Consider the following 222,890-nt stretch of genomic DNA (forward strand, 5'->3'; position numbering starts at 1 on the left):
GAAAGCTAAATATTTGTTGTCAAGGTGTAATGGAAACGGTAAAAGCGGCTAACATTTAAAGGGATGGGTGACATCCTGGCGTTGTCGGAGGAGTAATTTCATGATGATACGTGAGCATATAGAAGATAAATTAAGGGCGGCGTTCAACCCTGTGTTCCTCGAAGTCGTCGACGAAAGCTATCGTCATAACGTGCCGGCAGGTTCTGAAAGCCACTTCAAAGTGGTTCTGGTTAGCGATCGCTTCACGGGAGAACGTTTCCTGAATCGGCATCGCTTGATCTACAGCACCTTGACGGAAGAACTCTCCACGACCGTACATGCGCTGGCACTGCATACCTACACCATTAAGGAATGGGAAGGCTTGCAGGATACGGTTTTTGCATCACCGCCCTGTCGCGGAGCAGGCACAATCGCCTGATAAATCGGATTTGCAACGGCTGGAGCTTTTCCAGTATGTTGCTTACAGATTTCCTCAAAACGGCCTCCGGGCCGTTTTGTTTTGTCTGAGTTTTGAGCGGATGGTGCGATTTTAAGGCTAAAAATAGCCTTAAAGTGTGAAAAAAGCCGCAGCAACATGCCCCAACCGTTCTCGACTCACCTAAGTGATGCCGCTATAATGCCGCGTCTTATTGAATGTCTTCGGGATGATTCTGGCGACAGGGAATGTGAATCTGCACTAAGAGAGCATCCCGGTATAACAGACAGATTCAGAGTTGACCGAGCACTGTGATTTTTTTGAGGTAACAAGATGCAAGTTTCAGTTGAAACCACTCAAGGCCTTGGCCGCCGTGTAACGATTACTATCGCTGCTGACAGCATCGAAACTGCTGTGAAAAGCGAGCTGGTCAACGTAGCAAAAAAAGTACGTATTGACGGCTTCCGCAAGGGCAAAGTACCAATGAATGTTGTTGCTCAGCGTTATGGCGCTTCCGTGCGTCAGGATGTGCTGGGTGAACTGATGAGCCGTAACTTTATTGATGCGATCATCAAAGAAAAAATCAATCCGGCCGGCGCGCCGAACTACGTTCCAGGCGAATACAAACTGGGCGAAGACTTCACCTACTCCGTAGAGTTCGAAGTGTACCCGGAAGTTGAGCTGAAAGGTCTGGAATCTATCGAAGTTGAAAAACCAGTTGTTTCCGTGACTGACGAAGACGTTGACGGCATGCTGGATACCCTGCGCAAGCAGCAGGCGAACTGGAAAGAGAAAGAAGGCGCTGTTGATGCTGAAGACCGTGTCACCATCGACTTCACCGGTTCTGTAGACGGCGAAGAGTTCGAAGGCGGTAAAGCGTCTGACTTCGTACTGGCAATGGGCCAGGGTCGTATGATCCCAGGCTTCGAAGACGGTATCAAAGGCCACAAGGCTGGCGAAGAGTTCACCATCGACGTGACCTTCCCGGAAGAATACCACGCTGAAAACCTGAAAGGGAAAGCAGCGAAGTTCGCTATCAACCTGAAGAAAGTTGAAGAGCGCGAACTGCCAGAACTGACTGAAGAATTCATCAAGCGTTTCGGCGTGGAAGATGGTTCCGTAGCGGGTCTGCGTACCGAAGTGCGTAAGAACATGGAACGCGAACTGAACGGCGCGGTGCGTAACCGTGTGAAATCTCAGGCGATCGAAGGTCTGGTGAAAGCCAACGACATCGACGTTCCAGCTGCCCTGATCGACAGCGAAATCGACGTTCTGCGCCGTCAGGCTGCACAGCGTTTCGGTGGCAACCAGCAGCAAGCGATGGAACTGCCACGCGAGCTGTTCGAAGAGCAAGCGAAACGCCGCGTAGTTGTTGGCCTGCTGCTGGGTGAAGTGATTCGTACCCACGAGCTGAAAGCTGACGAAGAGCGTGTGAAAGGCCTGATCGAAGAGATGGCTTCTGCATACGAAGATCCATCAGAAGTGATCGAGTTCTACGGTAAGAACAAAGAGCTGATGGACAACATGCGCAACGTCGCCCTGGAAGAGCAGGCTGTTGAAGCGGTACTGGCGAAAGCGAAAGTGTCCGAAAAAGCGACCTCTTTCAACGAACTGATGAACCAGCAGGCGTAATTTCGCCCCAACGGTTTAAAGTTTGAACAAAAACCCGTTGCCTTTTGGTGACGGGTTTTTTTTATCACACCAATAGCCCAGGAAGAGTGCTAAAACGCCCTTTCAGTGTTAGCGTAACAACAAAAGGTTGTTATGCTTGAAATAGGGCACTGTGAACCCCATAAGTACGTAATCACGATGAATGAGACTGGCTGATAATCCGTCCATAAGGTTACAATCAGTACAGCAGGTGTTTTCAATTTAGATCCAGGAGACGGAAATGTCATACAGTGGCGAACGAGATAACTTTGCACCCCATATGGCTCTGGTGCCAATGGTTATTGAACAGACCTCACGTGGTGAGCGATCTTTTGATATCTATTCCCGTCTGCTCAAGGAACGCGTTATCTTTCTGACCGGCCAGGTGGAAGACCACATGGCTAACCTGATCGTGGCGCAGATGCTGTTTCTGGAAGCGGAAAACCCGGAAAAAGACATTTACCTGTACATCAACTCCCCGGGGGGCGTGATTACAGCGGGGATGTCCATTTATGACACCATGCAATTCATCAAGCCAGATGTCAGCACTATCTGTATGGGTCAGGCTGCATCTATGGGCGCGTTCCTGTTAACAGCAGGGGCGAAAGGTAAGCGTTTCTGCTTGCCAAATTCCCGCGTGATGATTCACCAGCCGCTGGGCGGTTACCAGGGGCAGGCGACGGATATCGAAATCCACGCCCGCGAAATTCTGAAAGTAAAAGCGCGCATGAATGAACTTATGGCGCAGCATACGGGTCAACCACTCGAGCAGATCGAGCGCGATACCGAGCGCGATCGCTTCCTCTCTGCACCAGAGGCAGTTGAGTACGGCTTAGTCGACTCCGTGTTGACCCATCGTAATTGATGCCCGCGACGCGAGTGTGCCGCTATACTAAGGTAGGGCGGCACGCTGCTTATTGCAGCTTGCGTCTTAGATTGGCATTTGCGTCGTCATGTGCGGCACAAAGAACTTAAAAAGAGGTTTGGACTCATGACAGATAAACGCAAAGATGGTTCGGGCAAACTGCTGTACTGCTCTTTTTGCGGCAAAAGCCAGCATGAAGTGCGTAAACTGATTGCCGGGCCGTCCGTGTATATCTGCGACGAATGTGTCGATTTATGTAACGACATCATTCGCGAAGAGATTAAAGAAGTCGCACCGCACCGTGAGCGCAGCGCGCTGCCAACGCCGCATGAAATTCGTCATCACCTTGACGACTACGTCATCGGACAGGAGCAGGCCAAGAAAGTGCTGGCGGTAGCGGTCTATAACCACTACAAACGTCTGCGTAACGGCGACACCAGCAATGGCGTAGAACTGGGTAAAAGTAACATTCTGCTGATCGGCCCAACCGGTTCCGGTAAAACGCTGCTGGCTGAAACCCTGGCGCGTCTGCTTGATGTTCCGTTCACCATGGCGGATGCCACCACCCTGACCGAGGCCGGTTATGTGGGTGAGGATGTTGAAAACATCATCCAGAAACTGCTGCAGAAATGCGATTACGACGTACAGAAAGCCCAGCGCGGGATTGTTTACATCGATGAGATCGACAAGATCTCCCGTAAATCCGACAACCCGTCCATTACCCGTGACGTATCGGGTGAAGGCGTACAGCAGGCACTGCTGAAGCTGATCGAAGGTACGGTTGCCGCTGTTCCGCCACAGGGTGGTCGTAAACATCCTCAGCAGGAGTTCCTGCAGGTTGATACCTCCAAGATCCTGTTCATCTGTGGCGGTGCGTTTGCTGGTCTGGATAAAGTCATCTCCCACCGTGTTGAAACCGGCTCCGGCATTGGTTTTGGCGCAACGGTGAAATCGACGTCCGAAAAACCAAACGAAGGTGAACTGCTGTCTCAGGTTGAACCAGAAGATCTGATCAAATTCGGTCTGATCCCTGAATTCATCGGCCGTCTGCCGGTTGTGGCAACGCTGAATGAGCTGAGTGAAGACGCGCTGATCCAGATCCTGAAAGAGCCAAAAAATGCGCTGACCAAGCAGTATCAGGCGCTGTTCAATCTGGAAGGCGTTGACCTGGAATTCCGCGACGAAGCGCTGGATGCCATTGCCAAGAAAGCGATGATCCGTAAAACCGGTGCCCGTGGCCTGCGTTCTATCGTTGAAGCGGCACTGCTCGACACCATGTACGATCTGCCATCGATGGAAGACGTGGAGAAAGTGGTGATTGACGAGTCCGTCATCAGCGGTCAAACCAAGCCGCTGCTGATTTACGGCAAACCGGAAGCACAGCAGGCATCTGGCGAATAATTCACCAAATCATACAAGCAGTTAATCAAAAAGGGGGGATTTTATCTCCCCTTTACTTTTTCCGTATTCATAGCGTTGAATGTGTGGCAAACATCCCCATATACTGGATACATGTTAATGGTTATGTGAAGCACAGTGACATGACCAGCTTACCTGGCGGACACTAACTAAGAGAGAGCTCTATGAATCCTGAGCGTTCTGAACGCATTGAAATCCCCGTATTGCCGTTGCGCGATGTGGTGGTTTATCCGCACATGGTCATACCCTTATTTGTAGGGCGGGAAAAATCTATCCGTTGCCTCGAAGCCGCTATGGATCATGATAAAAAAATCATGCTGGTGGCGCAGAAAGAAGCATCAACGGATGAGCCGGGTGTAAACGATCTTTTCACCGTCGGGACCGTGGCCTCCATTTTGCAGATGCTGAAGCTGCCTGACGGCACCGTGAAGGTGCTGGTAGAAGGGCTGCAGCGTGCGCGTATTACCACTCTGTCAGACGACGGCGAGCACTTCTCTGCGAAGGCAGAGTACCTTGATTCGCCTGAGCTTGATGAGCGCGAGCAGGAAGTGCTGGTGCGCACCGCGATTAGCCAGTTTGAAGGCTATATCAAGCTGAACAAGAAAATCCCACCAGAAGTGCTGACGTCGCTGAACAGCATCGACGATCCTGCACGTCTGGCGGACACCATCGCTGCCCATATGCCGCTGAAGCTGGCTGACAAACAGTCCGTGCTGGAAATGTCCGACGTTAACGAACGTCTGGAATACCTGATGGCGATGATGGAGTCCGAAATCGATCTGCTGCAGGTTGAGAAGCGCATTCGCAACCGCGTGAAAAAGCAGATGGAGAAATCCCAGCGTGAGTACTATCTGAATGAGCAAATGAAGGCCATTCAGAAAGAGCTGGGCGAGATGGACGACGCGCCGGACGAAAACGAAGCGCTGAAGCGTAAGATCGACGCGGCGAAGATGCCGAAAGAGGCGAAAGAGAAAGCCGAAGCAGAACTGCAGAAGCTGAAAATGATGTCTCCAATGTCGGCTGAAGCGACCGTTGTACGCGGCTATATTGAGTGGATGGTGCAGGTTCCGTGGAACGCCCGCAGCAAGGTCAAAAAAGACCTGCGTCAGGCGCAGGAAATCCTGGATACTGACCACTACGGCCTGGAACGCGTGAAAGACCGCATTCTTGAGTACCTCGCGGTACAGAGCCGTGTAAACAAAATCAAAGGCCCAATTCTGTGCCTGGTCGGGCCGCCGGGGGTGGGCAAAACCTCTCTGGGTCAGTCCATCGCCAAAGCGACCGGACGTAAGTATATCCGTATGGCGCTGGGTGGCGTACGCGATGAGGCGGAAATCCGCGGTCACCGCCGTACCTACATCGGTTCTATGCCGGGTAAACTGATCCAGAAGATGGCGAAAGTGGGGGTTAAAAACCCGCTGTTCCTGCTCGATGAGATCGATAAGATGTCGTCGGACATGCGTGGCGACCCTGCGTCTGCACTGCTGGAAGTGCTTGATCCAGAACAGAACGTGGCGTTCAGCGATCACTACCTGGAAGTGGACTACGACCTGAGCGATGTGATGTTCGTGGCGACCTCCAACTCCATGAACATTCCGGCCCCGCTGCTGGACCGTATGGAAGTGATCCGTCTCTCCGGTTATACCGAAGATGAGAAGCTGAACATTGCTAAGCAGCACCTGCTGCCGAAACAGATCGAGCGTAACGCGCTGAAAGCCAACGAGCTGACCGTCGAGGACAGCGCGATTATCGGCATCATTCGCTACTACACCCGTGAAGCGGGCGTGCGTAGCCTTGAGCGTGAAATCTCTAAACTGTGCCGTAAGGCGGTGAAACAGCTGCTGCTGGATAAGAGCCTGAAACACATTGTGATTAACGGCGATAATCTGCATGCGTACCTGGGCGTCCAGCGCTTCGACTACGGTCGCGCGGACAACGAAAACCGCGTTGGTCAGGTGACTGGCCTGGCATGGACGGAAGTGGGTGGCGATCTGCTGACCATCGAAACCGCCTGTGTGCCAGGTAAAGGCAAACTGACCTACACCGGCTCGCTGGGTGAAGTGATGCAGGAGTCCATCCAGGCGGCGCTGACCGTGGTGCGCGCACGTGCGGAGAAACTGGGTATCAACCCTGATTTCTACGAAAAACGCGACATCCACGTGCACGTACCTGAAGGGGCGACGCCGAAAGATGGTCCAAGCGCGGGTATTGCCATGTGTACCGCTCTGGTTTCCTGTCTGACAGGGAACCCGGTGCGTGCTGATGTGGCAATGACCGGTGAAATCACGCTGCGTGGTCAGGTTCTGCCGATTGGTGGTTTAAAAGAAAAACTGCTGGCGGCGCACCGCGGTGGGATCAAAACCGTATTGATCCCTTACGAAAATAAACGCGATCTGGAAGAGATTCCGGACAACGTGATTGCCGATCTGCAGATTCATCCTGTTAAGCGAATTGAGGAAGTTCTCAGTCTCGCACTGCAGAATGAACCCTCCGGAATGCAGGTTGTAACCGCAAAATAGTGACCTCGCGCAAAGAGCGTCAATAAAAACAAGGCTGGTAAGTCATTTCGCACTTGCCAGCCTTTTTTTGTATAGCTAATTTAGATTGCTGATTAGGTCAGCCATCAACAACGGGTGTTGTAAGGTCATGGCAGGCCTGATATAACTGCTGCGCGGTCGCGTTGTGAAGGATTCAGGCGCGATATAAATTATAAAGAGAGGAAGAGAACAGTGAATAAATCTCAACTGATTGACAAAATTGCTGCTGGTGCTGATATTTCTAAAGCTGCAGCTGGACGTGCCTTAGATGCATTAATTGCTTCTGTTACTGAATCTCTGCAGGCTGGGGACGACGTTGCACTGGTAGGCTTCGGTACTTTTGCTGTTAAAGAGCGTGCTGCCCGTACTGGCCGCAACCCTCAGACCGGTAAAGAGATCACCATTGCTGCTGCTAAAGTGCCGGGTTTCCGTGCAGGTAAAGCGCTGAAAGACGCAGTAAACTGATTGCTTTCCCGTTTCAGGGAAGCCGGAAAGTACAAGGGCGCATCATTTGATGTGCCTTTTTTGTTTGTCCAGACCTGATTTGTGCGAGTTTATGCGAGTTGTGGGCTGACAATCGCCCCGTTTTCTTGTCACAATACACCTTCACGCGCGACGGGCAGGATTTTCCGTCAGCGTCAGGTAACCAGTCACCTACAGCGGAGTGTTGTTACACCATGATGGACAGCTTACGCACGGCTGCTAACAGTCTCGTGCTCAAGATTATTTTCGGTATCATTATCGTGTCGTTCATATTGACCGGCGTGAGCAGTTACCTTATTGGCGGTGGCGCAAACTATGCCGCAAAAGTGAATGGCCAGGAGATCAGCCGTGGTCAGTTCGAGAATGCTTTTGCCGGTGAACGTAACCGTATGCAGCAACAGCTGGGCGACCAATTCTCTGAACTGGCGGCGAACGAAGGGTACATGAAGACCCTGCGCCAGCAGACACTGAACCGTCTTATCGACGAAGCGCTTCTGGATCAGTATGCCAAAAAACTGGGCCTTGGCATCAGCGATGAGCAGGTGAAAAAAGCCATCTTCTCCACCCAGGCTTTCCAGTCTAACGGTAAATTCGACAACGCGCGTTATAACAGCATCGTCAACCAGATGGGCATGACGGCCGATCAGTACGCGCAGGCTCTGCGTAATCAGCTGACCACCCAGCAGCTCATCAATGCCGTTGTGGGCACCGATTTCATGCTCAAAGGTGAAACGGACGAACTGGCCGCGCTGGTGGCGCAGCAGCGCGTTGTACGCGAAGCGACTATTGATGTGAACGCCCTGGCGGCGAAACAGCAGGTGAGCGACGCTGACGTTAACGCTTACTACGAGCAGAACAAGAATTCCTTTGTTTCTCCAGAGCAGTTCCGTGTGAGCTACATCAAGCTGGATGCTGCCGCGCTGCAGGAAACCGCGTCTGATGCGGAAATCCAGTCTTACTACGACCAGCATCAGGATCAGTTCACTCAGCCGCAGCGTAACCGCTACAGCGTGATTCAGACGAAGACCGAGGCTGATGCCAAAGCGGTACTGGAAGAGCTGAATAAAGGCGCTGATTTCGCGACCGTTGCGAAAGCGAAATCCACCGACATTATCTCTGCGAAAAACGGCGGTGATATGGGATGGCTGGAAGACGCGACCACACCGGATGAGCTGAAAAATGCCGGTCTGAAAGAGAAAGGTCAACTTTCTGGCGTCATCAAGTCTTCCGTTGGTTTCCTGGTCGCGCGTCTGGACGACATCACCGTGGCGAAAACCAAGCCTCTGGCTGAGGTTCGCGACGATATCGCGGCGAAAGTGAAACAGGAAAAAGCGCTGGATGCCTACTACGCGCTGCAGCAGAAGGTGAGCGATGCTGCCAGCAACGACAACGAATCTCTGGCGGGTGCTGAGCAGGCGGCGGGTGTGAAGGCGGTTGAGACGGGCTGGTTTGGTCGTGACAACCTGCCGGAAGAGCTGAACTTTAAACCGGTTTCCGATGCCATCTTCAATGGTGGTCTGGTGGGTGAGAACGGCACGCCGGGCAGTAACTCTGACATCATTACCGTCGACGGCGATCGTGCGTTTGTGTTGCGCGTCAGCGAGCACAAGCCAGAAGCGGTCAAACCGCTGGCGGACGTGAAGGATCAGGTCGTTGCCCAGGTTAAGCACAACAAAGCGGAACAGCAGGCGAAACTGGATGCTGAAAAGATTCTGTCTGATTTGAAAGCGGGTAAAGAAGACGCGCTGAAAGCGGCTGGCCTGAGCTTCGGTGAAGCGAAAACGCTGAGCCGTACCGGCCAGGACCCAATCAGCCAGGCCGCGTTTGGTCTGACTCTGCCTGCGAAGGACAAGCCAAGCTTCGGTACCACCACCGATGCGCAGGGTAACGTCGTTCTGCTGGCGCTGGATGAAGTAAAAGCCGGCACCCTGCCAGACGCGCAGAAGAAAGCGATGGTTCAGGGGATTACCCAGAACAATGCTCAGATTGCCTTCGAAGCCATGATGAGCAACCTGCGTAAAGAAGCCAAAATCAAGCTGGGTGATGTGATGACTCAGCAGCAGTAATTACGTGTCTGCTCGCAGATTTTCGTAACGCTCTGCAATAACTAAAGGCCGCTTTCGCGGCCTTTTCCATTTCTGCAATCTGCTGTTTGTGCCGGGTTTATCTGGCGGCTATCGTGACGTGGCTGTCAACAAACAAGGAGATAACAGCATGAAATGTGGAATCAAAGCACTGTTAATTACGCTGGCTATTGCCACCACCGGGATGAGCGCGGGCGCGCTGGCGGCGACGCCCGCCGCCAAACCACAGGCTACGCAGAGCAAGTCCGACGCAGCCGCGCCGGTGCAAGGGCAAACCAAAGCGACTGACGCCGGTAAAAATGCGGATGATGACGGTACGCGGGTGAGTATCAATTCGGCCTCGGCGGAAGATCTGGCCCGCGTGATGAATGGCGTCGGCCTGAAAAAAGCGCAGGCCATCGTCAGCTACCGCGAAGAGTATGGTCCTTTCAAAACGGTCGACGATCTCAAACAGGTTCCGGGCATGGGGGGCGCACTGGTTGAGCGCAACCTCTCACACCTGACGCTGTAATTACGCAATTTCTTGCACTGCGGCAAAATTTTGCCAGGATAAAGAGGTCATACCAGTTATGACCTCTCATCCTACAATAACAGTAAAGGCAATTGCGCTATGCAGACAAAAATCAAAGTACGCGGTTTTCATCTCGACGTTTATCAGCATGTGAACAACGCTCGCTATCTTGAGTTTCTTGAAGAAGCGCGCTGGGACGGGCTGGAAAATAGCGAAAGTTTTCAGTGGCTGACCGCGCACAACATCGCGTTTGTGGTCGTCAATATCAATATCAACTACCGGCGTCCGGCCGTGCTGGGCGATGTGCTCACGGTGACCAGCCAGGTGCAGCAGATCAACGGCAAAAGCGGGGTGCTAAGCCAGGTGGTGACGCTCGATCCTGAAGGGCAGGTGGTGGCTGATGCGCTGATTACTTTTGTCTGTATCGATCTGAAAACGCAGAAAGCGCTGCCGCTGGAAGGGGAGCTGCGGGAAAAGCTGGAGTTGATGATCGCGTAGGAATTTGTCTTTTATAAAAGACAAAAGGGTTTTTCAGGGATAGAATAATGGACAGGGACTACGTTGTTGAACGTTACCGGACCCGTGACGGAAAAGTGCCGTTTGAAGAGTGGGTAGCCAGAATGAATCGAAAGGATCCGGATATGGTTTTCCGGATCCTTATGCGGATTAACCGTGCGATAAAACGTAATTTTGGCGATTACAGGTATCTCAGGGAAGGTGTTTGGGAGATGCGAGTCGACAGTGGCCCCGGCTACAGAATCTATTTTTCAGTAGAGAATCGGCAGGTTTTATTGTTACTGATCGGTGGTGACAAAAAGAGCCAAAAAGCAGATATCCAACTGGCAGTAGATTACTGGAAAGATCATCAAACAAAAGGACATTCCAATGAGTGCCGCTGAACGAAAATATTCGAGCTCCGTTAACCACCATGATGCTGTTGTGAAAATGCTGCGAGAGAATCCTTCCTACGCTCAGCGTTATCTGCAAACGGCCCTGGAAGAGATCTATGAAGACCAGGGGATCCCTGCTTATCTCATTGCACTCCGTCAGGTCATCGAAGCGCGAGGCGGTATCGGAGAAATTTCTACCAAAGCAGGTCTGTCCCGCCAGCAGCTATACCGAACCTTATCAGACAACGGCAACCCAACGCTGACAACGCTGATGAAAGTCACCCGTGCTGCCGGTGTGAAACTGTTCGACAGCACGGTCAAATAGCCCTATTTAAGCCCGGTCTTTTTCTGCATCGCGGCCATCACGCCGACTTTATCGGCAAGATAGTGGTTCAGCCCGTTAGCGCGAAGATTACAGGCCGCGCAGTGGCCGCAACCGTCGCCTTTGATACCGTTATAGCAGGTGAGCGTTTCGCTGCGAACGAGGTCCAGCTTGCCCCAGTAGTCCGCCAGCGCCCAGGTTTCTGCTTTATCCAGCCACATGAGCGGGGTTTCAAAGCGCGTCTCTTTCGCCATCCCCAGATTGACGGCGTGGTTTAACGCTTTCACGAACTCATCACGACAGTCCGGGTAGCCGGAGAAGTCGGTCTCGCACACGCCCGTGATCACCGCTTCGGCTTTTACCTGGTAAGCGTAGATCGCCGTCAGGGTCAGGAAGAGGATATTACGACCCGGCACGAAGGTATTCGGAATGCCGCTGGCATCGGGTTCGTAGTCCGGGACGGGAATACTGTCCCGGGTGAGGCTGCTTACGGCCAGTTCATTTAACAGCGTAACGTCCAGCACCTTGTGCGCGCGTGCGCCCAGTTTCAGGGCAAGTTCACGGGCAACGTCGATTTCAGCGCGATGACGCTGACCATAATCGAAAGTCACACAGTGAACTTCATCGTACTGATGAAGAGCCTGAACCAGGCAGGTAGTAGAGTCTTGTCCTCCGCTGAACACGACGACGGCACGTTTCATAAATCATCTCGACTGTTACGGTAAAAACGTTATGTTACCGTCAGACCACGACGGCGACCAGCTTCTTCACGATTTAGGGGCGGGCAGCCAGGCTTCGGTAAAGTCAAACCAGCCGCGGGTGTTGAGGCGTATGCCGTTGACACCCGGCGGGGCGCTGATCTGGTATTGATAATTGAACAGTGGGGTGATCACCGCCTTTTCCATGAGTCCGGAGAAAATGGCCCTGAGCCCGGCATGTCTGGCCTGCTCATCGGACTGAGTCTGTACCGCATCCAGCGTGGCCTGCAGATGGGCATATTGCGGCGCGCTCAGCAGGTGTGGCCAGAGGGCATCACAGCGTAGCCACTGCTCAAGCGTATATTCCGGCGCTTCGCCAATCAGCCTGTCACCCATCATGAGATCCGCGTCCGCCAGTTGCTGGCATCCGTCCCAGGTTTTTGCGTCGTGAAAGATAACCGTTAGCTCGCAGCCCTGCTGTGCAAGGTACTGTTTTAGCTGACGCGCCATCGTGTGCAACTCAACCGGCAAATGGTAAATCAGGGTTAAGGTCTCCGGCAGGGGGACATGTGCCAGATCCGACCACTGAGGGATCGCCCATCCGGGCAGTAATTCCTCTGTTGGGGTAATCAGCCCCTCGTTAAGCGGTAGCGTGTGCAGAAGCGATGAGAGATGAATGATGTTAATGAGCCGTCGTGCCTGCATTTCACTCAGCCGCGGGCTTTGCTTCAGGGTGAGATAGCAAAAGCCAAGACTGGTACTGTTCGTCACCAGGCGCAGGCTTTCAAGTTCATCCGGCTCGCCAATGGCGATCTGCACCGGATGGCGACAGCTGGTACCCAGCCCATAGTCAAACAGCGACGGTGTGATCCAGTATTCGATAGCCTTAAGCAGCGGGTGGCTGAGATGGTACTGTTCGTGGCTTTCCAGACGAACCAGATCCGGCGCATACACGCTGAGTCTGAAGGGGCCGCAGCCCGTCTGCGGCTGTTCGGGATGTGCAAGCCGGCTACAGTAGGTGGCGAGGCGGTGTGCCAGCCAGTAATCCGGCTGGTGCAGTGTGAACGTCAGACACTGGGGATGGGTGACGTCAATGCGCAGGACGCTTTGGAACAGTTTACGCAGGGCGGGTAAGGCAAAAAGCGCATTCAGGCTTTGCTGAAGCTGTCCGGTTTCGACCTTATCGCCGTTATGCCAGTGCAGAGTGGAACGAATATAGAAATGCCAGCGCAAACCGTCCGTCGACACCTCCCAGTGATGAGCGAGATCGCCCGTGGGTTCACTGCTGTTGCCGTGAAATCGCGTCAGTCCGGAGAATACCTGTCCAGCAAGATGCTGCTCCGCCCGACCAGGTAAAAAACCCGGCTGAAGCGGATCCAGTGAGCGGTAATAGGGGATGCGCAGCGTCGGCGTGTCGTTTTGCCACTGCCCGCCTAAAAACGGATGTAGCAACGATCGTAATTCTGCAGGGGCAAGCTGTGCCAGTTCCAGCGCGTTATGCTGCTGCCCGCTCTTCAGCGCCTCCTCCATCATCGCATTGCGCAGTGACTCCGGCGTGACATGGAACGTAAGCTCACCCCGCTTACCGCGGCCAGACTGCGCTCGCCAGCTCAGCCAGCCCGCCTCCTGGGCCTGACGCAGCAGCGTTCGGACATGCCGCTCGCTACAAAAACAGCGGGCGGCCAGCTCGCTGATGGTGACCTGTTGCGTTGCACCCAGGGAAGGCTGCCACAGGCGGTGATACTGGTTGAGTCGATTGAGCTGGCGCATAAGAAACCCGGAACAATAATTATCATCTATTCACTATTACTTCCGTATATCTCACACGATACTGATGCACAAGTTAACCGCATCACATTTCGGGAGTAATCATGGCTCGGCTCGCTGCATTTGATATGGACGGTACGTTGTTAATGCCGGATCACTGTTTAGGGGAAAAAACCCTGAACACGCTGAAGCGCCTGCACGAGCGTAATGTCACCCTGACGTTTGCCACCGGGCGTCATGTGCTGGAAATGCGCCACCTGCTGGGGGCGTTTTCCCTCGACGCCTTTCTGATCACCGGCAACGGGACGCGAATTCACTCCGTAGAAGGCGACGTGCTGCATCGACAGGATCTCAACCCGGAAGTGGCGGACATCGTGCTGCACAGCACCTGGGACACGCAGGCCAGCATCCACGTCTTTAACGATCGGGGATGGTTTACCGGAAGCGACATCCCGGAATTATTGCACGCGCATGTTTACAGCGGCTTTAAATACCAGCTTATCGATCTGCGTCGGATCCCCGCCCATGCGGTAACTAAGATCTGCTTCTGCGGCGATCACGACGATCTGTGCCGCTTACGGATTCAACTGAATGAGGCGCTGGGCGACCGGGCGCACCTGACCTTCTCGGCGGTGGATTGCCTGGAAGTGCTGCCGGTGGGCTGTAACAAAGGTTCCGCTCTGGCGGTTCTGAGCGACCACCTGGGCTTAACGCTGCAGGAGTGTATGGCGTTTGGTGACGCCATGAACGACCGCGAAATGCTTGGCAGCGTAGGTCGCGGTCTGATCATGGGGAATGCGATGGCGCAGCTGAAAGCAGAACTTCCTCATCTGCCGGTTATTGGTCACTGCCGTAATGAGGCGGTGTCCCATTTTTTGACGCATTGGCTGGACAACAGCAACCTCCCATATTCCCCCGAATAGTGAGACCCTTCCAGCAAGCCAGACTTCGGTCTGGCTTTTTTTTATTTCACAAGCTGCGCAATCTGCGCTTTCCACGGCGTGATGTCGCCAATGTTGGCCTGCACCCACTCCGCGTTGTAGTAGGTCTCAAGATAACGCTCGCCGCTGTCACACAGCAGCGTGACGATGGAACCGGTGCGACCCTCTTCGCGCATACGTGCGGCAAGCTGCAGCGCGCCCCACATATTTGTGCCCGTGGAGGCACCCACCTTGCGGCCAAGCTGCGTTTCCAGCCAGTGCGCCGTTGCCACGCTGGCGGCATCCGGTACGCGCATCATCTCGTCCACCACGTCGGGGATGAAAGAGGGCTCCACGCGCGGGCGGCCAATCCCTTCAATTTTACTGCCCACCGGGCTGCGCAGACCGGCATCGCGGTTTTGCCAGTAGTCGAGGAACACGGAGTTCTGCGGGTCAACCACCATCAGCTGGGTATCGTAGCCCTGACAGCGGATGTAGCGTCCGATCGTGGCTGAGGTGCCGCCGGTACCGGCGCTCATGACAATATACGACGGAACCGGATGCGGTTCGTGGGTCATCTGGCGGAAGATACTGTCGGCAATGTTGTTATTGCCGCGCCAGTCCGTTGCGCGCTCGGCGAAGGTGAACTGGTCCATATAGTGACCGTTCAGCTCACGGGCCAGCATTTCGGAGGCGGCGTAGATTTCGCAGGCGCTTTCCACAAAGTGGCAGCGACCGCCGTAAAATTCGATCTGCTCGATTTTGCGTTTTGCGGTGCATGACGGCATCACCGCGATAAACGGCAGGCCCAGCAGGCGGGCAAAATAGGCTTCGGACACCGCCGTTGAACCGGATGAGGATTCAATGATGGTGGTGCCTTCTTTGATCCAGCCGTTACATAAACCGTATAAAAACAGCGAGCGCGCCAGGCGATGCTTCAGGCTACCGGTAGGATGGGTGCTTTCGTCTTTCAGATAGAGCTGAATGCCGTCAAATCCCGGCAGGGAAAGGCGAATCAGGTGCGTATCCGCCGAGCGCTGATAGTCGGCATTGATTTCGCTGATCGCATGTTTAACCCAGGTGCTATTCATCGTCGTTATCCGTTTGTCATTTTGTGCCTAGCATAGCGAAAAGCACAGAAAAAATTGTTGCTATCTGGCCTTTAAAATAGAATGAAGGGAGAAAAATTTTCTCTGTGAGGTGGGTATGCTAGATAAAATTGACCGCAAGCTCCTTTCATTGCTGCAAAATGACTGTACCCTCTCTTTGCAGGCGCTGGCAGATGCCGTTAATCTGACCACCACCCCGTGCTGGAAGCGTCTTAAGAAGCTGGAAGATGACGGCATTCTTCTGGGGCGCGTCGCGTTATTAGATCCTGAAAAACTGGGGCTTGGGTTGACGGCATTTGTGTTGATTAAAACCCAGCATCACAGCAGCGAGTGGTATTGCCGCTTCGTCACTCAGGTGTCTGAGATGCCCGAGGTGCTCGGTTTCTGGCGCATGGCCGGCGAGTACGATTACCTGATGCGCGTCCAGGTGGCCGACATGAAGCGCTATGATGATTTCTACAAGCGGCTGGTGAACAGCGTACCCGGTTTGTCGGACGTCACCTCAAGTTTCGCCATGGAACAGATTAAATACACCACAGCATTACCTATTGAATAACTTCGTAAAATACCTTCAGGAACAAACTGCGTGCGATTATTTGCCCAATTAAGCTGGTACTTTCGTCGGGAGTGGCAACGCTACCTCGGTGCAGTAGCCCTGCTTATTATCATTGCCATCCTGCAGCTGATCCCGCCGAAAGTGGTGGGGTACGTCGTGGATGGCGTCACCGAACAGCATTACACCACCGCACGGGTGTTGATGTGGGTCGGCACGCTGGTGCTGACGGCGGTCATTGTTTATCTGTTGCGCTACGTCTGGCGCGTGCTGCTGTTTGGTGCGTCCTATCAGCTGGCCGTGGAGCTGCGTGAAGATTTTTACCGCCAGCTGAGCCGACAGCATCCTGAATTTTATCTGCGCCACCGTACCGGGGATCTCATCGCCCGCGCCACTAACGACGTCGATCGTGTGGTCTTTGCTGCCGGGGAAGGGGTATTGACGCTGGTGGACTCGCTGGTGATGGGCTGTGCGGTGCTGATCGTGATGTCCACGCAGATCAGCTGGCAGTTGACCCTGCTCGCTCTTCTGCCGATGCCGATCATGGCGCTGGCGATCAATCGCTATGGTGAACAGCTGCACGAGCGCTTTAAGCTGGCGCAGGCGGCGTTTTCGTCTCTGAACGATCGCACCCAGGAGAGCATGACCAGCATTCGCATGATCAAAGCGTTTGGCCTGGAAGACCGGCAATCTGCGCTGTTTGCGGCCGATGCGGCGGACACGGGAGCGAAAAACATGCGCGTTGCGCGTATTGACGCCCGCTTCGACCCGACGATCTATATCGCGATTGGCATGGCGAACCTTTTGGCGATTGGCGGCGGCAGCTGGATGGTGGTGCAGGGCACGTTGACCCTGGGGCAATTAACCAGCTTTGCGATGTATCTGGGGCTCATGATCTGGCCGATGCTGGCGCTGGCCTGGATGTTTAACATCGTGGAGCGCGGCAGTGCCGCCTATAGCCGCATTCGCGCCATGCTGGCCGAAGCGCCTGTGGTCGTTGACGGCAGCGACGCGGTACCGGAAGGGCGCGGCGTCATGACCGTCGACGTCCGGCAGTTTATCTATCCGCATACGGAGAATCCGGTACTGGAGAACGTCAGCTTTACCCTACAGCCGGGCCAGATGCTGGGCATCTGCGGCCCGACGGGATCCGGCAAAAGTACCGTGCTGTCGCTGCTCCAGCGCCACTTTGACGTCACCGAGGGTGATATCCGCTTCCACGATATTCCCCTGACCAGGCTATTGCTTGATGAATGGCGTGGCCGTCTGGCGGTTGTCAGCCAGACGCCGTTTTTATTTTCGGACACCGTGGCGAACAACATAGCCCTTGGACGTCCGTCGGCGACGCAGGAAGAGATTGAACATGTGGCGCGTTTGGCCAGTGTACATGAGGATATTTTGCGTCTGCCGCAGGGCTACGAAACGGAAGTTGGGGAACGCGGCGTCATGCTGTCCGGGGGACAAAAACAGCGTATCTCCATTGCCCGCGCGCTGCTGCTGAATGCGGAAATCCTGATCCTGGATGATGCGCTTTCTGCCGTGGATGGCCGTACCGAGCACGAAATCCTGCATAACCTGCGCCAGTGGGGCGACGGACGCACGGTGATTATCAGCGCCCACCGTTTGTCAGCGCTCACCGAAGCCAGCGAAATTCTGGTCTTACAACACGGGCACATTGCCCAGCGCGGGCAGCATGAAACGCTGGCCGAGCAGCCGGGCTGGTATCGCGATATGTACCGCTATCAACAGCTTGAAGCGGCGCTGGACGATGCGCCGGAGCAGGATGAGGAGGCCGCCAATGCGTAAGCTCGGAACGATGTGGCCGACGCTTAAACGTCTGCTGGCCTACGGCTCACCGTGGCGTAAACCGCTCTCGGTGGCCGTGCTTTTGCTCTGGATTGCAGCAATTGCCGAGGTGAGCGGTCCGCTGCTCATCAGCTATTTTATCGACAACATGGTCGCCAAAAGCTATCTACCGCTGGGTCTGGTGGCGGGTTTAGGCGTGGCCTACGTCGGCTTACAGCTGACGGCGGCAGGGTTGCACTATGCTCAGTCGCTGCTGTTTAACCGTGCAGCCGTTGGCGTTGTACAGCAGCTGCGTACGGACGTGATGGACGCGGCGCTTCGCCAGCCGCTCAGCGAGTTTGATATCCAGCCAGTCGGGCAGGTGATATCGCGCGTGACCAACGATACCGAGGTGATCCGCGATCTGTACGTCACCGTGGTTGCGACGGTATTACGCAGCGCGGCGCTGATTGGCGCGATGCTGGTGGCGATGTTCAGCCTCGACTGGCGCATGGCGCTGGTGGCGATCACCATCTTCCCGGCGGTGCTGATTGTTATGGTGATTTACCAGCGCTACAGCACGCCGATTGTGCGTCGGGTGCGCGCTTACCTGGCCGACATCAATGATGGCTTCAACGAAGTGATCAACGGCATGAGCGTCATCCAGCAGTTCCGCCAGCAGGCGCGCTTTGGCGAACGCATGGGCGAAGCCAGCCGTTCGCACTATATGGCGCGTATGCAGACGCTGCGCCTGGACGGTTTCCTGCTGCGACCGCTGCTGAGCCTTTTCTCGGCGCTGGTGCTGTGTGGGCTGCTGATGCTCTTTGGCCTGAGCTCAAACGGTACGATTGAAGTGGGCGTGCTGTATGCTTTTATTAGCTATCTGGGACGCCTCAACGAGCCGCTGATCGAGCTCACTACGCAGCAATCGATGCTGCAACAGGCGGTCGTCGCCGGTGAGCGCGTCTTTGAGCTGATGGACAGGCCGCGTCAGGCCTACGGCAATGATGAGCGACCTCTGCAAAGCGGGGCTATCACCTTTGATAACGTCTCGTTTGCCTATCGCGAAGACCGCCTGGTGTTGCAGGACATCACGCTTGACGTTCCGTCGCGCGGTTTTGTGGCGCTGGTGGGGCATACCGGCAGTGGTAAGAGCACGCTTGCCAGCCTGTTGATGGGCTATTACCCGGTCACGCAAGGTGAAATCCGCCTCGACGGACGCCCGCTTGCGTCTCTCAGCCACACCGTGTTACGCAAAGGCGTTGCGATGGTGCAGCAGGATCCGGTCGTTCTGGCCGATACCTTCTACGCCAACGTGACCCTGGGGCGAGACTACACCCAGGAGCAGGTCTGGGACGTGCTGGAAAAAGTGCAGCTGGCAGAGCTGGCGCGCGGGTTCAGCGACGGGATCAACACGAAGCTGGGCGAGCAGGGGAACAATCTCTCTGTCGGGCAAAAGCAGCTTCTGGCACTGGCGCGGGTGCTGATTGAAACGCCGCAGATACTGATTCTGGATGAAGCGACGGCCAGTATTGACTCCGGCACCGAGCAGGCTATCCAGCAGGCGCTGGCCGCGGTACGCGATCATACGACGCTGGTGGTGATTGCCCACCGCCTTTCCACCGTCGTCGATGCGGATACCATTCTGGTGCTGCATCGCGGACAGGCCGTTGAGCGCGGTACGCACCGCGAGCTGCTGGAAGCAAAAGGGCGCTACTGGCAGATGTACCAGCTGCAGCTGGCGGGCGAAGAGCTGGCCGCCAGCGTGCGTGATGAAGAGTCGCTTAGCGCCTGATGCACTAAAATGAGGCGGCGCGCTAACAGTCATTCCTGTTGGTGCAAAACTGAAACGCACCCTGCACCGGCATGGTGCGTTTTTTTCACCCGGGCGTTTAACAGAACCGTGTAACGCTCATCACACCGTTGTTCCCCTTCGTTTTCATTTCTGGCACACCCCTTGCAATACCTTCTGCGTAAGCTGCGGCCATTACCGAATTCTGACTGGAGGGGATCTATGAAGCTGGTTACGGTTGTAATCAAACCATTCAAACTCGAAGACGTGCGCGAAGCATTGTCTTCAATGGGTATTCAGGGACTGACTGTCACCGAAGTGAAAGGCTTTGGTCGTCAGAAGGGTCATGCCGAGCTTTATCGCGGGGCGGAATACAGCGTTAACTTTCTGCCAAAAGTAAAAATTGATGTTGCGATTGCTGACGATCAGCTTGACGAAGTCATTGATGTCATTAGCAAAGCGGCCTATACCGGCAAAATTGGCGACGGCAAAATTTTCGTTGCCGAACTGCAGCGCGTCATTCGCATTCGTACCGGCGAATCTGACGAAGCGGCTCTGTAATTAACGCCTGGCACACAGTGATAGGGATCGAGAAAATGAAGATAGCAACACTTAAAACGGGTCTGGGTTCGCTGGCACTGCTGCCGGGCCTGGCGCTGGCTGCTACCCCTGCGGTGGTCGACAAAGCCGATAACGCCTTTATGATGATCAGCACCGCGCTGGTGCTGTTCATGTCCATTCCGGGCATTGCGCTGTTCTACGGCGGCCTGATCCGTGGCAAAAACGTTCTCTCCATGCTGACGCAGGTTGCCGTGACGTTCGCACTGGTCTGCGTGCTGTGGGTGGTTTACGGTTACTCGCTGGCGTTCGGCACGGGCAACGCGTTCTTTGGTAACTTCGACTGGGTGATGCTGAAAAATATTGAGCTGACCGCGCTGATGGGCAGCTTCTATCAGTATATCCACGTTGCGTTCCAGGGCTCATTCGCCTGTATTACCGTCGGGCTGATTGTGGGCGCGCTCGCCGAGCGTATTCGTTTCTCTGCGGTCCTGATCTTCGTGGTGGTCTGGCTGACGCTCTCCTATGTGCCGATTGCGCACATGGTCTGGGGTGGCGGTCTGCTGGCAACGCACGGTGCGCTGGACTTTGCGGGCGGTACCGTTGTTCACATCAACGCCGCGGTAGCGGGTCTGGTGGGTGCCTACCTGATTGGCAAACGCGTGGGCTTCGGTAAAGAAGCGTTTAAACCGCACAACCTGCCGATGGTCTTTACCGGTACGGCTATCCTCTACTTTGGCTGGTTTGGCTTCAACGCCGGCTCAGCGAGTGCAGCAAACGAAATCGCCGCGCTGGCCTTCGTGAACACCGTTGTGGCCACGGCGGGTGCAATCCTCTCCTGGGTATTTGGCGAGTGGGCGGTACGCGGTAAACCTTCTCTGCTGGGTGCCTGTTCGGGTGCCATTGCCGGTCTGGTTGGCATCACGCCTGCGTGTGGTTATGTCGGTGTGGGCGGTGCGCTGCTGGTCGGCCTGGTGTCCGGTCTGGCGGGGCTGTGGGGCGTGACCGCACTGAAACGTCTGCTGCGCGTGGATGACCCTTGCGACGTATTTGGCGTCCACGGCGTGTGCGGTATCGTCGGCTGTATCATGACCGGTATCTTCGCGGCGAAATCGCTGGGTGGTGTGGGCTACGCTGAAGGCGTCACCATGGTTCACCAGCTTCTGGTGCAGCTGGAAAGTATTGCTATCACCGTGGTGTGGTCTGCCGTTGTCGCTTTCATTGGCTACAAACTGGCGGATATGACCGTCGGTCTGCGTGTCCCTGAAGAGCAGGAACGCGAAGGTCTGGACGTCAACAGCCACGGCGAGAATGCGTATAACGCGTAATAAACAGCAAAACGGCAACCTGAGGTTGCCGTTTTTAGTGTTTGTTCCCTCTCCCCGTGGGAGAGGGTCAGGGTGAGGGCATCAGGCCGCACATAATCACCCGCGATTACGCATTACCCCTTCCTGCACCGTTGAAGCGACCAGCACGCCGTCCTGGGTATAAAACTCCCCACGCACAAACCCGCGAGCGCTCGACGCCGACGTACTCTCCACGCTGTAGAGCAGCCACTCATTCATGTTGAAGGGACGGTGGAACCACATCGAGTGATCGATCGTCGCGACCTGCATCCCTTTTTCGAGGAAGCCGACGCCGTGCGGCTGCAGCGCCACCGGCAGGAAGTTGAAGTCAGACGCGTAGCCCAGCAGATACTGATGCACGCGGAAATCTTCCGGCACGGTGCCGTTAGCCCGGATCCACACCTGGCGCTTTGGCTCGGCGGTGTGGCCCTTCATCGGGTTGTGGAACTCAACCGGGCGGATCTCCAGCGGTTTATCGCAGAGAAACTTCTCTTTGACCTGCGGCGGAAGCAGATGCGCCAGCGCACGGGCGATATCCGTTTCCGATTTGAGATCGTCTGGCGCGGGTGCCGGCGGCATCACTTTCTGGTGTTCATACCCGGGTTCCGGCGCCTGGAAAGAGGCGGTCATGTAAAAGATCGGCTTGCCGTTCTGAATGGCCGCGACGCGGCGCGCGCTGAAGCTGTTGCCGTCTCTCAGGACCTCAACGTCATACACGATCGGTTTCGCGCTATCGCCAGGGCGTAAGAAGTAGCTGTGGAAAGAATGCACCAGACGGTCTGCCGGGACAGTCTCCTTTGCAGCGTACAGCGCTTGTCCAACGACTTGCCCCCCGAAGACCTGGCGTAAGCCGAGATCTTCGCTCTGTCCGCGAAAGAGTCCTTCCTCAATTTTTTCCAGATTCAGTAATGTCAGCAGATTGTTCAGTGCCTGACTCATAGTTGTCCTCAATAAACGCCGTAGCGAAAGATAGGCTGAGTATAACGCAGAAATGAAAGTGGTCCGATGGGTAGAATAATCTGAATATCAGGATGATTTCAGGCATTAATCAGTGAGTTGTGCCACACTTAACTACGTTATGTGATTGAAACGACATCGGATGGGATCGATCCCGCTGGTGCATTGATAAGGAGACTTCAATGAAACTCGTGCCCATGCTAAGTGGTGTAGCTATTGCGGTGGCGTTGTCCGCCTGTGCCGGTAAGAGCGCCCAGGTGCCAGTGCCAGCAGCAGACCCGAACGGGATTAATACCCTTTCGCAGCAATCCATTCAGCAGCCTAACGTTTCCGGTACCATCTGGATTAAACAGAGAGTTGCGCTGCCGCCGGATGCGGTATTAACCGTGACGCTGTCTGATGCTTCCCTGGCCGACGCACCGTCGAAAGTCGTGGCTCAGCGTGCCGTTCGTACTGAAGGCAAGCAGGCGCCGTTTAGCTTCGTGTTGCCGTATAACCCGTCGGACGTGCAGCCTAATGCCCGTATCCTGCTGAGCGCAGCGGTAACCATTAACGGTAAGCTGGTCTTCATTACCGATACGGTCCAGGAAGCGATTAACAACGGTGGGACCAAAATCGACCTGAACCTGGTGCCTGTGCAGCAGACCGAAGTGCCGGTCGCGCCGCAGACCAATCAGCCGTCCCTGCCAACCCCACCGACTCAGATGTAATGTGTATCCCCCTCTCCTTCGGGAGAGGGGTCAATATTCCCAGCGAAATTTCTGCAAATCGATCTGACCCGACCCTGACACCTGCACCCCCTCTGAAAGTAACGCCTGGCGCTGACGCTGGAGATCCGGCCCGGTGAGCGAAATGGTGCCATGACGATTCACTACCCGATGCCAGGGCAACGTACTGCCTTCCGGCAGCCGTTTCAGGACGCCTCCAACCTGTCGCGCCGCGCGCGGTGAACCGGCCAGGCGTGCGACATCACCATAGGTGGTGACATAGCCTTCCGGAATTGAGGCAACGATTTGCCATACGCGCTGTGGAAAGGAGTCGTGTTCGTCCATACCTTCACCTGTGGGGAGTTTCTGGAAAGCTATGGTAAACCAGGATCTTCATGATTGCTGCGTCTGTTTGCGCAAGAAACCAGCATCCGGTTCCTGGCGGCTTGCAATTGGGCCCTCGCACAGGGATAATGCGCCAGCGCGTTGGTTATCAACGCTCTCAATGGGGGCTCTGTTGGTTCTCCCGCAACGCTACTCTGTTCACCAGGTCAGGTCCGGAAGGAAGCAGCCAGGGCAGACGACGTGTGTGCCGGGATGTAGCTGGCAGGGCCCCCACCCATTTCTGCCCTCATAAGATCTTCCTGCTTCACCTCTCCCTTTAAACCGCTATCCCGCAATAATATTATGCCTATATCGTGTAATATATATTTCATCCCACTGAAATATTATTGTCATAAACCTGTAATAATAGACTGTCATTTTATAATTGGACGGTTATTTTGTTCCATAACTCAAAAAAATATATATCTGGATAACATTGTTAACTTCGTGTATTAAATAAAGTACTTATTCCGAAGGGAAGTGACAAACATGGCTACAGCGGTATTAAACGTTAAGATTGATGATGCGCTGAAAGAAAGACTTCGCCACTATGCGGAAGTGAATAACGAGAATTTAAGCGTGACGACAGAGAAACTGCTGCTGCTGGCGTTCGAAGCAGTAGAAGAGGCGGGAGTATCGGAAGAGGATATTGATAATCAGCACACGGAAGAAGAGAGTGTTTCTCCTTTTACTCCTAAAGAAATCAAAGCTCTACGCAAACTTCTGAAGAAGAGAAAATGAAACAACAACTGTCAACTGCCAGTGACTACAAAGAGGCCTGCGATCTGTTGCGTTCAGGCTACGTGAAGCATGTACGTCTTGGCTGGAATGTCGGAAGTGATGAGTTCTTTCGTATTGCGTCTGACTGGTGTGATACCGGCGCAAAAATAAAGAAAGACGGTGAAAACTTCGTTATTTCACTGAAAGGTTTTCCTATTCCTGCTCAGCATTAACTCTTGGCTGGTGAAAACTGCTGACTGTATCCGTGACAGTCAGCAGTTTTTATTTTTTATGATCTGCTTCAAAAATTTTAATATTAGATCACGCTGCGTTTTAACGATGGCACGTTTTTATTCAGGGCGAGCCATAGCGGTTTGATCCTCAGCAACGCCTGTTCAAGCTCTGTCGATTCGAGCGAGAAGGGCATCCGTAAATAGCGGTCAAATGCGCCAGATAAACCAAACCGCGTACCGGTTCCCAGATTGATCCCCAGAATTTCAGCCCGCGCGGCAAGCTGTGTCGCCAGCATGCCCGGCAGCTCAATCCAGTAAGAGAGCCCGCCTTCCGCTTCATGGAATTTCCAGTCCGGGAAATGTTCGCGCAACAGTTCACCGCATCGATCGCGTCGTTCCGCCAGCATCTTCCGGCGCGCGGGCAGAAACGTCTCGCTGTTGTTAATGAGCCACAGCATCGCCAGCTGTTCCAGCAGCGGCGAGCCTAAATCCAGAGTATCCCGCGTCTGGGCAAGCGTGGCGATCGTGCGCGAGGAGGCGCGGATCCAGCCAAGGCGCAGCCCTCCCCAGAAGCTTTTTCCGGCAGAACCTAAGGTGATGACGGTGGCCTGCGGGTTAAAAGCGGCCAGCGGTGGCGGGGGAGGCGCGTCAAACCAGAGATCCACCATTGTTTCATCCACCACCAGCGCCGTGCGGGTTTGGGCAGCAATATCCGTGATGGCCCGACGGGTCGCGATATCCATACAGCGCCCGGTGGGGTTATGAAAATCAGGCATCAGATACGCCAGGCGAGGTGCCGTCTGGGCAAGCGTTGCCGCAAAGCCATCCGTATCCCAGCCGGTTTCCGGCAGCGACACCCCCACGGGCCGACACTGCGCTCCCTGAATGGCGGCAATCGCCAGCGGATAGGTGGGGTGATCGACCACGACGCGATCCCCCGGCCCGGTCATCATCCGCAGCACCAGCGCAAAGCCGCTGACGGCGCCATTGACCACCATCACTTCGTCTGCCCGGGTAGGAAGACCCCGCGCGGTATAGCGCGCAGCGATGGCCTCCCGCAGCGTGGGCAGCCCAAGCTGATCGTAGCCCGTCAGCGAGAGGTGCTGCGTAATGGCCGTGAGCGCATGGGCATAAGCCTGATGGATCTCCGGCCCGGCATTGAGGGCAGCAGTGGAAAGATCCAGTGCGGCACTTGCCGCTGAAAGGGTGGGAACGGCGCGCGTATCCGGGAGGAGCACGCGTGACCCGCTGCCGTGGCGGCTTTCAAGATAACCCTCCTCGCGCAGATGGGCGAGGGCGCTGCTGATGGTGGTTCGGCTCACGTCCAACGCGGAGGCCAGCTCACGCTCGCCCGGTAGCCGTGTATTCAGCGCCAGACGTCCATCAAGGATTAACAGACGCAGCGCGTCGGCCAGCTGTCGCCAGAGCGGGGTACGGGATGAGGCTTGCTGCCAGTGGCCTAAAAGGCGTACCAGAGACTGGCTTCCGAACCGACGTGATGACATATGCAGTCCACTATTTGAAAACTGGACATTAATCATAGTGCCATTTTAGGTCAGGATGAAAGCCTGGTTCACTGGAGAAGATAAAAATGGTACGTCGTCTGCTACAACTCTATGTCGGTTTAGGACTGTATGGCCTTTCCACCGCAATGTTTATTCGTTCCGATTTGGGTGTCGATCCCTGGGATGTTTTTCACCTTGGGGTGGGGATGCAGCTGGGGATGACGATCGGGACGGTGATCATTGTGACCGGCGCTGCGGTGCTGCTGCTGTGGATCCCCCTGCGCCAGATGCCGGGCCTGGGCACCATCAGCAACGTGATTTGTATCGGTCTGGCGGCGGACGCCAGCATGGCGCTTATTCCGGAACTGGATTCGTTACCTGTTCGCATCGCTTTCCTGGTGTCGGGTATCGTGATGAACGCGATTGCGACCAGCATGTACATTGGCGCAGGTTTTGGTCCTGGCCCACGCGACGGCCTGATGACCGGCATTCATGCCCGTCTGGGGTGGTCCATTCGCAGCGTGCGCACCTCCATTGAGGTGTCCGTCCTGCTGATTGGGTGCGTGCTTGGCGGCACGTTTGGGGTGGGAACCGTACTGTATGCCCTGACCATTGGCCCGCTTATCCAGCTCTGTCTGCCCTGGTTCCGCCAGAAGCCGCGCGTTGCTGAAATCGTGCAGCCGGAGCGGGTTGTCTAATTTTGCGAAGCGCTCACATGTTTTAACGGCGTCGCTGTGCCACAATAATGGGCCTCGACTCACGTGATGCCACAATGCATGAAAGCGATCACTCTCTATGATGTCGCCCTCCTTGCGGGGGTTTCTTATCAGACCGTCTCTCGCGTCATTAACGACGCGGAGCATGTCTCTGCCCGCACGCGGGAAAAGGTGCAGCAGGCGATGGCAGAACTGCACTACGTGCCTAACCTGCGGGCACAGCAGCTGGCGGGTAAACGCACCCGCACGCTGGGACTCATCACCACCGATCTTGCCCTGCATGCGCCCTCGCAAATTGTGTCGGCGGTAAAATCACGTGCGGCCGAAAAAGGGGCGAGCGTCCTCATTTCCATGGTGGAGCAACCGCAGCAGTGTCAGGCCGCACTTCAGGCGCTACTGGCGCAGCGGGTGGACGCGCTGCTGGTGAATGTGCCGCTCGACGATTCTGACGCCGAGGCGCTCAGGGCACTGGCGTCGCCTGTTCCAGTGCTGTTCCTCGATGTATCCTCCTCAGCGCAGGTAAACAGCCTCGTGTTTGACGCAGAGCAGGGGGCGCTTCTGGGCGTTGAGCATCTGCTTTCTCTGGGACATCAGCGCATTGCACTGCTGAGCGGGCCGGAGAGCTCGGTCTCTGCTCGGGCGCGTCTGGCAGGATGGAAAGCGGCTCTGGCCCGGGCGGGGCTTGAAGCCGCTGCGGTGGCCTGCGGTGACTGGAGCGCGGCCAGCGGTTATGAGAAAGGGCATGTGCTGCTGTCAGGTAGCGCATTGCCGGATGCCATTCTGGTGGCGAACGATCAAATGGCGCTCGGGGTGATGCGCGCCTGCGCGGAAAAAGGGGTAGCGGTTCCGGGCCAGATATCGGTGGTTGGGTTCGACGATACGGCTGACAGCGCCTGGTTTTCTCCGCCGCTGACGACCATTCGGCAGGCGTTTCGCGAGGCGGGCGAGCGCAGCGTGGAGTGGCTGCTGGCCCCCACCGAAGGCGAGACGTGCTGGCAGGTTCAGCTGCCGGTGACGCTGGTTACCCGTCATTCCACCGCGCGCCGCGCGCCGCAGCAGGCCGAACGCGAGGATCTGGCGCAGCAGCTCAGAAGCATGGCCTTGCTTGCCGAGCAGCTTGCCCGCAAATAAAACTTTGTGATCGGACTCGCTACCCTGCGATTGGGCGCTTTACCGTCGCAGAGTGCCAGGGCATGTTAACCAAAATTGTGAGCGCTTCGCAAAGAGGTTGATATGTCTCATACATCTTCGCTGACCCTCAGCGACATCCTGGCCCGTCGGGACTGGGAAAACCCCGGCGTTACCCAGTGGAACCGTCTGGCCGCACACGCGCCGTTGCACAGCTGGCGTAATGAATCTTCTGCCAGAGATGACGCTGGTTCCCTCAGCAGGCGCTCCCTCAACGGGATCTGGCGGTTTAGCTACTTTTCAGCGCCGGAGCAGGTTCCTCAGGCATGGGTAACAGAAGATTGCGCGGATGCCATTGCGATGCCCGTGCCGTCTAACTGGCAGATGCAGGGGTTCGACACGCCCATCTATACCAATGTCACCTACCCGATCCCCGTCAACCCGCCTTTTGTGCCGCAGGAAAACCCGACCGGTTGTTACTCGCTCACATTCGACGTGGATGACGCCTGGTTTCAGAGCGGGCAAACCCGAATTATTTTTGATGGCGTGAACTCGGCGTTCCATCTGTGGTGCAACGGGCAGTGGATAGGCTATTCCCAGGACAGTCGATTGCCCGCCGAGTTTGACCTCTCGGCGGCATTACGCCCCGGGCAGAACCGCCTGGCGGTCATGGTCTTGCGCTGGTGCGACGGCAGCTATCTGGAAGATCAGGACATGTGGCGCATGAGCGGCATTTTCCGTGATGTCTCCCTGCTGCATAAGCCGGAGACGCACATTGCGGATTATCATGTGGTCACCGATCTGAATGCGGAGCTGGACCGCGCGGTGCTGAAAGTCGAGGTCGCGTTGACAGGCGCTGACTACGCGGAGTGCGACGTGGCGATAACGCTGTGGCGCAACGGTGAACGCTGTGGCAGCACCACCCAACGGCCAGGCTCTGCTATTGTGGACGAGCGCGGCAACTGGGCCGAGCGGTTAACGGCGGCGATCCCGGTTACAGCCCCGGCGTTATGGAGTGCGGAAACCCCGGAACTCTATCGCCTGACGATCGCGCTTTTGGATGCGCAGGGCACCGTGCTGGAGACGGAAGCCTGCGATGTCGGCTTCCGCCGGGTTGACATCAGCAACGGCCTGCTGAAGCTCAACGGTAAACCGCTGTTGATCCGCGGGGTTAACCGGCACGAGCATCATCCGGAAAACGGCCAGGTGATGGACGAAGCGACGATGCGTCGCGATATCGAGATCATGAAGCAGCACAACTTCAACGCCGTGCGCTGCTCGCACTACCCGAACCATCCGCTGTGGTACCGGCTTTGCGACCGCTACGGGCTGTACGTTGTTGACGAAGCCAATATCGAAACCCACGGCATGGTGCCGATGAGCCGCCTTGCTGACGATCCGCGCTGGCTGCCCGCCATGAGCGAGCGCGTGACCCGTATGGTGCAGCGCGATCGTAATCATCCCTCAATTATCATCTGGTCGCTGGGCAATGAGTCCGGGCACGGTGCAAACCACGACGCGCTGTATCGCTGGGTGAAATCCACGGATCCGACGCGTCCGGTACAGTATGAAGGCGGCGGTGCGAACACGGCGGCGACGGATATTGTCTGTCCGATGTATGCCCGGGTCGATCAGGATCAGCCCTTCCCGGCAGTGCCTAAATGGTCAATCAAAAAATGGATCGGCATGCCGGATGAAACGCGTCCGCTGATCCTCTGCGAATACGCCCACGCGATGGGGAACAGCTTCGGCGGGTTCGCGAAATACTGGCAGGCGTTTCGCAGCCACCCTCGGTTGCAGGGGGGATTTGTCTGGGACTGGGTCGATCAGGCTCTGACGAAGAAAGATGAAGAGGGCAATACGTTCTGGGCATACGGCGGGGATTTTGGCGATAAGCCGAACGATCGACAGTTCTGTCTTAACGGGCTGGTGTTCCCCGATCGCACGCCGCACCCGGCGCTGTACGAGGCGCAGCGCGCCCAGCAGTTCTTTACCTTTACGCGGGTTAGCACCTCTCCGCTGGTGATTGAGGTGCAAAGCGGCTACCTGTTCCGCCACACCGATAACGAAGTGCTGATCTGGACGGTTGCCCGGGACGGGGAGGTGCTGGCTTCGGGCGAGGTGACGCTGGCGATAGCCCCTGGAGGCGCTCAGCGTCTGGAGATCGCTCTGCCAGAATTGAAAGCCGAGCCGGGGGAAGTCTGGCTGAATGTTGAAGTACGCCAGCCGCGGGCAACGCCGTGGTCACCAGCAGACCACCGCTGCGCGTGGGATCAGTGGCCGCTTCCCGCTCCACTCTTTATTGCTCCGTCATTCCCGGCGGGCGAGCCGCCGGTGTTAACGCAAAGCGATCGCATCCTGGAGATCGTGCATGGTCAACAGCGCTGGCAGTTCGATCGCGCATCCGGAAACCTGACCCAATGGTGGCGAAATGGCGTGGAAACGCTGATGTCACCTTTGACGGATAACGTCAGCCGTGCGCCGCTGGACAATGATATTGGCGTGAGTGAAGCGACGAGGATCGATCCGAATGCCTGGGTTGAACGCTGGAAAGCGGCGGGCATGTACAATTTCACCTCGCGCGTTCTGTACTGTGAGGCAGAGCAGCATGCGGGCGAAGTCGTGGTCAACACCCTTCACGTCGGGGAGTATCATGGCAAAACGCTGTTCCTGAGCCGTAAAGTCTGGCGGGTGGACGATCGGGGCGTTCTGCACGGCGATATTCAGGTCGATATGGCGTCTGATATTCCGGAACCTGCACGGATTGGCCTGAGCGTTCATCTCGCCGAAACGCCGGAAAATGTTTCCTGGCTGGGGCTGGGGCCGCATGAAAACTACCCGGACAGAAAGCTGGCGGCGCATCAGGGGCGCTGGACATTACCCCTGGCGGAGATGCACACGCCGTATATCTTCCCGACGGAAAATGGTTTGCGCTGCGATACCCGCGAACTTGTGCAGGGAACGCATCAGCTGAATGGCAGGTTCCATTTCTCGGTGAGCCGCTACAGCCAGCAGCAGCTGCGGGAGACAACCCATCACCATTTGCTGTGGGAAGAGCCGGGGTGCTGGCTCAACCTCGATGCGTTCCATATGGGCGTGGGCGGCGACGATTCCTGGAGCCCCAGCGTTTCACCGGAATTCATTCTGCAGAAACGCCAGCTTCGCTACACCTTTAGCTGGCAGCAAAATCCTTAACTGACCAGGAGAGGCGGCCACACGGCGTGGCCGCACGCTTACCTCAGAATGCCGCTCAGACCGTGCAGGCTCATATAAATCCCTACCGCGGTAATCAGCGCTGCGGAGATCCACGGCGCTTTACGGGAAAATTCGCTAAATCCGGGCCAGCGTTTTGTCGCATGTTTGAGGCTCAAGGCGGCAATCGCGCCGGAAGCCACCAGGGTTAATGCCAGACCAATACTGAAGCTGAATACCAGCGTTGCGCCGAGGGCAAAATGCTTCAGCTGCAGGCAGATCAGCAGAACGGTGATGGAGGCCGGGCAGGGGATAAGCCCGCCGGTCAGGCCAAACATGACGATCTGTCCGGTGGTGACGTTTTGACCGCTAAAACGGCGGTTAATATCCTGCGCGTGCGCGCGCTGGTGGGCGTCCTGCCACTCTTCTTCAATTAGCGAATGTTCATGGTGATGATGATCATGATGGTGGTCATGGTGATCATGGTCGTGATGATGATCGTGTGGCTGGCTCTCTTTCCAGGTTCGCCACGCCATCCACAGGGCGATCGCAACGATCAACACCCCGGAGATCAGCTGGAACCAGGGTTCGGACGTATGCGCATCCCAGCCCCGACCAAACCATAATCCCGCCATAGCAACGAGCCAGACCACCGCCGTATGGGAGAGCGTGGCCGCCAGGCCTAGCAGTACCGCCTGTTTCAGCGTGCCGCGGATGGCCACGATAAAAGCGGCCATCATGGTCTTTGAGTGGCCCGGTTCCAGGCCATGCAGCGCGCCAAGCAGGATAGCGCTGGGAACAAACAGCCAGGCATTACCCTGCTGCAGGAGTGAAGCAAAATCGGTCATGGGGGATTCCGGCGTGGAAAATGTCTGCAAATACTACTCCCCCCCAGTAGTCTAATACTACCCCCCAGTAGAAAAATACTCAGGGGGAGTAGAGCGTGTTATGCTTTAAAAGCCAAAAATAAGGGATAGAGAGATGTCGCATACCGTTCGCGATAAGAAAATGTTACTGACTCGCCTGAAGAAAATTCAGGGGCAGAGTCATGCCCTGGAGAAAATGCTCAACAGCGATCACGAATGCGCCGAGGTGTTACAGCAGCTGGCGGCGATCCGCGGGGCGGTCAACGGCATGATGATGCAGGTGATCGAAGGGCATTTAACCGATCATGTGGTGAAAGAACCTGAAGAAGCGCAGCGTGAAGCCGATCTTGGCGTGGTGCTGCAGGTGATCAAATCCTATCTTAAGTAGAATGCGTGCCGAGGTTATTCTCTGCCCAAAGGATAAATTCCATTTTCGGCAGCGCTTTGCTGTAGTACCAGCCCTGTCCGTACTGCACGCCGTGCTGGTGCAGCCAGGCGAGCTGCCCGGCGGTCTCGACGCCTTCCGCAACCATCGCCAGCTGCAGCGACTTCGCCATTTCAATAATGTGCGGCGTCACGTTTTTGTACTCCAGCGCATCCACGAACGATTTATCAATTTTTAGCGTGTCGACATCCAGATCCTGCAGATAGCTCAGGCTGGAATAGCCCGTACCAAAATCATCTATATAGACAGGGTGCCCCGAACGGCGGAAGGCGGCGATAGCCGGCGCGCTGATTTTGGGATCGGCAAAGCCGCGCTCGGTGACCTCAAGGGCGATTTGGCTCGGGTGGACCTTCCATTTGTTCAGCAAGTGACTCAGCAGCGGCGGCAGCGTGCCGGAGGTTAAATCGGCGGGCGCGAGGTTGATGGAGATATGCTGATCGGGGTGAAGGTGCAGCCAGTTGCCCATATCCTCGAACACTTTTTCGATAACGAGCTGCGTCAGCTGGGAGATAAGCCCGGTTTGCTCAGCAAGAGGAATAAAAATATCAGGCGAGAGGCTGCTTCCGTCCGGCTGCGGCCAGCGCGTCAGCGCTTCTGCGCCGACAATTTTTCCGCTACACAGCGCCACGATGGGCTGATAGTGAACCACAAAATCGCGGCTGTTAATGGCGTCAAGCAGGCGGTTGCGCGGCGACTGAATGCGACGCAGTATCCGCAGGACAAAGAGCGCGGCAAGCAGGCTTATCAGGACGCCGAAGGGGAGCCATAAAAGCAGCTGCCGGTGCCAGGTTTCCGCCAGCGGTTTGAGCGTAGCCCATGCGACAACGGTAAATCCCAGTTCAGGTACAGGCTTCATAACGTACATTGAACCGTCGTACTGTATGCTGGTCATCTCCTGACCTTTGATCATGTCACGGATATGCGGATCGAGTGTATTGCTGCTGGCGAAGATACGGTGTGTTGTGCTTCCAACAAGGGCTGCATCAATCGCTATCTCGCCGAAAGGGATGACATCCACCAGTGAGGCCGGATCGACCAGGACAAGGTAATGACCTTGCCCCAGCACCGCCATGTAGCGATGAAACCCAAGATCGTTTTGCGTGGTCAGCCATGCGCTGTAACCGTCTTCGGTAATGCGCATCGGCGGGGGGAAAGGGGCCGCATGGCTGGTTTGCTCAAGAGAGGAGCAGAGCGGCCTGAGGTTGTCGATATAAATCACTTCCTGAACGTATCGCCACGAAAAAGCGACCCGTCGCATCTCCCTTAACTGCAACGGGCTGCACGGCACGCCCTCAAAGGCCTGCAGATGATTAAGCGCTTCTTTCGCCTGATCCACGACCTTGTCGGTGCGTATCAGCACGCGTGAGGCATAGTTTTCCAGCGCATCGACAAATTTATCTTCCGCCTGGCGATGGGCCAGCCAGATGCTCAGGCAAATGGGGACCAGCACGGAAAAGATAAGTACGCCAGTCACCAGACTGACCAGATGTCGGGTTTTCATGCTGTCGTGTCCTTCCTCGTATACCCGTTCCTGAGCACTGAGTTCCCTGCCTGAAGAGAAAGATTTTACCGCGAAATGATATAGTTATAGCACGTGGCTGGCCTGGTTTTCATTTTATCTCAGGTAAACCAGAAAATATCGTCAGAAGGAAGGGGTTGTTTTTAGAACTTGTCCTGGATATTATTTTGTTATGTTATAACAAAACATAAAGGATTAACGATGAAACCCAATATCCATCCAGCCTATCGCACCGTGGTCTTCCACGACACCAGCGCGAATGAATACTTCAAGGTTGGCTCAACCATTAAGACCGACCGCGAAATTGAACTCGACGGTGAAACATATCCGTATATCACCATCGAGGTTTCTTCAAAATCGCACCCGTTTTATACCGGTAAGCAGAAAACGTTCTCCACGGACGGTAGCGCAGCGCGCTTCCGCAAGCGTTTTGGCGGCTTTCTCAATGCGAAGCGGGGCTAACCATGCAGGTACTTAACTCATTACGCAGTGCAAAGCAGCGTCACCCGGATTGCCAGATAGTCAAACGCAAGGGACGCTTATACGTGATTTGCAAATCCAATCCGCGCTTTAAGGCGGTTCAGGGACGTAAAAAAAGACGCTAGACGCGCGTTTCTCGCCAGCTTTCCAGGGATCTTTTCTGTTTGCCATCGGCAGTAAAATTGTCGGTGGCAAGCCAGCGTTCAAAGGCGTTCGCCAGCGTCGGCCACTCTTTATCGAGAATCGAAAACCAGTCGGTATCCCGGTTGTGGCCTTTTATCACCAGCGCCTGGCGAAAGCGCCCCTCAAACTGAAAACCCAGGCGCAGGGCGGCTTTGCGAGAAGGTTCGTTCAGGCTATTGCACTTCCACTCATAACGCCGGTAGCCCAGGGTATCGAACACATACTGCATCAGCAGATATTGCGCCTCTGTCGACATGGGCGTGCGGCTTAACAGGGGAGAGAAGTGAACGTGCCCCACTTCCACGACCCCGTTTTTAGGATCGATCCGCATCAGGGACAGCGTTCCAACGGGGGACTGAGTCCGGTTATCCATCACGGTAAAGTGGATGGGATCGGATAACTCACTTACGCTCGCCACCCATTCGGCAAACTCCTCTGCGGTGGCATCGGGTTCACGCAGTAGCCACGTCCAGCTGCGGGTATCTTCGGCCAGGGAATACGCAGAGAACAGCGCCTGGGCATGCTCCACGCGCAGCGGCTCAAGCCGACAATAGTGACCCTGAAGGACCACCCGGGACGGGTGCTGGCGGGGTTGCCAGTCGGTAAGCGCTTCGCCCACCGGCTGTCCGAACTGATTGAATGTCTTCATCTTAATTTCCGTGACGTTGAAAAGAGCTTCAGACTAGTGAATTGCTGGTTCCTTAAAAAGAACCACTGCGCTATGTTTTTATGGTTCCACGAGGAGGCGAGATGAATATACCGGGTGATGAATTTTATACCTTGCTCCACGCAGCCCTGAAAACACGCGGAGAAGAGACGCTCCAGCGCGCGCTCTACCTTGCTCTGCGGGAGGCCATACTGTGCGGAAGGCTACGATCCGGCAGCCAGCTTTCCGGTTCGCGAACGCTTGCCCAGCAGCTCTCCCTTTCCCGGAATACCGTCAATGCGGCGCTGGACCAGCTCACTCTCGAAGGGTATTTGCAGCGTAATCGCCAGGGAACGCGGGTGGCACAGTTAGCTCACCGTTCCGTCACCCGGACAATGCCGGACCCTGCCATCACGCTCGCAAAACGGGTCGGGCTGCTACCTGCGCCAGTGCCCCGGGACACGCCTGTTCTGGCGTTTACCCCAGGCACGCCGGCCATCAACTATTTTCCGCTGCCGCTGTGGCGGCGACTGTACGATCGCGTGATGCGGGAGGAGGGAAATGCTCTGCTAGGGTATGGCGACCCGGTCGGCGAGCCGTCGCTGCGGGCCGCGATTGCCCGACATCTTGCCCTGTCCCGCGGCATTGACTGCGACGCCAGCCAGATTGTGATAACCGAAGGTGCGCTTGAAGGCGTCAACCTGTGCACGATGCTGTTGAGCGAGCCGGGGGATATCGCCTGGGTAGAAAACCCCGGCTATAGCGGGGCAAAAAGCGCGTTTGTTAAAACAGGCCTGGCAATGACGGGAATACCGGTTGATGACGAGGGAATGTGCTGGGAAGGGCTGGATGCGCCTGCACCCTCACTGATTTTTACCTCACCTTCGCACCAGTTCCCTTACGGGAGCGTGCTCAGCGCGCGGCGGCGGCTGGCGCTGCTGGAACTGGCCGGGCAGCACAACGCGTGGATCATTGAAGATGATTACGACAGCGAGTTCCGTTATGCCGGTGAGCCCGTACCGGCGATGCTGGGAATGGTCAACAATGCGCCCGTTGTGTATCTGGGGACGTTCAGTAAAACGCTGTTTCCGTCGCTCCGGATGGGATTTATGGTGTTACCGCCAGCGCTGGCGAAAGCGGCTCGCCCGGCCATCGGCTCGCTGTTGCGCGGTGGGCACCGTGCCGAACAGCGCACGCTGGCGCTGTTCATTGAGGACGGTCATTACGCTCGCCATCTTGCCGCCATGCGTCGGCTCTACCGTAAACGCTATCGCCAACTGCGGGAGGTGCTGGGCGCAGAGCTTCATGCGCCGCACCGTATTCTGGCCGGTGAAGGCGGGATGCATCTGACGCTGGCGATAGACAATATTGATGACCAGAAACTGGTGGAGCAGGCGAGGGCGTTTCAACTGGCACCCGCTGCACTGAGCGGGTACTACCTGGAGGCGAAGCAGGGGCAAACCGGTCTGGTTTTAGGTTACGGCAATACCTCTGCTTCTCAGTTTGCCTCGGGGATCCGACGTCTGCAGGCGCTCATCACGCAGCAGCGGGGCGGGAAAGGCTAAAGACATCATAGAAAGAGAGCTGTCCTTTGGTGGAGACCATTTTCTGCAGTTTCTCTTTTTGCCCGGCTTCAACCGCCGGAGAATGCAGGATGTTTTCGATCAGTTCCGCTGGCACGAAACGCGTGTTGTACCATTCGCCGTTGTAGCAGACCCGGAAATCGAGCACGTCGATATCTTCGTAACGGTAGCGCGGATTCACGTCGAAAAAGAAAAAGGCGTTAAAGACGACAAACAGTACAACCAGCAGCCAGACGGAGTCCACCAGCGTTTCGGATGTCAGCATTACAATAAGCGTCGCCAGCCAGGCGGCATACATGGCGACAAACAGTCCAGGATGTTTGCGAATAAAGCTAATGCTAAAGCGTGGGCGATTGTCGCGCTTTTCGCGGAGGTTAAGATCGTCGATGGTGGCGGTAAGCAGGCGCTGTATCTCGGTCATTTTTTGCCTTCATGAGAGTTGACAATACAGGGTGTCTGCCAATTTTAGGGGAGCCATCAGGCTGAAAAAAGTAACAGTCTGGCGCTAAAAGACCATAACAGTTGGCTCCCCGTAACCTCACAGCGTTTTAATGATTTTGGCCGGGTTGCCGCCAACGACGACGTTAGCCGGGACGTCTTTCGTCACGACGGCGCCGGAGGCCACCACGACATTATCACCAATGGTGACGCCAGGGTTAATGACCGCCCGGCCACCAATCCAGACGTTATCGCCAATGCTGACAGGTTTTCCAAACTCCACGCCGCTATTGCGTTCCTCCGCATCCAGCGGGTGGGTTGCCGTATAAATATGAACACCCGGCGCGAGCATGCAGTTATCGCCAATATGAACAGGGCAGACATCCAGCATTACACAGTCGAAGTTAGCGTAAAAGTTTTTGCCCAGATAAATGTTATATCCATAGTCGCAGCGGAAGCTCGGTTCTATATAAGCGCCTTCGCTTTGTCCCAGAAGTTCCGCCAGAATGTTCTGGCGTTCTGTTTTTTCATCAGGTGCGGTGTGGTTATAGCGATAGACCAGATGGCGGGCTCGCAGTCGGTCGGCCCGTAACGTCTCATCGCCGGGACGATAATGTTCACCGGCAATCATCTTCTGTTTTTCTAAGCTCATTGGAAACCTCGCTGGATGTGATTACCGCAGGGTAATCTGAACAGGCCAGGAGGGGAACGTTCCCGAAAAGCCGATGTGACTGGCGTCACAACATTGCTGCTGAAAAACACGTTTTACACGGAGACCTGGCCTGGGCACAGGGAGTATAACGGGATAGGTAAAAACTGAGAACGAGGCGTAGAACTCTACAGACACCCTTCAAAGATTAACGGACAAATTTCCACACAGAAGTAGGGATTTTGTCATACAGCTTATTCATTGTCAGCTCGGCAAGACGATGGTCAGCGGCTGAATAAAATACCGCCAGCTCATTATCCGAAAGCTCGTATTTATTCTTTTCAATGACGCGCTCAAGCGTGTCAATTGACTGACAACGTCGTAAGCGCATCAAATAATCGACTTTTGTGAGTGGTTTATCAGACATAAATTCACCTTAGTAATTGTAATAATTTTAACAGGAAAGACTAACCGGGTTAGCTCTGCTCACGTTGACGAAACAGCGGAATAGCCGGTTCCCCGATTTACGCCATTTTTGCAAATCCTGGGCGTTAATGCCGTAACTGCTGAACAACATAAAGGTGTCGTCCAGGTATTCATCAATTTGCTCAATGAGCTTATTATCTTCATTGTACTTAATTTTATAATTAAGTGCGAAGGTTGCGATATGCTCTATCAGCTCATTCAACTGTAAATTGATAGCAGACGTTGGGTCGTTTACCCAGCCATGGTTGCTTTCATCAAGGTTGGCAAGGCAGTCATGGTACAAGGATTCGCAGAGAAATTTCAACTGCGCGATATCATGCCTTTTTGGCGAGTACTCGTCCATAGCGCATCCCCTTCTGAGTGATTTCTTACTCACCGAACATCATTGTCGGGATGGATACAACTGACTTAGCTACATGAGTGCTGTGTTCCTGATAACCTAACTATAAGCCACTCCTTCCTGGATTTCATCGCGCGATTACGAAAAATTACAAATAAAACCGCAGACATGCGAGCAAGTACGCAAATGGTCATCCCGGACTCAACTTTTTATCCAAATTAACAAGGGTGCTTTATCGCTTCCTTACGTTTCATCGGCTTAGCAAAATGATGAGAAAAGTTCAGATTCAGACTTATCTTTGTAAGAACTTCTTATTAGGAATATTCCTAATAACTTAAGCGGGGAAATGAAATTAAAAAAATCCTGAATTCACCGATTAAGTTATCAGTTAATTATGATATGTCTATTTAAGATGGCAGAAAATAAATAGAACCACAATAAGCGTAATTTATGATTTTTTCATGAAAATGAAAAAGGCCGCTAATGCGGCCTTTTTATCATGTGAAACCGGTATCAGTGAGGTTCTACCGAATGCGTGTGCTCAATATCCTCATTCTTCCGGCTGAAGCGGCGGCGAACCACCACGAAGAACACCGGTACGAAGAAGATAGCGAGTACGGTTGCGGTAACCATACCACCCATAACGCCTGTACCAACTGCGTTCTGTGCACCGGAGCCTGCGCCGGAGCTGATAACCAGCGGCAGTACGCCGAGGATAAACGCCAGTGATGTCATCAGGATTGGGCGCAGACGCATACGAACAGCCTCAAGCGTCGCCTCAATAAGGCCTTTACCTTCTTTCTCCATCAGATCTTTGGCGAATTCAACGATAAGTATCGCGTTCTTCGCCGACAAGCCAATGGTTGTCAGCAGGCCTACCTGGAAGTACACGTCGTTGGTCAGTCCGCGGAACGTTGCCGCAAGCAGCGCACCGATAACCCCAAGCGGTACCACCAGCATAACGGAGAACGGAATTGACCAGCTCTCGTACAGCGCTGCCAGACACAGGAAGACGACGATCAGTGAAATCGCGTACAGGGCAGGGGCCTGGTTTCCGGACAGACGTTCCTGATAGGACATACCGGTCCAGTCATAGCCGATACCCGAAGGCAGTTTACTCGCCAGCTCTTCCATCAGATTCATGGCTTCACCGGTGCTTCGGCCCGGCGCGGCCTGACCCAGGATTTCCATCGATGGCAGACCGTTATAGCGTTCCAGACGCGGCGAACCGTATTCCCAGCGTGACGTTGAGAACGCCGAGAACGGTACCATCTGACCATTGCTGCCGCGCACGAACCAGCTGTTGATATCGTTTGGCAACATACGGTATTGCGCCTCTGACATCACGTACACTTTCTTCACGCGACCACGGTCGATGAAGTCGTTAACGTAGCTACCGCCCCAGGCGGCGCCCAGCGTGGTATTAATGTCACTGATGGATACGCCCAGCGCCTGGGCTTTCTCCTGGTCGATGTCGATTTTATACTGCGGCGTATCTTCCAGGCCGTTTGGACGCACGCCGACCAGCAGGTCAGGGTGCTTAGCCACTTCGCCAAACAGCTGGTTACGTGCCTGCGTCAGTTTTTCGTGACCCAGACCGCCCTGGTCAATCAGCTGGAAGTCGAAGCCGGTCGCGGTACCCAGTTCAACAATCGCTGGCAGGTTAAAGGCGAAGACCATCGCATCTTTAATCTGCGAGAAGGTGCCCATTGCACGGCCGGTGATGGCTTCAACCTTGTTCTTTTCGCCCGGACGTTCAGACCAGTCTTTCAGAGAAACGAAGGCAATACCTGTGTTCTGACCACGACCCGCAAAGCCAAAGCCGTTAACCGCAAACACGGATTCAACGTTGTCTTTCTCTTTGGTGAGGTAGTAGTCCGTCACTTCATCCAGCACTTTCTGGGTACGCTCTTGCGACGCACCCGCAGGAAGCTGTGCCATTGTCAGGAACACGCCCTGGTCTTCATCCGGCAGGAACGAGCTTGGCAGACGAACGAACAGGAACGCCATCCCCACCACGATGATGATATAGAGCAGCAGGTAACGACCGGTGCTGCGCAGGATGTTGCCCACGCTGTCGGTGTAGTGGTGCGTGCTCTTGTCAAACATGCGGTTAAACCAGCCGAAGAACCCTTTATGCTCGCCGTGACCGCCTTTCTGAATCGGCTTCAGCATGGTGGCACACAGCGCAGGCGTCAGGATCAACGCGACCAGCACCGACAGCGCCATCGCGGAAACGATGGTAATCGAGAACTGACGGTAAATCGCACCGGTAGAGCCCCCGAAGAAGGCCATCGGGATAAATACCGCAGACAGCACCATCGCGATACCGACCAGCGCGCCCTGGATCTGACCCATTGATTTACGGGTCGCTTCCTTCGGCGGTAGACCTTCTTCCGCCATCACGCGCTCGACGTTCTCTACCACCACGATGGCGTCATCCACCAGCAGGCCGATGGCGAGCACCATCCCGAACATTGTCAGGGTGTTTATCGAGTAGCCAAAAATCGACAGGATCGCAAAGGTCCCGAGCAGAACAACCGGCACGGCAATCGTTGGGATAAGCGTCGCGCGGAAGTTTTGCAGGAACAGGTACATCACCAGGAAGACCAGGATGATCGCTTCTACCAGCGTTTTAACCACTTCGTGAATCGAAATTTTGACGAACGGCGTGGTGTCGTACGGGTAAACGATTTTCAGACCTGACGGGAAGAACGGTTCCATTTTCTTCAGCTCTGCGCGGATCGCCGTGGCGGTGTCCAGGGCGTTAGCACCTGTCGCCAGTTTGATACCCAGACCGGAAGCCGGTTTACCGTTAAACTTCGCGATGATGTCGTAGTTCTCACCGCCCAGCTCTACTTTTGCCACGTCGCGCAGGCGAACCTGGGAACCGTCCTGATTCACTTTCAGCAGAATTTTGCTGAACTCATCGGCAGAGGTCAGACGGGTCTGCGCGATGATCGAGGCGTTAAGCTGCTGGCCTTTCACCGGCGGCGTACCACCTAGCTGACCGGCTGCCACCTGGGCGTTCTGCGCTTTAATCGCATTGATCACGTCAACGGGGGTCAGCTGGAAGTTGTTCAGCTTGTTAGGATCCATCCAGATACGCATTGCGTACTGAGAACCGAACAGCTGAACGTCACCCACACCGGAAGTACGGCTGATGGCGTCCTTCATATTGGCGCCCACGTAGTCGGAAATATCCTCCTGCGTCATGGTGCCGTTGGTGTTGATAACGCCGACAACCATCAGGAAGCTGCTGGACGATTTCTCGACGCTCACACCCTGCTGTTGTACTTCCTGCGGCAGCAAAGGCATCGCCAGCTGCAGTTTGTTCTGTACCTGAACCTGCGCAATGTCAGCATCCGTACCTGACTGGAAGGTCAGGGTGATCTGAACTGTACCGGTAGAGTCACTGTTTGAGGACATGTACATCAGGTTATCGATACCGTTCATGTTCTGTTCGATAACCTGAGTGACGGTGTCCTGCACCGTTTTCGCATCAGCCCCAGGGTAGGTTGCGGAGATGGTCACCGCCGGTGGCGCAATCGTTGGATATTGCGCGACAGGCAGCTTCAGGATCGCAAGTCCCCCGGCCAGCATGATGATAATGGCGATCACCCACGCAAATATGGGGCGATCGATAAAGAAATTAGGCATGTCTTAACGGCTCCTGTTTAAGTTAAGACTTGGTTTGTTCTGACTGGCCAGCGGCCGAAGCTTGTTGTTTATCGTCAGATTTCACTTCCTGTGCTTTAACCTGCGCGCCAGGACGAACTTTTTGCAAACCAGTAACAATCACGCGATCGCCATCTTTCAGACCTTCCGTCACCAGCCATTTATCGCCGATCGCCTGGGTGGCGGTGATATTGCGCGTTTCGACTTTGTCATCTGCTCCAACAACCAGTGCGCTCGCATCGCCGCGTGGCGTACGGGTCACACCCTGCTGTGGAACCAGAAGGGCGGTTGGATTCGTTCCTTCTTCCAGACGCGCGCGAACGAACATACCTGGCAGCAGGTTTTTGTCAGGGTTCGGGAAAATCGCACGTAAGGTGATGGAGCCGGTGGTCTGGTCGACCGTCACGTCAGAGAATTCCAGCGTACCTTCCTGCGGGAACTTGATACCGTCGTTGGTAATCAGCTCCACTTTGGCTTTGCCGTTTTCCTGTTTCAGGGTGCCGTTAGCCAGCTCCTGTTTCAGGCGCAGGAAATCATTGCTGGACTGCGTCACGTCAACGTAGATCGGATCAAGCTGCTGCACGGTCGCCAGCGCGGTGGTCTGACCGTTCTGCACCAGTGCCCCTTCCGTGACGGAAGACTTACCAATACGACCGCTGATAGGGGAGGTCACTTTGGTATAGGCCAGGTTAATGCGCGCGGTTTCGACCGCCGCTTTGGCTGCCACTACGGCTGCGTTAGCCTGCTGCGCATCTGCCAGGGCGGTATCGTAATCCTGTTGGCTGATGTACTTGGTACCGAGCAGTTTTTGATAACGATTCACCGTCAGCTGGGCAATTTTGGCTGCGGCCTGTGCTTTCGCCAGGTCACCTTTCGCGCTTTCATAATTTGCCTGATAGGTTGCGGGATCAATCTGATACAGAGACTCACCGGCCTTCACATCACCGCCTTCGGTGAAGTTACGTTTCAGGATAATGCCACTAACCTGAGGACGCACTTCCGCAATGCGGTAAGCATTTGTACGGCCTGGTAACTCGGTGGTGATTTGTAGAGGTTCAGATTTGAGCGTCACGACGCCTACTTCTGGCGCCTGCTGAGCTCCTTGTTGAGCTGGTTTGTCGTCACATCCTGTTAGCGCTAAGCTGCCTGAGAGCATCAGAACGACCGCCAGAGGCGTTAACCCTCTGTTTTTGTTCATATGTAAACCTCGAGTGTCCGATTTCAAATTGATCAAGGGTCCTGAGTCTAAAACCCGTTGCTGCGTTTATATTATCGTCATGCTATGGTACATACATTCACAAATGTATGTAAATCTGACTCCTGTAAATTCACCCACCTATGGCACGAAAAACTAAACAACAAGCGCTGGAAACCCGACAACACATTCTGGATGTGGCAATACGTTTGTTCTCTCAGCAGGGTGTTTCGTCAACCTCGCTGGCACAAATTGCTCAGGCTGCCGGTGTGACGCGGGGAGCGATTTACTGGCATTTTAAAGATAAGTCAGATCTGTTCGGTGAAATCTGGGAGCTTTCAGAGTCCAGCATTAGCGATCTCGAGAGTGAGTATCGGGCAAAATTCCCTGATGATCCACTCTCAGTAATGAGAGAAATATTAGTATATATCCTTGAAGCGACGGTAGTTGAAGAACGTCGCAGATTAATGATGGAAATAATTTATCATAAATGCGAGTTCGTGGGCGAAATGGCGGTGGTGCAACAGGCGCAACGCAGCCTCAGCCTCGAAAGCTATGACCGTATCGAACTGAACCTCAACCTGTGTATGCAGGCAAAGCTGTTACCGGCCAATCTCTTGACCCGCCGGGCGGCTATCCTGATGCGCGGCTACATTTCAGGTCTGATGGAAAACTGGCTGTTTGCCCCGCAATCCTTTGACCTCAAAGAGGAAGCCCGCAGCTACGTGGCGATTTTACTGGAAATGCTACAGCTCTGCCCGTCGCTGCGCAGCGACGCGCCGTCGCTAACTGCCTGAGTCATTTCCAGGATTTATCTCAGAGGCTCACGTTCGCGCTATTCTGCTTCCGGCGAGCGTGATATTCTTCACGCCGGACTATTTTCGGTCATCTTCTGACATCATTCACAACTATGCTGCCCATCAATCGCTCGCAACATCCTGTTTTTGCATTGCTCTTTGCGATGCTGTTTTTCTTTGCCACGGCGCCGCTGACCTGGGCCCGCGCCGATAACAGCAATGATATTCCCTCGCGTGGCGATGTTCAGTCGCAGCTCGACGCGCTGAACAAACAAAAAGAGCTCTCTCCTCAGGATAAGCTTATCCAGCAGGATCTGACGGAAACGCTGGAAACGCTGGATAAAATTGAACGCGTCAAAGCCGATACCGCCCAGCTTCGTCAGAAGGTGGCGCAGGCTCCTGAAAACATGCGCAAAGCGACGGAATCACTGAACGCCCTGAGCGACGTCGATAACGATACCGAAACGCGCAAGACGCTCTCGACGCTCTCTTTACGTCAGCTGGAGTCGCGCGTCGCGCAACTGCTCGACGACCTGCAAACAGCGCAGTCCGACCTCGCGACCTATAACAGCCAGCTTGTCTCCCTGCAAACCCAGCCGGAACGCGTGCAAAACTTGATGTACTCCGCGTCTCAGCAGCTGCAGCAGATCCGCAACCGTCTGAACGGCACGACGGTGGGAGAGGGAACGCTGCGCCCGACCCAGCAAACCCTGCTGCTGGTTCAGCAGACGTTGCTCAATGCACAAATCGAACAGCAGCGTAAAAGCCTGGAAGGGAATACGGTGCTGCAGGACACCCTGCAAAAACAGCGCGATTACGTCACCGCCAACATTAATCGTCTGGAACACCAGCTTCAGCTGTTGCAGGAGGCGGTAAACAGCAAGCGCCTGACCCTGACGGAAAAAACCGCCCAGGAGGCCGTATCACCTGATGAGACCGCCCGCATTCAGGCGAATCCGCTGGTGAAACAGGAGCTCGACGCCAACCACCAGCTTAGCCAGCGCCTGATACAGGCGACGGAAAAGGGTAACTCGCTGGTTCAGCAAAATATCAAAGTGAAGAACTGGCTGGATCGCGCCCTGCAGGCTGAGCGCAACATCAAAGAGCAGATCGCGGTCCTGAAGGGCAGCCTCCTGCTGTCGCGTATTCTCTACCAGCAGCAGCAGACGCTTCCGTCCGCTGATGAGCTGGAAGACATGACCAACCGCATCGCGGATTTGCGTCTGGAACAGTTTGACGTCAACCAGCAGCGCGATGCCCTTTTCCAGAGCGATACCTTTGTCGCCAAAATTGAAGAGGGGCATTCCAGCGACGTGAACCCGGAAGTGCACGACGCGCTGCTCCAGGTCGTCGATATGCGTCGCGAGCTGCTGGATCAGCTCAACAAACAGCTGGGTAACCAGCTGATGATGGCCATTAACCTGCAAATCAACCAGCAGCAGCTGGTGAGCGTCTCGAAAAGTCTGCAGGAGATCCTGACCCAGCAGATTTTCTGGGTAAACAGCAACAAACCGATGGACTGGGACTGGATTAAATCCTTCCCTGAGACGCTTAAAACGCAGATCAAGAGCATGAAGATCACCGTAAACTGGGAGAAAGCCTGGCCTGCGGTGACGATTGCCTTGCTGGCGGGATTACCGCTGCTGCTGATTGCTGGCCTGATCCGCTGGCGTCTGGCCTGGCTGAAAAAATACCAGGCGAAGCTGGCCTCCGAAGTGGGGCAACTGCGTAACGATAGCCAGCTTCATACGCCAAAAGCGATTCTGATCGATCTCATTCGCGCCCTGCCGGTGTGCCTGATTATTCTGGCTGTGGGCCTGATTCTGCTCACCATGCAGCTCAACGTCAGCGATCTGCTGTGGGCGTTCAGTAAAAAACTGGCGCTGTTCTGGCTGGTGTTTGGCGTGTGCTGGAAGGTGCTGGAAAAAGACGGCGTGGCGGTGCGTCATTTCAACATGCCTGCGCAGCTGACCAGCCACTGGCGTCGCCAGATTGTGCGCATCAGCCTGGCGCTCCTGCCGCTGCACTTCTGGTCGGTTGTTTCTGAGCTTTCCCCGCTGCATCTGATGGATGATGTGCTGGGGCAACTGGTCATCCTGCTGAACCTGCTGCTGATTGCGATCCTGATGTGGCCGATGTGCCGCGACAGCTGGCGTGATAAAGAGTCCCACAATATCCGTCTGGCCACCGTGACCGTGCTGGCGATCATTCCGCTGGCGCTGATGGTGCTGACGGCAACGGGCTACTTCTATACCACGCTGCGCCTGTCCGGGCGCTGGATTGAAACGGTCTATCTGGTGATCGTCTGGAACCTGCTCTATCAGACCGTACTGCGCGGCCTGAGCGTGGCGGCCCGCCGCATCGCCTATCGCCGTGCCATTGCGCGTCGTCAGCATCAGGTGAAAGAGGGGGCCGAAGGCGCGGAGCCGCAGGAAGAGCCAACCATCGCGCTGGAGCAGGTTAACCAGCAGACGCTGCGTATCACCATGCTGGTGATGATCGCCCTGTTTGCGGTGATGTTCTGGGCTATCTGGTCCGATCTTATTACCGTTTTCGCCTATCTCGACAGTATTACCCTCTGGCAATACAACGGTACCGAAGCGGGCGCGGCGGTCATGAAAAGCGTGACCATGGGCAGCCTGCTGTTTGCGCTGGTGTCGTCGGTGGTGGCCTGGGCGCTGATCCGCAACCTGCCAGGCCTGCTCGAAGTGCTGCTCCTGTCACGTCTGAATCTTCGCCAGGGGGCGTCCTACGCCATTACGACGATCCTCAACTACGTGATCATTATTGTTGGGGCGATGACGGTCTTTGGTTCGCTTGGCGTCTCGTGGGATAAACTGCAGTGGCTGGCGGCCGCCCTCTCGGTCGGTCTTGGTTTTGGCCTGCAGGAGATCTTCGGTAACTTTGTCTCCGGCCTGATCATCCTGTTCGAACGTCCGGTACGTATCGGCGATACCGTTACCATCGGTACCTTCTCCGGTACGGTCAGCAAGATCCGTATTCGTGCCACCACCATCACCGACTTCGATCGCAAAGAGGTGATCATCCCGAACAAAGCGTTCGTGACCGAGCGTCTGATCAACTGGTCGCTCTCGGATACGGTGACGCGCGTGGTGATCCGCCTGGGCGTGGCGTATGGATCGGATCTGGATAAGGTGAAAGAGGTGCTGCTGAAGGCGGCGTCTGAGCATCCGAAAGTGATGCACGATCCGGCTCCGGCGGTCTTCTTCACCACCTTTGGGCCGAGTACGCTGGATCACGAGCTGCGTTTATACGTGCGTGAACTGCGTGACCGCAGCTACACGGTGGATGAACTTAACCGTTCTATCGATCGTCTGTGTCGCGAAAACGATATTAATATCGCCTTCAACCAGCTTGAGGTTCACCTGCGTAACGAGAAAGGTGATGAGCATACGGAAGTGAAGCGCGACATTAAGGGCGACGACCCGACTCCGGCTTAATCTATTTTCCCTCTCCCTGTGGGAGAGGGTTAGAGTGGGGGGGAAGTTTCCCCTCAAAATCCCGCCGTACAATCTCCAGTGCCTTAAGCACCGTTTCGGCGGGGATCTCATGATTCTCCAGCAGCATAATCAAATCGACGGCCAGCTTGACCTCATCGGGTGCATTTTCCAGTGACATGGGTGTGGCTCCTGTTAACGGGTCAAACGTTCAATGACGCGCTCAATGTCATCCAGTGCCTGACGGCAGCGGACGATGCGTCCTTCCAGCGCGCTAATCTCGCGCATCAATAGCTGCTGCTCTTCCAGCGTTTCGCTGTTGTTCAGACGCACCTCGCGTTCGCGCTTCATCTCAAACAGTCGGCGTTCAAACTCCTGGTTCTCCAGCCGCTTGCGCTGCCATTTACCGAGCCCCGGGGAGGCGCTGTCCCAGGCGCGCAGCGGCCAGGCGGCGATTTCGCGATGCAGCGCGGTGATCTGCTCGGTGAGATGCGCCGCAAGCCACGCCACCTGTTCCTGCTGTTCACTCTCAACCGCATGGCGAAGCTCGTCGAGATTCGTCTGCGCTTCCGCCAGGTAATCCTGAATAACGGTGCTGCGGGTACGAAAAAGCTGTCGGTCAAAGCGCGGCTTCAGCGTGGCGTGCCCCATTAGCGGTGTAGCCTGCTCCCGCAGAGCAATCAGCTGATTTTGCAGCCTCTCAAGAAGCAGTGCTGTTTTCAAGGCGCTCTCCAGTGGTAAAGTAGCCGTTCAGTTTGATAACGATTCGCATTATGAAGCGTACTATTTTAATCATCATTGGCTGGCTCGCGGTAGTGCTTGGCACGCTGGGTGTGTTTTTACCCTTACTGCCGACCACGCCATTTATCCTGCTGGCGGCCTGGTGCTTCGCCCGCTCGTCGCCGCGTTTTCACCACTGGCTGCTCTACCGCTCATGGTTTGGCGGCTATCTGCGGCACTGGCAAAAACACCGGGCCATGCCGCCCGGCGCGAAGCCGCGCGCGATCGCAGTGATCCTCATCACCTTCGCTATTTCATTATGGCTGGTGAAAATGATGTGGGTACGTATTCTGCTGCTGGCGATCCTGACCAGCCTGCTTTTCTTTATGTGGCGGATCCCCGTGGTTGATGAAAAGCAACAAAAGCACTGAAGCCTCATCATGGCTGTTGCAATTATCACGCGCAGCCAGTAAATTCGACCGTTTTCGAGCACAGGTGCGCCTGGTCAAAGGTTAAACAATTGTTGCCTTGGCCGACTCGTTGCGCGCTGTGAGTAACACTGTTTTATTTAGGCACAAACCGATGACCGCAACTGCACAGCAGCTTGAATATCTGAAAAACAGCATCAAAAGCATCCAGGACTACCCAAAGCCTGGCATTCTTTTCCGTGATGTCACCAGCTTGCTGGAAGACCCGAAAGCGTACGCGCTCAGCATTGAACTGCTGGTCGAGCGTTATAAAAACGCCGGGATCACCAAAGTAGTAGGTACCGAAGCCCGTGGTTTCCTGTTTGGCGCACCGGTTGCGCTGGCAATGGGCGTGGGTTTTGTGCCGGTGCGTAAGCCGCGCAAGCTGCCGCGTGAAACCATCGCAGAAAGCTACGAGCTGGAGTACGGCACCGATCAGCTGGAGATCCACGTTGATGCGATCAAGCCTGGCGACAAAGTGCTGGTGGTCGACGATCTGCTGGCAACCGGCGGCACCATTGAAGCGACCGTGAAGCTGATCCGTCGTCTGGGTGGGGAAGTGACCGACGCGGCCTTCATCATCAACCTGTTCGATCTCGGCGGTGAACAGCGCCTGGAAAAACAGGGTATTACCAGCTACTGTCTGGTGCCTTTCCCGGGTCATTAATCCCGGTTTTCACAACCTCGCTCAATGGGTGAGGTTGTGATAGCATTCCCCTCCATAAATTCACCTTCCAGCGTTGCAGAGCCTGCCCATGAGTTATCAGGTGTTAGCCCGTAAATGGCGACCACAAACCTTTGCTGACGTTGTTGGTCAGGAACATGTGCTGACGGCCCTGGCGAACGGCTTGTCGCTAGGTCGCATCCATCACGCCTATCTTTTTTCCGGCACCCGCGGCGTCGGTAAGACCTCTATTGCCCGTTTGCTGGCAAAAGGTCTCAACTGCGAAACCGGGATCACCGCCACGCCGTGCGGCGTGTGTGATAACTGTCGGGAGATCGAGCAGGGGCGTTTTGTCGATCTGATCGAGATCGACGCCGCCTCGCGCACCAAAGTGGAAGATACCCGCGATCTGCTCGATAACGTGCAGTACGCCCCGGCACGCGGCCGCTTCAAGGTCTACCTGATCGATGAAGTGCACATGCTGTCGCGCCACAGCTTTAACGCACTGCTGAAAACGCTGGAAGAGCCGCCCGCGCACGTGAAGTTCCTGCTGGCGACCACCGATCCGCAAAAGCTGCCGGTCACGATCCTGTCGCGCTGCCTGCAGTTCCATCTGAAGGCGCTGGACGTTGAGCAGATCCGCGCGCAGCTTGAGCATATTCTTGATGAAGAGAAAATTGTCCACGAACCGCGCGCCCTGCAGCTGCTGGCCCGCGCGGCGGACGGCAGCCTGCGTGATGCGCTCAGCCTGACCGACCAGGCGATTGCCAGCGGTGACGGCAAGCTCTCCACCGAGGCGGTCAGCACCATGCTCGGCACGCTGGATGACGATCAGGCGCTGTCGCTTATCGAAGCGATGATTGCTGCCAACGGCGAACGCGTGATGTCGCAGGTGAATGCCGCCGCTGCCCGGGGTATTGAGTGGGAAGGGCTGCTGGTTGAGATGCTCAGCCTGCTGCACCGCGTGGCGATGCTGCAGCTTTCTCCCTCCGCCATTGGTGCGGATATGGCGACCATTGAACAGCGGATGCGTGAACTTGCCCGCACCGTGCCGCCTGCCGACGTGCAGCTGTACTACCAGACGCTGCTGATTGGCCGCAAAGAGTTACCGTTCGCGCCGGATCCGCGTATGGGCGTTGAAATGACGCTGCTGCGCGCGCTGGCGTTCCACCCGCGCATGCCATTGTCGGAGCCGGAAGTGCCGCGGCAGTCTTTCGCGCCGGTCGCCCCTACGGCTGTGATGTCGCCGCAGCAGGTACCACAGCAGCCGACGCCGCCACCGCAGCAAAACGTGCCGCTGTCGGATGCCACCAGTTCGGTGCTTGCCGCACGCAGCCAGCTGCAGCGTGCCCAGGGAGTAACCAAACCAAAAAAGAGTGAACCGGCAGCGCCAGGAAGAGCGCGGCCGGTTAACAACGCCGCGCTTGAACGACTGGCCTCGGTAACGGAGCGCGTACAGTCGCGTCCGGCACCGTCCGCGCTCGAGCAGAAAGCCCCGGTGAAAGAAGAGGCTTACCGCTGGAAGGCAACCACCATCACCGAAGAGGTGAAGGAAGAGGTCGCCACGCCGAAAGCGCTGAAAAAGGCGCTGGAGCATGAGAAAACGCCGGAGCTTTCCGCGAAGCTTGCCGAAGAGTCCATTGCGCGCGACGCCTGGGCCGCTGAGGTCAGCAAACTCCAGTTGCCGAAGCTGGTGGAGCAGGTCGCGCTGAACGCCTGGAAAGAGCAGGACGGCAATCAGGTGCGTCTGCACCTGCGTCCGGGCCAGCGACACCTCAATTCTCCTGGCGCGCAAAAGGCGCTGGCCGAGGCGCTCGCCACATTACAGGGCGCGCCGGTTGAATTGACTATCATTGAAGATGATAATCCGGCAGTGAAAACGCCGCTCGAGTGGCGCCAGGCCATTTATGAAGAAAAGCTCGCGCAGGCGCGCGAGGCGATTATTGCGGATAACAACATTCAGACCCTGCGCCGGTTCTTCGACGCCGATCTGGATGAAGAGAGTATTCGCCCCATTTGATCGTGAGTCTGACTTACGGTTGTAATCCTTAAACGTGAAAAAGAGAGAAGCCTATGTTTGGTGGAAAAGGCGGTCTGGGTGGCCTGATGAAGCAGGCTCAGCAGATGCAGGAAAAAATGCAGAAGATGCAGGAAGAGATCGCTCAGCTGGAAGTCACGGGTGAGTCCGGTGCCGGTCTGGTCAAAGTGACCATCAACGGTGCGCACAACTGCCGTCGCGTGGAAATCGACCCAAGCCTGCTCGAAGACGACAAAGAGATGCTGGAAGATCTGGTTGCAGCCGCGTTTAACGATGCCGCTCGCCGTATCGACGAAACTCAGAAAGAGAAAATGGCTTCTGTTTCCAGCGGTATGCAGCTGCCGCCTGGCTTCAAGATGCCATTCTGATGCAAACCAGTCCGCTGCTCACGCAGTTAATGGAAGCACTGCGCTGCCTGCCGGGCGTTGGCCCGAAGTCGGCGCAGCGCATGGCGTTTACGCTATTGCAGCGCGACCGCAGCGGCGGGATGCGCCTGGCGCAGGCTCTGACCCGCGCCATGTCAGAAATTGGTCACTGTGCGGACTGCCGTACCTTTACCGAGCAGGACGTGTGTAACATCTGTACGAACCCGCGTCGTCAGGAAAACGGTCAGATTTGCGTGGTGGAGAGTCCGGCGGACATCTACGCCATCGAACAAACCGGGCAGTTTTCCGGCCGCTACTTCGTGCTGATGGGGCATCTCTCCCCGCTGGACGGTATTGGTCCGGATGATATCGGTCTTGACCGCCTTGAACAGCGTCTTGAGTCCGAAACCATCAAAGAGGTGATCCTCGCCACCAACCCGACGGTGGAAGGGGAGGCAACCGCCAACTACATCGCCGAGCTGTGCTCGCAGTACGGCGTTGACGCCAGCCGCATCGCCCATGGCGTGCCGGTGGGCGGCGAGCTGGAGATGGTGGACGGTACCACGCTGTCGCACTCTCTGGCCGGGCGTCACAAGATTATTTTCTGACCAAACGGAGGCTGCGCGCGCGGCCTCCGCTTGAAAATTTCCCCCCTTATCCCCATCTCTCACTCAACGTTTTAAAACCCCATTAAATGGCATTGTTGAGGTCGACATAGATGAAAGGACAAGAAACCCGTGGTTTCCAGTCAGAAGTAAAACAGCTTCTGCACCTGATGATCCATTCCCTGTATTCCAACAAAGAAATTTTCCTGCGTGAGCTGATTTCCAACGCATCCGATGCGGCGGACAAGCTGCGCTTCCGCGCGCTGTCTAACCCGGATCTGTACGAAGGCGACGGCGAGCTGCGCGTGCGCGTCTCGTTCAATAAGGAGAACCGCACCCTGACCATCGCCGATAACGGCATCGGGATGAACCGCGACGAAGTGATCGACCACCTCGGCACCATCGCCAAATCCGGCACCAAAGCGTTCCTCGAGTCCATGGGCTCGGACCAGGCGAAAGACAGCCAGCTCATCGGCCAGTTCGGCGTCGGTTTCTACTCGGCGTTCATCGTGGCGGACAAAGTCACCGTCCGTACCCGTGCGGCGGGCGACAGCGCTGAAAACGGCGTGCTGTGGGAGTCCAAAGGGGAAGGCGAATATACCGTTGATGACATCACCAAAGCGGATCGCGGTACCGAAATCACCCTGCACCTGCGCGAAGGCGAAGACGATTTCCTGAACGACTGGCGCGTGCGCTCCATCATCAGCAAATATTCCGACCACATTGCCCTGCCGGTCGAGATTGAAAAACAGGAAGAGAAAGACGGTGAAACCGTGGTTTCCTGGGAGAAGATCAACAAGGCGCAGGCGCTGTGGACGCGCAACAAGTCTGAAATTAAAGACGACGAGTACAACGAATTCTACAAGCACATCGCCCACGATTTTACCGACCCGCTGACCTGGAGCCACAACCGTGTGGAAGGTAAGCAGGAGTACACCAGCCTGCTGTACATCCCGGCACAGGCGCCGTGGGACATGTGGAACCGCGATCACAAGCACGGTCTGAAGCTGTACGTGCAGCGCGTCTTTATCATGGACGACGCCGAGCAGTTCATGCCGAACTACCTGCGCTTTGTGCGCGGCCTGATCGATTCTAACGATCTGCCGCTGAACGTCTCCCGTGAAATTCTGCAGGACAGCACCGTCACCCGTAACTTGCGCAACGCCCTGACCAAACGTGCGCTGCAGATGCTGGAAAAACTGGCGAAAGACGATGCGGAAAAATATCAGACCTTCTGGAAACAGTTTGGCCTGGTGCTGAAAGAAGGCCCGGCAGAAGACACCGCGAACGTTGAAACCATCGCCAAACTGCTGCGCTTCGCCTCAACGCATACCGACTCCTCCGCGCAGACCGTGTCGCTGGAAGAGTACGTCTCCCGCATGAAAGAAGGGCAGGAGAAGATCTACTACATCACCGCCGACAGCTACGCAGCGGCGAAGAGCAGCCCGCACCTGGAGCTGTTGCGCAAGAAAGGCATCGAAGTGCTGCTGCTTTCTGATCGCATCGACGAGTGGATGATGAACTACCTGACCGAGTTCGACGGTAAATCCTTCCAGTCTGTAGCCAAAGCCGACGAGTCCATCGACAAGCTGGCGGATGAAGTGGACGAAAGCGCGAAAGAAGCCGAGAAGGCGCTGGAGCCGTTCGTTGAGCGCGTGAAAACCCTGCTGGGCGACCGCGTGAAAGAGGTGCGCTTCACGCACCGTCTGACCGACACCCCAGCCATCGTCACCACCGATGCCGACGAAATGGGCACTCAGATGGCGAAACTGTTTGCGGCGGCGGGCCAGGCGATGCCGGAAGTGAAATATATCTTTGAGCTTAATCCGGATCATCCGCTGGTGAAACGCGCGGCGGATACCCAGGACGACGCCCGCTTTGCCGAGTGGGTTGAACTGCTGCTGGATCAGTCCCTGCTGGCCGAGCGCGGCACGCTGGAAGATCCTAACCTGTTCATTAAACGTGTGAATGCGCTGTTGCTGGCGTAATTGACCACGCCTCCCCTGGTCTTCTCCCTCTCCCCGTGGGAGAGGGCCGGGGTGAGGGCACCAGACCGCACCCTCCCAAATAATCTCCCCCCGTTAACCGTTTCAGCCTTCCTGCCTTCCTTGAGCGATGCCCGTTCTGGTGGTATTGTTTAGCGCTTTTGAAAAATTGAAACGACTTTTGAGGGGATTTTCGCAATGCGTATTATTCTGCTTGGCGCTCCGGGCGCGGGTAAAGGAACTCAGGCTCAGTTCATCATGGAGAAATACGGTATTCCGCAAATCTCCACCGGTGATATGCTGCGCGCCGCTGTTAAATCTGGCTCCGAGCTGGGTAAACAGGCGAAAGACATCATGGACGCAGGCAAGCTGGTGACCGACGAGCTGGTGATTGCTCTGGTCAAAGAGCGCATTGCTCAGGAAGACTGCCGTAACGGTTTCCTGCTGGACGGCTTCCCACGCACCATTCCTCAGGCTGACGCCATGAAAGAAGCGGGCATCAACGTGGACTACGTTCTGGAGTTCGACGTACCGGACGAGCTGATCGTTGACCGTATCGTTGGTCGTCGCGTACACGCTGCTTCTGGCCGCGTTTACCACATCAAATTCAACCCGCCTAAGGTTGAAGGCAAAGACGACGTGACCGGCGAAGAGCTGACCACCCGTAAAGACGATCAGGAAGAGACCGTGCGCAAGCGCCTGGTGGAATACCATCAGATGACCGCGCCGCTGATCGGCTACTACACCAAAGAAGCGCAGGCGGGTAACACCAAATACGCTAAAGTTGACGGCACCAAAGCCGTGGCTGACGTACGTGCAGAGCTGGAAAAAATCCTCGGCTAATCGCATTTCTCTCACCCGGGCCCTCCGGGTGAGAAATATTCTCATCTTACCTATTACAGCAATGGGTTTCGTTTAAACGCATTTCCGCTACAATTGACAACCTATCAAATGGTTAAGAGGCGTGAATGAGTCAGGCGAAAACCGGCATCCTGCTTGCCAATCTGGGCACCCCAGAAGCACCTACATCAGACGCGGTAAAACGCTACCTGCGACAGTTTTTAAGCGACACGCGCGTCGTGGATTTCCCGAGACTGCTGTGGTGGCCGCTGCTGCGTGGCGTCATTCTGCCGATTCGTTCTCCGCGCGTCGCCAAACTCTATCAGTCCGTGTGGATGAAAGAGGGCTCGCCGCTAATGGTTTACAGCCGTCGTCAGGAAAAAGCGCTGGCCGCCCGCCTGCCGGATATGCCCGTCGCGCTCGGCATGAGCTACGGCAAACCCTCCCTGGAAAGCGCGGTAGAATCCCTGCTGGCGCAGGGCGTGGACCATATCGTCGTGCTGGCGCTCTACCCGCAGTACTCCTGCTCGACGGTGGCCGCCGTCTGGGACGAGCTGGCCCGCATTCTGGCGACCCGCCGCCGCATTCCGGGCGTGACCTTTATTCGCGACTACGCGGATAACGATCTCTACATCAAGGCGCTTGCCAACAGCGCGCGCGCGTCGTTTGAAAAGCACGGCGAGCCGGATCTGCTGCTGCTTTCCTATCACGGGATCCCTCAGCGTTTCGCTAACGAAGGGGATGATTACCCCCAGCGCTGCCGCGATACCACGCGCGAGCTGGTCTCCGCCCTTGGCCTGCCGCCGGAGAAGGTGATGATGACCTTCCAGTCGCGCTTCGGCCGCGAGCCGTGGTTGACGCCGTACACCGATGAAACCCTCAAAATGCTCGGCGAGAAGGGCGTGAAGCATATTCAGGTGATGTCGCCGGGCTTCTCGGCAGACTGTCTGGAAACGCTGGAGGAGATCGCGGTGCAAAATCGGGAATTTTTCCTGGAGGCTGGCGGCGAAAAGTACGAGTACATTCCGGCGCTTAACGACTCGCCTGAGCATATCGACATGATGGTCTCGCTGGTGACGAACAGCCGCTGATCGCACTCCGGGCCGGGTTTGTGCTACCATTCCCGGCCCATATTCTTCGTACAGTTCAGACCATGAAATTTCCCGGTAAACGCAAATCCAAACACTACTTCCCCGTCGATGCCCGCGATCCGCTCCTGCAGCAAATCCAGCCAGAAAATGAAACCAGCGCGGCGTGGGTCGTCGGTATCGATCAGACGCTGGTGGACATTGAAGCCAAAGTGGATGATGCGTTTGTCGCCCGTTACGGTCTGAGCGCCGGACATTCGCTGGTGATTGAAGACGACGTTGCCGAAGCGCTGTACCAGGAGCTGGTGCGCGAAAACCTGATTACCCATCAGTTCGCCGGTGGCACCATCGGCAATACCATGCACAACTACTCCGTGCTGGCAGACGACCGCTCGGTGCTGCTCGGCGTGATGTGCAGCAATATCGAAATTGGTGGCTATGCCTACCGCTATCTCTGCAACACCTCCAGCCGTACCGATCTGAACTACCTGCAGGGCGTTGACGGGCCGATTGGCCGCTGCTTCACGCTGATCGGTGAGTCCGGCGAGCGTACCTTTGCCATCAGCCCCGGCCACATGAACAAGCTGCGCGCCGAGAGTATTCCGGAAGAGGTGATCGCGGGCGCCTCGGCGCTGGTGCTGACCTCCTACCTGGTGCGCTGCAAGCCGGGCGAGCCCATGCCCGACGCGACCATGAAGGCGATTGAGTACGCGAAGAAATACAACGTGCCCGTCGTTCTGACGCTGGGCACGAAATTCGTTATCGCCGATAACCCGGAGTGGTGGCAGGCCTTCCTGAAAGAGCACGTCTCGATTCTGGCGATGAACGAAGAGGAGGCCGAAGCGCTGACCGGTGAAAGCGATCCGCTGCTGGCATCTGATAAAGCGCTGGACTGGGTGGACCTGGTGCTCTGCACCGCGGGCCCGGTTGGGCTGTATATGGCCGGCTTCACGGAGGAAGAGAGCAAACGCAAGACCCAACACCCGCTGCTGCCCGGCGCGATTGCCGAGTTTAACCAGTACGAGTTCAGCCGCGGTATGCGCCATCAGGATTGCATCAACCCGCTGCGGATCTACTCTCACATCGCGCCATATATGGGTGGTCCGGAGAAGATCATGAACACCAACGGCGCGGGCGACGGCGCGCTGGCCGCGCTGCTGCATGACATCACCGCTAACGCCTACCACAAAACCAACGTGCCGAACTCCAGCAAGCACAAGTTCAACTGGCTGACCTATTCGTCGCTGGCGCAGGTGTGTAAGTACGCCAACCGCGTGAGCTATCAGGTACTGAACCAGCACTCACCCCGCTTAACGCGTGGCCTGCCGGAACGGGAAGACAGCCTCGAAGAGGCGTATTGGGATCGGTAAATGTAAAAAGGCAACGTAAGTTGCCTTTTTTAATGTTTGTTCCCTCTCCCCGTGGGAGAGGGCCAGGGTGAGGGAATCAGACCGCACCAAACTTACCCCGTCACCGCCTCTTCAACTGGCGGTTTTTCCAGCAGCGTCAGCATGGTGTTAGCAATCTCGCGCTCGCCCATCACCACCTTATCTGCACCGCGCTCGGTAATGTACTCCACCTCGTCGTCATAGTGCGCCCGGGCGATAATCTCAATTGTTGGGCACTTCGCGCGTGCGGAAGCCACAATCTCACCCGCTTCATAGCCGTTAGGAATGGTCAGCAGCAGCCAGCGGGCGCAGTCCAGATGCGCCAGATTCATGATCTCTTCGTTCGCCGCATTGCCCAGCACCGCACGAATACCGCGCTCGCGCAGCTCGTCGACGCGGGTGCGTGAGGTCTCAATCACCACCAGCGGAATACCCTGTGCCATCAGCTTTTCACCGAGCAGGCTGCCCACGCGGCCAAAGCCGACCAGCAGAGCGTGGTTGCAAATATCAACCGGGATCTGCTTCTCTTCTTCGATGGCCTCTTCGAGCGTCTGCTCTTCCAGCGTTTCGGTTTTATCGAGGTATTTTTCCAGCAGGGCAAACAGCACCGGGTTCAGCATGATCGACAGGATCGCCCCCGCCAGCACCAGGTTTTGCCCTGCCTGCGGCAGCAGGTTCAGAGCCATGCCCAGACCGGCCAGAATAAAGGCGAACTCACCGATCTGCGCCAGGCTGGCGGCAATGGTCAGCGCCGTCCGCGGCGAGTGGCCAAACATCCGCACCAGGAAGAAGGCGGCAAGCGACTTACCAAAGATGATGATCGCCAGCGTGCCCAGCACGGCCAGCGGTTGATGGATCAGGACCATCGGGTCAAACAGCATCCCGACGGAGACGAAGAACAGTACGGCGAAGGCATCGCGCAGCGGTAGCGTATCGTGCGCAGCGCGGTGGCTCAGCTCGGACTCGTTCAGTACCATCCCGGCGAAGAACGCACCCAGAGCAAAGGAGACATCAAACAGCTCAACGGCACCAAAGGCGATGCCCAGCGCCAGCGCCAGCACGGAGAGGGTAAACAGCTCGCGTGAGCCGGTCGCCGCGCTGCGGGACATGATCCACGGCACCAGACGGCGGCCCACCAGCATCATGATGGCGATAAACGCCACAACCTTACCGATGGTGATGCCCATATCCAGCGCCAGCGAGGCAAAACCGACGTTGTCTTTTTCCATCATCCCGGCGACGGCAGGCAGCAGTACCAGCGTCAGGACCATGACCAGGTCTTCCACAATCAGCCAGCCAATCGCGATCTGCCCGCGCTGGCTGTCAATCAGCTGTCTCTCCTCAAGCGCGCGCAGCAGCACCACGGTACTGGCGGTTGAGAGACACAGCCCAAATACGATGCCGGTCATCAGCGACCAGCCCAGTACGGCCGAAAGCGCCATCCCCAGCAGCGTCGCCACCCCTATCTGGGCGATCGCTCCCGGTATGGCAATCGACTTTACCGCCATCAAATCCTTCAGGGAAAAATGCAGACCGACGCCAAACATCAGCAGAATCACGCCCAATTCCGCCAGTTCAGGTGCCAGTTTGGTATCCGCAACGAAACCTGGCGTGAACGGTCCCGCCAGAACACCTGCCAGCAGATAGCCGACAAGAGGAGAAATACGCAGTTTATTGGCAATCATGCCGAGGATAAAAGCGAGCACAAGTCCACCAACAATGGTGGTGATAAGCGGTGTGGCGTGGTGCATTCCGTCTCCTTTCGTTGTGGGTGTTCCTTTTTGGCGAAAACCAAAAAACCGAGTAATAGTTTATGACAATTTTTACCCTTATGTTTATGAATAATTGTTGAAGTTTGAATAAAACAGCAATATGCACGTAAAAAAGCGCATTTTGAAAAATTCAGAGAGTGGATGAAGAAGAAACCCTTATGGCATCAGGGTGTCAGGTAGCCAAAGTAAAACTTTGGCTACCCGTAATTCAGGCTTTATGCCGGTTATCAGGCAGGAATATGGTTAACATCCCAAGAAGCGGCAGGAAAGCGCAGATTTTATAAACCAGGAAGATGCTGGTGTGATCCGCAACCATCCCTAACACCGCTGCGCCAAGCCCGCCCATACCGAAGGCGAAACCGAAAAAGAGTCCGGAAACCATACCGATACGGCCAGGCAGCAGCTCCTGGGCATAAACCAGAATGGCGGAAAACGCGGAAGCGAGGATAAAACCAATAATCACGGTTAAAATCCCCGTCCATTCAAGGCTCGCGTGCGGCAAAATAAGGGTAAACGGCGCCACGCCGAGGATAGAGCCCCAAATGACATATTTACGCCCAATCTTATCACCCACAGGCCCGCCAATGACCGTACCGGCCGCGACGGCGAACAGGAAGGCAAACAGGTGAATCTGCGCATTTTGTACCGATAATCCGAATTTTTGCATCAGATAAAAGGTGTAATAGCTGCTGATGCTCGCCATATAGAAGTATTTCGAGAAAATCAGCACCAGCAGCACAGAGACGGCCAGGATAACCTTATTGCGCGGCAGGGGATTAATAACCTTCGCTTTAGGTTTCCCTTTGTTCACGCGATGCTGCGCGGCATACCAGCGGCTGATTTGCGCCAGCACGATAATCGCCAGCAGTGCGGCCAGTACAAACCAGGCCACGTTGCCTTTGCCATACGGCGCGATGATCACCGCCGCCAGCAATGGGCCCAGGGAGCTACCAAAGTTACCGCCCACCTGGAAGAGCGACTGCGCCAGCCCGTGACGACCACCGGACGCCATCCGTGCCACGCGGGAGGACTCCGGATGGAACACGGACGACCCGGTACCCACCAGCGCGGCGGCGATCAGCACGGCTTCAAAACTCCCGGCCATGGCCAGCAGCACCAGCCCGCTTAAGGTAAAGCACATGCCAACCGGCAGCGACCACGGCATCGGGTATTTATCCGTCCAGTAGCCCACCACCGGCTGCAGCAGCGAGGAAGCCAGCTGGAAGGTCAGGGTGATCATCCCGATCTGCACGAAGGTTAACGAAAACTCGGACTGCAGCAGCGGATAAATCGCCAGAATCAACGACTGGATCATGTCGTTGAGCAGGTGCGAGAGACTGATTGCGCCTAAGACTTTAAAGGAGGTGCGCGATGCAGGCGGCGACGCCGGCGCGCCCGGAGCGGGCTGGGTTGATTCACTGATTGCCATAGAGAGAAGTACCACGTCTTTAGTTATTAGAGATGCAGGGTGTAATTATTATCCGACTAACATACCCGCCCGGGACATTTGAAGAAAGTCGCAATTATGAAAACTTATTTGTCTATTCTTATTAGTCACTGTAATTTCTGCCTTTGTCTATTGGTCAGGGAGAGAGAAGATGAAGTTAATGAAGCGGGGCGTCGCGCTGGCGCTCATCGCGGCGTGGGGGCTGGTAAGCCTGCCCGCGCAGGCGTATGAAAAAGACAAAACCTATAAAATTACCATTCTGCATACTAACGACCACCACGGTCACTTCTGGCGCAGTGAATACGGCGAATATGGCCTGTCGGCACAAAAAACGCTGGTGGATGGCATTCGCAAAGAGGTGGCGGCTCAGGGCGGCAGCGTACTGTTGCTCTCAGGCGGTGATATTAATACCGGCGTGCCGGAATCCGATTTGCAGGACGCCGAACCCGACTTTCGCGGCATGAATCTGATTGGCTACGACGCGATGGCAGTCGGTAACCATGAGTTTGATAATCCGCTGACCGTGCTGCGTCAGCAGGAAAAATGGGCCAAATTCCCGTTCCTCTCAGCCAATATTTATCAGAAAAGCACCGGCGAACGCCTGTTTAAACCCTGGGCGCTGTTTAAGCGTCAGGATCTGAAGATCGCGGTCATCGGCCTAACCACTGACGATACGGCGAAAATTGGCAACCCTGAGTTCTTCACCGATATCGAATTCCGTAAACCGGCAGACGAAGCGAAGCTGGTGATTCAGGAATTGCAGCAAAACGAAAAGCCGGACGTGATTATCGCCACCACGCACATGGGCCACTACGATAACGGCGAGCACGGCTCCAATGCGCCCGGCGACGTCGAGATGGCGCGCAGCCTGCCGGCAGGCTCGCTGGCAATGATTGTGGGCGGTCACTCACAGGATCCGGTGTGTATGGCCTCGGAGAACAAAAAGCAGGTGGACTACGTGCCGGGCACGCCGTGCGCGCCGGACCGTCAGAACGGTATCTGGATCGTACAGGCGCACGAGTGGGGCAAATACGTGGGTCGTGCAGATTTCGAGTTCCGTAACGGCGAGATGAAGCTGGTTCATTATCAGCTCATTCCGGTCAACCTGAAGAAGAAGGTCACCTACCCGGACGGGAAAAGTGAGCGCGTACTTTACACGCCTGAGATTGCAGAGAACCAGCAGATGCTCTCCCTGCTGACGCCGTTCCAGAACAAAGGCAAGGCGCAGCTGGACGTGAAGATTGGCACGCTCAATGGCCGCCTGGAAGGGGACCGCAGCAAAGTCCGCTTCGTGCAGACCAACATGGGCCACCTGGTGCTGGCGGCGCAAATAGCGCGCACCGGCGCTGACTTTGGCGTAATGAGCGGCGGTGGCATTCGTGATTCCATCGAAGGCGGAAACATCACCTATAAAGACGTGCTGAAGGTACAGCCGTTCGGCAACGTGGTGGTGTATGCGGATATGAGCGGGAAAGAGGTGATTGAGTACCTGACCGCCGTGGCGCAGATGAAGCCAGATTCCGGGGCCTATCCGCAGTTTGCTAACGTCAGCTTCGTCGCGAAAGACGGCAAGCTTAACGACCTGAAGATCAAAGGCGAACCGGTTGACCCGGCTAAAACGTACCGTCTGGCGACGTTAAGCTTTAACGCCACGGGCGGCGACGGCTATCCGCATATTGATAATAAACCGGGATACGTGAATACCGGCTTTATCGATGCCGAAGTGCTGAAGCAGTTCATCGAGCAGAATTCACCGATTGACGTGAATGCGTATGAGCCGAAAGGCGAGGTGAGCTGGCAGTAGTGCGGGGATTTTGTGCCGGGTGGCGGCTTCGCCTTACCCGGCCTACATCCGAACCGTAGGCCCGGTAAGCGCAGCGCCACCGGGCAATTTCCTCAATCCCGGCGGGCAATATCCGCAAACTTCGCGTCCAGCATTTTCGCCAGATCGCCCGCCGCCAGCTCAATATCCAGCCCGCGTTTGCCGCCGGATATAAAAATGGTGTCAAACTCCTGTGAGGGCGCATCGATCAGCGTCGGCAGGCGTTTTTTCTGTCCGAGCGGGCTGATGCCGCCCACCAGGTAGCCCGTGGTGCGCTGCGCCACCATCGGATCGGCCATATCCACCTTCTTTGCCCCCAGCGCTTTGGCGACCTTCTTAAGGTCCAGCTGTCCTGCCACGGGAGTCACCGCGACGGCGAGGTGCTTCATATCGCCATTCACCGCCACCAGCAGCGTTTTGTAAACCTGGTCAGCATTCAGCCCCAGCTTGCGCACCACTTCATCACCAAAGTTGGTCTCGTTCGGATCGTGATCGTAAGTGTGGATCCGGAAAGAAATGTTGTTTTTTTCGAGTAATTTAACGGCGGGAGTCATAGCTATCCTTCTTACGACAGACAAATCATGCCAACATCATACGCCTGACGTTTGTCTAAAAAATAGCACCATCTTGCGCAATAGTATTGGCAGTGATGGTCACTTTGAGCGACAATCGGCTCAACCGAAGGTCTCCTTCGGCATAATAAAAACGATGAAATTCCTCTTTGACGGGCCAATAGAAATATTGGCCATTTTTTTATTTTAACAGTGACGGCAAATTCCCTTCTCCGTACAAATGTAACGCCCCAACCGCCACCACGTAATGCCCCGCAGGTAAAGCATGCAGCGTCTGCCGCCAGGCTTTGTTGCGCGCATTCATCAGCACATCATACAGCGATTCGCTGAACGTCGACGGTAACGCCAGCTTACCGTCCTCAGGCGGCGCATCCAGCCACCAGCCAATCATGGTCTGCAGCAGGCGCGCGTTGGTGTGCCAGTGGGTCAGCGTATCATCCAGCAGCATCAGACCGTCGTCGGGAAGCTGCCGCAGAAGCGCAATCTGGCTGTCCGTTCCTTCCAGCTCGATGATGGGCAGGCTGCGCGCCCTTGCCGCGTTCAGCAGCTGGTAATCGATGCCGTAATCACCGCGCAGGCCCAGGCGCTGCGCCTGCGTAGCCTGTAATACCATCGCGATTTGCCAGAGCGGCAGGGTGTCAATCATGGAGAGCGAGACGCCCGTCTCATCGGCCACGCGCGTCAGTTCCGCAAGCTGGGTTTCATCCAGGCGCTCCGCCAGGGTGAGATCGCTCTCGAGCCCGGCAAACGGTGACTCCTGACCCGAAATGTCCGCTTCAACGACCAGCGCGTCGGCGTGTTTCAGCAGTTTTATCAGGCCGGGTGGCAGGGGAGACATATCCTGCGTTCCCATATGGATGCTGCCGACCAGGTGCAGCTGTTGCCCGCCGGGAAGCGAGATATCCAGACCGGGCCAGGCGTAACGGCGGGGAAAGAGGGCGCGAAACGATGTTTTTATACGATTAAACAGACCCATACGCGCTCCATGAACGGAAAGGTTCATGCTAGCGCGTACGGGTACAAGGTTCAATCCTTCGGTTTAAAGCGCAGCAGGCGGTTGGCGTTGCTCACCACGGTGATGGAGGAGAGTGCCATCGCCGCACCCGCGACCACCGGGTTAAGCAGCGTGCCGGTCAGCGGCCACAAAATACCGGCAGCAATCGGGATGCCGAGTGAGTTATAGATAAACGCCCCCAGCAGGTTCTGCTTCATGTTGCGCAGCGTGGCTTTTGAAATGGCCAGCGCGTCGGCAACGCCCATCAGGCTATGGCGCATCAGCGTGATGGCAGCGGTTTCAATGGCGACATCGCTCCCGCCACCCATCGCAATCCCCACGTCAGCCTGGGCCAGCGCCGGGGCATCGTTGATGCCGTCGCCGACCATCGCCACCTGACGACCCTGACTTTGCAGTTTCTTGATGGCGTCCGCTTTACCGTCCGGCAGTACGCCCGCAATCACCTCATCAATTCCCGCTTCTTTCGCGATGGCGTTGGCGGTGGTCGGGTTATCCCCGGTCAGCATTACCAGACGGTAACCGGCACGGTGCAGGCGCTGCAGGGCGTCCACGCTGTCCTGGCGAAGCGGATCGCGCACGGCCAGCAGCGCGGCGGCTTTGCCATCCACCGCCAGCAGAACCGGCGTGGCGCCCTGAGACGCCTGCGCTTTAAGCTCGCTTTCCAGCGCGGTGGTATCAATACCGTTTTCATTGAGCAATGCCTGGTTGCCCAGCAGCAGCACGTGGCCTTCTGCTTCGCCGCTGACGCCGAGCCCGCGCAGGGTGCGGAAATTGCTGACCTGCGGAAGGGCAGACTCACTCGCTTTATCGAGAATGGCGCGCGCCAGCGGATGGCTGGAGCCTTGCTCCAGCGCGGCGGCGAGGCGCAGCGCGTTCCCTTCCGGAATGCCGACCGTGTGGACGGCCACCACCTGCGGTTTACCTTCCGTCAGCGTGCCGGTTTTATCAAACACCAGCGTATCGAGGGTGCTGGCCCGCTGCAGCGCGTCCGCATCCCGCACCAGTACGCCAAATTCGGCTGCGCGGCCAACGCCGGAGATGATCGACATCGGCGTCGCCAGACCAAGGGCGCAAGGACAGGCAATGATCAGTACCGTGGTGGCGATCACCAGGGTATAAACAATCTGCGGCGCGGGGCCGAAGACATACCAGATCGCCGCGCTCAGCAGGGCAATACCAACCACCACCGGCACAAAAATGGCCGAGATTCTGTCAGCAAGCTGGCCAATTTCCGGCTTGCTGCTCTGCGCCTGGCGCACCATGCGGATAATACGCGACAGCGTGGTGTGGCTGCCGACGGCGCTGGCGGTGAACAGCACGCTGCCGTCCTGTACCACCGTACCGGCATGCACGGCGTCGCCGTCTGATTTCTGCTGGGGGATAGGCTCCCCGGTCAGCATCGCTTCATCCAGCCAGGCTTCGCCCTGGGTTATCTTACCGTCAACGGGAACCCGGTCGCCGGTTGTCAGACGCAGCGTCATGCCCGGCTGAACCTCGGCCAGCGGAACGCTCTTTTCCCCTTCGTCCGTGACCACGCGGGCCGTCGGTGGGGTTAAATCGAGCAATCTTTCCAGCGCTTTCGAGGAGCGCTGACGGGCGCGGGCTTCCAGCATATGACCTAAGTTAATCAGGCCGATAATCATCGCGCTGGCTTCATAATAGAGATGCCGCGCTTCCATCGGGAACCACTGGGGCCAGACGTTCACGCTCATCGAATAGAGCCATGCTGCGCCGGTACCGAGCGCCACCAGCGTATCCATCGTCGCGGTGCGGTTTTTCAGGCTTTTCCAGGCGCTGGTATAGAAATGTCCGCCTGCAAACACCATCACCGCAAGGGTAATCAGACCAATCACCAGCCACAGCGTGCGGTTGTCGTCGGTAACCATCATGTTGTCGCCGAGCATGCCCCACACCATCACCGGAATACCGACCAGCAGGGCAACGATGGCCTGCCAGCGGAAGCGCTTCATGGTGGCGATAGCCGTTTCCTGCTGGCGCTCGCGGCGCTCGGCATCATCTTCGATGGCCTCCGCCCCGTAGCCCGCTTTCTCAACGGCCTGCACTAAATCTGCGGCGGAGGCACTGCCCATCACCAGCGCAGTACGCTCCGCAAGATTGACCCGTGCCTGCGCGACGCCCGGTACGGCCTGCAAGGCGTTTTGTACCCGGGAGACGCAGCTGGCGCAGCTCATGCCGTTGATCAGCAGCTGTTGGCTGTCATCAATATCATCAGCTACCGGAAGCTCAGGAGTGGCCGCTGTCAGTGCTTCCGACGGGGATGATGACTCTGCCAGCGGTTTAGCCTTTGGGTGGCTTAACTCCGCCCCGTAACCGGCCTGCTTGATGGTATCGATCAGCGCATCCGCGCTGGCGCTGCCGGTCACGGCGGCATGATCGATAGTCACCTCAGCGCTTTCAACGTCAGGGCGCTGTTCCAGGCTTTCTTTAACGCGTTTGACGCAGTGGCCGCATGAGAGGCCGTCCAGCGTCAGGTCAATAGTGTGAGACATAACAAAACTCCCGTATAATATTTTGGTCAGTTGTTGACCGGAGTAACGCTTTTTACTAACTGTTATGAAGGTTAAACCTTCCATCAAGGGGAAGGTCAAGGGGGAAATGTGAATATCAGTGATGTGGCAAAAAAAACCGGCTTAACCAGCAAGGCAATCCGTTTTTATGAAGAAAAGGGACTGGTCACGCCGCCGCTGCGCAGCGAAAACGGCTACCGCAGCTATACGAAACTGCATATTGATGAGCTGACGCTGCTGCGCCAGGCAAGACAGGTCGGGTTTAATCTGGAAGAGTGCGGCGAGCTGGTTAACCTGTTCAACGATCCGAAGCGTCACAGCGCCGACGTGAAAAAACGCACGCTGGAAAAGGTGGCCGAGATTGAACGTCACATCACCGAACTGCAGGCGATGCGCGAACAGCTGCTGCAGCTCGCGGAGTCCTGTCCGGGGGATGACAGCGCCGACTGCCCGATAATCGACAATCTTGCCGGCTGCTGCCACCGTAAGGCCTCTGCCTAACAGGCTTTCACCCGCAGGGTAATGCCTTCCACCGCAATGACCTCAACCCGCGTGCCGGCGCTGAGGTCGTCGTCGGCGACCACCGGCCACGAGCTGTCGCCCACCCGCATATGCCCCCGCCCGTTTACCAGGGCGGTATCGAGCGTAAAACGTTTGCCGACAATTTGCTGCCCGCGCTGGTTAAGGTGCGCGTCGACCGGTTTCTGCTCGTTAACCCGCCGGTTGAGCCAGCGCCACCACAGCCACGCGGCCACCAGCGTGAGCACGGCAAACAGTGCGCCCTGCCACGCCCACTCCAGGGGAAGGATCCAGACCAGAAGGCCCGTAATGACGGCGGCAACACCGCTCCAGAGCAGGTAGCCGTTGCCGCCCAGCATCTCCGCCGCCAGCAATAAGCCACCGAGGCTTAGCCAGAAGGCATGAGGATGTGCAACGATCAGCTCAATCATTTTTTACGCTCGTTTCCGCTGTCCTTGATCAGTTCGGCAATACCGGCGATAGAGCCCATCAGGCTGCTGGCATCCAGCGGCATCATCACCACTTTGCTGTTGTTCGCCGAGCCAATCTGTTTCAGGGCGTCGGTATATTTTTGCGCGACAAAGTAGTTCACGGCCTGGATATCACCGGCGGCAATCGCCTCAGACACCATTTGGGTGGCGCGGGCTTCCGCTTCGGCCGAACGTTCACGCGCTTCAGCCTGTAAGAATGCGGACTGACGATCGCCTTCCGCTTTCAGGATCTGTGACTGTTTTTCACCTTCCGCTTTGAGGATCTCCGCCTGACGCACCCCTTCAGCTTCCAGAATATAGGCGCGCTTGGTTCGCTCGGCCTTCATCTGGGCGTTCATGGAGGCGATCAGCTCCGCCGGTGGGCGCACGTCGCGGATCTCGATGCGGGTGACCTTGATCCCCCACGGGTTCGTTGCCTCGTCGACAATGTGCAGCAGGCGGGTGTTGATGCTGTCGCGCTGGGAAAGCATCTCGTCCAGCTCCATCGAGCCGAGCACGGTACGGATGTTGGTCATCGTCAGGTTGACGATCGCCAGCTCCAGGTTGCTCACCTCATAGGCCGCTTTTGGCGCATCAATCACCTGAATAAAGCAGACGGCGTCGATGGTGACGTTGGCGTTATCTTTGGAGATCACTTCCTGGGACGGAATGTCCAGAACCTGCTCCATCATGTTGATCTTGCGACCAATTCTGTCCATGAACGGAACAATCAGGCTTAAGCCAGGCTGGAGTGTGTTGGTGTATCGACCGAAACGCTCAACGGTCCACTGATAACCCTGAGGGACAATTTTGACGCCGGCGCCCACGATAACCAGCGCAACGAAAATAAGGACAGGAACAACGATAAGCATAAAAACCTCCTGTTTTGCATGCTGTGACGAGTGAAAGTGTGTGTTTATTGCTCGTAAGTATAGGTAAAGTCAGAGATGAATCCATCACCCGCTTCAGCAATGGCTTTCGATAATCCCTCGTAGTAATTCTCCAGCCCCAGCGCTTCGATACGCTGGATCTGTTCGCGAATGGGGGCGCAGAACAGTACGGCATTCCCCGCTTCAACGCGCTTGTTATTCGGTGGAAGGTCGCCCGCGATGGCTTTAAACCAGGTTCTGATACCCTGCTTTAAATTATGCGGCGCTTTTGTCAGATTATCCATGCCCGTCAGGACCTGCAGGGTAGGGAACTCATCGGCCAGCACGGCGGTTTTCATTCGTGCAAAGAACTGACGGAACAATTCAAACGATCCCAGATCGGTCACGCGTGGTTTGGTGGTTTTACCGTTCTTATTGCCGATTTTACCTGCGGCTGACGCTGCGACCGGAACCGCATTCACCTTTTCCAGCTCCAGCCCAAATAACAAATTACAGTGCGCGCGACGCGCTTTCAGCGGGTAGGACATCAGCACGTCAATGAACTGAGTGGCTTTTACATCCGCAAGATTGTGGTTGATAAGCCACTGGGTGCGTGAAAATTCAGCCGGAGAGATGAACCAGTCGGGTACGTCATTGAAACGTTTTGATTTTCCCTTACCGTCAAATTCAAGGAAGTGTGTCCCGTTGTCGAAGGCGAAATAGCAATTTTTGAAGCTGCCGATCGTGGTGTTCACGATGAGCGCCTTCTTAACAAAATCCACCACCTCTGCACCAATGACAAAACGCGTGAGTTCCGACGATTTGATGACTTCCATTAATGTTTCGACATCAGGAACACCAGGCTTCAGGGAAGGAAACTCATAAAAGATATGTGCCATGTCGCATACTTCCTGTAGTGATGGTGGTGACAAATAACAAACAAAAAGTTTAACACTTGCTTTAGCGTGAGGCTATTCGCTCTGTGCGGGCGAAAGGATTATGCTACAGACGGTTATGACAAAAAGCGGTTAACGGAAGCGCAATGAACGATAAAAAAAACGTATTACTTCTCAGGGATGTCGGATTTCGGGTCGGGGAAAACACGATCCTGCAGCACGTCGGGTTTAGCCTGTCGCCGGGCGAGTTTAAATTAATCACGGGCCCCTCAGGCTGCGGCAAAAGCACGCTGTTGAAAATCGTGGCCTCACTCCTCAGCCCGACGGAGGGAACCATTCTGTTTGAAGGACAGGATATTGCGTCGTTCTCTCCGGAAAGCTATCGCCAGCAGGTCTCCTATTGCGTGCAAACGCCCGTGCTTTTTGGCGATACGGTTTATGACAACCTGATTTTCCCGTGGCAAATCCGCAATAAAACGCCGGAGCCGGAACAGTTTATCAACGATCTGGCCCGCTTTGGCCTGGCGCAGGAGACGCTGACCAAATCCATCAACGCGCTGTCGGGCGGAGAAAAGCAGCGCGTCTCGCTGATCCGCAACCTGCAGTTTTTACCGAAGGTGTTGTTGCTTGACGAAATCACCAGCGCACTTGATGACGTCAACAAGCGCAACGTCAACGAGATTATTCATCGCTACGCCCGGGAGCAAAATATTGCCGTGCTGTGGGTGACGCACGATGCTAACGAAATAACCCATGCGGATGACGTGATTACGCTTCAGCCGCACGGCGGGAAAATGCAGGAGGCAAACCGTGGGTGAACATAACATTACCAACGAATCGCTGGCCTTTTCGATGGTGCTGGTATTGATTGCGATTGTGGTCAGCTACCGCGAAAAGCTGGGGCTGGAAAAAGATATTGTGTGGAGCATCTGCCGCGCGGTGATTCAGCTCATCATCGTCGGCTATGTGCTGAAGTATATCTTCAACGTTAACCACGCGGTGTTGACGCTGCTGATGGTGCTCTTTATCTGCTTTAACGCGGCGTGGAATGCGAAAAAACGCAGTAAATACATTGATAAAGCGTTTATCTCGTCGTTTATCGCCATTACCACCGGGACGGCGCTCACGCTGGCGGTGCTGGTGCTCTCCGGCTCGATTGAGTTTACGCCGATGCAGGTTATCCCTATTTCCGGGATGATTGCGGGGAACGCGATGGTGGCCGTTGGGCTCTGTTACAACAACCTTGGCCAGCGATTCAGCAGTGAACAGCAGCAGCTACAGGAGAAACTAAGCCTGGGGGCAACGCCAAAAGTGGCCTCGGCGCGGCTGATTCGCGAGAGCATTCGTTCATCGCTGATCCCAACGGTAGATTCCGCCAAAACGGTGGGGCTGGTGAGCCTGCCGGGCATGATGTCGGGGCTGATTTTTGCCGGTATCGATCCGGTAAAAGCGATTAAGTATCAGATCATGGTGACGTTTATGCTGCTTTCCACGGCAAGCCTGTCGACCATCATTGCCTGCTACCTGACCTATCGGAAGTTTTACAACGCACGTCACCAACTGGTAGTGACGCAATTAAAGAAAACGGGTTAAGCCTGTTTTGTAGGCCCGGTAAGCGTTAGCGCCACCGGGCATTTTTTTGTTAGTAGAGCAACGCGTACAGCTGACGACGATACTTCGACGCCAGCGCGTCTCCGGTGCCCAGCGCGGTCAGGATCTCTTGGAACATCTTGCGCGCCTGACCGTCTGCGGCAGCGAGATCCTTTTGCAGATGACTGAACAGCAACTCCAGCGCCTCTTCGTTACGCCCTACCTGGTGCAGCTGCAGCGCCAGCTGGCTTGCCAGCGCGGCATCCGCCGGGTTGTCGGCAACCTGCTGCTGCAGCTGCTGAATTTCCGGGGTGTCCGCCGCCTGTTTCAGCAGCTCAATTTGTGCGACCAGCCCCTGATAGCGGGTATCCTGATCCTGCAGCGGAACGGTCTTGAGTACGGCTTCCGCGTCTTCTGAACGGTGCAGGGCGATCTGCGTTTCCGCCAGCAGCAGGCCAATCTGGCTGTTTTGATTCGACAGCTGCCACGCCTCTTTGAGCAGCGGCAGCGCCTCGTCGTATTTGCCTTCCTGCATCAGCGCCATGCCTTCCTGCGCCTTCAGCTCTTCTTCGCGCGGCAGCACTTTATCCAGCAGGGCGCGGATAGCCTCTTCCGGCTGCGGCCCCTGGAAGCCGTCAACAGGCTGACCGTTCTGGAACAGATAGACGGTGGGAATGGCGCGCAGGCCAAACTGGGATGCCACCATCGGCTCGGCGTCGCAGTCCAGCTTCGCGAGAATGAACTGACCGTTGTACTGGGCGGCAAGGCTTTCCAGCACCGGCGTCAGCTGCAGGCAGTGTTGGCTGCGTTCAGACCAGAAGTAGAACAGGACCGGTTTGGTCATCGACTGTTCAAGGGTCTGTTGCAGGTTAGCTTCTGTAATATTGACGATATTCTGTACGGACATGCGGCTTTCTCTTTTGTCGGTTTGTTCTTTACATGGGGATGCGCGTCGTCGCTTCAACTCAGCCGTGTAAAATTTTGTCCATCATCCGGCCCGGCAGCAGGCGTTTTAACCAGCCTACCGCATGGGTGACCAGCGTCACCGGATAGCGCATTTTGGGATGTTCGCTCTCAAAAGCATGGCGCACTTTGGCCACCACCGCCTCTGGCCCGAGGGTAAAACGTGCGGCAATGCCGGGGTTCTCGACCGGTTTATCCGCCTGCGTCTGGTTCACGTTTTCGGTAAAGCGGGTGCGAATTGGGCCGGGTTCAATCAGGCTGACCTTAATGCCGCTGTGGCGTAGCTCCATGCGCAGGGCGTCGGACCAGGCCTCCAGCGCATATTTGCTGGCGGCGTAGGCGCCGCGTCCCGGGGTGGAAATCAGCCCCATCACCGACGACGTCATCACGATGCGTCCTTCACCGTGCGGCAGCATGGCGGGAAGCAGGCGCATGGTGAGCTGATGCACGCCGAAGAAATTGGTCGAAAACTGCTTCTCCAGCGTTTCGCGGGACAGAGTATCCAGCGGGCCATATACACCGTAGCCGGCATTGTTAAACAGCCCGTACAGACGATTGTCGGTCAGCGCGATCACCTCATCGGCGGCGCGCTCAACGCTCTCCGGCGAGTCCATATCCAGCAGCACGCCGGTAAAGCCCAGCCCGTTCATGCGTTCGACATCGTCGGGTTTGCGGCAGGCCGCCAGGACCCGAAACCCCTGGCGCTTTAATTCGAGCGCGCTTTCCAGACCGATTCCGCTGGAACATCCTGTAATTAAGACCGATTTTTGCATAACTTTACCTGTCAGGATCTCCGCTTAATCAGGAGTCATGTTTAACTAAAGGAGCCAGCCGCGTTGCCATCCAGTCGGCAATAAACGGCTGCGCATCGCGATTGGGGTGGATCCCGTCGTCTTGCATCCACTGGGGTTTGAGATAGACCTCTTCCATGAAAAATGGCAGCAGCGGAATATCAAACTCTTTGGCAAGCTTAGGGTAGATCGCGCTAAAGGCCTCATTATACCGACGACCGTAGTTGGCGGGCAGGCGAATTTGCATCAGCAGCGGCTGGGCGTTTGCCGCCCTGATGTCCTGCAAAATGGTGCGCAGCGTATTCTCCGTTTGCTGAGGCTGGAAACCGCGCAGGCCATCATTACCGCCAAGCTCAACCAGCACCCACCGTGGCTGATGCTGTTTGAGCAGCGCAGGCAGGCGCGACAGGCCCTGCTGCGAGGTATCACCGCTGATGCTGGCGTTGATTACAGACGTTTTGCTCTGCCATTTTTCATTGAGCAGGGCGGGCCAGGCCGCGCTGGCCGCCATGCGATAGCCTGCGCTCAGGCTGTCGCCAAGAACCAGTAACGTGTCCGCTGCCGCCGCGCGGAAGGTCATCAGAATCAAAAACAGGAAGGGCAAATGCCAGCGGAAAACAGTGTTGAAGTTCATCATCTTAAGAAGTCCGTCGGTCAGGGGGAACACGAGCTTTCCATCCTTACTGGAGTTGAACTCGTTGTCAAACGCGCTGAAACCATCGCGCTGATTGGCGAATCCGGTTCCGGTAAGTCCACGCTGCTGGCGATTTTGGCCGGTCTGGACGACGGCAGCAGCGGCGAGGTCCACCTTGTCGGGCAGCCGCTGCACCAGCTTGATGAAGAGTCGCGGGCGGCGCTGCGCGCGCGTCACGTGGGTTTTGTCTTCCAGTCCTTCATGCTGATCCCGACCCTGAACGCCCTGGAAAACGTCGAGCTCCCGGCGCTGTTGCGCGGGGAAAATAGCCGTGAAAGCCGCGCTCACGCGAAGGCGCTGCTGGAACAGCTCGGTCTGGGGAAACGTCTCGACCATCTTCCCGCGCAGCTTTCTGGCGGTGAGCAGCAGCGCGTGGCGCTGGCGCGGGCGTTTAACGGTCGCCCGGAAGTGCTGTTTGCCGATGAGCCTACCGGTAACCTTGACCGTAAAACCGGCGACAGGATTGCCGACCTGCTGTTTTCGCTCAACCGCGAGCACGGCACCACGCTGATCCTCGTGACCCACGATCCGCAGCTCGCCGCCCGCTGCGACCGTCGCCTGCGGCTGGTTAACGGTATTCTTCAGGAGGAGGCATGATTACCCGCTGGTTCTGGCGCGAGTGGCGCTCGCCCTCGCTGCTGATTGTCTGGCTGGCGTTAAGCCTGGCGGTGGCCTGCGTGCTGGCGCTCGGCAGCGTCAGCGACCGGATGGAAAAAGGGCTCAGCCAGCAGAGCCGGGAGTTTATGGCGGGGGACCGGGCGCTGCAAAGCTCCCGCCCCGTGCCGCCGGGCTGGATTGACGAAGCGCGTAAAGAAGGGCTGAAGGTGGGGGAGCAGGTAAGCTTCCAGACCATGACCTTTGCGGGCGACACGCCGCAGCTGGCGAGCGTCAAGGCCGTCGATGACATCTACCCGATGTACGGTGACTTGCAGACCCGCCCGCCGGGATTAAAGCCCACGCCCGGTACGGTGCTGCTGGCATCGCGTCTGATGGCGCTGCTGAATCTGAAACCCGGCGACAGTATCGACGTCGGCGACGCCACCCTCAAAATTGCCGGGGAAGTGGTACAGGAACCTGACTCTGGGTTTAACCCGTTCCAGCTTGCGCCGCGCCTGCTGATGAACACCGCGGACGTAGCAGCAACCCATGCGGTACAGCCGGGCAGCCGCGTTACCTGGCGCTATAAGTTTGGCGGCACGCCTGCCCAGCTTGACGCATATGAAAAATGGCTTCTGCCGCAGCTCAAACCGGAACACCGCTGGTACGGGCTGGAGCAGGACGAGGGGGCGCTCGGTAAATCTCTGGAGCGCTCTCAGCAGTTCCTGCTGCTGTCGGCCCTGTTGACCCTGCTGCTGGCGGTGGCGGCGGTGGCCGTGGCGATGGGGCACTACTGCCGCAGCCGCTACGACCTGGTGGCGATCCTCAAAACCCTGGGGGCTGGCCGGGCGCAGCTGCGCAAGCTGATTGTCGGTCAGTGGCTGATGCTGCTGGTCCTGTCCGCGCTGACCGGCGGAATAATGGGGCTGCTGTTTGAAAAACTGCTGATGGTGATGCTGAAACCGGTGCTACCGGCCGCACTGCCGCCGGCCAGCCTCTGGCCGTGGCTATGGGCAATCGGCGCGATGACGGTAATTTCGCTGCTGGTAGGGCTACGCCCTTACCGACTGCTGCTCGCCACGCAGCCGCTGCGCGTGCTCCGCAGCGATGTGGTGGCGAACGTCTGGCCGCTGAAGTTCTACCTTCCGGTGATTATTGCGGTGGCGGTGGGGCTGCTGGCGTGGCTGATGGGGGGCAGCACGCTGCTTTGGGCGGTACTGGCCGGGGCGGTTGTGCTGGCGCTGCTGTGCGGCGTGCTGGGCTGGATACTGCTCAATGTCCTGAAGAGGCTGACGGTAAAATCCCTGCCCGTGCGCCTGGCGGTCAACCGCCTGCTGCATCAGCCCTGGTCAACGCTCAGCCAGTTGTCGGCCTTTTCGCTGTCATTTATGCTGCTGGCGCTGCTGCTGGTGCTGCGCGGCGATCTGCTCGATCGCTGGCAGCAGCAGCTTCCCCCGGAAAGCCCGAACTTTTTCCTGATCAATATTGCCCCAGAACAGGTCACTCCGCTAAAGGGTTTCCTGTCGGAGCATCACATTATCCCTGAGTCGTTCTATCCCATCGTTCGCGCGCGTCTGACGCAGATCAACGGGCAGCCAACGGAGGGGAACAAGGACGAGTCGCTTAACCGCGAGCTGAACCTGACCTGGCAGGAGAAACGCCCTGACCACAACCCGATAACCGCTGGCACCTGGCCGCCAAAAGCGGGGGAAGTGTCGATGGAGGAGGGGCTGGCGACGCGCCTGAACGTGAAGCTTGGGGACAGCGTGACCTTTACCGGCGATACCCAGGATTTTACCGCGAAGGTCACCAGCCTGCGTAAAGTTGACTGGGAAAGCCTGCGGCCAAACTTCTTCTTTATCTTCCCGCCGGGGGCGCTGGACGGTCAGCCGCAGAGCTGGCTGACCAGCTTCCGCTGGGAAAACGGCAACGGCATGCTGACCCAGCTTAACCGGGAGTTTCCGACGGTCAGCCTGCTGGATATTGGAGCGATCCTGAAGCAGGTAGGGCAGGTTCTGGAGCAGGTGAGCCGCGCGCTGGAGGTCATGGTGGTGCTGGTGACGATCTGCGGCGTGCTGTTGCTGCTGGCCCAGGTGCAGGTAGGCATGCGCCAGCGCCATCAGGAGCTGGTGGTCTACCGCACGCTGGGGGCCGGAAAGCGGCTGCTGCGGATGACGCTCTGGAGCGAGTTTGCGCTGCTGGGGCTGGTGGCGGGTCTGGTGGCAGCCATTGGCGCAGAGACGGCGCTGGCGGTGTTGCAGACAAAAGTCTTCGACTTCCCGTGGGAGCCTGACTGGCGTCTCTGGTTGATCCTGCCTCTCTGTGGCGCTGTGCTGCTTTCACTCTGCGGAGGCTGGCTCGGCACGCGGCTGTTAAAGGGCAAAGCCCTGTTCCGTCAGTTCGCGAGTTGATTTAGCACGGTGAAAGTTACGCACCGGTTTCAAATGCCGGTGCGTAGTGTTTAAAAAGCACAAAGTGATAATACCCACTCATTTAGTAGCACAAAACATTAAAAACCCGACCACACAGCCCGATTATTTCCAGTTAATATTCACCCGCTAAATATTTAGCAGCGTGTCTATTAAGGAAAAATAATGACTATAAAAAAATCAGCGCTGGCGGCAACGATCGGCGCGGCAGTGGCATTGACTACCTTCGCTTCTCAGGCGGAAATCACCGTTCTTAAGCAGGATCCTCAGGCGGGTAACCCGCTGAGCCGCCTGAACTTCACCGTGGGTGGGAGTATCCGTCCACAGTTCAACATGATGACTGGTGACGGCGACAAAGGTTCTTACAAGCGTAACGGCTTCGACGGTGGCACCCGTTTCCGTTTCGCAGCAGATTACTACCTGTTTGATGACATCAGTTGGGTAAGCTACTACGAGCTGGGCGTGAACTTCCCTGCAATGTTCAACTGGGACAACCACTACAGCGAAAGCGACCACGACACGACGCGTCGTATGCTCTACACCGGTCTGAAGAGCGACACCTGGGGTACGCTGACCTTCGGTCAACAGAACAGCGTTTACTATGATGTGGTGGGCGCGAAAACCGATATCTGGGACTACGACATGATCGGTCAGGCACCAGGTAACGGGATCAAAGGCGATTACGACGGCTCTTACCGTTCACGTAATATGCTGAAATATAAGAAAACCGTGGGCGATGCTGACATTTATGCATCCTACCTGTTTGAAGACAGCGAATACCTGCCGGGCAACGGCCTGCGCTACAAGCGTAAAGGCGGCGGTTCACTGGGTCTGGATTACCACCTGACCACCGATCTGACCTGGGGCGCCGCGTGGAACTACACCCGTGCGGATATGCGTAACCCGGCCAATGGCGACAGCAAAACCTACGACCAGAACATCCTCGGTACCGCGCTGAGCTGGACCCCGGACAACTGGACATTCTCCGTTGGCGGCGGCTGGTATCAGAACTTCATGACCACCAAAAAAGTGTCTGTTAACGACTACTTCGCCGGTGATGCATGGGGTATTGAATACTTTGCGGGCTACAAGTTCCCAATTGGTCAGTATGCGGTTAAATCTATCCAGCCTTACTTCATGGGCGACCGTATTGACTACGTGAATGGCCGCAACTACCAGCGCATCGACAACGGCGTGGGTATCAGCTTCCAGCTGGATTACGGTTTCCGCGTGGACTACGAGCACGTGTTCACCTCCAGCACCGACGACCTGGGCGACATGAACCTGGTGCGTCTGCGTTACGACTTCTAAGTGATCTTGTAGGGTGCGGCCTGATGCCCTCACCCTGACCCTCTCCCACGGGGAGAGGGAACAAACATTAAAAACGGCAACCCTGGTTGCCGTTTTGCTTTTACCTCGCCACCCGGCTTTATTTTTCAGCGATCAAGCCACTCAGCAATTTCTTCGTACGTCCCGCGATACACAATCTTCTCCGCCTTTTTCTCCAGCTGATAGCCGTACATCGGGTCGTAATAGTCGTTCAGGAGCGGTACAAGCCAGCTGAAGTGCGCGTCCGTGCTGCCAGAACGCTGCTGTTCCAACAGCGCGGAATCTAACAGCGCGGTGAATTCTGCGTGCCGCTGCAGCCCCAGACGGCGGCGAATGGCGAACAGGCCGTGATGCAGGTACTCGCTGTATTCTTTCCAGCCTGCTTCCTCGCCGTAGGCGGCAGAAAAATCCGCCCACATATGGTCGAAATACTCTTCGCGCAGGCGTTCAAGACGGATCTCAAATGGATCCTCTACCACCACGATAGGCGCTTCAACCATGCGGTCACGCAGGCACTCCGGCAGGTGGTTAGAGCCAATCATCCGGCCTTCATCTTCCAGCACCCAGCGCGTGGCGTCTTTTTTCAATAGCTCAACCGCAAGGTGGTTTTCAAAGCTCGCCTGGGAAAGCTGCGGCGTGAGCGTGCGGCCAAACGACGAACCGCGATGGTGCGCCAGCCCTTCCAGATCGATGCCCTGTGCGTGCTGCTTCACCAGCAGGGTTTTACCGTTTCCGGTACAGCCGCCGATAAGCACTATCGGCTTTTGTGACTGCTCAATCGTCACCTGAATCGCCGTCTGGCGCAGGGCTTTATAGCCGCCGCGGATCAGCGGGTAGTCGATGCCCGCCTCTTTAAGCCAGGCCTGCGAGATATGCGAGCGCTGACCGCCGCGCGCGCAGCAGAGAAAGCCCTCAGGATGGGCAAGGCTGGCTTCCCGCCAGGCGTTTATACGTGTCTCACGCGTCTCGCCGTTCACCAGGCTATGGCCAAGCGCCAGCGCGGCCTCGGGGCCCTGGCGTTTATAGCAGGTGCCGACGGCGGCGCGTTCGTCGTCATTCATCAACGGCAGGTTAATGGCGGCGGGCATCGCACCCTGGGCAAATTCGATCGGCGCGCGAACGTCGATTAAAGGGGTATCAGACGCGAGGATCGCGCGATAGTCCGTTCCATCGTTCATGGTTAATCCAGAAGAAAACTCAGCAGCAATGGGCGGGGATTGTACGCCGGGGAAGGGGAAGGTCAACTCCCCGGCGCAGATGTCTTACTTGAGCTTTGACTGTGCCCAGACGATGCCGCTCGCATATTCCGGCGGCAGGAGAGGGATCATGGCTTCCAGGGTGGCGCTCAGGCGGCCCGTGTCGCTGTCGTTCAGGTTCAGGTGACCGACCTTACGACCCGCGCGAACCTCTTTGTCATACCAGTGCAGATGCACCAGCGGCAGCTTCAGCCAGTCGTAGTTCAGATCGGTGCCGATCAGGTTGATCATCACCGACGGGCTGTCCACCACCGGCTGCGGCAGCGGCAGGTCGGTGATCGCGCGCAGGTGCAGTTCGAACTGGCTGATGGACGCGCCGTTCTGCGTCCAGTGGCCGCTGTTGTGTACGCGCGGCGCAAGTTCGTTGATCAGCAGACCGGACGGGGTGATAAAGCACTCCATCGCCATGACGCCCACATATCCGAGTTCGTGCATGATGGCAGAAAGCATCTCTTCTGCCTGCGCCTGCTGCTCAGCATTGGCGTGCGGGAAGGCGACGCTGGTGCGCAGAATACCGTCCTGATGCAGGTTATGCGTCAGCGGATAAAAGACGGTATGTCCGTCGTGCCCGCGTGCGCCAACCAGCGACACTTCACCGCTAAAGTTGATGCCCTGCTCAACGATGCATTCGCCGTAGCAGTCGTCCGGCAGCTCGGCAGTGTCGTCTGCGCGCAGACGCCACTGGCCACGGCCGTCGTAGCCGCCCACGCGGCGCTTCACGATTGCCAGCTCGCCCAGCATCGCGAAAACATCATTCCACTCGCTTTTATCGGACAGGAGCTGCCACGGCGCGGTCGGCAGGCCGAGCTTGTCGAACAGCTGCTTTTGCGTCAGACGGTCGGCAATGATCGGGAACACGTCGCGGTTCACGAAGGCGTTATGACGCGCCAGTTCGCGGGTCAGCGCGGTTTCCGGCCAGCGTTCGATCTCGGCGGTGATCACGCTCTGGTGGAACGGTACCGCTTCCGGCTCGGCGTCCAGCCCGACGGGCCAGACGGCAATACCCAGCGGCTCACCGGCCTGACGCAGCATGCGGCCTAACTGGCCGTTACCGAGGACGCAAACCTGCTTCATGCCGCACCCCGCGGGTCCGGATTGTCCAGCACTTCGTCGGTCTGGGCTTTACGCCAGGCTGCCAGACGCTGATGTAACGCTTTATCGTGCGTCGCCAGGATCTGCGCGGCCAACAGGGCAGCGTTCGCCGCGCCCGCTTTGCCAATCGCCAGCGTGCCGACGGGAATACCGCGCGGCATCTGGACGATGGAGTAGAGGCTGTCCACACCGCTTAACGCGGCGCTTTGTACCGGGACGCCCAGAACCGGCACCAGGGTTTTGGCGGCAATCATGCCCGGCAGGTGTGCTGCGCCGCCCGCACCGGCAATGATCACCTCATAACCGTTCTCTTCGGCGCTTTCGGCGAAGCTGAACAGTTTGTCCGGTGTACGGTGCGCGGAGACCACTTCGACGTGGTGCGGAACATTCAGGATTTCAAAGATTTCGGCGGCGAACTGCATGGTAGCCCAGTCGCTTTTGGACCCCATCACGATGGCGACACGCGCCGGATTATTGCGGGAAGACATGCGTCTTAAAACTCCTGTGGTGCGAAACACACTGCTTTCGAGGGCACAGAGAATAGCATGTTATACGGGCAAGGAAAACGGTTGCGCGGTTAAATCTTGAGCCGTTGTTGCCATCAATTCATAACAAAACAGACCGCATTCTGGCGGTCTGTTTTTGTCGAAGGGCAATCATTATTTCGTCAGTTCTGCGGTCATATACACGCGGTTGTCGACCTTCGCGCTGGTGATTTTGTAAGACGCGCCCTGTTCAGCAGCCTGTGCAGCAATTTTCGCTTCTGCGCGGTCAAGGGTTGAACCGGTTGCGCTGACGCTCTGCGCGAAAGCGCCGAAGGAAGCCAGGGAAAGAGCGGTAACTGCAACGAAAGTTTTGATGGATTTCATGGTCGTATTCCTTAAGTAATTTATCTGGGATAGGGCGTGCTGCCCTGATGTGATAAATAATAGGCCGACCACGGGCTGATTAAAATCGAAACAATTTGCCAATATTGTTCAAAAAAATAGAATGAACTGTAAGGGGTTAAAACGGAAAAGCGATCAGCTCCACACCCTCTGGCGTGACTTTGACCATGGATCCTTCTGAGTGCCATGCACCCAACACCACGCGATGGGCCGGTTCGCCGTTGGCGATAAGGGAATGCACGTCTGGACGATGGGTATGCCCGTGGATCAACCACTGAACGCCATGTTTTTCCATCACGTTGACCACCGCGTGAGGATTAACGTCCATGATGGTCATGGATTTGCTGCTGTTGGCGGCTTTACTGCCCGCGCGCATTCTGGCGGCGATGCGGTTGCGGATAAACAGCGGCAGGGCAAGGAACACCTTCTGGATCCACGGGGTGTGGACTTTAGCGCGAAACGCCAGGTAGCCGGTATCGTCGGTGCAGAGCGTGTCGCCGTGCATGATCAGCACCTTGCGGCCGTAGAGGTCGAGCACCTGTTCTTCCGGCAGCAGCGTCATGCCGCTTTCACGGGCGTAGCGCTTGCCGATCAGGAAATCACGGTTGCCGTGAATGAAGTAGCAGGGGACGCCGGAATCCACCAGCGCTTTAATGGCCGAAGCCATTTCACGGTGCAGCGGGTTAGGATCGTCGTCGCCAATCCAGGCTTCAAAGAGGTCGCCCAGGATGTACAGCGCATCGGCGCTTTTCGCTTCACCGCGTAAAAAACGCAGAAAACCGGCGGTTATCGCCGGTTCTTCTGTTTGCAGATGCAGATCCGCAATAAAGAGTGTCGCCACGAATTACTCGCTGACGGTCACGCTTGTAATCACAACGTCTTCTTTCGGAACGTCCTGGTGCATACCGCTGCGGCCAGTAGAGACGGCTTTGATCTTGTCAACCACGTCCATACCTTCAACCACTTCTGCGAATACGCAGTAGCCCCAACCCTGCAGGCTTTCGCCGGAGAAGTTCAGGAAGTCGTTGTCCGCCACGTTAATGAAGAACTGCGCGGTTGCAGAGTGAGGTGCCTGAGTACGCGCCATCGCCAGCGTGCCGCGGGTGTTTTTCAGGCCGTTGTTCGCTTCGTTCTTGATCGGCTCTTTAGTGGCTTTCTGGTTCATGCCAGGTTCGAAACCGCCGCCCTGGATCATAAAACCGTTGATCACGCGGTGGAAAATGGTGTTGTTGTAGAAACCTTCGCGGCAGTAGTCCAGGAAGTTTTTAACTGTTTCAGGCGCTTTGTCATCAAAGGTTTTGATTACGATATCGCCATGATTAGTGTGGAAAGTAACCATTTTTGCATCCTGTTCCGTTATTGTGGTACGTCGACCCGCGTTCGGGTCATCTATAGGGGCTTGTTATAGCATAACCACAGGATGCGATCACCTTGCATTGTGTGCTGCTTCGGGTTTGAATTACGGGTAGAATAACCGGTTTTCAACCACACACGTGTTTACATGGAATCTTCGATGTTAAAAATCTTTAATACAATGACGCGCCAAAAAGAGGAATTTAAACCTATCCATGCCGGGGAAGTCGGCATGTACGTGTGTGGTATTACGGTTTACGATCTCTGTCACATTGGCCATGGCCGTACCTTTGTCGCTTTTGACGTGGTGTCACGCTACCTGCGTTTTCTGGGCTATACCCTGAAATACGTGCGTAATATCACCGACATCGACGATAAAATCATCAAGCGCGCTAATGAGAACGGCGAAAGCTTTGTCGCGCTGGTGGATCGCATGATCGTTGAGATGCACAAAGATTTCGATGCTCTGAATATTCAGCGCCCGGACAGCGAGCCGCGCGCGACTCACCATATTCACGAAATCATCGAGATCACCGAAAAGCTGATCGCACGCGGTCACGCCTACGTTGCGGACAACGGTGACGTGATGTTCTCGGTGCCAACGGACCCAACCTACGGTTCGCTTTCCCGTCAGGATCTGGATCAGCTCCAGGCTGGTGCCCGTGTCGACGTGGTTGACGTGAAGCGTAACCCGATGGACTTCGTGCTGTGGAAGATGTCCAAAGAGGGGGAGCCAAGCTGGCCATCCCCGTGGGGCGAAGGCCGTCCGGGCTGGCACATTGAGTGTTCCGCGATGAACTGCAAACAGCTGGGCAAGCACTTCGACATTCACGGCGGCGGTTCAGACCTGATGTTCCCGCACCACGAAAACGAAATCGCGCAGTCCACCTGCGCCCACGGCGGCGAGTACGTGAACTACTGGATGCACTCCGGGATGGTAATGGTTGACCGCGAGAAAATGTCGAAATCGCTGGGTAACTTCTTTACCGTGCGTGATGTGCTGAAATATTACGACGCGGAAACCGTGCGCTACTTCCTGATGTCCGGCCACTATCGCAGCCAGCTGAACTACAGCGAAGAGAACCTGAAACAGGCGCGCTCGGCGCTGGAGCGTCTGTACACCGCGCTGCGCGGTACCGACAGGTCTGTTCCTGCTGCAGGCGGCGAAGCGTTCGAAGCACGCTTTGTTGAGGTGATGAACGACGACTTCAACACCCCGGAAGCCTACTCCGTGCTGTTCGACATGGCACGCGAAGTGAACCGCCTGAAGTCAGAAGATATGGCGGCGGCGAATGCGCTGGCGTCTCATCTGCGTAAGATCTCTTCCGTGCTCGGCCTGCTGGAGCAGGATCCGGACGTGTTCCTGCAGAGCGGTGCGCAGGCGGATGACGGCGAAGTGGCGGAAATTGAAGCGTTGATTAAAGCGCGTCTGGAAGCGCGTCAGGCGAAAGACTGGGCGGCGGCCGATGCGGCGCGTAACCGTCTGACCGAGATGGGCATCATTCTGGAAGACGGCCCGCAGGGTACCACCTGGCGCCGTAAGTAATTTTCCCCTCACCCTAACCCTCTCCCACAGGGAGAGGGAATTGTTAGGTTTTCTCCCTCTCCCTGTGGGAGAGGGTCGGGGTGAGGGCATCAGCGCGCACGTTTTCTCCACCACAGTAACCCCATCAGCACAACCCCCGGCAGCCACACCCACAGCAGTTCTGAAATAATCACCTGATGCCCGTACGGCGTGGTATAGCGTGAGAGCGCAAACGGCGCGACCTTAATCACCTGCCACGGCGCAAAGAAGCGTTCATCTGACCACGGCCACAGCCAGCCGACGCCTTTTCCGCCTGTGGTAATCGAATCCAGCAGGCTGTGCGACAGCAGTGATACCGTTAAAAACAGCCAGCACCGCGTCAGGCTGGCCCTGAACCATCGTCGTCCAGTCAGCACGCAAAGTATCGGCACCGCAAAGGCGAACAGCAGGGAGTGGGTAAAGCCGCGATGGCCGAAAACATTTCCATACGCGACGCCGAACTTAAACGCCAGCACGTCGGCGTCCGGCAGCATGGCGAGAACAATCCCGGCAAACAGCAGGCGGGGTGGGATAACTTTTGTCCCCAGGCCTAAGCCCAGACAAAGCGGAACAGCAGCGTGCGTAATAACGGTAGGCATTGACATTATCCATGGCAAATCATGGAAATATAGCAGTAAACCCGCGCCAGCAGACCCGCGTCAAATTCTTATTTTACGCCGACTCGCGCGCGATAAGCTGCCCGGAAAGCGTAATGCGCTGGGTTTGCAGCGTCGGCTCCTTTAGCGTGCGAATAATCAGCCCGGCAGCCTGACGCCCCGTCTCTTCGCTGGCGGATGAGACATAGGTAAATGACGGCGAGGTGAGGTTTACGTGGAGCATATCTTCGAAACCGACCAGCGCGACCTGCTGTGTTAAAAACACATCTTTACCCACCGTACGCCCGACCTGATGAATACCGGAGATGGAGCCGATCATGGCATCCGGCGAGTGGCAGAGCAGGGCGGTGATAGTATTGTTTTTTTCCAGCAGCTGGCGGGTGGCGAAACCCGCGGCCAGGGTGTCATCGCTGCAGGCCGGAGAGTATTCATCGCGCCAGACCAGCCCGTTTTGCGCCATCGCGCTGCGAAAACCGAGCAGGCGCTGTTCGCGGATAAGGCAGCCTTCGCGTCCGCCAATGTAGGCGATATTGCGATGACCGCGCTCGATAAGATAACGCACCGCCAGACTGGCCGCCTGCCGGTTATCGCGCATCACCAGATTGCATTTTTCATCCAGCAGCGACTGAGAGACCACCACCAGCGGTAGCGGGCAGCGGCGAATCTGTTCCGGTAGGGTAGAGGTGCGGGTATCCGAGGCCAGATAGATCACCCCGGCGACGCCCTGCTGCTTAAACGACAGCAGGCAGCGCTCAAGTTGGTCATGGTCGTTCTGGGGCTGTCCGAGAAAAACCATATACCCCTGTTTTTCAAGATCCTGAACGATACTCGCCATCACCTTGATGGAGAAACTGTCGCTAAAGTCACGGAGGATCAGGCCAATCAGATTGGACGTATTGGCGCGGAGGTTGGCAGCGGCAACGTTATGAACATAGCCCAGCGTATTGATGGCAGCGTTGACCTTCTCGATCGTTGCCTCTGAGATTTTCCCTTTCTGGCGCAGCACCAGCGAGACGGTTGAAACCGACACACCCGCGTGCTTTGCGACATCAATAATGCTGACTTTCTTCAAAACCGCTCCCTGAAATTTACCGATTATCAGCCAGATAAAACACGCCTCCCAGCGTACAGGAGACGTGTCGTTCAGGCATCTTATTATTTGCCGATCATGGTGGACATGGTCTGGGCGATAAACTGTGCTCTGGCACCGAAAATCACCTGAATACCGTTGTCGCCGACAAAGACCACGCCGCGCGCGCCGAGTCCGTTCAGGCCGTCTTTATCCACCACCTCGCTTTTTGTCACTTCCAGGCGAAGACGGGTGATACAGGCGCCGACGGAGTCGATGTTATGCGCCCCGCCCAGCAGGGTGATGATCTCGGTCGCGAGTTCAGAATCCGATTTCTCATCCGCGTTGGCGGTCACTTCAGTGCGGCCCGGCGTTTTCACGTCGAAACGACGGATCACAAAGCGGAACGTGAAGTAATAAATCAGGCCCATTGGAATGCCGATGATAATGGCGCTCAGGAAGTGGGTCTGGTAGCCGTTAAACGACGGCAGGATCCCGAATGACAGATAGTCGATAAAGCCCGCAGAGAACGACTTGGCGATATGCGCATGCAGCAGGTACATGGTCATGTAGGCCAGACCCGCCATGATGGCGTTAAAGACGTACAGAATCGGTGCCACGAAGATAAAGGTAAACTCAACCGGTTCGGTGATCCCGGTCAGGAAGCAGGTGAGCGCCGCGGAGAACAGAATACCGGCCGCGATTTTCTTATTCTTCGTATGGGCTTCGTGATACATCGCCAGGCACGCGGCGGGCAGCGCGAACAGCATCAGCGGGAATTCACCCTGCATGAACTTACCGGCGTTCTGGTAGGTGTCGCTGCTGAAGGATTTCACCCCCTCTTCTAGCATTTTGAACCAGATGGTCTGGTCGCCATGGATCACCTGGCCTGCCTGGGTGGTGTAATCTCCAAACGAATACCAGAACGACGGATACCAGATGTGGTGCAGACCGAGCGGGATCAGCGCACGTTCCACCAGACCGAAGATAAAGGTCGACGCCGCCTGATTATCGCCGTTCACCACCACGGAGAGCGCGTCGATACCGGCCTGGATATGCTGCCAGACGTACGGCAGCAGCAGCCCCATCAGGAACGAGAGGAACGCCGTTGCAATTGCCACGAAGCGCTTGCCGGAAAAGAAGCCCAGGAACTCCGGCAGTTGCATGGTGTGGAAGCGGTTATAGCACCAGGCCGCGAGAATACCGCAGATTAGGCCGCCGAAGACGCCCATCTGCAGCGTCGGAATGCCCACCACCATGGCGTATTTCCCGCCCTGGGAGGCCATTTCCGGCGTGATGCTCAGCACGGTGCTGATGGTGATATTGGTGACAAACACCGAAACGGCCGCAGACAGCGCCGCGATGCCGGATTCTGATGCCAGACCCACGGCGGAGCCAATGGCAAACAGCATTGGCAGGTTATCAAAAATAACCCCACCCGCGTTCATCATCAGCGGCAGATGGAACTTATCGCCGAAGGCCAGCAGCAGGCCCGCAGCGGGAAGCAGTGAAATTGGCAGCATTAAGGCGCGACCAATCATCGATAACTTAGACAGCGATTTAACAAACCCTGATATCAGACTCATGCTGATTTCCCCCGAGTAGCGCTTTTTTTGGCGCTGTTATTGTAAGTAGAACGTTTTAGTAGAACGTTCTACTTATCGTGGGCAAAGAGTGAAAAACGCGCAACTGAATTTTCACGTTTCAACAGATGAAATAGTGATTATTTGAAGTTGATCGATAAATAACCGTGATGGGTGTGAGGGGATGCTGAGAGAAATTGCCGGGTGGCGGCTTCGCCTTACCCGGCCTGGAAACGGCGTTCGGACTGTTCCCTCTCCCCTTTGGGGAGAGGGTTAGGGTGAGGGGGCTCAGGCCGTCACGGTTACGCTCTGGCCTTCAAAGCTCACGGTCTGGCCCGCGACAATCTTGCAGCGCTTGCGCGTTTCTACCACGCCGTCGACTTTCACCCGCCCGTCGGCGATAACGATTTTCGCCTGCGCGCCGCTTTCGCTCCAGCCTTCCAGCTTGAGCAGATCGCACAGCTCAACGTGCGGATGTTTACCTAATGAAAAAGTCGCCATCTTACGCGTCCTCTACGTCGTGATATTCTTCGCATGCCTGCAAAGTATTCTGAATCAGCGTTGCGACGGTCATTGGACCTACGCCGCCCGGTACGGGGGTAATGTAAGAGGCGCGCGCGGCGGCATCTTCATACACCACGTCGCCAACCACTTTGCCGTTTTCCAGACGGTTAATCCCGACGTCCACGACGATTGCACCCTCTTTAATCCACTCGCCCGGAATAAAGCCCGGCTTACCGACCGCGACGATCAGCAGATCGGCATTTTCGACGTGATGACGCAGGTTCTTGGTGAAGCGGTGGGTCACGGTGGTGGTGCAGCCGGCCAGCAGCAGCTCCATGCTCATCGGACGGCCCACGATGTTAGAGGCACCAATCACCACGGCGTTCAGGCCGTAGGTGTCGATGTTATAACGCTCCAGCAGCGTCACGATACCGCGCGGCGTGCACGGGCGCAGACGCGGCGCACGCTGGCACAGGCGGCCAACGTTGTACGGATGGAAACCGTCCACGTCTTTATCCGGTGCGATACGCTCCAGCACCTTCACGTTGTCGATACCTGCTGGCAGCGGCAACTGAACCAGAATGCCGTCGATCTCTTTATCGGCATTCAGAGTGTCAATAAGTTCCAGCAGTTCTGCTTCGCTGGTGGTTTCCGGCAAATCGTAAGAGCGGGAGACGAAGCCGACCTCTTCACACGCTTTGCGCTTGCTGCCGACATAAATCTGCGATGCCGGGTTGCTGCCAACCAGCACAACGGCCAGCCCGGGGGCGCGTTTTCCGGCGGCTTTACGCGCCTTCACTTTTTCCGCGACCTCAGAGCGCACCTGCTGCGCAATCGTTTTACCGTCAATAATCTTTGCTGCCATCAGAGAGAAGATTCCGTCTGTAACGTTCGAAAGGGGGGATGCGTGTATTTTGTCAGAAGCGAGCCTCGCTGTCAGTCACCCTTTACGCGTTTTTATCAGCAAGACGCAAAAACCCTTCTTAAGGGATGGTCAATTTCTTAGGCGGGATTAGGATGTGACCTGGCGAAATGGCAGCGTTTTGACATATTTAAAAATCGCCTCCTGAGCTACTTTGTCTCCTCCGAAATAAGCTTTCAATTACTCAATTGAACGTATTTCTTATTCCCGATTATTCGCGGGAAGGGTTATTTACATTTTAAAGGAATAGACATGAAACTCAGCAACATTGCTTCTACTGTTATTGCAACTTTGGCCCTGGTTGCGGGTGCCGCAAATGCAGCAGATCCTGCTGCGCCGGTTTCCGTAAATGGCGGTACCGTACATTTTAAAGGTGAGCTGGTTAATGCCGCTTGTTCAGTAAATACTGATTCTTCCGAGCAGACCGTTAATCTGGGTCAGTATCGCACCGCGAAATTTACTAAAGTGGGCGACACCACCTCTAATATTCCATTCAACATTGAACTGAATGATTGCGATCCGCTGGTTGCCAAAACTGCAGCTGTTGCGTTCACCGGTCAGATCGACCCAACCGACAAAACCCTGCTGGCCGTGACCTCCGGTAACAACGACAACACCGCGAAAGGCGTGGGTATCGAGATCCTCGACAGCAAATCCAGCGTTCTGACCCCAGACGGTGCGACCTTCTCTGCTGCGCAGACGCTGATCGAAGGGACAAACACCCTGAAGTTCACCGCGCGTTATAAATCAACGGCTGCGACTACCGAGCCGGGCCAGGCGAACGCTGACGCCACCTTCGTAATGAAATACGAATAATTCCTCCGCACAGGGATGTTCAGGCCTCAGGGACGAGGCCCGTCATACGCTATTGCCAGGAACGAAGGATGACAAGGACAGGAACACTACTGCTGTTAACCCTTGCGATGGCTTGCCCGGCATCGGCGCATACCGTGGTGATTGAAGGCGGCAAGGTTCATCTCCGGGGTGAACTGGTGAACGGCGGCTGCGCCGTGGCGCCCGACAGCCAGAATATGCGCATCGATATGGGGCAGTACCGAACCAACTCATTTTCCGGCGTGGGCAGTTTTTCCACGGTGAATGTGCCGTTCACCGTGCGGCTGCTGGACTGCAGCGTGGATGTTTCGCGCACCGTGGGGATCCAGTTTCAGGGCGTCACACCCGCAGAGGATCCGCAGGTCTTTCTGGCGACATCGCGGCCGGGTGAAACGCCTGTCAGCAGCGGCGTTGGGCTGGCGCTCTTTGACGAGCAGCAGCGTCAGATTATCCCGAATGCCACGGCCGTCAGCTGGCTGCCGATCGATACCCGCGAGCTTGCGTTCCATTTTAGCGCCCGCTATCGGGCTATTTCCGAACACCTCGAGCCAGGCAAAATTCAGTCGGATGTCTGGTTTACGTTGATTTATCCATAACACCTGCGAACATATTATTAAAGGTACGGTTGTGATGAATACCCTAATTAAACCAGGACTTTTTTTATCGTTTATTTTGATGATGGTTTCTGCCTGCGCAAATGCATCCGGCGGTATTGCGCTGGGGGCCACGCGTGTTATTTATCCCGCAGAGGCGAAGCAAACGTCGCTGGCGATCACCAACAGCAACAAACAGGAACGCTATTTAATTAACGCGTGGATCGAAAATGCGAACGGGCAAAAAGAAAAAACCTTTGCCGTCACGCCGCCCCTGTTTGTTAGCGAGCCGAACAGTGAAAACACGCTGCGTATTATTTACGCCGGGCCGGCGCTGCCTGCCGACCGCGAATCGCTGTTTTACATGAACGTGAAGGCGATCCCGTCAGTGAACAAAGCCAAAACGGAAAACAATAACGTGCTGCAGCTGGCGATCCTCTCACGCATCAAGCTGTTTGTACGCCCTAACAACCTGGCGATGCAGCCGGAAGAGGCGCTTTCCCAGCTGCGGTTCGAACGCGCGGGTAACCACCTCAAAGTTAGCAACGCGTCCCCGTATTACATCACCCTCGTCAATCTGAAGCTGGGCGGGCAGCAGCTGGATAACCTGATGGTTGCGCCGAAAAGCTCGGCTCAGCAGGTGCTGCCAGCCGGTGCCAGCGGTACGCTTTCCTGGCAGAGCGTGAATGACTACGGTGCCATCACCCCGGCGCGTAGCGTCAACCTGTGAGCAGAGTCAGGGCGATGAAAAACCACCAGAGACGTTACTGCCCGGTTGCGCTGGCGCTGATGGCTGCGCTCTGGCCGCAGGCTGGCTGGAGCGAAAGCTATTTCAACCCGGCCTTTTTGTCCGACGACACCGCCAGCGTGGCGGATTTGTCGCGTTTTGAACAAGGACACCAGCAGGCACCCGGCGTTTATCGCGTGGATATCTGGCGCAACGATGAGTTTATCGGTACCCAGGACGTGCGTTTTGAGCAGGCCGAGAACACGCCGCCGGTGGCGGGCGGTTTGTCGGCGTGCATTACGCGCGCGATGCTTGACCGCTTTGGCGTCAACGTTGCGGCGTTTCCCGAGCTGGCTAAGGTGCAGGGCGAGACCTGCGTTCCGCTGGCTACGGCCATACCCGGCAGCGAAACGGTATTCAACTTCGCCTCACAGCGTCTGGACGTCAGCCTGCCGCAGGTGGCGTTGCAGAACAGCGCCCGGGGGTATATTCCGCCCGAACAGTGGGATGAAGGCATTCCCGCCGCGCTGGTGAACTACAGCTTCACCGGTAACCGGGGAAGCGAAGACGACAGCTACTACCTCAACCTGCAGAGTGGGTTGAACTATGGCGCCTGGCGCTTGCGTAACAACGGCGCATGGCGGTACACGCAGAATAACGGGCAGCGTCACAGCGAGTGGCAGAATATTGGCACCTGGGCGCAGCGCACCGTCATCCCGCTTAAAAGCGAACTGGTGCTGGGCGACAGCAATACCGGGAATGACGTTTTCGACAGCATGGGGTTCCGCGGCGGGCGGCTCTTCTCGTCTGACAGCATGTACCCGGACAGCATGCAGGGCTACGCGCCGACCGTGCGCGGGATCGCCCGTACGCCCGCCAAAGTGGTGGTTCGCCAGAATGGCTACGTTATCTATCAAAGCTATGTCCAGCCGGGCGCATTTGCCATTACCGATCTTAACCCGACCTCCTCAAGCGGTGACCTGGAGGTCACGGTCGAAGAGAAAGACGGCACCCAGCAGCGCTATACCGTGCCGTACTCCACCGTGCCGCTTCTGCAGCGTGAAGGGCGCTGGAAGTACGACCTCGTCGCGGGGGATTACCGCAGCGGTAACAGCGATCAGGATACGCCGTTCTTCACCCAGGGAACCCTGATTACCGGTCTTGCCAACGGTTACACGCTCTACGGCGGGACACAGCTGGCGTCACGCTATACCGCGGTGGCCGTCGGAGCCGGAAAAAACCTGGGCGACTGGGGCGCGGTTTCGCTCGATATCACCCACGCCCGCAGCCAGCTTGCGGACGACAGCAAGCATGAAGGGCAGTCTCTGCGCTTCCTCTATGCGAAATCCCTTAACGGCTTCGGCACCAACTTCCAGCTGCTGGGCTACCGCTACTCCACAAAAGGCTTTTACACCCTCGACGATGTCGCCTGGCGCTCAATGGAAGGCTATCAGTATGCCGATAGCCAGAACGATAACGATGTGCCAGACGTGCAGAGTTATCACAACCTGACGTGGAATAAAAAAGGCCGTTTCCAGCTCAACGTATCTCAGTCGCTGGGGGACTACGGCTCGGTCTATATCTCCGGCAGCGAGCAGACCTACTGGGGAACCGATGAGACGAACCTCTGGTACCAGTTGGGCTATGCGGGCGGCGTGAAGGGAATCAACTACTCCGTTTCGTGGTCGTGGAACAAATCCGTTGGGATAGACGGCACCGATCGGATCGCGTCATTTAACGTCTCCGTGCCGTTCAGCCTCTTTACCCGTCAGGGCTATCGCAGGGACAGCGCGATTGACCGCGCCTACGCTACGGCATCCGCCAGTCGAAACAGCGATGGCGACACAAGCTGGCAAACCGGCGTCAGCGGAACGCTGCTGGAGGACCGCAACCTGAACTACAGCGTGACCCAGGGACACACCAGCACCAACGGCGCAAGCGGAAGCGCCAGCGCCAACTGGCAGGCGACTTACGGCACATTGGGCGTGGGCTACAACTACAGCGACGATCAGCACGATCTCAACTGGCAGCTCTCCGGCGGGGTGGTCGGACACGCCGACGGCGTGACCTTCAGCCAGCCGCTGGGCGACACCAACGTGCTGATCAAAGCGCCGGGGGCATCAGGCGTCAGCATTGAAAACCAGACCGGGGTGAAAACCGACTGGCGAGGCTACGCGGTGATGCCGTATGCCACCGTCTATCGCTACAACCGCGTGGCGCTGGATACCAACACCATGAGCAACAACACCGATATCGAAAACAACGTGAGTAGCGTGGTGCCGACGAAAGGCGCGCTGGTGCGCGCCAGCTTTGATACCCGCATTGGCGTACGCGCTCTACTGACGGTGATGCGCGGTAACCAGCCCGTGCCGTTCGGCGCGGTGGTCCGTGAAACCCGAAGCGGTGTCACCAGCATGGTGGGGGATGACGGGCAAATTTACCTGAGTGGGCTGCCGCTGGAAGGCGAACTGCTGATCCAGTGGGGCGACGGGGCGCAGTCCCAGTGTCGCGCACCTTACAGCTTGTCTGAACAGAGCCTGCAACAGGCAATCACACTTAAGGGGATCAGCTGTGATTAAAACCCAAATCTTTGCCTTGTCGCTGCTGGCGTTACTGCCCGCGACAAACGCATTCGCTACCGTGTGCGTCAATGAGAAAGGCGTGCCGACGGAGGTGCATTACGACCTGACGGATAAATTTAATAGCTCGAATAACCAGATTGGACAGGTCGTAACGCTCAGCGAAAAATCGCAGTGGGTAGGGGTGAATGCCGTCTGCCCGAAGGGCACGACCGGGAACACCACCAAGCGCAGCTATGTGACGGATTACCCGATCACCGGGACCAGCGATGGCTACCAGTATCTGAAGCTGAACGACTATCTGGACGGGGCCATGAAAATCACGGACAGCTATGCTGGCGTGTTTTACCCGCCAAAAAGCTATATCCAGATGGGGAGCCATCCTAACGTCTCCAAAAACAAACCGTTTGGCGTTCAGGACTCCAGTCTTGTCTTCCGTCTTAAGGTGACCCGGCGTTTTATCAACATGGTGGTGATCCCGCGTGCCACCATGTTCCGCGTCTACGTCACCACTACCTCCTCCGATCCGCTAACCACGCCGGTCTATACCATTAGCTACAGCGGAACCATTCAGGTGCCGCAAAGCTGCGCCATTAATGCCGGTAACGTGGTGGAGTTTGATTTCGGTGACATTGGCGCCTCTTTGTTCAGCAAGGCGGGCGTGGGTAACAAGCCGGAGGGCGTCTCATCGCAAAGCAAAACCATTGCGATCAAATGCACCAACGTGGAGGCGAACGCCATGCTGACGATGCGCGTCGAGGCGGAAAAAGTCTCTGATAATGTGCTGGTGTCGGATAACCCGGACGTCGGGTTCATCATTGCCAACGAGAGCGGAGCGCCGCTCACGCCTAACAACCTGACAAGCAAAATTCCGTTCCGCCTTGACGACAGCGCGCAGGCGCAGGTGGGGATCCGGGTCTGGCCGGTGAGCGTGACGGGCAATAAGCCAGCGGAAGGGCGTTTCACCTCGCGCGGGTACTTGCGCGTGGATTACGACTAAGGAGCCAATATGCGAAACGGGATCCGTTTTATCACCGTAGCGCTTTTTGCGCTTTGCACACAGGCTCAGGCGGACACCGCGTTGGGCGAGATTAACATTCGGCTCTACGGCAATATCGTCGATTTTACCTGCGTTGCCGAGGGCAGCGACAGCGACAAGACCGTCACGCTGGGCACCTGGCCCACGAAACAGCTCAGCACCACCGGGAGCCGCACGCAGCCCATGCCGTTTACGCTGAAGCTGACCGGCTGCCCGCCGGGCGCGGCGTCCATTACGTTTTCGGGTAAAGCTGACGGGAGCAATAACGGTTTGCTGGCGCTCAATGACGCCAGTACAGCAAGTCATGTCGCGGTAGAGATCAGGGATGCGGATAAAACGCGTCTGGCTCTCCAGCAGGCCAGCCAGCCGGTGTCGGTTGATGCGCAGGGGAATGCGACATTGTCGTTTTATGCCAATTATATTGCCACCGCAGATAATCCTCAGCCCGGACGAGCCGATGCGGATGCCACCTTTATGATTAACTATAATTAGCACTGACCGCACTCCCTGCAGCTCAGATAAGCTGCAGGGAGTGAATTCAGGTTAAAGCAGTTCGTGCGCTTTGGCGTAATCAATTAATTCCACGATGCTTTGCACACCCAGCTTGGAATAAATATTGGATTTATGCGCGCTAATAGTTTTGTTGCTTAATAGTAGCTGTTCAGCAATTTCCTTATTGGATAATCCATTCGCCAGATACCGTAATACCGTGACCTCACGATTCGATAATGGCATATCTACTGCCATCCCTTTCCCTGAACCCAGGTGGTTTATAAAGTTCAGCGTTTCCGACGGGAAAAAGGAATAGCCCATCAGGATCATTTCTACGGCGTTGTAGATCTCACCCAAATCTTTCCGTTTGCTGACGAAGCCATTTGCCCCGGCGCGAATGGCGCGACCCGCGTAAAATAGCTCTGATTTAGACGAGAGGAACAGAACCTTAATCTCTTTGTTTAAGTTTCTGATTCTCTTAAGTAAAGCGAAAGCATCCGTGCCCGTGAGTTCAATGTCAAGGATCACCAGATCGATAGGGTGATTGCGGATACAGTCAAGGACTTCATGGCTATCGCCAGACTTGAGCTTGACTGCGATATTCTTATTTTTCTGTAGCAGGACTTCTATCGACATTCTGACGATAGGATGTTCGTCCATAATGATAACGGATGCCGGTTTCATTTTTAATGCCTCAGATTGTTAAAAGCGTTATGCAGAGTTTGGTAAAACTCTCGAAATGCCGGAAGGATATAATGTGCAGATCCCTATACCGTAGTATTTCCCTGGAAAGAGCGAAAGCATCCTTGTTTACGTAATGAAAAGAACTATGCCTCAGCGCGGTCATCTCATTAGGCTGGTGTTGGCAAAAAGGTTTTTCTTATTCAAATTTGGTACGCATCTTATTATACAGGGTAAGTTTTTTCCGAAAACCCTGTAAATTAATATCCGCGTATGGGTTTGTATTATCTTCTGGATCTGAATCACTATTTTTTTAAAATTAGCGGAAATATCCTATTATCTCATTTACCGCATATTTTCATCTTTATGTAATAACAAAAAATAACAGATATCTCTGTATGTTGATCAATTGTTAACAAAAATAGACATCATTTCTGGGGGCGAACCCGCGACGCGGAGGTTAAAAATTGCCCTCGCAGGCCGTCAGACCTTCATCCGAAAGTGCTTGCGTTGACCACGATAACGGCACCAGGTCCGCAGGAGAACATGCTACCCGCTTCGCTTTTTACTCCTGGACGTTGTCGCTAAGCTGCTTGTTTTTACATCATTATCATCTTGTTAACGCTATCTGCATTCGCTTAACGGATGGAGGAAAGTGCTGCCGTTCATTCAATTTATGGCATTTCACAAGGTTTACGCCCATAAATTAGGAATAGTTATAAATTCGATTTTATTGTTAAAAATTAACATTTATGTAACGCAATTGGTAAGTAAATTCCTAAACCGCTTTAGGAAATAAGGGGTTAGGACGTGAGTGAAAACGTGCAGTCTGAGAGGTTATTAAGAAGATGAAGCAATTCCTGGCGATGGCTCAGCCCCAGCTTCAGCAGGATGCAGCTGAGACGATAGATAATGCGGCTATAGGGGCGATTCTGCATCAGGGCAATCTGACGCAGCGTCTTGCCCCGTGAGAGCTCCTGCAGGATGGGCCATTCATTGCGTGAGAACCAGTCTTTGTCGGAACCCTGCGGGGGGCGGGTATCCAGCAGGCTGTGCTGGAGCGCGGCGGCGTTCAGTTGGCGTTCGAGCACATGAAAGGGACCTGCCGCTTTGCAGAAGAGGCGGGTGTCGTAATTATCGGCCCGGACTAACAGCCAGGGCGTCAGGTACGGAGGAAACAGGCTATGCCTTCTCAACTGATCCAGTTTCTCCAGCAGCCCCGTGGACCGGCTTTCTATATCCACGACCAGACGGGCGGAGGGCCACTGTGTCTGAGCGATAAGGGCGTCGTCCAGCGTGGCGTAGTCGCAGCAGCTGCTCAGAGGAAACTGCCCGTTGAGAAAGCCGGTGCGCAGGTAGTGATCCTCCGTCACCAGAAGGATAAAAGGGGCGTCTGTTTTGCGGGGCTGGCTGATGGACTGGCTCAAAAATTCGAGTCGGTCGAAAAAGGGGGGAGCAAAAGGTGAGCGCGTAAATCCCAGTGCATCACTTCCTGTACGCCGCCGCCGGTAACGGCGCACTGTCATTCGCATGGTCTCCCTCCTGGAAATGGCGTTTTAATCCTCCGGCCATGTCCAGGACGGCCAGTAATATCCCTGGCCGAGGTCTGCGCCTGCCTGCAGTGCCCAGGTACGATCGCGTTCAGTCTCAATACCTTCAATAAGCACTTTCCCGGCCAGCTGAAAGCAAAGGGAAACCAGTTGCCTCAGCGCAGGGGTGTCGCGTAAACGCCAGAATGCTTCCTTATCTATTTTGACGCCGCTTAACGGGAGTCGACAGGATAAAAACGACTGCACTAAGACGTCGTCCACGTCATCCAGCCAGATAGCGTGTCCCTGTCTGCTAAGTTGCTGCAGATTCTGAACCACATGCTGCTTCTGTGCGACGGTTAGCGCCAAAAAGGACGCGAGGTCGACAATCTCAATATTGAGCTGCACGCCAGGTAACCTGATAAGTCGCTGAAAAGACGCAGGCTCCGTCAGGACGGTTATCGGCAGATTAATAAAAAGGTTATGTCCGTGCGGCGTATTTTTTAGCGTGGCAAGCTGCGCTTCAAGCAGGGTTATCGACCACTCAGCGGACCGATCGCAAAAAAAGTCCTCGCTGTGGCGCGTGTCGGACAGAACGCTAAGTACCTCCACGCCAACCTGGCGCAGGGAGGTGAGGGCGACGATAGGCTCAAGCTTAATGCCGACGATGTCCTGAGAAAGGTACTGTAACCGGGGGGGCGTATCGATCAGGTTTTGCGCTGTCACTCCATTGTCCTGTTGTCTGTCAGCCTCCAGGCGGCCGGGATACCTGACTCTAGTGTGACGAGCTGACGTTCAGGAAAACAGCAGGCGTTACTTAAATGCAACTAGGCCTTTTCGCAGCGCTAAATTTTACGGTGAAACAGGGAGAAATGTTGAGAAAATAGCCGTATTTACAATCGGCTAGCGGTAATTGCCCTGGAAAGCGGAAAAGGCATTGACTCACCTGCCATTGACCGTATAATTCTTCGCGTTTCACCACCGCGAAGCACACGCTTCTCAGTGCGCCCTTAGCTCAGTTGGATAGAGCAACGGCCTTCTAAGCCGTAGGTCGTAGGTTCGAATCCTACAGGGCGTGCCATTTAGAAACAGGCACTTACGCTAGTTTCAACCCAGCCTGATTTTCTCCTTGTGTCGTATTTGTGTCATGGTTGCCAAAAATGGCATCTATTTTCCGTGCGTGTTCGCTTAAATGGTTCGGTGCCAGGTGAGCATAACGACGGACCATTTCGATCGACTCCCAGCCGCCCATTTCCTGCAGCACGGACAGTGGCACGCCGGACTGAATTAACCAGCTCGCCCAGGTATGCCGGAGGTCATGAAAACGGAAGTCCTCTATACCTGCTTTTGCCAGGCCAATACGCCAGGCGCTGTTATCGTCCACGCGCATTTTCCTGACAGCCGGAGTGATAGTTTTATCCGGTCGCGTCGATGGCTTCGTGTGAACGAATACCCACCTGGAACTTTTCCCGATCTGATCCCTTAACACCCTGCATGCGGTATCATTCAGAGCTACGCCGATAGCTTTGCCCGCCTTCGCGTTCTCCGGATTTACCCATGCAACCTTTCTCTGCATATCGACCTGCTGCCACTCCAGATCAATGATGTTGGAACGGCGCAGGCCGGTTGCCAGCGCAAATATCACCACCGGCTTTATCGACTCCGGCATGCAGGCGATAAGCCGTTCTGCCTCTTCCCTGGTCAGCCAGCGGATGCGTTTGCTGATTGGCTTTTTGGTCTTAATGACAGGGGCCGACTTTATCCATCCCCAGTCATTGGCTGCAGTTTTCAGCAGCGATCGCATAAAAGACAGGTGCTGGCTCTTTGTGGCCTGGCTTACTGGCTTTTCAGTGTATGGCGGCGGCTCCTTTCCACGGCGTATAGCTGCGTCCCGGCGCGACTCCCACACCTGAATATTCTTGCGGTTGACCATCTTCGAAACTGCTTCGTTTACCTGGTCCGCCGTGATGGTCGAAATATCCCGGCCGGAGAAATGCCGAAGGAAGTATTCGATTTTGGTTTTGTCGTCATCGAGGGACCGCTTATGCTCTTTCTCCCGGATCCACCTGATGCAACATTCCTCAAACGTCCTCGTCGGCAGTTCCCCGATTTTATCCACCCGCCACGCTTCAGCCTTCAGCTTGTCGTGCAGCTCCTGCGCTTGTTTCTTGTCCCCCGTGCCAAGAGATCGTCTAATTCTTTTCCCTGACGGCGTAACGAAATGACAGTGCCAGACGCCGCCTCTGAGGGTGATTGACATAAAATTTCTCCTTTATGTTCACCCGCGCTCGCGGAAACAGGATCGCGCGGGTCATGTAAATACGCAATACAGGCGACGTCGGTCGTGCGGTATTTGTTCCCGATCTTCTTCCCGGCGAGTTGGCCGGAGTCGATGAGGCGGTAGACAGTCCTCGGGGAGACCTTCAGGAGTTTTGCCGCTTTCTGCGCAGTGAGTGGCTCAGCTGTAACCATCTCCCCTCCTATGACATCGATTTATAAAACTGCGGACCGTCTGGCGTGGCCGCGCGTAATTCGTTTTCCGGGTGCACTGAATAATTTCTGTCGTCCCACCGCACCCAGAACTGCGGATTGTCTCCGTCCGAGTCCTGAAGGCTATCCACCACGCCATGAATTCCTCCGGTCTTCTTCTGGACTATTGCGCCCACAATAAAAGCAGCCATTGCACACCTTCCGGTTCGTGAAGAAATGATATGAGAGCGCCCAGCGCCATAAGTGCGGCGATGAGCCAAGTCATGGGGTTTGATTGCATGGGGCGCTCCTGCTGTTAAGCCGTTAGCGGATATCGATATCAGGGATGATTACTGAAGGTTTGAAGGTGACGCGGTAGAAGTATTTGCTGGTTTTCACGCCGTCAACCTGTTCCATAAACCAGGTGACGTTATCGCTTAAGCCCAGCATGTGCTTCTTGTACTCTTTTGGGCCTACCTGGCAGACCACACCCAGGGTTGTAGCTGTACTGCTGTTATCTTTAGAGCAAAGCCCTTCGATGGTCAGCAGATATTCACCGGTGATCCCGTTGTAGAATACGAAACGGCGGTTGACTTCGAAGTTGTCAGATGCGGTGCTGAGGTTTTTAGAAACCACATCAGCATCATTCACATCACACGCCGACAGCGCCAGAACAGCCAGTAGCAGTAAACATTTTTTCATTTTGTCACCTGTAAAAAGAAGCCCGGCGCGGGGCCGGGCAAAAGTGATAGCGGAGCAGTGCTTTCGCACCCAATAGCCAGCTCATAACTGGCTATCAGTTGCGTCAGTCGGCTTCATCTTCGTCCCAGTCCTCGTCGTAATATGGCGAAGCGAGAAGAGGGTTGGTTGCTGAGAGAATTTCTCCGGCGGCGCCCTGCCGCTGAAGTCGACGAAGCGCTTCATATAGCTCAAAGGCCTCTGTTCGCTCGTCACCTATATCGAGGGAGGACGCCACTTTGTGTGCCTCGGTGACCAGGGTTGATAGTTGGGTTCGGATGTCCTGAATGGTTTTCATGGCTCTCCTCATGCCGCGCGCTGGGCGCGCAGCTTCTTCAGGTGTTCTGCTGTTTCGATTTCATCGGTGATCCGCTCGGCCTGTGCTTTGGTGAGCGGCTCGAATTCATGTTGAAAGCGGCCCATGCTGGCGATGCAGGTGCGACCGTTGCGGATGTAGTGGATGACTTCGTGGGTAGCGCGGAGGATTTTGCAGGGCGCGCCGTGGGGATCGGCGTACCAGGTATTAGGCTGGATTATCCTGAACATTGGCTTGCTCCTGCAATAAGAGGTAGACGATTGCCACAGCACGCAGAGGGTTACGATGAGTGGAGCTGATACCAGACTCATGAGTTGCCTGCCAGACGGTCTTCCCTGATGGGGCCAGGCCGATTCGATGCTTCTTCATTGCCGGGTAAAGCTCTTCGGCGCGCCGCAGCGGGAAATAACCGGTGTTCTGTACCGTGTTGAACCAGTTCCACGACAAATTGGCACCGGTATTTTCATGCGGATGGGTGGTGGCGCTGTACTTTGGCTTCAGGAAATATGCGAGCCTGACACTGATTTCACCGTCACTGAGCTTGGTGTAATCCATCAAGCCCCCTTTGCTTGCGTATAAGCTCCAGGTCAGCCTGGCAACTGGCGCATGTCTGGCAGCCGGGAACGGCAGCGCGTCGCGGCTCCGGGATTTCCTCTCCGCACTCCGCGCAATGCTCTGCTGATACGGCGCTGTGGTCGATGCGGTGAGCGGAAAGGGCAGCGTTACGCTGAAGCTCTTCAATCTCTGCTGCTGTATCGATGATGTCTGCCATGGTCAATGCTCCCGGAACTGTCGGTTAATTCGGTTGAAGGTGAACGCCAGCAATAAAAAAGGCCGCATTAGCGACCTGGTGATTAATGCCTTCATGCTGCACCGCCTTCATTCTTCTCGGCTTCGACTGCCATCTGCTCAAGCCGTCGCGATAGCTCGGCGGCCAGTGTCTGGAATTCTTCCTCGGTCGCTACCGGGATCGGCACAAAGCGAATCCCGATGTGCGCAAGGTTATTGGCGATTTCCAGGCTTTTCCTCAAATCAACGGGTGCGGCTCTGTTCATGCTGGTAACCCTTTCACTGCGAGGAAGGCAGCCATCGACTTATCGACCAGCTTGGTGTTGTGGTATTTGGAGATCGCCCAGGTGATGGCAAAGAGTATCCAGCGGAAGTGGCTGGTGTAGGTTTTGAACGTCAACCCGTCGCAGACATCCCACGCACTCCAACTTTCGGGCCAGTCAGCGTTATAAACTGCCTGATATGCTTCCCAGTCATTGCTAAATCCACCACGGCATAATTCACGGACCGCCTCACGGACCTTGGCTTTATCACTGTCTGGAGTATCGTCTTCATCATCCCAGTCTTCGTCTTCCTGCTGGTCTTCTGGGGCATCTTCCAGATACTCGCTCATTGATTCCTTCAGGCTTCGGCAAAAAGCATCATGATCGTACTCTTTCGCCAATAGCTCACACGCTGAATAGCCAGCGCCAGCCTCCAGCTTTTCGGACCAATAACCGGTGTTAATACCGTCTTGCCACGGACCGAAAAAGTCGAACATGTCCGCGATACGGGAGAATGTCCAGGTGCCCATGTCGCCGGTGACAGTCAGATATCCCGGCCAGGTGATAATGTCGAAGTAATAACAGGACGTACCGGGCTGCTTCATGCGCAGGTGGCGGTAGAGACCGTCATCACGGATTATTTCAAGTCGGTGAAAGGCGGTATCAAGCAGAAATCTGGTTGATGTATCTATCTGTCGGCGAATCATTGTTCGGCTCCAAACCGCCCGTTAAGGCGGCCAGTTTTGACGACGAACTCCAGGAGGCTAACTCCCAGAGCTTCAATTTTCTTGTGATGCTTGTTGATGATGGGAGGCACCGTTTCGTTCCAATTAGGCTTTGGCTTCCTGCGCATGGCCTGTTGGATTTCCTCGGTGCAGCGGCGGCAGGCGGCGCGGATGGCGTTGTCTGTTTCTGGTGTCATGCGGCCTCCGTTTTCACAACATTGATGGCGCAGCCGGGCAGCAGTTCTACAGCGGCGGTGTCGCACTGGTTTCCCCAGTGGTGCCAGCCTGGTGCCGCGCTGCGGCTGAACAGCTCAATGCGAGGCACATCACCGTAAAGCAACTCCAGCCGGCGGCGAACTTCCCACGGCTTTTCGCTGTGCGCGCCCAGCGGGCTGTAGACCACCTGCTTAATCCCGGCGTGCTTACGCTCCAGCCCGGCGCCGCGGGTGGCAATCAACAGGTCTTCGGTGTTGGCCCTAGTGTGGTTGCCGCCGTTCATGCGCGTCTCGGCGTTAAGCAGATCGAGGAAGTCGTAAAAGTCGGTGACCTCACCCTCGGACAGCGCCTTGTTGATGCGCAGCTCGGCATTCTGATTCAGCTTCACCCAGGTAAAGCCCTTCATCGTGCGAACGGTAAATCCCCAGGCCTCAGCCAGTTCGATAGCCTCCTGGTTATGCGTGCCGGTGTACCACATCGCCAGCACAGCGTTTTCGGCGGCAAGTTCCCAGACTGGCAGGCGTTTGATGTCGATTAGCTTCATGGTGGAATAGTGGTCGGCAGCGGCGCCATTGCTGATGGTGTTGCCGTAAGACCAGGGAGGATCGACATACAGAAGTGAGTATTTCGCTGTCATGCCGCCTCCTGCCTTTCCCGATATTCCTCAGCGAGCCGCTGCGCCTTTAATGGATTGCTGACCACTTCACCCCATGGCATTAGCCAGCCTTTACCAATGAAGGGAAGGCGCAATGTGCCAACCCTGATGTCGTCGTGAGCGTGAGTCATAGGATGGACTCCATTTCGTCGATGTAGAGGCCCTGAGCAATCAGGCGGCGACGGCGGGAGGCACGTTCAATGCACTCCTGCCGTCTACCTTCCTGCGATTGTTCTATGGCGCGCCGGGTAAACAGCCGTGATTTGCCTTGCGGCGTTACGACCTTCGGCTTCGTGACCAGGTCGAATGCCCGGTCGCATATGCCGTCCTCGTTGATCCACTTTTCCGACTCAACGATCTGCGCTATCTGTCCGGTGCCGCGGGTAATGCCGTTGGCGACACGGTTAAACTCGATGAGCGTTACGCCAAACTTCTCGGCAATTTCGCTACCGGTTACCGGGCGGCCGCGCGTCTGAATCATCCAGATAACGCGCTCACGGAGGCCGGAGAATTGCCCGGTTCGCCCAGGCCGGCGGTAAAAGGGTGTGCGTTTCATTTCCACTGTTCCCCGAACGTGAAGCCGATCTCTGCCAGCGCCTCGTCCATCTTCTCAATGAACTCCGGCACCATTTCGTTGAAGTCGGACATGTACTGCGGATCCCGCTCAACGACGACGTGGTGAATGCCTTCGCGTTTCATGCGCGGGTCATAGTTGGCAAAGAACCAGGCGTATTTTCCGGTAACCCACATGCTGTACTGCACCTGGGCCATGTATGCAGACTTGATTGCTTCGAAACCGCCAAGGCGGAATTTCATGAAGTCGCGAGAGGTGAAAGGGCATTTAAGCTCAAGGCCGAACCCGTTACTGCACAAGCCGTCAGGGGAGCACGCGGTGCGCATGCTCTCGTCACGGAACAGGATCGGAGACTCCGTGACTTTCACGTCAGTGGTGAACTCGAAGAGGGTACGGGCGTCTTCCTCGTACTGCTTGCCCCAGGCCAGCGCCTTGGCGTTAACCTCTGGCGCGACGCCGGTGCATACCTCAGCGAGCAGCGTGTGGAAGTAGGACATTTTCATGTCTGTCCACTTCTTTCCCGATCTTGGCTTGGCGATGACGTTGTGGACTTCAGAGGCGGTGATAACTCCGAGGCGCAACCGGTGCCACGCCTCATCGCCCTGTTGAATAGTGGTTACATCAATGCCGGTCCGGGCAAGGATAATTTCGGGTGTCATGCTGCCGCCTTAGCCTTTTTCTGAAGGAAGTTGAACCCTTTCTGTGCCTCTTCTTCAGTGAGGTCTGACGCCTCAAGAATTGGCCGTTTGAAGATGTCGCTGCACACCGGGAGGAAGTCTTGCTCCCAGTCTTTATTCAGCGATGTTAAGAGATCGGTGATCGCTTGAAGCGTTTCTTCGCTTGCTGCTGGTGGAAGTGCTTCTGTGGTACTTCGCGGCGTGACGTCACGCATATCGACATCCAGAGATTTGCCTTCCATTTCTTCGGCGGTAGGCTGCTGCCCAATCTCAGGCCATGCCTTACGCAACGCTTGGGCTTCTGCGCATTTCGCCAGCTGGCCGTATGGGCGCTTTTTCCACATAGCGTTCGGCGCTGTGGTGTCGCGGCCGCCGGTGGCATAGTTTTCAATCCAGTATTCTTTGGCGCTGAACTCGACGATCTCGCCGCTGGGCATGCGCTTGAAAACGGTGTATTTGCACCACTGAGGGAAGGTCACCTCGACACCAGTAAGCGTCTGAGTTACGTCGGGCCCGAACTCAGGCTCACGGGCCCCGGCATAATCGCCAGAACGGTCTGCCTGAATGCGGTAAAGCCCGATGCCCGGCATGACGACGTCGCGCCATTCGCTTTTGCCCGTTCTTGAGTCTTTGACGCTCATCGGCACGAGGTGAACGGGCTTCAGCAATGGATCCAACTGGCGGGCACGGCAGTAATCGAGCGCCATCATTACCGATTCGTCTTTGGCGCCAGGGTAGATACTGTTCTTCAGCGCGCTCCAGGTAGCGACGTCGATGCCTTTTTCCTGCAGCGCGCTCGCCGTTATTGTTAATTCGTTTGCCATCGTTAATCCCCTCAAAAATTAAAACGGGCAGCCGGTACGGTGTTCCCAGTCGTATTCCGCCTGGGCGTAAGCAACTGCCGAAATGAAATCGTTGTAGGCCTTGCCAGCGTCATCGCTGCGCAGTCCTTCATATGGGCTGGAGTCAATCGGGACTGAGAAGTGGAAGAGGCCGGACGGCTCTTTCGGCATCATGTCGATGATTTGCTGCGCCCGGTCACCGATCCACTTCTCTTTCTCGTCGATGAGCTGCAGCTCAGCCCAGCGTCGATCTTCGATTCGGTCGTAAGTGAGGTATGCGTTCATGGTTGCCTCAATATTTGATATGCGCGTCCTGCACTTTGCCGCCAGCGATCGCCAGCAGTGCTTTCTGCGCGAATTCTTCAGGGATGCCCTGAGCTATAAGGTCGGCGATGACGCGACGGTTGACGGTGCGGCGGTGCTCTTTGTCTGCGGCTCGGCGCGCTTCTTCTTCAGCTTTGCGCTGCTCTTCGGCAAGACGGGCTTTCTCTTTCGCTTCAGCTTCACGCTTGATGCGATCCGCTTCTTCCTGTGCTTTCCGTTTTTCTTCTGCGATGGCGTCCTGCTTCTCACGTTCTGCACGGTCAGCGTCTTCTTTGCGTTTACGCTCTGCGGCATCAGCGCGTGCTTTCTCTTCAGCTTCGCGACGCGCTGCAGCATCAAGTTCCGCTTTATGTCTCTCTTCGGCTTCGCGCTTGGCTTTCTCAGCCGCTTCCTGCTTCAGTCGCTCGTCACGTTCACGCTGAGACTGTTCTGCTAGGCGGCGCTGCTCTTCGCGGTCACGGTCAAACTTGTCATTCATCAGCAGAGCCATTTCGTGGTCTGCCTCGATCTGCGCGGCGCGCTGACGGTCGAACTCTTCGTTCATCACCAGCGCTTCGGCGTGCATCGCGTTCATGGCTTCTTCAGCCTTGATGCGTTCCTGCTCTGCTTCCCATTCTGTGAGTGGGCGGCGGGTCGCATCGCGCAGCTCGTCACAGGCATCAACGAAACGCTTAATTTCGGCCTCAGCCGGGCGCACAGCTTCTTTCAGGCGCTTCAGGTACTCACGACCAGGCTTTTCGATTGCCGTCTTGCTGCGGGACACCTGCGCCGCCAGAGAGGCGACACGGTCACGGCCTTTCTTCGTGGACAGGTCCGGCACTTCGTTCACTGCCTGGCGGATTTGCTCGAGATAAGCGTCAAGGCCGCCCGTTACGTAGAGCACTGGCGCCTGCTCCGGCTTGATTTCGATGACAGTTAAGTCCGTTACTTCGCTCATGGTTTCTCCTGAAATTTGGATGTGCAGATGCCGCCCGCGTAATGCCAGGCCGATCGGTTGAATAGGGGGTTAGGCTGCTTTTCTATGCCACGGATAACCGATGGCAACCTTCATTTCGTCGTAGGCTGCCATCCACATGGCGCCATCACCGATAAACAGGGCAATGGCTGCTTTACTCTGCGCGGCGCGCAGCAGGTGATGATTGATCATGCCTTCACCTCAACCTGTTTCAGGAGGCCAGCGATATGCATCTGCCAGCGGTTCAGAGTCAGCTTGTCGCGTGGTGCCGATACCGACGTCAGCTGCCACTCGTTATCGTTGAGCTTTTTGGCTGTGTACTGCTTGCCGTTGTGGGTGACTGTCATGATGCAGCCTTAAGAGCCTCTTCGGCTTCTTTGATACGCGCTGCGGTGCCAGCATTCGGAGCGATTTCATTAAGGTGACGGGCGTCTTCTAAAAGCTTTGCGATTATATCTTTCAGGTCTGTCATAAATCCTCTTGGCCTTATCGCGGCGAACGGAACGGTTAATACAAGACTTCTTCGCTAATGGGCGGTGGATGGCCGCCGGTTGTCATAACTAAGCCGCCTCGGTGAAGCGACTGAGGTATGAAGCATTAAAAAACCCGCCGGAGCGGGTCATGACACCTTCTGAAGTGCTGATGTGCGTGGGTAGTAAAACTTCGGTTTCGCCGTCGACCCTTCCTTCGGTTCAACTTTTACGGTGTAACGCGTTTGTTTTTTGTATTCCCACACTTCCGTAATCACACCTGTTTTCGTCTTCCAGCTGCCATTGGCCTGGCTTGACCACGTAACAACATCTCCTTTCTTAAACTCCATCGCCTTACCCTCTGTCGTTACCCGCTGATGCGGGAGAAATGCTTTGTGGTGCAGCGCCGGGTGCTTATCTTCCGGTTGCCGTCGATGCAGCTGCAATTCACTGCACTACAAAGCACTTCGCCACACTCTCGCAGTGGCCAGCGCCGGTCACCCGGTCACATTTGAAGCTGCTTACGCGTTAACCGGGCGCTAACCGGTAACTCAGTGATGCTTTACGCCTCCTTTCCCTCACTACGCCGCCGTGGGAACCCGACCGTATTAACGCCGTCGTCACGCTGCCTGAATAGGCATCAAGGTGCGGACTGTCCGCTTTAGTGCTTCATTGGAATCACTCCTCTAAGTTGAATCAGCGCCAACTCACTGTCAGTGTTGCCCGTTCTCACGCCGTTCTCGCTCTCGCGCGGGGATACTCTCTCACCGACCGGATCGCACCCGGTGATACAGCACGTTTACGTGTAGGGGTCTTAACAGGTCATTGACGCTGTAAATCTGCATGTTGTTAAAAAGCAGGCGACTTGCTGTCCGCCGCTGGCTAACTTCGCTCAGCTGTCGATGTTTCGTTTCGATGGAGTAAAGATACAGATAAAACTGTATTATCGTCAACAGACAAAACTGTATTTAATGGCGTAAAATACATATGTTTCTGTATTTGATTGGAAAATATTTTTGTTCAGACGAAAAAAAACCGGCCGAAGCCGGTTATTTTTTATAGGAGGGAAGGTCTGCTATCGCTTTCTGCGGTAGATGCGATGCTCAATCATAACGCCAATGATGGTCAATGGCTGGTGATCACTGTTAATGACAGGGTAATCATCATTTAGGGGGACTAATTCAAAGTGCTGGCATCCCATGGGGTCAATGTATGTTGGGCGATATTTTTTGAAAGTTGCCTGCGCTCCGCCGTTCCTTGCCACAACAAACTCCCCGGGAGTTGGCTCAACCTCGGGATCAACGATGATAATGTCCCCGGCCTTGAAATCAGGCTCCATCGAATCACCTTCAATGCGCAGCGCGAAGGTATATTCAGAAATATCAGAGTCCGTGAGGATGTACTCGAGGTTCCCGTCGAAAGCCTCAATGGGATTTTTTTCGGCTAATGCGCCTGCCTGAACATAGCTTATCAACGGAACTCTCCTGCTGTTAACCTCTGCCACCGGCATAAAGGCGCCGCCATTCATCAGCCAGTCAGCATCGGATTTAAGAGCCTTGGCTATACCAATTATATTCCGAGGTTTAAGTGTTTTCCCGTCTTCAATGCTCTGCCAGGATTGCTGCCGTATACCGGCCATTTCAGCTGCTTCTGCCTGGGTTAACCCCAGCTCAATTCTCTTCTGCTTTACGCGGTCCGCAAGGCTCATAAATACCTCTCTCTGTCCTCCCTGATAATCACAGTTAAAACTGTAATTGACAAACAGAAATAACTGTCAGAGAATACAGATAAAACTGTGGAGGAGATATGGAAACAATTTCTCAACGACTCAAGCAAAAACGTGAAGAGATGAATCTGTCTCAGGATCAGCTGGCGAAGCTGGCTGGCATGAAACAGCAATCTCTGCAGGCCATTGAGGCCGGGACAACAAAGCGCCCACGTTACCTGGTTGAGCTGGCGCGCGCCCTTAAGTGCGAGCCTGAATGGCTTCTCTTTGGCGACGAGCCAAATAAATCAACAGCCGCCTGACCGGCGGCCATAACCAATTAATTCAGAGGAAGTATCGCAAATGGAGACCTTAACGACACGCAACAAAGCGGAGGCACGACGAATTGAGAGCTGGGTGCAGCGGCAAATCGCAGATCTTGGGACCACCAGGATCGCCGAAGTAGCTGGCGTGAACAAATCAACCGTAAGCCGGTGGCGGGAGAACCTGGTACCGAACATGTCGCTGCTACTGGCCATCCTGATTTCTAACCGGGATGGAGTGAAGGGAGATTTTGAAGCATGAACGCAGAAAGGGCGAAAGCCGCGGTGCTGGAACACCAACGGCTTTCAAGTGGAATTAACTGGATCAATTCACAGGAGCAATTATGGCAAACACTGCCGAAGTAATCAATTTCCCTGTGCCTGACGTGGCACCTAAGGAGCCGCGCGTGGCAGATCTTGATGATGGCTATACGCGCATCGCCAATGAACTTCTGGAGGCTGTCATGCTGGCTGGATTGTCTCAGCATCAGCTGCTGGTCTTCATGGCAGTAATGCGCAAAACATACGGTTTCAACAAAAAGGCCGACTGGGTCAGCAATGATCAGTTATCTGCCCTGACCGGCATCCTCCCGCACAAATGCTCTGCGGCTAAAAGTGCGTTAGTTAAGCGTGGGGTATTTACCCAAATCGGGCGAACTGTGGGGATTAACAAAGCGGTCAGCGAATGGGTGAAATTACCCAAATCAGGTAACGAAAATAAAGTTTACCTGAAAGAGGTAAATTTACCCGAATCAGGTAAGAAATATTTACCCGAATCAGGTAACGACACTTACCCAAATCAGGTAAACACAAAAGACAAACATACAAAAGACAATAAAGACAATATTAATAAACCCCCTAAATCCCCCAAACCGGCTTCGTTCGATCCGGCTGGTGTTGACCTTCCTGAATGGCTGTCAGTTTCAGTCTGGAAGTCATGGGTCGATTATCGTCGCGACCTGAAGAAACCGATTAAGTCTCAGCAGACGGTAACCCAGGCCATCAACCTGCTCGAGCGTTGCAAGTGCAGCGGTTACCAGCCTGAAGAAATCATCAACCAGAGCATTGCTAACGGCTGGCAGGGTTTGTTTGAGCCTAAGGGCGCCAAGCAGCCTTCCCGCAATCAGTCTCGCGTATCTGAGAACTTCGCTGGCAAGGACTATGGCCAGACTGAAATCCCGTCATGGGCGAGGGACTGAGTATGGAACTGCTCGAAAAAATCGACGCTATCGAAAAAATGCTGGAAGTTCTCAGCAGGCCGCCAGAGCAACTCCCTAACTGCGAGACCGTCTGCGAAACGGTGCTGTGCGAGAAACATGGCGAGTACGAACAGCGTAAACGCGTTCTTACCAGCAGCCTCATCAAGCTGCCTTCACCGCCGACTCGCTGCCCGGGCTGCCTGCGCGATGAGTTGACCTTCCTGTATACCGAGAAAAAACGCTGGGAAGACCGCACGCGTCAGCAGAACATCGATCGCCTGCTGCGCCAGCTTGAAATCCCCGAGCGCTTTGTGACGTGCACGCTGGAAAACTACCAGCCGGTTGGCAAAGAGTCAGAGCGCGCGCTGCGTGTTTGCCAGGCTTATGCCGCAAAGTGGCCCGAGCGCCTGAAACAGGGTGGCGGCCTGGTGATGTGCGGAAAGCCAGGAACAGGTAAAAACCACCTCGCCCTGGCGATTGCCCGCCACGTCATCGAGAACCACCAGAGCCCGGTAATTTTCACCACAGCACTGAAAATTGCCCGTGAGTTCAAATCAACGTGGTCGAAAACAGCGACGCGCTGCGAGAACGACGTGATTTCGCACTTCACCACTCCTGACCTGCTGATCATCGATGAGGTGGGCGTCCAGTTTGGCAGCGAAGCCGAGAAGCTGATCATGTTCGAAATCATCAACACCCGGTACGAGCGGATGAAGCCGACCATCCTGATCAGCAACCAGACCAAAGAAGAACTGGCAGAGTTCGTGAGTGAGCGCGTTATCGACCGCATGAGCGATGGCGGCGGGTGCACGCTGTCATTCACCTGGGATTCTTACCGTTCCAAGGGGGCAGCATGAAAGGTAAACAGGCAATTCTGCGTTATCTCGAAACGCACCGGACCTTCACCGCAAAGGATGTGTCTGCCGAGTGTGGCATGACCATCAACTGCATCACGAAGAATGCTATCGATCTGGAGCGGGCCCGGAAGATTGTGCGGGTGAGCAAGGTCTGGCGAACGGTGACTTATCGCCTGGCGACGCCGGAAGAGCAGGACGGCACCGCGCGCAGTTGCACCAACGGAATATTTCAGGAGTGCCGCAACAGCGCGGCTATGAAGAGAGTATTGATGGTTTGGGGGAGGATAGGGGTATGAGCGTGAAAAATTTGGTCGAAATGATTAGGCATAACGGACTTCTGTCTTCAGTGTCTCAGCTTGAAAAGTTGTATCAGGCTGCAATCGAGAACGAGCAGGAACTTGCCGAACTTGAAGCCCATCTCGCGGCGCTGGCTGCGGAGAATGCGGGGATGGATGCATTCGTCGATGCGTTGCTCTCTATCGCCTTGCAAGGTGGCTCCGCTGATGGTGCGGAGATACAGGAGCTGGCGCTGAAGCATGGCCTGCTTCGTCAGGAAGTCTACTCTGCTGATGAGCACGAAACACTGGTCGATGACCCTGGTATCTTTGAAAACGGCGATCCGGTTTACTTCCGCGTTGAAACCCCTGCGATCGACGCTTTCCTGGCTGAAGTGCGGGCGCAGGGTGTTGATGCTCTGGTTGATCGTCGTCTAACTGCTGCTCGGCTGGCAAAAGAGGCTGGTCGTGAGACTACTGCTCGCGACCTTGAGGGTGAGGCGATTAGAGCGAGATTCTTCGCCGTGGAAATTCGCAAAGGAGCGCAGTCATGAAGCCTGAATTCGAATTTGGTGATTATGCACTGATTGAGCAAAAGCGCTTTGGTGTTCCAAACGAAATGTTTGTCTACAAAGTCGTTAGCCAGATCAGCTCAAACACCTGGGTTGAAGTGCCTGTCACCGTTGGCAAGAAAGAGGAAATTCACTCCGAATCTGAGCCTGTTTGCCTCTGTATTTGCTGTGGTGTTGATGAAACAGAAGTCAGGCGCTATCGCGTTAAAGACATGCAGCATTATCCACGGGAGGCCGCCCAATGAGCAACTTCGACAAACGCGCATTACGTGAGCGCGCAGAAAGCACTATCGGCATTCTGGAAAACATTTCCGGGTTTGAACCTTCAGATATCGACGGAGATACCGTAGAGCTCCGCTTTGAAACTGAGGACGGTTTCGATACCGGTTGTGACGTGAGCATTGTTGACCAGTGCCAGAAAGCCGCAGATGTAGTTCGGGCGCTGCTGGATGAGCTGGAAGCCGCACACGAATTAGTCGAGCTTCAGCGCTTCAAGCTTGAGCGACAGGCAGAGGATTTACACCAGGCTAAGTCGCTGGAAAGCATCCACAGAGAGAAGCGATTCGAAGTAGAGCGAGAGTTCAGTGACTACAAGCATAGTGCTGAAAGCAACTCAACGAGGCTGGCTAAAGAGGTGTGTCGCCTCGAAGATGAACTAATTGCCGCAGGCATCCGCATCAACAGGGAGGACTAACCCATGAGCACTATTACCAAAGAATTCACCAAAGAGCAGTTAATCGAGCATTTACGCTCGCGGATTGAACATCGGAATGGGCTTATAGCCAGCATGCATATCGATCGTGGCTATCGTGACTATCTTCAGCTTGAATTGCGCTCATCGGAAATCGCGCTGGCATCGCTCGAAGCGGAGCCTGTGGGTTTTATTGTGAGGAACAAGAAAACGGGGCAGTTTGGCAGCTGGATGCACTCAAAAGCTGATTGGTTTAAGGATGATGGCTATGAATTCCTGAACGCTTATATCGCCCCGCCAGCGCCGGCATCTGTGCCTGATGAGTCGGCTGTTGAATTGTTTGCAACTGACCTGATGAAACGGATCGACAAGATAACCGGCGAGCGTCACAGCCTAGCCACGCTAAGTTCTCTGCGGGTTAGCATTGTGGAAGCCTGCCGCGCCGCCATGCTTCAGGGTGCCGATGGCGCCCTCACTAATGAGGATACCAAGCGAGTGGACGAATTGGTCATGTGGATTAAGCGTTTAGCCCACTCACTGAGAAAAGCCAAGCCTGACAGCAAGTTACAAAGCGATGCAATGGACTACTTGAGCCGGAAGGGGTTAATTGGCGTGGAGGATATACTGCGATGATGACAGATAAAGACCTGACTGATGATGTGCTTGACGAGATTATTGCCGGAGCCAAAACGTCGATGGAGCAGTATCTTGCTCTGTCGTTGAAGGCTGAGCGAGCTGCCAATCGACAACAAAACTCACAACAAAATATTCCGGAAAATATTCCTGTCAATACGCCATGCAAGGATGCGCCAGAGCATATCTGGCTTCAAACCGCTGGTGTATGGCCGGAGAACGGCGAGTTCAGCGAATTAACATGGTGCAGCGACAATCAGCACCCTGACGACACGCTATATGTTCGTGCTGACGTCGTGTCTGGCAACTCTCCGGTGATTCCGGATGAAGTGTTTTCAGCAGTAAGGAAGGTTGCCCGAATTCGCGCAGACTTCGATGACTTTGATGGTGACAGACGCGGTATCGGTGATTGTCTTGATGAGGCCGAGCAGGAGCTTATCGTGACCATTAACAAACACGCTAGCGTGATTGCAGCAGCGCCGCAGCAGGAGGTGAAGTGATGGGCAAGTTAACTTTCGTCATTGAGTTCGAAGACGGCAAGGAGCCGCCAGTGCATGCCCATATGGAAGCTTTAGGCGGGAAGGTTGTTGCGGTCGCGTTCCGTGATGCATTGAGCGAGGATAATCCTCCGAAGACGATCGCTACCTCTCCTCAGGTGCTTAGCGAGATGCGGTGCTTTATCTGCAATGGCAAACATCCGATAGGTGTCGCCTGCCCACTCAGTTCGCCAACAGTGGTATCGCATAGTGCCTAACCCATTCGACGCATAACTAAACGTCAAGCAACGTTTGATTTCCAATAATCACCCAGCCATAATTAAGTCATCGGAGCCTGAACAACTTCGATGACTTCTTCGCATTTAAGGGGACTTAAATGCGATCACAATCTGAAATCCTCACCTTGTCACAGATGCAGAAATGCACCTGCGATTTTCTGCATTCTGCGGTTTCCGTTAAGGAGGCCGTATGACTCTGCCAGTAGACGGTATCAAACTCCATCGCGGCAACTTTGCGGCAATCGGCCAGCAGATTCAGCCATTGCTGGACGCCGGGCAATGCTTCCGCCTGCAGGTTAAGCCGTGGCGCGAGAAGCGCAGCCTGTCTCAGAACGCGCTCAGCCACATGTGGTACACGGAAATCAGCGACTACCTCATCGCCCGCGGCAAGACCTTTGCTACGCCTGAGTGGGTCAAAGACGCGATGAAACACACCTATCTCGGCTACGAAAGCAAAGACCGGGTAGACGTCGTGTCCGGAGAGGTGACCACGGTTCAATCTCTCCGCCATACCTCCGATCTGGAAACCGGCGAAATGTACATCTTCCTGTGCAAAGTCGAAGCTTGGGCGATGAATATCGGCTGCCACCTGACCATACCCCAAAGTTGCGAATACCAGCAGCTGCGCGATAAGCAGGAGGCCTGATGTCTACTCCACTTTCCCGCGTCATCACAAACGAAATCTTCCGCGTTCCGGCGCGCCGTCAGCGTAAGACCGCTGTTAATCCGTCCGACATCCCGGCTTTGAAAGGCTACACCGCCCGCCTGGTGGATCAGAAATGGCTGCGCCTCGCGGCACGGAGGGCGCATGGCTAATTTATGCAAGGCCGCACGCGGCCGCGAATGTCAGGTGCGGATCCCAGGCGTATGCAATGGCGACCCTGAAACCTCAGTGCTGGCACATATCCGCCTGGCGGGCCTGTGCGGAACCGGAATCAAGCCGCCTGACCTGATCGCCACCATCGCATGCAGCAGCTGCCACGACGAGATTGATCGCCGCACTCGCCTGGTCGATGCGGAATATGCAAAGGAGTGCGCGCTGGAAGGCATGGCTCGCACGCAGGTCATCTGGCTTAAAGAGGGGCTCGTAAAAACATGAATGATTACCGCATCAGCCTCCCGTGGCCGCCGAGCAACAACCGCTACTACCGACATAACCGCGGGCGCACGCACATCAGCACAGAAGGGCAGGCGTACCGCGACAGTGTCGCCAGAATCATCAAAGACTCAATGCTGGATATCGGCCTAGCGACACCCGTGAAAATCCGCATTGAGTGCCATATGCCGGATCGCCGCCGCCGCGACCTGGACAATCTGCAAAAGGCCGCGTTCGACGCCCTGACGAAATCCGGGTTCTGGCTCGATGACCAGCAGGTCTACTACTACAGCGTGAAGAGGATGCCAATCGTCAAAGGCGGCAGGCTTGAACTGACCATCACCGAACTGGAGGCTGAATGAACCACACAGACTTCCTGCGGTATCAGGCCGAAAGCGTTAAGCGCGCTAGCCTGCCACCAGTAGCAAAGCATAACCAGACCAAAACCAACCAGCCACAGAAGGAAGCCGCATGAACAGTCAGCAACTGGAATACGTACGTCAGCAGCTCATTGTGGCGACCGCAGATCTGAGCGGGGCGACGAAAGGGCAGCTGGTAGCTTTCGCCGAGAACGCGCAATTCACCGCGACAGCGCGCAGCCGGGGCCGGAAGAAAATCACCGACCCGGTCACCGGCCGGAAAGTTAACCCGGACGGACCGCCGATGAGCGGCAACCAGTCACGCGCCAAGGGCTCATCAATCGCGCTGGTGGGGCCGGTAGAGTACAGCACTGCATCCTGGCGCCGCGCTGTGCTTTCTCTGGAAGACCATCAGAAAGCGTGGCTGCTCTGGAACTACAGCGAGAACATCAAATTCGAGCACCAGGTGGTGATCACCCAGTGGGCGTGGGGAGAGTTCCGGGAACGCCTCGGCGCGAAGAAGGTGGCCGGCAAAACGATGGAGCGCCTGAAGAAACTGATATGGCTGGCGGCGCAGGACGTCAAAGCGGAGCTGGCTGGCAAGGATGTGTATCAGCATCAGTACCTGGCGGCTCTGTGTGGCGTTAAGCCTGATAACTGGTGCCATAACTACGCCGACTACTGGCGGGCCATGTGCGACATCTTTAAGCGGCTTGATGCCGATTCTCTTCTCTGTGCTGTGAGAACACGATCACAACAAAAGGCGACTTTTTCGCAGCAGGGTATTGCAAAAGTCAATTAAATGAGCCATATTTGAGTCTACTTTGATATGCTGCCTAAATTACATCGGCGGCATGAAGATGATAGTCACTATCCAGTTTGTAAAATGAGCCCTGGCATCCCGCCGGGGCTTTTTCGTTTCAGGGTCAGAAGCACAGCGGTTGTGCGTTCGGCTGTTAACCGAATGGTCGAAGGTTCGAATCCTTCCTGTCCCGCCAAATTCGCCGGTCTAGTTCAGTGGCAGAACGGCAGCCTTGTAAGCTGCGCGTCAGAGGTTCGATTCCTTTGCCCGGCACCAATTTGCCTGTAGCTCAGAGGAAAGAGCAACCGCCTTCTAAGCGGTTGGTCGCTGGTTCGAATCCAGCCAGGCGAGCCATCAGCAAAACACATCGTCATCGGGGCGGTGTTATCTTGCATGAGGCGGAAGAGTAGCGCTCCTTCCCGTCAGTTCCACGAAACGGAGCATGCAACAGGTAAGAGCATTGAGTATGTGACGGCATCCCGGTGAGACCAGGCACACTTCCCTGGCGCGGCAATGCTCTTTCCGTTGTGGTGAAGTACAAGATGACAGTGCTGATGAATCGGGGACATCGAAACCCTTGAGCCGGGTCTAATGGGGACGGCAACAACGCGACTTCAGCCACCACAAACAAACCCACTGCCTGGGACCCTTCGGCCATAGAGCCGGCATTGCCTTACCCCCATATTGCCCGCCTGTCGCGGGCTTTTTTATTTCGGCCGCAGACAATCAATTCCAGATGCCCCGTAGCTATCGTGTCTGACGGCCTTTCTCTTACTACGACACAGCACCCCGAAGCCGGAGGTGTGGAATGCAACGTATGAACCCAACAAATGGACACGATCTGCCGTACTGGTGGTCGGCGGCCTTGGGGCTGTTCTCTTTGCTTAGCCTGCAGGATTACGTGTTTATTATCGGGGCGCTTATATCGGCGTTCTTCACGATAAAAACTTATTACGCAAAACGGAAAGAAGAGCGTGAGCGTATGGCTGAGGAGAGGAAACGCACCCAGCTGCTGGAAAACTACTTATCTGATGTAGGCAAAAAACCCCACTCCGATCGCCCGGCTGCCGCCGAGGTAGTTACGGAGGCAATGCGGAGAATTTCCGGTGGCCCAGTTGAAACTGAGTAAGAAAAGCGGCGCGGCGGGCATTGTCTGCTCCGTCGGAACGATCATCGCCATTGTGATGAATGCGGGCCATGTCAGGACTAACGAGCGCGGGCTGGAGTTAATCGGCAACGCTGAATCTTGCCGACGTGATCCGTATGTCTGCCCGGCAGGTGTGCTGACTGACGGCATGGGGAACACGCATGGCGTAAAACTCGGCACCGTTAAGTCTGACCAGCAGATCGCAGCCGAGTGGGAGCGCAACATCCTTGATGCTGAGTCCTGCGTTAACCGCTACGGGAATGGCAGAAAGCTATCTGACGATACTTTCTCTGCAGCTGTATCGGTAACGTTTCGTGCTGGCTGCGGAAACATGCGTACCTCCACGATGTTCTCTCTTCTCAGAGGTGGGGATATCACGGCGGCATGCAACCAGTTCCCTCGCTGGGTATGGGGTGGCGGAAAGGTTCTTCCTGGTCTGGTAACTCGCGCCGGGAAAGAAAAGGCGCTCTGCCTGGACGGTGTGAAATGAGTCGGTTAACCGCAATCATCTGTGCTGTCATTATCTGCCTGCTGGTTTCCATGGCCTGGGCGATTAACCACTACCGCGACAATGCCATCGCCTACAAAGACCAGCGCGACAAAGCCACCAAAAATCTCAACCTGGCTAACGCCACCATTAAAGATATGCAGGTGCGCCAGCGTGATGTCGCTGCGCTGGATGCCAAATACACGAAGGAATTGTCCGATGCGAAAAAGCAGCTTGATGATCTGCAGCGTTGTGTTCGCGATGGCAAGTGTGGGTTGCACGTCAACGCCAGATGCCCCACGAACGGAGCGACCAGCGCCGGCGGCATGGGCGATGCTTCCGGCCCCCGACTTACTGACTCCGCTGAACGGGATTATTTCACCCTCAGAGAGCGAATCGCGACAGTGACGAAGCAGGTCGGCTATTTGCAGGACTATATCAAAGAGCAGTGCCTCAAATAACAGCCTCGCAATAGCGGGGCTTTTTATTGCGCTTCGCATGCGCATTTCGAAGAGAGACTTTCAGTCGTGAGCCTGGGCAAGCCGTTCGCTCTTGGCGGCTTTGCCATGCGACAGGCTCACATCTAAAAGGGTAGTCACATGAAAATCATTAAGCATTGGTTGGTAAAACTTTATCAGCACAGTCAGCATTCACCCCTGGCGGCGGTAAGTTCAAATTGGGTTTCAAAGAAGCTGATCGCAGAAGGGTATTCGAAAGACAAGATTACTCTCCCTCATCGCGACGGATTTATCGAGCTGCTGACAGACCAATCTGACGCTGAGTCAACAACTTACCGCGCCGATATCGTCGACAGCATTGTGTGCACTCCGGTTTACGAATGCGAAGATGAAGCAAAAGCTGATTCGGACGAAGCAAAAGGGCGCTACAACTACGACACCTTCAAGGCAGCAGCAAAACCGCTGATACAATGGCTGAACGAAAACGCCAACCCTCACGCATCGGTCATTGTTGATTGCACCAGTGCAGAGCTCCTCACCGGGGAAATTGCCGTAAACACGAAAGAGTTCCTGAAAGACTGAGCAGGCATTACAGAAGCCCTTCACTGAGGGGCTTCGATAATGTCAAAGTGAGGTAAGTATTATGGCAAAACCGGACTGGGGAGCACTGCAAGACCAGTTCCTCGCCGAGCATGCCAAAACAGGTATTTCCCCCAAAGACTGGTGCCAGGCTCAGGGACTGAATTACGCATCTGCGAAACGCTACATCAAAGTAACGTCGTATGGTGCGAAATCGCAGAAAGAAGCTGCGAAAAAAAATGCGAATTCGCAGAAAGGAAAACACGCGCAGGAGAGCGCAAAGCCAGAGCCTGAGGTGCAAAAAAAAACTGCACCAGAGCGCTCGGTTACTCCGCTCTCAGCACCAGATGATTTCGGTCTTTCTGACCAACAGATGATATTTGCGCAGCATGTCGTCGAGGGGAAAACTCGCGTCGAGGCCTATCGTCTTGCCGGTTACACGGGGACGGGAAATGCCGCTTACGTGACAGCTAGCCAGCTCCTCAGAAACCCTAAGGTTTCACGTTATGTGCATCACCTACGCAATGAGCGGCAGAGGCGATACGCAGCAGAGCTTGATGATGTTATCGGTCAACTGACGGCAATCATCAACGCGGACCCTAACGAGATAGCTCAGTATCGACGTGTTAACTGCCGGTACTGCTGGGGGAACGAGCACAGATATCAGTGGCGGGATATTGCCGAGCAACTTGCCGCTGAGCGCAAAGCTGAAGCCGACGGCGCGCATCCCCCGGACACATCGGGGGGTATTGGATTTGTCGATAACGGCGACCCAAACCCAGAATGCCCGCGCTGCAATGGTGAAGGCGTTGGAGAGCCATTCTTTGCCGATACCAGGGATCTGGAAGGTGATGCGCGCTATTTGCTGCATGGTGTGAAGCTTGGCAAGTTCGGGATTGAAATCCTGACTGCCGACAAAGATAGCGCCCGCAAAGAGCTGGCGCGACTAATCCTCTTGCGGAAAACAAGCGAGCGTCAATCGTTGCTCGATGTAGAGCGTCTTGAGTTGCAAAACGAGAAGCTACGTCACGAAATTAGTGCTTTGAAAGACGGCGACAAAGACAACGCGATCGTCGTACACAATACCCTGCCGATACCTGGAAGATGATATGGCCGACATTTACCTCCCGACGCTGCATGACGGGCAGTTAAAGGTCTGGTCCGATTCCTGGGAAGGTCAACTGCATGCGGTCCGGTGTGGTCGCCGCTGGGGTAAAACCTTCATGCTGTCCAGTGCTGCCGTGACCTATGCTACTGCGCCGTTTAAACGCCCGGGCATGGACATCGAACTCGGAGGCCGCGTCGGTATCTTCACCGCGGAGTATCGCCAGTATCAGGAGATCTACGACAAGCTCGAAGAAATCCTGCTGCCTCTGAAAAAAAGCTTTAGCCGCCAGGAGAAGCGCCTGCTGCTGAAGAATGGCGGGAAGATCGACTTCTGGGTCACCAACGACAACAAACTGGCTGGCCGTGGCCGTGAGTACGAAATCATCCTGATAGACGAAGCGGCATTTACCAAGTCGCCGGAGATGCTTAGGGAGATATGGCCGAAGTCGATTAAGCCAACGCTGCTGACGACGAAGGGCCGGGCCTACGTGTTTTCAACGCCGGACGGGGTGGACGAGGAGAACTTTTTCTACGCCATCTGCCACGACAAGAACCTTGGCTTTATCGAGCATCACGCGCCGACATCCTCCAACCCGTTCGTTCCGCCGGAAGAACTGGAGAAGGAGAAAGCCAACAACGACCCGCGCGTGTTCCGCCAGGAGTTTCTGGCCGAGTTCGTCGACTGGTCCGCCGCTTCGCTGTTCGACGTCCGCAAATGGTTCGAGGGTGAGAATCAGGATCAACCTGTCGATTACCCTGAAATGTGCCAGGCCGTCTTCGCTGTCATGGATACCGCCGTCAAGGGTGGTTCTGAGCATGACGGCACGGCGGTGGTGTATTACGCCGTCGACACCCGGCCCGGCATTCAGCGCCTCACCATTCTGGACTGGGATGTCGTGCAGATTGACGGCGCGCTGCTGGAGACGTGGATGCCGTCGGTGTTCGACCGCCTCAACGAGCTTTCCGGGCAGTGCGTTGCCATCAACGGCAGCCTCGGCGTGTTCATCGAAGACGCCGGCATGGGCAGCATCCTCCTGCAGAAAGGTGAAAGCCTGGGATGGCCGGTCAACAAAATTGAGTCCGCCCTTACCAGCAAAGGAAAGGACGAACGCGCCATTATGGCCTCCGGTTACCACTACCGCGGCCTGGCGAAAATATCCCGACACGCCTACGAGAAGACAGCCGTCTTCAAGGGCGAGACAGCAAACCATCTGCACAAGCAGGTTTCCCGATTCCACCTTGCCGACAAGAAAGCGCATAAGCGCGCCGATGACCTGCTCGATGATTACACCTACGGGCTGATCATCGCCTTCGGCAGCGGCGACGCAATCTGACGAGAGAACCAATGAACGAAGACGATTTCGAAATCGGCAGCTGCTCTCACTCAGAGTTGATGGCATTGCTGGACAGCGACGACATCCAGCCAGGGTCAACGGCTGGCTATCAGACCTGCAAAACGGTTTACCTCTACCACCCGCTGGGCGGCAAGATGGTGGATCGCCCGATTAAAATGGCGATGAATGAGCCGCGCACCGTGCATGTTGCCCAGTCGTATGGGCTTGAGCAGCGCCTGCGCGACGCGTTCGAGCGCGAATGGAAAGCAATGGGTGCTAACCAGCACATCGCCAACGCCGCGCGCATCGCCCGTATTTACGGCGTTTCAGCGATCGCCATGCTGGTGGATAACCAGGAGCCGAATGAATCGCTGGACTACCGCACGCTGTACAAGCACAACGTCAGCTTTAACATTCTGGACCCGCTGAACACCGCGGGCAGCATTGTGCTGAATCAGGACCCGAACGCGCAGGACTTCCAGAAAGTCGACGGCATCCGGGTTGCTGGCAAGCCGTATCACAAATCACGTTGTGTCGTCGTGCAGAACGAGGATCCGATTTACCTCGCGTACAACCCCGCGGCGTTCGGATTCACCGGTCGCAGCGTGTACCAACGCGCTCTCTACCCGCTGAAGTCTTTCATCCAGACCATGCGAACCGACGACATGGTTGCGGTGAAAGGTGGTCTGCTGGTGACGAAAATCAAGGGGCCAAGCTCCGTCGTCAACAACATGATGCAGAAGCTCAGCGGCATTAAGCGCATGATGCTGAAGCGCGGGAAGACGGGAGAGGTCCTGCAGATTGGCGAGAGCGACAACATCGAGTCAATCAACCTGAGCAACCTGGAAAAGCCTCTCGACTCTGCGCGTAAGCATATCTTGGAGAACACGGCCGCCGCCGCCGATATGCCAGCGATCATCCTCAACTCTGAGACGTTCGCCCAGGGATTCGGCGAAGGCACTGAAGATGCCCGCGCCGTTGCGGTGTACATCGACAACATCCGCGAGTGGCTGGACCCGCTTTATGCGTTCTTCATTCGCGTGTGCCAGTATCGCGCCTGGAGTATTGAGTTCTTCCAGTCGCTGCGTGCCGACTTCCCGGAGCTGAAAAACACCTACAGCGTGTATTTCGCGAGTTGGATAAACAACTTCGAATATCGCTGGCCGTCCTCTCTGAAAGAGCCGGAAAGCGAGAAGGTGAAGGTCGATGAAACGCGATTTAAGGCGATCGTCAGCATGCTGGAAGTGGTGTTGCCGCAGCTCACAGCTGACCCTGAAAACCGCGCGACGATTATCGAGTGGGCGTGTGAAAACGCCAACGCCAATGAGAACCTCTTCCCTCAGCGGCTTAACCTCGATTACGACTCGCTGAAAGCCAACCCACCGCCGGAGCCGCCAAAAGCTGAAGAGCCGGGCGGCGGGATGATGCTATGAACACTTTCACCCGAACAGTGAGAGACGCGGTGAAGTTCTTTCTCCGCAACGGCTACTCATCCCGTGAAGAGCTGGAGCGCTGGCAGGCGATTATCCGCCAGGCCGCCGAAAGCGAAACCGCCGATGACTACATGGCGATGGTCACCCGCAACCTGACGAAAGCATACGACCTGCAGGTGGGGCGTGCTGGCGCGCTGAAGCGCCACCAGGGCATATCCCGGTTTACGCTCAACTACCTTGAGCCAAAGCTGAGGACGGAGCTCGACAGGCGGATCCTCGCCAGCGCTGACCTTATCCAGCTCAACCGAAAAAAAGCCATCGACACCACGTTGTCGCGGTTTAGCGGCTGGGCCAGCAGCATTCCCTCTGCTGATAGCATTGCGCTGAACGGCATTCAGGGAACGATGCGGGAGACGGCAGCGCACATTCAGAAGGCCGCCGAGAAGGTGGACTATGAAGCGCGGCGGGTGATGATCGACCAGAATCATAAGCTGATAGCCAACATCGACAACGTGATCGCAACGAGCAACAACGCGATTGCAGCGATATGGCACAGCCACTGGCGGCGACCGGGCTATGACTTCCGCGAGGACCACAAGGAACGCGATCAGCTGTATTACCTGATTCGCGGGAACTGGGCGCAAAAAAACGGGTACGTGAAAGCCGGGCCAGCTGGTTACCTCGACGAAATCACTCAGCCTGGCGAAGAGGTTTTTTGTCAGTGCTACGTGACCTACATCTACAACCTCAGAAGCATTCCAGAATACATGCTGACCCAGAAGGGGCAGAAGTTTATGGAGTCGATGAAGAAAGCAGCATAGGAGCATTAAAACGTGGCTATTTTTGGCAGCGGGATAATGTTCCGTCAGGGTAAGTTCGTTTTCCTGATCCAGCGCTCGGATGATGGCACGTGGTGTCAGCCTGGCGGAACGGTAGAGCCGGGCGAGCTGGCTATTGATGCCGCGCGCCGCGAGGTGCTGGAAGAGGTTGGCTATCAGTACGATGGCTCGCTGACTCCGCACAGCGTATACGGCGATTATCTGACGTTTCGCGCCGAAGTGCCGGAGAGGTTCGAGGCGAAGCTTAACGACGAATCGCTGGCCGCCGGATGGTTCCACATTGACGATCTGCCCAAGCCGCTTCATCAGCCCTTCGCTGAGATGCTGGCGCAGCAGGCGCTCAATGAAACCGAGGTGGCCGCGCTCATCGCTGACGGGACGCTGAGCAGCCCGCAATTCTTTATCAACATGTGGATGTTCGCCATCCGGGTAACCGGAACAGGGGTTACCTGGCGCTCCGCAGATCAACAGATGGCCTTTCGTAACCCGGATGACTATCTCACCCCAGAGTTTCTCCAGCGAGTTGCCGGTGTACCGCTTATCTGGCTGCACCCGGAGAAAAACAAGCTCGATAGCGATGAATTTGCGAAGCGTGTTATCGGCACCCTGACGAACAGCTGGGTTGCTGATAATGGCGAGGTCTGGGCTATCGCCCGGGTGTACGACGCTGAAGCCGCCGAAATTATGGCGACACGGCAGTTGAGTACTTCGCCAACCGTCACGTTCAGCGAAATGCAGGACGCAATCATCAAAATCGACGGTCAGCCTCTATTGGTGGAAGGTTCCCCGGTATTGCTCGACCACGTTGCAATTTGTGAACAGGGCGTATGGGACAAGCTCCTTGCCCCTACTGGTGTTAAATCTGATTCCATTCCAAACGAGGCTGAAAAGATGGACGAGGAAAAAATCGTAGCGCTAATCAATAAGGCGATTGACGCACGCATGGCTAAGGCTGACTCAGAAGCAGCAGACCTGAAAGCCAAGGCCGATGCCGAAGAAGCAGCCAAGAAAGAAAAGGCTGATGCTGAGGAAAAAGAGGCCGAAGAGGCGAAAGCCAAAGCTGACGCGGAAGAGAAAGCCGCAAAAGAAAAAGCAGACGCAGAAGCCAAAGAGAAGGCCGACGCGGAAGAGGCAGAACGTATGGCGAAAGAAAAGGCTGATTCTGAACTGCGTCAGCAGATCGCCGACCTGCGCTCCCGCATCCCAACCGAGTTGAGCGATGAAGAGCGCAACGAAGTAGCCGACGCACAGGTGAAGGCCGATAGCGTGTTCTCCTGCTTCGGCAAGCGCGCGCCGGTACCGCTGTCTGGTGAAAAGCCGCTGGCATATCGCCGCCGCCTGATGATCCAGCTTCAGGAGCATTCGCCTGACTTCAAATCCGTCGACCTGTCCTCCATCGCTGACTCAGCCCTGCTGAGCGTAGCCGAGAAGACGATCTATGCCGACGCGCAGAAATCGGCAAGCCTGTCTGTTGGCCCTGGCATGCTGCGCGAAATTAAACGCGCTGATGCGACCGGTCGCCAGATCAGCACCTTCGAAGGCGATCCTGCTGCCGCCTGGGCTCCGTTCCAGTCCGGCAAGCGTCAGGTCACCAGTTTCAACAACCAGGCTTAACGGGAGCTCTCAAGCATGGCTAACTTATCTCTTAACCCGATGGCAACCACGAATGCGCTGGGCTCCTTCGGTGTGCAGTCCGACGGTTATATTCAGGGCGTGGCGCTGGATGACCCGGCTAACCGCTTCAATCTGGCGGCGGGAACCGTGGCGGCAACGGAAACCAAACCACTTTGGGGCGGTCTGCCGGTTGCTGAACTTCTGCCTGGTACCAGCTCAAGCCCGCGCGGTTCATACATCCGTCGTGCCGTGTCTGTTGCCGAACTGGAAGGCTTCACCGTCTTCAATCAGGCTCACAACGGCCTGACCACACCTCAGTCTCCGGTTCCGCTGTACGCATCAGGCATGAGCGTTTCTTACTACCGCCTGGGTTCCAACATGCGCGTTCCGCTGAAGGCATCTGCGCAGGTTGTCGCGCTGGGCACCACCGGCGCTTCAGTGAAAACTCCGCTGGCCTGGGACTTCGTGAACAACCAAATCACCACCGCGGCGGCGGCCGGTTTCGCTGGTTCTGATATTGCGACAACTGCAGTGACCTATGCCAATGGCGTGGCGACAGCGGTAACCGATTCAGCTCATGGCCTGACTGCTGGTCAGTACGTGAAAATCAGCGGCGTCGCTCCTGCTGCGTACAACGGCACTGTGGTCGTGCTTTCAGTCGTGAACACAACGACCTTCACCTATGCCCCGGCAACTGTACCAGGCGGCGCTGCAACCACGCAGGGCACCATCGGCGCAGTTACGCTTTCCGACATCACGCTGCCGGTAAAAGTGCTCGCCATCGAATCAGGCAACTCCAAGACTGTCAGCTATGACAGCGCGACGGGCTTCCTGACCTGGAATAACACCGACAGCTGCGCGCTGGTCTTACTTTAATCGGGAGCTGAATTAAATGGCTGCAATTACCCCCAGCTACACCATCGTCAATCCGTCGTACATCGCGCCGGAGATGATCATTGGTTACCAGCAGGCGTCAGGTGCGTTTGAAACCATCGCCAGTGGTAACCCGCAAGTCCGTCTCGGCGTAGGCGACCAGTACGTCTACATGCGCCGTCTGGACATTCGCACCCAGACCACTTCCAGCCAGTCTGGTAACGGTAACCAGCTGCCGAGCGTGGCGCTGGATGCGAAGATGATTTCAACCCCAACCTACCTGTTCCGCTGCCGTGGTATCTACGATCACCATGACATGGCCGCTGCCGGTAACTGGAACTTTGCACTGCCGGAAGCTCAGCGCCTGGGCATGCGTCAGGGTATTTTCCAGCAGCTGCGCTCTGCTCTGCTGTACGGCATGAACCCTGCTGGCGGTGAAGGCCTGCTGAACACCGCTGGCGCGACTACTGAGTCCCTGCCTCCGGACAGCAACGGCAACACCACCGTTCTGACCTATGACCACGGTCAGATGGCGGTGTATCTGCTGGGACACGTACAGGCCGCACTGACCCGCACCATGCAGCTGGGCCGCCAGCAACGTGTCGTTATCCTGGGGCCGCAGCGCGTCCTAGGCGCCATGGAGATTCAGCAGATCGTCCAGCTGACTTCTTACCAGCGTCCTGGTGGCGGTACTGACACCGTCGGCGGAACAGTGAAAGAAGTGCTGAAAGGCGCAAACGTCCAGGTTGACTGGGTGTATGACGATACCCTGATCGGCGCTGGCGCTGGCGGTACCGACGCGGTGGTGATCACCATCCCTGAGGTCGAAGTGCCAATGGTCAACTCGACTGTAAACACCAACGAATTCGCCAAGCTGACCCCGTCTCTTGCCGCGAACGCGCTGATGTTTACCGACATGGCCGCGCCGCGTGAAATTCCGACGCCGATCGCTGGTGGTGCCATTGATGTTCTGTCCGAAATGCGTTCTACCGCAGGCTGGGCAGTTCGTCCGGAAGCAATCACCATCCTGTCCATGGCGTACAGCGCCTGATCCATTCTTTGAAGTGGTTAAGCCTCTGCCGGGGAAACTCAGCAGGGGCTTTTTTACGAGGGTAACCAATGAAACTCTATATCGCTAACACCACCAAGCAGCGCCAGATTTTCGCCTATCGCAAGCTGGAGACCGGACGCCTTATTCAGATCCCGATTAACCACGGCGATCAGATGATGGTGCTGGATGGCTCAACTGATGAAGTTGATGCAGTGGTGCAGCATCACCAGGTTTATGGTCTGGTTGACTCGACAAAAATCGACCAGAGCCAGGCGTTTGTCGGCCTGTGTTACAGCCTGAACAAGCCTGTATCAGCGTCGGTAATCGAAAAAGCAATCCGCGATAACGATATTCACCTGACCCGTGGCGCCCACGGCCGCCGCCAGGCATCCGTAGCGGCTCTGGATAGCGCGCTGCGTGACAGTGGCACCGGCTATTCCGGCGAGATGGAAGTCAGCGCTGAGCAGGCGAAAGGCCGAGAAGACAGCGAAGACTCTCCGACGGTCAACGAAACAATCGTGACTGAACAATCCGGGAGAAAGAGAAAATGACAACGAGCCTGTCGGGATTCATCGAATTCGTTCGAACTGACATGGGCGTTACCGCCGCGCAGGTTCCCGACGACTCGCCGTCTTTCTCCCTGGCGTATGGCGCTGCGGTTGAGTGGGTAAACCCTGATATCGCGTGCGTCACGCCGAACCTGTACACCGTTGCTGTGTACAACCTGGGCGCGTCTTTCCTGGTCAACTACGGTACCGAATCGGTATTTGCCGAGTTCAGGAAAGAGTATGGCCTGAACAATTTCAAGGCTGGCGTGATTACTGGTGCCGGGGATAACTCGACCAGCGCTCAGCGCCTGGTGCCGGACTTCTTCAAAGACCTGTCACTGACTGACCTGCAGATGCTTCAGGACCCATGGGGACGCCGGTACCTGATGATTGCCCAGCAGTTCGGCAGCCTGTGGGGGCTGTCATGATCACCTTCCACCTGGGGGTGATTGACGTCCCGTATGAGGATGAGAACACCACGACCGGAGACGTCGCCGAGTATCTGGAGGAAAAGTACCAGATCATGCAGACGTTTTTCGACAGGTACAGCAACGACATCGCTGACCTGATGGCGAACGATCTGGCGGCGTCGCTTGAGAATATGATGGCCGGCGCGCCGCCGGCGAAAGACCCTCTGGCAGAGTCGATGTCCCGGATCCATGACCTGTTTGTCGCCTTCCTCGACAACACCGAAATGAACGGATTGCCGGGCGTGCCTACGCGCCGCGCGCTGGAGGGGATATCCCGGCGATTCAAAAACAAAAAAGGGCCACCGCGCCCGTCATTCATCGATACCGGAACCTATCAGGCCGCAATGCGCGCCTGGGTGAGCGGGGTGCTAAATGCCTTCCCTGGATGAGTTGCAGCAAACTGCAAAAACAGAGCTTAACGCCACGCTGACTCAGGGTCTTGATGACCTGAGCCGCTTTCAGGTGGTCACGTTCACGAAGTATATCCGCAAGGTGCTGCCCCTCGATGGTTTCGTGTTCTGGGTGAAGGCCTCTGTTCTGTCGGACGACCCCAGCAGCGAGCCCGATACGGTCGATGTCAAAGGTTATCTGCACCTGACGACGGAAACCATTCAGGACGATGAGCAGCTCTATGACCGGAACGTCGTGACGTTTACCGCGCAGGCGGACATCGACCCGTTCAACGATATCGGATCTGATGTCCTGTATATCGGCGAGTTCTTTGGCCTCCAGTTTTCCTTCTCCCGGCGCACCGGGCTGAACGAACCGGCCAACCTCTATCACTACACAGGGGAGGCAATATTCCCCTACATGCGATCGCAGATCATCAACTCAGCCGATGATATCGACCTGTCGGACGTTGTGGTTTCGAGCTCATTGCCGGTATGGCTGGCGCTGAGCCAGTACATGCCGATGTTCCCGGCCAAGCTTTCTACGCAGAACCTGTCACCGCCGTACGCAACAGTGAAGTGCGGTAACACCGCGCCGATTGCCGGGAGCTTTTACCTCGATGAGCAGCAGAACCAGTATCAGCTGGTTTCTGAGGATGTGACGATTTCCATCACTGGGCTGCGTAATTCCGGAGTGGAAGATTTCCTGAAGTATGTGCAGCAGTACACGCTCGGAGATGACGCGGAAATGGGCGTGATGAATATCCCTGTTGTTCAGGACGAGCAAGTCACACAGAACGAGCTGAACATCATCGCCATGCGAAAAACCATTAAGTTCAAAGTCAACTATTACCAGCAGCGCATGCGGAACGTCGCGCGCAAGCTGATCACGTCAGCGATTCCGTCCATTTACCCGGAGAAATAAATAAATGGCAATTGTTAACATTAACGTCTCGGTGACAAACCCACCGAAGCCCTCTCAGCTGCTTAAATCCGGCGCGATGATATCCATGGGCGGAACAACCCTGGCGGCAGGTGAGTATCAACTCCTGACGACCAAAGACGATCTGAAGGCGATTACCTCACCGGCTAAAACCATTTCAACGATCACCTGGGCAACCGGCGTCGTTACTGTGACCCTCTCGGCAGCGCATGGCTGGAATGTTGGAGACACTATCCCACTGGTCGTCTCTGGCGTTACTCCAGCAGCGTATAACCGCGCCGTAACCGCCACTGTGACCACTTCCACCTCCTTCACTTATCCTCTGGTGACTGACCCCGGCACGGCAACAGTTATGGGTACGGTGAAAACCGTAGCGGCAAACGAAATCATCGAGATGAACACCACGTTCTGGGCGCAGGGAACTACCCGCGCGGTCTACGTGCTGGAGCTGGGCGACGTGTCTGTTGCTGCTGCTGTTGCTGCACTGGCCGACTTCATCGATGAGGATATCTCTCTGGGCAACACCTACCAGAAATTCTTCTCGTATCTGGTGCCGCGCGAATGGGATGGTGAGCCGACGTTTAAAACCCTTACTGGCCTGTATACCAGCCCGGCGTCACTGGTGTATTTCTTCATCACCACTACGACAGCCACTTACCAGGACTGGGTCGCCACCAAGAACAAATCTGTGTGTGCAGGCGTGGAATCGCCAAATATCCCTGCTGGCGAGTTTTCCATGGCGTTCCCGTTCCAGTCCTCTCTGGCAAACGAACCTGGCTCGTCAAACATGGTGCCTCCGATGGCGTACCGGTTCGGCTACGGCGTTACCGAATACCCGGTCGAAGGCAATGGCACGCTGCTGAAGCAGCTCCAGGACAACAGCATCAACTACGTCGGCACCGCCGCGGAAGGTGGTCTGAGCAACAAAATGCTGGTGGCCGGTCACATGCTGGACGGCAATCCGTTCAACTACTGGTATTCAGTGGCGTGGACTGCAATCAACCTCGAGCTCGATCTGGCTAACGAGGTTATCAATGGCTCCAACACCACCGTTAACCCGCTGTACTACGAGCAGAACGGTATCGACCGCCTGCAGCGCCGAGCGCTGAAAACCATGCGCAACGGCGTCAGCTACGGTCTGATCCTGGGGCGTGTGATTGGTACCGGCCTGACTCAGCAGGACTTCAACACCGAATACGAGAAAGGCACGTATGCCGGGAACGCGGTGATCAACGCCGTGCCGTTCGCGAACTACACCAGCCTTAATCCGTCCGATTACGCCGATGGCAAATATAACGGTCTGAGCGCCGTAATGACGCCGCGCCGCGGCTTCGAATCCATCACGTTTAACGTGAATGTAACCAACTTTGTAGGGGCGTAAAAAATGGCAAACCCATTAGTACCGCAGGGATTCCTCAACCGTGTACGCGGCGCAGTGTCGGTAACTGAAGTGCCTGCGCTAAATATCACCGCCTCTTATCTTGGTAAGGACGCTATCAGTTTGCGACCTGATGGCCCGGCGACAGACATTCTCCCTCAACTTGTCGGAACCGTCGGCAGTCAGGCGCCATATCAGCAGGTGACTGTCACCGTCCATATGCTGCGCACCCAGGGGTTGAGCGACAGCTATAAAAACCGTTTTGCTACCGACACGGCGCTGGGCGAGGTGGTGATTACCACTGATTCGAACACGCTCAGCAATTTCACTGTGCTTAACGCTTATCTGGTGAACTTCAACGAATTGCCTTTTACCGGTATGGATGCCGGGTACGTGGTGACCATCAGCGGTTATATCCTGACTAACGACAACATGTGGGGCTGATTGTGAAAATTGACAAAAAGCTCAACCTGGTAACAAACATCACCCGAGAAGACGGGTCAATCGTGTATCTGCATGTGACCCCGTTCCCGTATGAGGTGGTGGAAGAGCACTGTCTGCTGCTGGGCAACCTGTTCACCAACTTCATCTCACAGGTCGGCGGTCTTGGTTCGGCGCGCGTTGCGGCAATGATGCTTCGCAAAAAGCTCAAACGCGAGCAGGATCTGGACGCTGATCAGGGTCAACAGGGGCCGACCATAGTTGACGAGATCCAACGCCTTACATCCGTCATCTGGAACGATGGCGGAGAATGGAAGACAACCTCTTTTTATGCCGCCATGAAGCAGGGGATCATTTCTCCTGATGAATACCGAGAAGTCGAAGGCGAGGTGGTTTTTTTTATGGTTTCCTCTGCCATTCAGAAGGCTCAACTGATTGCGCCGACGGTGGGGTCAGTGATCGGCATGTACGGTGGGCGACTCGAATCATTGAGCGTTACGGCGTTTCGCGATTCGTTGCAGACGTCGAATCCTCCTGGCGATACCCAGACCCAGAATGCCCAGCAGGAAACGTCATATATACCCTCCTAGACTGGGCGTCGAATGAGGGATTCTGGCGGGTGATCAGGGAAATCACCGGCGAGGAGTTCGCCAGCCCGGCGCAGTACCGCCAGCGATACATCATTTCCGCGCTAAAAGACAGGGGTTCCTTCAATGGTGGCTAAGTCTATTGTCGATATTGACGTAAATGACGACAAGTTTGTCTCATTTATGGAGAAGTTTAAAGAATATCAGGCCGCACTTGAGGAACTACCTGAGGCATGGAAGGGGCTGGCGCACGGCGCTACAGATGCCACCAAAGAGACGGCCAAAGCGAAAGCAGAAGGTGACCTTCTGGCTAAGGCATTCTCTGAGGGGGCCAGCGCCATTCTGTCGATAAACAGCGGCCTCGATCGGCTCACCGACAGTCTGGACAGGGCAAACAGAAGTCAGGAAGACTTCAACAAGAAAGCCCGCTCTTCAAAGGGGTTTTTGAGTGATGCCACGAAGGACGCGAAATCGCTGGCTGGGCACATCAGGGATGCCACCACAAGCCTGCTGTCATGGGGTGGTATCGTCGGTCTGTTCACTGGCGTGCTGGGAATGGGCGGTCTTTTCGGGCTTAATCGGTTGGCGGCCACGACCGGATCTCAGCGGTTTACTTCTCTCGGGATCGGGACGAGCATCGGCGCTCTGGACTCAACAGCCATTAACTACCAGAAAGCACTCGGCAACCCGACGGGGACGCTTGGGGCCATCCGCGACAGCCAGATGGATCTGTCAAAGCGCTGGCAGTTTCAGGCTCTCGGGATCAACAACCCCGACCAGGACCCGGCGAAACTCCTGCCGCAGCTTATTCGCAATGCGCGTGACATTTTTGTCAAAAACGGCAGCACCCTCCAGGGGGCCAACGCCTATGGCCTGACGAACTTTTTCAGCCTTGATGACCTGAATCGCTTTAAAAATATGAGCGATGAAGAAATCGATGCGATGGAGCGCCGGGCGCAGAAGGACGCGAAATTACTGCAGATCAACGACCAGCAGGCGCGGCAGTGGCAGGATTTCAACGTCCAGCTGGATTACAGCGGGCAGAGCATACGCAACACGTTTGTGCGTGGTCTTGGCCCGCTTACCCCGCAACTGAGTAAGCTTTCTGACGCACTGGCCGGTGCCATTGATACGGTGCTGCAGTCTCCGGAGTTGGGTAAGTGGATTGACGGGCTGGCTGGCGGCATAGAGCGATTCGGGAAATATCTCGCATCGCCAGAATTTACCAAGGACGTCGACAGCTTCATGGCTGGCATCGAAAAGCTTGGTGCGCTTATCGGGAAGGTCTATGACTGGGTTGTTGGGAAAACAAGCATTTCAGTCTCTGATGTGAAAGAAGGATCTTCAATTCTTAGTGATAAGAAAGTTACTGATCCCGAAACAGGGAAGACCTATACACCAGGCTCTGAAGATGACCCGAGAGTGTGGGGATGGCTGAAAGGTGTTAAGCGATTCTTTTCCAGTGGTGACGTTAAACCGGTAGATCCAACGCCAGCAGACGTCACTGCAAAGGGGAGAACGATTGCCGATCGGTTCAATAACCCGACCAATCTTCGCTGGGCTGAAGGATATGGTACGCACAACACCAAAAGCGGTGATTTCGCGGTATTCCCGACACTGGATGAAGGTGTTCTGGCGTCTGCAAAACAACTCCAGATTTACGGTACGCGCGGTATTAATACCATCAGCGATATAGCAAAAAAATGGGCGCCATCGAACGAGAACGATACCGAAGCATATATTCGCCATCTGGTGAAGAGCACCGGCATTGGTGCGCGAGAAGCGCTTAATCTCAACGACCCGTCAATCCTTGCGAAGCTGATCTCGGGAATGTCATCAAAAGAAGGTGCCGGAAACCGCGTAAGTGAAGATGCGGTAATGCAGGTATTCAGCAACACCAGCGGAACACTGCGGGAGCAGTACGCAGCGATGCAGGGCTCTAAAGCTGCTACTACTGCTGTTGCTGGAGGTGGTGATAACTCTGAGGTAGCCAAAAACACGAATAAGACCAATCAACTGCTGCAGCATCTTGTTGATAGAGGGCTTCAGGGTAATGGCTCTGGAATGGTCGTTTACAACAACACAGGCGGGAATGCCGTTGTTTCCAGTTCACAACTCGGAGTTCGATGATTATGGCATTTACTCGTGAGCTTTATCGGCTTGGTTTTGAAATATCCCCGGTTATCCTCTGCAATGGAGTTGCGGAGGCTATCCCGGGTGGCATGCTTCCTATAGTGGCGCTCACCCAGAGCGCAAGCTTCGTGACCGGGCTTATCGGCGGGGCAATAAACCTTACCGATCTGGACAAATATTTTTGCCACTGGCGCCCCGTTCAGGGTTCGACAATGGTCGATTACGATATTGCACGCTATCCGTTCGCAAACCAGACTGTCGCAGCCAATGCACTTCTGGCTCAGCCATTGAGGGTTAGCCTGATGATGGACGCGCCTGTTAACGAGAACACAGGCGCAATGACAAAGCTGGTAACGCTTAGCGCGCTGCAGGCGGTGCTTCAGGCGCATGCAAACCTCGGCGGCACTTACATCGTGGCCACGCCGTCAATCATCTATAACAACTGCATTCTGAAGACTGTTAAGGATAACTCAACCGGTAGTGACCCGCTCCCGCAGAGATCATGGTTATGGGATTTCGAACAGCCTCTTATCACGGAGACTGCTGCGGATCAGGCTGTAAACAGTTTTCTAAGCAAGATTGATGGTGGCGACCAGAACAACAGCAGCGCATGGACAAATACCGTCAGCGCGCTCGGCAATACTTCGCTCGGCGGTTCAGTAACCGAGGCCATAACTGGCGTTATTGGCAAGCTGCAGGGGGTATTTGGTATATGAGCACCGTCAATTACCCGTTTACCGGGCTTGAGAGGAAGAGCATGACGTTCTCGCCGGTTCTCGACGGGACGGTCTACTCCTGCCAGATGAAATGGAACATCGCCGCGCAGCGCTGGTATTTGCTGATCACCAACAGCGCCGGAAACCCGGTGCTGAATACTGCCGTTGTTGGGTCGACATCTTCTGGTGGAATAAACCTCCTGAATGGGGTGTTCACATCGACGACCATGATCTGGCGTGAAAAAAACGGGCAGATTGAGGTAACGAGCTGATGCGCTATTACGAAATTAACATTTTTGATGGCGACACCCTAATCCAGCAATATACCAGCCTGAAGAATGGGGTCTATAACCCAGGCGCGCTGATGGTCGAGTTCGACATCATGCGATTTGGCGAATCCACGCCAGCAGGGGAAACCCATCTCACTGTATGGGGTATAGGCCCAAAAGACATGCAGCAGGCCAGACAGAACCTCTATGGTAAGCGAATTCAGATCTTTGCGGGGATGTCGAAAGGTCTGCCGCTGGCGGGAGTGTGGGATAAAAAGCTTGCCATTGAGGGGACCATTTTTCAGGTTTTCGGTAACTGGCAGGGCACAGAGCTGAGGCTGGACTTCATTATTGTCGCTGGGCCGGTTAACACCACGAACCGCGGGCAAATGGTTCCTCTCCAGCTAACAATGCCATGGTCTATGGGGCAGAAACTCTCCGTTGCGCTGACACAATGTGTCATGACGATGGGCGGCTTTACGCCGAACATAAGCATCAGTGACAGGCTGACGCTGAATTACGATCGCCCCATGTTCTGCGGTTCCCTCGCTGAGCTGGCAAAAAACCTGAGAGCATTTTCCCTCTCGCGTATCAAAGACCCAGGCTATACGGGCGTGGAAATTGCCGTAGTCAACGGCAACGAAATCCGGGTATGGGATAACGATTACGCTAACCATCCAGATCAGGGATCGAAAACCAGCGCGACGGAAAGGAGTAAAAATCCTGTCCAGATAAATTTCAATGACCTGATCGGCCAGCCAACGTGGATCAGTTTTGGCGTTGTCAGCGTCATCTGCGTCATGCGCGCAGACCTGCAGACTGGCGACCATATCCTTATGCCGGAAAAGGCCAGGCCAATGATTCAGGCTTCTTCCTACTCGCAGTTTCGCGATGACTCGGCTTTCAACGGTGAATTCGTCGTTCAATCGGTAAGGTTGCTGGGTAACAGCAGGCAGCCAACAGCGGAAGCGTGGATCACCGTGATTGAGGCATACCCGGCGGAGGCGGTTAAGACAAAATGAGTGTTGACCAGAAGCTTAATTTCGGCAGGAACATGAACAGGTTCGCCGAGCAGAAGTTTAATGAGGCGTTCCAGGCGGCCGGGAAAATCCTGCCGGCCAGCATTGTTGAGCAGCAGGGAAACATGGTCACCGTGTCTTTCGAGCTACATGACACGCCATACGTTTTCCCGAATGTCACGATCCCACTTTTCGGCCCGCAGTACATCAGATATCCGATGCAGCCGGGGGACAAAGGCATTGTCATTCCTGCCGACACCTATCTTGGGGGCGTAAGCGGGCAGGGCGGCGGTATTGCTGACCTGACCCCGCCGGCCAACCTGAGCGCTCTGGTATACCTGCCGATCAGTAACACCGAATGGGAGGCCGTCGACGGGAGCGTTGTCACTATTTACGGTCCTGAGGGTGTGACTATCCGGGACCAGGGAAGCAACACGACGTTTCTGTTAACGCCTGAAAGCGTGACGATTGCGGCCGTCGATTTGTTTAAGGTAACAGTCGGCAGCACGGTGCTAACACTTACGCAGGGAATGTGGAGTATTACAGGCCAGAGCGGAAAGCTGCAGGATTCAACTGCCAGCACCAGCCCTGAGATTATGCATACCGGCTGGGCCGCCTTGGTTGAATGGGTGAATTCTCATCAGCATTCAAACGGTAATGGCGGTTCAAATACTGGGGTCCCAACCACCACTTTCAACGGGAATATCACGCAATGAGAACCTACGGGAGAGATGCAAATGGTAAGTGGGTGCTGGTGGTCCCGGATGAAAATGGCTTCAACGACTCCATCTATCTTACGACGCTGATCCAGAATCTGAAGCTGGCGCCGCAGGAATCACCATTTTTTGCAAATAATGGCATTCCGGCGCAGAGCTCGGTCATTCAGCAGGTGCTACCCACCTATTATGTCGACAGGCTTCAACGGCAATTTAGCCAGTATTTTTCATCCCTGCAGATCGCCCTGGTGAGTGATGACCCTCCCGTATACAACATTTCGGCGATAACGAACGCCGGTTCTAAAATTATCACAACGGTGAACGTATGAGTGATTTGTCCGTAAGCTATGACGCAGCCGGGCCAGTGCCGAAGACATCCGAAGAACTGCGCGCAGATTTAGTTTCCAGAGCCACTGAGTTATCACCTGGTATCACTACGGACCTACCCGGATCGCTGATTGAGGATATCGTTGGAACCGACGTTGGCGCTCTGCTAATGGCCGATCAGATCCGCATCGACCTCATCAACTCTGTAGGCCCACTGAAGGCGAATATGTACCTTCTGAACCTCCTGGCTCAGCAGGCAGGTATAAGCCCGCAAAAAACTGAAGGTTCGACTACCGTTCCGGTGGCGTTCTCGGGTCCAGCGGGATTCGTAATTCCCCAGGGTTTTCTGGTCAGCGACGGAACGTACACCTACCAGATCTCCGACGCGACAGTGGTCCTGTCTTCTGGTGTCAGCTCGATGGTAACAGCCATTGCAACGAATACGGGTTCGTGGGCTGTTCCTGTGGGATCAGTTAACCAGATCCTTACCAGTCTGCCGTCAGATATTACCCTGACCTGTACCAACCCTGTTGCCGGTACGCCAGGCGGTGCGAAAGAAACTGATTACGAGTTTCGCGAGCGCGTCTGGGAAGGCCAGATGTCAACCGTTCAGGGGTATCCTGGCTTTATCCGCCAGAAATTAACCGACCTGAGCAATGTTCAGGCCCGGCTGGTTTCAGTCGTTCAGAGCGGCAATGCATGGATTGTAATGTGCGGCGGTGGCGATATTTATGAAATGGCCGGAGCCATTTATAAATCAGCAGGAGACATCAGCAGGCTCAAAGGCACGGACCTCAATGTCACGGGCATTACCAATGCAAACCCTGGCGTTATCACGACTGACATCACCCACGGATTCAGCACTGGGCAAGTTATTAATATCACCGGCGTCACCGGAATGAGCGGAATCAATAACGTGCCACTTACCATTACCGTTCTGAGTCCTCATACCTTTTCCATCGGCATAAACACGGCTTCATCCGGCACGTGGACGGGCGGAGGAATTGTCACCCCGAACCTGAGGAATAATGTCGTTACGATCAATGACTGGCCTGACAACTACGTCATTCCCTTCGTGATCCCGCTTCAACAGTTGGTGACAATAAAGTTTGAGTGGGCGACGGAAAGTGCTAACTACCTGACGGATGCGACTATCGCCTCACTGGTATCACAGCCAGTTATCGACTACGTGAACGGTATATTTGCCGGAAAGCCGATGAACATCAATAACGTTAAGGATGTGTTCCTTCAGTCCATTAACGGCACGCTGGACATGAGCCTTATTTCAACGCTGAACGTTATTGTTACGGTAAATGGCGTAATAACAGGTGTGGATGCCGGTACAAATATAATCAGCGGTGACCCATATAGCTACTGGTACATAGCCTCAAATGGGGTTATTGTCGATGGGATATAACATGCTAGAAGATATCATTAAATCATACCTTTATACGCAGTATAACGATGACGATGATATTCAGGCATTCGTATCTGCGTATAACGCAATGGCGCAAGACATCTATTCCTGGATGATTAACGCAAATCTTCCTGTTTTCGTTGGTGGGTATAATGCCGGGGATCAGCTTAAATGGATAGCCAGGGGAATTTATGGCGTAAAGCCGCCGGTTCTGGTTAGTGGAAGACAAAGCGTTTACGGACCTTTCAATGCCATGCTTTTTAACCAACTACCGTTCAACGAGAGGAAAGTAGTTAATCAGTCTGAGCAGGTTGTCGTTTCAGATGATTTGTTTAAACGCATCATGACATGGAATTTTTATAAAGGTGACGGCTTCTACTTTACTATCCCATGGCTGAAGCGCAGGGTAATTAGGTTTTTGACAGGTGTCGATGGAGTAGATGTTGTTAACGATCAGCGTTGGAGCATATCGATCTTGTTCTCTGGTTCTGGTGCAAGCATCTCCATCATTAAAGGATATCGAAAGCTAACAGACGCATCTATGTACAATGAGTTTTCGTTTAACAGTCAATTATATAATCAGAAAAAAAACGTGCTAATCAAAAGTAACGAGTACGAGTATGCATCTCTTTTTAAGCAGGCCTTTGATAGTGGCCTGCTCCATATGCCATTTTATCAGCCTGTAACTGTCACCATTATCGGTTAGCATTATCTCGACGATCTATTGCCATGTCAGTGTAATTTTTGAGGCACTGGGATATAACAAACAGCATAATTACAGTAAAGAATACTGCGACACTGAATTTTATATTTTCGAATGGTGGAACGCCTTCCTGAATCCACATGCTGAAAATCAAAAAAATAAGGAATGACGAAAGTAAAATTGTTATAGAGCTGACTGTTGTTAAAAGAAATTTTGCAATAGCAACTGATAGATTATTCATTCTAAAGTCCTCATTAAGTTTTGATTAATTTTAACATTAAGAACCCGACTAGTTCGGGTTTTTATTGCCCAAATCCCGGAGGATAAATGGCACTCATACTTTTAGCAGCCAACAACGCACAAACAGTGCTAGCGGCAGGAATTAGTTCTTCAGCCACTTCGATGACGGTCAACACTGGTACGGGAGCTCTATTCCCCTCTCCAACACCAGGAGTTAGCTTTTTCAAGTTAACATTTGTTGACGCCGCAACTGGGCAGATAAGCGAAATTGTCCATGTCACAGCGCGTTCTGGTGACGTAATGACAATTGATCGCGCACAAGAAGGTACCACAGCACGATCCTGGTCTGCGAATGATATTGCGGCAAACATGATGACCGCAGGAACATTAAGCTACATCCTTGGAAATTTTCAGCCACTTGATGCTACGCTGACGGCTCTTGCTGCTCTTACTACAGGGTCAAATAAACTTCCGTATTTCACAGGGACAGATGTTGCATCGCTAACAGACCTGTCTTCAGTCGGGCGTGACGTTATCGGCAAGACTTCAATTTCCGATATTCTTACATATCTCCATTTAGACCGACTTGATCAGGATACAACTGAAACCAGGCTCTGGTCTCCCGATAAGAATTCTTACGTTTTTGTTCAGAATGGAGCTTGGGGGGCATACTCCATTAACTCTCCGGCAGGAACTGTTGCTCTGCAACTTTCATCGGGAGGAACTGGAGCTAAAGACGCTGCGGGGGCAAGGGCCAATCTTGGGCTTGGAAACTCCTCTACGCGAAATGTCGGCTCTGTGTCTGGAACAGTTGCTGCTGGTGATGATAGCCGTATCACAGGCGCAATGCAGCAGAGCCAAAATGGTAATGATATCCCTGATAAAGCCGCATTCAGAAGTAACATCGGGCTTGGATCTGCAGCTACAAGAGCAGTCGGAAACGGCGCAAATCAAATTCCTGACATGAGCTATTTTTCTGCTGCACTTTCCACCAATGGTTGGGCAAAGTTACCAAATGGGCTAATCCTTCAACAAGGGGCATCAGCAGCGGCTACACCATCAAGCCCAGATGTCCTTGTTAATTTTCCAATCCCATTCCCGACAGGTGTATTGCACATTGGTGAGCATGACACAGGCGGTGGGCTGGCAATGACGCTATGGCAGCTTAATAACATAACAAGGACTGCATTCTATGCTGGAGCAATCGGCAGCATTTCTAGAGGTAATACGACAGTCCAGTCAGTACCAGCTTCAGCTGCATGCAACTGGTTTGCTATAGGATACTAAGATGAATACATATTTGTATGATGCCAAGACGAATGCATTTTACCCATTAAGTCTTCGTGCTGATTATGAGGCTGCAGGAACTTGGCCTGATGAAGGCGTAGAAGTTGAAGATGGTGTATTTAAATCATTTCAATCCCCACCCGCGGGTAAAGTGAGGGTGGCGGGAAGTGATGGTTATCCGGCATGGGGTGATATCCCCCCTCCGACTCATGAAGAACTTGTTACTACTGCGGAAGTAGAGAAACAATCGCTGATTGACCATGCCAACGATTACATGAACGGCAAGCAGTGGCCAGGTAAAGCCGCAATGGGGCGATTGAAAGATTCTGAAAAGGTACAATACAACGCATGGCTAGACTATCTTGAGGCGCTGGAGATTGTGGATACATCGACGTCTCCGGATATCACGTGGCCAGACCCCCCGGCGGAGTAGTCTTATGCTGCACACTTGCATGAGAATGATTCCCATTAATTTGGGTGGTATCTGATATCCAATTTTAATTGACCAGGCGTCACGATTTGTTTAATGCGCGGCAGTTGATTTAACTTTCAGGAGGGGTATCCCTCCTTTTTTCTTTCGATGAGATTCTGAAGGCAAGCGTCAATACCACCGTAGCTGCAGAAAGTAAGAAAAAAAATATGACACTAAGAAAGGTGTAAAAATGAAGCATAGCTGACATCCTTATGATGATGATTGTGTTAACATAAAAGATATGCTAACCCAGTGTATTAGCAATAGATTTCTATTGAAATATCTATGCCGCATGCTAATGTGTGCGATAACATAGAGAGGTTTGAGGCAGAAGGAGTTGGGTTAGTCATGTCATCTGAGCGTTCTGATAAGCATAATAATGCTAAAATAAATTTAGGATACCTTGATGGTCTTAGAGGTATTTTATGTATTCTTGTTTTAATAGAACACTGCATTAATTTCTATAAGCCAGATATAAGATTTACTGAGCTTGAAGGAATTACAGGTCTTGTAAGAAGGCTCATAATTTCAACCCCTCTTAATATCATGTACAACGGCGATGTGGCTGTTTATATATTTTTTGCACTTAGCGGATTTGTGTTGTCGCTGTCTTTCAATAGATCAAAAAATCATGATGTTATACTTTCTGGAGTAATAAAAAGATATCCAAGAATTATGCTGCCTGTGGCTGGATCAATGGTATTGATGTATGTGGTAATGTTATTTATTGATACGTATGTGGGGCAGGCGTTTGGGCTGCAATTATTTAATGTTGTTGAGCAGGTGTTTTATAAAATACCATTTACACACTCAATATTGACTAACTATCCGCTATGGTCAATGTCTTATGAACTATATGGATCACTACTTGTGTTTTCCTTGCTTGCAATTTTTGGGAGAAGCAAACATAGAATATTATTCTATTCAATGGTGATGGTATATTTCATGGTTAGTTTGAATCAGGCTCATCAGGATATTTTCGAATACAGCACATATTATGCGCTGTTCGTATTTGGAATGATAATGAGCGACATAACCAATGGTGGGGCATTTAAAATAAACCCATATATAAGACTGGCTATGTTTTCAATTGGGCTGTATTTGGCAACAATTCCACTCCCAAGAGAAAACATAGCGCAATACATTGGTGCATATACCTATCTTAAAGTGTTTGATGGTTTTTCATACATGCAAGTATCTATAACAATAGGCGTAATTGGTAGTATGATTTTATTTGCATCAATTATAGATTCAAATGTCGCAATGAAATTTCTGTCAACAAATGTTGTCAGGTTTCTTGGGAATATATCATTCCCTTTATACCTTAATCACGCTATAGTGATTTATGTCATTTCATATGTTTTACATAAGAAATACGAACAAATTGGAATTGTAGAATTCATAATTGCTACATGCTTAACGATCTTGATATCAGTGCCAATTGCCTATCTATTCGAGAAATTTATAGATGCTCCTTCAATTAGAGCATCCAATAAGTTAAGTAAACTTATATGCAAATAAAGATATTCTGTTAAGCTGCGAAACGCCTAAGCCCACTAAAAGTAGTGGGTTTTTTTATTCACATTGCCATCTGACAGATTCCACTTGCTCAATACCGTCGATTTATAATACTGTATACATATACAGTATTTATCGGAGGTGCATCATGGGATTCCCGAGTCCAGCGCAAGACTACGTTGAGCAACGCATATCACTCGACCAGCGCATCATAACGAGGCCAGCGGCCACGTACTTCATGCGTGCAGGAGCGACGCATTACCGGGAAGGTATACTCAGTGGCGCTCTGCTGGTTGTCGACGCGTCACTGCGCCCATGTGATGGGTCGCTGCTGGTTTGCGCTGACGGAGGCGAGTTCCGCATTAAAAGGTATCGCACCCACCCAGAACCTCATCTTGAGAATCTGGAGAATGGCAAGAGGGAACTGTTGCGACAAAAGGATGAGATGTCAGATTCCGACCGGCCAGTATTTGGTGTGATCACCTACATTATCAACGATGCGCGTTCTGGCGAGTTCGACGACTGCCCGGTGATGTAATGGGGAAAGGGCATAGCTATGCCAGGCGGCATGGCTGTGCACTCTCTGTGTCACAGATGTGTCATGCATGGATGCCACATAACGAAACGCAGAAGCATATAACGACACGTAATGACACAAACCCGGCGCGAGCGCGGAAAAACTAATGACATTACAGTGTGTTAAATAGTACTCTACGTTCTTCTAAGCCGTAGGTCGTAGGTTCGAATCCTACAGGGCGTGCCATTTCCTCTCAACGCACGTCTTTATTCATCGACATCACCCACGCTATGAAGGTTCTCAGCGGTGCTGGCAGATGTTTTCGGCTCGGGTAGTAAACACAAAAATTATCAGCGGGATAGGTATAATCAGGTAGCAAACGGACAAGTTTGTTTTCGCTAATTTTATCCTCAACCAGATTCTCATAAACAAACGCAATCCCTAACCCATATTCAGCAGCCTGGATCATTGCCGCGTCTGAATCGACAACCAGATCGCCATTAACAGATACCTCCATTGTTTCCCCTTGTGGATCCATAAACTCCCAGCGATACAGCTTTCCATCAGGAAAACAGCGATTTATACACCTGAAATTGACCAGATCTTTTGGTGAGTCAGGCGTGCCTGATTTCTTCAGAAAATCGGGGCTGGCAACGGGAATAAGAGCCATCTTGCCACCAAAAGGAATGGCAACCATATCTTTAGGAACATCTTGTGTATAACGTATTCCGGCATCGAAACCTGAGTCGATAATATTGATTTTTCTGTCAGTGGTGAACAACTCTAATTTAATACCCGGGTAATCATTTTTGAACGTAACGAAATGGCTTTGAAAAAAGAGATCAACCACGATCCGGGGTAAGTTGACTTTGATGACGCCTTCTGGCTTTTCTTTGTGGTCATTGAGATTATCAATGACGCGTCTGTAGTCATTCAGGATGGGCGTCACGTCATCAAGAAACGCTTTACCGACGGCCGTCAAAGACAAGCTTCGGGTGGAGCGATTCAAAAGTCTAACCCCAAGTTTTTCTTCAAGATTATTTATGGCGACAGTTAACGTCGGCGCTGAAACATTTAATTCTTTTGCGGCCTGACGAAAACTCCCGTGTTTTACAATAATAAGTAATATTTCTATATGTTGTAACTCTGGTGCATTTTTCATTGTTAATTCTCATAAAATACTGCATTAAAAATATACTAATTGTTATGCGTTAAGAATGAAAGTATATATTTCCTGTCATTTATCAAAACAGGAATATAAGATGAAAACACGTTATCTGGGAAAAGATAAATTCCAGGTGTCAGCGCTGGGGTTGGGTTGTATGGGGATGAGTTTTGCCTATGGTGGCGCCGAAGAATCGGAGGCGATCAATACCATTCACGCTGCGGTCGATTTGGGCGTTACCTTCCTTGATTCCGCGGAAGTCTATGGCCCCTATGATAATGAAGTCCTGGTCGGGAAGGCGATTAAAGGTATTCGCGACAAGGTACAGATTGCGACTAAATTTGGTTTTCGCATCCTTCCCTCCGGACGCGGGCTTGAACGTATGGCTGGTGTTGACAGCCGCCCTGAACATATTCGTGAAGCGGTAGAAGGTTCACTTAAACGTCTCAATATCGAGACTATCGATCTGCTTTATCAGCACCGCGTCGACCCGTCTGTACCTGTTGAAGACGTTGTGGGAACAATGGCTGATTTAATCAAGGAAGGGAAAGTTCGCCATATCGGGCTTTCAGAAGTCTCAGCCGACACGTTACGCCGGGCCTGCAAAGTTTATCCGATTACCGCCGTGCAAACGGAATATTCGCTCTGGACTCGCGAGCCGGAGGAAAGCATTCTCAACGCTTGCCGCGAGCTGGGCGTTGGGTTTGTGCCCTACAGTCCGCTGGGTCGCGGATTTTTAACCGGGAAAATCACCGACAGCTCCGGCTTTGGCGAGGATGATTTCCGACGGAACCTGCCTCGCTTCCAGAAAGCAGCGATGCAGAAAAACCAACAGCTGCTCGGCCAGCTACAGGATGTCGCGGATAAATACCGCTGTTCCCTCGCGCAGCTGGCCCTCGCATGGGTGATGAGTAAAGGAGATGACATTGTTCCTATTCCCGGGGCTCGAAAAATAGCGCATTTGCAGGATAATGCGGGGGCGGTCAGCCTGAATCTTTCCGATTCTGATATTAAGTTCGTTGACCATGTCTTTACGCCTGACAATATCCAGGGGCAAAGATATAACCAGGGTGATTTTAATTTAATCGATAAATAACACACTGCATTACATTTTCCCGCCTCTCTGGCGGGAGAGTTGTTCATCTGTGCATTAAATGTCGCAATAATAAATAGAAGGCTAATGAATTCTTCTTCCGTTCAGTCTTAAGGTTTTCTTAATTTTGAATTGAACTGTCTTTCCCATCTGGATTTTTATCATTTCAAACCACGCAATAATGAAATTTTACACTTTTACGCGTAAACTGGATTGATACTAATTATCATTAGCGTTGTTGTGTGCTTTAATCCTGTCCCACAAAGCTATGAGTGGTTACTCCCGTTGGTCTATTAAGGATATGTTCATGAATTCTCGCCTGCTGTCCTGCTTCTCGCTTGCCTTGTTGTCGTCATCCCTTTTCCTTTCCACACAATCAGTTGCCGCCGATAACAACGAAGGTATCGTTGTGTATAACGCGCAGCATGAAAACCTGGTGAAGTCGTGGGTTGACGGTTTTACCAAAGAAACCGGCATTAAAGTGACTTTGCGTAATGGTGATGACAGCGAGCTGGGTAACCAGCTGGTTCAGGAAGGCAGCGCATCGCCGGCCGACGTATTCCTGACGGAAAACTCGCCGTCCATGGTGCTGGTGGATAACGCTAACCTGTTTGCGCCGCTGGATGCAGACACCCTGAAGCAGGTACCGGCAGAGTATCGTCCGGCGCATGGTCGCTGGATCGGCATTGCCGCCCGCAGCACGGTATTCGTCTATAACCCGGCAAAACTGAACGAGCAGCAGCTGCCTAAGTCTCTGATGGATCTGGCGAAACCCGAGTGGAAAGGCCGCTGGGCGGCATCACCGTCAGGCGCGGATTTCCAGGCCATCGTGAGCGCGATGCTGGCTCTGAAAGGCGAAAAGGCCACTCTGGAATGGCTTAAGGCGATGAAAGCTAATTTCGTTGCCTATAAAGGCAACAGCACGGTGATGAAAGCCGTCAATGCCGGCCAGATTGATGGCGGCGTGATTTATCACTACTACCGCTTTGTCGATCAGTCCAAAACCGGTGAAAACAGCAAAAACACTCAGCTCTACTACTTCAAACACCAGGATCCGGGCGCGTTTGTGAGCCTCTCTGGCGGTGGCGTGCTGGCGTCCAGCAAGCACAAAGCGCAGGCGCAGGCCTTCATCAAATACATTACCGGCAAAGAAGGTCAGGAGAGTCTGCGTACCAACAACGCCTTTGAATACGCTGTGGGCGTAAACGCGGCCTCAAACCCGAAACTGGTCCCGCTGAAAGATCTTGATGCACCGAAAGTTGAACCTTCAACGCTCAACAGTAAAAAAGTTATCGAGCTGATGACGCAAGCCGGTCTGCTGTGATCCTGAGAGTGAAGTGAACGTCTTATGTCTGGTCTGAGTCTCGACATCGGAAAAAACAGAGTGCAGGAGCCTGCCCGCAGGCGTCCTGCACTGCCGATGGTTGCGTTAGCTGTGTTGTTTTCATTAATGGCGCTTCTGCCTTTGGGTTTTATCATTGCCATTGGCATTGAGACCGGATGGGAAACCATTAAGGCGCTGGTATTTCGCCCGCGTGTTGCTGAGCTACTCAGCAACACGCTGTGGCTGACGGCTTTAGCGGTTCCGCTGTGTATCGTGACGGGCGTGGCGATAGCCTGGCTCACCGAGCGCACACAGCTTGCCGGTCGAGGGATCTGGTCTGCACTGGCGGTCGCCCCGCTGGCGATCCCCGCGTTTGTGCAAAGCTATGCCTGGGTGAGCGTTGTCCCGTCCATGCATGGGCTCTCCGCGGGCGTGTTCCTCTCCGTTCTGGCCTACTATCCGTTTATCTATATGCCGGTTGCGGCGGTGCTGCGTCGTCTTGACCCGACGCTTGAAGATGTCGCCGCGTCGCTCGGCACGCCGCCCTGGCGGGTCTTTTTCCGCGTGGTGCTGCCTCAGCTCAAGCTGGCTATCTGCGGCGGCGCGCTGCTGGTGGCGCTGCATCTGCTGGCGGAATATGGCCTGTACGTGATGATCCGCTTTGATACCTTCACCACGGCAATCTATGACCAGTTCCAGTCTACCTTCAGCGGCCCGGCGGCGAACATGCTGGCGGGCGTGCTGGCCTTATGCTGTCTGGCTATTCTGGTGCTGGAAGGCGTAACGCGCGGAAAAGCACGCTACGCGCGCATTGGCGCCGGGGCCGCGCGCGAGCAAAAACGCTTGCCGCTGAAGCCTGCGGCTGCCGCGCTGGGCCAGCTGTTTTTCATCGTGCTGATCGTGCTGGCGCTGGGCGTGCCGTTGATTGTCCTGTGCCGCTGGATTTGGCTCGGCGGCGTGCAAAACTGGATGAGTCCCGATCTCTGGCACTCCCTGCGCCAGACGCTGATGCTCGGCGTGGGCGGTGCGCTCCTGACAACGGCGTGCGTGATCCCCATCGCGTGGCTCGGTATCCGCTATCCGCACCGTATCTTCCGGATGCTGGAAGGGTGCATCTATATCACCAGTTCACTGCCGGGCATTGTCACGGCGCTGGCGCTGGTCACCGTCACCATTCATTACGCCCGCCCCATTTACCAGACGGAAATTACCCTGTTCCTGGCCTACCTGCTGATGTTTATGCCCCGAGCGCTCATCAACCTTCGGGCGGGGATTGCGCAGGCACCGGTCGAGCTGGAAAACGTGGCGCGCAGCCTGGGTAGCACGCCCGCGAAGGCGCTCTGGAGCGTCACGATGCGGCTGGCCGCACCGGGTGCGGCGGCGGGTGCCGCGCTGGTTTTCCTCGGCGTCAGCAACGAGTTGACCGCCACGCTGTTGCTCTCTCCGCTGGGCACGCGCACGCTCTCTACCGGATTCTGGGCGCTGACCAGTGAAATTGACTATGTGGCCGCCGCGCCTTACGCGATGCTGATGATCCTGATTTCACTCCCGCTGACCGCCATTCTCTATATGCAGTCGAAAAAAATTGCAGGGCTATGACATGCTTGAATTAACCGCCATTTCTAAATCGTTTGCTGATGTGCAGGTGCTCGACAGCTTAAACCTGAGCGTTGCGCCGGGGAGCAGGACGGCGATTGTCGGGCCGTCCGGGTCGGGGAAAACCACGCTGCTGCGTATTCTTGCCGGTTTCGAAACGCCTGACACCGGGCGTATTGTCATGCAGGGGAGAACGCTGTTTGATGAAAACCGTTTTGTCCCTGCCCACCAGCGCGGGATCGGTTTTGTACCTCAGGAGGGGGCGCTGTTCCCGCACCTCAACGTGGCAGACAACATTGCCTGGGGGCTGGACGGCACCCGCCACGAGAAACGCCAGCGCGTTGAGGCGCTGATGGAGATGGTGTCTCTGGACAGGCAACTGGCAACGCACTGGCCCCACGAGATTTCCGGCGGGCAGCAGCAGCGCGTGGCGCTTGCCCGTGCGCTGGCCCAGCGTCCTTCACTGATGCTGCTGGATGAACCGTTCTCGGCGCTGGATACCGGCCTGCGCGCCATGACGCGTAAGGCAACGGCCGATCTGCTGGCCGAAGCGGGCGTGGCTTCGATTCTGGTCACCCACGATCAGAACGAAGCGTTGTCCTTTGCCACGCAGGTTGCCGTGATGCGCTCCGGACGCTTCACACAGGTCGGTACGCCTTATGAGGTTTACACCCGTCCCGTTGACGAAGAGACTGCGCTGTTTCTTGGCGACGCCGTGATCCTGCCAGCTCAGCTCGCTGCCGGGTATGCCGTGTGCGCGCTGGGTGAAGTGCCGACGGACAACGCGCATGCGACAGGACAGGGCAGGGTGATGATGCGCCCTGAACAATTACGCGTGACGGCATGTGCCTCACATGAAAGCCCGATCTCGATTCTTGATGTGGACTTCACCGGACAGCTATCGACGCTCACCCTCGGATTAGCCGGGCAGCAACAGCCCGTGATTCTGAAGACCGTCAGCCAGCCAGGATGGAACCCGGGCACGGCGGTACGCATTGATATTGCTGGCACCGCGCGGGTATTCGAATATTCTTAATATTCGTTAGTAATTTCATGCAACGGGTTGTTATAAAAGAATTTTCCTGAACGTATGGCATTTCCTGAGATTCTCTACCATGCTCATAAAACCTCACCACAATGCGTGAGGTTTTTCGTAGTTGCTGCTTAATCTCAAGGAAAAAAAGTTATGAAAAAGACGACTGCTATTTTGTTGGGAACGGCGTTACTGTTTACAACCAATGCTTTTGCTGCCCAACTGCTGACTAAAAATGAGTTCAAGAAAGTCGAGTCTCAGTATAAAAAAATCGGTACGGTAAGCACTTCAAATGAAGTATCGGTTGATGATGCAAAAAAAGAACTGATTGAGAAAGCCGATAAGAAAGGCGCGGATGTCCTGGTGCTCACCTCAGGGAACACCAACAATAAAATTCACGGTACGGCCAATATCTACAAGAAAAAATAACGTCACTGCAGCCACCCCCGCAACGGGGTGGTTGTTCCCCTCATTTCTCGCCAAACCTCCTCATGAACGCGGTTACACTTGCTAATGTATGTGTAATGCGTATAGTTCTCATTTGTATTTTGATAAACACATTCTAAGGCCCGACAACGGGTCATTTTTGCGCGCACGTTTAAATGAGTTAACGATGAACAACACCAAAATAAACAACACGCTGTTGGCGCTCGCCGTTGGCGCGGTGACGCATTCCGTCTTCGCGGCGGACGATCAAAAAGAGGAAACCCTCGTTGTCCAGGCTGCACCAGCCAGCGATTTCAAACCCGGTGGCGATCGGCTGGTACCGGCCTTCCTCGACGGACAGGTGGCAAACGGCGGACGGATGGGGATGCTGGGCCAGCAGAACGCCATGGACGTACCGTTCAACATCATCAGCTACACCTCAAAGCTGGTGGAAGATCAGCAGGCGAAAACCATTGCTGACGTGGTCGCCAACGACGCGGGCGTGCAGTTCGTTCAGGGGTTCGGTAACAGCGCGGAAACCTACCGTATTCGTGGCCTGAAGTTCGACGGTGACGACATGACCTTTGGCGGGCTGTCCGGCGTGCTGCCGCGCCAGGTGGTGGATACCCAGATGGTTGAGCGCATTGAGATCTTCAAAGGGGCAAACGCCCTGATGAACGGCGCGGCGAGCTCCGGCGTGGGCGGGATGATCAACCTTGAGCCAAAACACGCGGGCGAACTCCCGCAGGCGAAAGTGGGCGTGGACTACACCTCAGATTCTCAGATTGGCACCACGCTGGATGCGGGTCGTCGCTACGGCGACAACGACCAGTTTGGCGCGCGGGTGAACCTGGTCCATCGCGAAGGGGAAACCGGCATACCGAACGATCGCCGCCGCACCACGCTGCTCTCTACCGGCCTGGATTACAGCGGTGACCGCTTCCGCACCTCGCTTGATCTGGGCTATCAAAAGAAAACCTTCCACGGTAGCCCAACCAGCGTCAACATTTCGGCGGTGGATTTCGTGCCCGAGCCGCCGAAAAACGATCGCAACTTCTCGCAGAAGTGGGCCTACAGCAACATCGAAAACGAGTTCGGGATGTGGCGCAGCGAGTACGACATCACCGACGGCTGGACCGCCTATACCGGCCTGGGCGCGCAGCATGCGCATGAGGAAGGGATCTACAGCGCGCCGAAGCTGGTAGATAAAAGCGGCAAGGCAACGGTCAGCCGCCTTGATACCAACCGCATCAGCGACTCCGTCAGCGGTATGGCGGGCATTCGCGGTAATTTCAATACTGGTTTCGTCTCGCACAAGGTCAACGTCGGCTATTCGGCGATGACCAAAAACGAAAAAATCGCGTGGAAAATGTCGGCGACGAAGGATAACCCGACGACCAACATCTACCACAATACCGGCGTGGATATGCCGGACAGCAGCAACCTCAACGGCTCAGGCGGGAAATACAGCGATCCGCTGACCAGCGGACGCACCCGTACCCAAGGCTGGCTGTTGAGCGATACCCTGGGTGTGCTGGACGACAAACTGCTGTTCACCGCCGGCGCGCGCCACCAGAAGGTGGTCATTCGCGGGTATAACAAAATTACCGGTGCGGAAAACGCGGCAGACGGCTTCGACGGCAGCCGCTGGATGCCAACCTACGGCGTGGTCTACAAGCCGTGGGAGGAAATCTCCCTCTATGCTAACCATACCGAAGCGCTGCAGCCGGGCAAAACCGCGCCTAATACCGCCACCAACTACGGCCAGAGCACCGGTATCGTGCACTCTAAGCAGAACGAAGTGGGCGTGAAGGCGGACTTTGGCCGCGTGGGCGGATCGCTTGCGCTGTTCGAAATCAAGATGCCGTCGGCGATCCTCGACGACAGAGGCCACTACGGCCTTGACGCCGAGCAGCGTAACCGTGGCGTGGAGCTGAACGTCTTTGGCGAGCCCCTGCTGGGGATGCGCCTCAACGCCAGCGCCACCTGGCTGCAGGCCGAGCTGACCAAAACCAAAAATGGCGTCAATCAGGGGAACGATGCGATCGGTATTCCGAACTTTTACGCCGTGCTGGGCGCAGAGTACGACATCAAGCCGATTGACGGCCTGACCGCCACCGCACGCGTGAACCACTCCGGCGCGCAGTACGCTGACCTGGCAAACACCAAAAAGCTGGACAGCTACACCACGCTGGATCTGGGTATGCGCTATCGCTTCGCGGTGAACCATAATGCAAACCCGATGACCGTGCGCGCGGGCATCGACAACGTGACCAATGAAAACTACTGGGCCAGCGTGGACGATTCCGGTACTTACATCACGCAGGGCGAACCGCGCACCTTTAAGATCTCGGTTGGCTACGAATTCTAAGCGTTCCATCTCGTTATCCGGGGCAGGGATGCCCCAATCCCTTGCTACCTCCAGCATGAAGTGTTAAAACGTGCCCCTTCTAAAAAAGAGACAGGGGTAGGACGTGAAAGACGCGTCATCCGCTTCAGGCTATGGTAGCGCCGAAGCCTCGTCGGATCAGAATCCGACGCTGCAACGTGGTTTGCAAAATCGACATATTCAGTTAATTGCCCTTGGCGGCGCGATCGGTACCGGGCTGTTTCTTGGCATCGGCCCCGCTATTCAGATGGCGGGCCCGGCGGTACTGCTGGGGTATGGTATCGCCGGGATTATTGCCTTCCTGATCATGCGTCAGCTTGGCGAGATGGTTGTTGAAGAGCCGGTTTCAGGCTCCTTCGCGCACTTTGCTTATAAATACTGGGGCCCGTTTGCCGGCTTCCTGTCCGGCTGGAACTACTGGGTCATGTTCGTGCTGGTGGGGATGGCGGAGCTGACCGCCGCAGGCATTTACATGCAGTACTGGCTGCCGGATGTCCCGACGTGGATCTGGGCGGCGGCCTTCTTCATCATTATCAACGCCGTTAACCTTGTTAACGTCCGCCTGTATGGCGAAACCGAGTTCTGGTTTGCGCTGATCAAGGTGCTGGCGATTATCGGCATGATCGGCTTTGGCCTGTGGCTGCTGTTCTCAGGCCACGGCGGCGAGCGCGCCACGATCGATAACCTCTGGCAGCACGGCGGCTTCCTGGCGACCGGCTGGAAAGGGCTGATCCTCTCGCTGGCAGTGATCATGTTCTCCTTCGGCGGATTAGAGTTGATTGGCATCACCGCCGCGGAAGCGCACGACCCGCATAAAAGCATTCCAAAAGCGGTTAACCAGGTGGTATACCGTATTCTGCTGTTCTACATCGGCTCGCTGGTGGTGCTGCTGGCGCTCTATCCGTGGGTGGAAGTGAAATCCGACAGCAGCCCGTTCGTGATGATTTTCCACGATCTGAACAGCAACGTGGTCGCCTCGGCGCTGAACTTTGTCATTCTGGTGGCGTCTCTGTCGGTCTATAACAGCGGCGTTTACTCCAACAGCCGTATGCTGTTTGGCCTCTCCGTACAGGGCAACGCGCCGAAGTTCCTTACCCGCGTCAGCCGTCGCGGCGTGCCGGTGAATTCCTTGTTCCTTTCCGGTGCCATTACGTCGCTGGTAGTGCTAATCAACTACCTGCTGCCGAAAGAGGCCTTTGGCCTGCTGATGGCGCTGGTTGTCGCCACGCTGCTGCTGAACTGGATCATGATCTGCCTGGCGCACCTGCGATTCCGCGCCGCGATGCGCCGCAAGGGACGCGAAACGCAGTTCAAAGCGCTGCTTTACCCGGCGGGGAACTACATCTGTATCGCTTTCCTGGGGCTAATTCTGGTGCTGATGTGCACCATGGATGAGATGCGCCTTTCGGCGATGCTGCTGCCGGTGTGGGTGGTGTTCCTGTTTATTGCTTTTAAGCTCTCGCGCAAAAAGTAGCGCGGTTTTCTCCCTCTCCCTGTGGGAGAGGGCCGGGGTGAGGGCACCTGACCGCACTCACTTTGACGCCCGGTTGCCCACACAGATTACCTGGCGATGACCCCCGACAGGGCGCGAATATCGTTCCCGGTCGGGGACTGGTGAATACGTAACCCAAATTCATCCACCACCGCGAAAATATGGTCGAAGATGTCGGCCTGAATCTCCTCATATTCTGCCCAGACCACCGTGTTGGTGAAGGCATATATTTCAATCGGCAAACCATTCGCGTCAGGCGCTAACTGACGCACCATCAGCGTCATATCTTTGCGAATGCGCGGGTGGTTGCGCAGATATTCGTTCAGGTAGGCGCGGAAGGTGCCGATATTGGTCATTTTGCGCAGGTTTAATACCGATTCCCCTTCACCGTTCTGCTGATTCCACAGGTTAATTTCCTCATGACGTGCGGCCAGATAAGGCTTCAGCAGTTTCGCCTGAATGAGCTTCTGCTGCTCCTGCTCGTCGAGAAAATGAATACTGGTGGTATCAATATTCAGGCTGCGCTTAATACGTCGCCCGCCGGAGGCCGACATGCCGCTCCAGTTGATAAAGGCGTCGGAGACCAGGGCCCACGTCGGAATGGTCGTAATCGTATTATCGAAATTGCGTACTTTCACGGTGGTCAGGCCGATATCCGTCACCGTGCCGTTGGCGCCGTATTTCGGCATTTCCAGCCAGTCGCCGAGCTTGAGCATGTCGTTGGCGGAAAGCTGAATACCTGCCACCAGTCCGAGTATCGGGTCTTTAAACACCAGCATCAGCACGGCGGCCATGGCGCCCAGACCGCTTATCAGAATCGCCGGGGACTGGCCGATGAGCAGGGAGATAATCAATATCCCAACCAGGATGGCGCTCACCAGCTTGATGCCCTGGAAGATCCCTTTCAGCGGCAGCTGTGACGCGGTGGCCATTTTCTGCGACAGATTGAAAATCACGTCCAGCAGCGAGAAGAAGGAGAGCAGGGCATATACCATTACCCACAGCCTGGCGCAGGTAGTGAGAATTTCCGCCGCTTCGCTGCCTTTTTGCAGCCACAGTACCGCCTGGACGTTGACAATTATCCCCTGCAGGGTAAAGGCCAGACGGTGAAATAATTTATTCTGGGTGATGATCTGCAGCCATAAATGGCTGCTGGCCTGCGCGCGTTTTTCGAATGCGCGAAGCACCCCTTTGTGCAGAATAAAATGAACGATGATGGCGGTAAGAAAAATAATACCAAAGATAATCACTAAAGAGGTGGTGTGATTAATTTCAATGCCTAACTCTTCAACCTGAGCAATCAATTCCTGCATAACGTCTCCTGTATTTTTGCAGCCCCATAATGGCGGCTGCGGATCTATTATGCAAATTCACGAACTTATTTGGCGGCCTGGCAGACCTTTACCACCGGCAGGCACAGGCTATGGCGGATGCGCAGCGTCGCCAGAGCCAGCACCACCATCATGGCCGTTTCCACCATCAGGAAGACGTTAACCGCCTGGGTGTAATCCCCGTGATGGTTTTGCAGCGCGTGCAGCAAGATTGCGCCAAAAATGGCCGGGCCAAGACCCAGCGCGGCCTGCTGGAGCGTGCTTAAAATAGCGCTCGCGGCCCCCGCGTCGTCAGGCTGAATGTCGCGCATCCCGATGCGGTAGAAGCTGTTCACGATCAGCGCCTGCCCGTAGCCCACCAGTCCGGTGGCGGGTGCCAGCGTCAGGGCGGTATTCTCCATGCCCCAGACGCGGAACGTGGCGATCAGCGCCAGCAGGCCGGTAATCTGGATCGCCAGACCCGTCAGCAGGATGGTGCTGGTGCTGTAGCGGGCAATCAGCCGCGGCGCGAACCACGCCGAAACAAAGTAGGTCACGCCAAGGGCGATAAAGCTGTTCCCGGACTGCCACGGCGCCATCCCCAGACCCGTTTGCATGGTCAGTGCCATACAGAACATAAATCCGGACCAGACGCTGAAAAAGAGCATCGCAATCAGAATGCCAAAGCGAACGCTGCGAAGCGCAAGCAGGCGCGGCGGGATCAGCGGGTGGGCATTCTCACGCTCTTTTTTGCGCGCATTCAGCGCCATCAGCCAGGCCAGCGGAACAAGGGCGAGCAGCATCGCCTTCAGCGGCCAGGACCAGTGCCACTGCGGGCCGAGCGCCATCGGGAACAGCAGGCAGCAAAGCATGATGGCCAGCAACACGGTACCCGGCCAGTCGATGCGTGACGGCGTCTCGCGACGGGTTTCCGGTACGAAGCGGCGGCTCAGCGCCAGCACCACCAGACAGATCGGCACGTTGATAAAGAAGGCGTTACGCCAGCCCAGTCCGGCGATATCCGCCGACACCAGCCAGCCCCCGCCCATCTGCCCGACGATAAACGCAATCCCGCCGATGCCGCCGAACAGGCTGATGGCTTTTGCATGCGCCGTACCTTTCAGCGTCACGTGCAGCGTGGCAAGAATTTGCGGCATGATCAGTGCGGCACCCGCGCCCTGAACGATGCGCGCGGCGAGCAGCTGTTCAATGTTCCCCGCCATTCCGCACAGCAGCGAGGCCAGACCAAAGCTCGCCACACCCCACATAAACAGACGGCGACGGCCAAAATTATCCCCCAGCTTGCTGCCGAGCGCGAGGCAGACGGCAAAGGCCACGCCGTAGAGCGCGACGATCAGCTCCAGCTCGGTGGCGGTAGCGTGCAGTGAATGGGTAATGGCGTCCAGCGCCACGTTGGTGATTGAGGTATCAATCATCGGCAGCATCTGGCCGGTTAACAGCAATATCAGGCCAGCGCGACCCGGTGAAACAACTGACGTATTCATGGTAACTCCATTGCGTCATTCAACAGATGGTCGTAGCATCTACCATCAGATAAACGGGTACCAGTTCTTGCTTATACTGGTACTGGCACTACCATGCAGGGGGATTTATGGCGCTGATGTCTGAACCCGTCGTCTCACTTCAGGATGACACCCGAAAACAGCTGGGGGCATTTTTACGCGCACGGCGTGAAAGCCTCGATCCGCAGCGCTTAGGCCTGCCGCGCAGCGGTCGCCGCCGCACGCCCGGTCTGCGCCGGGAAGAGGTGGCGATGCTCGCTGACGTGGGCGTAACCTGGTACACCTGGCTTGAGCAGGGCAGGGACGTCAATCCGTCCAGCGCGGTTATGGCGGCCGTGGCAAAAGCGCTGCAATGTACCCCGACCGAGGCCCGGCATCTGTTTGTATTAGCGGGTTTGCCGCCGGGTGAAGCACCCCAGGCGGTCTGCTGCGAGGGCATCAACGAAGGCACACGCCGCCTGCTCGACACCCTGCTGCCAAAACCTGCCAGCATCCAGAAGCCCAATTTCGACATCGTGGCGTGGAACGACAGCTTCGGCCACCTGATGGGGGTGGATTTCAATGAAATCCCGCCGGAAGATCGCAACTGTATTTACCTGTTCCTCACCCATCCGGCGTGGCGCGCGCGCCTCGGCAGACGCGACGACGTGCTGCCCATCTTTGTCTCCTATTTCCGCGCGGCGATGGCCGAGCACCGGGGTGACCCGCTGTGGGAGGCCAAACTGGCGCGCTTCTTTGCGGTGTCCGAAGAGTTTAAAACCCTGTGGCACCAGCGTAACGACGTGCGCGGCGTGGAGAACCAGCTCAAGCTGTTTACCCATCCCGAGCTGGGAGAGTTTACGCTGCAGCAGATGTACTGGTATTCCGCGCCGCGAAACGGGTCGCGTCTGCTGGTGTATCTGCCGGTAGATGAGACGGGGGAGAGGGCGATGGCGTGGCTGGCGGCGCAGGGGAAATAGTTTTTTTGCGAGGGGCTTTCAGGGAGTAAGAGCCGATTCTGCTAAGTGGATGAGACAGGTGTAAGGTGGGTTTAACTTAGCCAGTCGACTGAATCGACATCATTTCGATGAGGTGTTAAGTCGTCTATACTCACGCCATGAGAAACCACCATGTCGCCACTGATGATTGATTCCGCAGATTTCAGCCAAAAATTAGGCCTTATCTCCCGCAACGTGGAACATACTGAAGCGTTTCTTGCGCGGGGCACGGTGGATTTTCATCTGCCCGGATTTATGCTGCCGGTGGGATATCGCCTGTTAAAATCGCGCTACGGTGATGAATATCGTCTCGTCACCACCGACGACGGAAAACCCTATACGACGTATGCCGTTAAGTTGACGTTTCATAAAGAAATTACCTTTCCCCACGGGGCTGCGACACAGGTTATGGTCTGGCGTACGCCACGCGCTGTCCATCAGCGGGTAATCAGTGGATTACCCCAATCCTTCTTCCAGTGGGTGCTAAGCGAATACGACATTGTGGTTTCTGACAGCGAACAAACCGGTGACGGACAGCGGTTTTGGTTACGTATGATCGACTGGGCGTTCAGCATGAATTATCGGATAAGCGTGGCGGACGGTACGGTAGGGGAAGAGTGGCACTTAACACCGGTGAGTTCATACGCCGAGCTGGAGGAGCGCTGGATTGCGTTTGCCTGGGGATACGATCGCGACGTGCATCCACATCGCAGGTTAGTCATCAGTAAAGCGTAACGGGCCGCACAGAGCGGCCCGTGTTGATTAGCACTCAGTCACAATCGTGCTCAGCGGCAGGCGAGATTTCGGCAGCGTGGCGTTGAAATCTTCCACGCTGTGATGCCCAACCGGCACCACCACCAGGCTGGTGAAGCCCTTCTCTTTCAGGCCAAACTCTTCGTCAAGGATCGCGGCGTCGAAACCTTCGATCGGTACCGCGTCCAGACCCATAGCGCCCACGCCCAGCAGGAAGTTGCCGACGTTCAGGTAAACCTGCTTCGCCATCCACTGGTCGTCATCTTTCAGATCCACGCGGTGCATGTCGGCGAAATAGGTGCGGCCCTTATGGTTCGCGGCTTTAGCTTCCGGGGTGTTGAAGCGACCGTCGGCTTCTTCCTGATCGACAACGCGTTCCAGCCAGGCATCGTCCATCGCGGTTTTCGCGCAGAACACCACCACGTGAGAGGCATCCAGCATTTTGCGTTCGTTGAACACATAGGTGCCTGCCGCGGATTTCGCCACGCGCGCTTTTCCTTCCTCGGTGCTGGCCACAATGAAGTGCCACGGCTGGGAGTTGGTGCTGGACGGGCTGTACTGCAGCAGGGTTTTGATTTTTTCCGCTTCTTCCGCGGTCAGTTTTTTGCTTGCGTCGAACGCCTTGGTGGAGTGGCGTTTCAGGGCGACAGAAATGATATCCATAACAACTCCTGGTGATGAAATTCGCCCGCTCGCGGGCGCGAAAGGAAAGCAGATTACCGCGCGAAGCGGCAAAAGATAAGTGCAATTCGAGCGCTTAATCTGTTCGTCTCAGACGAACAATCAGAGTGGCCGGATCCACTTCTGGTCTTTTTTCGGCAGCTTATCCACCACCAGATGCCAGGAGTCATTAATGAGGTCGGTAACCAGTTCCGACGTCACGTCGTCAGTGCCGTAAAGGGAAATCCAGTGCTTTTTACTCAGATGGTACCCGGGTTCTATCCCGCGGTAGATCTGCTGGTTTAACAGTGATTTCTCCGGGTCTGACTTCAGGCTGACGTGCGGCCGCCCGTGTGCGACGGCCACAATCATGAAAATTTTTCCGCCCACTTTGAAGACGTCAAACTCCGGCCCGAACGGCCAGCAGTGTTCGGTGAACGGCAGTTCCAGGGCTACACGCATAGCGTGCTCCTGTAAGGCTTTACTCTCCATTGGCGTCCTCATACGCAAGCCCGCGCCACATCACCTCAAAGCCGAGCGCTTTAAAATCAACGGCGCGGGACGGATCGCGGGTGGCAAATTCCATCGTGCTTTCAGCCAGCGATAAGAAAAGTGCATCGCCAAACGTTTTAAATTCATCCGACATAAACACCGGGCGCACCGAGCGGCGGCACAGCTCATGGAGTTCCGGGAACATATCTTTCACCGCCTGTTCCGTTTCGACGCTCAGCTTTTCACTGACGCCAATCTGGCGGATCGCCGCATGAGAAACGGGGTTACGTATACCCCAGTCCACATAGCTGTTCCAGATATTGCGGGTATGTTCTTTAGGCAGCGTGATGGTGCGATCGAGGTTCGCCAGCATGGTCTGGCAGAGATCCTGCTTCAGATGCACATAGAGGGCATTCAGCAGATCGTCTTTCGTAGCAAAGTAGCGGAACAGGGTACCTTCGGCGACGCCCGCCTTACGGGCAATGAGCGCCGTTGAGGCGGCGATACCTGACTGTGCAAACGCCGCCGTTGCGGCTTCCAATAAGGCCTGTTTTTTATCTTCACTCTTCGGACGTGCCACTAAATTGTTCCCCCTGTCAATGGTTAAAACCCTGATTGAAACACGTGCTTTGACACGCTGCAACGCGGAATGTCAAAGATCGAAAACGTCTTGACGACTTTATCATCATATCTATAATGAGTGCTTACTCACTCATAATCAAGTTTACCCTGCGCACGCTATCGGATGGGGCGCGTTTTCGGGTCAGGATATGAAAAAACCTCTCTTCATCTGCGTGGTGTTAATCATGATTATTGCTTCAGCTGCGAGTTTACCGTTTGTTCTGAATGCCGGATTCGGCCAGCCGCCGCAGGGTGAGCAGCTCACTGAAGTGGAGGCCTCCCCTCAGTATCGCGAGGGGAAATTCCACAATACGCTGCCGACGCCGGGTTATAACGGTGACAAAAACATGCTGGTCGCGATGTGGGAATTTCTGACCAAAAAAACCGAAAACGCCCGCCCGGCCCGGCCGCTTCCGCTGGTGAAAACCGATCTTGCGAGCCTGCCGCTGGAGCAGGACACCCTGGTGTGGCTCGGTCACTCCTCGTGGTACCTGCAGCTCGCGGGCAAACGCATCCTGATTGACCCGGTTCTTGGCAACTATGCCGCGCCGTTCTCGTTCCTCAATAAGGCCTTTGCCGGCGAGTATCCGTGGCGCGCTGAACGCATGCCGGCGATCGACCTGCTGATTATCTCGCACGATCACTACGATCATCTGGATTACGCCACCATCAGGGCGCTACTGCCGAAGGTGAAGCGCGTGGTGACGCCGCTGGGCGTGGGATCCCACCTGCGCTACTGGGGAATGAAGCCCGAGATTATTGACGAGCGCGACTGGAACCAGTCGGTACGCATCAGCGATGAATTGACGGTGCACGTTCTGCCAGCGCGTCACTTCTCCGGTCGCGGCATCAAACGCGATCGCACCCTGTGGGGCAGCTTCATGTTCGTCACGCCAGAGCAGAAGGTTTACTACAGCGGAGATTCCGGTTACGGCCCGCACTTCAGGGCCATCGGTGAACAGTTTGGCGAAGTGGACGTCGCCATCATGGAAAACGGCCAGTACGACCAGGACTGGAAGTACATCCACATGCTGCCGGAGGAAACGGCGCAGGCCTCGGCGGATCTGAACGCGAAAGCCGTGGTGCCCGGGCATAACGGACGTTTCGTGCTGGCGAAACACGCCTGGAACGATCCGCTGATCCAGCTGGCAAAAGCCAGCAAGGATAAAAATTATCGGTTGCTGACGCCGGAACTGGGCGAGCCCGTCCGGGTAAGCGACAGCGCACAAACCTTTCGCGCGTGGTGGGAATAATGTTTAAGCGAGAAGCAGAGGGGGACAGCAGTATGACCATTTCCGCTCAAGTCATCGACACTATCGTCGAATGGATCGACGACAATCTGCACCAGCCATTACGAATAGAAGAGATTGCCCGCCACGCGGGTTACTCAAAATGGCACCTGCAGCGGCTGTTTATGCAGTACAAAGGGGAGAGTCTGGGACGTTATATTCGTGAACGTAAGCTGCTGCTGGCGGCGCGCGATCTGCGAGAATCTGACGCCCGGGTGTATGACATCTGCCTGCGTTACGGGTTTGACTCGCAGCAGACGTTTACCCGTATCTTCACCCGTACGTTCAACCAGCCGCCGGGTGCGTACCGTAAAGAGAACCATAGCCAGACACATTAACCTGTCGCGTGCAGGCCGGGTAAGGCGTAGCCGCCACCCGGCTTTTTTATGGGCTCAGGACGCGAGTGAAAACCAGCGTCGCCAGACGAAACGCAGCACGAAGAACTCAATCGCCCCGAGCAGTAAAAACCACACGCAGAACAGAATGGTGTAGAGCTGGTTAAGATCGACCATGTGAAAGGTCTGAACCAGCTTTTGCGCCAGCACCAGCCCAAGCGAAGGCGCAGGGAGCAGCAGGCACGAAAGCAGGGCCAGCAATAAAATGCCCCCCGCCGTAAGCAGCGATTCTAACGGGTGTTTCATCGTAATGTTAATCGTCAGTTAAAAATGTCATTGTCCGGCATTCTGTAACGTAAAGCAATATCAGCCCCGCTGGCCTTTTTGAATAAAACAAAGACATTATTACTGCGAATTAATAACAACATACGACCCGGCGTTTATATTAATATCGCGTTATGTAAATAAACGTCCGCATCAGGAAAATAATTTTACAAATGTATAGGTGCTATAACCAATTAACGTGGCAATAACAATGGCCGCGATAACGTATAACGCCAGTCTGCGCCCTCGATAAATACCCCACATGGTTCCCCCTCGTTTAGTATTGGTTTAGAAATATTTTGTAAAAATCAGGTCATCGAAATAGTTTTAATCAGTTTTGAATAACCGAGAAGTCATTATATTGCGGTAGATCAATTTTACCCGCAAGTCTTTAAAATGAATTTATTTAAGCCCGAAAGGAATTCAGGCTTCAGTTCACCGGATATTGAAGGAAAAATACGATGACCGAAAAAAAATTGTCCCCAAACATGCCGCCTTCCGGCGGGCTGGCATACCAGCAGACCGCAGAGCAGGTGCTTGCACACGCGCAGAGCCAGGCCAGCGGTTTGGATCGTGCAGAGGCGCAGGCGCGTCTGCAAAAAACAGGGCCGAACGCGCTGCCGGAGAAAAAAGGTAAACCTGCCTGGCTGCGTTTCCTGGCCCATTTTAATGATGTGCTGATTTATGTCCTGCTGGCCGCCGCCGTATTAACGGCAATAATGGGCCACTGGGTGGATACGCTGGTTATTTTAGGCGTGGCGGTAATCAATGCCTTAATTGGCCATATTCAGGAAAGCAACGCGGAAAAATCCCTGAAGAGTATTCGTAATATGCTCGCCAGCGAGGCGCGCGTTATTCGTAACGGTAACCATGAAACAATCCCCACAATTGAAATAGTCCCGGGCGATATTATTGTATTACGCGCGGGGGATCGTATTCCGGCGGATATGCGTTTAATCGAAGCGCATAATTTACGCGTGGAAGAAGCGATTCTGACCGGTGAATCCACCGTGGTGGATAAACACGTTAATCCGCTGAGCGGTGAATTACCGCTGGGCGATCGCACCAACATGGTCTTCTCCGGGACGACAGTCAGCGCGGGCGGCGGCATCGGTGTGGTCACCGCGACCGGTCAGGATACGGAACTCGGCCACATCAACCAGATGATGGCGGGTATCGAAAAGCACCGTACGCCGCTGCTGGTGCAGATGGACAAGCTGGGTAAAGCGATCTTCGCGATTATTCTGGCAATGATGGCCGCGCTGTTTGTCTTCAGCCTGGCGTTCCGCGAGATCCCGATGGGGGAGCTCCTGCTCTCCCTGATTAGCCTGGCGGTGGCTTCCGTACCGGAAGGTCTGCCGGCCATTATCTCCATCATCCTCTCCCTTGGCGTGCAGGCGATGGCGCGCAAGCGGGCGATTATCCGCAAGCTGCCGACGGTTGAAACCCTGGGCGCGATGACCGTGGTCTGCTCGGATAAAACCGGCACCCTGACCATGAACGAGATGACGGTCAAAGCCATCATTACCGCCGACGCCTGCTACCGCGTGGACGGCAACAGCTACGAGCCGGTGGGCAACATCTACCTGGAAGGCAGCGACGAGCCGGTGCAGATCCAGCCGGGCACCGTGCTGGAGCAGTACCTGCGCACCATCGACCTGTGTAACGACAGCCAGCTGATTCAGGACGATCGCGGGCTGTGGGGCATCACCGGTGGGCCGACCGAGGGCGCGCTGAAGGTGCTGGCGGCGAAGGCCAGCCTTGAGCCGGTGATGACCACGCTGGTTAACAAGATCCCGTTCGACTCGCAGTACAAGTACATGAGCACCCACTACCAGATTGGCGGTGAGGAGCAGATCCTGATCACCGGCGCGCCGGACGTCATTTTCGCTCTGTGCGCCGAGCAGCAGACCCGCAACGGTGCGGAAGCCTTCAACCGCACGTACTGGGAAAGCGAGATGGAGCGCTATGCGTGTCAGGGGCTGCGCATGGTCGCCGCGGCGTTCAGGCCGGCGAACGGCGAGCAGGAGCTGACGCACGATGACCTGAGCCACAGCCTGATCTTCCTCGGCATCGCAGGGATGATGGATCCGCCGCGTCCGGAAGCGATTGACGCGATTAACGCCTGCCAGCAGGCGGGGATCCGCGTGAAGATGATCACCGGGGATCACCCGCAGACGGCGATGAGCATTGGCCAGATGCTGGGGATCACCAACAGCGAGCAGGCGGTTACCGGCTACGAGCTGGAGAAGATGGACGACGCCGCGCTGGCGGACGCCGCGGTGAAGTATGACATCTTCGCCCGTACCAGCCCGGAGCATAAGCTGCGCCTGGTGAAAGCGCTGCAGGACAAAGGCGAAATCGTCGGCATGACCGGTGACGGCGTGAACGATGCCCCGGCGCTGCGTCAGGCTGACGTGGGCATCGCGATGGGCATCAAGGGCACGGAAGTGACCAAAGAGGCGGCGGATATGGTCCTGACGGACGATAACTTCGCCACCATCGCCAGCGCGGTGAAAGAGGGGCGTCGCGTTTACGACAACCTGAAGAAGACCATCCTGTTCATCATGCCGACCAACCTGGCGCAGGGGCTGCTGATTGTGATTGCGCTGCTGGCGGGGAACATCATTCCGCTGACGCCGGTGCTGATTCTGTGGATGAACATGGCCACCTCCGCCACGCTCTCCTTCGGCCTGGCCTTTGAGGCCGCCGAGCGCAACATCATGCGCCGTCCGCCGCGTCAGACCGGGCAGCACGTGATGGACGCCTACGCCGTCTGGCGAGTGGCCTTCGTCGGTACCATGATTGCCATCGCCGCCTTTGCGCTGGAAGCCTGGCTGGCCCCGCGCGGCCACAGCGCGGAGTTCATCCGCACCGTGCTGCTGCAGATGCTGGTCTGCGCCCAGTGGGTGTACATGATTAACTGCCGCAATACCGAAGGGTTCTCCCTGAACCGCGGCCTGCTGGCGAATAAAGGGATCTGGCTGGTGACGGGCGTGCTGTTCCTGCTCCAGGCGGCGATTATCTACCTGCCGTTTATGCAGATGCTGTTCGGTACCGAAGCCCTGCCGCTGCGCTACTGGTTTGTGACCCTGGCCGTTGCAGGCGTGATGTTCTTCGTCGTCGAAATCGAGAAGCGACTGACCCGCAGGTTCCGTAAGGCTGCATAACGAAAACCTTACCCCTCACCCTAACCCTCTCCCCACAGGGGAGAGGGGACCGCCCGGTTTTCTCCCTCGCCCCTTTGGGGAGAGGGCCGGGGTGAGGGGAAACAACGCTGAGGTACTCCCATGAAACTCCCGGTCCTGTTTGCACTTCTTGTCAGTACCCTGCAACCCGTATTCGCCGCCGCCATCCCCGTGCGCATCGCCACCGTGGAGCAGACCGCCCATGCCGCCGAGCGCCAGATCCCGGGCCGCATCGAAGCCATCCACACCGTTGAGCTGCGCGCCCGCACGGAAGGCGTGATTACCCAAATCCACTTCCGCGACGGGCAGTACGTGAAAAAAGGCGACGTGCTGTTTGAGCTGGACGACGCCGAGCCGCGCGCCGCCCTGCGCCTGGCGCAGGCCGAAGTGAGAAGCGCCGAAGCCACGCTGCGTCAGGCGCAGCAGCAGCTTTCCCGCTTTGAAAGCCTGGGCAGCAGCAACGCCATCAGCCGTCACGACGTGGACAATGCCCGCATGCAGCGGGACGTGGCGAGCGCCGCGCTGGAGCAGGCCAAAGCCCGCCTCGACACCCGCAGCGTCACCCTGAACTACACCCGCATCGCCTCGCCGATTGACGGCCGCGTGGGGCACAGCAGCTTCCACGTGGGTAGCCTGGTCACCCCGGCGAGCGGCGTTTTGGTGGAGGTCATGCAGCTCGATCCGATCCGCATCGCCTTCGCGCTGGAAGAAGGGGCGTTTGCGACCAAAGCCGGACAGCATGCGGATATCAGCGCCATGAAGCAGGCCTGGCAGGCATTAATTGATAGCAACGGCCAGCGCGTCAGCGGCGAGCTGACGTCGGTGGACAATCGCATCGACCCGCGCACCGCCAGCGTGATGCTGCGCGCCGAGTTTGCCAATCCGCGCCATCAGCTCCTGCCCGGCGGCAACGTAAACGTGACCCTGCGACCGGCAAGCGAGCAGCCGGTGCTGACCCTGCCTGCCGCCGCGGTCCAGCAGAACGGCGACGGGTTCTTTGCCTGGGTGGTTAACGCCGACGGCAACGCCGAAATGCGCCCGCTGAAGGTCGCCGGACAGATTGGCCAGCAGTTCCAGATTTCATCCGGCGTGAAGCCTGGTGAGCGAGCGATTACTGACGGCGCGCAGCGCGTGCAGCCCGGCGCTGCCGTCCAGATACTGAATTAAGGAGCCATCATGCTGACGTTTTTCATCAAACGCCCGCGCTTCGCGATGGTGATTGCGCTGGTCATCACCCTGCTGGGGGCCATTGCGCTGAAGATTATCCCGGTGGAGCAGTATCCGCAGATCACGCCGCCGGTGGTGAACGTCTCTGCCAGTTGGCCGGGTGCCAGCTCCGCTGACGTGGCGGAGGCCATCGCCACGCCGCTGGAGACGCAGCTGAACGGCGTGGATCATATGCTCTACATGGAGTCCACCAGTTCGGACGAAGGCACGTACAGCCTGAACATCACCTTTGCGGCGGGTACCGATCCGGACCTCGCCGCCATCGACGTGCAGAACCGCGTGGCGCAGGCCGTGGCGCAGCTGCCCACCGAGGCGCAGCAAAACGGCGTGCAGGTGCGCAAGCGGGCCACCAACCTGATGATGGGGGTAAGTCTTTACTCACCGAATAACACCCACACGCCGCTGTTCGTCAGCAACTACGCCAGCACCCAGGTGCGCGAGGCGCTGTCGCGTCTGCCCGGCGTGGGGCAGGTGCAGATGTTTGGCGCACGCGACTACAGCATGCGCATCTGGCTGCGCCCGGACCGTATGAACGCCCTGAACGTCACCACCGACGACGTGGCGCAGGCGCTGCGCGAGCAGAACGTGCAGGGCGCGGCGGGTCAGGTGGGCACGCCGCCGGTGTTTAACGGCCAGCAGCAGACCCTGACCATCAACGGGCTGGGGCGCTTAAGCCAGGCCGACGAGTTTGCCGACATCATCATCCGCGCGGGGGAGATGGGCCAGCTGGTGCGCCTGAAGGACGTCGCCACCATCGAGCTCGGCTCGCGCAGCTACAGCTCCGGCGCGCAGCTGAACGGGCACGATTCCGCCTACCTCGGTATCTACCCGACGCCGTCCGCTAACGCCCTGCGCGTGGCCGACGCGGTGCGCGCGGAGCTGGAGCGCCTCTCGACGCGCTTCCCGGACGACCTGGTCTACGAGGTGAAATTCGACACCACCTCCTTTGTCGCCGCCACCATTAAAGAGATCGGCGTCTCGCTGGCGCTCACCATGCTGGCGGTTGTGGTGGTCGTTTCCCTGTTCCTGCAAAGCTGGCGCGCCACGCTTATCGTCGCGCTCGCCATTCCGGTGTCGCTGGTGGGGACGTTTGCCGTGCTCTATACGCTCGGCTACTCCGCCAACACGCTGAGCCTGTTCGCCATTATTCTGGCGCTGACCATGGTGGTGGATGACGCCATCGTGGTGGTGGAGAGCGTCGAAACGCTGATGGCGGAAGGGCAGAGCCGCACGGCGGCGACCGCGCTGGCGCTGCGCCAGATCGCCGGGCCTGTCATCGCGACGACGCTGGTGCTGCTGGCGGTGTTTGTGCCGGTGGCGCTCCTGCCGGGGATTGTCGGCGAGCTTTACCGCCAGTTTGCGGTGACGCTCTCTACCGCCGTGACGCTCTCAAGCCTCGTGGCGCTGACCCTGACGCCCGCCCTGTGCGCGATGCTGCTGCGTCCGCGCCCGGAGAAACCAGCGGCCGTTTATCGCGCCTTTAACCGCGGGCTGGACGCCACGCGCGGTTTCTACACCCGCATCGTGAATGTCTTAAACCTACGTCCGTGGCTGGCGCTGCTGGCCACCGCAGGCGCGGCGGCAGTCGTGCTGTTCAGCTTTACGTCGATGCCAAAAGGTTTCCTGCCGCAGGAAGATCAGGGCTACTTCTTCGCCAGCGTTCAGTTGCCGGAAGCGGCTTCGCTGGAGCGTACCGAGGCGGTGATGTCCACCGCGCGGGAGCTGATCGCCAAAAATCCGGCGGTGGAGGATGTGATTCAGGTCTCCGGGTTTAACATCCTCAACGGCACCAGCGCCTCCAACGGCGGGTTTATTTCCATCATGCTGAAGGACTGGAGCGAGCGTCCGCCGCTGGAGGAGGTGATGGGTACCCTGCAGCGCCAGCTGCTGGCCCTGCCGGAGGCGACCATCATGACCTTCGCGCCGCCGACGCTGCCGGGGCTGGGCAACGCCTCCGGCTTTGACCTGCGCATCCAGGCCCAGGCGGGGCAGAGCCCGGCGGAGCTGGAGCGCGTCACCCGCGAGGTGCTGGCGAAAGCCAACCAGCATCCGCAGCTGAGCCGCGTGTTCACCACCTGGAGCAGCAACGTGCCGCAGCTGACGCTGACCGTCGACCGCGAGCGCGCCGCGCGTCTCGACGTGCCGGTGTCGCGCATCTTCAGCAGCCTGCAAACCGCCTTTGGCGGCACGCGCGCCGGGGATTTCAGCATCAACAACCGCGTCTACCACGTGGTGATGCAGAACGAGATGCAGTGGCGCGAGCGCGCAGAGCAGATCGGCGAGCTGTTCGTTCGCAGCAACAGCGGCGAGCGGGTGCGCCTGAGCAACCTCGTCACCATCACGCCGACCGTCGGCGCGCCGTTCCTGCAGCAGTACAACCAGTTCCCGTCGGTGTCGGTGAGCGGCTCGGCGGCGGCTGGGGTGAGCAGCAGCACCGCGATGGCGGCGATGGGTGAGATTCTGGCGGAAAGCCTGCCGGCCGGATACGACTACGCCTGGAGCGGCATGTCGTACCAGGAGCAGCAGACCGGCAATCAGGCGATCTGGATCGTGCTGGCGGCGGTGGTGATGGCGTGGCTGTTCCTCGTCGCCCAGTACGAGAGCTGGACGCTCCCGGCGAGCGTGATGCTCTCGGTGCTGTTCGCCATCGGCGGGGCGCTGGTCTGGCTGTGGATGGCCGGATACGCCAACGACGTGTACGTGCAGATTGGTCTGGTATTGCTGATCGCTTTAGCGGCCAAGAACGCGATTCTTATCGTGGAGTTCGCCCGCGCGCGGCGTATGGACGGAATGGCGATTGTCGATGCCGCGCGGGAAGGGGCCTCGCGCCGCTTCCGCGCGGTGATGATGACCGCCGTGTCGTTCATTATCGGCGTTCTGCCGATGATGCTGGCGACCGGCGCAGGCGCCCAGAGCCGCCGCATCATCGGCACCACGGTCTTCAGCGGCATGCTGGTAGCGACCGTGGTGGGGATTCTGTTCATCCCCGCGCTGTTCGTGCTGTTCCAGCGCCTGCGGGAGTGGGGCCACGGCCTTACGGACTCGTCGCCCACAGCTCGCAGTGCTTCTGCACCAGAGAAATCAGCGAGCCGCCGTCGGCGATAAAGTCCCGCATGCGCTGCGCCTCGCTCTTGCCCTGCTTTAACAGCAGGGCAATTTCATTGATTGCGCTTGTGGCACCGAGCTTATCGGCCGACGGCGCCACCTGCTCCAGCAGCCAGGCGATGTCTTCCGCCACGGTTCGTTGCTCGCCGGTATGCACGTCCGTCAGGATCCCCTCCAGCCCGTAGCGACACGCCTGAAAACGGTTAAAGCGGTACAGCAGAAAATCCCGTTCCTGATGCTTATACGGCCGCGTGGTCAGCAGCCAGTGGGACGTCGCCTGGATCAGCCCAGCGATGTTAATCGCGTGGCCGAGCGTCAGCGGCGTATCCATCACCCGCACCTCCACGGTGCCAAAATGCGGGCTGGGGCGAATATCCCAGTGCAGATCCTTGATGCTGTCGATCATGCTGGTGGAACTCAGGCGGCGGAACAGCCCCTCGAACTCCTGCCAGCTGTTGACCCACGGCATCTGGCCGTTATCCGGGAACCCTGAAAAGATGTTGAGCCGCGACGAGGAGAACTTCGTGTCCGTGCCCTGCATATACGGCGAGGCTGCCGCCAGGGCGATAAAATGCGGCACGAAGCGCGACAGGCCGTGCAGCAGGTAAATCGCGTCATCCCCGGTCCGGCAGCCGACGTGAACGTGCTGACCGAATACCGTCGCCTGCAAAATCAGATAGCCAAAGCGCTCCAGCGTGACGTTATAGCGCTCGTCGTCGCACACCTCCTGGCGCTGCCATTTCTGGAACGGATGCGTCCCGCCGCCGCAGATCTGAATGTGCTGCTCTGCCGCCGCGCGCAGGATGCTCTGTTGCATCACTGAGAATTGTGCCGCCGCCTGATCGATGGTCTGACACACGCCGGTGGCGATTTCGAGCATGCTTTCGGTGATGTCGTGTTTGACTTCGCCGCCTTTGATGTCGTCTTTGACGGCGGCGATGAGCGCGGAGGAGTCCTGGCTGAGATCGTACCCCGGCGGGTTAACCACCTGCAGTTCGAGCTCGATGCCAAGGGTGAACGGTTCAGAGGATTTGAAATCGGGTAAAGGCATGGCGCACTCCGTTGTCTGTGAATGTTGAGTATAGACAACGGGTGTGGCGCGCTCGTCTCAGGGTGGTATAACTGATAGCAGGCTTAGCAAAAGGGGAGTGACTCATGTCTGACTATCCAACCATTGCGCTGATAGGACCCGGTGCGATTGGCACCACCATTGCCGCAGTACTGCATGACGCTGGCCGCACGCCGCTGCTGTGCGGACGGACCGCACATGCGGCGTTACGCCTGCGCCACGATGAGGGTGAAACGGTGGTGCCCGGTCCGGTATTAACCGATCCGACAGCCATCGCGCGTCCCGTTGACCTCGTTTTTATCGCGGTGAAAACGACGCAAAACGCCGACAGCGCCGGGTGGCTGCGCGCGCTGTGCGATGAAAATACGGTGGTCTGCGCCCTGCAAAATGGCGTAGAGCAGAAGGCTCAGCTTGAGCCTTTGGTCAGTGGCGCAACGGTGCTGCCGTCGGTGGTCTGGTTCCCGGCGCAGCGCAAGCCGGATGCCTCCGTCTGGCTGCGGGCGGAGCCGCGCCTGACGCTGCCGGACATGCCGCAGGCGCAGCGGGTGGCGGAGGCGCTTCGCGGTACGCGCTGTGAAGTTGAACTCTCGGCAGATTTCGCCACCGTCGCCTGGCGCAAGCTGCTGCAAAACGCGGTCGCCGGGCTGATGGTGCTGGCCAACCGCCGCGCCGGGATGTTCAGGCGCGAGGATATCAGCGAACTTTCGCTGGCCTACCTGCGCGAGGGGCTTACCGTCGCCCGCGCCGAAGGGGCAAAGCTGAACGATGACGTGGCGCAGGAGATCCTGGCGAACTTTCAGCGTGCCCCTGAGGACCTGGGTACGTCTATTCTGGCTGACCGTCAGGCCAACCGTCCGATGGAGTGGGACATCCGTAACGGCGTGATCCAGCGCTACGGCCGCAAGCACGGCATTGCGGTGCCCATCAGCGACGTGGTGGTGCCGCTGCTGGCGGCGGGGAGCGAGGGGCCGGGTTAACGGCCGCTGTTTTTCCGTTCGGCAAAGTAATGCGCGGGCGTGCTGCCCATCGCTTTTCGGAACATGGTGATAAACGCGTTCACGGATTCGTACCCGAGCGTTGTCGCCACGTTCTGGACCGGCACGCCGCTTGCCAGCTCCCGCAGGGCAATAATCAAGTGCAGCTGCTGGCGCCATCGCCCGAAGCTCAGCCCGGTCTCGCGCTGCATCAGGCGTGCAAACGAACGCTCGCTGAGGGCAAGCCGTTTCGCCCACTCCTTCAGGCTGCTTCTGTCCTCAGGTCGGCTGACCAGCGCGTCGGCCATGGCGCGAATTTTCGGGTCGGTTGAGACCGGCAGGCTCAGCTTCTGCTGCGGCATGCTGGCAAGCTCATCAAGCGTGACCCTGATTAGCCTGGAGACATGGCCGTCGGGCGGATAATCAACGCCCTCGCGGGTTAGGCGATCGACCAGCTCCTTGATCAGCGGCGAGATCGCCAGCGTGCAGCATCTCTCCGGCAGCGCCGCCGCGCCGGGCTCAATAAACAGATAGTTCAGATGCGCGTTCCAGGTCGCTTTGGCACTGTGCGAGATCCCCCCTGGGATCCAGACGGCGGAGTCTGGCGGCACGATCCAGATGTCATTCTCCGCGTAACAGCTGACCGCACCGTACCGGGCAATAATCAGCTGTCCTTTCCGGTGGCTATGCACCGGTACTTCCGCGGCGTAGTCCACGAAGTCCAGATGACGCGCCACCGCCGGGCTGGCGGTAGAGTCGGGGTCATACAGCGTAGTAGCAGATTGAGGCTTCACGATTCTGGCAACATTTAGGTATTTTTTGACAGAATAGAGTATTTAAGCGGGTCTGCAAGCCGGTAATAATTCCGGCATGAAAAACGTCTTCTCTTATCCCGTGCGCCTGCCCGCCGCGCTGCAAAACGACGCGGGGGCGCTGATCTACGCCGCGAAGAGTTTCGCCGCGGCGATGCTCGCTTATTACATCGCGCTGTCTATCGGCCTCGAACGCCCCTCATGGGCGATTATTACGGTTTACATCGTGTCGCAGACGTCGGTCGGGGCATCGCTCAGCAGAAGCCTCTACCGGCTGGCCGGTACGGTTGTCGGGGCCAGCGCGACCGTTCTGATTGTGCCCACCTTCGCGAATACGCCGATCCTGTGCAGCATGGTGCTGACGGGCTGGATCGTATTCTGCCTGTGGCTCTCCCTGCTGGAGCGCACGCCCCGGGCCTATGCCTTTGTGCTGGCGGGCTACACCGCGAGCCTGATTGGTTTTCCCGCGGTATCCGATCCCGGCGGCATCTTTAACGTCGCTATTGTCCGCGTGCAGGAGATCGCGATCGGGATTTTCTGCGCGGCGCTGATTCACCGCTACGTGCTGCCCGCGCGGGTATCAGGGCTGTTCAACGCTAAATTATCCCAGACGCTACAGGCCACGCGCGAGCGGGTGGCGGATACCTTAGCGGGCAAGCCCGATGCGGCTTCCGGCCCGCTGCATCTGGCCCTGGCGCTGCAGTTCCTGCAGGGCATAAGCCACCATATTCCGTACGATTTTGCCCTCTCCGCCCCGGTGCGGCAGGCCAGAAAAGCGATTCACGACCGGCTGGCGCGGCTCGTTATCGTAAACTGTGAACTACACGACCGCATGCCAACGCCTGGAACCCTGCCCGCCGACGCGCAGGCGTTGCTGGAGGACGTTCAGGCCTGGCTGGCCGCTGAAGGCGCGGGTGCCAGCAGCACGGCAGAGGCGCTGCGGCTCCGCTGTGCGCTTCTCATCGATCGGTATGCCGCGCAGGCGCAGACGTTTGACGACGCGCGGCTGGTCAGTTTTATTCGCTACCTCTCGGAGGCGATCGCGCTTCTGCTGCAGTGCGAACGTCTTTCCGGGGCCATCCTCCACGCCAAACCCGTCTTTGGGGAGAGGCAAACCCGCGCGGCGAAAGGCTACGTTTTCCACCGCGATCCTCTTACCGCGGCCCGCACGGCGCTGGGGGCTTTCGCCATCATCCTGAGCGGCTGTCTGGTCTGGATCTTCTCAGCATGGCCGGATGGCGGTACGGCGGTGTCTATCCTGGGGGTCTGCTGCACGCTGTTTGGCAGCTTCGACACCCCGGCCCCCCACATTGTGAAATACATCATTGGCTCGTTCTGGGGCGTGGTGATTAGCCTGTTCTACAGCTTTGCGCTGCTGCCGCTGGTGAGCGATTTCCCGGTGCTGGTGGCGGTGCTGGCTCCTGCGTATCTTCTGGCCGGGTCGCTTCAGGCGCGTCCACCGACCACGTTTATGGCGATGGGCATCACCCTGACGCTGCCCATTCTGTGCGAGCTGGGGGCGCACTACAGCGGAGACTTCGCCGTTGCGGCCAACACCGCCATCGCGCTATTTGCCGCGACCGGCTTTGCCGTTATCAGCATGAGCCTGCTGCAAACCGTGCAGGCGGATGGTGCCATCACGCGTCTGCTGAACCTGTGCCAGCGCGACATTCGCCGCAGCGTGAAGGGCACGCTGCGGGTTGACGAAACGCACTGGATCAACCTGATGATGGACCGAACCGCCCTGTTGCTGCCGCGACTGCAGCGCAGCGAGCGCGCGCCAGAGCAGGCGCTCGATCGGCTGCTACACGCGCTGCGTCTGGGGCTGTCGGTCATGCATTTACGCCGCAGTGACGCACCGCCCGGCAGGGAGGTTGACGCACTTTTTCATCGAATAAACGATGCAGGCCGTGACGCCTTACGGGAACGCATCGTCACCCTTATCGAGCGCCATCTGCCTGCGGCAGATGAACATACGCGCCAGTTTATCTTCAGGCTGGTGGATCTGCACTGTGCATTACGGGAGCCAGACCATGGTTAACGATCTCAATATCGGCGGGGTTTTTATCCCGGGGTTGCTGACGGTCGCCCTCGCGGCGCTGGTCTGCACGCTAAGCCTCGTCGCGCTTTTCTCTCTTAGCAGGGGCTACCGGCGCTTGCCGTTTCGCCCGCTGATGGATGTTTCAACCTGGATTGTCACCTTTTTCCTGCTGATGCAGGGTCTGACCGCGTTGGGGTTATTGTCATGAAATCACTGCTCTCTTTACTGGCTCGGTATGCGCTGACGTTGAGCGTCGTCGCGGCGGCTACGCTTCTGGCGTTTATGATGTGGAAACACTACGCAGAAACGCCGTGGACCCGCGACGGGCGCGTGCGGGCGGACGTGGTGCAGATTGCGCCGGACGTCTCCGGGCCCGTCATCAGCGTGGCCGTTCGGGATAACCAGTGGGTGAATCGGGGCGATGTGCTTTACACCATCGATCCGCGCTGGCTCAAGCTGGCGGTGGCAAGCGCGCAGGCTGATGTGGAGTCGAAACGCCATGAGATGCTGATGCGCCAGGACGCGGCCCATCGCCGCACGCTGATTAAAAACGCCATCTCCAGCGAGGATTTGCAGCAAACCGGCAGCGCGGCGAACGTCGCGGCGGCCAATTATCACGGCGCGCTGGCCGCGCTGGATCTGGCTGAGCTTAATCTGGCGCACGCCACCATCCGTGCGCCGGTTTCGGGGTACGTTACGCACCTGCGGCTGCGGCCCGGAGACTACGCGACGGCGGGGGAGACAAAGGTCGCCATCGTCGATGCCCACAGCTTCTGGGTGGTGGGATACTTTGAAGAGACCAAGCTGCGCCATATTCGCGTTGGGGATGCCGCGCAGGTTGTGCTGATGGGATACGAGCCGGTCATCACGGGGCACGTTGAGAGCATCGGGCATGGGATTGGGGACAGCAACGACGAGACGGGAGGGCTGGGTCTGCCCGACGTCGAGCCTACCTTTAGCTGGGTGCGGCTGGCACAGCGCGTACCGGTGCGCATTCATATCGACAGGTTGCCGGAGGGGGTTGAACTGGTGGCGGGGCTGTCGGCGAGCGTGGCGGTGGGGCGATAATCTGGGGATAGTCAGCCTTAAACACATATGCGAAACTTACCGCTTCTGAAAATATGTGGTGGGACCCGCTCAATGTCAGAACAACATTCGCAGTGCCTTTTCAGTGAAGGACTGCTCTCTTTTCCTGAGGGATATCAGGATCGTACCGTCAACGTATTTGCGTCGCCCGCTGCGGATGCACCGGCGTTCAACATCTCCCGCGATGCTCTCAACGCCGGTGAAGCGCTTGCCGCGTATATCGATCGTCAGCTCGCCCTGATGGAAAAACACATCAAGGGCTGGAAGCAGGGTGAGCGCAGCGCCGCTACGCTGGGTGACGATCTTTTACAGGGTGAAACCGTTCATGCTACCTACCTGCGCGACGGGAAACGCATATGGCAGCAGCAGGCCGTATTTAACGTCGACAGCAATAACATTCTGGTGTTCACCATGACCTGCACCCGCGCGCTGGGCGATGCTGACAGCACGCTGTTTGGCGATCTTCTCAGGAGCTTCCGCTTCCACCATTAACACCAGGGACAGTTGTTATGTTTGAAGCAGCACGCGTTGGTGATGATATCGGCCACTCCGGTGCGCTGGCCGGGATGATTGCCGGAACGATTGTCGGCGGCCTGATTGCCGCCGCTGGAGGCATTCTGGCGGGAGCCATGTTTATTGCCGGACTTGGTGCATCCTGTCTTGGCGTGGGCGTCCTGCTCGTCGGCGCCAGCCTGGCCGTGGGGTATTACACCGGGGAGCTGGCGACCGCCGCCCGGGACAGCATCGCGGACGCCGGGGCATCCAGCATGACGAAGAAAGGCGTCATTACCTCCGGCTCGCCCAACGTGTTTATCAACGGTAAACCCGCCGCCATGGCCACGGACAGCGCGGTGAAGTGCTCTGACGATGGCTCGCAGCAGATGGCCGAAGGCTCTTCACGGGTCTCTATCAACGGCCTGCCTGCGGCACGCATCGGGGATCGCACCACCTGCGACGCGAAGGTGATGACCGGTTCGGACAACGTCATTATCGGCGGCGACCCGCAGCAAACCCTCCCCATTCAGTCTGAAGTCCCCGAGTGGCTCTACAAAGTCTCCGATCTTACCCTGCTGTTTGCCGGGCTTATCGGCGGGTGGGGCGGTGCCGCTGGTAAAGCCGGGGCGCTCTCTAAGCTGCTGGGCAAAATCCCCGGCATCAATAAGCTGGCCCGTATCGCCTGTCGCGCCGGCACGCTGATGACAGGCGTGGCGGCCGCGGGGATCATCGCCCGCCCGGTGGATATCGTCAGCGGACAAAAATTTCTCAGCGGGGATGATGAGCTGGACTTCGTCCTGCCTTCCCGCCTTCCGGTGCGCTGGCAGCGCTACTGGCGCAGCGGCAACCCCGGCGACAGCGTGCTGGGCCGCGGCTGGAGCCTGTTCTGGGAAAGCCGCCTGGAGCCTTACCAGGACGGTCTGGTGTGGCGCGCGCCGTCCGGCGATTACGTCGCCTTCCCGAAGGTCCCGGAAGGGATGCGCACCTACTGCGAAAGCGAAAAAAACTGGCTTGAACATCACTCTGACGACAGCTGGTCGGTGTATGACGTCAGCGGCGAGCGCTGGCACTATGCGCCGCTGCGGGATGATGCCCCGTCACTGCTTCAGCGCATCTCTGAACCCTGCGGCAACGATATCCTCTTCGAGTGGAATGCGGATAATACCCTGCATGCCCTGACCGACAGCGCGAGCCAGCGCGTGGTCTGCCGCTACGACCGTGACAGGCTCGTCGGCGCATGGCTGGATGACGAGATCTGCCTTGTCAGTTACGCTTATGATGAACAGCGCCAGCTGGTCTCCGTGACCGGCCGGGGCGGTAGCGTGCGCCGACGCTTCCGCTGGCAGGACGGGCTGATGAGCGCCCATGAGGACGCCAACGGCCTGCTGAGCGAATACCGCTGGCGGGAGATTGACGGCCTGCCGCGCGTGGTCGGCTTCCGCCACAGCGGCGGCGAACAGCTGGCGTTCGAATACGATTTTGAAAATGGCATCCGCCGTGCTATCCGCGATGACGGCGCCCAGGCGCACTGGCTGGTCGACGACGACAACAACGTCGCGCGCTTCACGGATTACGACGGTCGCCAGACGACGTTTGTTTACCGCGACGGCGAGCTCTGCGACGTTATTCTGCCCGGCGGCGCAATGCGCCGCAGCACGTGGGACAAATACGGCCGCATGACCAGCGAGACGGACCCGGCGGGCCGCCGCACCGAGTACCACTGGCATCGCCTGACCGACCGCATCACCCGCACGGTGTACCCGGACGGCACCTCATCGCAGGCCATGTACGACCTTCGCGGTCGCCTGCTGTCGGAAACGGATCCGGCCGGTAGCACCACCGCGTATGGCTATCCTGACGATGAAGAAAACCTGCCTGAGAGCATCACCGACGCCACAGGTGGCGTGGTGCGCCTGGTCTGGAACCACCAGGGGCTGCTGACGCAGCGCACCGACTGCTCCGGCAGCGTGACCCGCTTCACCTACGATCGATTCGGGCAGCTGATTGCCAGCGAGGATGCGGAAGGGAATATCACGCGCCGGGAGTGGAGTCGTGCCGGGCTGCTGAGCGTCGTGATCCATCCGGACGGCAGCCGCGAGTCGCTGGTGTGGAACGAACGCGGCCAGCTCACGGGCTGGCGCGACCCGCTGGAAAGCGAGGTTAGCTGGGCCTACAACGCGCTCGGCCTCCCGGTCAGCCTCACCGACCGTATTGGCCGCGTGCGCCAGTGGCGCTACGACCCGCGCGGCAACCTGCTGCGGCTCGATAACGGCAACGGGGCGGAATACCGGTTCACCTACGACGCCGTGGGCCGCCCGCTCAGCGAAACGCGCCCGGATGAGACCGTGCGCTATATGGAATGGGACGCGCGAGGGTTCCTCTGCGCGCTCGAAGAAAACGGACGGCCTGCCGCCGACGGCGGTATCGCCCGTCGCGTCCAGCAGTTCAGCTATGACGACAGCGGGCTGCTGATCGGGCGCACTCAGCGCCACGCGGAGTACCGCTACTTCCGCGACCTGAGCGGCCAGATTACCCGCATCCGCCGCACGCCGACGACCGAAGGCGTTGCCCTGGGTATCGAAAGCGATGAGATCGCATACCGCCACGACGCCGCCGGGCGCGTGCTGAGCGAGTCCGGTATTAACGGCGCGGTGGGCTACGAGTGGGATGCCCTGAGCAACCTGACCGGCCTGACGCTGCCCGGCGAGCAAAAGCTGGCCTGGCTGCACTACGGCTCCGGCCACGTCAGCGCCATCCGCTTCGGGCAGCAGCTGGTGACCGAGTTCACCCGCGACCGCCTGCACCGCGAGGTGCGCCGCACTCAGGGCGCGCGCGAGCAGCTCCGTCAGTATGACAGCCTCGGAAGACGCACCCTGCAGCGCAGCGAGCTGAGTACGGACGTGACCCTGCCGGAGCAGGAGCTACTGGAACGCCTTTATCGCTACACCGCACGCGGTGAGCTTTCCGGCGTCAGCGACACCCTGCGCGGTGAGGTGGACTACGGCTACGACGCCGAAGGGCGTCTGCTGAAGCACTACGAGGCCCGCCAGGGGCACAGCCGCGCGCAGTTCAGCTACGACGCCGCGGATAACCTCGCCGCCAGTGACGATCCGGTACCGGTCACGGATAACCGCCTGCAGCACTGGCAGGCGCTGTTCATGAAATACGACCACTGGGGCAACCTGGTCAGCCGTCGCAACGGGCTGTATGAACAGCATTACGCCTATGACGCCGAGAACCGTCTGGTGTCCGCCCGGGGAACCGGGCCGGAAGGGCGCTTTGAGGCGCGCTATCACTACGACGCGCTGGGCCGCCGCACGCGCAAAATCGTCACTACGACGCACGGCACCACCGACACCCGCTTCCTGTGGCAGGGCTACCGCCTGCTGCAGGAGCAGCAGGAGAGCGGGCTGTGCAGCACCTATGTATACGATCCGAATGAGGCCTGGAGCCCCCTGGCGCGGGTGGACCATCTTCGTGACCAGAGCAGCGGTGAGATTTACTGGTTCAACACTGACCTGAACGGGGCGCCGCTGGACGTGACCGACGAGCGCGGCGCGGTGCGCTGGAGCGGCCAGTACGGCAGCTTTGGCGAGGTGCGCCACCAGAGCGAAGGGTTCTCAAGGGTTGTGAATCGCACGGCGATGGCACACCAGCCGCTTCGCTATGCCGGGCAGTACGCTGACGGTGAAACCGGGCTGCACTATAACCTGTTCCGCTACTACGACCCGCAGGTCGGGCGGTTTATTGTGCAGGATCCGATTGGGCTGAATGGCGGAAACTTAAATTTATATAACTATGCCCCTAACCCTCTGTTATGGATAGACCCTATGGGTCTGGCATTGAGCGGCGTTGACTTTAGTGGAAGCCCATCACTTTATCCTGTTACTGGGACACAACGAAATATCGTTGAAATTACCCTTCAAGGATCAAGGGGGCGGGATTTCACAGAAGCCTACAAACTTGCAGGCATAAGTGAAGCTGATGCAAGCGAATATACATGGCATCATCTTGATGATTTTGATCCAAAAACAGGTAAGTCAACTATGCAGCTGGTCACGACTGAGGCGCACAAAGCATCTTTCCCACATAAGGGGTCTGTATCTCAGTTCGAAAAACATTTTGGAGTGAAGTATGGCTCTCCTGAAGCTATAAAAATATCTCATAGTAAAGGATGGCTGAGAGGTCGTATTCCTAAACATTGTCAATAGGAGAGAAATGATGATTAAACTTATAGATTCTTCCCCTGCTGTATCTGCTGATGAGCTAGGCAAGATCGAAGTTTCGCTGGGTGTAACTTTTCCTAATGCCTTAAAATCTTTATGGCTTATAAGTAATGGTGGCATACTGGACGAAGGTCGTCGTGTTTATCAAAGCGAACACTACGAGAATGATATAAAATATTTCCTACCTATATTACATACTAAAAGATCGGGCATATTAACTGTTGATGATTACTATAAGGATTTAGTAATTAACAAAAAAATTCTTGCAGAAAATTTTATACCATTCGCAATTGATGGAGGTGGGTTCCCCTATTGTGTTGGGATAAATGATGGTGCAGTATATTTTTGTGATTTGGAAAATCAGGAGGAGATCTATCTTGAGCCAAATTTTGAAAGTTTTATTGGAAAAATAATTCCTGAAGATGAAGCATGGTGATACAGGTTCTTACCCTCGTAAGAGGGTGGCTTTGTTAATCACTACTTTTTACAGGGGGCTTCATTAATGCAATGATGGAGTGCCCAATTATTTCATTAATAACATATTCCTTTTCTGCTATACGCAGATCTGTCAGCTTATTGTGCAGGCTTCGAGAGGGGTAAATGGTGGGTTAGACTTATACTCATATGTTCCCAACCAACTTACTTGGATAAATCTGTTAGGGTTAATGCCATGGGCATTGAACCCAATTTGAATCGGATACTATTTAATGCCACGAAAAATAGCCAACAGCATTGGACCAACCGATCTTGGTACTATGAAAATACACCAACGTTTTTCCCGGATCCTTATAGCGCTGGAATGCATGAAGAACTACATAGAGCTATTAAAAACGATATTGGAAAAATTCAGGGGCCGTGGCAGGGTTCCGCGGAAGATTTATTCAATGCGTATAGCCGTAATTTAGATTCCGTTTCACATATAAGTGGTGATTTAAAGATTCCTTCGACGGGTGAAATCTTAGCCAGAAATGTCACTCCTAAAGAAGCACATTCAAAACTGCTGGAGTGGTTCAACAATAAACAAACATGTAAGGCATCAGGAGGTAGATGTGGTTAAAATAATTGACATTGATGTGGATTTTAACGGGATAATAATTTTCGATTATCCAGGAATACTGGCCCCATTTGGTGGGAAGATAGAGGATGGAGATAACATTCTCCAGGAATTCACCACCACAGACAAAGGGGATCTTGTTCTTAATAAAGGTATTGCCTTACCTATTATGGGCCTTGATGATGGTGGCTATGTTGTTAGGCTTTTTTTAAATGAACTCCCCGACGATAAAGATAGGGAAGTTATATTCACAGATAAATATTTCTATCTTAATGTAACTGGTGATTTATACGTTGCTGATATGGCAGTATTTTGGGAGTGGGAAGATTATACTGGTTGGATTAACGCTGATATTCCTAAAGGAATATATAAAGTGAGCCTTGAAGGGGTTCATTTATTAAAGGGGGGGAGACTGTTTATTGCTATGATTTAATTTTTGAAAAAACGAATCAACTTGGTATAAGAGATGTTGAACCACGCTCAGACTCCAGGCTTTATTAAATCCATTAGCCGGCAAGGAAAATAAACTTTTCCGGCTTTTATTAATTTATTTTTCAATCATACCTAAAGAGACGTACAATGTAGTTAATCATAAATGTGACTTAAAGATGCTAAGAGTTTGTTCGCTAAAATGGTTATGGGAATTAGGAAAGAGAAAATGTACTTTTTATGGGGATGAGTTGAAGAAATGATTAAATATAATCTAATCTCTAAAATAAATATCTTTTCTGATAGTAATGTCATTGGGCGGATAGGTGGAAACATCCCTGAATTCTTTTTAGATAAACTAGATGAAGTTCAGGGTTATAAGTTTTATTTGACAGTTCAGAATCCTGATATTGGACATGAGTATATTACGATACTTACTTCTGAAGGATATGACGATATGATTGATAACAATATCTACCCTAATTGTTCAGTAAAAGTTTTTACGCATACGTTTTCTGATGAAAGCAATAATGAAGAATTTACGATAAAATACATTAACAAGGCAGTTATTGTTGGGTATGATAAGGTTGAAAGTGAAGAGTTTGATTTTATCACTAAAACCGAAGAAGCAAGGTTAATACAATCTGAAGATTATTATTTTGATGCTTTGCAAAAGGATGGTTATAAATTTTTTATGCAGGTTGATGAAGATTATTATCCAGATACATTGCTTGATGGTGATTACATCTTTGGGTACGGTGCTTTGTATTTGTATAAGAATATATCCAGCGGAAAAATTATAGCTGGTTTTTGGCAATGCTCGTAAAGATAAGTGATTAATAAAAAGCCAGATTATATCGGTTATTTCCTTCTTATATAATAATGATGATATTATATTTTTTAATGCAAAATGTATTTCTTCTAAAGTTTTTACTTTCGGTTATAAGTTTCTTTTCGCTAATCAAAAATGGCGTTAATATCAGGCGTCAGAAAAATACATGCCTGTATAATTTAAGAATAGTGACATATCCATGTTCAAATTTTATTTTTAGAACTGTTGATATTTGAAAGTATAGATTTATAGTAGTTAAGAAAGTAAGTCGATGCGTACAATACAATAGGATATCCTTTATGAGAATGTAAAGGTAATCGATATAAAATATAATCTGATTTAAGGGTTTGATTTCTGGTGGTAAAAATGATTCAAAAAATCACCCTAATTATTAAATTTGATTAAACTACAGTTCAATGGAATATATAATCCCATTATTAACACTTGCTTTATAAAGTATAAAAGATAAAACTCAAGGATTTTGCGTATGAGTCAGTTAGAATACAGAAAAGCGTATGCTTAGACAATTTTGTGTGTGTACAAAAGAATATGAAGAAACTGCTAAAGAAGTGCTTGTTTGTTATTTAGATAACTATCCTGTCATTAGTGATGACGATGAGGAAGTATATCCTGATTTTGTTGTTGATAATTCTCTAGAGTTGTTTTTCTATGGAGATCAATTTATAGATGTATTACATAATATCTCTATCCAAAGAGAAAAACCATCTGTAGCGGATTTCATATCAGCTTTAAATTTTTATCTCGAGAACGATAACTTCATAGAGCTTTTATTTAAAGAGCGAGAGATTAATTAAAAATTGATTTACTTAGCTTATTTGAAGGTAGTACATACTGAGAATGTAATTCTAAATTAATTGGTTATTACTGAGGGCTATATTTATGGATGCGTCTGAGACTATTGTGAATGAGATTGAAAAAGCATTAAAACAACTTATTGTCATCTGCAATAAACACTCGCTGTCAGGAAGTTTCAGCACCGTCACTGATCTGGACAATGCCTTCCCGTCCAACTTACCTCGTTCGACAGAGGTGGAATTTTTATATGAAAATTATAATCCTGAAAAGTTAAAGATTGAAACAGGCTTCACGCCAATTAAACTTCACTCGGCCAGTGAGCTCTTGAAGGCTCAAAGTGGTTATGAATACTTACCAGATAATTATCTTGTTATTGGTAATGATTTAGGCGGAGGTAAACCTATAATTGCGGTTATCGATGAAGGGAGTACCTCTGTTTATGCAGATTGTGATGTAATTGAACCGTTTCAGATAGCTAGCAGTCTCTCTGGGTTCATATTTTCTCTAGCTGAGCTTATTGATTTGGTATATGGCCAATACGATATCTTTGATATAGCAGATGATAATGACGAAGTAAAAGATGATTTTATTGATGAATTGCGGGGAAGGATTGTGCCTCTTATCGGTAATGAAAACTTCAATGCGTTTTATAATTATTTTTATGGATAGGTTTTTTCTTTAAAAGGAAACCCTCACGGTAAAATATTATTTTATAGCGATGTGAGGTTCTCTTTTTTACGGGTATTTTAAACAAGATTTAAAATAGTAATGCGGTATATTTATTCAAGAGAAATTAATCTAATGCATGAAAGGAAAGGGATTATATGCAGACTACGCGAGTAATTGGAGAAGGATATGAACCTTACGTTGAGCAATTAGGTGACAAACTGATTTATTCATTACCTGTTGAATCGGGATTTGTCAGTTTTCATTTTGAGTTTGATATTCGTCAGATCGATCTTGACGTCCTGCTGTCCGATCATTACCGGCGGGCCGTCCTGGAAGTGTCCGCACACACTTTGCTCCAGCGCTCGACGTTGAAGGGACATAAACGATTCACTCAGAACGATTTTGATAACCTTATTGCCACTACCCTTCATGCATCGCAAGAGCATCTTAGCGCATTCATTTCTCAGATTAATCGGGAGCACAATATTTCGATTGAACATTATGTTAATGACATAATGAATAGACGCTTAACTAAAGGATGAATATACCGATCCCAGATAAGGTCAACATTCATCTTAAAATCACGCTGTATGTACAGCTCTTTTCAACCTCGTGCTGCCCGAAGAAGTCAAATCGATTTCGAGATAACCGACGAATGCGGCTAAGTGCGCGGAAGCGGCCAGCTCGGCAGCTTTGGCGAGGTACGTCATCGGAGCCAAGGTTTCCCATGTGTTGTGAATCGCATGGCGATGGCACATCAGCCGCTTCGCTATGCCGGAAATATATACTTTGCCTTTAACAGGAGCAATATTAAAAATATTTGTGCGGATGCAATCTTCGACTACTTTTACGATACTAACATGTTAATGAATATCATGCTTTCGGTAAAATCTGTCAGGAGCAAAACGATTCAAGACAAGGACAACTGATGAGTAATGTTAAAAATCTTATTGCAGCGTATATTAACTGCTTTGAAGAAAATGATGTTCTCACTATCGGAATAGGAGATGACACTCATGATCCAAAAAACTTTATCATTATAGGACGATTTGATGAGGATGAATTACCTATTAACGACTGCATTGGATTTCAGAGTGAGTCAACGGAATATGAGTTAACAGACTCTATTCGTTCCGTTCAACTCACAGATGGCAAACTTGTGATCGTGCTTAATGATGATGCCGCAAAAAAAATTGGCATCAGCGAATATCGCGTGGTCATTCCTGCAGCAAAAGATTTTAAATCGCTTGAAAAGTATTTAAGAGAAATGTTTGATGGCAGTGATGTGCCGCTACAATTACCGTAAGGTTTTAGCTACTACATGGCTATCTTAGCACCCGAACTTTAAAAGATGCAGGCGGGACATTTCGAGTAGAGGGCACATGTGCTGAGCCAACGTTTAACGGCGAATAGGATTGCTACGTCACTGTATGAGGTGAAAGCGAAAGATATGTCCGCTTTGTGCCATGAGCAGACGTTCCTAATGTAAGTCCTTGCTAGTTAACGGAGAGCAGGTCGCAGCGGAGGATTAATATCAAACAATTCAAAATCGATACGGGAAAAACTCAAAAGCAGTGAATGGTTTTTGTTGCCCGCTAAAGTTGAACGAAACCCTTATCGAGTTGTGCTTACATCGTTGATGTCACCAAAAAAGATAGCAAGCGATTGTTCTATAATACAAATAATCTTTCGTTGAGGCTAACTGCAATCTTGCTGCCTACTAAGAGGGGAAAAGAAAAGATATCGGTACTTACATTTATTATAAAAATTCAGCATACTTTTTGATTGTAGCTTATAATGAATAAGCTTCTTATGAAGCACATGAATGGTAAAGCAACCTTTTCTGATTTTCAGAAACCGTGTTAAGCACACGGTTTTTTTTGCACGCACTCAAAAAGTTAGTGTGTGAATTTTAAAAGAAATATTAGAATTCTTTTTTTGCAATAAAATCGGAAATTCATGCAACCTCTACACTCATCTGCAGATGGTTATTTCTTTAAATCAAACGACCGTTAGATGACAAAAATATTAAATGCGTCCATTAACTCTCGAAGAATTGCATATTGACGAAAACATGATCTTATTCTAACTTTATCAAGTGGTGAATCCCCCTCAGCGGCGGGGCGAACCAGTCAAAATGCAATATGCTCGCGTATCTCAGGACTGGTAAAGATACATCGGGAGGCACCCGGCACCACATCTTAACGTATCTTTATAAAAGAACATTTTTCCTTAAGCAGTTGTTCGATTTTTTTATACAAAAATCTAGAGGATTTTTTTCAAAAAAAACGGGATAATCGACATCGAATATCCCGTCAAGAATTTCACATCGATAATATTCTTTATCTTCTTTATACAATATACACGACGAGCCATGATTAACAATCTAGTAATTCTTTTGTGTTATATATAAAACAATAACAAGAAAACTATTAATTTTTAAAATCAATTAAAGGGGAGGCTATTTTCTGCACAGCTAAGACTTTATGTTCCAATAGCGGGCCAGTTCTTACCAACATATCTCATCCCGACAATACAATCGCATTATCATGGATGGGCAGCAACGCTTGGTCTTGATGACACGCTGTAAGGCACTGATTCCGTGAGGAGAACAAAATCTTAACTGAGATACAAGAAAAGCAAGAATCTCAAGGGGATCCATCTTCTGTTTGGCCATAACAAACTGGAACGCACAGTCCGCTATCTGGGCATTGAAGTCGATGATGCGTTAGAGATATCTGAGTCGATGGAGTATAAGATTGTCAGGGCTATAACAGCAACCTTGCGCCATAAGCGGAAGTAAAGATTTCTAAGGCGATCAGGGTAGCATCACATCCCTGTATCTGAAAACGAAGTCTCAGGAAAAGTGCTCGCTTTGTGCAAAATATTTCTATGTTTGTCATGGTTAATTTTTATCTTATCAACCATGCTTTTTGTAATTACAGAATTGGGCACTTCGATGCTCCATAGTAGTCTAATCAGACATCCCAGGATACGTAAATGCGCAATGCAATTCTTCCCATCGCCGTAGCCGTGGCAATGTTTATCCTGGGGGTATTCATTCTTAATACACAGGTCTGGTACACCACTCGCGCAGACGGTCTTGCTGGGGCAAGGTATGTATCAAACAATATGACAGTGATTCTGAATGAAGCCCGCCTTGCTAACCGGACGGCGATGGGTATTGCCGAAAAAGGCTGTGGCCCGGAAGAGCAATATCAGCTTGGTACTTTAGCAGCACTCCTCCCCCATCTCAGAACTATCATTATAGTCAGGAGGGGAGCAGTCTGGTGTTCATCCCTACCGGGAAATCGCGTACTACTGGTTAACATTAACGCATTGCCGAATTCCCAACTGTTACTTGTGCCTTCCAGCAGTACAGTTGACGGTCTTCCTGTTCTTCTCGTTCAGACCAAATACGCTGACAGCCGTATCATAGTCACAGTAAGCGATAGTCATATCAGGGATGCGCTGGATATCCCATTAAAAGGCCTAGGATACGCCCTAAGGGTAGGGAATAACGTAATAGGTATGTCCGGTGATGTCACTAAGGTAAACGAAACGCAACATCTTTCTGCACACGTTAGGGACTCAGAATATCCCTTCAGTATTGATTACAACTACGTTGCGTTTTTCAGCATGCAGAACCTGCAGAATATGATCAGTCAGGCTGGGGGGATACTGCTGTTTTTACTGCTGATGTCCTGTCTCGCCGCCTACATCCTTAATAAATATCTTACTAAAACTACTCTCCCTGAAGAAGCGCTTGGTCGGGCCATTTCCAAGGGGGATATCGTCCCTTTTTATCAGCCTATCGTAAATGGCAAAGATGGCACACTTCGTGGTGTTGAAGTGTTGGCCAGATGGAAGAATCCGAACGGAGGGTATATTTCTCCTGCTTCATTTATTCCTCTGGCGGAAAAATCAGGGTTGATAGTACCGTTAACGCAAAGCCTTATGGCCCAAGTAGTGTCTAATTTGAACGCCGTTGCCAGTAAAATACCAGAAGGATTCCATGTTGGGATTAACTACAACCCTTCTCATATCGCAGCGCCCACATTTGTGGAAGAGTGTTTGAAATATAAGAATTGTTTCAGTCGGCACGATTTGAAACTTGTCATTGAGGTAACCGAGCGTGAGCCCCTGAATATCGATGAAAAACTTGCTCAAACCCTGAATGAACTGCATGCAAATGGTTTTTCCATTGCACTTGATGATTTTGGAACCGGCTACTCAGGGCTCTCCTACCTACAGGATCTCAATATTGATTACATCAAAATTGATCAAACTTTTGTAAGTCGGGTTAATGAGCATGAGGACTCGACTCTCATACTGGATTCTGTCCTTGACCTTGCGCGAAAACTTTCAATAAGCATTGTTGCAGAAGGTGTAGAAACGCAAGAGCAGCTTGACTATCTAATCAGGAACAATATCTTATTTATGCAGGGATATTATTTCTTTAAGCCAGTTCCTTTTTCTGAATTAATAATGATTTTGTTATCTAAACCTAAAGTGAGAGTGAAGGTTGAATGAACAGTTGGATGTTCAAAAGAAACGTCCGCTCCTCGCTCATAGCGGAACTTCATCTCAGTAGGCTTATCAGTTCCGCTCTGCGCTTTAGCGTGACCCTATCGAAGCAGTTTAAGGGGGCACAGAATGACGTTCGCCACTATTGATGACGTCAGAAACCGGATCGAACCGTTAGACAGAGAACTGCTCATCGGATAACGGAAATGCAAGCTGTCGTTTTTACCGGTTCTGGTAGCTGTTAAGGGTGAGCGGTTATGAGAAAATAACCCACGCAAACGGTTTCGTTGGTTTTAACCGTTTTCGACACATTATCTATCGCTGTGATGGCGTTGTTGTTTAGCATTTTATTCTTTACGTCTCCTCCCCTGGGGAGACGTCTTTTTCCCACGCACTCTTCACAATGTCTGCAACCCCAAACGCCACTGAAAAATCGCCTTTGATAAGGGATTAGATGTACCTCTATGATAGTTTGGCCATCAGAAGAAAGGGTTTGAGCTCTGGATGGAAGTCAGTTGCAGCCATGTTCCGTATTCGCTGCAGAGGAACCTGCTCTGAGTTTGTTTAACCTTTCCACGGCAATAACGTCTCTTTCGCACGGAACGGGAGGCGCGTAAAAATAACCCTGTATCTCTGCACACCTTCCTCAAGGATACGATCAAATTGCTCCTGAGTTTCAACACCTTCAGCGACAGCGGCACAGTCCGGCCGAACGACGGCATCTTTAACAAAACTGCCGTCAATTTTGATTTTGTCAAACGTGAACATGCGCGGATCATGGCTATGCGTTATGGTATACCGCCCGATCACCATATTTCACAGGCGTTTCCCCAGATAAAAAATTATCTGTAAAAGCATCGAAAACGCCTCTTATCGAAGGGTATTTTTACGTCAGTTTTTATGGCCGGTAACTGACCAGAATGCGGCCTGAACGTTTTCTGGTGAAGTCTTTCCGTTTGCAAGCAGAAGCTGAGTAAGGATCCGTGCTTTTGCCGGATTCAGCCCCGACGAAACAACAAAGCCGGCTTTGTTATCATCGACCTCGACGTTACGTTTTACTGCTCCTGTATAGGAGCGCGATGCGCGGACCACGACAAGTCCATGCTCCCGGGCCGCTTTGAGCGCAGCTAACGCTGAGGCGGATGTATTTCCGTCTCCCACGCCGGCGAGAATAATTCCTTTTGCACCATCACGCACCGCATTGTTGATTTGGACATCGTCCATATTACTGTGGGCATAAATGATCTCAACCCGCGGAAGTTTATGGGATGCAGGTAATTGTAGAGACAGACGAGATTCTGCCGGCACCGGGGTAATATAATGAACTTCTGCCGCATCGACATAACCCAGTGGGCCGGCGTAAGGTGACTGAAAAGTAGCCACTCCGGTTGTATCCGATTTCGTGGACCAAATCGGTGACTGGATAGTGTCATTCATCACAATCATTACTCCCCGTCCCTTCGATTGTTTGTCCACAGCAGTATTCACAGATTCAAGCAAATTAGCAGGGCCATCTGCACCAGTTGCTGTCGCCGGTCGCATGGCTCCAGTAATAATAACAGGCTGGGGGTGATGTATTACCAGACTGAGGAAAAAAGCTGTCTCTTCAAGAGTATCTGTGCCATGGGTAATAATAATAGCGTCAGCGGCACCTGTACTGAACAGATCGTCGATCTTCTGGGCAAGATCAAACCAGATTTTATCATTCATGTCCTGAGAACCAATGGATGCGACCTGGACACTACTAAGCTGGGCTTTTTTATCCAATCCTGGAACGGCTGCAAGCAATACTCTTGGGCTGATGGCGCCGGATGTGTATCCGATAGAGCTGGAGTCTTCACCAGTGCTCTGTCCTGCAATGGTACCGCCGGTAGCAAGGATCATCAATTTAGGCAGAGCCTCAGTCGCTTTTTGGCTATATGTCGTTAATGACGGCGAGGCCGTTGCAGCCTGAGAACCATGAGTAAATAGCGAGGCATATACTAGTGTTAGCGCAAACGCGACAGGATGATTTATAGGCTTGAACATGACTTATTCCTTAGATAAAAGGCAGATGCCTTAACTTTTGTCGCCGATACTTTGGCTGGAGCATCATGGGGCATGACAATCGTAGCCGACATACCGGGTAATTTTGCAGACAGAGTGGTAGCCTGAACATAATTGCCGGATGAAAAGGCCAGAGTACCGACTGATCGCCGGCGTTATAATTACTCATCTATCAATTTTTCAGCAGATGCAACTACATCACCATAAGCAAGTAGTGTTATATAAAGAACACCTCATTTATACACACCTTGTCCTTTCACTTCCAGTTCTCACTCTGGAAGACAAGCTTATATTGCGACACATCTCAAAGAAAAAATCCCTGGAACATAAATGGGGTTATTTAATCTATGTAATTTATTCCATACAAAATTTGATACAGAATCCACTAATGAGTCAAAAGTTGTCCTGGTGATGGTTTTAACAGAATTGATGTTATCAAAATATAAAAAACAGAACTAATGCATGCACAATGTTAACAATATGAAAACATTTTCAAGTCAACGCGTTAACAAAAAGACGGGTGTTAAAGTTTAATATGTCAACTATGATTTTTAATTGGGTTTTTAATAAGCCACTGTTTTCTTTGCTTACATTTCAAAAAGACTACGGCCTCGTTGCGGGAGGAATAGATGGTGCTTGTCTGCTGCGTGCCAGGAGCGGTCATTGATTTAATCAGATAAACAATGCTTAAAGGCCGATCTTACGTTTTCGTATAGCGCAGGTGAGAGCATGACATTTTCCCAAATATTATTATGTCCAGCTTTGGGAATGGTCAGAAGTTGCTTTTGACTACAGCATGATGCAGAAGACAGCAGCTTTTCTGGTATTTCTGAGGGGATGATTGCATCATTTTCGGCAGCAATAATCAGTAAATTCCCGTTAAACTCAGCAGCAATGTTCCATGCATCTGTATGTTCCCAATTCCTGGGTTGGCGTATTATTGCAGAGAAATCAGGGCCAAACTTAACTTTATATGCAAGTGTTGAGTAGACACCTGGAACCATAAGGATGAGAGATCGGAATTGCATCGCTTTACTAAGCTGAAGTGCATTATAGGCTCCCATACTGATGCCCATACAACCTGTAAGCGTCTGCCCCAGAGAAGCGATAACCGCCTCTGCTTGCATCGTACGATTAAAAAGAGAAGATTCGTGAATGTCTCCCCCCGTTTCACCATGACCTATAAAGTCAAATACCGTCGTTCCAAAACCCAGCGTATCCAAAATATCCCGGTATTTGTAGAAAACGGTTCGATCTTTGCCGCCACCATGAAGCATCAGAACATGTCCATTGCGCCCAAATGTGCTTTCAGCATGAATTGTTTTGCCATGGAACGGGACCAGGAAGTTGTGACTCGAAATCATCTTCGTATGTGTTTTTGGCGACATGGTTTATTCGTTGTATCAAACCCAAGCGCGCCATGCAATGTCAGACTGAATCACCACTGCTTCGGTAGCCATTTTTTAGTTTGTCACACGATCTCTTGCCCAATTGATGTGCGTCGGCATCTTCCGCTCCTCGCTAAAAGCGGAATTCAGACTAGCATCTAATTTCGATGACTGAAGCGGATGTAACTTTAACGAGCAATCAGCCGATAATTATTTCAAAGAACATACCAGAGTGGCATGATCCCACCACTCGTTGGTATTAACTTTTGTTGCAAGTACGTTAAATTGTGCTTCCTGTATCTCATTTGTTAATGCAGGGAAAGGTTTCAGGGTACGCCAGGGGTGACCTTCTTTCAGTAAATGATGTCTTATAGGATCAAAAACACTAATATCATCAGAATTACGGGGGCTTCCACACATGGAGCTGATCACAAGCCGTCCGCCGGGTTTGAGCAATCTTTTCGCTTCTGCGAAAAAGCGAGTTCGGTCATCATCTATCAGGCAATGCAAACAACTACCATCAATAACCAGCTCAAACATTGAGTCCTTGCATTGATAAATATGACAAACATTTCCGACAAGAAAATGAGCGGAGAGGCCCGCTTGTTGAAAACGCCTTTCAGCCCATCTGATAGCGGTTTCAGAAAAATCCACACCCCATACTGAATATCCTCGTTCAGCAAGAAACTGCGCAGCCATCGCTCCATTACCACATCCCATTTCAAGTATTGGCGCGCCAGGTTGGGGTAAATAATTATTAAAATCAAGCCACTGAAAGATTTTTTCTTGCTGTTCTTTTGCCCTGAAATAACCTTTATCAGCCCAAGCTATAGCCCCATTCGCTATGAGTTGTCTGTATTTTTCTTCATAGGGATTCATATTTAAGACGCTTTATTGCAACAATAACACCCTTTATTTTATATGTTATTTATGGAAAAAATGAAGTTTCTGGCGAAAAAGTGCGTGCTGTAGATACACGCACTAACGTCCGCTTTCACTCTTAAGGGACATTCGACAAACAACATTGTATTTTGCGTAAGGCCGAAATTCCTGCTTCTTACTCAGCAGTTTTCCGGCCTCCCATCTCACGCCTCAGTGCGCCGCGATATACGGCTCCTTCACAAACTCCGCCATTAGCCAGACCATATCATGCAGCAGCCCGGTCAGCTCTTTCGCCACGCTCGCAGGCAGTGTTCCGCCCATCACCGCCAGCGTTAACGCCACGGCATAGTCCACCTGCAGAGTCGTCTCTTGCCAGCAGTCCGGCACGCAGGAAGCCATCTTTTCTCCCGCAATCAGCTGTTCAACCAGATACGGCGGTAGTTCAGCATCACAGCGGTCCCGTAGTCGCTTCAGCGCAGCCAGCAACCGCTTACAGAGCGTGGTGTATGTCACTTCGTCGTCAGTTTCCACCAATACGCTTACATAGGCGGTGCAGGCATCGGCCAGTTCGAAGAGATCCGCAGAATCGGAAATTGAATTGTTGATGAGGTGACAAACAGCGCTTTCCGCAGAGAGCGCGTAAGAAAACTCAGGGGTAGTAGCCATTTAGCATCCTCGTTGTGCAAAAAATGTCATGTTATGCTAACGGGTTCCTACGCCCGGTTACGGATGTGCCGCAACGCAGGCACTTTACGACCGCGAAGAAGGGAAAAAAAGGGATAGCCATGAATTACATCAGGTTGCTTGCAGGTTTGCGAGGCGGCTTCCAGAAGGGCGTAGCCGCCGGGCACATTTTGTACCGCGGTTACTCTTTACGCAGACTTTTTCATTTTGATCAATCCTTCTAATTACGTCTGCGTCGCGCGGGAAGATTTGCCCGCCTGGGAGCAAACCAGCCCAAACTCCCGGCACAGCGAAGGCGTCACGGGCACGATGCACAAACCGCGTAATTCATCCGGCAGGGCGGATTCAGGTATCAGTGCGACGCCCAAGCCTTCGCGTACCAGCAGGCAGGCGCTGATACAGTCGCGGACGGTCACCTGTACGTCAGACAGTTCCAACCCAGTCTGCTCCATCAGGCTTTTTCCATTGACGGCACAACCGCCTGTGGCGAGTACGAAGGGCTGGTCTGCCAGTTCCTCAAGGGTGATGCCGCGCGTGCGTGCATAGCGAGCCAGACGGTGGTTGGCTGGCAGCACCGCGACCCATGCATCTTGCCCCAGGATCGCATCCGCGCGTCCGGGAACAGGGTTCATGACCACGCCGAGATCAACCGTATCTGCCGCAAGCCACTCTTCGACCTCCTGGTCCGTGCCTTCCAGTACGACCACCTCTATTTCAGGATGCAGGCGCTTCACGTCCCGCAGCAGTCCCGGCAAAAAAGTGGACGTCACAGACGGAAAACTGGCAAGTCGAATGCGCCCGCCACTCAGCCCGCGGCTCTCATCCGCCAGTGTGCGGATGGCGTCCAGCCGTGCCAGCATGCTTCTTGCCTCTTTGACAACCCGCTCGCCCAGGGCTGTAACACCGACGTGGCGTCGCTCACGCGTAAATACCGCAAATCCTAATGAAGCCTCTAACTGAGCGATCGCCTGGCTGGCACCCGACTGCGTCATGCCGACCTCTTCAGCGGCACGCGAAATATTACTGGCGTCCGCCACGGCAACCACCAGGCGCCAGTGCAACAGATTCATCATGGGTATAAGTAGCTCAGCTAATAGTTAATTTATGAATCATTAATTTTACAGTGATAACGGTTTTAAGCACAGTGAATGCAAACCGAATGTTTATCACTCACAGCTTTAACGGAGAGATTATGAAACTCTATTACGCCCCGGACACCTGTTCACTCTCACCCCATATCGTACTTCGCGAACTGGCGATTGAGTTTGAGCTGGTTAAAGTGGACAACAGGAGCAAGCTTACCGCTGACGGGCGCGACTTCCTGACCATTAACCCTAAAGGCTATGTCGCCGCGCTTGAACGGGATGACGGAAATGTCCTGACCGAGGGGCCAGCGATTTTGCAATACCTCGCTGACCTCAAGCCGGAGAGGGGGCTGGCACCGCGCGCAGACAGCTGGGAGCGGGTGCGGCTTCAGGAATGGCTTAACTTTATCACCAGTGAAATACACGCGGGATCGGCTCCTCTTTTCAATCGCGTGCTGCCCGAAGAGGTCAAATCCATTTTTCGTGAGAAGCTCTTCAGGCGGTTCAGTTTTCTTGAGGAAACGCTCTCCACTCGCGCTTATTTGACGGGATCGACCTTCAGCGTGGCAGATGCCTATCTTTTTACCGTGCTGGGGTGGTGCAAGTTCTTCTCCATTGAGCTGAGCCCCTGGCCTGCGCTGCTGGAATACAGAGATAAAATTAATGCCCGTCCAGCGGTGCAGGCCGCATTACGTGCGGAAGCGGCTCAGTAAGACTGTAAAGCAGGTTTTTGCCGATCGTGTGTGAATATCTGCCATTTTATCTCCGACGTACTCAGGGTAAAAATGGCCGTGGCCAGCGTGTTCTCTTCATCCGGGTCGTGTGGCGAGAGACGATAAATCGGGAGCGCGGGATCATGCTGGTCTGAAAGAATACCCAGTGCCGCCGCACCATCAAGGTGAGATTGCGTCTCCAGCCAGGCGTTTAGCCGCTGCTGGCGTGACCGGGAGCTGTCGGTGATCACCTGCTCAACCGCGTCAAGCTGAGGGTGGATAAGGTGATTAGCATGGGCGAAAACGTCCCGCAGCGGCGTGACGGAACAGCCTGTTCCCGTCGCTTCCACGCTAAACAGCCGGCTGTCTCCCATTTGTCCCAGCGTATGATGAAATGCACCGGCGCGTGGCACGGTGGTCAGTATTGAGATGGCTTCATCTAAGGTGGCGGCATTCAGCGCGGCGCGGGCTAATACCTGGCGCGGCATTCCGCGTGGACGGTGCAAAGCGCGAATGTTATTCACCGTATTCACCACGCCCTTTTCGTTTACGGCGAAGGTATGTCCGCAAATTGAGCCCGGATAAGCAAAACTGGTGAACGCCAGGCCGTCATCCGGGGTGATGCTGACGATGGCGCAGTCATTGCGAAGCTGCGGGAAACCGTCTTCATTATGCGCGATAATCAGCTCCCCCTCTGCGGTTCTTCCCGCTACCGTGGTACAGCCATCAGAGGTTGAGCGCACCAGATCGCCGCGGCAGTTCCAGGCAAACACCTCATCAAACGGTGCTTCCAGACCCTCGGCTAATCCCTCCAGCTCCTGCCAGATCAGGGGATAGTGTGACTGGACCCGCGAGCGCATGCTTCGGGTCTGTTCTGTGTCTTTCATGGCGGTAACGGTTTGCCACAACGCCGTTTGCGTGAGTTTTGCATGCCAGGCCTCGCGGCCAAAGGCGCCAAGTTCCTGACCTACTGCAAAAGCGGAACCACGAATGTCGATTTTTTTCATAGTATTATCATTCACTTCTGTTCAGGATACGTGTTGCAAAAATTCTTTCAGGCGTGGATTGCGACTGCTATTCAGCAGCATATCAGGTGGACCATCTTCGGCAATGGTACCGCCATCAATAAAGATGAGCCGTGATGCCACATCGCGGGCGAAGCCGATTTCATGGGTCACAATCACCATGGTCATGCCTTCTTCGGCCAGCGAGCGCATGACTTTCAGCACCTCATGCCGTAATTCGGGATCCAGCGCTGAGGTCGGCTCATCGAACAGCATCATTTTCGGCTTCACCGCCAGGGCTCTGGCGATGGCCACGCGTTGCTGCTGACCGCCAGAGAGCTCTGATGGGTAGTGACTGGCGCGTTCGCGTAAGCCAACGCGGTCCAGTAGCGCCAGTGCCTGCTCCCGCGCGGCGGCTTTGCTCTGTTTGCGTACGCGAACCGGACCAAACATCACATTCTCCAGCGCCGTCAGATGGGGGAACAGATGGAACTGCTGAAACACCATCCCGGCTTCGCGGCGGATATCACATTCGTTAGCGTGAGGATCGGTAATATGCATTCCCGCTACCAGCAGCGTGCCGGAGGAAATTTCCTCCAGCTTGTTAATGCAGCGCAGCAGCGTCGATTTGCCCGAACCGGAAGGGCCGATGATCACCACGACTTCGCCGGCGTCAATTTTTAAATTGATGTCGTGCAGCACCTGAGTGGCACCGAAATTTTTCGACACTGCGCTAAATTCAACCATGCTCATAAAATATGGATCCTCTTCTCCAGTTGCTTCAGCAGGAAACTCAGGCACAGCGTCACCAGAAGATAAATCATTGCCACTGCGGTCCAGACTTCCAGCGCGCGGAAATTACCTGCAATAATTTCTTGCCCCTGACGAGTCAATTCCGCCACACCAATCACAATAAACAGCGAGGTGTCCTTAATACTGATAATCCACTGATTACCTAACGCAGGGATCATACGGCGTAATGCCAGCGGCATAATGACGTGCCATAGCGTGCTGCGCTGAGATAATCCCATTGCCAGGCTGGCCTCTCTAAAACCTTTATTAATCGAGAGGATCGCCCCTCGGGTGATTTCTGCAATATAAGCACCCGAGTTAATCACAATAGTCGTAATGGCCGCGGTTACCGGGTCGATATGAATCGGTAACACCATGGGCAGTGCGAAGTAAATAAACATCACTTGCACCATAATAGGCGTCCCGCGGATTAACTCGACAAAGACTAACGAGACTGTCTTTGATATTTTCCCTCCGAGCGCCCGGCAGGTTCCCGCCAGCAGGCCAATAACAAAACCACCCAATAAACCTGATAATGAAATAATCAGCGTCAGCTGTAGTCCTTGCAACAACAGCGGCAGGGACTCCCAAATATATTTACTGTCGAAATTCATCATGTTACCCGTTAAGATGTAACGAGGTCGGATCGCTCCGACCTGGCGGGATTATTTTGGCTGTTTAGCAAACCACTTCACGTAAATCTTGCTGTAAGTGCCGTCCGCACGTAACGCCTGCAGCGCAGCGTTGATCTTCGGCGTCAGGCTGCTGTTCTTTTGCATCGCAAAGCCGTAGTGCTGCGGCAGAATGCTGTCAGTCTCGCCGGTCGATTTCACTTTGCCATCACCTGCCGTTTTTACGTAATAGAGCACGTTGGGCGAATCATGCACCACGGCATCAAGGTTACCTGCCTGCAAATCAAGATAGGCGTTATCGATATTCGGGAATTCGACATAGTTCGCCTTATATTTGCTTTTCATAAAGCTGGCTGCCGCCGTTCCCTGCTTTAATCCCACTTTCTTTCCTGCTAAATCGCTGAATTTAGTAATGGTATTATCGCTGCTTTTCACCGCCATTAATAAATCAGCATCATAATAACCGTCGCTGAAATCGACGACCTGTTTACGCGCGTCGGTTATCGTAATGCCCGCCATGGCGACATCCAGATTACGTGATTGCAAACCCGGAATCAGTCCCCCGAAGTCCATCGGGCGTAATTCGTAGCTGACGTGCATTTTTTTAGCAATGGCATCCCACAAATCAATATCAAAGCCGACGTATTTATCGCCTTGTTTAAATTCAAAGGGGACAAACGCGGTATCAACGCCAACCGTTAATTTATCCTGTGCTTCTGCCACAAAACTGGCGGAGCAAGCGACCAGTGCTAACGTAACTTTTAATTTAGTGAATAATCCAGACATGATAACCCTCGGCGTCAGTAAAGTAGCGTGCATGAATGTCACCCGGCGAAATATATCGGCAGGGTGGGGAAATAAAAAGTTGATATGCAGGGCGCACTTTCATGCGCCAAAATTAAAACGATACTTATGCGGGAATAATCTCATCCCGGGTGTCGGGTACCGGCGTCTGTGCGCCGTTCATTACCATCGAGAGAAAACTGTAATAACCATTAATTCCGATCAGATCCACCACGCCTTTCTCACCCCACAGCGCGATAGCGTGCTGCCAGGTGGCATCGCTGACCTTCTGCTGCTCCTGTAACTCCTTGCAAAAGTGATAGACCGCCCATTCATCCGGCTGCAGATCCTCTGGAAGACGCTTTTCATTAATCGCCTGCACTGCCGCGGCAGAAATACCTTTCTCGCGCGCTATCGGCGCATGAATCGCCCACTCCACAGGCTGTGACCAGTGCCGCGCGGTCATCAAAATCGCCAGTTCCGACAGGCGCTGTCCCAGCGCGCTGCGATAACGCAGGTATTCGCCCATGCGTTGCGCATGCGCCATCAGCTCGGGACTGCGCAGCAGCGGCTCGAAAGGTGGCAGCAGCGCACCGCGGGGCCCATTGATTATCTCTTCGGCCAAAGCACGCTGCTGGTCGTCCCATTCATGCTCCGCCAGTGGGGGTAAACGATTGATCATAATTTGCCGGTCTCTTCGCGAATGACGGTGTTCAGCGTGTCCACTACAAAGTCGAGCTGGCCAGGCGTGACAATAAACGGGGGGGCGATCAGGATATGGTCGCCATACTGCCCGTCAATCGTTCCACCCATTGGATAGACCATCAGCCCACGTGACATACAGTTTGCTTTGATTGCTGCGTGCAGTTTCAGGGCAGGATCGAAGGGGGTTTTGCTGGCTTTATCGCGTACCAGCTCAACGCCCGCAAACAAGCTGCGTCCACGCGTATCCCCGACATGCGGTAATTCCCCCAGCACTTCACGCAATGCGTTGTGCAGGTAAGCCCCCTGTTGCCTGACCGCCTGCAGCAAATTATCGCGCGCGATCACCTGCTGCACGGCCAGGGCTGCGGACGCGGCGGTCGCGTGACAAATGTAGGTGTGCCCGTGCTGGAACAGACCGCTACCGGCCTGCAGCGCTGAGACAATCTTCTCGCTCGCTAATACTGCGCCAATCGGCTGATAGCCGCCCCCCAGCCCCTTCGCGATGGTCACCAAATCCGGCACCACATCATCCTGTTCAAACGCATGCAATGTGCCGGTGCGTCCCATGCCGCACATGACTTCATCCGCGATATAGAGGATGCCGTATTTATCACACAGGTTGCGTACACCTTTAAGATAGCCCGGGGTAGGCGGCGTGGCGCCGGTGGTGGCTCCCACCACGGTTTCTGCACAGAAACCAATAATGGTGTCGGGACCGGCCTCAATAATGGCTTGCTCCAGCTCGTTGAGCAGACGCGTGGTGTATTGCTGCTGGGTTTCGTCAGCGCGGCGGTCGCGATACTCGTTGCAGGCCGAAACGCGGATAACGTCGATCAGCAAGGGAGCAAACTGGCGGCGGCGCCATTCGTTGCCTCCCACCGCGAGCGCCCCAAGGGTATTGCCATGATAGCTCTGCTTACGGGCGATAAATTTGGTGCGCGACGGCTGGCCGATCTCAACAAAATACTGACGCGCCAGCTTGAGCGCAGTTTCGACCGCTTCCGAACCCCCCGAAACGAAATAGGCATAGTTAAGATCGCCAGGCGCCGTGCGAGTCAGCTGTTCAGCAAGCTGTTCAACAGTGTCGCTGGTAAAAAAACCGGTATGGGCATAGGCCAGTTGATCGATCTGGCGATGCATCGCAGCCAGCACGTCAGGATGCGCGTGGCCTAAACAGGAAACGGCGGCGCCACCGCAGGCGTCCAGATACTGTTTTCCCTGTGCATCAAAAATGTACGCCCCCTGGGCGCGTACCGCCACGGCGGGCGTGTTGCGTAGACTGCGGTGAATGATATGGGTCATGCGGGTCCTGCTCCTGAATACGCTGTGCTAATAAAGCGCATCTTGCAGGATCCATTTGTATCACGTCAATTTCATTTTGATCCAAATGCATTCTGTTTTCTTATGCCGGATGCAAATGAATTATTTTTCAGGGTTTCCCGGGCACCACATAGGCACCAGAGTCGATAAGATAGCGTTCAGCATTTTCGATTTTATTGACTGCATCCCGACCATGGCGCGCGACCAGCATCGCCAGTAAACACTCGGCGAGCCCCATACCGGACACCACGGAAGGAAAAAACGACGGGCTGTCTATGGAAAACAGCAGCGTGCAATCGGCAGCCTGGGCTAATGGCGAGACGGGAGAATCCGTAATGGCGACGATTGTCGCGCCTGCCTGCTGGGCCGCGCGCAGGACATCGAGCGACTCACGCGAATAGGGGGCAAAACTGGTGAGTAACAGGCAATCTTGTGCTGTTAATTCGCGGGTGAATACCTCGATATTGCTCGCCAGACCATCAATGAGTGATGCTTGCCGATTGAACAGTCGATAGACATAAAACAGCGACCAGGCGATAGGAAAGCTGGCCCGGAAGCCGCAAATATAGACATTCTCAGCCGCGTCCAGCAGCGATACAGCCTGCTCCATGGCCTGATGGTTTTCATGCTGTGTGAAAGCCAAATTTGCCTGATGCGCCTGAAACACCTCTTCATACAGCTGCGGTTGAGTGCCTTTGGCAATCAATTTCTCGGCTTTGGATACATATGTATCATTGCGCAGCCCGAGTTCATCAATGAATGCGTTCTTGAGTTCACCCCAGCCGTTGTAACCCAATCGTTGCGCTAACCGCAGCAGCGTGGCGGGTTTTACACCGGCTTCACTGGCGAAGGCGCGCATCGATAGCACGACCAGCTGATTGGTATTCTGTAGAGAGAACTCGGCAGCACGCTGTAATTCTGCAGACAACTCACTGAATGTACTGACAATATTTTCCCTTGGATTCATAGCAAATAGTCCCGCTTTTGAAGGTTAGCGCTGCTGTTGTCAACTTACGTTCGATCTTCACAGACCGAACGGGTTCGCGTTGTCTCAGAAACGGATGATGAAAACACAGAGTGAATAAGTCAACGGGGAGCTGAACAGGGTGGTTATCAGATGCGCGAAACCAATCTGATGATCATTATGATAAAGGCCAAAGGTAAGACTGTTTTCTATGCAGCATTGTGCTGCTCCTCGCTCATTCCAGCCCTTCGATATTCGACTTAACCGCTTTCAGCGTCCTTCTTCGGATCCAGCCGCTCCCGGCCCGTATTGCCAGCCAGTAGGCTACCATTTTTAGGTGAGTACGTTTGTCCGGACAATAAACGAAGGTCTCCGTACAGAGTTCATGTTGACCCGGCGCCAGTTCCGTTACCTGGTAGCGGAGCAACAGTTTTGCGCTGCCCGGCGCGGCTGGAGACTGAAAAGCAATGGCATCCGGTGCGTTTTCCAGACCGAAATCAGTCCTCCAGAATTGGCCTTTTAAGCCGTAGCTGAGCTCAGAAGCTGAGCTTTTCAAAAGCGTAAAGCTGTGCAACCCAAAGTTGCTGATTGAGTTAGCCTGCTGATTGCGCAGAAATCTTTGCGGCAATTGCCGCAAAGACATCAGCCGACGAATCACGGCATCTTGCCGGACGTCAAAGTTGGCAATCAACGGCAGAATATTTTCAGGATGCGCAGTATGAATGACCGCTCGGTGTTTTTCATGAAACTGGAACTGGGGGAGAAAAGCAGGAACATCCCGCCACTGAGCAAGCGCTTTGCGGGTAACGAATCCGGGGTTCAGCATTGTTCTTCCTTGTCATCCTTTGAGCACAGCCAGAGTAACAGATGGTTTGCGGCAGACAATTACCAGGAAAACGTAGTACCGAAGCGTGCATCAACAAGACCTTTACCGTTCTAAGATCCCGTGATTTGACGACAGAGGCTGGCATTGCCGGGTGGCGGCTGCGCCTTACCCGGCCTACAAGAGAAAAAAGAAAAGCGACACGAACCGTAGGCCTGTGCAAGCGAAGCGCCGCCGGGCACAGCCGCACTGCCGTCACCCCTCGCTCAGCATCGTCAAAAACCGCTTCACCGTCCGCGAACGTTCAAAACGCCGCCAGCAGAGCGCAATATCGGTATAAAGCTCCGGTGAACTCAGCGTGTGATAGGTGACATTCGGCGGTGAAATGGCCGCCATGGATTTGGGGACCAGCGCGAACCCGCCGCCAGCGGAGACCATGCTCAGGGAGGACGAAAGCTGCGACGACTGCAGCGCGTGCTGCACGTCAATCCCGGCCCGCTCGCAGCAACCGTGAACCCGGTCATACAGGCCCGGCGCGACCTCCTGCGGGAACAACACCACCGGCGTTTCCCGAAGCTGCTCTAACGCCAGCGAATCGCACGCCGCCAGCGGATGATCGCGATGCAGCGCCACCACCATCGGCTCCCGGTCGAGAATTTTTAACTCGAACGCCTTGCTGCTCTCGCACGGCAGGCGCACGAAGGCGATATCCAGTTCACCCTCTGCCAGCATCGTCGTCAGCGACGACATATTGGCTTCCACCTGGTGAACCTGCACCGCCATGTTCTGCACCTGAAACTGGCGAATCAGGGTAAAAATTTTGGGATGAAAAGCGTCGGAGCTGGTGATGCCAATCGACAGGTTGCCGTTCAGCCCGCGCGCGATGCCGCGGGCTTTCTCCAGCGCGGCATCGCTCAGCGCCAGGATCTTGCAGGCATCCTCATAGAAGGCTTCTCCCGCTTCGGTCAGCTCCACGCCCCGCGTCAGACGTCTGAACAACGGCGTGCCCACTTCCTCTTCGAGCCGTTTGATTTGCTGACTCAGAGGAGGCTGTGAAATACCCAGCGCTTCGGCCGCCCTGGTGAAGTGTCGCTCGCGTGCAACCGCGACAAAATACCGCAGATAACGAAGTTCCATATCTAAAACGTCTCAAACCAGCATGGTTTCTATATTGGAACTCTCTGCTGAATCGGGTCAACATTTATTTAACCTTTCTAAATAAAGTTGAAGAGGACGAGCATGATGATGCATTCATCTGCCTGCGACTGTGAGGCCAGTTTGTGTGAGACCCTGCGCGGGTTCTCCGCCCAGCATCCTGACAGCGTGATCTATCAGACATCGCTAATGAGCGCCCTGTTAAGCGGCGTGTATGAAGGAGAGACCACCATCGCCGATCTGCTGGCACACGGTGATTTTGGTCTGGGTACCTTCAACGAGCTGGACGGCGAAATGATTGCCTTCAGCAGTCAGGTGTACCAGCTGCGCGCCGACGGCAGCGCCCGGGCCGCGAAGCCGGAGCAGAAAACGCCGTTCGCGGTCATGACCTGGTTCCAGCCGCAGTATCGCAAAACTTTCGATGCGCCGGTGAGCCGTCAGCAGATCCACGACGTCATCGACCAGCAGATCCCCTCCGATAACCTGTTCTGCGCGCTGCGCATCGACGGCAACTTCCGTCACGCCCACACCCGCACCGTACCGCGCCAGAAGCCGCCGTACCGCGCGATGACCGACGTGCTGGACGACCAGCCGGTGTTCCGCTTCAACCAGCGCGAGGGCGTGCTGGTCGGGTTCCGCACGCCGCAGCATATGCAGGGCATCAACGTGGCGGGCTATCACGAGCATTTCATCACCGACGACCGTCAGGGCGGGGGCCATCTGCTCGACTACCAGCTGGAGAGCGGCGTCCTCACCTTCGGTGAAATTCACAAGCTGATGATCGATCTGCCCGCCGACAGCGCCTTTTTACAGGCCAACCTTCACCCCAGCAATCTGGATGCGGCGATCCGTGCCGTCGAAAACTAACAGGAGAACTACCGTGAACAGTGAGAAACAGTCACGTCAGTGGGCGCACGGCGCCGATTTGGTTGTTGGCCAGCTGGAAGCGCAGGGCGTGAAGCAGGTGTTCGGGATCCCGGGGGCGAAAATCGACAAGGTCTTTGACTCCCTGCTGGATTCCTCCATCGAGATTATTCCGGTGCGTCACGAAGCCAACGCGGCGTTTATGGCGGCGGCGGTAGGGCGTCTGACCGGCAAGGCCGGGGTGGCGCTGGTGACCTCCGGGCCGGGCTGTTCCAACCTGATCACCGGCATTGCCACCGCCAACAGCGAAGGCGACCCTGTGGTGGCGCTGGGCGGGGCGGTGAAGCGGGCAGATAAAGCCAAGCTGGTGCACCAGAGCATGGACACCGTCGCCATGTTCAGCCCGGTCACCAAATACGCCGTGGAGGTGAGTGCGCCGGACGCGATTGCTGAGGTGGTTTCCAACGCGTTTCGCGCCGCCGAGCACGGCAGGCCGGGGGGCGCATTCGTCAGCCTGCCGCAGGATATTGTCGACCAGCCCGCCACGGGGGCAATTTTGCCCGCCAGCGGTCCCGCGCTGATGGGGCCGGCACCGGAATCCGCCATCAACGATGTAGCGAAGCTTATCGAGAAGGCCAAAAACCCGGTCATTCTGCTGGGGCTGATGGCGAGCCAGCCAGCCAACAGCGCCGCGCTGCGCAAGCTGCTGGAGAAAAGCCGCATTCCGGTCACCAGCACCTATCAGGCCGCCGGGGCGGTGAACCAGGAGCACTTCACCCGCTTCGCCGGACGCGTCGGTCTCTTCAATAACCAGGCGGGCGACCGGCTGCTCCATCTGGCGGATCTGATTATCTGCATCGGCTACAGCCCGGTGGAATACGAGCCGTCCATGTGGAACAGCGGCGACGCTACGCTGGTGCACATCGATGTGCTGCCTGCCTATGAAGAACGAAACTACGTGCCGGATCTGGAGCTGGTGGGGGACATCGCCGAAACGCTGAATCAGCTCGCTAACCGTATCGACCATAAGCTTGAGCTAAGCCAGCGGGCCTCCGAAATTCTGGTCGATCGCCAGCATCAGCGCGATCTGCTCGATCGTCGCGGCGCCTCGCTCAACCAGTTTGCCCTGCATCCGCTGCGCATCGTGCGCGCCATGCAGGACATCGTGAATAACGACGTGACGCTCACCGTCGACATGGGCAGCTTCCACATCTGGATCGCCCGCTATCTCTACAGCTTCCGGGCGCGTCAGGTGATGATCTCCAACGGTCAGCAGACCATGGGCGTCGCGCTGCCGTGGGCCATTGGCGCGTGGCTGGTCAACCCGAGCCGCAAGGTGGTTTCGGTCTCCGGTGACGGCGGCTTCCTGCAGTCGAGCATGGAGCTGGAAACCGCGGTGCGCCTCAACGCTAACGTGCTACACATCATCTGGGTGGATAACGGCTACAACATGGTTGCCATTCAGGAAGAGAAAAAATACCAGCGTCTTTCCGGCGTCGAGTTTGGCCCGGTCGATTTCAAATTCTATGCCGACGCCTTTGGCGCGAAAGGCTTTGCCGTGGAGAGCGCCGACGCGCTCGAACCCACGCTGCGTGCGGCGATGGATGTGGATGGCCCGGCCGTGGTGGCCATTCCCGTCGACTACAGCGATAACCCGCTGCTGATGGGCCAGCTCCATCTCAGCCAGATTTTGTGAATCAACATAAGGACAGAGAAATGCAAAAAGTTGCTCTCGTAACAGGCTCAGGCCAGGGGATTGGTAAAGCGATCGCGCTTCGCCTGGTGAAGGATGGCTTTGCCGTCGCCATCGCCGACTATAACGTTGAGACGGCAAGAGCCGTCGCCGATGAAATCATCCGTAACGGCGGGAACGCCGTCGCCGTGAAGGTGGATGTCTCTGACCGCGAACAGGTATTTGCGGCGGTGGAGAAAGCCCGCACCGCACTGGGCGGATTCAACGTGATCGTCAATAACGCCGGGATTGCGCCGTCTACCCCAATTGAATCCATCACGCCGGATATTGTCGACAAGGTCTACAACATTAACGTGAAAGGGGTGATCTGGGGGATCCAGGCCGCGATTGACGCGTTCCGCAAAGAAGGGCATGGCGGCAAGATCATCAACGCCTGCTCCCAGGCGGGCCACACCGGCAACCCGGAGCTGGCCGTCTACAGTTCCAGCAAGTTCGCGGTGCGCGGCTTAACCCAGACCGCGGCACGGGATCTCGCGCCGCTGGGGATAACCGTTAACGCCTACTGCCCGGGCATCGTTAAAACGCCGATGTGGGCAGAGATCGACCGTCAGGTCTCCGAGGCGGCGGGTAAACCGCTCGGTTACGGGACTGAAACCTTTGCCAAACGCATTACGCTTGGCCGCCTGTCCGAACCGGAAGATGTCGCCGCCTGCGTCTCATACCTGGCTGGGCCGGATTCCGACTACATGACCGGCCAGTCGCTCTTAATTGATGGTGGGATGGTGTTCAACTAAATTCTAATAAGCTCTGACATGAGTTTTCCCCTGCACCCGTGCAGGGGCTTTTTTTTGTCTCCTCCGCCATTGTGCATTACACTGCGCGCTGCAAAACTTTAGTCATTACGATCTGACAGGCGGTAACAGCGATGAACGGTACAATCACAACGTGGTTTAAAGATAAAGGCTTTGGATTTATCAAAGATGAAAACGGCGATAACCGCTATTTTCATGTGATTAAGGTCGCGAACCCCGATCTGATTAAGAAAGATGCCGCGGTGACCTTCGAGCCAACCACCAACAACAAAGGCCTTTCCGCCTACGCGGTGAAGGTGATCCCGGAAAGCAAACATCTCTTTATTGCGGGCGAGCGCGTGAAGCTCACCTCGATCAAATCCTTCGTGGTGTTTAACGAAGAAGAGCCGGTTGATACCAAAATCGACAAAGAGAATGCGGTGCTGTCGGTGGGGCTGCTGATGAACAGCATCAAGCCGAAATCTGATAAAAAGCCGGGCGAAATGCGCACGGTGAAGAAGCTGGCAATCACCACCTTCCAGAACACGACGCTGATCTTCACCGAAGATGAGATCGACATTGATGCCACGGTGAAGCTGCTGAAGTGATTGTTTGCCGGGTGGCGGCGATGCCTTACCCGGCCTGGAAAACTTAACCCATCCTGTGCTCGCCCCGTAACATCGCCTCACGGTCAAACACCTTCTGGATCTCCCCGTGAGACATAAACGCCGCCCGGGCGGACATATGGGCAATCACGTCCGCATCGTGACTCACCAGCAGATAGGTCATCTCGTGCTCGGCCTTCAGGCGGTTGAGCAGGTTCAGGATCTCCGCCTGCACGGACATATCCAGCGCCGAGGTCGGCTCGTCCAGCAGCAGAAGCTGCGGGCGCAGCAGCAGCGCGCGGGCAATGGCAACGCGCTGGCGCTGGCCGCCGGAAAGCTGGTGCGGATAACGTTTACCCGCGTCGGCAGAAAGCCCCACCTCGTGCAGTGCATTGGCCACCTTTTCCGCGATTTGCGTCTCGCCATGGATGCTTAACGGCTCCGACAGCGTGCGCGCAATGGTGTGGTTCGGGTGCAGCGACGCCCACGGATCCTGAAACACCATCTGTACGTTGCGGCGAAGCTCGCCTTCAAAACGTCGCCCAGGCGTTAACGTTTCCCCCAGCAGCGCAATATTGCCGCGCCACTCACGCTGCAGCCCTGCCAGCACGCGCAGAATCGTCGATTTCCCGCAACCGGATTCACCTATCAGGCTGAAGGTTTCACCTTTCTCGATGACAAAGCTGGCGGCGGACACCGCCGTTTTCTCCCCGAAGCTCACCTGGAGATCCTTTACTTCAACGAGCGCCATTATTGGCCTCCTTCCACGGCTGCGAACGGTCGAGCGTTGGCAGCATCTGTCCATAAGTATGGACGTCTGGACGACAGGTCCACAGGGTGCGCGTGTACGGATGCGTTGCCTGCGGAAGCTGGCTCGCCGCCATCTCATCCACCTTTTCGCCCTGATACATCACCAGCACGCGGTCGCAGTGCTCCGCCACCAGCGGCAGATCGTGGCTGATTAACAGCATCGCCATCCGGCGTTCTTCGCACTGCTGCACCAGCAGTTCGAGGATCTGGCTACGCAGGCGGGCGTCCAGCGCGGAGGTCGGTTCGTCGGCAATCAGCACCTGCGGGTTGTTGACGAGCGCAATTGCAATCATCACCCGCTGGCCCATGCCCCCGGAAAGCTCACCGGGGTAGCGCTGGAGGACATGTTCGTTGAGTCCGACGGCGCGGATGATGTCGTGAATGCGTGCCTGGCGTTCTGAACGCGGCAGCCGCTGATGCAGCGTAAGCGCCTCATCAAGCTGGGCGGCGACGGTTTTCACGGGGTTAAGGGCGTAGCGTGGGTCCTGCAGGACCATCGCAATCCCGTTGCCGCGCAGCGCTTGCCAGCGGCGGGGGCTTAGGGTCAGCAGGTCGTTGCCGAGCACGTTAAGCCGGTTAGCGCTTACGATGCCGGGCTTACGCACCAGCCCCATCAGGGCGCGGGCGGACATCGACTTGCCGGAGCCGGATTCCCCCACCAGCGCCAGCCGCTCGTTGCCAAGCGTGAAGCTCAGGTTGTTGACCACGCGCGCGGCGGGGTAGTCGATATTCAGCGCATCGACGATGACGCGGTGTTCAGTCATGCTGTGGCTCCAGTACGTCGCGCAGGCCGTCGCCCAGCAGGTTAAAGGCCAGGCTGGCAAACAGGATGGCTCCGCCCGGAATGGCGGCAATCCACCACTGGTCGAAAATGACCTGCATGCCGTCGGCAATCATCGCCCCCCATTCGGCCATGGGCGGCCGTGCGCCAAGGCCGAGGAAGCCGAGACCAGCGGCCGCCAGAATAATCCCTGCCAGATCCAGCGCCAGGCGCACAATCGCGGACGGCAGGCACAGGGGCAGAATATGGCCGACCAGCAGGCGCATGCCGCGAATGCCCATCATCTCTGCGGCGGCCAGATAATCGCTGTGGCGCAGACGCTGAATTTCACTCCGCGCCTGACGCGCATAGGCGGGCCAGGTGGTTAAGGCCAGCGCCAGCGCGCCGTTGACCAGCCCCGGGCCGAGCATCGCCACAAACGCGAAGGCGAGGATCAGGCGCGGCATCGACATCACCACGTCGGTAAAGCGCATCAGGATGCGCTCCATCCAGCCGCCGTAGTAGCCGGACAAAATCCCCACCAGCAGCCCGGCAGGCAGGGTGATAACGGTAACCAGCGCCACCAGCCCGAGCGCCGGACGGGTGCCGTAAATCAGGCGCGAGAGCAGGTCGCGCCCGTAGCTGTCGGTACCCAGCCAGTGCTGGCCGTTCGGTGCCTGTAAGCGCGCGGCGGCGTCCTGCCAGTTCGGGTCAAGCGGCGCGAGCCAGGGGGCGAACAGGGCGATAAACACCAGCAGCGCGATGGCCACCAGCCCGCAAAACGCGGCAGGGGAGCGGCGCAGGCGGCGTAAGAAAAGATAAAACGGCATCAGCGCACCCTGGGATCGGTCGCCCGCACAAGCAGGTCGGTAAGGTTATTGATCAGCACAAAGCAGACGCCAATCAGCAGCGTGCCGCCCATGATGGCGGTGGTGTCTCCGGCGAACAGGGCGGTGGTGAGGTAGCGCCCGATCCCCGGCCAGGAGAAGACGGTTTCGGTCAGTACCGTGCCTTCCAGCATGCTGGTGTAGGCGAGGGCGATCACCGTCAGCAGGGTGCCACGAATGTTTGGCAGCACGTGGCGCAGCAGGATGGTCATCTCCCCGGCTCCCTTGGCGCGGGCAAGCAGGATGTACTCTTTGTTCATTTCGCCGAGGCAGGCGGAGCGCGTCAGGCGGGTAATGCTTGCCAGCGAGTAATAGGCCAGCAGCAGCACCGGCAGCACCAGGTGGCTGAGGGCGTTGCGAAACGCCTCGCGGTCGCCGGAAAGCCAGGTATCCACCAGCGCAAAGCCGGTGCGCGGCTCGACGGTGAACTGCCAGATATCGTCCAGCCTGCCGGGACCCGCGCTCCACTGCAGCTTCGCGTAGAACAGGGCCAGCATCAGCAGGCCGAGCCAGAAGATCGGTACAGAGTTGCCGAGCAGGGTGAGGGTTCTGATGGAGAGATCGAGCGGCGAACCTGCGTAGCGGGCGCACAGCACCCCGGCAATCACGCCGAGCACGGCACCGATGATTAAGGCCAGCGTCGCCAGCTCCAGCGTGGCGGGGAAGGCGTGCAGCAGGTCCTGCAGCACCGGCTGCCCGGTGGCGCTGGCGGTGCCTAAATCACCATGGGCAAGGTTTTGGAGGTAGTGCCAGAACTGCACGGGCAGGGGGCGATCCAGCCCCAGCTGGTGGCGAGCCTGATCGTAGGTTGACTGGCTGGCGTGATCGCCGACGATCTGCAGCACGCGATCGACCGGTGAAAACGCTGAGAGCGCAAACGTGACGAGCAGCAGCCCGAAGAGCGTGAGCAGCAGGGTCAGCAGACCCTGGAGCACGCGGGTGGAAAGATGTGGCATGGGAAAACCATTATCCTGAAAATATGCACGGACGGCTCCCTCTCCCGTTGGGAGAGGGGGAAAAGCTACTTCGTAACGCGATCGTACCAGACCATATCCGCGTTCAGCCCCTGCTGATACCCCTTCACGTTATCGCGCACCACGATCTGGGTTTTACCCTGATCGACAAATACGTATGGCGAGCTCTGCTGCAGCTGTTCCTGCATTTTCTTGTACAGATCCAGACGCTTCGCCGGATCCGGTTCGGCAACCGCCGCCAGCGTGGCCTTGTTCAGCTCCGGAATTTTCCAGCCGTTCAGACCGGCCACGGTGCTGGACTTCCCGTCGTTCCACGCGAAGGCGCTGGCGTTAGAGTGCGCATCGAAGTAGTCCGGGATCCACAGACGAATCGCCGCCTGATGCTGCTTTGCGCGCACGCGGGCATAGACCTGGCTCCCGGCGGCAGGCAGCAGATCCACCTTCACGCCACCCTGAGCGAAGCTCGCCTGCATCGACTGGGCGATGGTGATAAACGGCGGCTTGTTCTCTACGTCCAGCGTGAAGTGCGCGTCCTTAATGCCCGCTTTAGCGAGAATGGCTTTCGCTTTTGCCGGGTCAAATTTAAACGGATTATCTTCCAGCGCGCCCGGCAGGCCGACCGGCAGGAAGCTCTGATGAACAAAATACTGGCCTTTCAGCAGGTTCTTGGTGATGCCGTCATAATCGACCAGCCAGCGCGACGCTTCCCAGAAGGCCGGGTTATTCAGCAGCGGATTGGCGCTGTTGCCGGTGTTAAACACCAGGTAATTCTGCTCGGCGGACGGAATGCTCAGCACCTTCACGCCCGGCTTGCCGTCCAGCGCGCTTATCTGATCGGCCCCCAGATCGCGCGCCACGTCCGCATCACCCTGCTGGATCAGCAGGCGGCGTGATGCCGGATCGGGGACGTTTTTAATGATGATGCTTTTGAGCTTCGGCGCGCCGCCGGGCGCGGAGTCGTTAGCTTCCAGCACGATGGCCTGATGCGGCTGATAGACGCGCATTTTGAACGCGCCGCTGCCCGCCGAGTGCATTTTCAGCCACGCGTTACCGAAGTCATTATCCTTCACGTTCGCGGCGACATCTTTTTCATCGACGATAGAGGCAATCGGGGTGGAGAGAATATTGAGCGCCACCGACGGGCTAACGTCCGCCGTCCAGTGTAACTGGAGTGTGTGATCGTCCACCTTTTTCAGCTGGCTGGCGATGTTGCTCGCGTCCCAGCCCAGCACGTTGAGGATAAAGGCCGGGGATTTGTTCAGCGTCACGGCGCGGGTGTAGGAGAAAATCACGTCTTCCGGGCGCAGCGGGTTGCCGGAGGCGAATTTCGCATCGGGTTTAAGCTTGATGGTCAGGGTTTTTGCTGCCGCGTCCGCTTCCCAGCTTTCTGCCAGAATCGGGGTGATTTTTTCCGGATTATCGCGGTCCGGCTGGACCAGACGCTGATAGAGGCTCGGCACGGTCTGGATGCTGGAGAGCTCGTTGGCTTCGGCCGGGTCGAGGCTCACGATGTCATCAAGCCCCTGGGCAACCACCAGCGTGTTGGGCGGAGTAGCGGCGTGGGTAGCGCCTGAGAGCGCAGCCAGCACCAGTAACGGCAACAGTTTTTTCGTCATAGCGATCCCTGAGAAGAATATATTGTGATTGTTTTATGCTCCGCTACGTTAGGTCGACTGTGACATTCCACAAAGTCGAAATTCAGCTTTACTTATGCCTTCCGGGAATATCGCATGCGCTCGGGCTATTAAAATACGCTGCTTTTCGCGCGCTTTTTAACCTGATATAACAAATGCCTTACCTTTCAGGGAGTCACCGCCGTGCCCGAAATCAATCAACATGGTCAAACCGTTAACGATCTCGTACCCGACTGGAAAGGCGCGCGCGCGTTAACCCGCACGCCGCTGTTCGGCCAGTATTGCCGCCTGGAGCCGCTGGACGCCGATCGCCACGCGGCCGATCTCTATGAGGCCTACGCGCTGGGCGACGACAGCGACTGGACGTGGCTTGCCAGCACGCAGCCAGCGAGCGTGGAAGCCACCGCGCACTGGGTCATGGCGAAGGTGATGGACGATGAGCTGGTGCCGTTTGCCGTCATTGACTTACGCACCGAACGTGCGGTGGGGCTGGTGAGCTATATGGCCAACGAGCGGCTGCTGGGGTCGGTGGAGATCGGGCACGTCACCTGGTCGCGCAAAATGAAAGGATCCCGCATCGGCACTGAAACGGTGTGGCTGCTGCTGAAAAATGCGTTTGAGCACGGCTACCGGCGCCTCGAGTGGAAGTGCGATTCGATGAACGTTGCCTCACGCAGGGCTGCGGAGCGGCTGGGGTTTGTCTGGGAAGGGCGCCTGCGCCAGAAGCTGGTGCGCAAAGGACGCAACCGCGACAGCGATATGCTTTCTATTATTGACGGCGAATGGCCGCAAAGAGACGCGGAGCTGCGCGCCTGGCTGGCGGCGGAGAATTTTGACGACGACGGGCGTCAGATAAGGCGCCTTGAGGCGTTTCGGTTATAAGTGTTTTATGTAGGGTACAGCGTAAACGCGCGGCTAATCCGCGGAAATCGCGATTTCTATCAGGTTGGTTTTTCCTGACTGTAGCCCGCGCGCTACCGCTTCGGCGATATCTGCAGCCTCGGTTACCCGGCAGCAGTGGACGCCCATGGCGGTGGCCAGCGACTGAAAATCGATATGCGGGTTCACCAGGTCCATCCCGATAAAACGCCCCAGCCGCGTTGAGCTGTAGTCAGCCTGGCTCTTCATAAAGTTTTTCAGGATGTTGTACTCCCTGTTATTCATGACGATAAAGGTGACCGGCAGATTTTCGTGTGCCGCCGTCCAGAGCGCCTGCGGCGAGTACAGGGAGGCTCCGTCACCTATCAGGCAGACCACCGGCTCCCGTCCGCGTCCCAGCGAGTGCCCTACTGAGGCAGGCATCCCCCAGCCCAGTCCGCCACCGCGCATAAAGTAGTAGCGCTGGTGCTGCTGGTCAGAGATGAACCGGCGGACATGCCGGGCGGTCGCTATCGCCTCATCCACGATGGTGGTACCCGCCGGAATGGACCGGATGACTTCCCAGGCTGCGACCATCGGGGAGATCGCCGGGCGTAGCCGCTCGGCGGCCAGACGTTCCTCCTGCTGCTGCCACTCCTTCTCCCGTTCGTCACGGGCTGCAACCAGCAGCCGCTGGTGGGCCAGCGTGCTGGCGATCAGGCGCAGCTTAAGCTTTGGCAAAAGTTCGTGCAGGGACAGTTTGATATCCCCCATCACCGAAAGGCGAGTGGCATAAGTGCGGCCAAGCTCGTGCATATCCGCCGAGAGCTGATACACCGCGCAGGTCGCCGGAATGGCCTCGCCCTCACTGTACAAAATGGTGATCAGGCTTCTGCCGCCGATGATGAATACGGCATCGTAGGCGTTGATGATGCTGGCGATTTCGCTGGCGGTGGTGGGCATATTGCCCCGCCAGAGCGCGTGCTGAGTGGGAAAAGGCAAATTCAGCGGCCAGGAGGAGCCGTAGACATGGGCGCTGAGCGCTTCCGCCAGCTGGACAATCTCCTGCGTCGAGCCGCTGGAGTGCACCTCATCGCCCGCCACAATCATGATCCTGCCGGGCGTAACCTGGCTCAGTTCTTCGGCCAGTTCGTCCAGCGAGCCCGCCACGGTGTGGTAGTTCACTTTAGAGGCCGTTTGTATCCCGGCGTCGCTGAGCTCTTCCATCACGTTCATTGGCAGAGAGAGCAGCACCGGACCAGCCGGAGGATAGCTGGCAGCGTGAAACGCGCGGCGCACCAGCACCGGGAGCTGGTCGGCGCTGGTGACCTCCTGCGCCCATTTCATGACCGGGGAGCCAATGGAAACAATATCATCATACAGCAGCGGGTCGCGGACGTAGTGCCGCGTATCCTGCTGTCCAACGGTGACCACCAGCGGGGTTTTCATGATCCGCGAATTAATCAGATTCCCCATGCCGTGCCCCAGACCGCTGGCGGTATGCAAATTGATAAAGCCCGTTTTGCCGGAGGCTTTCGCATAGCCGTCAGCAATCGCCACTACGGTGCTTTCCTGAAGCGCCAGAATATAGTGAATATTTTCATGGCGAAGCAGGGCATCAATGAGTGGAAGCTCGGTGGTACCGGGGTTGCCAAAAATATATTCCACGCCTTCACTCTCCAGCACTTCAAGGAGAATATCGGCACCCGTTCGCATATTGAGATCTGATAAGGACGTTAATGATTTAATCATACTGACACCTCATTCAGTATTATTTAACCCAGGCTAAAATTCTTCCTGCGTTGGACGAACAACAATTTCATTAATATCAACGTCGCCAGGCTGTTCAATAGCAAATAAAACCGCGCGGGCAATCGCGTCAGCCGGAATAGCCTGCTTATAAAACTCATGGAGAAATTTTTTGCTCTCTTCGTCAGAGCTACCGAATTGCAGTTCGCTTTCAACGGCGCCGGGTGAAATAAGCGTCGTGCGGAGGGTTTTACCCGCCTCCTGACGTAAGCCTTCACTCAGCGCGCGGACGGCGAATTTCGTGGCGCTGTACACCACGCCGCCAGGCGCCAGCACCTTGATGCCTGCGACGGAGGCAACGTTTATAAAATGCCCGCTGCCCTGACGCTGGAACACCGGGAAAGCGGCAGCGATGCCGTACAGTACACCTTTCAGATTGGTATCAATCATCTTGTCCCATTCGTCGGTTTTCAGCTCGCTGAGGGGGGCGATAGCCATAAAGCCCGCGTTGTTGATCAGCACATCCACGCGCTGGTAGGCGGCAACGGCAGCGTCAATGGCGCGCTGAACCTCTTCCTGACGGGTGACATCGGCCTTAACGGCAATAGCCTTGCCGCCTTGCTGAATAATCTGATCCACCAGGGCATTAATTCTGTCCAGACGGCGCGCCACCAGCACCAGCGAAAACGCGTTATTCGCTAAATGGAGGGCAATCGCCTGACCAATACCGCTGCTGGCACCAGTAATGACAACAACCTTGTTTGCACTATTATTCATGATCTTATCTCGCTATTGAGTGATGCAAAAAATAAAAGGCAGAGAAGCGTTAATGAATAATGACAAATTCATTAACGCGGTTTTGGATATATTGTGTATTGGGAATAAAATGATGTTCGTTTAAAACTTAATGGAGTACGGAAGAGTCTGTCAATGTCGTTTTTTAATAATTAAATTAATTGCAGGCTTAATATTTAAATCTTATAGGTAACCGAGAATAGTATATAAATGAAATGGGGTCACGATAGTGGCCCTGCGAACAGGGCCTGAGATTACAATTTGCCACTGTAAAGCACCGGGCCAGTAGGGAGTCCAGTGGGCGATCCGCCCTCTGGTTCAAGGCTTATGGCTATCGTGGCGTCAGGAGGGAGCGTTGTGTTCCTGAGGGTGACGCGTGTGGGGATGTCGTTATGCAGCAGCCCCATGGATACCGGAGCCTGCCCGCCTGGGAGCAGCCAAAGCTGCAGGCTGTGTTGCGCCGCGACGGCCGTTGGTCGAAGAGGGGCAATGCTCAGGTGCTGACGGCTGGCGTCCGCGCTGACGACCCACTGTCCGTGCTGTTGGGTATCGTTGAGTACCATCAGCGGAGCGAGTTCCGGGGTACGGATGGCATACCAGGCAACGACCGACAGGGCGGCGAGGGAGGCCGCAGCCATCCAGCCGACATAAGGCCGACTTTTGCGTAAAGGCTTTTTGGGCGGCAGATCGAGGGCGATTCTCTTCCACACCGTCTCGGGTGGCGGGACGGGCACAAGATGACTATCCAGCGTGCTGAACATTTCCTGCCAGTACGCCACGCGGGCGGCCAGAGCGGGTTCATGGAGGACCCTTTTCTGGAACTGAAGCCGCGCTCCTCCCCGCAGCGTGCCGAGGGCATACTCTGCTGCCAGCATGTCGTCGCGTTTTTCTGCGTCATTCATAGCCCGACACACTCCCGAAGATGGTCCATTGCCCGACGTATCCAGCTTTTCACCGAGCCCAGAGGCTGCTGGAGCCAGTCGGCAATGTCGCTGTGAGACATTCCCTGATAGTAGGCGAGCGTAATGCTCTGGCGCTGCTCGCTGCTCAAATGTTCGAGACACTGTCTGAGCCGCTCTGCCTGCACATCGTCGTGCCAGTTACTCTGCTCATCGTTCTCGCAAGGCAAAAGCGCGTCGTTATACGCTGTCTCGCGGTCGGCAGCGCGGGTTTGTCCGCTGCGCAGCCAGTCAATACAGCGGTTGCGCACAATGTGCGTAAGCCAGGTCATCGGGGAGCTCAGTGCAGCGTTGTAGGTTTCGGCTTTACTCCAGACGGTGATAAAACAGTCGTGAAGGATCTCTTCTGCCCACGCGCGGTCACGTAGCATACGCAGCGCGACGGCAAACAGGTGTGGCGACGTGAGTCGATAAAGTTGTTCAAATGCACGGCGATCGCCGTTTGCGACCGCCTGCATTAATTTCAGTTGCTGTTCAGCCAGCGCGTTATCCATGTTTTTCCCGGAAGGCAACGTCACACTTCCGAAGTATAGACAACTACTTAGGCATCAGGACGGTATCAATCACATCGATCACGCCGTTTTTTTGATGAACGTCATAGGTGCTAATGTTCGCCACATTGCCTTTACCGTCCTTAAGCTGAATATTGTGCGGGCCGTTGCTCATGATCCACAGCGGCTGACCGTTAACGGTCTTCAGCTCCGCGTGGCCGCCGCCCTGTTTAATTTTCTGCTCCAGCGCTTTCATATCGTAATTACCGGCGACCACGTGATAGGTCAGGATGCTGGTGAGCGTGGCTTTGTTTTCGGGTTTGACCAGGTTTTCGACCGTGCCGGCAGGCAATTTCGCAAACGCCGCATTGGTCGGCGCAAACACGGTGAACGGCCCTTTGCTCTGAAGCGTATCCACCAGTCCTGCCGCTTTGACGGCGGCTACCAGCGTGGTGTGATCTTTCGAGTTTATGGCGTTTTCAACAATATTTTTGCTCGGGAACATTTCCGCTCCGCCCACCATCACGGAGCCTGACGTCATGGCGGCTGATGCGCCTGCACAGAAGAGTAAAGCGCTGGTTACGAATGCAACACGGGTTAGCTTTTTCATCATCTTTCCTCGGATTGGGGAGCAAAGGGGTTGCTCACAGACTGATATACGAGGGGCGGGTGGAAACTGGATGCAGGAAAATAAAAATAAATTTTTGAAGGGGAGGTTGATCCCCTCTCCCCTATGGGGTGAGGGGAAATATCCTCAGCGGCGAACCGGTGCCCCGTTCGCCACATAATACGCGGCCGTGCTCTTCGCCAGCGGCTCGCGTCCGCGAATGGCGTCGGCAATCTTTTCGCCGATCATAATGGTGGTGGCGTTCAGGTTGCCGGTGATAATCTGCGGCATAATCGACGCATCCACCACGCGCAGCCCTTCCAGCCCGTGAACGCGGCCTTCGCCGTCAACCACCGCCATCTCGTCATAGCCCATCTTGCAGGTGCCGCACGGGTGGAAGGCGGTTTCGGCGTGGTTGCGCACGAACTCGTCCAGCTGCTCGTCGGTCTGGCAGTCAATACCCGGACTGATTTCACGGCCGCGGTACTTGTCCAGCGCGGGCTGGTGCATGATCTCGCGGGTGATGCGGATCGCATCGCGAAACTCCTGCCAGTCCTGCTCGTGGGACATGTAGTTGAACAGGATCGCCGGATGCTGGTGTGGATCGCGCGACTGGATGCGCACGTGTCCACGGCTCGGCGAGCGCATGGAACCGACGTGGCACTGGAAGCCATGTTCTTTCACCGCGTTCGAGCCGTTGTAGTTAATCGCCACCGGCAGGAAGTGGTACTGAATGTTCGGCCACTCAAACTCCTCGCGGCTGCGGATAAACCCACCCGCTTCGAAGTGGTTGCTCGCGCCCACGCCGGTGCCGCCAAACAGCCACTCGGCGCCAATCTTCGGCTGGTTCCACCACTGCAGGGCAGGGTAGAGGGAGACCGGCTCTTTGCATTCGTACTGGAGGTACATCTCCAGGTGATCCTGCAGGTTTTCGCCCACGCCGGGCAGATCGTGTACCAGCGGGATATCGAACTGTTTCAGCAGGTCAGCGTTGCCCACGCCGGAGCGCTGGAGGATCTGCGGGGAGGCAATCGCCCCGGCGCTCAGCAGCACTTCTTTTTTTGCCGTCGCTTTGGATGGGATGGTGCTTTCACCCTCCAGCCACTCGACGCCCACCGCGCGCTTGCCCTCAAAGAGAATGCGATCGGTCATGGCGTGGGTGCGGATGGTCAGGTTCGGACGCGGTTTCGCCTGGTCCAGATAGCCGCGCGCGGTGCTGGCGCGTCGGCCCTGCGGCGTGACCGTGCGGTCCATCGGGCCGAAGCCTTCCTGCTGATAGCCGTTAAGATCGTCAGTGCGCGGATAACCCGCCTGCACGCCCGCCTCCACCATTGCCTCAAACAGCGGGTTCACGCCCGGTTTCGAAGTGGTGACGCTCACCGGGCCGTCGCCGCCGTGGTAGTCGTTCGGCCCCACGTCGCGCGTCTCGGCCTTGCGGTAGTAGGGCAGGCAGTTGAGGTAGCTCCAGTGCTCCAGACCCGGCTCTTTTGCCCAGTGGTCGAGGTCCATCGCGTTACCGCGGATGTAGCACATGCCGTTGATCAGCGACGAGCCGCCCAGCCCTTTGCCGCGCCCGCACTCCATGCGGCGGTTGTTCATGTACGGCTCTGGTTCGGTTTCGTACGCCCAGTTGTAGCGCTTGCCCTGCAGCGGGAACGCCAGCGCGGCGGGCATCTGGGTGCGGAAGTCAAAGCGGTAATCCGGTCCGCCTGCCTCAAGCAGCAGGACGGTGGTATTCGGATCTTCAGTCAGTCGCGTTGCCAGCACGTTGCCGGCAGAGCCGGCCCCGATAATGATGTAGTCAAATTGCAAATAAACCTCCCGGTTAAAATATGGACTGGAATTTACCCATCTCAACCTGGATGGACTTCACCTGGGTGTAGCTCTGCAGCGTCATGACGCCGTTCTCGCGGCCAATGCCGGAGTGCTTGTAGCCGCCGACCGGCATCTCTGCGGCGGATTCACCCCAGGTGTTGATCCAGCAGATGCCCGCCTCGAGCTGATGAATGGCACAGTGGGCGCGGTTCAGGTCGGCCGTGACGATGCCTGCCGCCAGCCCGTAGTCGGTGTCGTTGGCGCGGCGAATCGCTTCCTCAATGGACTCATAGGTGAGGATGGACATCACCGGGCCGAAGATCTCTTCGCGCACGATGGTCATCTCGTCGGTACAGTCGGTGAATACGGTCGGAGCCACCCACGCGCCGTTATCGAAATCTTCGCCCTTCAGCGCGTCGCCACCGCACAGCACGCGCGCGCCTTCCTCTTTGCCTTTGGCGATGTAGCGCATCACGCTTTCGCGGTGCGGGAAGCTGACCATCGGACCAAAGTTGGTAGCTTCATCGAACAGATCGCCCGCGCGGATGCGGCCCACGCGCTCAACGATTTTCTGCTCAAACGCGGCTTTGAACTTAGCCGGAACAAACACGCGGGTGCCGTTGGTACACACCTGGCCGGAGCTGAAGAAGTTGGCCATCATGGCGATGTCCGCCGCGAGATCGAGGTCGGCATCGTCAAACACAATCAGCGGCGATTTGCCGCCCAGCTCCATCGTCACCTCTTTCAGGGACGATGCCGCAGCGTTGGCCATCACCTTTTTGCCGCTGGCGACGCCGCCGGTGAAGGAGACTTTCGCGATGCCCGGATGCTCGGTCAGGTACTGGCCGGTCTCCGCGCCCACGCCCGGCAGGACGTTAAACACGCCGTCCGGCAGGCCCGCTTCGGTGTAGATCTCGGCAAGCTTCAGAGCGGTAAGCGGCGTCACTTCGCTTGGCTTGAAGATCATCGCGTTGCCCGCCGCCAGCGCCGGGGCCGATTTCCACAGGGCGATCTGGATCGGGTAGTTCCACGCCCCGATACCCGCCACCACGCCCAGCGGCTCGCGGCGGGTGTAGACGAATGAGGTCTCGCGCAATGGGATCTGACTGCCTTCCAGCGCCGGGATCAGTCCCGCGTAGTACTCCAGCACGTCCGCGCCGGTGACGATATCCACGGTTGAGGTTTCGGAATACGCTTTACCGGTGTCGAGGGTTTCCAGCTTTGCCAGATCGTCGTTGCGCTCGCGCAGGATATCGACGGCGCGACGCAGGATGCGAGAGCGCTCCATGGCGGTCATCGCCGCCCAGACTTTTTGCCCGCGCGTTGCGCTTTCTACGGCGCGATCGACGTCTTCGCGCCCGGCGGCCTGTACGCTCGCCAGGACTTCACCGTTGGCCGGGTTGATGGTCTCGAAGGTGCGACCGCTGGTGGCCGATGTATAACCACCATTGATATAAAGCTGCTGTTCTGCCATTCGGGACATAAATTCTCCTCGGTTATTCGGTCGGTAAATGCTGGCTGATAAAGTGGCTGGTGAGCGATTGTGCCAGGGTTTTATCCAGCGGCTTGCCGCTTAGCGCGGCGCGCAGCCACAGCCCGTCGATCAGCGCCGCCAGGCCGTAGCCCGCCTCTTCGGCCTGTTCGCGCGGCAGTTCGCGGCGGAACTCGTACACCAGGTTCGACAGCAGGCGGCGGCTGCTTACCTGCTGCAGGCGGTAGAGCATCGGCTGGTGCATGCTGCTTGCCCAGAAGGCCAGCCAGGCCTTCATTGCCGCGCCGCTGGTCTGGGTTTCATCAAAATTGCCGCCGACAATCGCCTGCAGTCGCTGCTCCGCGCTGGCGTTCGGCAGGGCGCGTAAGCGGCTCAATACCGCGTCGCGCAGCTGGCCGGTGATGTCGCGCATGGTTGCTTCCAGCAGACCGTTTTTGTCTTTGAAATAGTGACTGATGATCCCCGTGGAAACGCCTGCCCGACGGGCGATCTGCGCGATCGTCGCGTCATGCATTCCCACTTCATTTATTGCTTCCAGCGTGGCGTCGATAAGCTGCCTGCGCCGGATCGGCTGCATCCCCACTTTGGGCATTTTTGCCACTCCATTCATCAGCGTTGGTTAACCATTAAAGCGGTTTTTGATTGGACGTTCAATATAAAATGTGTCTTAATT

Annotated in this window: 234 protein-coding genes, 4 tRNA genes, 1 other RNA gene, 3 pseudogenes and 1 other annotated feature; of the genes and pseudogenes, 140 read left to right on the forward strand and 102 right to left on the reverse strand. The window is 55.3% G+C overall.

The window, feature by feature from the left end; genetic code table 11:
• Positions 1-100 precede the first annotated feature (100 nt).
• From bolA to ACMGG5_RS10785, 11 genes are all read left to right on the forward strand, one after another.
• Complete coding sequence (gene bolA / locus ACMGG5_RS10735) at positions 101-418, forward strand: transcriptional regulator BolA (protein ID WP_021241655.1); 318 nt, start codon at positions 101-103, stop codon at positions 416-418.
• Between the two features lie 330 nt (positions 419-748).
• Positions 749-2,047, forward strand: coding sequence for a trigger factor (gene tig, locus ACMGG5_RS10740; protein WP_024906818.1), 1,299 nt, complete (start codon positions 749-751; stop codon positions 2,045-2,047).
• 259 nt (positions 2,048-2,306) lie between these two features.
• Positions 2,307-2,930: an ATP-dependent Clp endopeptidase proteolytic subunit ClpP gene (gene clpP / locus ACMGG5_RS10745; protein WP_010428105.1), complete on the forward strand. Its 624-nt coding sequence runs from the start codon at positions 2,307-2,309 to the stop codon at positions 2,928-2,930.
• 126 nt (positions 2,931-3,056) lie between these two features.
• The gene (gene clpX, locus ACMGG5_RS10750) at positions 3,057-4,331 is read left to right on the forward strand and encodes an ATP-dependent protease ATP-binding subunit ClpX (RefSeq protein WP_024906819.1); all 1,275 of its coding nucleotides are present in this window, start codon (positions 3,057-3,059) and stop codon (positions 4,329-4,331) included.
• A 182-nt stretch (positions 4,332-4,513) separates the two neighbouring features.
• On the forward strand, positions 4,514-6,868 hold the full coding sequence (gene lon / locus ACMGG5_RS10755) for an endopeptidase La (protein WP_023334706.1): 2,355 nt from the start codon (positions 4,514-4,516) through the stop codon (positions 6,866-6,868).
• A gap of 210 nt (positions 6,869-7,078) precedes the next feature.
• Positions 7,079-7,351 (forward strand): nucleoid-associated protein HU-beta, encoded by a 273-nt coding sequence (gene hupB / locus ACMGG5_RS10760; protein WP_002444653.1) that lies wholly within the window; start codon positions 7,079-7,081, stop codon positions 7,349-7,351.
• 212 nt (positions 7,352-7,563) lie between these two features.
• Positions 7,564-9,435, forward strand: coding sequence for a peptidylprolyl isomerase (gene ppiD / locus ACMGG5_RS10765; protein WP_420277831.1), 1,872 nt, complete (start codon positions 7,564-7,566; stop codon positions 9,433-9,435).
• 148 nt (positions 9,436-9,583) lie between these two features.
• The gene (locus ACMGG5_RS10770) at positions 9,584-9,964 is read left to right on the forward strand and encodes a helix-hairpin-helix domain-containing protein (RefSeq protein WP_061715872.1); all 381 of its coding nucleotides are present in this window, start codon (positions 9,584-9,586) and stop codon (positions 9,962-9,964) included.
• Positions 9,965-10,063: 99 nt separating this feature from the next.
• Positions 10,064-10,462, forward strand: coding sequence for a YbgC/FadM family acyl-CoA thioesterase (locus ACMGG5_RS10775; RefSeq protein WP_024906822.1), 399 nt, complete (start codon positions 10,064-10,066; stop codon positions 10,460-10,462).
• A 47-nt stretch (positions 10,463-10,509) separates the two neighbouring features.
• Complete coding sequence (locus ACMGG5_RS10780) at positions 10,510-10,863, forward strand: type II toxin-antitoxin system RelE/ParE family toxin (RefSeq protein WP_024906823.1); 354 nt, start codon at positions 10,510-10,512, stop codon at positions 10,861-10,863.
• Entirely contained in the window at positions 10,850-11,179 is a 330-nt protein-coding gene (locus ACMGG5_RS10785) for an addiction module antidote protein (RefSeq protein ID WP_024906824.1), read from the forward strand. Before ACMGG5_RS10780 ends, ACMGG5_RS10785 begins: the two co-directional genes overlap by 14 nt.
• Before the next feature lie 2 nt (positions 11,180-11,181).
• Here the strand turns inward: ACMGG5_RS10785 and queC are convergent, their stop codons facing one another.
• Together queC and ACMGG5_RS10795 are read right to left on the reverse strand one after the other, a co-directional pair.
• Positions 11,182-11,877 carry a 7-cyano-7-deazaguanine synthase QueC gene (gene queC / locus ACMGG5_RS10790; RefSeq protein WP_208763561.1) on the reverse strand — a complete coding sequence of 232 codons (696 nt, stop codon included), beginning with the start codon at positions 11,875-11,877 and terminating at the stop codon, positions 11,182-11,184.
• A 66-nt stretch (positions 11,878-11,943) separates the two neighbouring features.
• Complete coding sequence (locus ACMGG5_RS10795; protein ID WP_420277832.1) at positions 11,944-13,644, reverse strand: SgrR family transcriptional regulator; 1,701 nt, start codon at positions 13,642-13,644, stop codon at positions 11,944-11,946.
• Positions 13,645-13,745: 101 nt separating this feature from the next.
• Here ACMGG5_RS10795 and cof point away from each other — a divergent pair, with 101 nt between their 5' ends.
• A complete protein-coding gene (gene cof, locus ACMGG5_RS10800; RefSeq protein ID WP_420277833.1) occupies positions 13,746-14,564 on the forward strand; it encodes an HMP-PP phosphatase in 819 nt (272 codons plus the stop codon).
• Between the two features lie 41 nt (positions 14,565-14,605).
• Here the strand turns inward: cof and ACMGG5_RS10805 are convergent, their stop codons facing one another.
• The gene (locus ACMGG5_RS10805) at positions 14,606-15,652 is read right to left on the reverse strand and encodes a PLP-dependent cysteine synthase family protein (RefSeq protein ID WP_048989744.1); all 1,047 of its coding nucleotides are present in this window, start codon (positions 15,650-15,652) and stop codon (positions 14,606-14,608) included.
• 115 nt (positions 15,653-15,767) lie between these two features.
• Between ACMGG5_RS10805 and ACMGG5_RS10810 the strand changes: the two genes are divergently transcribed.
• The 5 genes from ACMGG5_RS10810 to amtB all read left to right on the forward strand — a co-directional run bounded on the left by ACMGG5_RS10810 (position 15,768) and on the right by amtB (position 21,686).
• Positions 15,768-16,226 (forward strand): Lrp/AsnC family transcriptional regulator, encoded by a 459-nt coding sequence (locus ACMGG5_RS10810; protein ID WP_023310581.1) that lies wholly within the window; start codon positions 15,768-15,770, stop codon positions 16,224-16,226.
• 30 nt (positions 16,227-16,256) lie between these two features.
• A complete protein-coding gene (locus ACMGG5_RS10815) occupies positions 16,257-18,029 on the forward strand; it encodes a SmdA family multidrug ABC transporter permease/ATP-binding protein (protein WP_148769736.1) in 1,773 nt (590 codons plus the stop codon).
• Positions 18,022-19,803, forward strand: coding sequence for a SmdB family multidrug efflux ABC transporter permease/ATP-binding protein (locus tag ACMGG5_RS10820; RefSeq protein WP_024906830.1), 1,782 nt, complete (start codon positions 18,022-18,024; stop codon positions 19,801-19,803). The genes ACMGG5_RS10815 and ACMGG5_RS10820 overlap by 8 nt, the downstream gene beginning before the upstream one ends.
• A 219-nt stretch (positions 19,804-20,022) precedes the next feature.
• Positions 20,023-20,361: a P-II family nitrogen regulator gene (glnK, locus tag ACMGG5_RS10825; protein WP_008503304.1), complete on the forward strand. Its 339-nt coding sequence runs from the start codon at positions 20,023-20,025 to the stop codon at positions 20,359-20,361.
• A 35-nt stretch (positions 20,362-20,396) separates the two neighbouring features.
• Positions 20,397-21,686: an ammonium transporter AmtB gene (amtB, locus tag ACMGG5_RS10830; RefSeq protein ID WP_061715867.1), complete on the forward strand. Its 1,290-nt coding sequence runs from the start codon at positions 20,397-20,399 to the stop codon at positions 21,684-21,686.
• A 96-nt stretch (positions 21,687-21,782) separates the two neighbouring features.
• On the opposite strand, the gene tesB is transcribed toward amtB, so the two are convergent.
• Positions 21,783-22,643, reverse strand: a complete 861-nt coding sequence (gene tesB / locus ACMGG5_RS10835) for an acyl-CoA thioesterase II (protein ID WP_024906832.1) — start codon at positions 22,641-22,643, stop codon at positions 21,783-21,785.
• Between the two features lie 200 nt (positions 22,644-22,843).
• Here tesB and ACMGG5_RS10840 point away from each other — a divergent pair, with 200 nt between their 5' ends.
• Entirely contained in the window at positions 22,844-23,371 is a 528-nt protein-coding gene (locus ACMGG5_RS10840; RefSeq protein WP_024906833.1) for a YbaY family lipoprotein, read from the forward strand.
• A 30-nt stretch (positions 23,372-23,401) separates the two neighbouring features.
• Here the strand turns inward: ACMGG5_RS10840 and ACMGG5_RS10845 are convergent, their stop codons facing one another.
• Positions 23,402-23,713, reverse strand: coding sequence for an MGMT family protein (locus ACMGG5_RS10845; protein ID WP_061715865.1), 312 nt, complete (start codon positions 23,711-23,713; stop codon positions 23,402-23,404).
• A 170-nt stretch (positions 23,714-23,883) separates the two neighbouring features.
• Here ACMGG5_RS10845 and ffs point away from each other — a divergent pair.
• The 3 genes from ffs (at position 23,884) to ACMGG5_RS10860 (ending at position 24,705) form a co-directional block, all read left to right on the forward strand.
• Positions 23,884-23,980, forward strand: an RNA gene (ffs, locus tag ACMGG5_RS10850) — signal recognition particle sRNA small type.
• 261 nt (positions 23,981-24,241) lie between these two features.
• Positions 24,242-24,493 carry a hypothetical protein gene (locus ACMGG5_RS10855; RefSeq protein WP_023310587.1) on the forward strand — a complete coding sequence of 84 codons (252 nt, stop codon included), beginning with the start codon at positions 24,242-24,244 and terminating at the stop codon, positions 24,491-24,493.
• The gene (locus tag ACMGG5_RS10860) at positions 24,490-24,705 is read left to right on the forward strand and encodes a hypothetical protein (RefSeq protein ID WP_008503298.1); all 216 of its coding nucleotides are present in this window, start codon (positions 24,490-24,492) and stop codon (positions 24,703-24,705) included. The genes ACMGG5_RS10855 and ACMGG5_RS10860 overlap by 4 nt, the downstream gene beginning before the upstream one ends.
• A gap of 83 nt (positions 24,706-24,788) precedes the next feature.
• On the opposite strand, the gene ACMGG5_RS10865 is transcribed toward ACMGG5_RS10860, so the two are convergent.
• Positions 24,789-26,210: a PLP-dependent aminotransferase family protein gene (locus ACMGG5_RS10865; protein ID WP_032646174.1), complete on the reverse strand. Its 1,422-nt coding sequence runs from the start codon at positions 26,208-26,210 to the stop codon at positions 24,789-24,791.
• Between the two features lie 86 nt (positions 26,211-26,296).
• On the opposite strand from ACMGG5_RS10865, the gene ACMGG5_RS10870 reads away from it, so the two are divergent.
• The 3 genes from ACMGG5_RS10870 (at position 26,297) to ACMGG5_RS10880 (ending at position 31,249) form a co-directional block, all read left to right on the forward strand.
• Complete coding sequence (locus ACMGG5_RS10870; RefSeq protein WP_032646175.1) at positions 26,297-26,908, forward strand: YczE/YyaS/YitT family protein; 612 nt, start codon at positions 26,297-26,299, stop codon at positions 26,906-26,908.
• A gap of 78 nt (positions 26,909-26,986) precedes the next feature.
• The gene (locus ACMGG5_RS10875; protein WP_420277834.1) at positions 26,987-28,057 is read left to right on the forward strand and encodes a LacI family DNA-binding transcriptional regulator; all 1,071 of its coding nucleotides are present in this window, start codon (positions 26,987-26,989) and stop codon (positions 28,055-28,057) included.
• Positions 28,058-28,159: 102 nt separating this feature from the next.
• Entirely contained in the window at positions 28,160-31,249 is a 3,090-nt protein-coding gene (locus ACMGG5_RS10880) for a beta-galactosidase (protein WP_420277835.1), read from the forward strand.
• A gap of 38 nt (positions 31,250-31,287) precedes the next feature.
• Here ACMGG5_RS10880 and ACMGG5_RS10885 read toward each other — a convergent pair whose 3' ends face one another.
• On the reverse strand, positions 31,288-32,094 hold the full coding sequence (locus tag ACMGG5_RS10885; protein WP_290094535.1) for a nickel/cobalt efflux protein RcnA: 807 nt from the start codon (positions 32,092-32,094) through the stop codon (positions 31,288-31,290).
• A gap of 133 nt (positions 32,095-32,227) precedes the next feature.
• Between ACMGG5_RS10885 and ACMGG5_RS10890 the strand changes: the two genes are divergently transcribed.
• Positions 32,228-32,500, forward strand: coding sequence for a metal/formaldehyde-sensitive transcriptional repressor (locus ACMGG5_RS10890; protein WP_032646179.1), 273 nt, complete (start codon positions 32,228-32,230; stop codon positions 32,498-32,500).
• Here the strand turns inward: ACMGG5_RS10890 and ACMGG5_RS10895 are convergent.
• Positions 32,493-34,058: an EAL domain-containing protein gene (locus ACMGG5_RS10895; RefSeq protein WP_032646180.1), complete on the reverse strand. Its 1,566-nt coding sequence runs from the start codon at positions 34,056-34,058 to the stop codon at positions 32,493-32,495. The genes ACMGG5_RS10890 and ACMGG5_RS10895 overlap by 8 nt on opposite strands.
• 219 nt (positions 34,059-34,277) lie before the next feature.
• On the opposite strand from ACMGG5_RS10895, the gene ACMGG5_RS10900 reads away from it, so the two are divergent.
• Together ACMGG5_RS10900 and ykgO are read left to right on the forward strand one after the other, a co-directional pair.
• On the forward strand, positions 34,278-34,538 hold the full coding sequence (locus tag ACMGG5_RS10900; protein WP_006176933.1) for a type B 50S ribosomal protein L31: 261 nt from the start codon (positions 34,278-34,280) through the stop codon (positions 34,536-34,538).
• Positions 34,539-34,540: 2 nt separating this feature from the next.
• On the forward strand, positions 34,541-34,681 hold the full coding sequence (gene ykgO / locus ACMGG5_RS10905) for a type B 50S ribosomal protein L36 (protein WP_003859006.1): 141 nt from the start codon (positions 34,541-34,543) through the stop codon (positions 34,679-34,681).
• Here the strand turns inward: ykgO and ACMGG5_RS10910 are convergent.
• Positions 34,678-35,388, reverse strand: a complete 711-nt coding sequence (locus tag ACMGG5_RS10910; RefSeq protein ID WP_420277836.1) for a GNAT family N-acetyltransferase — start codon at positions 35,386-35,388, stop codon at positions 34,678-34,680. The genes ykgO and ACMGG5_RS10910 overlap by 4 nt on opposite strands.
• A 101-nt stretch (positions 35,389-35,489) precedes the next feature.
• Here ACMGG5_RS10910 and ACMGG5_RS10915 point away from each other — a divergent pair, with 101 nt between their 5' ends.
• Positions 35,490-36,950, forward strand: coding sequence for a PLP-dependent aminotransferase family protein (locus tag ACMGG5_RS10915; protein ID WP_420277837.1), 1,461 nt, complete (start codon positions 35,490-35,492; stop codon positions 36,948-36,950).
• Here ACMGG5_RS10915 and ACMGG5_RS10920 read toward each other — a convergent pair.
• From ACMGG5_RS10920 to acrA, 6 genes are all read right to left on the reverse strand, one after another.
• Positions 36,922-37,389, reverse strand: a complete 468-nt coding sequence (locus ACMGG5_RS10920; protein ID WP_024906844.1) for a YlaC family protein — start codon at positions 37,387-37,389, stop codon at positions 36,922-36,924. The two genes, ACMGG5_RS10915 and ACMGG5_RS10920, sit on opposite strands and share 29 nt — an antisense overlap.
• Positions 37,390-37,506: 117 nt before the next feature.
• Positions 37,507-38,058, reverse strand: coding sequence for a maltose O-acetyltransferase (maa, locus tag ACMGG5_RS10925; protein WP_090417995.1), 552 nt, complete (start codon positions 38,056-38,058; stop codon positions 37,507-37,509).
• 205 nt (positions 38,059-38,263) lie between these two features.
• Positions 38,264-38,482 carry an HHA domain-containing protein gene (locus ACMGG5_RS10930; protein WP_010428174.1) on the reverse strand — a complete coding sequence of 73 codons (219 nt, stop codon included), beginning with the start codon at positions 38,480-38,482 and terminating at the stop codon, positions 38,264-38,266.
• Between the two features lie 27 nt (positions 38,483-38,509).
• The gene (gene tomB, locus ACMGG5_RS10935; RefSeq protein WP_008499288.1) at positions 38,510-38,884 is read right to left on the reverse strand and encodes an Hha toxicity modulator TomB; all 375 of its coding nucleotides are present in this window, start codon (positions 38,882-38,884) and stop codon (positions 38,510-38,512) included.
• A 510-nt stretch (positions 38,885-39,394) separates the two neighbouring features.
• Complete coding sequence (acrB, locus tag ACMGG5_RS10940) at positions 39,395-42,541, reverse strand: multidrug efflux RND transporter permease subunit AcrB (protein ID WP_024906846.1); 3,147 nt, start codon at positions 42,539-42,541, stop codon at positions 39,395-39,397.
• Positions 42,542-42,563: 22 nt separating this feature from the next.
• Positions 42,564-43,757 (reverse strand): multidrug efflux RND transporter periplasmic adaptor subunit AcrA, encoded by a 1,194-nt coding sequence (gene acrA, locus ACMGG5_RS10945; protein WP_061715858.1) that lies wholly within the window; start codon positions 43,755-43,757, stop codon positions 42,564-42,566.
• Between the two features lie 140 nt (positions 43,758-43,897).
• On the opposite strand from acrA, the gene acrR reads away from it, so the two are divergent.
• Entirely contained in the window at positions 43,898-44,551 is a 654-nt protein-coding gene (gene acrR, locus ACMGG5_RS10950; protein WP_024906848.1) for a multidrug efflux transporter transcriptional repressor AcrR, read from the forward strand.
• A gap of 113 nt (positions 44,552-44,664) precedes the next feature.
• Positions 44,665-48,012: a mechanosensitive channel MscK gene (gene mscK / locus ACMGG5_RS10955; RefSeq protein WP_061715857.1), complete on the forward strand. Its 3,348-nt coding sequence runs from the start codon at positions 44,665-44,667 to the stop codon at positions 48,010-48,012.
• Between the two features lies 1 nt (position 48,013).
• Here the strand turns inward: mscK and rsmS are convergent, their stop codons facing one another.
• Both rsmS and priC read right to left on the reverse strand, forming a co-directional pair.
• Positions 48,014-48,190: a pleiotropic regulatory protein RsmS gene (rsmS, locus tag ACMGG5_RS10960; RefSeq protein ID WP_048991481.1), complete on the reverse strand. Its 177-nt coding sequence runs from the start codon at positions 48,188-48,190 to the stop codon at positions 48,014-48,016.
• A 14-nt stretch (positions 48,191-48,204) separates the two neighbouring features.
• Entirely contained in the window at positions 48,205-48,732 is a 528-nt protein-coding gene (priC, locus tag ACMGG5_RS10965; protein ID WP_061715855.1) for a primosomal replication protein N'', read from the reverse strand.
• 50 nt (positions 48,733-48,782) lie between these two features.
• On the opposite strand from priC, the gene ACMGG5_RS10970 reads away from it, so the two are divergent.
• The 9 genes from ACMGG5_RS10970 (at position 48,783) to ACMGG5_RS11010 (ending at position 58,151) form a co-directional block, all read left to right on the forward strand.
• Positions 48,783-49,160, forward strand: coding sequence for a DUF454 family protein (locus ACMGG5_RS10970; RefSeq protein WP_090417986.1), 378 nt, complete (start codon positions 48,783-48,785; stop codon positions 49,158-49,160).
• Positions 49,161-49,311: 151 nt separating this feature from the next.
• Positions 49,312-49,863, forward strand: a complete 552-nt coding sequence (apt, locus tag ACMGG5_RS10975; RefSeq protein ID WP_006176947.1) for an adenine phosphoribosyltransferase — start codon at positions 49,312-49,314, stop codon at positions 49,861-49,863.
• 88 nt (positions 49,864-49,951) lie between these two features.
• On the forward strand, positions 49,952-51,880 hold the full coding sequence (gene dnaX / locus ACMGG5_RS10980; protein WP_208763569.1) for a DNA polymerase III subunit gamma/tau: 1,929 nt from the start codon (positions 49,952-49,954) through the stop codon (positions 51,878-51,880).
• Positions 51,210-51,274 (forward strand) — a sequence feature (DnaX frameshifting element). It overlaps the preceding gene by 65 nt.
• A 53-nt stretch (positions 51,881-51,933) precedes the next feature.
• Positions 51,934-52,266, forward strand: coding sequence for a YbaB/EbfC family nucleoid-associated protein (locus ACMGG5_RS10985; protein WP_003858972.1), 333 nt, complete (start codon positions 51,934-51,936; stop codon positions 52,264-52,266).
• Complete coding sequence (gene recR, locus ACMGG5_RS10990; protein ID WP_008499298.1) at positions 52,266-52,871, forward strand: recombination mediator RecR; 606 nt, start codon at positions 52,266-52,268, stop codon at positions 52,869-52,871. The genes ACMGG5_RS10985 and recR overlap by 1 nt, the downstream gene beginning before the upstream one ends.
• Positions 52,872-52,981: 110 nt before the next feature.
• Positions 52,982-54,856, forward strand: coding sequence for a molecular chaperone HtpG (gene htpG / locus ACMGG5_RS10995; RefSeq protein ID WP_024906853.1), 1,875 nt, complete (start codon positions 52,982-52,984; stop codon positions 54,854-54,856).
• Positions 54,857-55,051: 195 nt separating this feature from the next.
• Positions 55,052-55,696, forward strand: coding sequence for an adenylate kinase (adk, locus tag ACMGG5_RS11000; RefSeq protein ID WP_006809841.1), 645 nt, complete (start codon positions 55,052-55,054; stop codon positions 55,694-55,696).
• A gap of 125 nt (positions 55,697-55,821) precedes the next feature.
• Positions 55,822-56,784, forward strand: coding sequence for a ferrochelatase (gene hemH, locus ACMGG5_RS11005; RefSeq protein WP_248272959.1), 963 nt, complete (start codon positions 55,822-55,824; stop codon positions 56,782-56,784).
• Positions 56,785-56,846: 62 nt separating this feature from the next.
• Positions 56,847-58,151, forward strand: coding sequence for an inosine/guanosine kinase (locus ACMGG5_RS11010; RefSeq protein WP_061715853.1), 1,305 nt, complete (start codon positions 56,847-56,849; stop codon positions 58,149-58,151).
• A gap of 92 nt (positions 58,152-58,243) precedes the next feature.
• On the opposite strand, the gene ybaL is transcribed toward ACMGG5_RS11010, so the two are convergent.
• Positions 58,244-59,920: a YbaL family putative K(+) efflux transporter gene (gene ybaL / locus ACMGG5_RS11015; protein ID WP_024906856.1), complete on the reverse strand. Its 1,677-nt coding sequence runs from the start codon at positions 59,918-59,920 to the stop codon at positions 58,244-58,246.
• A 229-nt stretch (positions 59,921-60,149) separates the two neighbouring features.
• On the reverse strand, positions 60,150-61,370 hold the full coding sequence (locus tag ACMGG5_RS11020; RefSeq protein WP_061715852.1) for an MFS transporter: 1,221 nt from the start codon (positions 61,368-61,370) through the stop codon (positions 60,150-60,152).
• 169 nt (positions 61,371-61,539) lie between these two features.
• Here ACMGG5_RS11020 and ushA point away from each other — a divergent pair, with 169 nt between their 5' ends.
• The gene (ushA, locus tag ACMGG5_RS11025; RefSeq protein ID WP_024906858.1) at positions 61,540-63,192 is read left to right on the forward strand and encodes a bifunctional UDP-sugar hydrolase/5'-nucleotidase UshA; all 1,653 of its coding nucleotides are present in this window, start codon (positions 61,540-61,542) and stop codon (positions 63,190-63,192) included.
• A gap of 92 nt (positions 63,193-63,284) precedes the next feature.
• Here ushA and ybaK read toward each other — a convergent pair whose 3' ends face one another.
• The 3 genes from ybaK to copA all read right to left on the reverse strand — a co-directional run bounded on the left by ybaK (position 63,285) and on the right by copA (position 67,307).
• A complete protein-coding gene (gene ybaK, locus ACMGG5_RS11030; protein WP_023343509.1) occupies positions 63,285-63,764 on the reverse strand; it encodes a Cys-tRNA(Pro)/Cys-tRNA(Cys) deacylase YbaK in 480 nt (159 codons plus the stop codon).
• Between the two features lie 199 nt (positions 63,765-63,963).
• Complete coding sequence (locus ACMGG5_RS11035; protein WP_024906859.1) at positions 63,964-64,758, reverse strand: TraB/GumN family protein; 795 nt, start codon at positions 64,756-64,758, stop codon at positions 63,964-63,966.
• A 50-nt stretch (positions 64,759-64,808) separates the two neighbouring features.
• Positions 64,809-67,307, reverse strand: coding sequence for a copper-exporting P-type ATPase CopA (copA, locus tag ACMGG5_RS11040; protein WP_061715849.1), 2,499 nt, complete (start codon positions 67,305-67,307; stop codon positions 64,809-64,811).
• A gap of 108 nt (positions 67,308-67,415) precedes the next feature.
• Here copA and cueR point away from each other — a divergent pair, with 108 nt between their 5' ends.
• Complete coding sequence (gene cueR / locus ACMGG5_RS11045; RefSeq protein WP_024906861.1) at positions 67,416-67,826, forward strand: Cu(I)-responsive transcriptional regulator; 411 nt, start codon at positions 67,416-67,418, stop codon at positions 67,824-67,826.
• Here the strand turns inward: cueR and ACMGG5_RS11050 are convergent.
• From ACMGG5_RS11050 to ACMGG5_RS11060, 3 genes are read right to left on the reverse strand one after another with little or no spacing between them, the layout of a single operon-like run.
• The gene (locus ACMGG5_RS11050) at positions 67,823-68,275 is read right to left on the reverse strand and encodes an NfeD family protein (RefSeq protein WP_024906862.1); all 453 of its coding nucleotides are present in this window, start codon (positions 68,273-68,275) and stop codon (positions 67,823-67,825) included. The two genes, cueR and ACMGG5_RS11050, sit on opposite strands and share 4 nt — an antisense overlap.
• The gene (locus ACMGG5_RS11055; protein WP_024906863.1) at positions 68,272-69,186 is read right to left on the reverse strand and encodes an SPFH domain-containing protein; all 915 of its coding nucleotides are present in this window, start codon (positions 69,184-69,186) and stop codon (positions 68,272-68,274) included. The genes ACMGG5_RS11050 and ACMGG5_RS11055 overlap by 4 nt, the downstream gene beginning before the upstream one ends.
• 44 nt (positions 69,187-69,230) lie before the next feature.
• Positions 69,231-70,082, reverse strand: coding sequence for a hypothetical protein (locus tag ACMGG5_RS11060; protein WP_420277838.1), 852 nt, complete (start codon positions 70,080-70,082; stop codon positions 69,231-69,233).
• Positions 70,083-70,225: 143 nt separating this feature from the next.
• Between ACMGG5_RS11060 and fetA the strand changes: the two genes are divergently transcribed.
• Together fetA and fetB are read left to right on the forward strand one after the other, a co-directional pair.
• Positions 70,226-70,897: an iron efflux ABC transporter ATP-binding subunit FetA gene (gene fetA, locus ACMGG5_RS11065; protein ID WP_061715847.1), complete on the forward strand. Its 672-nt coding sequence runs from the start codon at positions 70,226-70,228 to the stop codon at positions 70,895-70,897.
• A complete protein-coding gene (gene fetB, locus ACMGG5_RS11070) occupies positions 70,890-71,672 on the forward strand; it encodes an iron efflux ABC transporter permease subunit FetB (RefSeq protein WP_024906866.1) in 783 nt (260 codons plus the stop codon). Before fetA ends, fetB begins: the two co-directional genes overlap by 8 nt.
• 49 nt (positions 71,673-71,721) lie before the next feature.
• Here fetB and ACMGG5_RS11075 read toward each other — a convergent pair whose 3' ends face one another.
• Genes ACMGG5_RS11075 through tesA form a run of 3 tightly spaced genes read right to left on the reverse strand, consistent with a single transcriptional unit; the run spans position 71,722 to position 74,057 of the window.
• Entirely contained in the window at positions 71,722-72,576 is an 855-nt protein-coding gene (locus tag ACMGG5_RS11075; protein WP_420277839.1) for a co-chaperone YbbN, read from the reverse strand.
• A 58-nt stretch (positions 72,577-72,634) separates the two neighbouring features.
• Complete coding sequence (locus ACMGG5_RS11080) at positions 72,635-73,405, reverse strand: SDR family oxidoreductase (protein WP_014882827.1); 771 nt, start codon at positions 73,403-73,405, stop codon at positions 72,635-72,637.
• Between the two features lie 28 nt (positions 73,406-73,433).
• On the reverse strand, positions 73,434-74,057 hold the full coding sequence (gene tesA, locus ACMGG5_RS11085; RefSeq protein WP_032646200.1) for a multifunctional acyl-CoA thioesterase I/protease I/lysophospholipase L1: 624 nt from the start codon (positions 74,055-74,057) through the stop codon (positions 73,434-73,436).
• On the opposite strand from tesA, the gene ybbA reads away from it, so the two are divergent.
• From ybbA to ACMGG5_RS11100, 3 genes are all read left to right on the forward strand, one after another.
• Positions 74,028-74,714, forward strand: a complete 687-nt coding sequence (gene ybbA, locus ACMGG5_RS11090; RefSeq protein WP_090418247.1) for a putative ABC transporter ATP-binding protein YbbA — start codon at positions 74,028-74,030, stop codon at positions 74,712-74,714. The two genes, tesA and ybbA, sit on opposite strands and share 30 nt — an antisense overlap.
• The gene (gene ybbP, locus ACMGG5_RS11095; RefSeq protein ID WP_090417972.1) at positions 74,711-77,125 is read left to right on the forward strand and encodes a putative ABC transporter permease subunit YbbP; all 2,415 of its coding nucleotides are present in this window, start codon (positions 74,711-74,713) and stop codon (positions 77,123-77,125) included. The genes ybbA and ybbP overlap by 4 nt, the downstream gene beginning before the upstream one ends.
• A 183-nt stretch (positions 77,126-77,308) precedes the next feature.
• Positions 77,309-78,454, forward strand: a complete 1,146-nt coding sequence (locus ACMGG5_RS11100; protein ID WP_024906872.1) for a porin — start codon at positions 77,309-77,311, stop codon at positions 78,452-78,454.
• 125 nt (positions 78,455-78,579) lie between these two features.
• Here the strand turns inward: ACMGG5_RS11100 and mnmH are convergent, their stop codons facing one another.
• From mnmH to ppiB, 6 genes are all read right to left on the reverse strand, one after another.
• Positions 78,580-79,650 (reverse strand): tRNA 2-selenouridine(34) synthase MnmH, encoded by a 1,071-nt coding sequence (mnmH, locus tag ACMGG5_RS11105; protein ID WP_420277840.1) that lies wholly within the window; start codon positions 79,648-79,650, stop codon positions 78,580-78,582.
• Positions 79,651-79,734: 84 nt separating this feature from the next.
• Positions 79,735-80,802, reverse strand: coding sequence for a 5-(carboxyamino)imidazole ribonucleotide synthase (gene purK, locus ACMGG5_RS11110; protein WP_024906874.1), 1,068 nt, complete (start codon positions 80,800-80,802; stop codon positions 79,735-79,737).
• Positions 80,799-81,308 carry a 5-(carboxyamino)imidazole ribonucleotide mutase gene (gene purE, locus ACMGG5_RS11115; protein WP_290094546.1) on the reverse strand — a complete coding sequence of 170 codons (510 nt, stop codon included), beginning with the start codon at positions 81,306-81,308 and terminating at the stop codon, positions 80,799-80,801. The genes purK and purE overlap by 4 nt, the downstream gene beginning before the upstream one ends.
• A 171-nt stretch (positions 81,309-81,479) precedes the next feature.
• Complete coding sequence (locus ACMGG5_RS11120; RefSeq protein ID WP_024906875.1) at positions 81,480-81,689, reverse strand: YdgH/BhsA/McbA-like domain containing protein; 210 nt, start codon at positions 81,687-81,689, stop codon at positions 81,480-81,482.
• A gap of 136 nt (positions 81,690-81,825) precedes the next feature.
• Complete coding sequence (gene lpxH / locus ACMGG5_RS11125; protein ID WP_024906876.1) at positions 81,826-82,548, reverse strand: UDP-2,3-diacylglucosamine diphosphatase; 723 nt, start codon at positions 82,546-82,548, stop codon at positions 81,826-81,828.
• 3 nt (positions 82,549-82,551) lie between these two features.
• Positions 82,552-83,046, reverse strand: a complete 495-nt coding sequence (gene ppiB, locus ACMGG5_RS11130; protein ID WP_008499327.1) for a peptidylprolyl isomerase B — start codon at positions 83,044-83,046, stop codon at positions 82,552-82,554.
• Positions 83,047-83,220: 174 nt separating this feature from the next.
• On the opposite strand from ppiB, the gene cysS reads away from it, so the two are divergent.
• Complete coding sequence (gene cysS / locus ACMGG5_RS11135) at positions 83,221-84,606, forward strand: cysteine--tRNA ligase (RefSeq protein WP_032646206.1); 1,386 nt, start codon at positions 83,221-83,223, stop codon at positions 84,604-84,606.
• A gap of 89 nt (positions 84,607-84,695) precedes the next feature.
• Here cysS and ACMGG5_RS11140 read toward each other — a convergent pair whose 3' ends face one another.
• The 5 genes from ACMGG5_RS11140 to folD all read right to left on the reverse strand — a co-directional run bounded on the left by ACMGG5_RS11140 (position 84,696) and on the right by folD (position 89,262).
• The gene (locus tag ACMGG5_RS11140) at positions 84,696-85,223 is read right to left on the reverse strand and encodes a metal-dependent hydrolase (protein ID WP_420277841.1); all 528 of its coding nucleotides are present in this window, start codon (positions 85,221-85,223) and stop codon (positions 84,696-84,698) included.
• Between the two features lie 73 nt (positions 85,224-85,296).
• A complete protein-coding gene (gene malI / locus ACMGG5_RS11145) occupies positions 85,297-86,313 on the reverse strand; it encodes a Mal regulon transcriptional regulator MalI (RefSeq protein ID WP_061715843.1) in 1,017 nt (338 codons plus the stop codon).
• Positions 86,314-86,396: 83 nt separating this feature from the next.
• Positions 86,397-87,896, reverse strand: coding sequence for a PTS transporter subunit EIIC (locus tag ACMGG5_RS11150; RefSeq protein ID WP_024906880.1), 1,500 nt, complete (start codon positions 87,894-87,896; stop codon positions 86,397-86,399).
• Between the two features lie 285 nt (positions 87,897-88,181).
• The gene (gene ybcJ, locus ACMGG5_RS11155; protein WP_023310640.1) at positions 88,182-88,394 is read right to left on the reverse strand and encodes a ribosome-associated protein YbcJ; all 213 of its coding nucleotides are present in this window, start codon (positions 88,392-88,394) and stop codon (positions 88,182-88,184) included.
• A gap of 1 nt (position 88,395) precedes the next feature.
• On the reverse strand, positions 88,396-89,262 hold the full coding sequence (gene folD / locus ACMGG5_RS11160) for a bifunctional methylenetetrahydrofolate dehydrogenase/methenyltetrahydrofolate cyclohydrolase FolD (protein WP_008499332.1): 867 nt from the start codon (positions 89,260-89,262) through the stop codon (positions 88,396-88,398).
• Positions 89,263-89,571: 309 nt separating this feature from the next.
• Here folD and fimA point away from each other — a divergent pair, with 309 nt between their 5' ends.
• From fimA to sfmF, 6 genes are all read left to right on the forward strand, one after another.
• Positions 89,572-90,135, forward strand: a complete 564-nt coding sequence (gene fimA / locus ACMGG5_RS11165) for a type 1 fimbrial major subunit FimA (protein ID WP_023310641.1) — start codon at positions 89,572-89,574, stop codon at positions 90,133-90,135.
• Positions 90,136-90,203: 68 nt separating this feature from the next.
• The gene (gene fimI / locus ACMGG5_RS11170) at positions 90,204-90,749 is read left to right on the forward strand and encodes a type 1 fimbrial protein subunit FimI (RefSeq protein WP_023310642.1); all 546 of its coding nucleotides are present in this window, start codon (positions 90,204-90,206) and stop codon (positions 90,747-90,749) included.
• Between the two features lie 34 nt (positions 90,750-90,783).
• Complete coding sequence (gene fimC / locus ACMGG5_RS11175) at positions 90,784-91,476, forward strand: type 1 fimbria chaperone FimC (protein ID WP_061715842.1); 693 nt, start codon at positions 90,784-90,786, stop codon at positions 91,474-91,476.
• A gap of 14 nt (positions 91,477-91,490) precedes the next feature.
• Complete coding sequence (locus ACMGG5_RS11180; RefSeq protein WP_032646210.1) at positions 91,491-94,052, forward strand: fimbrial biogenesis usher protein; 2,562 nt, start codon at positions 91,491-91,493, stop codon at positions 94,050-94,052.
• Positions 94,045-95,052, forward strand: coding sequence for a type 1 fimbria D-mannose specific adhesin FimH (gene fimH, locus ACMGG5_RS11185; protein WP_024906884.1), 1,008 nt, complete (start codon positions 94,045-94,047; stop codon positions 95,050-95,052). Before ACMGG5_RS11180 ends, fimH begins: the two co-directional genes overlap by 8 nt.
• Before the next feature lie 9 nt (positions 95,053-95,061).
• Positions 95,062-95,583 carry a fimbria assembly protein gene (gene sfmF / locus ACMGG5_RS11190; RefSeq protein ID WP_032646212.1) on the forward strand — a complete coding sequence of 174 codons (522 nt, stop codon included), beginning with the start codon at positions 95,062-95,064 and terminating at the stop codon, positions 95,581-95,583.
• Positions 95,584-95,634: 51 nt separating this feature from the next.
• Here the strand turns inward: sfmF and fimZ are convergent, their stop codons facing one another.
• The 3 genes from fimZ to ACMGG5_RS11205 all read right to left on the reverse strand — a co-directional run bounded on the left by fimZ (position 95,635) and on the right by ACMGG5_RS11205 (position 98,519).
• Entirely contained in the window at positions 95,635-96,267 is a 633-nt protein-coding gene (fimZ, locus tag ACMGG5_RS11195) for a fimbria biosynthesis transcriptional regulator FimZ (protein ID WP_024906886.1), read from the reverse strand.
• Positions 96,268-97,067: 800 nt separating this feature from the next.
• Positions 97,068-97,796, reverse strand: a complete 729-nt coding sequence (locus tag ACMGG5_RS11200; RefSeq protein WP_048991448.1) for a helix-turn-helix transcriptional regulator — start codon at positions 97,794-97,796, stop codon at positions 97,068-97,070.
• A 24-nt stretch (positions 97,797-97,820) separates the two neighbouring features.
• Positions 97,821-98,519 (reverse strand): EAL domain-containing protein, encoded by a 699-nt coding sequence (locus tag ACMGG5_RS11205; RefSeq protein WP_048991446.1) that lies wholly within the window; start codon positions 98,517-98,519, stop codon positions 97,821-97,823.
• A 278-nt stretch (positions 98,520-98,797) separates the two neighbouring features.
• On the opposite strand from ACMGG5_RS11205, the gene ACMGG5_RS11210 reads away from it, so the two are divergent.
• Positions 98,798-98,874 (forward strand) — tRNA-Arg (locus ACMGG5_RS11210).
• Positions 98,875-98,889: 15 nt separating this feature from the next.
• On the opposite strand, the gene ACMGG5_RS11215 is transcribed toward ACMGG5_RS11210, so the two are convergent.
• From ACMGG5_RS11215 to ACMGG5_RS11320, 22 genes are all read right to left on the reverse strand, one after another.
• Positions 98,890-100,047, reverse strand: coding sequence for a tyrosine-type recombinase/integrase (locus ACMGG5_RS11215; RefSeq protein ID WP_420278616.1), 1,158 nt, complete (start codon positions 100,045-100,047; stop codon positions 98,890-98,892).
• Positions 99,930-100,265 (reverse strand): helix-turn-helix domain-containing protein, encoded by a 336-nt coding sequence (locus ACMGG5_RS11220; protein ID WP_072058545.1) that lies wholly within the window; start codon positions 100,263-100,265, stop codon positions 99,930-99,932. Before ACMGG5_RS11220 ends, ACMGG5_RS11215 begins: the two co-directional genes overlap by 118 nt.
• An 8-nt stretch (positions 100,266-100,273) precedes the next feature.
• The gene (locus ACMGG5_RS11225; protein WP_219998864.1) at positions 100,274-100,474 is read right to left on the reverse strand and encodes a hypothetical protein; all 201 of its coding nucleotides are present in this window, start codon (positions 100,472-100,474) and stop codon (positions 100,274-100,276) included.
• A 112-nt stretch (positions 100,475-100,586) separates the two neighbouring features.
• Complete coding sequence (locus tag ACMGG5_RS11230; RefSeq protein WP_248224120.1) at positions 100,587-100,964, reverse strand: hypothetical protein; 378 nt, start codon at positions 100,962-100,964, stop codon at positions 100,587-100,589.
• A 103-nt stretch (positions 100,965-101,067) separates the two neighbouring features.
• Positions 101,068-101,298: a hypothetical protein gene (locus ACMGG5_RS11235; protein WP_420277842.1), complete on the reverse strand. Its 231-nt coding sequence runs from the start codon at positions 101,296-101,298 to the stop codon at positions 101,068-101,070.
• Between the two features lie 8 nt (positions 101,299-101,306).
• Complete coding sequence (locus ACMGG5_RS11240) at positions 101,307-101,546, reverse strand: DUF4222 domain-containing protein (protein ID WP_420277843.1); 240 nt, start codon at positions 101,544-101,546, stop codon at positions 101,307-101,309.
• Entirely contained in the window at positions 101,524-101,871 is a 348-nt protein-coding gene (locus ACMGG5_RS11245; RefSeq protein ID WP_420277844.1) for a hypothetical protein, read from the reverse strand. Before ACMGG5_RS11245 ends, ACMGG5_RS11240 begins: the two co-directional genes overlap by 23 nt.
• Positions 101,849-102,088 carry a TraR/DksA family transcriptional regulator gene (locus tag ACMGG5_RS11250; RefSeq protein ID WP_420277845.1) on the reverse strand — a complete coding sequence of 80 codons (240 nt, stop codon included), beginning with the start codon at positions 102,086-102,088 and terminating at the stop codon, positions 101,849-101,851. Before ACMGG5_RS11250 ends, ACMGG5_RS11245 begins: the two co-directional genes overlap by 23 nt.
• A 91-nt stretch (positions 102,089-102,179) precedes the next feature.
• On the reverse strand, positions 102,180-102,371 hold the full coding sequence (locus ACMGG5_RS11255; RefSeq protein WP_094166988.1) for a DUF1382 family protein: 192 nt from the start codon (positions 102,369-102,371) through the stop codon (positions 102,180-102,182).
• Positions 102,368-103,075: a hypothetical protein gene (locus ACMGG5_RS11260; protein WP_420277846.1), complete on the reverse strand. Its 708-nt coding sequence runs from the start codon at positions 103,073-103,075 to the stop codon at positions 102,368-102,370. The genes ACMGG5_RS11255 and ACMGG5_RS11260 overlap by 4 nt, the downstream gene beginning before the upstream one ends.
• Positions 103,072-103,290, reverse strand: coding sequence for a hypothetical protein (locus ACMGG5_RS11265; protein ID WP_264863655.1), 219 nt, complete (start codon positions 103,288-103,290; stop codon positions 103,072-103,074). Before ACMGG5_RS11265 ends, ACMGG5_RS11260 begins: the two co-directional genes overlap by 4 nt.
• Complete coding sequence (locus ACMGG5_RS11270) at positions 103,287-103,946, reverse strand: MT-A70 family methyltransferase (RefSeq protein WP_420277847.1); 660 nt, start codon at positions 103,944-103,946, stop codon at positions 103,287-103,289. The genes ACMGG5_RS11265 and ACMGG5_RS11270 overlap by 4 nt, the downstream gene beginning before the upstream one ends.
• The gene (locus tag ACMGG5_RS11275) at positions 103,943-104,095 is read right to left on the reverse strand and encodes a DUF1317 family protein (protein WP_063308737.1); all 153 of its coding nucleotides are present in this window, start codon (positions 104,093-104,095) and stop codon (positions 103,943-103,945) included. The genes ACMGG5_RS11270 and ACMGG5_RS11275 overlap by 4 nt, the downstream gene beginning before the upstream one ends.
• A complete protein-coding gene (locus ACMGG5_RS11280; protein WP_420277848.1) occupies positions 104,092-104,520 on the reverse strand; it encodes a regulator in 429 nt (142 codons plus the stop codon). Before ACMGG5_RS11280 ends, ACMGG5_RS11275 begins: the two co-directional genes overlap by 4 nt.
• Positions 104,517-105,197 carry a lambda exonuclease family protein gene (locus tag ACMGG5_RS11285; RefSeq protein ID WP_420277849.1) on the reverse strand — a complete coding sequence of 227 codons (681 nt, stop codon included), beginning with the start codon at positions 105,195-105,197 and terminating at the stop codon, positions 104,517-104,519. The genes ACMGG5_RS11280 and ACMGG5_RS11285 overlap by 4 nt, the downstream gene beginning before the upstream one ends.
• On the reverse strand, positions 105,194-106,039 hold the full coding sequence (bet, locus tag ACMGG5_RS11290; RefSeq protein ID WP_420277850.1) for a phage recombination protein Bet: 846 nt from the start codon (positions 106,037-106,039) through the stop codon (positions 105,194-105,196). The genes ACMGG5_RS11285 and bet overlap by 4 nt, the downstream gene beginning before the upstream one ends.
• An 18-nt stretch (positions 106,040-106,057) precedes the next feature.
• Positions 106,058-106,342 (reverse strand): host nuclease inhibitor GamL, encoded by a 285-nt coding sequence (gene gamL / locus ACMGG5_RS11295; protein ID WP_420277851.1) that lies wholly within the window; start codon positions 106,340-106,342, stop codon positions 106,058-106,060.
• 7 nt (positions 106,343-106,349) lie between these two features.
• Positions 106,350-107,318, reverse strand: a complete 969-nt coding sequence (locus ACMGG5_RS11300; RefSeq protein WP_420277852.1) for a hypothetical protein — start codon at positions 107,316-107,318, stop codon at positions 106,350-106,352.
• Between the two features lie 69 nt (positions 107,319-107,387).
• Positions 107,388-107,528 (reverse strand): host cell division inhibitory peptide Kil, encoded by a 141-nt coding sequence (locus ACMGG5_RS11305; RefSeq protein WP_045332448.1) that lies wholly within the window; start codon positions 107,526-107,528, stop codon positions 107,388-107,390.
• On the reverse strand, positions 107,525-107,683 hold the full coding sequence (locus tag ACMGG5_RS11310) for a hypothetical protein (RefSeq protein WP_023327240.1): 159 nt from the start codon (positions 107,681-107,683) through the stop codon (positions 107,525-107,527). The genes ACMGG5_RS11305 and ACMGG5_RS11310 overlap by 4 nt, the downstream gene beginning before the upstream one ends.
• Entirely contained in the window at positions 107,680-107,808 is a 129-nt protein-coding gene (locus tag ACMGG5_RS11315) for a hypothetical protein (RefSeq protein ID WP_258320270.1), read from the reverse strand. Before ACMGG5_RS11315 ends, ACMGG5_RS11310 begins: the two co-directional genes overlap by 4 nt.
• Before the next feature lie 1,073 nt (positions 107,809-108,881).
• Positions 108,882-109,514: a LexA family protein gene (locus ACMGG5_RS11320; RefSeq protein ID WP_058657415.1), complete on the reverse strand. Its 633-nt coding sequence runs from the start codon at positions 109,512-109,514 to the stop codon at positions 108,882-108,884.
• A gap of 98 nt (positions 109,515-109,612) precedes the next feature.
• Here ACMGG5_RS11320 and ACMGG5_RS11325 point away from each other — a divergent pair, with 98 nt between their 5' ends.
• The 50 genes and pseudogenes from ACMGG5_RS11325 to ACMGG5_RS11570 all read left to right on the forward strand — a co-directional run bounded on the left by ACMGG5_RS11325 (position 109,613) and on the right by ACMGG5_RS11570 (position 144,126).
• Positions 109,613-109,834 (forward strand): helix-turn-helix domain-containing protein, encoded by a 222-nt coding sequence (locus ACMGG5_RS11325; RefSeq protein WP_023296412.1) that lies wholly within the window; start codon positions 109,613-109,615, stop codon positions 109,832-109,834.
• Between the two features lie 40 nt (positions 109,835-109,874).
• Complete coding sequence (locus ACMGG5_RS11330) at positions 109,875-110,096, forward strand: CII family transcriptional regulator (RefSeq protein WP_017383074.1); 222 nt, start codon at positions 109,875-109,877, stop codon at positions 110,094-110,096.
• A gap of 82 nt (positions 110,097-110,178) precedes the next feature.
• On the forward strand, positions 110,179-111,033 hold the full coding sequence (locus tag ACMGG5_RS11335) for a replication protein (protein WP_420277853.1): 855 nt from the start codon (positions 110,179-110,181) through the stop codon (positions 111,031-111,033).
• A gap of 2 nt (positions 111,034-111,035) precedes the next feature.
• Positions 111,036-111,890 (forward strand): ATP-binding protein, encoded by an 855-nt coding sequence (locus tag ACMGG5_RS11340; protein ID WP_409244559.1) that lies wholly within the window; start codon positions 111,036-111,038, stop codon positions 111,888-111,890.
• Positions 111,887-112,186 carry a protein ren gene (locus tag ACMGG5_RS11345; protein ID WP_409244560.1) on the forward strand — a complete coding sequence of 100 codons (300 nt, stop codon included), beginning with the start codon at positions 111,887-111,889 and terminating at the stop codon, positions 112,184-112,186. Before ACMGG5_RS11340 ends, ACMGG5_RS11345 begins: the two co-directional genes overlap by 4 nt.
• Positions 112,183-112,719, forward strand: a complete 537-nt coding sequence (locus ACMGG5_RS11350; RefSeq protein WP_420277854.1) for a hypothetical protein — start codon at positions 112,183-112,185, stop codon at positions 112,717-112,719. Before ACMGG5_RS11345 ends, ACMGG5_RS11350 begins: the two co-directional genes overlap by 4 nt.
• Positions 112,716-112,982 (forward strand): hypothetical protein, encoded by a 267-nt coding sequence (locus tag ACMGG5_RS11355; RefSeq protein ID WP_159403355.1) that lies wholly within the window; start codon positions 112,716-112,718, stop codon positions 112,980-112,982. Before ACMGG5_RS11350 ends, ACMGG5_RS11355 begins: the two co-directional genes overlap by 4 nt.
• Positions 112,979-113,431 carry an ead/Ea22-like family protein gene (locus ACMGG5_RS11360; RefSeq protein ID WP_420277855.1) on the forward strand — a complete coding sequence of 151 codons (453 nt, stop codon included), beginning with the start codon at positions 112,979-112,981 and terminating at the stop codon, positions 113,429-113,431. Before ACMGG5_RS11355 ends, ACMGG5_RS11360 begins: the two co-directional genes overlap by 4 nt.
• 3 nt (positions 113,432-113,434) lie before the next feature.
• Positions 113,435-114,061: a hypothetical protein gene (locus tag ACMGG5_RS11365; protein ID WP_420277856.1), complete on the forward strand. Its 627-nt coding sequence runs from the start codon at positions 113,435-113,437 to the stop codon at positions 114,059-114,061.
• 149 nt (positions 114,062-114,210) lie between these two features.
• Positions 114,211-114,561, forward strand: a pseudogene (locus tag ACMGG5_RS11370) (hypothetical protein); the annotation flags it as partial.
• Positions 114,561-114,815, forward strand: coding sequence for a hypothetical protein (locus ACMGG5_RS11375; RefSeq protein ID WP_420277857.1), 255 nt, complete (start codon positions 114,561-114,563; stop codon positions 114,813-114,815). The pseudogene ACMGG5_RS11370 and the gene ACMGG5_RS11375, both read left to right, overlap by 1 nt.
• Before the next feature lie 211 nt (positions 114,816-115,026).
• Positions 115,027-115,482 (forward strand): YbcN family protein, encoded by a 456-nt coding sequence (locus tag ACMGG5_RS11380; protein WP_045281518.1) that lies wholly within the window; start codon positions 115,027-115,029, stop codon positions 115,480-115,482.
• The gene (locus tag ACMGG5_RS11385; protein WP_420277858.1) at positions 115,482-115,652 is read left to right on the forward strand and encodes a NinE family protein; all 171 of its coding nucleotides are present in this window, start codon (positions 115,482-115,484) and stop codon (positions 115,650-115,652) included. Before ACMGG5_RS11380 ends, ACMGG5_RS11385 begins: the two co-directional genes overlap by 1 nt.
• Complete coding sequence (locus ACMGG5_RS11390) at positions 115,645-115,935, forward strand: DUF1364 domain-containing protein (RefSeq protein ID WP_252073432.1); 291 nt, start codon at positions 115,645-115,647, stop codon at positions 115,933-115,935. Before ACMGG5_RS11385 ends, ACMGG5_RS11390 begins: the two co-directional genes overlap by 8 nt.
• Positions 115,932-116,294, forward strand: a complete 363-nt coding sequence (gene rusA / locus ACMGG5_RS11395; protein ID WP_420277859.1) for a crossover junction endodeoxyribonuclease RusA — start codon at positions 115,932-115,934, stop codon at positions 116,292-116,294. The genes ACMGG5_RS11390 and rusA overlap by 4 nt, the downstream gene beginning before the upstream one ends.
• On the forward strand, positions 116,291-116,407 hold the full coding sequence (locus ACMGG5_RS11400) for a hypothetical protein (protein WP_420277860.1): 117 nt from the start codon (positions 116,291-116,293) through the stop codon (positions 116,405-116,407). The genes rusA and ACMGG5_RS11400 overlap by 4 nt, the downstream gene beginning before the upstream one ends.
• A complete protein-coding gene (locus ACMGG5_RS11405) occupies positions 116,404-117,093 on the forward strand; it encodes a bacteriophage antitermination protein Q (RefSeq protein ID WP_420277861.1) in 690 nt (229 codons plus the stop codon). Before ACMGG5_RS11400 ends, ACMGG5_RS11405 begins: the two co-directional genes overlap by 4 nt.
• 121 nt (positions 117,094-117,214) lie before the next feature.
• Positions 117,215-117,289 (forward strand) — tRNA-Asn (locus ACMGG5_RS11410).
• Between the two features lie 5 nt (positions 117,290-117,294).
• Positions 117,295-117,369 (forward strand) — tRNA-Thr (locus ACMGG5_RS11415).
• A 2-nt stretch (positions 117,370-117,371) separates the two neighbouring features.
• A tRNA-Arg gene (locus tag ACMGG5_RS11420) sits at positions 117,372-117,447 on the forward strand.
• A gap of 454 nt (positions 117,448-117,901) precedes the next feature.
• Positions 117,902-118,222 (forward strand): hypothetical protein, encoded by a 321-nt coding sequence (locus ACMGG5_RS11425; RefSeq protein WP_126306037.1) that lies wholly within the window; start codon positions 117,902-117,904, stop codon positions 118,220-118,222.
• A 55-nt stretch (positions 118,223-118,277) separates the two neighbouring features.
• A complete protein-coding gene (locus ACMGG5_RS11430; RefSeq protein WP_257467735.1) occupies positions 118,278-118,730 on the forward strand; it encodes a lysozyme in 453 nt (150 codons plus the stop codon).
• Positions 118,727-119,188, forward strand: a complete 462-nt coding sequence (locus ACMGG5_RS11435; RefSeq protein ID WP_420277862.1) for a lysis protein — start codon at positions 118,727-118,729, stop codon at positions 119,186-119,188. Before ACMGG5_RS11430 ends, ACMGG5_RS11435 begins: the two co-directional genes overlap by 4 nt.
• A 138-nt stretch (positions 119,189-119,326) precedes the next feature.
• Positions 119,327-119,767: a hypothetical protein gene (locus ACMGG5_RS11440; RefSeq protein ID WP_420277863.1), complete on the forward strand. Its 441-nt coding sequence runs from the start codon at positions 119,327-119,329 to the stop codon at positions 119,765-119,767.
• 61 nt (positions 119,768-119,828) lie between these two features.
• The gene (locus ACMGG5_RS11445; protein WP_420277864.1) at positions 119,829-120,872 is read left to right on the forward strand and encodes a terminase small subunit; all 1,044 of its coding nucleotides are present in this window, start codon (positions 119,829-119,831) and stop codon (positions 120,870-120,872) included.
• A gap of 1 nt (position 120,873) precedes the next feature.
• Positions 120,874-122,205 carry a terminase large subunit domain-containing protein gene (locus ACMGG5_RS11450; RefSeq protein ID WP_250127086.1) on the forward strand — a complete coding sequence of 444 codons (1,332 nt, stop codon included), beginning with the start codon at positions 120,874-120,876 and terminating at the stop codon, positions 122,203-122,205.
• An 11-nt stretch (positions 122,206-122,216) separates the two neighbouring features.
• On the forward strand, positions 122,217-123,638 hold the full coding sequence (locus ACMGG5_RS11455) for an anti-CBASS protein Acb1 family protein (protein ID WP_250127085.1): 1,422 nt from the start codon (positions 122,217-122,219) through the stop codon (positions 123,636-123,638).
• Positions 123,635-124,459, forward strand: a complete 825-nt coding sequence (locus tag ACMGG5_RS11460) for a hypothetical protein (RefSeq protein WP_250127084.1) — start codon at positions 123,635-123,637, stop codon at positions 124,457-124,459. The genes ACMGG5_RS11455 and ACMGG5_RS11460 overlap by 4 nt, the downstream gene beginning before the upstream one ends.
• A 12-nt stretch (positions 124,460-124,471) precedes the next feature.
• Positions 124,472-126,091 carry an NUDIX domain-containing protein gene (locus tag ACMGG5_RS11465; protein ID WP_420277865.1) on the forward strand — a complete coding sequence of 540 codons (1,620 nt, stop codon included), beginning with the start codon at positions 124,472-124,474 and terminating at the stop codon, positions 126,089-126,091.
• 15 nt (positions 126,092-126,106) lie between these two features.
• Complete coding sequence (locus ACMGG5_RS11470) at positions 126,107-126,967, forward strand: hypothetical protein (protein ID WP_420277866.1); 861 nt, start codon at positions 126,107-126,109, stop codon at positions 126,965-126,967.
• A 16-nt stretch (positions 126,968-126,983) separates the two neighbouring features.
• Complete coding sequence (locus tag ACMGG5_RS11475) at positions 126,984-128,015, forward strand: hypothetical protein (protein ID WP_045407450.1); 1,032 nt, start codon at positions 126,984-126,986, stop codon at positions 128,013-128,015.
• 68 nt (positions 128,016-128,083) lie between these two features.
• Positions 128,084-128,566: a hypothetical protein gene (locus ACMGG5_RS11480; protein ID WP_275183620.1), complete on the forward strand. Its 483-nt coding sequence runs from the start codon at positions 128,084-128,086 to the stop codon at positions 128,564-128,566.
• Positions 128,563-128,991, forward strand: a complete 429-nt coding sequence (locus ACMGG5_RS11485; RefSeq protein ID WP_420277867.1) for a hypothetical protein — start codon at positions 128,563-128,565, stop codon at positions 128,989-128,991. Before ACMGG5_RS11480 ends, ACMGG5_RS11485 begins: the two co-directional genes overlap by 4 nt.
• Positions 128,988-129,422, forward strand: coding sequence for a hypothetical protein (locus tag ACMGG5_RS11490; protein ID WP_219998839.1), 435 nt, complete (start codon positions 128,988-128,990; stop codon positions 129,420-129,422). Before ACMGG5_RS11485 ends, ACMGG5_RS11490 begins: the two co-directional genes overlap by 4 nt.
• Complete coding sequence (locus ACMGG5_RS11495) at positions 129,406-130,347, forward strand: hypothetical protein (RefSeq protein WP_275183618.1); 942 nt, start codon at positions 129,406-129,408, stop codon at positions 130,345-130,347. The genes ACMGG5_RS11490 and ACMGG5_RS11495 overlap by 17 nt, the downstream gene beginning before the upstream one ends.
• Before the next feature lie 4 nt (positions 130,348-130,351).
• Positions 130,352-131,746: a hypothetical protein gene (locus ACMGG5_RS11500; RefSeq protein WP_420277868.1), complete on the forward strand. Its 1,395-nt coding sequence runs from the start codon at positions 130,352-130,354 to the stop codon at positions 131,744-131,746.
• Positions 131,747-131,749: 3 nt separating this feature from the next.
• A complete protein-coding gene (locus ACMGG5_RS11505; protein WP_420277869.1) occupies positions 131,750-132,187 on the forward strand; it encodes a hypothetical protein in 438 nt (145 codons plus the stop codon).
• Positions 132,188-132,189: 2 nt separating this feature from the next.
• A complete protein-coding gene (locus tag ACMGG5_RS11510; RefSeq protein WP_420277870.1) occupies positions 132,190-132,774 on the forward strand; it encodes a hypothetical protein in 585 nt (194 codons plus the stop codon).
• Positions 132,775-132,897: 123 nt separating this feature from the next.
• Positions 132,898-134,901 carry a hypothetical protein gene (locus tag ACMGG5_RS11515; protein WP_420277871.1) on the forward strand — a complete coding sequence of 668 codons (2,004 nt, stop codon included), beginning with the start codon at positions 132,898-132,900 and terminating at the stop codon, positions 134,899-134,901.
• Positions 134,902-134,903: 2 nt separating this feature from the next.
• Complete coding sequence (locus ACMGG5_RS11520) at positions 134,904-135,620, forward strand: hypothetical protein (RefSeq protein WP_219998834.1); 717 nt, start codon at positions 134,904-134,906, stop codon at positions 135,618-135,620.
• Complete coding sequence (locus ACMGG5_RS11525) at positions 135,617-135,892, forward strand: phage baseplate plug family protein (protein WP_219998833.1); 276 nt, start codon at positions 135,617-135,619, stop codon at positions 135,890-135,892. Before ACMGG5_RS11520 ends, ACMGG5_RS11525 begins: the two co-directional genes overlap by 4 nt.
• Complete coding sequence (locus ACMGG5_RS11530) at positions 135,892-136,911, forward strand: hypothetical protein (RefSeq protein WP_219998832.1); 1,020 nt, start codon at positions 135,892-135,894, stop codon at positions 136,909-136,911. Before ACMGG5_RS11525 ends, ACMGG5_RS11530 begins: the two co-directional genes overlap by 1 nt.
• Positions 136,908-137,624, forward strand: a complete 717-nt coding sequence (locus ACMGG5_RS11535; protein ID WP_219998831.1) for a hypothetical protein — start codon at positions 136,908-136,910, stop codon at positions 137,622-137,624. Before ACMGG5_RS11530 ends, ACMGG5_RS11535 begins: the two co-directional genes overlap by 4 nt.
• Positions 137,621-137,953 carry a hypothetical protein gene (locus ACMGG5_RS11540; RefSeq protein ID WP_048976622.1) on the forward strand — a complete coding sequence of 111 codons (333 nt, stop codon included), beginning with the start codon at positions 137,621-137,623 and terminating at the stop codon, positions 137,951-137,953. Before ACMGG5_RS11535 ends, ACMGG5_RS11540 begins: the two co-directional genes overlap by 4 nt.
• Positions 137,950-139,368 carry a ubiquitin-activating E1 FCCH domain-containing protein gene (locus tag ACMGG5_RS11545; protein WP_219998830.1) on the forward strand — a complete coding sequence of 473 codons (1,419 nt, stop codon included), beginning with the start codon at positions 137,950-137,952 and terminating at the stop codon, positions 139,366-139,368. Before ACMGG5_RS11540 ends, ACMGG5_RS11545 begins: the two co-directional genes overlap by 4 nt.
• Before the next feature lies 1 nt (position 139,369).
• A complete protein-coding gene (locus ACMGG5_RS11550) occupies positions 139,370-140,074 on the forward strand; it encodes a hypothetical protein (RefSeq protein WP_420277872.1) in 705 nt (234 codons plus the stop codon).
• 324 nt (positions 140,075-140,398) lie between these two features.
• Positions 140,399-141,598, forward strand: coding sequence for a gp53-like domain-containing protein (locus ACMGG5_RS11555; protein ID WP_420277873.1), 1,200 nt, complete (start codon positions 140,399-140,401; stop codon positions 141,596-141,598).
• Between the two features lies 1 nt (position 141,599).
• The gene (locus ACMGG5_RS11560) at positions 141,600-142,031 is read left to right on the forward strand and encodes a tail fiber assembly protein (protein WP_250127073.1); all 432 of its coding nucleotides are present in this window, start codon (positions 141,600-141,602) and stop codon (positions 142,029-142,031) included.
• A gap of 324 nt (positions 142,032-142,355) precedes the next feature.
• Positions 142,356-143,591, forward strand: coding sequence for an acyltransferase family protein (locus tag ACMGG5_RS11565; RefSeq protein WP_250127072.1), 1,236 nt, complete (start codon positions 142,356-142,358; stop codon positions 143,589-143,591).
• 145 nt (positions 143,592-143,736) lie between these two features.
• A complete protein-coding gene (locus ACMGG5_RS11570) occupies positions 143,737-144,126 on the forward strand; it encodes a S24 family peptidase (protein WP_250127071.1) in 390 nt (129 codons plus the stop codon).
• Between the two features lie 232 nt (positions 144,127-144,358).
• Here ACMGG5_RS11570 and ACMGG5_RS11575 read toward each other — a convergent pair whose 3' ends face one another.
• Positions 144,359-145,267 carry a LysR family transcriptional regulator gene (locus tag ACMGG5_RS11575; RefSeq protein ID WP_420277874.1) on the reverse strand — a complete coding sequence of 303 codons (909 nt, stop codon included), beginning with the start codon at positions 145,265-145,267 and terminating at the stop codon, positions 144,359-144,361.
• Between the two features lie 100 nt (positions 145,268-145,367).
• On the opposite strand from ACMGG5_RS11575, the gene ACMGG5_RS11580 reads away from it, so the two are divergent.
• From ACMGG5_RS11580 to pheP, 7 genes are all read left to right on the forward strand, one after another.
• Entirely contained in the window at positions 145,368-146,366 is a 999-nt protein-coding gene (locus tag ACMGG5_RS11580) for an aldo/keto reductase (RefSeq protein ID WP_420277875.1), read from the forward strand.
• Positions 146,367-146,670: 304 nt separating this feature from the next.
• Positions 146,671-147,687, forward strand: a complete 1,017-nt coding sequence (locus ACMGG5_RS11585) for an iron ABC transporter substrate-binding protein (protein ID WP_024906891.1) — start codon at positions 146,671-146,673, stop codon at positions 147,685-147,687.
• A gap of 24 nt (positions 147,688-147,711) precedes the next feature.
• Positions 147,712-149,286 (forward strand): ABC transporter permease, encoded by a 1,575-nt coding sequence (locus ACMGG5_RS11590; protein ID WP_370884044.1) that lies wholly within the window; start codon positions 147,712-147,714, stop codon positions 149,284-149,286.
• A gap of 1 nt (position 149,287) precedes the next feature.
• Entirely contained in the window at positions 149,288-150,319 is a 1,032-nt protein-coding gene (locus ACMGG5_RS11595) for an ABC transporter ATP-binding protein (RefSeq protein WP_090417944.1), read from the forward strand.
• 150 nt (positions 150,320-150,469) lie between these two features.
• The gene (yahO, locus tag ACMGG5_RS11600; protein WP_048225977.1) at positions 150,470-150,745 is read left to right on the forward strand and encodes a DUF1471 family periplasmic protein YahO; all 276 of its coding nucleotides are present in this window, start codon (positions 150,470-150,472) and stop codon (positions 150,743-150,745) included.
• 184 nt (positions 150,746-150,929) lie between these two features.
• The gene (locus ACMGG5_RS11605) at positions 150,930-153,113 is read left to right on the forward strand and encodes a TonB-dependent receptor (RefSeq protein ID WP_420277876.1); all 2,184 of its coding nucleotides are present in this window, start codon (positions 150,930-150,932) and stop codon (positions 153,111-153,113) included.
• A 103-nt stretch (positions 153,114-153,216) separates the two neighbouring features.
• Positions 153,217-154,605 (forward strand): phenylalanine transporter, encoded by a 1,389-nt coding sequence (gene pheP / locus ACMGG5_RS11610; RefSeq protein ID WP_248272945.1) that lies wholly within the window; start codon positions 153,217-153,219, stop codon positions 154,603-154,605.
• A gap of 86 nt (positions 154,606-154,691) precedes the next feature.
• Here pheP and ACMGG5_RS11615 read toward each other — a convergent pair whose 3' ends face one another.
• Both ACMGG5_RS11615 and ACMGG5_RS11620 read right to left on the reverse strand, forming a co-directional pair.
• Positions 154,692-155,936 carry a mechanosensitive ion channel family protein gene (locus ACMGG5_RS11615; protein WP_024906897.1) on the reverse strand — a complete coding sequence of 415 codons (1,245 nt, stop codon included), beginning with the start codon at positions 155,934-155,936 and terminating at the stop codon, positions 154,692-154,694.
• Positions 155,937-156,001: 65 nt separating this feature from the next.
• Positions 156,002-157,438, reverse strand: coding sequence for an MFS transporter (locus ACMGG5_RS11620; RefSeq protein ID WP_024906898.1), 1,437 nt, complete (start codon positions 157,436-157,438; stop codon positions 156,002-156,004).
• 107 nt (positions 157,439-157,545) lie between these two features.
• On the opposite strand from ACMGG5_RS11620, the gene ACMGG5_RS11625 reads away from it, so the two are divergent.
• Both ACMGG5_RS11625 and ACMGG5_RS11630 read left to right on the forward strand, forming a co-directional pair.
• Positions 157,546-158,415: a helix-turn-helix transcriptional regulator gene (locus ACMGG5_RS11625; protein ID WP_420277877.1), complete on the forward strand. Its 870-nt coding sequence runs from the start codon at positions 157,546-157,548 to the stop codon at positions 158,413-158,415.
• A 150-nt stretch (positions 158,416-158,565) separates the two neighbouring features.
• Positions 158,566-159,168 carry a hypothetical protein gene (locus ACMGG5_RS11630; protein WP_420277878.1) on the forward strand — a complete coding sequence of 201 codons (603 nt, stop codon included), beginning with the start codon at positions 158,566-158,568 and terminating at the stop codon, positions 159,166-159,168.
• 27 nt (positions 159,169-159,195) lie between these two features.
• Here the strand turns inward: ACMGG5_RS11630 and nfsB are convergent, their stop codons facing one another.
• From nfsB to ACMGG5_RS11645, 3 genes are all read right to left on the reverse strand, one after another.
• Positions 159,196-159,849 (reverse strand): oxygen-insensitive NAD(P)H nitroreductase, encoded by a 654-nt coding sequence (gene nfsB / locus ACMGG5_RS11635; protein WP_024906901.1) that lies wholly within the window; start codon positions 159,847-159,849, stop codon positions 159,196-159,198.
• 120 nt (positions 159,850-159,969) lie between these two features.
• Complete coding sequence (locus tag ACMGG5_RS11640) at positions 159,970-160,338, reverse strand: MmcQ/YjbR family DNA-binding protein (protein WP_420277879.1); 369 nt, start codon at positions 160,336-160,338, stop codon at positions 159,970-159,972.
• Positions 160,328-160,918, reverse strand: a complete 591-nt coding sequence (locus ACMGG5_RS11645; protein ID WP_024906903.1) for a TetR/AcrR family transcriptional regulator — start codon at positions 160,916-160,918, stop codon at positions 160,328-160,330. The genes ACMGG5_RS11640 and ACMGG5_RS11645 overlap by 11 nt, the downstream gene beginning before the upstream one ends.
• A 190-nt stretch (positions 160,919-161,108) precedes the next feature.
• On the opposite strand from ACMGG5_RS11645, the gene ACMGG5_RS11650 reads away from it, so the two are divergent.
• A complete protein-coding gene (locus ACMGG5_RS11650; RefSeq protein ID WP_420277880.1) occupies positions 161,109-162,212 on the forward strand; it encodes an MBL fold metallo-hydrolase in 1,104 nt (367 codons plus the stop codon).
• 32 nt (positions 162,213-162,244) lie between these two features.
• Entirely contained in the window at positions 162,245-162,586 is a 342-nt protein-coding gene (locus ACMGG5_RS11655; protein WP_010428317.1) for a RamA family antibiotic efflux transcriptional regulator, read from the forward strand.
• 54 nt (positions 162,587-162,640) lie between these two features.
• On the opposite strand, the gene ACMGG5_RS11660 is transcribed toward ACMGG5_RS11655, so the two are convergent.
• A complete protein-coding gene (locus ACMGG5_RS11660) occupies positions 162,641-162,889 on the reverse strand; it encodes a DUF1158 domain-containing protein (RefSeq protein ID WP_013097677.1) in 249 nt (82 codons plus the stop codon).
• Positions 162,890-163,368: 479 nt separating this feature from the next.
• Here ACMGG5_RS11660 and ACMGG5_RS11665 point away from each other — a divergent pair, with 479 nt between their 5' ends.
• The 3 genes from ACMGG5_RS11665 to ACMGG5_RS11675 all read left to right on the forward strand — a co-directional run bounded on the left by ACMGG5_RS11665 (position 163,369) and on the right by ACMGG5_RS11675 (position 170,427).
• Positions 163,369-166,077: a cation-transporting P-type ATPase gene (locus tag ACMGG5_RS11665; RefSeq protein ID WP_420277881.1), complete on the forward strand. Its 2,709-nt coding sequence runs from the start codon at positions 163,369-163,371 to the stop codon at positions 166,075-166,077.
• Between the two features lie 120 nt (positions 166,078-166,197).
• Complete coding sequence (locus ACMGG5_RS11670; protein ID WP_420277882.1) at positions 166,198-167,262, forward strand: efflux RND transporter periplasmic adaptor subunit; 1,065 nt, start codon at positions 166,198-166,200, stop codon at positions 167,260-167,262.
• Positions 167,263-167,271: 9 nt separating this feature from the next.
• The gene (locus tag ACMGG5_RS11675; RefSeq protein ID WP_420277883.1) at positions 167,272-170,427 is read left to right on the forward strand and encodes an efflux RND transporter permease subunit; all 3,156 of its coding nucleotides are present in this window, start codon (positions 167,272-167,274) and stop codon (positions 170,425-170,427) included.
• On the opposite strand, the gene ACMGG5_RS11680 is transcribed toward ACMGG5_RS11675, so the two are convergent.
• A complete protein-coding gene (locus ACMGG5_RS11680; protein ID WP_069720322.1) occupies positions 170,357-171,478 on the reverse strand; it encodes a YbdK family carboxylate-amine ligase in 1,122 nt (373 codons plus the stop codon). The genes ACMGG5_RS11675 and ACMGG5_RS11680 overlap by 71 nt on opposite strands.
• Positions 171,479-171,582: 104 nt before the next feature.
• Here ACMGG5_RS11680 and ACMGG5_RS11685 point away from each other — a divergent pair, with 104 nt between their 5' ends.
• Complete coding sequence (locus ACMGG5_RS11685) at positions 171,583-172,473, forward strand: oxidoreductase (protein ID WP_420277884.1); 891 nt, start codon at positions 171,583-171,585, stop codon at positions 172,471-172,473.
• Here ACMGG5_RS11685 and ACMGG5_RS11690 read toward each other — a convergent pair.
• Positions 172,470-173,264, reverse strand: a complete 795-nt coding sequence (locus ACMGG5_RS11690; RefSeq protein ID WP_420277885.1) for an AraC family transcriptional regulator — start codon at positions 173,262-173,264, stop codon at positions 172,470-172,472. The two genes, ACMGG5_RS11685 and ACMGG5_RS11690, sit on opposite strands and share 4 nt — an antisense overlap.
• 76 nt (positions 173,265-173,340) lie before the next feature.
• Here ACMGG5_RS11690 and ACMGG5_RS11695 point away from each other — a divergent pair, with 76 nt between their 5' ends.
• The 15 genes and pseudogenes from ACMGG5_RS11695 (at position 173,341) to ACMGG5_RS11765 (ending at position 189,463) form a co-directional block, all read left to right on the forward strand.
• On the forward strand, positions 173,341-175,323 hold the full coding sequence (locus tag ACMGG5_RS11695) for an FUSC family protein (RefSeq protein ID WP_420277886.1): 1,983 nt from the start codon (positions 173,341-173,343) through the stop codon (positions 175,321-175,323).
• Positions 175,316-175,531 carry a DUF1656 domain-containing protein gene (locus tag ACMGG5_RS11700; RefSeq protein ID WP_024906912.1) on the forward strand — a complete coding sequence of 72 codons (216 nt, stop codon included), beginning with the start codon at positions 175,316-175,318 and terminating at the stop codon, positions 175,529-175,531. Before ACMGG5_RS11695 ends, ACMGG5_RS11700 begins: the two co-directional genes overlap by 8 nt.
• Positions 175,528-176,391: an HlyD family secretion protein gene (locus tag ACMGG5_RS11705; RefSeq protein ID WP_248272934.1), complete on the forward strand. Its 864-nt coding sequence runs from the start codon at positions 175,528-175,530 to the stop codon at positions 176,389-176,391. The genes ACMGG5_RS11700 and ACMGG5_RS11705 overlap by 4 nt, the downstream gene beginning before the upstream one ends.
• A 72-nt stretch (positions 176,392-176,463) precedes the next feature.
• Entirely contained in the window at positions 176,464-176,901 is a 438-nt protein-coding gene (locus tag ACMGG5_RS11710; protein ID WP_420277887.1) for a DcrB-related protein, read from the forward strand.
• 17 nt (positions 176,902-176,918) lie between these two features.
• Complete coding sequence (locus ACMGG5_RS11715) at positions 176,919-181,115, forward strand: RHS repeat-associated core domain-containing protein (protein ID WP_420277888.1); 4,197 nt, start codon at positions 176,919-176,921, stop codon at positions 181,113-181,115.
• Between the two features lie 7 nt (positions 181,116-181,122).
• On the forward strand, positions 181,123-181,566 hold the full coding sequence (locus ACMGG5_RS11720) for an SMI1/KNR4 family protein (protein ID WP_148769262.1): 444 nt from the start codon (positions 181,123-181,125) through the stop codon (positions 181,564-181,566).
• A gap of 234 nt (positions 181,567-181,800) precedes the next feature.
• Positions 181,801-182,187 (forward strand): hypothetical protein, encoded by a 387-nt coding sequence (locus ACMGG5_RS11725; protein ID WP_420277889.1) that lies wholly within the window; start codon positions 181,801-181,803, stop codon positions 182,185-182,187.
• Positions 182,180-182,617, forward strand: a complete 438-nt coding sequence (locus ACMGG5_RS11730) for a hypothetical protein (protein WP_420277890.1) — start codon at positions 182,180-182,182, stop codon at positions 182,615-182,617. Before ACMGG5_RS11725 ends, ACMGG5_RS11730 begins: the two co-directional genes overlap by 8 nt.
• A gap of 255 nt (positions 182,618-182,872) precedes the next feature.
• On the forward strand, positions 182,873-183,439 hold the full coding sequence (locus tag ACMGG5_RS11735) for a hypothetical protein (RefSeq protein WP_420277891.1): 567 nt from the start codon (positions 182,873-182,875) through the stop codon (positions 183,437-183,439).
• A 521-nt stretch (positions 183,440-183,960) separates the two neighbouring features.
• Positions 183,961-184,260, forward strand: a complete 300-nt coding sequence (locus tag ACMGG5_RS11740) for a DUF7716 domain-containing protein (RefSeq protein ID WP_420277892.1) — start codon at positions 183,961-183,963, stop codon at positions 184,258-184,260.
• An 85-nt stretch (positions 184,261-184,345) separates the two neighbouring features.
• Entirely contained in the window at positions 184,346-184,930 is a 585-nt protein-coding gene (locus ACMGG5_RS11745) for a hypothetical protein (protein ID WP_420277893.1), read from the forward strand.
• 155 nt (positions 184,931-185,085) lie between these two features.
• A complete protein-coding gene (locus ACMGG5_RS11750; RefSeq protein ID WP_420277894.1) occupies positions 185,086-185,472 on the forward strand; it encodes a hypothetical protein in 387 nt (128 codons plus the stop codon).
• 386 nt (positions 185,473-185,858) lie between these two features.
• The gene (locus ACMGG5_RS11755) at positions 185,859-186,236 is read left to right on the forward strand and encodes a hypothetical protein (RefSeq protein ID WP_048993206.1); all 378 of its coding nucleotides are present in this window, start codon (positions 185,859-185,861) and stop codon (positions 186,234-186,236) included.
• A 1,192-nt stretch (positions 186,237-187,428) separates the two neighbouring features.
• Positions 187,429-187,733, forward strand: a pseudogene (locus tag ACMGG5_RS11760) (hypothetical protein); the annotation flags it as partial.
• Between the two features lie 197 nt (positions 187,734-187,930).
• The gene (locus tag ACMGG5_RS11765; protein WP_048991857.1) at positions 187,931-189,463 is read left to right on the forward strand and encodes a cyclic diguanylate phosphodiesterase; all 1,533 of its coding nucleotides are present in this window, start codon (positions 187,931-187,933) and stop codon (positions 189,461-189,463) included.
• A 558-nt stretch (positions 189,464-190,021) separates the two neighbouring features.
• Here the strand turns inward: ACMGG5_RS11765 and ACMGG5_RS11770 are convergent.
• The 7 genes and pseudogenes from ACMGG5_RS11770 to ACMGG5_RS11800 form a co-directional block, all read right to left on the reverse strand.
• A complete protein-coding gene (locus tag ACMGG5_RS11770; protein WP_061715812.1) occupies positions 190,022-190,225 on the reverse strand; it encodes a hypothetical protein in 204 nt (67 codons plus the stop codon).
• Positions 190,226-190,348: 123 nt separating this feature from the next.
• Positions 190,349-191,485: an asparaginase gene (locus ACMGG5_RS11775; RefSeq protein WP_024906937.1), complete on the reverse strand. Its 1,137-nt coding sequence runs from the start codon at positions 191,483-191,485 to the stop codon at positions 190,349-190,351.
• 35 nt (positions 191,486-191,520) lie between these two features.
• Positions 191,521-191,637 (reverse strand): annotated as a pseudogene (locus ACMGG5_RS11780) (serine dehydratase); the annotation flags it as partial.
• 534 nt (positions 191,638-192,171) lie between these two features.
• On the reverse strand, positions 192,172-192,891 hold the full coding sequence (locus tag ACMGG5_RS11785; protein ID WP_024906938.1) for an alpha/beta fold hydrolase: 720 nt from the start codon (positions 192,889-192,891) through the stop codon (positions 192,172-192,174).
• A 210-nt stretch (positions 192,892-193,101) separates the two neighbouring features.
• Positions 193,102-193,770: a class I SAM-dependent methyltransferase gene (locus ACMGG5_RS11790; RefSeq protein WP_420277895.1), complete on the reverse strand. Its 669-nt coding sequence runs from the start codon at positions 193,768-193,770 to the stop codon at positions 193,102-193,104.
• A gap of 213 nt (positions 193,771-193,983) precedes the next feature.
• Positions 193,984-194,439: a hypothetical protein gene (locus tag ACMGG5_RS11795; RefSeq protein WP_157188731.1), complete on the reverse strand. Its 456-nt coding sequence runs from the start codon at positions 194,437-194,439 to the stop codon at positions 193,984-193,986.
• Positions 194,440-194,681: 242 nt separating this feature from the next.
• The gene (locus ACMGG5_RS11800; protein WP_420277896.1) at positions 194,682-195,530 is read right to left on the reverse strand and encodes a LysR family transcriptional regulator; all 849 of its coding nucleotides are present in this window, start codon (positions 195,528-195,530) and stop codon (positions 194,682-194,684) included.
• A gap of 119 nt (positions 195,531-195,649) precedes the next feature.
• Between ACMGG5_RS11800 and gstA the strand changes: the two genes are divergently transcribed.
• Complete coding sequence (gstA, locus tag ACMGG5_RS11805) at positions 195,650-196,255, forward strand: glutathione transferase GstA (RefSeq protein WP_157188733.1); 606 nt, start codon at positions 195,650-195,652, stop codon at positions 196,253-196,255.
• Here the strand turns inward: gstA and ACMGG5_RS11810 are convergent.
• From ACMGG5_RS11810 to ACMGG5_RS11850, 9 genes are all read right to left on the reverse strand, one after another.
• A complete protein-coding gene (locus tag ACMGG5_RS11810; protein ID WP_407859550.1) occupies positions 196,249-197,262 on the reverse strand; it encodes a C45 family autoproteolytic acyltransferase/hydolase in 1,014 nt (337 codons plus the stop codon). The two genes, gstA and ACMGG5_RS11810, sit on opposite strands and share 7 nt — an antisense overlap.
• 21 nt (positions 197,263-197,283) lie before the next feature.
• On the reverse strand, positions 197,284-198,006 hold the full coding sequence (glnQ, locus tag ACMGG5_RS11815; protein WP_024906944.1) for a glutamine ABC transporter ATP-binding protein GlnQ: 723 nt from the start codon (positions 198,004-198,006) through the stop codon (positions 197,284-197,286).
• A 2-nt stretch (positions 198,007-198,008) separates the two neighbouring features.
• The gene (glnP, locus tag ACMGG5_RS11820) at positions 198,009-198,665 is read right to left on the reverse strand and encodes a glutamine ABC transporter permease GlnP (RefSeq protein ID WP_024906945.1); all 657 of its coding nucleotides are present in this window, start codon (positions 198,663-198,665) and stop codon (positions 198,009-198,011) included.
• Between the two features lie 51 nt (positions 198,666-198,716).
• The gene (glnH, locus tag ACMGG5_RS11825) at positions 198,717-199,469 is read right to left on the reverse strand and encodes a glutamine ABC transporter substrate-binding protein GlnH (protein ID WP_032649674.1); all 753 of its coding nucleotides are present in this window, start codon (positions 199,467-199,469) and stop codon (positions 198,717-198,719) included.
• Between the two features lie 124 nt (positions 199,470-199,593).
• Positions 199,594-200,148 carry a carboxymuconolactone decarboxylase family protein gene (locus tag ACMGG5_RS11830; protein WP_175557789.1) on the reverse strand — a complete coding sequence of 185 codons (555 nt, stop codon included), beginning with the start codon at positions 200,146-200,148 and terminating at the stop codon, positions 199,594-199,596.
• Positions 200,145-201,473: an aspartate aminotransferase family protein gene (locus ACMGG5_RS11835; protein ID WP_420277897.1), complete on the reverse strand. Its 1,329-nt coding sequence runs from the start codon at positions 201,471-201,473 to the stop codon at positions 200,145-200,147. Before ACMGG5_RS11835 ends, ACMGG5_RS11830 begins: the two co-directional genes overlap by 4 nt.
• A gap of 127 nt (positions 201,474-201,600) precedes the next feature.
• Complete coding sequence (locus ACMGG5_RS11840; RefSeq protein ID WP_032649670.1) at positions 201,601-202,458, reverse strand: MurR/RpiR family transcriptional regulator; 858 nt, start codon at positions 202,456-202,458, stop codon at positions 201,601-201,603.
• 232 nt (positions 202,459-202,690) lie between these two features.
• Complete coding sequence (locus ACMGG5_RS11845; protein WP_024906950.1) at positions 202,691-203,281, reverse strand: hypothetical protein; 591 nt, start codon at positions 203,279-203,281, stop codon at positions 202,691-202,693.
• Positions 203,282-203,533: 252 nt separating this feature from the next.
• Positions 203,534-204,415 carry a LysR family transcriptional regulator gene (locus ACMGG5_RS11850; protein WP_032649661.1) on the reverse strand — a complete coding sequence of 294 codons (882 nt, stop codon included), beginning with the start codon at positions 204,413-204,415 and terminating at the stop codon, positions 203,534-203,536.
• A 105-nt stretch (positions 204,416-204,520) separates the two neighbouring features.
• On the opposite strand from ACMGG5_RS11850, the gene budA reads away from it, so the two are divergent.
• The 4 genes from budA to ACMGG5_RS11870 all read left to right on the forward strand — a co-directional run bounded on the left by budA (position 204,521) and on the right by ACMGG5_RS11870 (position 208,389).
• Positions 204,521-205,300 (forward strand): acetolactate decarboxylase, encoded by a 780-nt coding sequence (gene budA, locus ACMGG5_RS11855; protein ID WP_061098944.1) that lies wholly within the window; start codon positions 204,521-204,523, stop codon positions 205,298-205,300.
• Complete coding sequence (gene alsS / locus ACMGG5_RS11860) at positions 205,272-206,993, forward strand: acetolactate synthase AlsS (RefSeq protein WP_420277898.1); 1,722 nt, start codon at positions 205,272-205,274, stop codon at positions 206,991-206,993. Before budA ends, alsS begins: the two co-directional genes overlap by 29 nt.
• Positions 206,994-207,013: 20 nt before the next feature.
• Entirely contained in the window at positions 207,014-207,784 is a 771-nt protein-coding gene (locus ACMGG5_RS11865; protein ID WP_024906954.1) for a (S)-acetoin forming diacetyl reductase, read from the forward strand.
• A gap of 131 nt (positions 207,785-207,915) precedes the next feature.
• Complete coding sequence (locus ACMGG5_RS11870; RefSeq protein WP_024906955.1) at positions 207,916-208,389, forward strand: cold-shock protein; 474 nt, start codon at positions 207,916-207,918, stop codon at positions 208,387-208,389.
• Between the two features lie 43 nt (positions 208,390-208,432).
• Here the strand turns inward: ACMGG5_RS11870 and ACMGG5_RS11875 are convergent, their stop codons facing one another.
• The 5 genes from ACMGG5_RS11875 to ACMGG5_RS11895 all read right to left on the reverse strand — a co-directional run bounded on the left by ACMGG5_RS11875 (position 208,433) and on the right by ACMGG5_RS11895 (position 213,433).
• The gene (locus tag ACMGG5_RS11875; RefSeq protein WP_420277899.1) at positions 208,433-209,137 is read right to left on the reverse strand and encodes an ABC transporter ATP-binding protein; all 705 of its coding nucleotides are present in this window, start codon (positions 209,135-209,137) and stop codon (positions 208,433-208,435) included.
• A complete protein-coding gene (locus tag ACMGG5_RS11880; protein ID WP_420277900.1) occupies positions 209,124-209,960 on the reverse strand; it encodes an ABC transporter ATP-binding protein in 837 nt (278 codons plus the stop codon). The genes ACMGG5_RS11875 and ACMGG5_RS11880 overlap by 14 nt, the downstream gene beginning before the upstream one ends.
• Entirely contained in the window at positions 209,953-210,786 is an 834-nt protein-coding gene (locus ACMGG5_RS11885) for an ABC transporter permease (RefSeq protein ID WP_248272916.1), read from the reverse strand. The genes ACMGG5_RS11880 and ACMGG5_RS11885 overlap by 8 nt, the downstream gene beginning before the upstream one ends.
• Complete coding sequence (locus tag ACMGG5_RS11890) at positions 210,786-211,799, reverse strand: ABC transporter permease (RefSeq protein WP_420277901.1); 1,014 nt, start codon at positions 211,797-211,799, stop codon at positions 210,786-210,788. Before ACMGG5_RS11890 ends, ACMGG5_RS11885 begins: the two co-directional genes overlap by 1 nt.
• A 65-nt stretch (positions 211,800-211,864) precedes the next feature.
• On the reverse strand, positions 211,865-213,433 hold the full coding sequence (locus ACMGG5_RS11895; protein ID WP_420277902.1) for an ABC transporter substrate-binding protein: 1,569 nt from the start codon (positions 213,431-213,433) through the stop codon (positions 211,865-211,867).
• Positions 213,434-213,634: 201 nt separating this feature from the next.
• On the opposite strand from ACMGG5_RS11895, the gene ACMGG5_RS11900 reads away from it, so the two are divergent.
• A complete protein-coding gene (locus ACMGG5_RS11900) occupies positions 213,635-214,333 on the forward strand; it encodes a GNAT family N-acetyltransferase (RefSeq protein ID WP_420277903.1) in 699 nt (232 codons plus the stop codon).
• 33 nt (positions 214,334-214,366) lie between these two features.
• Here the strand turns inward: ACMGG5_RS11900 and ACMGG5_RS11905 are convergent, their stop codons facing one another.
• The 8 genes from ACMGG5_RS11905 to betI form a co-directional block, all read right to left on the reverse strand.
• Positions 214,367-216,061: a thiamine pyrophosphate-binding protein gene (locus ACMGG5_RS11905; RefSeq protein ID WP_420277904.1), complete on the reverse strand. Its 1,695-nt coding sequence runs from the start codon at positions 216,059-216,061 to the stop codon at positions 214,367-214,369.
• A 33-nt stretch (positions 216,062-216,094) separates the two neighbouring features.
• Positions 216,095-216,835: an SDR family oxidoreductase gene (locus ACMGG5_RS11910; RefSeq protein WP_024906963.1), complete on the reverse strand. Its 741-nt coding sequence runs from the start codon at positions 216,833-216,835 to the stop codon at positions 216,095-216,097.
• Between the two features lie 272 nt (positions 216,836-217,107).
• On the reverse strand, positions 217,108-217,755 hold the full coding sequence (locus ACMGG5_RS11915; RefSeq protein ID WP_420277905.1) for an anti-sigma factor: 648 nt from the start codon (positions 217,753-217,755) through the stop codon (positions 217,108-217,110).
• On the reverse strand, positions 217,752-218,306 hold the full coding sequence (locus tag ACMGG5_RS11920; RefSeq protein ID WP_420277906.1) for an RNA polymerase sigma factor: 555 nt from the start codon (positions 218,304-218,306) through the stop codon (positions 217,752-217,754). Before ACMGG5_RS11920 ends, ACMGG5_RS11915 begins: the two co-directional genes overlap by 4 nt.
• 43 nt (positions 218,307-218,349) lie before the next feature.
• Positions 218,350-218,913, reverse strand: a complete 564-nt coding sequence (locus tag ACMGG5_RS11925) for a fasciclin domain-containing protein (protein WP_024906966.1) — start codon at positions 218,911-218,913, stop codon at positions 218,350-218,352.
• A gap of 144 nt (positions 218,914-219,057) precedes the next feature.
• On the reverse strand, positions 219,058-220,722 hold the full coding sequence (gene betA, locus ACMGG5_RS11930) for a choline dehydrogenase (RefSeq protein WP_063621087.1): 1,665 nt from the start codon (positions 220,720-220,722) through the stop codon (positions 219,058-219,060).
• A 13-nt stretch (positions 220,723-220,735) separates the two neighbouring features.
• A complete protein-coding gene (gene betB / locus ACMGG5_RS11935) occupies positions 220,736-222,208 on the reverse strand; it encodes a betaine-aldehyde dehydrogenase (RefSeq protein WP_420277907.1) in 1,473 nt (490 codons plus the stop codon).
• A 13-nt stretch (positions 222,209-222,221) separates the two neighbouring features.
• The gene (betI, locus tag ACMGG5_RS11940) at positions 222,222-222,809 is read right to left on the reverse strand and encodes a transcriptional regulator BetI (protein ID WP_029741650.1); all 588 of its coding nucleotides are present in this window, start codon (positions 222,807-222,809) and stop codon (positions 222,222-222,224) included.
• Positions 222,810-222,890: the final 81 nt, after the last annotated feature.

The sequence above is a fragment of the Enterobacter sp. BNK-34 genome (genome assembly GCF_048684445.1).
GTDB classification, from domain to species: Bacteria; Pseudomonadota; Gammaproteobacteria; order Enterobacterales; family Enterobacteriaceae; genus Enterobacter; species Enterobacter pseudoroggenkampii.

Excerpts from the sequence above, each read along its gene's own strand:
- bolA (WP_021241655.1), top strand. The coding sequence starts at position 101 with ATGATGATACGTGAGCATATAGAAGATAAATTAAGGGCGGCGTTCAAC.
- tig (WP_024906818.1), top strand. The coding sequence starts at position 749 with ATGCAAGTTTCAGTTGAAACCACTCAAGGCCTTGGCCGCCGTGTAACG.
- clpP (WP_010428105.1), top strand. The coding sequence starts at position 2,307 with ATGTCATACAGTGGCGAACGAGATAACTTTGCACCCCATATGGCTCTG.
- clpX (WP_024906819.1), top strand. The coding sequence starts at position 3,057 with ATGACAGATAAACGCAAAGATGGTTCGGGCAAACTGCTGTACTGCTCT.
- lon (WP_023334706.1), top strand. The coding sequence starts at position 4,514 with ATGAATCCTGAGCGTTCTGAACGCATTGAAATCCCCGTATTGCCGTTG.
- ppiD (WP_420277831.1), top strand. The coding sequence starts at position 7,564 with ATGATGGACAGCTTACGCACGGCTGCTAACAGTCTCGTGCTCAAGATT.
- ACMGG5_RS10770 (WP_061715872.1), top strand. The coding sequence starts at position 9,584 with ATGAAATGTGGAATCAAAGCACTGTTAATTACGCTGGCTATTGCCACC.
- ACMGG5_RS10775 (WP_024906822.1), top strand. The coding sequence starts at position 10,064 with ATGCAGACAAAAATCAAAGTACGCGGTTTTCATCTCGACGTTTATCAG.
- ACMGG5_RS10780 (WP_024906823.1), top strand. The coding sequence starts at position 10,510 with ATGGACAGGGACTACGTTGTTGAACGTTACCGGACCCGTGACGGAAAA.
- ACMGG5_RS10785 (WP_024906824.1), top strand. The coding sequence starts at position 10,850 with ATGAGTGCCGCTGAACGAAAATATTCGAGCTCCGTTAACCACCATGAT.
- queC (WP_208763561.1), bottom strand. The coding sequence starts at position 11,877 with ATGAAACGTGCCGTCGTCGTGTTCAGCGGAGGACAAGACTCTACTACC.
- ACMGG5_RS10795 (WP_420277832.1), bottom strand. The coding sequence starts at position 13,644 with ATGCGCCAGCTCAATCGACTCAACCAGTATCACCGCCTGTGGCAGCCT.
- cof (WP_420277833.1), top strand. The coding sequence starts at position 13,746 with ATGGCTCGGCTCGCTGCATTTGATATGGACGGTACGTTGTTAATGCCG.
- ACMGG5_RS10805 (WP_048989744.1), bottom strand. The coding sequence starts at position 15,652 with ATGAATAGCACCTGGGTTAAACATGCGATCAGCGAAATCAATGCCGAC.
- ACMGG5_RS10810 (WP_023310581.1), top strand. The coding sequence starts at position 15,768 with ATGCTAGATAAAATTGACCGCAAGCTCCTTTCATTGCTGCAAAATGAC.
- ACMGG5_RS10820 (WP_024906830.1), top strand. The coding sequence starts at position 18,022 with ATGCGTAAGCTCGGAACGATGTGGCCGACGCTTAAACGTCTGCTGGCC.
- glnK (WP_008503304.1), top strand. The coding sequence starts at position 20,023 with ATGAAGCTGGTTACGGTTGTAATCAAACCATTCAAACTCGAAGACGTG.
- amtB (WP_061715867.1), top strand. The coding sequence starts at position 20,397 with ATGAAGATAGCAACACTTAAAACGGGTCTGGGTTCGCTGGCACTGCTG.
- tesB (WP_024906832.1), bottom strand. The coding sequence starts at position 22,643 with ATGAGTCAGGCACTGAACAATCTGCTGACATTACTGAATCTGGAAAAA.
- ACMGG5_RS10840 (WP_024906833.1), top strand. The coding sequence starts at position 22,844 with ATGAAACTCGTGCCCATGCTAAGTGGTGTAGCTATTGCGGTGGCGTTG.
- ACMGG5_RS10845 (WP_061715865.1), bottom strand. The coding sequence starts at position 23,713 with ATGGACGAACACGACTCCTTTCCACAGCGCGTATGGCAAATCGTTGCC.
- ACMGG5_RS10855 (WP_023310587.1), top strand. The coding sequence starts at position 24,242 with ATGGCTACAGCGGTATTAAACGTTAAGATTGATGATGCGCTGAAAGAA.
- ACMGG5_RS10860 (WP_008503298.1), top strand. The coding sequence starts at position 24,490 with ATGAAACAACAACTGTCAACTGCCAGTGACTACAAAGAGGCCTGCGAT.
- ACMGG5_RS10865 (WP_032646174.1), bottom strand. The coding sequence starts at position 26,210 with ATGTCATCACGTCGGTTCGGAAGCCAGTCTCTGGTACGCCTTTTAGGC.
- ACMGG5_RS10870 (WP_032646175.1), top strand. The coding sequence starts at position 26,297 with ATGGTACGTCGTCTGCTACAACTCTATGTCGGTTTAGGACTGTATGGC.
- ACMGG5_RS10875 (WP_420277834.1), top strand. The coding sequence starts at position 26,987 with ATGAAAGCGATCACTCTCTATGATGTCGCCCTCCTTGCGGGGGTTTCT.
- ACMGG5_RS10880 (WP_420277835.1), top strand. The coding sequence starts at position 28,160 with ATGTCTCATACATCTTCGCTGACCCTCAGCGACATCCTGGCCCGTCGG.
- ACMGG5_RS10885 (WP_290094535.1), bottom strand. The coding sequence starts at position 32,094 with ATGACCGATTTTGCTTCACTCCTGCAGCAGGGTAATGCCTGGCTGTTT.
- ACMGG5_RS10890 (WP_032646179.1), top strand. The coding sequence starts at position 32,228 with ATGTCGCATACCGTTCGCGATAAGAAAATGTTACTGACTCGCCTGAAG.
- ACMGG5_RS10895 (WP_032646180.1), bottom strand. The coding sequence starts at position 34,058 with ATGAAAACCCGACATCTGGTCAGTCTGGTGACTGGCGTACTTATCTTT.
- ACMGG5_RS10900 (WP_006176933.1), top strand. The coding sequence starts at position 34,278 with ATGAAACCCAATATCCATCCAGCCTATCGCACCGTGGTCTTCCACGAC.
- ykgO (WP_003859006.1), top strand. The coding sequence starts at position 34,541 with ATGCAGGTACTTAACTCATTACGCAGTGCAAAGCAGCGTCACCCGGAT.
- ACMGG5_RS10910 (WP_420277836.1), bottom strand. The coding sequence starts at position 35,388 with ATGAAGACATTCAATCAGTTCGGACAGCCGGTGGGCGAAGCGCTTACC.
- ACMGG5_RS10915 (WP_420277837.1), top strand. The coding sequence starts at position 35,490 with ATGAATATACCGGGTGATGAATTTTATACCTTGCTCCACGCAGCCCTG.
- ACMGG5_RS10920 (WP_024906844.1), bottom strand. The coding sequence starts at position 37,389 with ATGACCGAGATACAGCGCCTGCTTACCGCCACCATCGACGATCTTAAC.
- maa (WP_090417995.1), bottom strand. The coding sequence starts at position 38,058 with ATGAGCTTAGAAAAACAGAAGATGATTGCCGGTGAACATTATCGTCCC.
- ACMGG5_RS10930 (WP_010428174.1), bottom strand. The coding sequence starts at position 38,482 with ATGTCTGATAAACCACTCACAAAAGTCGATTATTTGATGCGCTTACGA.
- tomB (WP_008499288.1), bottom strand. The coding sequence starts at position 38,884 with ATGGACGAGTACTCGCCAAAAAGGCATGATATCGCGCAGTTGAAATTT.
- acrB (WP_024906846.1), bottom strand. The coding sequence starts at position 42,541 with ATGCCTAATTTCTTTATCGATCGCCCCATATTTGCGTGGGTGATCGCC.
- acrA (WP_061715858.1), bottom strand. The coding sequence starts at position 43,757 with ATGAACAAAAACAGAGGGTTAACGCCTCTGGCGGTCGTTCTGATGCTC.
- acrR (WP_024906848.1), top strand. The coding sequence starts at position 43,898 with ATGGCACGAAAAACTAAACAACAAGCGCTGGAAACCCGACAACACATT.
- mscK (WP_061715857.1), top strand. The coding sequence starts at position 44,665 with ATGCTGCCCATCAATCGCTCGCAACATCCTGTTTTTGCATTGCTCTTT.
- rsmS (WP_048991481.1), bottom strand. The coding sequence starts at position 48,190 with ATGTCACTGGAAAATGCACCCGATGAGGTCAAGCTGGCCGTCGATTTG.
- ACMGG5_RS10970 (WP_090417986.1), top strand. The coding sequence starts at position 48,783 with ATGAAGCGTACTATTTTAATCATCATTGGCTGGCTCGCGGTAGTGCTT.
- apt (WP_006176947.1), top strand. The coding sequence starts at position 49,312 with ATGACCGCAACTGCACAGCAGCTTGAATATCTGAAAAACAGCATCAAA.
- dnaX (WP_208763569.1), top strand. The coding sequence starts at position 49,952 with ATGAGTTATCAGGTGTTAGCCCGTAAATGGCGACCACAAACCTTTGCT.
- ACMGG5_RS10985 (WP_003858972.1), top strand. The coding sequence starts at position 51,934 with ATGTTTGGTGGAAAAGGCGGTCTGGGTGGCCTGATGAAGCAGGCTCAG.
- recR (WP_008499298.1), top strand. The coding sequence starts at position 52,266 with ATGCAAACCAGTCCGCTGCTCACGCAGTTAATGGAAGCACTGCGCTGC.
- htpG (WP_024906853.1), top strand. The coding sequence starts at position 52,982 with ATGAAAGGACAAGAAACCCGTGGTTTCCAGTCAGAAGTAAAACAGCTT.
- adk (WP_006809841.1), top strand. The coding sequence starts at position 55,052 with ATGCGTATTATTCTGCTTGGCGCTCCGGGCGCGGGTAAAGGAACTCAG.
- hemH (WP_248272959.1), top strand. The coding sequence starts at position 55,822 with ATGAGTCAGGCGAAAACCGGCATCCTGCTTGCCAATCTGGGCACCCCA.
- ACMGG5_RS11010 (WP_061715853.1), top strand. The coding sequence starts at position 56,847 with ATGAAATTTCCCGGTAAACGCAAATCCAAACACTACTTCCCCGTCGAT.
- ybaL (WP_024906856.1), bottom strand. The coding sequence starts at position 59,920 with ATGCACCACGCCACACCGCTTATCACCACCATTGTTGGTGGACTTGTG.
- ACMGG5_RS11020 (WP_061715852.1), bottom strand. The coding sequence starts at position 61,370 with ATGGCAATCAGTGAATCAACCCAGCCCGCTCCGGGCGCGCCGGCGTCG.
- ushA (WP_024906858.1), top strand. The coding sequence starts at position 61,540 with ATGAAGTTAATGAAGCGGGGCGTCGCGCTGGCGCTCATCGCGGCGTGG.
- ybaK (WP_023343509.1), bottom strand. The coding sequence starts at position 63,764 with ATGACTCCCGCCGTTAAATTACTCGAAAAAAACAACATTTCTTTCCGG.
- ACMGG5_RS11035 (WP_024906859.1), bottom strand. The coding sequence starts at position 64,758 with ATGGGTCTGTTTAATCGTATAAAAACATCGTTTCGCGCCCTCTTTCCC.
- copA (WP_061715849.1), bottom strand. The coding sequence starts at position 67,307 with ATGTCTCACACTATTGACCTGACGCTGGACGGCCTCTCATGCGGCCAC.
- ACMGG5_RS11050 (WP_024906862.1), bottom strand. The coding sequence starts at position 68,275 with ATGATTGAGCTGATCGTTGCACATCCTCATGCCTTCTGGCTAAGCCTC.
- ACMGG5_RS11055 (WP_024906863.1), bottom strand. The coding sequence starts at position 69,186 with ATGCTTATCGTTGTTCCTGTCCTTATTTTCGTTGCGCTGGTTATCGTG.
- ACMGG5_RS11060 (WP_420277838.1), bottom strand. The coding sequence starts at position 70,082 with ATGGCACATATCTTTTATGAGTTTCCTTCCCTGAAGCCTGGTGTTCCT.
- fetA (WP_061715847.1), top strand. The coding sequence starts at position 70,226 with ATGAACGATAAAAAAAACGTATTACTTCTCAGGGATGTCGGATTTCGG.
- ACMGG5_RS11075 (WP_420277839.1), bottom strand. The coding sequence starts at position 72,576 with ATGTCCGTACAGAATATCGTCAATATTACAGAAGCTAACCTGCAACAG.
- ACMGG5_RS11080 (WP_014882827.1), bottom strand. The coding sequence starts at position 73,405 with ATGCAAAAATCGGTCTTAATTACAGGATGTTCCAGCGGAATCGGTCTG.
- ybbA (WP_090418247.1), top strand. The coding sequence starts at position 74,028 with ATGCCAGCGGAAAACAGTGTTGAAGTTCATCATCTTAAGAAGTCCGTC.
- tesA (WP_032646200.1), bottom strand. The coding sequence starts at position 74,057 with ATGAACTTCAACACTGTTTTCCGCTGGCATTTGCCCTTCCTGTTTTTG.
- ybbP (WP_090417972.1), top strand. The coding sequence starts at position 74,711 with ATGATTACCCGCTGGTTCTGGCGCGAGTGGCGCTCGCCCTCGCTGCTG.
- ACMGG5_RS11100 (WP_024906872.1), top strand. The coding sequence starts at position 77,309 with ATGACTATAAAAAAATCAGCGCTGGCGGCAACGATCGGCGCGGCAGTG.
- mnmH (WP_420277840.1), bottom strand. The coding sequence starts at position 79,650 with ATGAACGATGGAACGGACTATCGCGCGATCCTCGCGTCTGATACCCCT.
- purK (WP_024906874.1), bottom strand. The coding sequence starts at position 80,802 with ATGAAGCAGGTTTGCGTCCTCGGTAACGGCCAGTTAGGCCGCATGCTG.
- purE (WP_290094546.1), bottom strand. The coding sequence starts at position 81,308 with ATGTCTTCCCGCAATAATCCGGCGCGTGTCGCCATCGTGATGGGGTCC.
- ACMGG5_RS11120 (WP_024906875.1), bottom strand. The coding sequence starts at position 81,689 with ATGAAATCCATCAAAACTTTCGTTGCAGTTACCGCTCTTTCCCTGGCT.
- ppiB (WP_008499327.1), bottom strand. The coding sequence starts at position 83,046 with ATGGTTACTTTCCACACTAATCATGGCGATATCGTAATCAAAACCTTT.
- cysS (WP_032646206.1), top strand. The coding sequence starts at position 83,221 with ATGTTAAAAATCTTTAATACAATGACGCGCCAAAAAGAGGAATTTAAA.
- ACMGG5_RS11140 (WP_420277841.1), bottom strand. The coding sequence starts at position 85,223 with ATGCCTACCGTTATTACGCACGCTGCTGTTCCGCTTTGTCTGGGCTTA.
- ACMGG5_RS11150 (WP_024906880.1), bottom strand. The coding sequence starts at position 87,896 with ATGAGTCTGATATCAGGGTTTGTTAAATCGCTGTCTAAGTTATCGATG.
- ybcJ (WP_023310640.1), bottom strand. The coding sequence starts at position 88,394 with ATGGCGACTTTTTCATTAGGTAAACATCCGCACGTTGAGCTGTGCGAT.
- folD (WP_008499332.1), bottom strand. The coding sequence starts at position 89,262 with ATGGCAGCAAAGATTATTGACGGTAAAACGATTGCGCAGCAGGTGCGC.
- fimA (WP_023310641.1), top strand. The coding sequence starts at position 89,572 with ATGAAACTCAGCAACATTGCTTCTACTGTTATTGCAACTTTGGCCCTG.
- fimI (WP_023310642.1), top strand. The coding sequence starts at position 90,204 with ATGACAAGGACAGGAACACTACTGCTGTTAACCCTTGCGATGGCTTGC.
- fimC (WP_061715842.1), top strand. The coding sequence starts at position 90,784 with ATGAATACCCTAATTAAACCAGGACTTTTTTTATCGTTTATTTTGATG.
- ACMGG5_RS11180 (WP_032646210.1), top strand. The coding sequence starts at position 91,491 with ATGAAAAACCACCAGAGACGTTACTGCCCGGTTGCGCTGGCGCTGATG.
- sfmF (WP_032646212.1), top strand. The coding sequence starts at position 95,062 with ATGCGAAACGGGATCCGTTTTATCACCGTAGCGCTTTTTGCGCTTTGC.
- fimZ (WP_024906886.1), bottom strand. The coding sequence starts at position 96,267 with ATGAAACCGGCATCCGTTATCATTATGGACGAACATCCTATCGTCAGA.
- ACMGG5_RS11200 (WP_048991448.1), bottom strand. The coding sequence starts at position 97,796 with ATGCGAATGACAGTGCGCCGTTACCGGCGGCGGCGTACAGGAAGTGAT.
- ACMGG5_RS11220 (WP_072058545.1), bottom strand. The coding sequence starts at position 100,265 with ATGGTTACAGCTGAGCCACTCACTGCGCAGAAAGCGGCAAAACTCCTG.
- ACMGG5_RS11225 (WP_219998864.1), bottom strand. The coding sequence starts at position 100,474 with ATGGCTGCTTTTATTGTGGGCGCAATAGTCCAGAAGAAGACCGGAGGA.
- ACMGG5_RS11230 (WP_248224120.1), bottom strand. The coding sequence starts at position 100,964 with ATGAAAAAATGTTTACTGCTACTGGCTGTTCTGGCGCTGTCGGCGTGT.
- ACMGG5_RS11235 (WP_420277842.1), bottom strand. The coding sequence starts at position 101,298 with ATGAAAACCATTCAGGACATCCGAACCCAACTATCAACCCTGGTCACC.
- ACMGG5_RS11240 (WP_420277843.1), bottom strand. The coding sequence starts at position 101,546 with ATGTTCAGGATAATCCAGCCTAATACCTGGTACGCCGATCCCCACGGC.
- ACMGG5_RS11245 (WP_420277844.1), bottom strand. The coding sequence starts at position 101,871 with ATGGATTACACCAAGCTCAGTGACGGTGAAATCAGTGTCAGGCTCGCA.
- ACMGG5_RS11250 (WP_420277845.1), bottom strand. The coding sequence starts at position 102,088 with ATGGCAGACATCATCGATACAGCAGCAGAGATTGAAGAGCTTCAGCGT.
- ACMGG5_RS11255 (WP_094166988.1), bottom strand. The coding sequence starts at position 102,371 with ATGAACAGAGCCGCACCCGTTGATTTGAGGAAAAGCCTGGAAATCGCC.
- ACMGG5_RS11260 (WP_420277846.1), bottom strand. The coding sequence starts at position 103,075 with ATGATTCGCCGACAGATAGATACATCAACCAGATTTCTGCTTGATACC.
- ACMGG5_RS11265 (WP_264863655.1), bottom strand. The coding sequence starts at position 103,290 with ATGACACCAGAAACAGACAACGCCATCCGCGCCGCCTGCCGCCGCTGC.
- ACMGG5_RS11270 (WP_420277847.1), bottom strand. The coding sequence starts at position 103,946 with ATGACAGCGAAATACTCACTTCTGTATGTCGATCCTCCCTGGTCTTAC.
- ACMGG5_RS11275 (WP_063308737.1), bottom strand. The coding sequence starts at position 104,095 with ATGACTCACGCTCACGACGACATCAGGGTTGGCACATTGCGCCTTCCC.
- ACMGG5_RS11280 (WP_420277848.1), bottom strand. The coding sequence starts at position 104,520 with ATGAAACGCACACCCTTTTACCGCCGGCCTGGGCGAACCGGGCAATTC.
- ACMGG5_RS11285 (WP_420277849.1), bottom strand. The coding sequence starts at position 105,197 with ATGACACCCGAAATTATCCTTGCCCGGACCGGCATTGATGTAACCACT.
- bet (WP_420277850.1), bottom strand. The coding sequence starts at position 106,039 with ATGGCAAACGAATTAACAATAACGGCGAGCGCGCTGCAGGAAAAAGGC.
- gamL (WP_420277851.1), bottom strand. The coding sequence starts at position 106,342 with ATGAACGCATACCTCACTTACGACCGAATCGAAGATCGACGCTGGGCT.
- ACMGG5_RS11300 (WP_420277852.1), bottom strand. The coding sequence starts at position 107,318 with ATGAGCGAAGTAACGGACTTAACTGTCATCGAAATCAAGCCGGAGCAG.
- ACMGG5_RS11305 (WP_045332448.1), bottom strand. The coding sequence starts at position 107,528 with ATGATCAATCATCACCTGCTGCGCGCCGCGCAGAGTAAAGCAGCCATT.
- ACMGG5_RS11310 (WP_023327240.1), bottom strand. The coding sequence starts at position 107,683 with ATGACAGTCACCCACAACGGCAAGCAGTACACAGCCAAAAAGCTCAAC.
- ACMGG5_RS11315 (WP_258320270.1), bottom strand. The coding sequence starts at position 107,808 with ATGACAGACCTGAAAGATATAATCGCAAAGCTTTTAGAAGACGCCCGT.
- ACMGG5_RS11320 (WP_058657415.1), bottom strand. The coding sequence starts at position 109,514 with ATGAGCCTTGCGGACCGCGTAAAGCAGAAGAGAATTGAGCTGGGGTTA.
- ACMGG5_RS11325 (WP_023296412.1), top strand. The coding sequence starts at position 109,613 with ATGGAAACAATTTCTCAACGACTCAAGCAAAAACGTGAAGAGATGAAT.
- ACMGG5_RS11330 (WP_017383074.1), top strand. The coding sequence starts at position 109,875 with ATGGAGACCTTAACGACACGCAACAAAGCGGAGGCACGACGAATTGAG.
- ACMGG5_RS11335 (WP_420277853.1), top strand. The coding sequence starts at position 110,179 with ATGGCAAACACTGCCGAAGTAATCAATTTCCCTGTGCCTGACGTGGCA.
- ACMGG5_RS11340 (WP_409244559.1), top strand. The coding sequence starts at position 111,036 with ATGGAACTGCTCGAAAAAATCGACGCTATCGAAAAAATGCTGGAAGTT.
- ACMGG5_RS11345 (WP_409244560.1), top strand. The coding sequence starts at position 111,887 with ATGAAAGGTAAACAGGCAATTCTGCGTTATCTCGAAACGCACCGGACC.
- ACMGG5_RS11350 (WP_420277854.1), top strand. The coding sequence starts at position 112,183 with ATGAGCGTGAAAAATTTGGTCGAAATGATTAGGCATAACGGACTTCTG.
- ACMGG5_RS11355 (WP_159403355.1), top strand. The coding sequence starts at position 112,716 with ATGAAGCCTGAATTCGAATTTGGTGATTATGCACTGATTGAGCAAAAG.
- ACMGG5_RS11360 (WP_420277855.1), top strand. The coding sequence starts at position 112,979 with ATGAGCAACTTCGACAAACGCGCATTACGTGAGCGCGCAGAAAGCACT.
- ACMGG5_RS11365 (WP_420277856.1), top strand. The coding sequence starts at position 113,435 with ATGAGCACTATTACCAAAGAATTCACCAAAGAGCAGTTAATCGAGCAT.
- ACMGG5_RS11375 (WP_420277857.1), top strand. The coding sequence starts at position 114,561 with ATGGGCAAGTTAACTTTCGTCATTGAGTTCGAAGACGGCAAGGAGCCG.
- ACMGG5_RS11380 (WP_045281518.1), top strand. The coding sequence starts at position 115,027 with ATGACTCTGCCAGTAGACGGTATCAAACTCCATCGCGGCAACTTTGCG.
- ACMGG5_RS11385 (WP_420277858.1), top strand. The coding sequence starts at position 115,482 with ATGTCTACTCCACTTTCCCGCGTCATCACAAACGAAATCTTCCGCGTT.
- ACMGG5_RS11390 (WP_252073432.1), top strand. The coding sequence starts at position 115,645 with ATGGCTAATTTATGCAAGGCCGCACGCGGCCGCGAATGTCAGGTGCGG.
- rusA (WP_420277859.1), top strand. The coding sequence starts at position 115,932 with ATGAATGATTACCGCATCAGCCTCCCGTGGCCGCCGAGCAACAACCGC.
- ACMGG5_RS11400 (WP_420277860.1), top strand. The coding sequence starts at position 116,291 with ATGAACCACACAGACTTCCTGCGGTATCAGGCCGAAAGCGTTAAGCGC.
- ACMGG5_RS11405 (WP_420277861.1), top strand. The coding sequence starts at position 116,404 with ATGAACAGTCAGCAACTGGAATACGTACGTCAGCAGCTCATTGTGGCG.
- ACMGG5_RS11425 (WP_126306037.1), top strand. The coding sequence starts at position 117,902 with ATGCAACGTATGAACCCAACAAATGGACACGATCTGCCGTACTGGTGG.
- ACMGG5_RS11430 (WP_257467735.1), top strand. The coding sequence starts at position 118,278 with ATGAATGCGGGCCATGTCAGGACTAACGAGCGCGGGCTGGAGTTAATC.
- ACMGG5_RS11435 (WP_420277862.1), top strand. The coding sequence starts at position 118,727 with ATGAGTCGGTTAACCGCAATCATCTGTGCTGTCATTATCTGCCTGCTG.
- ACMGG5_RS11440 (WP_420277863.1), top strand. The coding sequence starts at position 119,327 with ATGAAAATCATTAAGCATTGGTTGGTAAAACTTTATCAGCACAGTCAG.
- ACMGG5_RS11445 (WP_420277864.1), top strand. The coding sequence starts at position 119,829 with ATGGCAAAACCGGACTGGGGAGCACTGCAAGACCAGTTCCTCGCCGAG.
- ACMGG5_RS11450 (WP_250127086.1), top strand. The coding sequence starts at position 120,874 with ATGGCCGACATTTACCTCCCGACGCTGCATGACGGGCAGTTAAAGGTC.
- ACMGG5_RS11455 (WP_250127085.1), top strand. The coding sequence starts at position 122,217 with ATGAACGAAGACGATTTCGAAATCGGCAGCTGCTCTCACTCAGAGTTG.
- ACMGG5_RS11460 (WP_250127084.1), top strand. The coding sequence starts at position 123,635 with ATGAACACTTTCACCCGAACAGTGAGAGACGCGGTGAAGTTCTTTCTC.
- ACMGG5_RS11470 (WP_420277866.1), top strand. The coding sequence starts at position 126,107 with ATGGCTAACTTATCTCTTAACCCGATGGCAACCACGAATGCGCTGGGC.
- ACMGG5_RS11475 (WP_045407450.1), top strand. The coding sequence starts at position 126,984 with ATGGCTGCAATTACCCCCAGCTACACCATCGTCAATCCGTCGTACATC.
- ACMGG5_RS11480 (WP_275183620.1), top strand. The coding sequence starts at position 128,084 with ATGAAACTCTATATCGCTAACACCACCAAGCAGCGCCAGATTTTCGCC.
- ACMGG5_RS11485 (WP_420277867.1), top strand. The coding sequence starts at position 128,563 with ATGACAACGAGCCTGTCGGGATTCATCGAATTCGTTCGAACTGACATG.
- ACMGG5_RS11490 (WP_219998839.1), top strand. The coding sequence starts at position 128,988 with ATGATCACCTTCCACCTGGGGGTGATTGACGTCCCGTATGAGGATGAG.
- ACMGG5_RS11495 (WP_275183618.1), top strand. The coding sequence starts at position 129,406 with ATGCCTTCCCTGGATGAGTTGCAGCAAACTGCAAAAACAGAGCTTAAC.
- ACMGG5_RS11500 (WP_420277868.1), top strand. The coding sequence starts at position 130,352 with ATGGCAATTGTTAACATTAACGTCTCGGTGACAAACCCACCGAAGCCC.
- ACMGG5_RS11505 (WP_420277869.1), top strand. The coding sequence starts at position 131,750 with ATGGCAAACCCATTAGTACCGCAGGGATTCCTCAACCGTGTACGCGGC.
- ACMGG5_RS11515 (WP_420277871.1), top strand. The coding sequence starts at position 132,898 with ATGGTGGCTAAGTCTATTGTCGATATTGACGTAAATGACGACAAGTTT.
- ACMGG5_RS11520 (WP_219998834.1), top strand. The coding sequence starts at position 134,904 with ATGGCATTTACTCGTGAGCTTTATCGGCTTGGTTTTGAAATATCCCCG.
- ACMGG5_RS11525 (WP_219998833.1), top strand. The coding sequence starts at position 135,617 with ATGAGCACCGTCAATTACCCGTTTACCGGGCTTGAGAGGAAGAGCATG.
- ACMGG5_RS11530 (WP_219998832.1), top strand. The coding sequence starts at position 135,892 with ATGCGCTATTACGAAATTAACATTTTTGATGGCGACACCCTAATCCAG.
- ACMGG5_RS11535 (WP_219998831.1), top strand. The coding sequence starts at position 136,908 with ATGAGTGTTGACCAGAAGCTTAATTTCGGCAGGAACATGAACAGGTTC.
- ACMGG5_RS11540 (WP_048976622.1), top strand. The coding sequence starts at position 137,621 with ATGAGAACCTACGGGAGAGATGCAAATGGTAAGTGGGTGCTGGTGGTC.
- ACMGG5_RS11545 (WP_219998830.1), top strand. The coding sequence starts at position 137,950 with ATGAGTGATTTGTCCGTAAGCTATGACGCAGCCGGGCCAGTGCCGAAG.
- ACMGG5_RS11550 (WP_420277872.1), top strand. The coding sequence starts at position 139,370 with ATGCTAGAAGATATCATTAAATCATACCTTTATACGCAGTATAACGAT.
- ACMGG5_RS11555 (WP_420277873.1), top strand. The coding sequence starts at position 140,399 with ATGGCACTCATACTTTTAGCAGCCAACAACGCACAAACAGTGCTAGCG.
- ACMGG5_RS11560 (WP_250127073.1), top strand. The coding sequence starts at position 141,600 with ATGAATACATATTTGTATGATGCCAAGACGAATGCATTTTACCCATTA.
- ACMGG5_RS11565 (WP_250127072.1), top strand. The coding sequence starts at position 142,356 with ATGCCGCATGCTAATGTGTGCGATAACATAGAGAGGTTTGAGGCAGAA.
- ACMGG5_RS11570 (WP_250127071.1), top strand. The coding sequence starts at position 143,737 with ATGGGATTCCCGAGTCCAGCGCAAGACTACGTTGAGCAACGCATATCA.
- ACMGG5_RS11575 (WP_420277874.1), bottom strand. The coding sequence starts at position 145,267 with ATGAAAAATGCACCAGAGTTACAACATATAGAAATATTACTTATTATT.
- ACMGG5_RS11580 (WP_420277875.1), top strand. The coding sequence starts at position 145,368 with ATGAAAACACGTTATCTGGGAAAAGATAAATTCCAGGTGTCAGCGCTG.
- ACMGG5_RS11585 (WP_024906891.1), top strand. The coding sequence starts at position 146,671 with ATGAATTCTCGCCTGCTGTCCTGCTTCTCGCTTGCCTTGTTGTCGTCA.
- ACMGG5_RS11590 (WP_370884044.1), top strand. The coding sequence starts at position 147,712 with ATGTCTGGTCTGAGTCTCGACATCGGAAAAAACAGAGTGCAGGAGCCT.
- ACMGG5_RS11595 (WP_090417944.1), top strand. The coding sequence starts at position 149,288 with ATGCTTGAATTAACCGCCATTTCTAAATCGTTTGCTGATGTGCAGGTG.
- yahO (WP_048225977.1), top strand. The coding sequence starts at position 150,470 with ATGAAAAAGACGACTGCTATTTTGTTGGGAACGGCGTTACTGTTTACA.
- ACMGG5_RS11605 (WP_420277876.1), top strand. The coding sequence starts at position 150,930 with ATGAACAACACCAAAATAAACAACACGCTGTTGGCGCTCGCCGTTGGC.
- ACMGG5_RS11615 (WP_024906897.1), bottom strand. The coding sequence starts at position 155,936 with ATGCAGGAATTGATTGCTCAGGTTGAAGAGTTAGGCATTGAAATTAAT.
- ACMGG5_RS11620 (WP_024906898.1), bottom strand. The coding sequence starts at position 157,438 with ATGAATACGTCAGTTGTTTCACCGGGTCGCGCTGGCCTGATATTGCTG.
- ACMGG5_RS11625 (WP_420277877.1), top strand. The coding sequence starts at position 157,546 with ATGGCGCTGATGTCTGAACCCGTCGTCTCACTTCAGGATGACACCCGA.
- ACMGG5_RS11630 (WP_420277878.1), top strand. The coding sequence starts at position 158,566 with ATGTCGCCACTGATGATTGATTCCGCAGATTTCAGCCAAAAATTAGGC.
- nfsB (WP_024906901.1), bottom strand. The coding sequence starts at position 159,849 with ATGGATATCATTTCTGTCGCCCTGAAACGCCACTCCACCAAGGCGTTC.
- ACMGG5_RS11640 (WP_420277879.1), bottom strand. The coding sequence starts at position 160,338 with ATGGAGAGTAAAGCCTTACAGGAGCACGCTATGCGTGTAGCCCTGGAA.
- ACMGG5_RS11650 (WP_420277880.1), top strand. The coding sequence starts at position 161,109 with ATGAAAAAACCTCTCTTCATCTGCGTGGTGTTAATCATGATTATTGCT.
- ACMGG5_RS11655 (WP_010428317.1), top strand. The coding sequence starts at position 162,245 with ATGACCATTTCCGCTCAAGTCATCGACACTATCGTCGAATGGATCGAC.
- ACMGG5_RS11660 (WP_013097677.1), bottom strand. The coding sequence starts at position 162,889 with ATGAAACACCCGTTAGAATCGCTGCTTACGGCGGGGGGCATTTTATTG.
- ACMGG5_RS11665 (WP_420277881.1), top strand. The coding sequence starts at position 163,369 with ATGACCGAAAAAAAATTGTCCCCAAACATGCCGCCTTCCGGCGGGCTG.
- ACMGG5_RS11670 (WP_420277882.1), top strand. The coding sequence starts at position 166,198 with ATGAAACTCCCGGTCCTGTTTGCACTTCTTGTCAGTACCCTGCAACCC.
- ACMGG5_RS11675 (WP_420277883.1), top strand. The coding sequence starts at position 167,272 with ATGCTGACGTTTTTCATCAAACGCCCGCGCTTCGCGATGGTGATTGCG.
- ACMGG5_RS11680 (WP_069720322.1), bottom strand. The coding sequence starts at position 171,478 with ATGCCTTTACCCGATTTCAAATCCTCTGAACCGTTCACCCTTGGCATC.
- ACMGG5_RS11685 (WP_420277884.1), top strand. The coding sequence starts at position 171,583 with ATGTCTGACTATCCAACCATTGCGCTGATAGGACCCGGTGCGATTGGC.
- ACMGG5_RS11695 (WP_420277886.1), top strand. The coding sequence starts at position 173,341 with ATGAAAAACGTCTTCTCTTATCCCGTGCGCCTGCCCGCCGCGCTGCAA.
- ACMGG5_RS11700 (WP_024906912.1), top strand. The coding sequence starts at position 175,316 with ATGGTTAACGATCTCAATATCGGCGGGGTTTTTATCCCGGGGTTGCTG.
- ACMGG5_RS11705 (WP_248272934.1), top strand. The coding sequence starts at position 175,528 with ATGAAATCACTGCTCTCTTTACTGGCTCGGTATGCGCTGACGTTGAGC.
- ACMGG5_RS11710 (WP_420277887.1), top strand. The coding sequence starts at position 176,464 with ATGTCAGAACAACATTCGCAGTGCCTTTTCAGTGAAGGACTGCTCTCT.
- ACMGG5_RS11715 (WP_420277888.1), top strand. The coding sequence starts at position 176,919 with ATGTTTGAAGCAGCACGCGTTGGTGATGATATCGGCCACTCCGGTGCG.
- ACMGG5_RS11720 (WP_148769262.1), top strand. The coding sequence starts at position 181,123 with ATGATGATTAAACTTATAGATTCTTCCCCTGCTGTATCTGCTGATGAG.
- ACMGG5_RS11725 (WP_420277889.1), top strand. The coding sequence starts at position 181,801 with ATGGGCATTGAACCCAATTTGAATCGGATACTATTTAATGCCACGAAA.
- ACMGG5_RS11735 (WP_420277891.1), top strand. The coding sequence starts at position 182,873 with ATGATTAAATATAATCTAATCTCTAAAATAAATATCTTTTCTGATAGT.
- ACMGG5_RS11740 (WP_420277892.1), top strand. The coding sequence starts at position 183,961 with ATGCTTAGACAATTTTGTGTGTGTACAAAAGAATATGAAGAAACTGCT.
- ACMGG5_RS11745 (WP_420277893.1), top strand. The coding sequence starts at position 184,346 with ATGGATGCGTCTGAGACTATTGTGAATGAGATTGAAAAAGCATTAAAA.
- ACMGG5_RS11750 (WP_420277894.1), top strand. The coding sequence starts at position 185,086 with ATGCAGACTACGCGAGTAATTGGAGAAGGATATGAACCTTACGTTGAG.
- ACMGG5_RS11755 (WP_048993206.1), top strand. The coding sequence starts at position 185,859 with ATGAGTAATGTTAAAAATCTTATTGCAGCGTATATTAACTGCTTTGAA.
- ACMGG5_RS11765 (WP_048991857.1), top strand. The coding sequence starts at position 187,931 with ATGCGCAATGCAATTCTTCCCATCGCCGTAGCCGTGGCAATGTTTATC.
- ACMGG5_RS11770 (WP_061715812.1), bottom strand. The coding sequence starts at position 190,225 with ATGTTCACGTTTGACAAAATCAAAATTGACGGCAGTTTTGTTAAAGAT.
- ACMGG5_RS11775 (WP_024906937.1), bottom strand. The coding sequence starts at position 191,485 with ATGTTCAAGCCTATAAATCATCCTGTCGCGTTTGCGCTAACACTAGTA.
- ACMGG5_RS11785 (WP_024906938.1), bottom strand. The coding sequence starts at position 192,891 with ATGTCGCCAAAAACACATACGAAGATGATTTCGAGTCACAACTTCCTG.
- ACMGG5_RS11790 (WP_420277895.1), bottom strand. The coding sequence starts at position 193,770 with ATGAATCCCTATGAAGAAAAATACAGACAACTCATAGCGAATGGGGCT.
- ACMGG5_RS11795 (WP_157188731.1), bottom strand. The coding sequence starts at position 194,439 with ATGGCTACTACCCCTGAGTTTTCTTACGCGCTCTCTGCGGAAAGCGCT.
- ACMGG5_RS11800 (WP_420277896.1), bottom strand. The coding sequence starts at position 195,530 with ATGATGAATCTGTTGCACTGGCGCCTGGTGGTTGCCGTGGCGGACGCC.
- gstA (WP_157188733.1), top strand. The coding sequence starts at position 195,650 with ATGAAACTCTATTACGCCCCGGACACCTGTTCACTCTCACCCCATATC.
- ACMGG5_RS11810 (WP_407859550.1), bottom strand. The coding sequence starts at position 197,262 with ATGAAAAAAATCGACATTCGTGGTTCCGCTTTTGCAGTAGGTCAGGAA.
- glnQ (WP_024906944.1), bottom strand. The coding sequence starts at position 198,006 with ATGGTTGAATTTAGCGCAGTGTCGAAAAATTTCGGTGCCACTCAGGTG.
- glnP (WP_024906945.1), bottom strand. The coding sequence starts at position 198,665 with ATGAATTTCGACAGTAAATATATTTGGGAGTCCCTGCCGCTGTTGTTG.
- glnH (WP_032649674.1), bottom strand. The coding sequence starts at position 199,469 with ATGTCTGGATTATTCACTAAATTAAAAGTTACGTTAGCACTGGTCGCT.
- ACMGG5_RS11830 (WP_175557789.1), bottom strand. The coding sequence starts at position 200,148 with ATGATCAATCGTTTACCCCCACTGGCGGAGCATGAATGGGACGACCAG.
- ACMGG5_RS11835 (WP_420277897.1), bottom strand. The coding sequence starts at position 201,473 with ATGACCCATATCATTCACCGCAGTCTACGCAACACGCCCGCCGTGGCG.
- ACMGG5_RS11840 (WP_032649670.1), bottom strand. The coding sequence starts at position 202,458 with ATGAATCCAAGGGAAAATATTGTCAGTACATTCAGTGAGTTGTCTGCA.
- ACMGG5_RS11845 (WP_024906950.1), bottom strand. The coding sequence starts at position 203,281 with ATGCTGAACCCCGGATTCGTTACCCGCAAAGCGCTTGCTCAGTGGCGG.
- ACMGG5_RS11850 (WP_032649661.1), bottom strand. The coding sequence starts at position 204,415 with ATGGAACTTCGTTATCTGCGGTATTTTGTCGCGGTTGCACGCGAGCGA.
- budA (WP_061098944.1), top strand. The coding sequence starts at position 204,521 with ATGATGCATTCATCTGCCTGCGACTGTGAGGCCAGTTTGTGTGAGACC.
- alsS (WP_420277898.1), top strand. The coding sequence starts at position 205,272 with ATGCGGCGATCCGTGCCGTCGAAAACTAACAGGAGAACTACCGTGAAC.
- ACMGG5_RS11865 (WP_024906954.1), top strand. The coding sequence starts at position 207,014 with ATGCAAAAAGTTGCTCTCGTAACAGGCTCAGGCCAGGGGATTGGTAAA.
- ACMGG5_RS11870 (WP_024906955.1), top strand. The coding sequence starts at position 207,916 with ATGAACGGTACAATCACAACGTGGTTTAAAGATAAAGGCTTTGGATTT.
- ACMGG5_RS11875 (WP_420277899.1), bottom strand. The coding sequence starts at position 209,137 with ATGGCGCTCGTTGAAGTAAAGGATCTCCAGGTGAGCTTCGGGGAGAAA.
- ACMGG5_RS11880 (WP_420277900.1), bottom strand. The coding sequence starts at position 209,960 with ATGACTGAACACCGCGTCATCGTCGATGCGCTGAATATCGACTACCCC.
- ACMGG5_RS11885 (WP_248272916.1), bottom strand. The coding sequence starts at position 210,786 with ATGCCGTTTTATCTTTTCTTACGCCGCCTGCGCCGCTCCCCTGCCGCG.
- ACMGG5_RS11890 (WP_420277901.1), bottom strand. The coding sequence starts at position 211,799 with ATGCCACATCTTTCCACCCGCGTGCTCCAGGGTCTGCTGACCCTGCTG.
- ACMGG5_RS11895 (WP_420277902.1), bottom strand. The coding sequence starts at position 213,433 with ATGACGAAAAAACTGTTGCCGTTACTGGTGCTGGCTGCGCTCTCAGGC.
- ACMGG5_RS11905 (WP_420277904.1), bottom strand. The coding sequence starts at position 216,061 with ATGATTAAATCATTAACGTCCTTATCAGATCTCAATATGCGAACGGGT.
- ACMGG5_RS11910 (WP_024906963.1), bottom strand. The coding sequence starts at position 216,835 with ATGAATAATAGTGCAAACAAGGTTGTTGTCATTACTGGTGCCAGCAGC.
- ACMGG5_RS11915 (WP_420277905.1), bottom strand. The coding sequence starts at position 217,755 with ATGAATGACGCAGAAAAACGCGACGACATGCTGGCAGCAGAGTATGCC.
- ACMGG5_RS11920 (WP_420277906.1), bottom strand. The coding sequence starts at position 218,306 with ATGGATAACGCGCTGGCTGAACAGCAACTGAAATTAATGCAGGCGGTC.
- ACMGG5_RS11925 (WP_024906966.1), bottom strand. The coding sequence starts at position 218,913 with ATGAAAAAGCTAACCCGTGTTGCATTCGTAACCAGCGCTTTACTCTTC.
- betB (WP_420277907.1), bottom strand. The coding sequence starts at position 222,208 with ATGTCCCGAATGGCAGAACAGCAGCTTTATATCAATGGTGGTTATACA.
- betI (WP_029741650.1), bottom strand. The coding sequence starts at position 222,809 with ATGCCCAAAGTGGGGATGCAGCCGATCCGGCGCAGGCAGCTTATCGAC.